This window comes from Streptomyces sp. NPDC048291, assembly GCF_043201715.1.
In the GTDB taxonomy this organism is placed as follows: Bacteria; Actinomycetota; Actinomycetes; order Streptomycetales; family Streptomycetaceae; genus Streptomyces.
On sequence record NZ_JBICZC010000001.1, the window covers coordinates 1 to 227678 of the forward strand.

Here is a 227678-nt window from a genome sequence, read left to right on the forward strand (position 1 = left end):
GCGCCTGCCGGCCGCATCAGGCAGCCCCGCTTCGGCCGGGCTCAGCTCTGTGCGCCGCGCCCTCAGAAAGGCGCCCAGTTCGCTGCCGTGGGCGTTGCCGCTGCTCATGGGTACAAGTCTTACAGCCCGCCGGGCCTGTGACAGTGGGCCTGTCGTGTCCCAGGACCGCGGTGTCCGGGGACAGGAGAAGCCCCTTACCCGCCCACGTACCACCTGCGAGTGTCGGTGACGTGGCCGGCGGACGGACCCGCCCCGAGGACGAAGGCGCCGGCGGAGGTCCCGCCGGAGGAATCCGTGCCGTCGCGGTCGCAGCACGCCTCGACCCGCACCAGGAGACACCGACCGTGAAGACCAGCGTCACCTTCCCCAGCAACGATCTCGCCCTCGCCGGGATTCTCCGCACCCCCGACGACCACGTCGGCGGCCGGCGGCCGGCCGTCGTCATCTCCCATCCGGGAGGCGGCGTGAAGGAGCAGAGCCCGAGCATCTACGCCGAGCGCCTGGCGCGGGCCGGATTCGCCGCGCTCGTCTTCGACGCCGCGTACCAGGGCGAGAGCGAGGGCGAGCCGCGCGGCATGGAGAACCCCTTCCAGCGAGCCGAGGACATCAAGTCCGCCGTGACCCACCTGACCACCCGTGACGACATCGACCCGGACCGCATCGGCGCCCTGGGTATCTGCGCGTCCGGCGGTTACGTCCCCTACGCCGCGCAGACCGACCACCGCATCAGGGCCGTCGCCACGGTCAGCGCCGTGGACCTCGGGTCGGTGTTCCGTGAGGGACTGGGCCGCACGCAGGACCCGGCGATCCTTCAGGCCATGCTCGACCAGGCCGGTGCGGCGCGCACCGCGGAAGCACGCGGCGCAAGCCCGCAGCTGGTGGCGTGGATCCCCGACAACGCCGAGGAGTTGCTGGAGACCGGAACCAGGCAGTTCCGGGAGACGTTCGAGTTCTACCGCACCCCGCGTGGCCACCACCCCCGAGCGGTCCGGGGCTGGGTACTGCGTAGCGTCGACCAGCTCGCCCAGTACGACTCGTACGCGATGATCGAGCTGATCTCGCCCCGCCCCCTGCTGATGATCGCCGGCTCCGAGGCGGAGAGCGCCTACTTCAGCCGGGAATCGATCGAGCGGGCGGCCGAGCCCAAGGAGTTGTTCGTCATCGCCGGCGCCACCCACATGGACCTGTACGACCAGGACGAATACGTCACCCCCGCCGTCGCGAAGCTCACCGAGTTCTTCGGCAGGCACCTGGCCGGGTGACTGCCCGCCACTGTGGGCGACGGCAAGGTCGGCAGCTCGGACGACCGGCAGCGGCTGGCCGTGGTGCCGAAGGACAAGACGTCCGCCGCGTGCACCGTCCAGGGCTGGGAACCAGGGCAGGCCTGTGTGCTGCCCTGCCTGCGGCGCGGTGGAAACACGGCGCTGCGGGCAGCATGGTGCTGTGCCGGTCGCTGTTCAGTCCCCGGCCCGTATCAGCCCGCTTTCGTAGGCGAAGATCACTGCGTGGATACGGTCGCGGAGGCCGAGTTTGGTGAGGATGCGGCCGAGGTGGGTCTTGACGGTCGTCTCCCCGACGAAGAGGCGGTCGGCGATCTCGCCGTTGGCCAGTCCCCGGGCGACCAGGGCGAGGACCTCCCGCTCCCGCTCGGTGAGCGCGGTCAGGCGGCCGCGCTCGGCGGGCACGGACGTGGGGGATTGCCGGACGAAGCGTTCGACCAGACGCCGGGTGAGTGAGGGCGCCACCATGACCCCGCCCCGCAGCACCGCCCGGACGGTCACCAGGATCTCCTCGGCCGGGGCGTCCTTGACGAGGAAGCCGTTCGCGCCGGCACGCAGGGCCGCGTAGGCGTACTCGTCGAGGTCGAAGGTGGTGACGACGAGGATCCGGGGTGCATGCGGCTGTGCGCAGAGGTGTTCGGTCGCGGCGAGCCCGTCCAGACCGGGCATGCGTACGTCCATCAGGACGAGGTCGGGTTCCAGGGCGGCCACGCCGGTGATCGCGGCATCCCCGTCGGCGGCCTCGCCCACCACGGTGAGGTCGGGCTGGCTGTCGATGACCATGCGCAGTCCCATCCGGATCAGTTCCTGGTCGTCGCAGATCAGCACCCGCGACGATGACGGGGTGGGGGCCGGGCCGGTCATGGGGTCGCCGCGGTGGGCTCGGGCTCGGGCTCGGTGGGGCGCAGGGTGGCGGTGACCCGGTAGCCCCCGTCGGGTGTGGGCCCGGCGTCGACGCTCCCGCCGTACAGGGCGGTGCGTTCGCGCATGCCGGTGAGTCCGTGACCGCGGGCGAGCAGCCGGGCGGGGCGCTCCGGGACGGCTCCCGCTCCGGTTCCGGCCGAGTTCTCCACCCGGACGAGGACCAGCCGTCCGGGCCCCTCGGTACCGGTGTCGACCCGTACGTGGATCGTGGCGTCCGGCGGCGCGTGCTTGACGACGTTGGTGAGCGCCTCCTGCACGATGCGGTACGTCTGCACGGTGAGGTCCGCCGTAAGGCCGCCCGGCTCTCCGCGAAGGTCCAGCCGGGCGCGCGTGCCGTTCGTGTCGAGGCGCCCGACCAGCCGCCGCAGATCGGCCGAGAGGGACTCGCCGGCCTCACCGTCGCCGGGTCCGGGGTCGTCGGACGAGGCGTCCGCGTCGGGGGTGCGCAGCACCTCCAGCAGCCGGCGCAGTTCGTCCAGGGCGTCGCGGCCGGTCGCGCTGATGACGCCGAGGGTGCGGTCGACGACCGTGGGGTCGGTGTGCCGCATCAGCCTGCCGCCCTCCGCGTTCAGCACCATGACGCTCACGCTGTGCGCGAGGACGTCGTGGATCTCGCGGGCGATGCGCGCCCGTTCCTCGGCGACGGCGAACCGGGCCAGGGCGAGGCGTTCCGACTCGGCGAGCGCGGCCCGCCGCTCGAACTCGGCGATATAGGCGCGCCGGGCACGGACGTACTCGCCGAACACCCAGGCCCCGGCCAGCAGGAGCCCCACGGCGAGCGGGGTGAGCCAGGCGCCGCGGGCACCCGGGCCTCCGTAGTCCCGCTGCCAGGCGGGAATCCACAGCAGTACGCAGCCGGCGGCACAGATCACCGTCGCCGCGGCGGCCCGGCGCAGGCCGCGTACCGTGAGGGTGGCCAGGACCGCGGCCAGGGCGACGGCGCCGCGTCCCGGTTCCTGTCCCCACACCTGTCCGAGGTACTGCGCCCAGAACGCGGCCGTCACCAGGGCCGCGACGAGCACCGGCCGGCGGCGCCGCCACAGCAGGGGCAGCACCAGGGCCGCGTACACGACCGCCTGTACCCAGACCGGTTGCCAGCCCGGCTGCGGGCGGATCACCGGGGGCACGGCGACCAGCACGACCAGCAGGACGTCCGTCAGCCACGGATGTCCGCGCCGCAGCCGGGGCAGGGTCTCGATCAGCCGATGCACCGCCTCACGCTACGGCCGGGGCCCGCTCCCCGGCATCGTCCTGGCGGGCGTCACCGGGTCCTCCCGCAGTCGTACGGACACCGGCCGGGGATACGACGTGCGGCCACCCGGGGCGCTTCCAGCATGGCCGCCATGTCGATCACCACCGAGTTCCTCAGGCGGCCCCTCACGACCGGTGCCGTGGCGGCCAGTTCACGACGGCTGGCGTACGCGATGACCGAGGGCATCGGCCTGGAGCGGGCCCGGACCGTCGCCGAACTCGGCCCGGGGACCGGGGTGTTCACCGACGCGATCCTCGCCCGGCTCGCCCCCGACGCACGGCTCGTCGCCGTCGAGCTCAACCCGGTGCTCGCCGCCCGGCTGTCGGCCACCCGGCGCGACACCCGGCTGACCGTGGTCCGGGGCTCGGCCGCCGAACTGGCCGCCGTGGTGGGCGAACCGGTCGACGCGGTGGTCTCCGGGCTGCCCTGGACGGTCATGCCGCAGTCCCGGCGCGGGCACATCCTGGATGCCGTGACCGAAGTCCTCGCGCCCGGCGGCCGGTTCACCACCTTCGCCTACCTGCACGCGGCCTGCACCCCGCCCGCCCGTCACTTCACCGCCGAACTGGCCTGCCGTTTCGACCGGTTGGAACGCTCGAAGACGGTGTGGGCGAACCTGCCGCCCGCTTTCGTGCACCGGGCCACCCAGCGGCCATGACCGCGAGCGGACCCGTGGGAGCGATGACCACGACCGGGAAGACCAGCGCGAGGGGGGGAGCCCATCCGCGCGGGGCCCCACCGACCGCGGCCCGGGTCGACACGGTCGTCCGCTCCGCACTGTGTCAGGCCGACGGGCGCACTGGCGCCGAGGCCGCCGCCCGCCTGGCACGGGCGCCGGGCCGTTGTTCCCCCAGGGGCGGCCCGGATCCGGTCAGGCGAAGCGGCGTACGAACGTCAGGGCCGTCTCGGCGACTTCCTGCCAGCCGCTGTCGATGGTGAGGGCGTGGCCCCGGTTCGGGATCTCGGTGATCTCGGTGACGCCCGGGTTGTGCAACTGCTGCTTGTAGGACGCGTTGGCGATGGCCCACGGGACGGTGTGGTCCTTCTCGCCGGAGATGATCAGCAGCGGGCCGCGGTCGGGGTTCTCGGTGTCGACCCTGGCCTCCGTCCAGGGGTTGAGGTTGGCCGTGGCGGCCTGGAAGATCGGGGCGCCGGGCGCCGGGACGGCGAACGTGTCGAAGAGTTCCTTGGCCTCCTCCTCGCTCACCGCGTTGGCGAAGGCGTAGCGGAACTGCTCGAAGGTGAGCGGGACCGCGCGGTGCCGGTTGGCAGGGTTGCTCAGCACCGGCGCGGACGAGCGGAGCGCGGAGACGGGCAGGGGCAGGACACCCCGGAAGGGGGCCGGGTCGATGGCGACCGACGCGGCGGACACACCCCGTCCGGCCAGGATCTGGGCGAGCAGGCCGCCGAAGGAGTGGCCGATCACGGCGGGCTTGCGCTCCAGTCCCGCGATCAGGTTCGCCAGGTGGTCGGCGACCTGCCCGACGGTCTTGCCTGCGAACACCTCGGGGTGGCTGTTGGCCTCCGTCACGGTCTCCGGGTCGTCGGGCCAGGAGAGCGAGACGGCGGCGTAACCCGCCTGGTCGAAGTACTCCACCCAGCGGTCCCAGCTGCTGGGGAGCAGCCACAGCCCGTGGACGAAGACCACGGGTGTTCTGCCGGAAGCGTTGGCGGCCTGGATCTGCTGTTCATCGTGTGCGGACATGGCCGAAGGCTAGGAAGCGCGGGACGCGGGTCGCGTCCGTCAGATGACGGGTCCTTCGACGTATTCGATGTATTTGGCGTGTTCGGCGTGTTCGGCGGGGGCGCCGCCGCGCAGTGCCCGTGCCGGTGTCCCGAGGGCGTCGCGCAGCGCCGCGCGGGAGCGGATGCCCAGCTTGGGGAAGATGTTGTACAGGTGGGTGCTGACCGTGCGCGGGGAGATGTACAACCGGGCGCCTATCTCCTTGTTGCTGAGCCCGGTGGCCGCCAGCTCGGCGATCTGGAGTTCCTGCCGGGTCAACGGGCCTTCCTCGTCGAGCGGTTCCGGCTCCGCCGACGGCGTCAGGGCGGCGAGTTCGGCGGCCGCCGCGGCGGCCCACGGCGCGGCGCCCAGCTCCTCCAGGGTGTGCAGCGCGGCCGTCAGGTGCTCGCGGGCGGACCCGGTGTCGCGGCCGTGGGTGCGCAGCCAGCGGCCGAAGGCGAGCTCGGCCCGGGCCCGGTCGAACGGGGCGTGGACGTCGGTGACCGCCAGCGCCCGCCGGAATCCGGCCTCGGCCGCCTCCGCCGGACCGGCGAGCGCCGCCGCCGCGTGTGTCAACAGCGCCAGCCGGGGCGAGAGTTCATCCAGCCGGGCGCGCCGCGCCATCGCCGCGTGGGCGCGCGCCTCGGCGGTTCTCCCGGTGTGCACGGCCGCCTCCACCAGGTCGTACACCGACCAGATGGCGCGCGGGTTCAGCGGGGGGAGGGTTCCGGGCGGGCTGATCAGCGTGCAGTCGCGGTACGCCGTCTCGTAGTCCCCCTGCCCCAGGGCGAGCAGCACGCGGGCCTGCCGGGCGGACACCTGGAGCAGGCCCAGCCGGCGCGGTTCGCTCCAGGCGAGGATGGACCTGGTGAGCGTGCCGACGGTCTCGGCGTCGCCCCGGACCGCCGCCACCAGGGCGAGCTGGGAGGCGAGCCGGAATCCCGCGAGGCGGTGGCCGAGTTCCTCCGCCGTCGCCAGGCCCTCGCGGGCCAGCGCCTCGGCCTCCGTGAAACGGCCGGCGAAGAAGGCCTCGTGGCCGAGGAGGATGGTGCCGTAGGACCACTGCACGAACGTGCCGCCCTCCCGGGAGCGCCGGGCGACCCGCATCCAGTGCTCGCGGTACTCGGAGGCCTCGTCGAAGTAGACGCTGAGCATGGACAGCTGGGTGACCGGCCGGGGGCCCGCGTCGGGCGGGAGGGCGGCGAACGCCTGCCGGATCCGCTGCCGGACCTCCGGGGCCCGCTCCTGCGGGGCGTCGAACGCCAGGCAGTAGAGCCGCACCTGGTCGGGGGCGTCCCGGCAGCGCTCCAGCACCTGGGGCCACAGATCGGCCCGCTGGGCGTAGAACGCCACCAGCGTCAGCAGGAACTGCAGTTCACCGACAACCTCGCGGACCGCAGCGGGCGACGGCTGCACCCCGGCACCGTCGGTCCTCGCACCGTCGGTCCCGGCGGCCTGCGGCCCGGCGCCGTCGGTCCTCGCACCTTCCGCCCCGGCGGCCTGCGGCCCGGCGCCGTCGGTCCTCGCGCCGTCGGTCCTCGCGCCTTCCGCCCCCGGAGCCTCTGTCCCGGCGGACAGCAGCCCGGCACCGGCGGTCCTCGCGCCGTCGGTCCCGGCGGCCTGCGGCCCGGTGCCGTCCGCCCCCGCACCTTCCGCCCCGGCGGCCTGCGGCCCGGCACCGTCCGTCCTCGCGCCGTCCGCCCCCGCACCCTCCGTCCCGGCGGACAGCAGTCCGTCGATCACGCCGGTCAGCAGTCGGTGGGCGGCCGTCGCGTCGCCGTCCGTCTCCAGCAGCGCGTACACCCTGGCCAGGGCGGCGCGCGCGGTGTCCTGGGGTGAGGCCCGCTCCCAGTAGTCGTCGTCGACCAGGATCGCGGTGACGTCGAGGGCGCCGGACTGGGCGGCGGCGTACGCCGCGTGGGCCAGCCGCCGGCTGCCCTCGGCACGCTCGGGGCTGAGCTCCGCGGCCCGGCGCAGCGCGGTCACCGCGAGGGTGGCGCTGCCGCGCCCCAGAGCCGCCCGCCCCGCCTGCTCCAGATCGGCCGCGAGGGGTTCCTCCGGTCCCAGGGAAGCGGCGACCAGGTGCCCGATCCGGCGTTCGGGGTCCCGGTCCAGGGCCCCGGCCAGGGCGCGGTGCGCCGCCCGCCGCTGACCGGGCCGGCAGGTGCGTACGACGGCCGAGCGGACCAGCGGATGCCGGAAGACCAGCCGGCCGGCCCGCGCATCCACCCGCACCAGGCCCGCCTCCTCGGCGGCCGGCAGTGCCGCGTCGGCCTCCTCCATCCCGTCCGGATACGCGGCCCAGATCGTGCGCAGCCCGCCGGTCCCCTCCAGCGCGGCGACCAGCAGCAACTCCAAGGTTTTCGGTGGCAGTTCACGAAGCCGGGGCGCGAACAGCGCCTCCAGCCGGTCGTCGACGGGCAGGGACAGCGGCAGCGGGGCCGCACCGGTGAACTGCTCCCGGGTCAGCAGCGCCGGCAGCTCCAGCAGCGCCAAGGGGTTGCCCGCGGCCTCCTGGAGCAGCCGTTCGGACGCCTGCGGGGCCAGCCCGGGGTGGGCCGCCCGCAGCAGGGCGGCGGCGGACCGCTCGTCCAGTGTCTCGACCCGGCGGCGTGGCAGTCCCTGCCGGTCGAGCGCGTGCGCATGGCCCTCCCGGCCCGCGACCAGCAGATCCACCGGGAGCCCGTGCAGCCGGCGCGCGACGAACTCCAGGACGTCGCCGCTCGCCCGGTCGAGCCACTGCACGTCGTCGATCACGACGAGGACCGGGCCGTCCTCCGCCGTGCGCCGCAGGGCTTCGAGTACGGCGACGGAGGCCGCGAAACGTTCCGGCGGTGCCTGGGCCTCGGAGCTGCCGAGGATCCCTTCCAGCACCGCGCGCTGCCCGGGCGCCAGCCGGTCGAAGCCGTCGCGCATGCCGAACAGCAGCTGGTGCAGGCCGGAGTAGGTCAGCGTGACCTCGGACTCCACGCCGGCGAAGCGCAGCACCCGGAACCCCGAGGCCCGCGCGTCGCCCGCGGCGGCCTCCAGCAGTGCCGTCTTCCCCACCCCGGCCGGGCCCTCCAGCAGCACGGCCGTCCCCGCGCCCCCGCCCGCCGACCGCCGGCGCAGCTCCGCGAAGAACTCCAGGTCCGCCGACCGCCCCAGCAACCGGACGGCGCCCCCGCCGACCGCTCCGGGTCCGGATGACTGCTCGATGGACATGCGGGCTCCTCACCGTGCCGAGTGGCCGCCGGGCAGGCGGCGGACGGACCGTCGGGTCCGGCGGCGGACAGATCGTCGGGTCCGGCAGGGAACGGACCGTCAGGTGACGTATGGCCCGCCGCGGGTGCCGGGCCCTGGAATGGCTTCCGGCGTGCCGGTCCCCGGCACCCCGGAGCGGCTACGGAAGGCGGCAGGGCGCCGAGATGATCTCCAACCTGACCCGGATGCGGGCCATCGACGATGCGTGGAACGAACGCGACTGGGCTGCCTACGAAGCGCTCCTCGCCCCGGACCTGACGGCCTGGGCGGCCGGCGACGAAGGCCCGCACGGACGGGCCGAACACGTCGCCCGGGCACGGAGGTTCTGCGCCCTCTTCCCGGAGAACCACGTGCTCACCCAGCCCTACGTGGCCGCGTTCGGGCACGGTGAACAGACCTGCACCGTCGCCCGGCTGCGCGGCCGGATCACCAGGCCGGTGCCGCTTCCCGACGGGACCGAGGCGGCGGCGACCGGCCGGAGCTTCGACGTCGCCTTCACCACGGTCTGCCGCTGGCGGGCCGGGGCGATCGCCGAGCAGTACGAGTTCATCGACCAGGAGTCCTTGCGGCGAGCCCTTGGCATCGGGTCGTGAACGTCGGTCCCGTACCGCACCCGGTGATCCCTTCGTAGAGGAGGACGTGTGCCGTCACCGTAGGTCCGGGGGAGGGCCCGCCGAATCCTTGAGACCCGTAGTCCCCTCGTCCCCGAGCGCGGCCAGCGCGTCCCGCAACTGCCCCCGGGCCGTCACCCCCAGCTTCCGGAAGGTCTTGCGCAGGTGGTACTCCACCGTGCTGGGGCTGAGGAACAGCTGCGCCGCGATGTCCCGGTTCGCCGCGCCCGCGGCGGCCAGCCCGGCGATCCGCGCCTCCTGCGGGGTGAGACGGACGGCGGCGTCCACCGGACGGTGCCGCAACCGCTCGCCCGTGGCGGCCAGTTCGGTCCGGGCGCGCCGGATGTAGAACTCGGCGCCCATGGCCTCGAACAGGGCGAGAGCGGTCCGCAGGCTGTCCCGCGCCTCCCGCCGCCTGCGCCGCCGGCGCAGCCACTCGCCGTAGAGGAGGTGCGCGCGGGCCGTCTGCGGCCGGGCGCCGGACGCCTCCAGGTGCTCGATCGCCTCCAGGTAGAGCTTCTCGGCCTCGTCGTCGTCCGCGACCAGCGCGCGCGACCGGGCCAGCAGGCCCAGGGCGACGGATGTGCCGCTGGCGGTCGCGACGGTGTGCAGCCTGGTCAGGGCGGCCCGCGCGGTCTCCGGGTCCCCGGACCGCTGGGCTGCCTCGACCAGTTCCGGGAGGACGTTCGCGCTGGTCGGCCCCGGGGTGTCGGCGGCGAACACCCGCCGTCCGTGGGTCAGCGCGGCCGGGTAGTCGCCCAGCGCCACCTCCAGCTGGCACAGGGCGAGGTGCGGGACGAGGGCGCCGTAGTGCTCCCGGCCCGCCGCGGTCGCCTCCCGGATATGGGCCTCGGCCGCCTCGCGCGCGGCCTGCTCGGGGCCGGTCACGCAGTACAGCAACTCGACACCGCCGCCGGTACGGCCCTGCTGGCGTGTCGTCAGGTCGGACAGGTCGGCCGCGGCCCGGCCGAACTCCGCCGCCGCTGTGAAGTTGCCCCGCCACAGCTCGGGTATCGCGCGCAGCAGCAGCGCCAGCGACAGGGCGCCGTGCGCTCCCCGGGCCCGGGCCAGCTCGACCCAGCGCGAGGTGAGTGCCAGCAGGCCCGCAAGGTCCCACATCTCGCCGGCCAGCACGCTGCCCAGGTTGAAACCGCGCAGGTCCTCGCTGCCGAGGAGGCTCCGCACGCAACGCCGGTACAGCGGGTAGGCGGCGGCGGGGCCGTCGAGCAGCCGCGCGGTCAGCGCCGCGCTGATCAGGTCGGTCGGAGAGACGGACTCCGGGCCGGCGGAGTCTGGGTCGGTGGACTCCGGGGCGGCGGAGTCCGGGGCTGCGGAGTCCAGGGCGGCGGAGTCCGGGGCCGTGGGTGCCAGCGCGCGCACGGCCCGCGCCACGGTCGTCATGTCGGCCTTGCCGGTCCAGGTGGCCGCCTCCAGCGCCTGGAACAGCGTGTCCCGGGCGGCCCGTTCGTCGTCCGGGAGCAGCAGTTCCGCCGCCTCCAGCAGCAGCGGGAGCGTCTCCCGTACCTGCCCCTGGGCGAACCGGATCGCCGCCAGCAGCCGCAGCCGCTCCGCCCGCCCGGACCCGGCCAGGGGCAGCGCGGCGACCTGCCGGAGCATGGCCTCGGCGGCGGCCGGGTTGCCGGTCTCCAGGGTCGCCCGCGCCGCCGCCAGCAGCCTGCCGGGCCGGCGCCCCTCGTCCGTGGTCAGCTCCACGGCCCGGCCCAGGAGCCGTGCCGAGGCCGCGTAGCCACCGCGGTCCACCGCCCGCCGCGCCGACCGTTCCAGATCGCCGGCGAGGTCCTCGTCGGGGTGGACCGCGGCCAGCGCCCGGTGCCACACCCGGCGGTCCGGGTCGCCCTCCTCGGCGGCCAGCGCCTCGTGGGCCAGCCGGCGCTCCTCGGCCGACGCACCGTGGTACACCGCCGAGCGCAGCAGCGGATGCCGGAACCCCACCCCGACCCCCTGCCCGACCACCAGGAACCCCCGCTCCTCGGCCACCACGGCCGCCTCCCGCCCGGCACCCAGCCGGCCCGCGGCCCGCCATACGAGGTGGGTGTTCCCCGAGGTCTCGGCGGCGGCCACCAGCAGCAGGGTCCGGGTGGCCGCCGGGGCCGCCGCCACCCGGCGCCGGAAGACCTCTTCCAGACGGCGCCCCACCGGCAGCGGGTCCGGGAGCGCCACCGCGCCCGCCAGCTGCTCGGCCGACAGTTCCCCGGCCAGCTCCAGCAGGGCCAGCGGATTGCCGCGGGCGCCGGCGACCAGGCGCTCGGCGACCTGGTCGTCGACGTGCGCGGCACCGCCGATCAGGTCCCTGGCGACACCCGCAGGCAGTCCCTCCAGGCGCAGCTCCGGCAGACCGGCGAAGACCGTGCCGCCGTCGTCGGGGTCGCGGATGCCGAACAGCAGGGCGACACGGCCGGAGCCGACGCGGCGGGCGACGAAGGCGAGGGCGTCCGCGGATTCCCGGTCCAGCCACTGGGCGTCGTCCACGACGCAGACGACGGTCCGTCCGGCCGCCGCCTCCGCCAGCAGGCCGAGCGCGGCGAGACCGACCAGGAAACGCTGCGGCGCGGGACCGGACTCCAGGCCGAACGCGGTGCCGAGCGCCCGGCGCTGCGGCTCGGGAAGGGCGGGCAGACCGGCCATGAACGGCGACAGCAGCAGCTGGAGTCCGGCGTACTGCAGATCCGACTCGGACTCGATCGCCGCGATGTGGCTCACCGGGCCCACCCCCGCGACGCCGGCCGCGGCCACCGCGGTCCGCAGCAGCGACGTCTTGCCGACGCCGGCCTCGCCGCGCACCGCCAGCACCCCGCCGTCGCCGCCGTCCGCCCGGTCGACGACGGCCCGCACCGCGGCCAGCTCCGCCGCGCGCCCGAGGAACCGGACGCCGGTCGGGGACAGCTCCTGAGACATGGGACTCCCTTCCGTCCGCCCGGCCGTTCAGGCCCGAGTGCCGTCGGCCGGGCGGCTGCCCGTGCGCCATTCGCCCGACGGGATGCCGTAGGCCTGCTCGCACAGACACCCGAAGCGGCCGGCGTCGCGGAAGCCGTGACCGCGGGCCACGGCGGTGATCGCCGGCCGGCGATCGTGCGGGGCGGCCGGCGCCTGTGCGGGGCGGCCGGACCGGCGGCTCGGGCTCCCCGCGGCGACGGCACCGGCCGCCGCGGCGCGTTGGTCGACATCGACCCACGGGACCGAGGGGCCGACGGCGGTGCTGAGCGCCTCGGACCGGTCGGCCGGGGCCGGATCCCGCACGTCGAAGGTCACGGCCGTCATGATCGGTTCCTCTGGGCTGCTCGAACGGTCGACGCCGGCCACGGCGGGCGCGGCTCACCCCGACAATAGGCGCCCGGCACGGCACCGTGACCGGCGTTGCGTGCACGGCCGTCTGCGTACCGTGCACGCCGGTTCCCCGCCCGCCTGCACGGGTCTCCCGGCCCGTCGCCCAGGTCGGTTACGCTCCCCGGTACGCATGAAGACGCAGTGGAGTACCTCGGCGTACGCCGTCGACGACCGGGCCGAGGCCATTCGGCAGACGATCCGGGACCGCGTCGTACCGGTGCACATCGCGCTGCCCGAGCGGCCCGAGGACGTGTACTGCGAGGTGTCGATCACCGGCGTCGGACGCGTCCAGCTCAGCACCGTCCGGGCCAACCCGGCGACCGTCGAGCGGTCCCCGCGGCTGGCCGCGGCCGACTGGGAACCCTGCCTCTTCCTCAGCCTCCAGCGCGCCGGGACCAGCAGTGTCGTCCAGGACGGGCGGGCGGCCACCATCCGGCCCGGCACCCTCGGCTGCTACGACACCCGGCGTCCGTACACCCTGCTCTTCGACGGCGGGGTGGACACGCACTTCCTCCGGATACCGGTGGCCGAACTGGGCCTGCCGGACGCCGTCCTCGGCGACGTCACCGCGCGTGTGCTCGGCGGCGGCGACGGTGAGTCGGTCGCCGCGCTGGGCGCCTCCTGTCTCTCCCGGCTGGCGGCCGTCCCCGACCTGCACACGGGCCCGGCGGCGGAGCACCTGGCCAGGGCCACCCTGGAGATGGTCCGCGCGGTGATCGCCGATGCCTGTGACCTGGAGGTGGCGGCCCGCGTGGCCCGTGAGGAGACCCTCGGCCCGCGCATCCTGGAGTATCTGCGGCGCCATCTGACCGACCGCGACCTCACCCCGGGCGCGGTGGCGAAGGCCCACCACATCTCCCTGCGCCACCTCTACGCCGTACTCGCCCGGGAGGGCGTCAGCCCCGGCGAGTGGATCCGCCGGCAGCGCCTCGAAGGGGCCCGCCGGGAGCTGGCCGGCCCCGGGGCCCGCCGCGACACCGTCGCCGCCGTGGCCCACCGCTGGGGATTCACCGACGCCTCCAGCTTCGGCCGCTCCTTCAAGGACGCGTACGGCGTGACTCCGCGCGACTACCGGGACCGGCCGCACGGCTGACCCGGCGCACCGCGGCCGACGTCCGAACACCCGCCGCCGGACGACCGAGTCCGACGCGGGGCGGCCCACGCGGGCCGGTGCATGCGGGGTGTCCGGCGGGGGCCGGTCCACGCAGGGTGTTCGACGTGGGGCGGTCCACCCGGCGCGTCCGACGCGCGGCGGCCCACGCGCGGCGGCCCACGCGGGCCGGTCCGCTCCACTCTTCCCGGTCCGCGCCCCGCCCGCCTCGGTCATCCGACGATGTCGAGCGGCGGCGGAAGCGTCGCAGGTCGTCGTCATTTGACGCATCCGGACGGCGGGCGTCCCGGCTCAGGATGAGGGCGTTCCCAGCGACATCGGAAGGTGCCCATGGCGCAACTCAGCCAGTACGACCACGCGGAAGCCCTGGTCGACGGAGCCCACGAGGTCTTCGGCTTCCATCCCGGATACCGTGCCCTGCACGCCGACGGCCGGATCTACCGCGGAGCCTTCCGCGCCCTGCCGGCCGCCCGTCACTACACCCGCGCCGCCCACCTCCAGGGCGACCTGATCCCGGCCTCGGTGCGCTTCTCCAAGGGCGGCGGCCGCCCGGACGCGCCGTTCGGCGCCACCGTCGGCATGGCCACCCGCTTCTACCTCCCCAACGGCCGCACCACCAACCTGGTGATGCTCAGCCAGCTCCTCTTCCCGGCCCGCCGCCCCGAGGACCTCCTCGAAGCCATCGCGCTGGCCGCGCCCCCGGAGCCCGGCGGCCCGCTGGACAAGGCGGCCCTGGGGCCCTTCCTGGCGAAGCACCCCGAGGTCGCGAACGTCCTGCGGATGCGTGCCGCCTCGCTGGCCCCGACCAGCTTCGCGCACAGCGAGTTCCATGCCGTGCACGTCTTCCGATTCCTGAACGCGGACGACGACCTCACCAACGTCCGCTGCCACTGGGTCCCGCGGGCCGGTGCCGAGGGCCGGCCCGCCGAGGAGCTGGCGGCGATGGACCGCGAGGTCCTCCTGGACGAGTTCGACGAGCGCCTGGCGACCGGCCCGGTCGGCTTCGACCTGGTCCTGGAGATCGGCCGGGACGGCGACCCGCTGGACGACCCGACCGCGCTGTGGCCCGAGGACCGGGAGCGGGTCACCGTCGGCACCCTCCAGATCAGCGCTCCCGTCACGCCCGAAGAACTCGGCGACCCCGTGATGAACCACGACCCGACCAAGGTCACCGACGGCATCGAGCTCAACGACGACCCGATCCTCCAGGCCCGCCGCGGGGTCTACGAGGTCTCCGCGGCCTACCGGACCGGCGGATGGCGCACCTGTCCTTTCGCCGAGCAGTACGAGTGACCCGCCCATGAAAAAAGTGACCCGAACCCTCCACCTGTCGCGACTGAGAACGGCCTTCGAGGAGAAGCACGCCATGACCGAGACCACCACCACGGCCACCACGGACGAGCGGTACGCCCACGCCCAGCCGATCGGCGACCAGCCCGACGGACCGGGCCGCCGCATCGGCAAGAAGGGCGAACTGACCATCATCACGCCACTGACCCCGAACGGGGGCAAGATCTTCCGCGAGCGGGTGGCGAGCATCCAGGCACAGGCCGGCTACTGGGAGACCAGGGTCGGCACGGTCGACAACTTCCGCATCCTGCTCTTCGACAACGACACCCGGATGCTCATCACCCTCGTCTACGACGGCGACTTCAAGCCCTACCTGGCCGACATCGGCCGCGCCCAGCCCTGGCTGGACGAGATCTTCGGCGAGATCGTGGAGGGCTACCACGGCTACGACGACCCGGGCACCCCGGAGCTGGTGATCTCCCGCTCCTACTCGGCGGACCTCTACTTCCACGCCACCTCGGACAGCAGTGTCCACGACGTGAAGCGGATGAAGCGTCTGAACGACGCCCTCTCCGAGGTTCTCGATGCGGCCAACTGACGCCGTCGGTGCCCTGGATCTGGACCGGATCCAGGGCACCGTCCTCCGCGAACGGCCCCTGCCCTACTTCGGTTCCTACCTGCTGTACGAGGTCGGCGACGCCGTCGAGGGCCGCACCATGCTGCGCCGGCTGCTGCCGCACGTGACCACGGCCGCCGGCTGGGACCACCCTGCCGGGGACGCCTGGCTCAACGTCGTACTCACGCACCCGGGTCTGGCCCGCATCGGACTTCCGCGCGAGATCCTCGACGGCTTCCCGCGCGAGTTCCGCGAGCCGATGCGCACGCGCAAGGAGTTCCTGGGCGACATCGGGGAGAGCGACCCGGCGCACTGGGACCTGCCCGAGCACGGCTCCTTCGACATCGGGGTGCTGCTGATGGCCCCGGACGAGACCGCCTTCGCCGAGAAGCTGGCGCTCGGCCACGGAGCCCAGGAGGACCTGCCCTCCGTGCGCCGGGTGAGCCGCCTCGACATCCGCACCCCGGACAACCTGCGCGAGCACTTCGGGTACGCCGACGGCATCAGCCGCCCGTACATCGAGGGCCAGGGCGGGGTGCCGAGACGCGGCCAGAGCCTGGCGAAACCCGGCGAGTTCGTCCTCGGCTACGTCAACGAACTGGGCCGCACCGCCACCGGTCCCGGCCCTGACGCGCTCTGGCGCAACGGCACATACCTGTCCATCCGCAAACTCCACCAGAGGGTCGCGGAGTTCCGCCGCTTCCTGACCGACCGGTCCGAGGACGCGTACGGCGCCGAACTGCTCGCCGCGAAGATGGCGGGCCGCTGGCGCAGCGGCTGCCCGCTGGCCCTGTCGCCCGACAGGGACGTGCCCGTCGACCCCGAGCGGCTCAACGACTTCGCCTACCACGACGACGACCCGCGCGGCCTGAAGACCCCGATCGCCTCCCACATCCGCCGGGTCAACCCGAGGGACGCGCTGCAGGACACCATCGTCGACGTCCGCCTCCACCAGCTCCTGCGCCGGGGCGCCGCCTACGGGCCGATGCTTCCCGAGGGCGTCCTGGAGGACGACGGCGTCGACCGGGGGGTGGTCCTGGCCTTCGCCAACGCCGACCCGGCCCGGCAGTTCGAGTTCGTCCAGTCCCAGTGGGTCAACGACGGCGACTTCATCTCCGCCGGCGCCGACCAGGACCCGCTCGCGGGCAACCACGTCACGGACGCCGACTTCAGCTACGCGGCGAAGCCGGTGCGGCGCCGGCTTCGCGGCCTGCCCGCGTTCGTCGTGACCAAGGGCGGCGAACACGTCTTCCTGCCCGGTGTCAACGGCCTGGAGTACCTGGCCGACGGCCGCTGGTGAGCCACCGCGCCACCCCCGGATCCGTTCCGGTCATCCGTTCCGGTCATCCGTTCCGGTCATCCGTTCCGGTCATCCGTTCCGGTCATCTACGAGGAGAAGAAACCGTGTGGTCGTCCCCCTATGCCTGGAGAGGCGTCGTGGCCGTCGCCCTGGGCCTGATCGCGGTCGCCTGGCCGGGCATCACCGTCGGCGCCCTGGTGGTCCTGTTCGCCGTGCACTGCTTCATGAGCGCCGGGAACGACGCGGCCGTCGCGTTCCGCGGTGACCGTGCCGGACCCGTGGTCGGGCATCTGCTGCTGGCGTTCGTCTCGCTCGCCGCGGGGGTGACCGCGCTCGTGTGGCCCGGCATCACCGCCCTGGCGCTCGCCGTGTGGATAGCGATCTGGGCGATAGCCGCCGGCCTGTTCGAGGTCGGCTTCGCCTTCCGGCGCGGAGCGCTCGCCGGTGACCGCGCACTGTGGATCCTGAGCGGCCTGGCCACCCTGGCGTTCGGTGTCGTACTCGCCGTCCGTCCCGACGCCGGCATCCTCACCCTCGCCACCCTCTTCGGCTTCTACGCGATCGTCCACGGCGTCTGCGCCATCTCGACGGCCGCACACACCTCGTCCCATACCCGGGCCGGCCGCAACCAGGACGAAGGAAGCCCGCAGTGGACGTGAACGGGAGGACCGTCGTCGTGACCGGCGGCGCCAGTGGTATCGGACGCGGCCTCGCGGCCCGGTTCGCGGCCGAGGGCGCCCGGGTGGTCGTCTCCGACCTCGCGCCGGGGGAGCCGGCCGGGACCTCCGGACCCCGGTACGTGCAGGCCGACGTCGGCAGGGAAGCCGACGTGGAACGGCTCGTCGCCGACGTCCTCGCCCACGAGGGCCGTATCGACCTGTTCTGCTCCAACGCCGGAACCGGCCACGAGATGGACCCGATGACCCCCCAGGACGTCTGGGACGAGGTGTTCGCCGTCAACGTGATGAGCCATGTCTGGGCGGCCCGGCACGTCCTGCCCCACATGCTGGAGCGGGGCACCGGTTACCTGCTCAACACGGCCTCGGCCTCCGGACTGCTCACCGAACTCACCAGCCCCGGCTACGCGGCCTCCAAGCACGCGGCGGTGGGCTTCGCCGAATGGCTCGCGTTCACCTACGCGGACCGGGGCATCCGTACGTCGGTGCTCTGCCCGGAGGCGGTCCGGACCCCGATCCTCGACGCGGCGCCGTATCTGCTGAGCAACGCGATCACCGTCGAGGAGGTCGCGGAGACCGTCCTCCAGGCCGTCCGGGACGAGCGGTTCATGATCTACACCCACCCGACGACGCCCGTCCGCTTCCAGCGGAAGGCCATGGACTACGAGGCCTACATCGCCGAAATGCGCGTACGGCGATCAGCGGCGACCCGGCGATCAGAGGCGCCCCGGCCGCCGGGCTGACCTGGTAGAACGGTCAAGGCGAGCAGGTTTTCGACCTGCGGGAACGTCCGCGGTCGGCACCGCCCGCGGGGTCCTGAGGGGCTCCGTGTGCCGTGGCGTTCCCCGCGGATAGGGTGGACGGTGATCGACTGGGACGGGCGGGGCGAGGGCGGCGGACGGCGTGGGCGGTGCCGAGGACAGCAGGAGCACGGGCAGCGGGCGCCCGACGTCCCGGGACGTCGCCCGGCTCGCCGGTGTGTCGCACACCGCGGTCTCCTTCGTGTTCAACGGCCGGGCCGAGGGCAACCTGTCGCCCGCCACCCAGGAACGCATCCGGCAGGCCGCCGCTCAGCTGGGCTACCGCCCCGACCCCGTCGCCCGCGGCCTGCGCAGTCGCCGTACGGCCGTGATCGGGCTGGTCACCGACGAGATCGCGTCCTCGCCGTTCGCCGGCCGGCTGCTGCGCGGGGCCATGGAGACCGCCTGGGACCGCGAACACCTCGTGCTCACCGTCGACTCCGGCGGCGACCCGGCCAAGGAGGACGCGGCCGTCGCGGAACTGCTCGACCGGCGCGTGGACGGCATCGTCTACGCGGCCATGTCACTGCGCCGGGTCCGGGTCCCCGAGGGACTGCACCGCACCCACTCCGTGCTCGCCAACTGCCTGCCCGAGGACGACTCCCTGCCCGCCGTCGTCCCCGCGGAACGGGCGGGCGGGCGTACGGCGGCCCGGCTGCTGCTCGACGCGGGCCACCGCCGGCTCGCCGTGATCGGCGGCCTGGACGACATCGCCTCGGCCGAACGCACCCGCGGCTTCCGGGACGCGCTGCGCGCCGAGGGCGTCACCGTGCCCGAGAAGTGGATCGTGCGCGGCGGCGGGGAGATCTCCGCGGGATACGCGGGCGCGCTGCGCCTGCTCGACGGGGTCGGGCCGGACCACCGCCCCACCGGCGTCCTCTGCTACAACGACCGGGTCGCGGCGGGTGTCCTGCACGCCGCGACCCGGCTCGGGATCGACGTCCCCGCCGGTCTGTCGGTGGTCGGCTACGACGACCAGGAGCATATGGCCGCGTTCCTCACCCCGCCCCTCACCTCGGTCGCGCTCCCGCACCGGGCGATGGGCGAGGCGGCGGCCCGGCTGCTCCTGGACGCCATCGACACCGGCCGGACGCCGCCGAAGACCGTCCGGCGCCTGGCCTGCCCCGTGGTCAGCCGCGCCTCCGTGGCTCCGGCGCCCACCCGGTGACCCGGGCACCCGGCCCGTCGACCGTCAGCTCGGCGAGGTCACCGGGGCGCCGGTAGACGCGCTCGGTGACCATCGCCCGCTCCCCGACGAAGAGTTCGAGGAGCGAGCCGTCGACGAGCAGCCGGAGCGCGAGTTCCGGTGCCCGCGGCACCCGCACGGTGATCGGGGCGGAGCCCTCCCCGCCGGTCCGGGGCCATCCGCCGCGGTCGAGGACGACGGTCCCGTCCGCGGGGTCCGCCCGGACGGTCAGCTCCCGGCCCGACGCGTCCCGGAGCAGGCTCACCGTGGTCGGTCCGCAGACGGTGACCGTCAGGTCGTACGTCTCCGGAAGCGGAACCCGGCCCGGCGCGGTGACGAACGGCTCGGCCGGGCGGAGCAGGTCGAGTTCCGGCGCCGGACGGACGCGCAGCGAACCGTCGGGGTGCACGTCGACCACCCGGGGCGCGGTGAGGACGCCCGCCCAGCCGGCCCGGTCCACCTCGTCCTGCGGACGGGCCTCCCACGACCAGCCCCACAGCAGCGCGCGGTCCGGTTCCTGGAGCACGGCGGGAGCGTAGAAGTCCCGCCCCTGGTCGAGCTGGCCGCCGGCCCGCGTCACGAACCTCAAACCGCCACCGGCAGCGACCTCCAGACGGCCCGTCAGGTATCCGGTCGCGCAAGGGTCACCGTCCCACAGGGAGACGAGGAGGACGTGCTCGCCGCCCGCTGTCGCGTACAGGTGCGGGCACTCCCAGCCCACCGCCTTGTCGCCGAACACGTTCGCGGCCACCGGGTCCCTGCCGTCCAGCAGCACACCGGCGAACCGCCAGTCGGTCAGGTCGGCGCAGTCGTAGAGCAGGACCGACGGGGTGCCGTCGGCGTGCCCGGCACCGACGAGGGCCCAGCGCCGGTCCGCGAAGCGGAAGACGAACGGGTCGCGGAACATCACCACGTCCAGGCCGGGCGGCGGCCCTGTCACCACGGGCGTCGGCAGCGGCTGCCACCCGGTCAGCCGCTTGTCGTCCGGGTCCGCCGCCCGGGCCAGGCAGACGGTGCCGAGACCGGTGTGGCGGCGGTCGATTCCCGTGTACACGGCGGTCGGGGTGCCGGCGTCGTCGACCACGCACCCCGACCAGCAGCCTGCCTCGTCCGGGCCGCCGGGTGTCGGTGCGAGGGCGACCGGGTGGTCGTCCCAGTGGACGAGGTCGCGGCTGGAGGCGTGGCCCCAGTGGATGTCGGCGTGCACCGGGGCGCCCGGGTTGTACTGGTAGAAGAGATGGTGGCGGCCACGCCAACGGAACGGGCCGTTGGGGTCGTTGAGCCAGCCCGCGGACGGACGGACCCGGAACCGGGGCGTGTTGGGGTCGTGGTTCAACGGTTGACTCCCGCCGAGGTGATGCCCTCGCGCAGCGGGCGCTGGCCGACGACGAACACGGCGAGGGCGGGCAGCATCGACAGCACGACCCCGGCCAGGACCACCGAGATCGACCCGGTGCCGAGGTTGCCCTGGAGGGAGACCAGGCCCAGCGGAAGCGTGTAGTTCTGGCTGGAGGTCTCCAGGATCAGCGGCCGGAAGAACTCGTTCCAGTGGTAGTTGAAGGCCAGTACGCCGACGATCGCCAGGCCGGGCGCGGCCAGCGGCGCGTACACCGAGCGGAAGATCCGCCAGGGCCCCGCGCCGTCCAGCATGGCCGCCTCGCCCAGGTCCTTCGGCATGCCGAGGAAGTACTGGCGCATCAGGAAGGTCCCGAAGGCGGTCGGGAAGGCCGGGATGATCAGGCCGAGGAGCGTGTCGGTGAGGTGCATCGACTTCAGCACCAGGAACACGGGCACGATGGTGACCTGCAACGGCACCATCATGGTCGCCAGGACCAGCCCGAACAGCGGCTTCTTGAAGCGGAACTCCAGGCGGGCGAAGGCGTATCCGGCCAGGCCCGCGGTGACCATCTGGCCGAGCGCGATCAGCGCCGTCACCAGCGTGGAGTTCAGGGCGAGCAGCCACACGTCGATCTGCTGGAAGACCCCGCGGTAGGCCGCGGTCGTCGGGTGCGCCGGGATGATCCGCGGGGGCAGGTCGAAGGACTGGGCCGGGGTGCGCAGGGAGGTGGAGACGGTCCAGATGACCGGGCCGAGCGTCAGCAGGGCGCATACGGTCAGTCCGGCGATCCGGGTCCAGGGGGCGAGGGAGTGCCGTACGCGGCTCAGGGCCGGGCTCGGGCTCGGGCTCGCTTGGCGCAGGGGGCTTGCGGGGCTCATGACGCTCATGCGGTTCACCGGCTCACTGGTAGTGGACGAAACGCCGGCTGAGCCGGAACTGGACGGCGGTGACCGCCATGATCAGCGCGAGGAGCAGCACGCCCACCGCGGACGCCTCGCCGAAGTCGAGCTGCTCGAAGGCCCGTTCGTAGATCACCATCACCACGGTGCGGGTGGCGTCGCCGGGCCCGCCGTCGGTGAGGACGTACGGCTGCTCGAAGACCTGGAGGGCGTTGATGATGCCGACCACCGACGCGACGAGCAGCGTCGGCGACAGCAGCGGCAGCGTGACGGCCAGGTGCTTGCGCAGGCCGGTCGCGCCGTCGAGGGCGGCGGCCTCGTGGATCTCCTTCGGGATGTTGTTCAGACCGCCGACGAACAGCAGGAACGAGAAGCCGAACTGCTGCCAGACGTAGACCAGGATCACCGTGGCCATCGCCGCGTGCTCCGAGGTCAGCCAGGGCACGGGCGCGACGCCGACCAGGCCGATCAGCCAGTTCACCACCCCGAAGTCCTGGTTGAACAGGTACTTCATCACCACCGAGATCGACGCTGCGGACAGCACCAGCGGAAAGAAGAACGCCGAACGGAACACCGACCGCAGCCACCCGGGCATCCGCCCGTTCAGCGCGAGCGCCAGCGACAGTGCGATCAGCAGTTGCAGCGCGACCGCGACGACCATGAAGAGGAGCGTGTTGCGGAAGGAGACCAGGACGGTCGAATCCGTGAACGTCGTACGGTAGTTGGCGCCGCCGGCGAAACGCGGCGGGTCGATCACGTTCCAGTGGAACAGGCTCAGCACGACCGACCCGATGATCGGCACGACCGTGAAGACGACGATGCCGACGACCGTGGGCGCCAGGAACAGCGCGGCCAGCAGCCGGGCACCGCGGTCGCGGACGGAGGGCCGGGCGGTTCCCGCGGGGGGCGGGACCGGACGCGAACTCACTTCCTGTACCTGGGTGTTCGTCATACCTCACGCTCCATGGCCTGCTCCAGGTCGTCCTGCATCCGGCGCAGCGCGGGGCCCACCGCGCGCGGCGAGGCCAGCGCGGTGCCGGTGTACTTGAGCAGCACGTCGGTCACCTCGGCTACCTGCGGCGGCGCGGGGATCGGGCCGGTGTCGGGAAACCGGTCGAGGGTGTCGTAGAAGACCCGCCAGTGCGCCGGGCCGCTCTCGGCGTAGCGGGCGGCGTTCAGCATCGAACGCCGGGCCGGGGTGGTCTGGTTGCCCTGGAACAGCCGGGTCATGGTGTCCTTGCGGGCCGCGTACTTGATGAACTCCCAGGCGGCTTCCTGCTTCTTCGAGGTGCGCAGCAGCGCGTAGCCCGCCGCGCCGAACTGGTGGCGCTGGGTACGCCAGCGCGGGAAGTACTGCACGTCGTAGTCGGCGGCCCGCATGCCGGCCAGGTGCAGGCCGCCCGCCCAGAAGCCGCCCGCCGGTGTGACGCCGACGCGGCCGGTGGAGAACACGCCGACGAGATTGCTGCCGTTGCCGCCCTCGGGCCGGGTGCACAGGTCCCCCTGGACGAGTGAGGCGAGATAGTCGTACGCCTCCTCGACCCGGCCGTCGGTGGCCTGCGGGGTCGTCCAGCGGAAGCCGCCGCCGCGCCCCCGCCGGTCGGCGGCCGGGTAGAAGGCGTCCCACAGCCAGGAGCCGCCGGGCGCCTTGGACTCCTTCAGCAGGTTGGTGCCGTTCGCGAAGAGCCAGGGCACCACGCCGCCCCAGAGCCGGTTGGTCCAGAAGTACGGTGTGAAGTGCGCGCCGCCGGCCCGCTTCGTCTCCCGCAGCAGCGCGGTGAAGTCGTCGCGGCTCCAGTCGGCCGCCGGGAAGCCCGCGCCCGCCCTCTTGAGTACCTGCTTGTTGAGGTACATGTCGGCGGCGTTGAACTCCATGGGGAGTTGGTAGAGGTTCCCCTCGTACATCATCGACTCCACCAGCGAGGGGTGGACGTCGGCGAAGTACTCGCGCAGCTCCGCCGCGTCCCGCCGCACCCAGCGGTCCAGGGGCACGCCGAGCCGCCGGGCGAACAACTGCACGCCCTCGGTGGCCACATACACCAGGTCGGGCGCGCTGCCCGCGGCGATCTGGGTGAGGATCTTCGCGAAGAAGTCCGACCAGTCGACGGCCTGCACCGCGTTCACCCGCAGCGGGATGTCGGGGTGGAGACGGTGGAAGCCCTTGGCGAGGGCGTCGACGGTGGCCGGGTCGAAGGCGGAGCCGAGGGTGGCGACGACGAGGGAGCCGTCGTCGCGGCCGGGTATGTCCGCTCCGGTGAGCCGGTCCCAGCTCGCGGCGGTCGCGGCCAGGGCGGCTGCTCCCGCTCCGTAGGCGCCGTACCGCAGCAGCGTGCGGCGGGGGAGGTGCGAGTCAGTCATCCAACAGGCCTAACTCGTGTTAGATCAGGGTTGATGCCCCAGATGATGGGAACCGCGCAACAGGCCTGTCAAGGGTCGGGAACGCTTGACCTTTAACGAGTTAGGTCTACAGTCCTCGTTCACACGAGCCGCTGTTCCACGCCCTGTGCGTGGTGAGTCATGAAAGGGCGATGCGTCATGCCCGGAACCTCGGGGATCTCCCGGAGGGCGTTGTTCGCGGGGTCGGCCGCCGGCGGAGCCGCCGCACTGCTGCCCACGGGGACGGCCACGGCCGCGTCGGAGGCCGCGCCGAAGGCCGTAGACAGGACCGAAGCCGAGACCGAGGGCAAGGTCGAAGCCAAAGCCGCGGCAAAGTCCTGTGCGACCGGGGCGAGTTACCGTGCCGCGTACCACTTCACGGTTCCCGACCAGTGGAAGAACGACCCGCAGCGGCCCGTCTGGATCGACGGCGAGTACCACTACTACTACCTCTACAACGCCGACTACTCCACCGGCGCCGTCGGCACCGCGTGGCGCCTGGCCACCACCGAGGACCTGGTCTCCTTCACCGACGGCGGGGTCGCCGTGCCCAAGGACACCACGGCCAACGGCGATCTCTGGTCGGGATCGGCGGTGGTCGACACCGGCAACACAGCCGGATTCGGCGCGGGCGCGGTCGTCGTCATCGTCACCATGTCCCCGGGCGGCGGCACCGACCACCAGGAGCAGTTCCTGTACTACTCGACCGACGGAGGCCGCACCTTCGCCAACTACGGGACCGACCCCGTGCTGCCCAACCCGGGGGTCGCCGACTTCCGCGACCCCAAGGTGATCCGCGACGAGGACCGGGGCCGTTGGGTGATGGCCCTCGCCGAGAACGACAAGATCGGCTTCTACCACTCCGACGATCTCAAGTCCTGGACGTACGCGGGCGGTTTCGTCCACGACGGGATCGGCGTCCTGGAGTGCCCCGACCTGTTCCGCATCACCGCCGGCGACGGCACCGTCAAGTGGGTGCTCGGCGTGAGCGCCAATGGCAAGGGCTCGGGGCTGCCCAACACGTACGCGTACTGGACGGGTTCCTTCGACGGCAGCGCGTTCACCGCCGACGCGGGCGACCCGCAGTGGCTCGACCACGGCTGGGACTGGTACGCCGCCGTCACCTTCGAGAAGCGGGACGCGGACGGCGCGGTGGACGCGGCTGCCCGGTACGCGATCGGCTGGGTGAACGACTGGGACTACGCCGACACCACCCCCACCATCGACTGCGACGGCTTCAACGGCACCGACTCCGTCGTCCGCGAGGTCACCCTCGACAAGGCGTCCGACAACACCTATTACCTCGCCTCCCAGCCGGTCGCCGGTCTCGACTCGTACGTCTCCCGCACCGTGAACCTCGGCGACGTGACCGTGGACGGCACGAAGCTGCTCGACTACACCGGCATCTCCTACGAGGTGACGACCGAGATCACCTGGTCCGAACTCACCGGCGCCGGCCTCCAGTTGCGACGCTCCCCGAGCGGCGGCCGGCACATCGACGCCGGGATCTACGCCGACTACGCCTTCCTCAACCGCCGCAACACGGTGAACGCCGACACGTCGGGCAAGTGGCAGGAGAGCCACACCCCGTTCGACCCGTCCGCCGGCACGGTGAGGCTGCGCATCCTGGTGGACCGCACGTCCGTCGAGATGTTCGTCGACGACGGCCGCCACGTGCACACCAGCCAGGTGTTCCCGTACCTTCTGGACACCCGGCTCGCGCTGTTCACGATCGGCGGCAGCGCGGTGTTCCGCAACACGGTGATACGCGAGTTCTCGGTGTGACGTCGGCCGGGGACGCGGGTGCGGAACTCGGATCAGGGCGGCCGTAGTTCTCGCCGGTGCACCCGACAGCATGCGGTAAGTGGAAGTAAGCGCAGTGACTGGGGCGCCCGGGACTCCGACGTCCGGGGATCGTCCAGGATGAGGAAGAAGCCGTGATGCCGGACACCGCGCGCCAGGAGCGCGCCCCGCGGGGCGCCGTCGTCCCGCTGCTGCTCGTGCTGTGCGGTGTGCTGCTGCCGACCGCCGTCGCCGTGGCGGTCTGGCCGATGGCGTCCGCCGCGCCGGTGACCCCCGCGTCGTCCTCCGGGACCGCGGCGGTGACGCAGGGGGTGCCCGGTGCCGCGCTCCGGAAGACCTTCCGGCTCGCGGTGCCGGCCGGGGCCCGGGACGCCTCCTGCCTGGTGGTCCCGGGCGACGGCAGCGCGGACAGCGGCCAGGACGTCTATCTGCGCTTCCGCACCACCCCCGCAGGGCTCAAGGAGTTCGTCATGTCCCTGGGCAGGACCACCGGGGACCTGACGGCCGGGAACGCGAGCCTGGACCAGGGCGACATCGACTCCGTCGGACTGCCCTGGAAGATCGGTACCAACAAGGGCCGTCTCACCGGGCTCTACGCCGACATCCCCGAGCGGCGCGGCACCACGGGAACGGCCCTGCTGACCGTCGACGAGACCGACGCCTCGGCGCCCCTGGTCTACGCCCATGTGACCGTCTAGCCCGCATCCCGCATCCCGCATCCCGCTGCCCCGCGAGAACGCCATGGGCCGACGTTGATCGGCAGGGCCTGAGAAGACCCCACCCGCCCCACCACTCGCTGTGCGAGGAGACGGTTGTGCGGCGAACGGGAGGCGGGCTCTGCTGTCCCAGGGGAGCCGGCGCCGGCGAGGCCTACCCGGCGTCGCCGAAGCCGGCGAGCGACAGGTGGACGCCGCCGCTCAAATAGTGGCCGAGGGCAATGCCCGTCGTCGGCACGATGGCCTCCGGGACGGCGCCGGTGCCGGTCCAGCGGACCTGCGCGTGCTTGGCCGGTTCGGCGTTGACCGGTTCGCCGGTCCACTCGTGGGTGACGAAGACGACGGTGAGGAACCCGCCCGGCGCCTCGACCCCCCAGGCGCCGTGGACGAGGTGGGCTACGCGCAGCGACTTCGGATCGACGACCAGCCCGGTCTCCTCGCGCAGTTCACGCACGGCCGTCTCGGTGACGGGCTCGCCGGGGTCGCTCTTGCCGACCGGAAGGTCCCACAGACCGTTCCCGTACTTGGCGCCCGGGCCGCGCTGGAGGAGGACGACCCGGTCGTTCTCCTTGTCGTGGACGATGACGGCGGCCGCCAGGAGGGTCATCGATTCCACGGCGGGCGGCAGGGCCGGTGGCCTGCCGCCGGTGCGCTGCTCCGCCACGGCTTTCCCTTCGTCGATGGGCTCGCTCGGCATGCTAGGGGAGGCCCGTCCGGCCGCGGTGCCGAATCGGCCCCGACGGCCCGCGGGCACGACCGCGCCTCGCAGACCGAGCACAACCCGGCCGCTGACCGGCGGCAGCCACAGCCTTTGTGGAACGCCGAGAACAAGGTCACCGATGTCACCGGCGTCGGCGTCGGCGTCGGTGACGGTGTCGACGCGGGCGCGGGCGCGGTCGTCGGCCTGTCCGGCAAGTGCTTTGATGACGCCTGTAGTTCCACCGCGGACCGGCAGCGGACCTGTGAATCGGAGTAGTTGACGATGGACATGACGCTTCGGAGGATTTCCGCTGCGGATGCGGACAAGGGATTCCGGCATGTCGTATCCGGGTTCTCGGGTGAACGCGGCGGTGTGGAGAGCGAGTGCTTCCTCGGCCGCGAGTGGGAAGTCCTGGAGCGGATCCTGCTGGCTCAGGGGCCCGAGGAGGTCGGCGAACTGCCCATCACCATGGGCGACCTCCTCGGTGACGACGACCTGGGCACCGCCTGCTTCTACCTCCCGCCGGACGAGGTGGCGGTCGCGGCTCGTTTCCTGGTCGCCATCGACACCGAACGGTCCGTCGCCGAGCACGCCGACGGGATCTCGGGGACGTTTCGCCACGGTGATGTCCCGGACGGCTATCCGGAAATCCTCGGCCGCTACCTGGAGAAGGTCCGTGATCTTTACACCGCGGCCGATCGGGCAGGTGAAGGCGTTGCGAACTTGGTCCGGGGCTGAGAGCTGCAGCCGTTGTCCCCGAGCGGACCCGACCCGGTGGACGCCACGGTCACGTGGCTACGCGACGCCGCGTCTCCGACGACCGGCTCGACGGCCCCGAGAAGTCTGAACGTCCTCCTGGAACGGGTCCTCCGGGTTCCGGGTGGGTGAGTTCGAGGTCCGCAACCCCGAGCGACGAGCCTCGGTCACCAGCACCAGCACCAGCACCAGCACCAGCAAGAGCCGTCAGAGTCGGCGCAGTCCGGCCAGTACCCGTTCCATCAGTGCTTGGGTCGGGACGTCGCCGGCGTCGGTCGCCGTCTCGTGGACGATGATCATCCCGCGGTCCGCCATGTCACCGAGGAGGACCTTGGCCACGCCCAGCGGCACCGCCACGAGCGCCGCCACCTCGGCCACCGACCTCGGTTCCCGGCACAGATCGAGCACCGCGTGGTCCCACTGCGTGGCAGTGCCCTGGACGCCGTCCGGACCGGCGGCGGTGACCAGGGTCTCGACCTCGAAGTGGTGGTGCGAGCTGGTCCGGCCGCCCGTCCAGACGTAGGCGCGGACGAACGCCGCTGCCGCCGCGCCCGGGTCCGTGTTCCCCGGCTCCTCTGCGGCCTGCCGGTGGTCCGTGGGTGCGTCCGGCCCGTCCGACTCGGCGGCGGGCGGCGGCGCCGCGGCCTCGTCGTCGCGCTCCGTGGGCTCCGGGGCCTCCGGTGTGTCGCGGGTGCCGGAGGTCTTCCGCCGGCGTCGTCCGGTGCCGAGGCTGAACGCGTTGAGCACATCGGCGAAGGTCTGTTCGTCCTCCGCGTCCTGGTCTCTTCGAGGGCCGGACGGTCCTTCACCGGTGCTCATGGTCTCCTCGTCCGGGCTATCGGGCCGCGGCCTGCTGGAACTGCTGCAACTCGGTACGGAGTTCCGGAGTCAGCATCTCGCCGACCTGGTCGACGAGCACGGTCATCTCGTAGGCGATCTGCCCGATCTCGCAGTCCGGGGCAGCCAGGGCGACCAGACAGGAACCGTCCCGGATCGACATCATCAGCATGTTGCCGTGCTCCATCTGGACCACGGTGCGCAGCGCGTTCCCCGTGTCCATGCAGTGGGCCGCACCCTGGATCAGGCTGATGGCACCCGCCGCGACGGTGGAGAGCTGCTCGGCACGGTCGCCCGCCAACTGGTCCGACGCGGTGAGCAACAGTCCGTCGGCCGAGATCACCACGGCGTGCGCCACATGGGGAACGCGCTGGGTGAAGTTGGTGACCAGCCATCCGAACTGGCTCACCTCCGGGGAGTGGGGTGCTGTCATGGGTTCTTCCTGCCCGTCGCCGATGGATTGTGCGTCTCGTCGGGCGAGGTCCGACGGATGCCCGACTGGTAGCTGCTGAGGAAACTCTGGGCCCGCCCGGCCTTCGAGCCCGCGGCCGTCGCGTCCCCGTCCTCGGTGGCGGACCGCTCGGGCCCGGCCGCCGGAGCGGACCGGGTACGCGGAACCCTGCGAGGCAACCCGGCCTGCGTGAGGCCGCCCGACCGGCCCGGCTTGTTCGCGCCGTGCCCGTTCGCGTCGTCCCCCGCCTGGCCTGTCGGCTCGACGTCGGGGGAGAGGGCGGGGGACGGCGGGACGGGTGCGGGCTCCGTCGCCGCGGGAACGGTGAACCATGACGGGGCTGCGGGTTTCCGGGGCGCGTCCCCCTCGGCCGAGACGGGGCCCGGGACCGGCGTCACCGCGGGGACGGCCGTCGGCCGTCGTGGCAGGCCTGACGCCGTGTCACCGGTGTCCTTCCGGCCGCCCCGGGTCCGTACCGGAAGCGCGGCGGCGGGGTGTGCGGACTCGGCGCCGGGCCCGTCCGTGCGGCCCGCCGACGCAGGCGCCGACGCCGACGCCGACGCAGGCGCCGACGCCGACGCCGACGCAGGCGCCGACGCCGACGCCGACGCAGGCGCCGACGCCGACGCCGACGCAGGCGCCGACGCAGGCGCCGGCTCCGTGACCAGCTTCGCCGGTACCCGTACCCGTGCCCGCAGTCCCCTGACACCCGGCTGCGAGCTGAGGTCGACGGCGATGCCGTGCCGGGCGGACAGGCGGCCGACCACGAGCAGGCCCAGCTGCCGGGACGCGCGCGTGTCCGTGTCCGTGCCCGTCGCCACCCGCCGGTTGGACCTGGCGAGGTCCGCGGCGCTCATCCCGATCCCCTCGTCCTGGATCCCGATCAGCAGCGAGCCGTCGCGTTCCAGGGCGCCGGTGACGACCACCTGGGTGTGCGGCGGGGAGAACGTGGTGGCGTTGTCGAGCAGTTCGGCGACGAGCCGCCCCAGGTCACCGGCCGCGTACCCGATCACGTCGACCGCGGGGCCGGGCTGGACGAGCACCCGCCGGTAGTGCTCGATCTCGGAGACCGCACCCCGCAGGACGGTGTCCACCGCCGCACTGTGGGACGAGCGCACCAGTGTGCTGCCGCACAGGACCATCATGTTCTCGTTGTTGCGCCGCATCCGCGTGGCCAGGTGGTCGAGCGTGAAGAGGCTGGCCAGTTGCTCCGGGTCCTCCTCGTGCCGTTCGAGCTGTTCCATCAGCCGCAGCAGACGGTCCACCAGGCTCTGGCTGCGCCGGGAGAGGTTGACCAGGGTGTCCCTGAGGTCACCGCGGAGCGCGGCCTGCTCGGCCGCCAGCCGCACCGCCTCGGCGTGCACCGTGTCGAACGCTCTGGCGAGCTGGCCGAACTCCTCCGTGGTGTGCACCGGCACGACGTCGACGACGGTCTTCGCCTTGCGCCCCTCGCGCATGCTCTCGACCGCGGCGGGCAGCCGGTGCTCCGCCACGTCGAGCGCGGTCGAGCGCAGGACGGTCAGCGACCGCAGCAGATGCCGGCCGATCCCGAGACCGATGGCGAGGGCGAGCAGCAGCACCGCGAAGAGGATGACGGACGCCAGCCCCGCCTGGTCGCTCGTCCGGTCCTGCATCCTGGCCGACGTGGTGCGCATGGTGCGCAGGAAGCCGTCCGCCGCCTTGTCGACGAGAGCGCCGGTGGTCTCCGAGTCGCGGTTCCAGCTGTCGACCGGGACATGCAGGGCCGTGGCGGCGTTCCCCTGCGCTCCCGCCCCCGCTCCCGACGCCAGGGGCACGGCCAGTACGGCGCGCACCACCTGGGCGCGCCGGTCGACGGCGGGGCCGGTGATCGTCCGCCGGTAGTCGCCCAGTTCCGCGGGGGTGGCCACGGCCCGGAAGGCGGCGAGTCTGTCCCGCAGGCGCAGGTCCGCCTCATGCAACGCCTTGACGAGCGTCAGGGTCGTCGGCCGGCCCCGGCCGGTTGCCTGCAGCAGGATCGCGTGTTCGAGGTGGATCTGCTCCTCGACCCCCTCCAGGCTGTACAACGCGGTGGCCGACCGGGTGAGTTCCGGGGTGGCGAACCCGCTGACGAGTGCCTGGTCCAGATCGAGCAGCCCCGTGATGATCGTGCCGTAGTCGTCGAGCGCGGTCCAGGAGCCGATACTGCCCGCCGCCACCTGTGTGCGCAGGGCGGGCAGGCGGTCCAGGAGGCCGACGGCGTCCCGGTAACGGTGCGCCGCGACGCCGGTGAGGGAGACGCTCTGCTTCCTCGTGCGGGCGACGGCCGTACGGGCGCTGTCGACACTGCGCGTCTGCTGCCGCAGGCCGGCGGGATCGTCGACGTCGCCCGTGCTGTCGGCGCTCAACTGTTCGACGGACATGGTGCGTTCCATCTGCAGGGCTTCCAGCAGCGTCCGCAGCTGACCACGCATCCTGACCAGGCGTTGCAGGTCCGCGTAGGAGTTGGCGCGGGTGACGTCGTCATGGATCTGCACGACGCCCAGACCGACGGCGAGCAGGGCGGGTACGACCAGAACCGCCGTCAGTTTCACGAGGAGCCGCCAGTTCCGCCACTGCACGACGGAAGCCCACAGCGAGGGTCGTACCGAACGCGTGGTCGCATGCCCTGTGGCGGTCACGATATGAACTCCGTGCTCGGAACAGCTTGCTTGCAGAACCCTGTCACGATGGTGTTCTCTCCCGGGTGCCCGCACGCTGTGTCCCGATCTGTCAACTGCTGTGGAACCGAGGCGAGCTTAGGGCAGCGGGCAAACGGCAACAATGGCGTTCCCCGGCCCTGCCGCCGGCGAATCAAACCGTTACCCACATGTCCTCCAGATTTCGTGGGCCGGTCGGCGACCCCGTGCGGCCATGGTTCGTTCCGGTAACCGCCGGGCAAAAAGACGATCAAACCGCGTTCGGTTCGCGACTGCCCAGGGCATCGAAACCCGAGTCGTGGGGTGTTGGTTGACGGTACGCGGTATCTCACTACACTCTCCACCGCCCGGGGGCCACGGTTTGCTGCTTCCCCTCGCTCGTCGCAGGAGCAGCCGTGTGCCCTCCTGCCCGAATCCCCGGGACCATCCCAGGAACATCCCCAGGAACGAGGAACGTGATCAGACCGGCAGGGGTGCCCGCCTCCGAAGTGTCCGAGCGGCCTGCCGGGCGGGAGTTCACCGGGCTCCGTGAGGACGGCGAGCCCGACTACTCCGCGATTCACCAGAGCGAGGAGTTCGTCCGGCTGCGCCGGCGGCTCCGGTTGTTCGTCTTCCCGATGAGCGCTCTCTTCTTCTGCTGGTACATGACGTTCGCTCTGCTTTCCGCCTACGCCCACGGGTTCATGAGTCGCAAGGTGGCGGGCGAAATCAACATGGGCACCGTTCTCGGCCTGCTGCAGTTCGCGTCGACGATCGCGATCGTCCTGGCGTACCGGCGTTTCGCCAGGAAGAAGTTCGATCCGGAAGTGGACAGGATCCACGAGCTGGTGGGAGGTGACGGGGAATGACACGGCAGATCGCCGCCGACCCGACGGGCAGCCCGACGCTCAATCTGAGCGTGTTCCTGATTTTCGTCGTCATCACTCTGTTCGTGGTCTACCGGGTCACCAACAGAAACCAGACGGCATCCGACTACTACGCGGCCGGCAGCGCCTTCACCGGTGTGCAGAACGGCATCGCGATGTCCGGGGACTTCCTCTCCGCGGCCTCCTTCCTGGGAATCTCCGGGGCGATCGCCGTCCACGGTTACGACGGATTCCTCTACTCCGTCGGATGGCTCGTCGCCTGGCTGGTCGCCCTTCTGCTCATCGGCGAGAGGCTGCGCAACACCGGACGGTTCACCGTGGGCGACGTGATGGCCTTCCGCATGCGGCAGCGCCCCGTGCGGGCCGCGGCGGCCAACGCGACCCTGGTGATCACGTTCTTCTACATGCTCGCCCAGATGGCCGGCGCCGGCGGGCTGGTCGCCCTGCTGCTCGACGTGCACACCAGGGGCGGACAGGCCCTCCTCATCACCGGCGTGGGCGTCGTCATGCTCCTCTATGTGCTGGTGGGCGGGATGAAGGGCACCACCTGGGTGCAGATCATCAAGGCCGGCCTGCTCCTGGTCTGCGTGACCTTCATCAGCGTCTTCATCATCGGCAAGTTCGGATTCAGCTTCTCGGCACTGCTCGAACAGGCCACGCGGAACAGCCCGTTGGGCGAGCGGCTGCTGGAACCGGGCAGTCTGTACGGCCACAACGCGACGAGCCGGCTCGACTTCGTGTCGCTGGCCCTGGCACTGGTCCTGGGCATCTCCAGCCTGCCGCACGTGCTGATGCGCTTCTACACCGTGCCCGACGCCAAGGAGGCGCGCAGGTCGGTGGTGTGGTGCTCCTGGTCGATGTTCACGTTCTACCTGGGCATCCTGGTGGTCGGTTACGGCGCCACCGCCCTGGTCGGTTCCGACGCGATCGTGCACGCACCGGGCGGGGAGAACTCCGCGGCGCCCCTGCTCGCCTTCCGCATCGGCGGGGTCGTGCTCCTGGGAGTCGTCTCGGCGGTGGCCTTCGCGACGATCCTGGCGGTCGTGGCCGGTCTGACCCTGGCCGCTTCGGCTTCGTTCGCCCACGACGTCTACGCCAACGTGATTCGGCGCGGCAAGGCCGATCCCCGGTCCGAGATCAGGGTCGCCCGGCTGACGGCGGTCGTGGTCGGTCTGCTGGCCATCGTCGGCGGCATCGTGGCCGACGGCCAGAACGTCGCCTTCCTCGTCTCGCTGGCCCTGGCGCTCGCCGCGTCCGCCAATCTGCCGACGATGCTCTACACGCTGTACTGGAAACGCTTCAACACGTCGGGGACGCTGTGGAGCATCTACGGCGGCCTGGTGTCCTGCCTGGTGCTCATCGTCTTCTCGCCGGCGGTCTCCGGTACCCCCACGTCGATCGTCAAGAGCGTCGACTTCCACTGCTTCCCGCTCATGAATCCCGGCGTCGTGTCGATTCCGCTCTCGTTCGTGTGCGGATACCTCGGCACCGTGCTCAGCAGGCGTCCCGCGGACCCGGACAAGCAGGCGGAGATGGAGGTCCGGGCGCTGACCGGAATCGGCGCCCGGCTGTAACCGGTCACGACAGGACCGGCGGCACTCCGCCTCCGGAGGTCCGTGCAGGTCCGCGGGCGGGCGGTGGCGTCAGACGACCTCGCCCGCCTCGCCCTTCCTGCCCCGGTGCCCTCTCTTTCCGTTGTGGCCGTCCGTCCCGTCTCTCCCGTCGGCTCCTTCTCTCCCTTCCCGCCCGGGCCTGCCGTTCTTGCCCGGCGGGCCGGAGGGGCCGCGCGGGCCGGGGGGACCGGAGGGGCCGGGCGGGCCGGAGGGGCCGGGGTCGGAGTAGTAGCCCTGGAGGTCGATGTTCTGCGTCCACATGTCATCGATCTGCATCTGATGGACGACGAGCGCGGCCGACTGCGCGACGAGCGCCGTGGCCACCACGGTGCCGAGCACCAGGGGGCGCCACGGTCTGCGCAGCATGTCTCTTACGTTTCTCACAGTGTCCTCACGCTGTGTGACGGTGAAGGGGTGGTCCTGGGGTTCAGCGGGTGCTGGTCGGGTTCGGAGTGGCGACGGCGTTCTGCCCGTCCTTGCCGTCCTTGCCGTCCTTCCCGTCCTTGCCCTGCCTCCCGTCGAGTCCGTTGGTGCCGTTCTGGCCGTCCTGTCCGTCCTTGCCGTCCTTGCCGTCCGAGCCGGCCGGGCCGACGGGACCGGACGGACCGACGGGACCGGGCGGACCGGACGGGCCGACCTCGACCTGGTGTCCCTGGAGGTCCATGTGCTGTGCCCGTAGGGAGTCGATCTCCGAGTCCTGGGCGAAGAGTGCGGCGGTCTGTACGACGAGCGCGGTGATCAACGCCGCGCGGAGAACAAAGGGACGCTGTGATCGCAGCATTTCGTTTACGCTTCTCACTTTATTCCTCACGCTGTGTGACGGCGAAAGTGTAGAGGCGGAGGCGCCGAAGAAGGCGGATCTTCGCGTGGAGTGTCTGTCCCGGGGCGCCGTCGCCGGGTTCCCGACGATGCCGCTTGACAAAACGGGACGCTGTTCCGGATAGTAATCGGGACAGTGTCCCGTTTATCCGGCCGTGCTCGGAGACAGCCGGACGCAGCCGGACACAGAAGGGAAACGCTTCTCATGAGTGCAACCGCCGACACCGATACCGGCACCGCCGTCTTCGGCCCGCCCGCTCCCGTCCTCTCGTACAGCCCGGTGACCCTGTCCGTGCCCGGGCGGCCCGTGGACCTCCAGGTCCGTGTCTCCGTGCCCGCGACCGGGGCCGGTCTGCCCGTCGTCCTGCTCTCCCACGGGCACGGCGGCTCGAACAACCTCTCGTCGCTGAACGGGTACGCGCCCCTCGCCAACCTCTGGGCGGCCGCGGGGTTCGCCGTCGTCCAGCCGACCCACCTCAGCTCGCGGACCCTGGCCGGGCGGCTCGCCGAGGCGCCGGGAGCCCCCTTCTTCTGGCGTTCGCGCGCCGAGGACATGAGCCATGTCCTCGACCGGCTCGACGAGATCGAGAAGACCGTGCCGCAGCTCGCCGGGCGCCTCGACCGCGACCGGATCGCGGTCGCCGGGCACTCGCTCGGCGGCCACACCGCGAGCATGCTGCTGGGTGCCCGGACCACCGACCCCGGCACCGGGGCGGAAGTGGATCTGCGCGAGCCCCGGATCAAGGCGGGCGTGCTGCTCGCCGCGCCCGGCAGGGGCGGTGACGTGCTGAATGGATGGATGGCCGAGAAGGTGCCGTTCTTCCACGGCACCGACTTCTCCACGATGACCGCACCCGCCCTGGTCGTCGCCGGCGACAAGGACGACTCCCCACACTTCACCGACATCGGCCCCGACTGGCACGCCGACCCCTACCGCCTCGCCCCCGCCCCCAAGACCCTGCTCACCCTGTTCGGCGCCGAGCACCTGCTCGGCGGCATATCGGGATACGACGCCGACGAAACCACCGACGAGAGCCCCGAGCGCGTCGCCGCCCTCGGCCACCTCACCGCGGCCTACCTGCGCACCCAGCTCCGGTCCGACCCCTACGCCTGGCAGAAGGCGTGCGAGGCGCTGACGACCGGAACCGCCCCGGCGGGACGGGTCGAGTGCAAGTAGGACGCAGGGGGGTGCGACAAGCGGGCGGGTTTGTTTGACGGCTTGTCAAATACAGTCAAGAAAAAGGTCGTTGGCAGTCATGCCAGGGCAACGGAAGGACCCACGCGCTCCTTTCCCGCGGTGTAGCTTCTACCCGTCAGTAGAGGCTTGAGCAACGGGGGACGTGTGGTTGCCTCTCCGCATACCGAGAAGTTCGCCGCCCGTCTTCGGATGCTGAAGGACCGCAGTGGCCGGGGATACGACCGCCTCGGCAAGGAGGCGGGCGTCAGCGGTTCCAGCCTGCATCGGTACTGCTCCGGCCTCAGCGTCCCGGTGGACTACCGCGTGGTGCACGCCTTCGCCAAGGTGTGCGGCGCCGACGCGGAGGAACTCCGCGAACTCCACCGGCTGTGGGCGCTGGCGGACACCGACCGGGATGCGGCGGCGGCAGGCGAGGCGAGCGCGCCGGAAGGCGTGCGGGCCGACACCGCCGTACCGGACGACCTCCCCCCGCCCGGGACCGGCGTCGCCCCGCCGGAGCCTCGGCGACCGCGGTGGTTCCGGGTGCCCGAGAAGCTGTCCCCCCGGGGCGCGGTCCTGGCCGCCGTGGTCGCGGTGGCGCTGGTGGCCGGCTTCGTGTGGCTGCCCGGCAGCACTCCTGACGGTGCCGCGTCGGCCTCCGGTGACAGGCTGCTGGACTCCCCGGCGTGCAAGACCGTGAGCATGGGACAGCACGACGCCTGCGTGCGCGAGGTCCAGACACTGCTGGCGCGGGCGAAGGGCAGGCTCGCCGTCGACGGCGACTTCGGGCCGGAGACCCTGCGCAGGGTCACCGCGTTCCAGGTGCTGGCGGGGCTGCCGGCCACCAACGTGGTCGACGACGCCACCAAGAAGGCCCTCTACGCGCACAAGGTGAGCATGACGACCTGGTCGCCGGCCAGGGTGGCGGAGCGGGTCCGTGAGGTGTTCACCGAGGATCCCGGCACCGCCGTGGCCGTCGCCCGGTGCGCGTCGTTCCTCGACCCGCTGTACGTGCTGCCGAACACCAACGGCAGCCGCAACTGGGGCGTGTTCCAGATCTCCGACGCCCGGTTGCAGGACCTCGACGGCACACCGCTGCGGGCGTTCGACCCGGACTGGAACATCAGGGCGGCCCACCGGCTGTGGAGCGTCCGGCACGACTTCCACGACTGGCCCTCCTGCGAGGCGGCGCTGAAGAGCACCCCCAGCGGCACCCCCAGCGGCACACCCCGCAGCACACCGAAGAGCACCCCGGCGGGCTGAAGCCCGGAGCTCCGGGTACCGAAGCGGCGGTACCCGGAGCTCCGCTCCCCCGGAAGCGGTGTCAGACCGTGCCGTCCTCCCACCACCAGTCACGGCCCAGGTCGGCCCGGCTGTCGACGTGCTGGTGGTCGACGGTGTACGTCTCCAGGCCGGAGAACCCGCAGGTCTCCGCCTTCTGGTAGACGGTCTTGGTGGCCACCCCGGGCACGTCGAGGTCGGCCGCGGTGCCGTACAGGTGCATGCTGTCGCTGGCCCCGCCGATCTCGGCGTTGTGCGCGATGCTGCGGAAGCCGGAGTTGACCGTGATCGGCTTGTCGCCCAGCTTCTTGCGCAGCGCCTCCAGCTTGTACATGCAGCGCCGGACGTTCTCCTTCACCTGCGACGCGCTCAGCTTGCCGCCGTTGAAGGTGCCGTCCGACTGGTTCACGAACTCGCTCCAGTTGAAGTGGAGCGTGGAACCGTCCGACTGCTCCAGGGAGTTGAGCTTCGCCTGGGTGTTGGGACCGACCTCGGCGTCGGCGCTGAGACCGTACGCCGCCTGGAACCGGCGTACGGCGGCTGCCGTACCGGAGCCGAAGTCCCCGTCGATGCTCACCCGGCTGTGGCTCGCGCTGTCCGCGGCCCAGCCCGCGATCCGGATCTGCAGTTCGGTCACGTCGGCGCCGGTGGCGCCCTGGGTCAGGGTGCGCGACCACGCGTAGGCCTGGGCGGTGCCCGAGAACAGCAGCTGGCCGAAGGCTATGCCGGCGCCGGCGGCCAGCGTGCCGCGCAGCATGGTCCGACGGTCCAGGGGACGGGAGGAAGAGGTCATGGTCGTCCTTTCGGGTCGAGCTTCGGAGAAGGGGGCGGGAGGAGGGGTCAGTACGCGATCTGGAACGTCACGTTCTGCGCGTCGGTGTCGTAGGCGTGCACACGCAGGACGAAGTGGGTGCCGTCCTTGACGTCGGTGGCGACGGTTCCCCACTCGGTACCGTGCGTGGTGTACGCGTCACCGTTGTTGCACTGGGTGGTGTGGTCGACGAACACCACGCAAGCGTCCAGGTAAACGCCCGGTTCGTCCGTGATGAGCCGCAGGTTGATGTCGTTGCACCGCGAGGACGTGGTGTAGGTGCCGTACTCCTTCGCGGCCGCCTGGTAGTGGTAGGTCAGGGTCTTCGCGCCGCCGTAGCAGCTGGTGGCGGCGGCCGAGGCGGCCGACGTCCGGGCCGAGGCGGGCGCGACGCCCACGGCCAGCAGCGCGGCCGTGGTGAACAGGGCCGAGGCGAGCGTTCTGTTGCGGATCATGGTGGTCTCCCTGTGGCCGGGGGGTCAGAAGGCGATCTGGATGGTGGCCGAACTGCCTTCCAGGTCAACGCCGTTGGGCACGGTGAACTTGGTCCCGTCCAGGACGTCGGTGGCGATGGTCGTCCAGCTCCAGCCGACCTTGGTCCAGCGGTTGCAGACGCCGGTCTTCTCGAACTTCACGCAGGCGACGACGTACTCCGCGTCGCCTCCGACGACGCGCATGTTGATGTCGGCGCAGCGGCTCGTGGTCCGGTACGGGCCGAAGTCGAGGACCTCCCCGTAGTGCACCGTGACCGCTCCGCCGTAGCAGGTCGTCGCGGCGGTGCGGGCCGTGACGGCCGAGGTGGCCGAGGCGGTGGTGAGGCCGGTCGTGACGCCGGTGGTCCGGTTGGCCAGGCGGTCCAGGTCGGCCTGGGTGCCGTTGAACACGTCGCCGGTCGCCGGGGCCTTGATGCCCGGGAACAGCGCGGCGTCGGTGTACTGCCACATCGTCCAGGTCGTCGAGCCGTTCGGCACCGGCGGCTGGGTGATCGACTGGCGGTAGTCCGCGAGTTGCATCGGATACCGGGCGAACGCGGTGGTCGAGCCCAGGCAGTCGTCCAGGAAGGACTTCTGCGTGTAGATGATCGGCGTCCGCCCGAAGGCCGCCTCCACCTTGTCCAGCCAGGCCTTGGCGTCGGCCACCGTGCCGTAGACGGGACAGCGTCCGGTGCCGTCGTCCATGCGCTCCAGGTCGAACACCGGCGGCAGGTCGCCCGCGCGCTGCCCGGTGTAGCCGGTCGCCCGTACCGCGGCGATGAACCGGTCGGCCTGCGCGGCCCCCGTGTCGGCCGCCGAGCCCGTGTAGAAGTGGTAGGGCGCGACGGCGAGTCCCGCCGCCCGGGCCGCCGGCAGGTCGGTGGCGAGGTACTCGTCGGTGACGTTCAGGCCGCGGGTGGCCTTGATCGTCGCGAACTCGACCCCCGAGGCCTTCACGGCCTTCCAGTCGATCGGCGCGCCGCCCGGGTGCTGGTACTTGGCGGTGTCCAGGCCGTCGACCGGGTAGCCGGCCGGGCGCGGTGGCGTGCAGTACGCGTTACGGCCGGACCAGTCCACCAGCTTCGCCCAGGTGTTGGGGCCCACCACGCCGTCGGCGCTGAGACCCGCGCAGTGCTGGAGCTCGGTCACCCGGCTCTCGGTGCCGCCCCCGAAGGCGCCGTCGATGGTCAGCGGCGGGTAGTGGAACGGCTCCATGGCCAGGTTCAGCCGGCACTGCACCTCCTTGACCTCGACGCCGTTCGCGCCGTTGCGCAGCGTCGGGCGGGTGTCGGTGTGCCCGCACACCGCCGCCTGCGCCGTGGCCGACGTGCCCTGGGTCGCGCAGGTGTGCGGCTGGGCGGCCCAGGTGTTCAGCGCCGCCCAGGTCTGCGGGCCGAGCACACCGTCCACGCCCAGCCCGGCGCACGCCTGGAACTCCTTGACCCGCGTCTCGGTCGCCGGGCCGAACGAACCGTCCGCCGCGATCGGCGTGTACCGGCTCGGCTTCGTCGCGAGGTCGAGTTCGCACTGCGCCTCGACCGTCGGATCCCCCGTCGATCCCCGCTGCAGCGTGGGCTGTTCGCTCGTGTGCCCGCACACCGCGACCGCGGTGGCGGCTGTGGCGGTCGCCGCGGCCTGGGCCGCGTGCACCGCCGTGGGTCCGTACAGGGGCAGGACCGCTGCCACGGCGAGGGTCAGGCCCCGCAGTAGCGTCCTCCGTCCCATCTGTGTTCCCCCTCATGTGAGTTGGCCGGGAGGCCCCGGCCCGGTCATGCTGGCAGCGGTGGTCCCGCGGGCCGGATCCCCTCGCCCGGATCGGGACGCCGGGACGGTCCCACGGCGGTGACCTGCTGGGACGGACGCCCGCTGGGACGGGCGTGGGACACGGCCGGAGGCGGGGACGGGCGGCCGCCCCCACCGGCCGGCCGCCGCACGGGCCGAGCCGCGTCCCCCAACGGCTTTGACGGTCAACGAGGTTGGCAGGCGTGACCGCCCCACCGGTCGGGTAGCAACGTCCTGCTTCGCAGCCGCGTGCGGGGACGTGTGTGAAGGGGGATCACAGGGTGTCGGACGACGGCCCGCCGGACGGCTGGGAGGCGCACGAGCGACGGCTGTGGGAGGCGTACCGGCGGGGCGAGTGGTGCGCGGACGTGCCGGAGGTGCGGGCCGAGGCCCTGCGCTGGCTGCTGGTCGCCGCGCCCCGCCCCGTGCCCGGGCGGCTGGCCCGGCTCCGGCTGCGCGGCGCCCGGATCACCGGCACCCTGGACCTGGCCGAGGCGGTCGTCCAGGGCGCGATACGCCTCGACTCCTGCCGTTTCGACGAGGTGCCCTGCTTCGACGGCGGGCAGTTCGGGGTGCTCCAGCTGAAGGACTGCGCCCTGCCCGGGCTGAGCGCGGCCGGCGCGCGGGTCGGCCAGGAGTGCGAGTTCGTGGGCTGCGCCTTCGACGGCACCCTGAACCTCCGCTCCCTGACCGTCGGCACGCATCTGCTGCTCGACCACTCGACCGTGCACGCGCCCGACGGCTCGGCGGCCGTCGAGGCGCAGTCGCTCGCCGTCGAGGAACACCTCTCGGCAACCGGCCTGGTGTGCACCGGGCCGGTCCGGCTCATGAGCTCCCGGGTGCAGGACACCCTCGGCTTCCGCGGCGCCCGGCTCCAGGGCGAGCGGGCCTGCCTCCAGGCCCCCGAACTGACCGTGGGCGGCGGCCTCTACCTCGACCGGGGCTTCGCAGGCGACGGGGGGATCAACCTCTACGGCGCCTCGATCGGCGGTTCCCTGCATCTGGAGGACGCCACCCTGACCGGCCCGGACGCACAAGGCTCGGACCCCGCCCTGCAGTTGCTCTGCGCCTCGGTCGGCGGCGACATCCAGGCCGGCTCAGGGCTCGCGGTGCACGGCAGCGTCGACATGCGGGACACCGCGGTGCGGGGCAGCGTCGTGCTGCGGCGGGCCCGGCTGCACCACCCGGCCGGCACCGCGCTGAGGGCCCACCGGCTGCATGTCGGCGGCGACCTCGACTGCCGGGACGGCTTCGTCGCGCAGGGCACCGTGGACCTCTGCGACGCCCGGGTCGGCGGCTCGGCCCTCTTCGAGGGCGCCGAGCTGGCCGGCCACGCGGGGGCTGCCGCTCTGCGGGCCAACGGCATAGAGGTGGGCGCGGAGTTCAACTGCAGCGAAGGCCTGACCGCGCACGGCCGGATCTCCCTGAGCAGCATCACCGTACGGGCCAGGCTCTCTTTCGAGAACGCCCTGCTGGACGTCCCGGCGGGGGAGCGGGCCCTGATCTGCCGGCGGTCCGCGGCCGCCGAGCTGACCCTGAAGCCCCGCGAGGCACCGCAGGGCATCGTCGACCTCAGCCACACCCGGGTCGGCGTGCTCCGCGACGACCCGGCCGGCTGGCCCCGCGCACTGGTCCTGGAGGGCCTCGCCTACGACAGCACCAAACCGGTGCTGCCCGGGCACCGCCGGCTGACCTGGCTCGACCGCGACCCGGCCGGCTTCGCCCCGCAGCCCTACGAGCAACTCGCCGCCAACTACCGGCGCCACGGCCGGGACGCCGACGCCCGCCGCGTCCTGCTCGCCAAGCAGCGCCGCAGACGCACCACCCTGGCCTGGCCCGCCCGGGTCTGGAGCCTCCTGCAGGACCTCACCGTCGGCTACGGGTACCGGCCGCTGCGCGCGGTGCTGCTGCTCGCCCTCTGCTTCACCGTCGGCACCGTGCTGTTCGCGACCTGGCCGCCGCTGCCCTACGGCGACGGCACGCCTCCTGATTTCCAGCCCGCCGTGTACACCCTCGACCTGCTGCTGCCGGTGGTCGACTTCGGGCAGGAGCGGTCGTACAGCTCCCACGGCGCCATGCAGTGGGTGGTGGTCGTCCTGGTGAGCGTGGGCTGGGTCCTCGCGAGCACGGTGGTGGCGGGGGCCAACCGGGTCCTGCGCAGATCCTGACCCGGGGCGGCGCGGCGGGCTCCGGCCGGGCGTTCGTGAACACAGTGGGAAGAGCCGGGCAACTGTGGACGGCTCTCGCATGTCCAACCGGTGTGACGCAGCATCAGGACCCGCCGTACGGAGGCGGCGGGCCGTCGATCCCGAGAGGGGATTCCATGCGCATCCGCCCGGCCGTCGCCGCCGTGTCCCTTGCCACCGGCCTTTCCGCCCTCGCCGCGTCGGTGGCGCCGACCGCCGCGTCGGCCGCGGACCGGGCCGCGCCGAGCGACACGGTGTTCACGCACGTCGTCGTCGACGGGGGCAAGGACATCGTCCTCGGCCTCACCACGAAGAAGACCGTCACCATCACCTGGACGGCCACCGACCCGGACGGCGTCGCCGCGTCCTGGGCCTACCTGTGGCACGGCCCGAACACCGACGACGCCGACGGCATCCTGCCGCTGTACCCGCCGCCGGGCACGTGCACGGTGTCGGCCGCCGACCCCACCACCTCCACCTGCAGGGCGAGCTTCGCCGTGGACGCCGCGCGGGACCTCGACCACAACGCTCTCGCCGGCACCTGGAAGGTGCTCGCCGGAGCCCAGGACCGCACCGACGACTGGACGGAGATCGACGCCGCGGGCACGGCCCGGGTCGAGCGGCTGGGCAAGGTCACGGTGAACGCCTCGCCCGAGCCGGTGAAGAAGGGCAGGACTGTCACCGTCACCGGCAGGCTGACCCGCGCGAACTGGGAGAGCGGCGGCTACACCGGCTACCAGGGGCAGTCCGTCAAGCTGCAGTTCCGCAAGAAGGGCAGCTCCACCTACACCACCCTGAAGACCGTCACCAGCGGCGGCGCCGGAGCGCTGCGGACCACCACCGAGGCCAAGACCGACGGGTACTTCCGGTTCGTCTTCGCCGGCACCGCCACCACCGGCCCGGCCACGGCGGCCGGTGACTTCGTCGACGTCGGGTGAGAGACGTCGGGCGAGAGACGTCAGGCGAGAACGGCGGCCGCCCCCGCGCGGGCCGGGAGTGGTCCCGGTCCGCGCGGGGGCGGTGCGTTGTTCGACGTGCGGCGTGCGGTGTCAGCCGAGGAGCTTCGTCGCCAGCGTCGAGGCGTTGTACGAGCCCCAGCCGGTGGTGAAGTCCCAGCCGGTGGCCGCGGAGTAGGCGCCGTTGCTGCCGCTGGTGATGTCGTGGAAGCCGGTGCCGCTCGCCGCGTAGAGCGCGGGGTTGGCGAAGCCGAGGTTGGCCTTGCCGGCCGCCGCGGCCTGCTGGTTGTAGAGGGCCGCGAACGCCGCCCACTCGGGGGCCGCCGCGCTGGTGCCGCCGACCGAGGACCAGGAGCCCTGCGAGTAGATGGAGACACCGGGGCTCGGGTTGGCGTGCGCCGAGACGTCCGGGACCTGGCGGTAGCCGCCGCCCGCGCTCTTCTGGACGGCCGTCTGCCAGCTCGGGATCTTGAAGACGGTGGACTTGCCGCCACCGCCGCCGGACCAGGCCACCTCCTTGCTGAAGGCGTTGGCGGAGGTGACGGTCAGCTTGGTGCCGCCGACGCCCGTGACGTACGGGTCGCTGGCCGGGTAGTCGACGGAGGTGCCGCCGTCGCCCGCGTCGTCGGAGCCGTCGTCGCCGGAGGCCGCGTAGAAGCCGAGGCCCTCGGCGGCGCCCGCCTTGAAGACCGCGTCCACCGCGTTGATGTTGGAGGTGGTGCGCGCGGACTCCGCGGCGCCCCAGCTGATCGAGGTGGTCGGGATGCCGCTGTCGACGATCGCCTGGTACGTGTCGACCTCGCCGGCGTCCGAGTTGGGGCCCTCGAAGACCGTCACGTTCGCCTTCGGGGCGATCGCGTGCAGCACCTCGATGTCCAGCTCGACCTCGACCTGGCCGTCACCGAGCGCGCCGGAGCCGCCGTCCACCTTGGACACGGTCGGGGTGGGCGAGCCCAGGCTGTAGTTGGTGTCGTACTTGGTGATGTTGGACTGCTGGAAGCCGTCGAACTCCAGCAGCGCGATCTTCTGACCGCTGCCGGTGTACGTGCCGGAGACGTTGTAGCCGCCCTTGAGCTGGGCCGGGGTGTAGCCGCCGCCGGGGCCGTTGTGCGGGACGACGGTGTGCGGGGTCGCCTGGTGGTGCAGCTGGACGCGGTTGTTGAGGCCGGCCACGTCGCTGACGATGGCGGCGAGGGAGGACGGGAGCGTCGGCGCGCTGTCGTTGGCGTAGAAGGAGCGGCCGGACGTGGCGTCCTTCCAGGTCGACAGCCGGGTGCCGAACGCCTTCTGCAGCTGGGCCGCGGTGCCGCTCGCGTCGACCAGCAGGTTGCCGGAGTGCACCTTGCCGACGGTGACGCCCTGCGAACGCAGGTACTCCTTCAGCTGCTTGACCTCGGCGTCGGTCCGGCCGAAGCGGGCCGCGAACTGGCCCTTCGTCAGGTAGTGGCCGTAGGCGGCCGAGTGCGGGTCGCTGACCTTCGCGATGAAGGTGTCCAGGGCGCTGCCGCCTCTGGGCGTCAGGCTGATCGCCACCGATATGCGCTTGCCCGAGGCGACCTCGCCGGTGCGGGACGCGTCGTGCTTCAGGCCGGGCAGGACGTCCCCGGCGACGGCGGCACGGGCGGTGTGCGGGGCGTCGGCCGCGTAGGCGGCGGGGACGACCGCCGTGATCAGCGCCGGCGCGGCGACCAGACCGAGCAGTTTCAGGCGTGACTTCACCGAAGTTCCTCCGGAGAGTGGGGGGTGGGGAGTGTTCCGGAAGCGGAACGGGATCACCGTAGGAACTCCGGCGCCACCCCCGTAAGCGGGGGAACCCTTGCGTTACGTGTTAACTGCCGATGTCATGTCAACGGCGTGTGTCGAGCGGGCGGGGGAGCCGGGCCCGCGCCGCCTGACTTACCGTCACCGTCTGCGCGGCAGGCGCGGGTTGGTCGTCGTCCCCGGTGTCCACCGCCGCGCAGGAGGCGATGACGGCGACCGCCATGGCGTGCGCCAGCGCGGTGCGGGAGCGGACGCCGACCTTGCGGTAGACCCGGGACAGCGTGCCCTCCACCGTCTTGACGCTGATGAACAGTTCGGCGGCGACCTCCCTGTTGGTCGCCCCGCCGCCGACCAGTTCGGCGATCCGCGCCTCCGTGGGAGTCAGGTCGGGGCCGGCCGCGCCCGTCTCGGCGCCGCGCTCCCCGGCCGCCAGCCGGGCCAGTTCGTCCCTGGCCCGGGCGGCGAGCGGGGCCGCGCCGATCCGGGTCGCCGTCTCCAGGGCCTCGGCGAGCGCCTGCCGGGCCGCGTTGCGGCGGCGGGCGCGGCGCTCGACCGCGCCGAGCGCGATCAGGGTGCGGACCAGTTCGACGGGGAGCGGCAGCGGGCGCAGCCGGTCGACGGCGGCGTGCAGCCGTACCGCGCCCTCCCTGGCCCGGCCGATCCCCGCCTCGCGCAGCCCCTCCGCCCGGTCCAGTGCCGCGAGGACACTGCCGGGCGCGCCGTCCCGCACCCGGGCGCGGGCGTCGTGGAGCACCGCTCCGGCCGCCTCGGTCTCGCCGAGCACGACCAGGGCCTCGGCCAGGTCGCCGTACCAGTGCAGCAGCGGCGGGTCGGCGGCGCACATCGCCTCGCCGAGTTCGCGGACGCGTTGCAGCGCCTCGACGGCCGCAGCCGCTCCGCGCGGATCGCCGCCGAGCAGTTCGGCCTGGCCGAGTACCGCGAGGGCGCGCAGCAGGAACAGGCGGTCGCCGTCGGCCTCCGAGGCGCGGACCGCCTGCGCGGCCAGGTGGCGGGCCTCCTCTGGAGTGCCGCCGGTGGTCGCGGCGAGGGCCGCCGCGTAGAGGGCGGGGGCCGCCCCGGCCAGGGCGCGTGAGCAGCGGGCCGCGGTGCGCAGGGCCTCGCGGCAGTGGCCGGCGCGTACCTGGATCCGGGTCAGCGCCACCAGGGTCGCGACGGTGTCCTCGGCGCCGGCCGCCTCGCCGGTCGCGGCGAGCAGCGGGACGACCTGGTCGCGGGCTTCGGTCACCCGGTCCGAGTCCAGGGCGAGGATCGCCCGCATCCGGATCAGCCGCCGACTCTCCGGACCGTTGCGCTCCGCTGGGGGTGCCGGGACAGGCCGTGTGCCGGGTGCGGCGCCGTTGTGGCTGGTTGCGCTCACGCGGCGGTAGCCGCATGTCGGACAGGGCCCCGCGCCCCTTGGGGGCGTTGCCGGGGCGCTGTTGGCTTCGGGTGCGGCGCCGTCGTGGTTGTTCGCGCCCACGCGGCGGTAGCCGCATGCCGGACAGGGCCCCGCGCCCCTTGGGGGCGTTGCCGGGGCGCTGTTGGCTTCGGGTGCGGCGCCGTTGTGGCTGGTTGCGCCCACGCGGCGGTAGCCGCATGCCGGACAGGGCCCCGCGCCCCTTTGGGGCGCGGGCGGACCGTCGGAGTGGCTCAGTAGGGTCAGGGCCTCTGTCAGGGCGGTGTCGGCGGTGAGGGGGTCGCCGGCGAGGGAGCGTACTCGGGCCAGGGTGGCGAGGGCGTCGATTCTGGTGCCGGTGTCGCCGGCCGCGGCGGCCTGCCGTGCGGCTCGGCGGGCGTGGCCGGCCGCCTCGGTCAACTCCCCGCACAGCAGGCCCCGTACGGCGGCCCAGTGGTGCAGCCGGGCCTCGGCGCGCGGATCGCCGGCCGCGTCGCGCAGGCCGTCCGCGATCAGGTCCTCTGCACCCTCCAGCGCCTGCCCGGCGCCGCGCAGCAGGACCAGTCGGGCCTGTACCCGCTGTGCCGCCGAGCCCGACCGGGCGAGTACCGCCCCGGCGGCCTCGCCCGCCTCCTCGGTGCGCCCGGCGTCGCAGGCGTACTCGGCGGCGGCCAGCAGCCGTTCGGCACGGTCCGCCGGGTGGCGGGCCGGGGTGCGGCGGGCGGCGAGGGCGGCCAGTTCGAAGGCGGTGCCGGGGGCGCCGTCGTGGCGGGCGGAGCCGGCCGCCGCCATCAGGGTGCGGGCGGTGTCCTCGTCCTCGTACGGCTGGGCGAGCGCGAGATGGCGGGCCCGCTCCACCGGCTCGGGCACCGCGCGGGCCAGCAGCGCGTGCGCCTGCCGCCGCCCGTGCTCGGAGGCGTCGGCGTGCACGGCCGCCCGCAGCACGGGGTGGTGGAAGCGGACGATCCCGTCGGCGTCGGCCGTCGCGATGCCGAGGTGTTCCGCCTCCGCGAGGTCCGCGGCCGGGTCCGGGAGCCCGGCGGCGCGCAGCAGGGTGAGGCTGGGGCGGGCGGCGGCGCTCGCGACGAGGAGGGTGCGCCGCACCGGCTCCGGCAGTGCACGGGCCCGCTCCAGCAGGAGGGTGCGCAGTCCCGGCGGCACCGGTGGCAGGGCATCGGACCCGGCGGACGGCGGGGCGTGCCGGGCGGCGCGTCCCAACTCCCGAGCGTAGTAAGGGTTTCCGGCGGCGGTCCGCTGGATCGCCCGGAGCAGGGCCGGGGGCGGGTCGGCGCCGAGGTCGGTGCGGACCAGGTGGGCGGTCTCGCCGTCGGTCAGGGGTGGCACGGGGAGTTCGACGGTGCCCGGCGGGCAGCAGTGCAGCCGCTCGGGCCGGCCGCCGTCCGGCACCCGCTCGGCGGCGAGCATCCGGATGCCGGGGGCGTCGAGGCGTCGTACGGCGAAGGCGAGGACCTGGGCGGTCGGTTCGTCGAGCCACTGGAGGCCGTCGACGACCAGGACGACGGGAGTTGCGGCGGCCAGGGCGCGCAGCGCGTCGAGGACGGCGACCCGCACGGCGAGCAGGCCGCGGTCGTCCGCCGGTCCGCCGCCGCGCAGCAGGGCCGCCCGCAGCGCCGCCCGGGGCTCCGCCGGCAGGTTCTCCAGGTGGCTCTCCGGGACCCGCGCGAACAGGTCGACGAGCCCCGCGAAGGGCAGCCGGGCGTCCGCCTCGGCGGGCGAGCAGTGCAGGACGGTCCCGGCGGCCGGGTCCGCCGCGAGAGCCGCCACGAGCGCGGACTTGCCGATGCCGGCGGGGCCGTGGAGGAGCAGTCCGGGGCGGTCCGCCGCCTGGACCCGGGCGGCGTCGAGAAGCGCTCGGCGCCCGGTCAGTTGCATGTGTTCATGACAACCTCCGGTGATCCGGTGTGTCAATGACATCCGTCACCTCCCGGCGGCGGTCCCCCTGCCCGACATGGCGTAACAGGTCATGTCTTCCTCCTGAATCCCTCGTTACGGAACGCGGAAGGCTCTTCCGCCCTCCTCCTGTGCGGAAGCAACGGGGAACGGGCAGGGAAAACAGGGACTGAGTGACATGGGTTTGACCAGTCGAACGACCGTATACGCGCTGGCGGCGCTGGCCGCCCTGTGTGTGGCGCTGCTGGTCTGGCTGTGGCCGCGGTTCGCCAGGCCGGGGCTGTGGCAGGTGCTGGGGCGGCTGGGGGCCGTCGCGGTGACGCAGGTGACGATCGTCGCGGCGTTCGCCTGCGCGGTGAACTCGTCGTACCAGTTCTTCGGCTCCTGGAACGAGCTGCTCGGCAACGTCGACACCGCTCCGGTCGGCGTCACCCAGGCGGCCGGCGGGAACGGCGGCGGCTCGGTGAACGGCATCAGCAGCGTGCACGGGGCGTCGCTCGTCCAGGCCGCAGGGGACCAGCAGTTGAGCCGGGTGAGCGGGCTGCCGAGCGGGCCCGCCGCGACCGTCGGCCGGGTGGAGTCGGTGAAGATCATCGGCCGCCGCACCGGCGTCGTCGACCCGGCCTTCGTCTACCTCCCGCCGCAGTACTTCCAGAAGGCGTACCAGCGCATGCGGTTCCCGGTGGTCGTCGCGCTCAGCGGCTATCCGGGCAGCATCTACAACCTCGCCCAGCACCTGCGCGTCTCGCAGACCGCCGGCGAACTCCAGCGCAAGGGCCGGATGCAGCCGACGATCATTGTGATGATCCGGCCCACCATCGCCCCGCCGCGCGACACCGAGTGCGTGGACGTGCCCGGCGGACCGCAGACCGAGACGTTCCTGGCCAAGGACCTCCCGGACGCGATCAAGTCCGTCTACCGGGCCGGGCACGACGCGAGCTCCTGGGGCGTCATGGGGTACTCCTCGGGCGGCAGCTGCGCCCTCCAGCTCACCATGCGCGACCCCGGCGTCTACACCACGGCCGCAGCCCTGTCGCCCGACTACCGGGTCAAGGACGACCCCACCACCGGCAACCTCTTCGGCAGCGGCCCCGGCCGCCAGGCCCGGATCGACGGCCACGACCTGATGTGGCGGCTGAAGCACCTGCCCGTGCCCCAGGTCTCGGTCCTGGTCGCCAACAGCAAGCACGGCGAGAAGGGCTACGCCCAGACCGAGGCCTTCATCAAGGCCGTCCGGGCACCCATGCGGGTCGTCTCCATCCTCCCCGAGAACGGCAGCCACAACTTCCCCACCTGGGTACGGGAGATGCCCGCCGCCCTGACGTGGATGAACGGGCAGCTGACCTTCCCCCAGGACGTCGTGCCCCGGCACCGCGCCGGGAAGCCGGCGCCCGCGGCACCGGCCGCGCCCGGCCCGAGCCCCACCGCGCGCCACGGCCACGGCTCGGTCCGCGCGGAGGGCCCGGAGCCCAGCCCCACGGCCACGGTGCGCCGCTGAGCGGCCGGGCCGGCGCATCGCGGCGACCGCGGACGAGCCCGTACAGTGGGCGGCCGGTACCGGACCAGGAGGGCAGGGAGCAGCGATGCAGGTAGCAGTGGTCACTTTCGACGGGTTCAACGAACTCGACTCCTTCATCGCCGCCGCGCTGGTCAACCGGTGCCGCGACCGCGGCCTCCAGGCGTTCATCACGACGCCCACGCCGGCCGTCACGTCCAGGAACGGCGTCGAGGTGACCGGGCAGCGGCCGCTGGAGTTCGTGGCCGAGGCCGATGTCGTGCTGGTCGGCAGCGGGGTGCGGACCCGGGACGTCGTCGCCGACGACCGGCTGGTCTCCCGGCTGTCGCTCGACCCCGGGCGCCAGCTGATCGGCGCGCAGTGCTCCGGGGCCCTCGTGCTGGCCCGGCTCGGCCTGCTGGACGGCCGGCCCGCGTGCACGGACACGGCCAGCCGGCCCTTCGTTGAGGCCTGCGGGGTCACCGTGCTGGACGCGCCGTTCCACAGCGAGGGGAACATCGCCACCGCCGGCGGCTGCATGGCCTCGCAGTATCTCGGCGCCTGGGTGATCTCCCGGACCCTCGGCGACGAGGCCATGCGCGAGGTCATCGACTACACGGCACCCGTCGGCGAGAAGCAGGAGACCGTCGACCGCGTCCTGCGCGCCGTCCGCGCGGGCGAGACGGCGCCCGCGGCACTGCGCTGAGCGCCGGAGCAGGCACTGCGCCCGAGCCCCGGAGCCGGCTCGCGCCCGAGCGCCGGAGCCGGCTCGGGCCTGAGCGCCGGAGCCGGTTCGCGCCTCAGATCCAGGTGTCCAGCCACATCCGGGACTGCCAGTCGCTGTAGGGAATCGTCTGCCCGGTGTAGATCGGGTAGAAGTAGACGAAGTTCCAGGCGATGAGGAGCACCAGCACCCCGGCCGCCACCGCGCCCCGCAGCCGCCGCCGCTGCGTCGCGCCCGGCGGACCGAGCAGGGCCCCGATCATCATCGCCACGGCCAGGCACAGGTACGGCACGAAGACCACGGCGTAGAAGGAGAAGACCGTGCGGTCCTGGTACAGGAACCAGGGGAGGTAACCCGCCGCCACCGCGCAGAGGATCGCGCCGGCCCGCCAGTCGCGGCGCAGCGCCCACCGGTAGAGCAGGTAGGCGAGGGCGAAGCAGGCCGACCACCACAGCATCGGGGTGCCCAGGGCGAGGACCGTGCGGGTGCAGGCGGTCGCGGTGGAGCAGCCGTCCTGGCCGGGCTGCGGGGAGTCGTAGGCGAACAGCACGGGACGGCCGAGGACCAGCCAGCTCCACGGGTTCGACTGGTACTTGTGCGGCGTGTGCAGGCCCACGTTGAACTGGTACACCAGGTACTCGTAGTGCCAGAAGCTGCGCAGCGGCGCCGGTATCCACGACCAGGTGCCGCCGCGGCCGTCCGCCCAGTGCCGGCCCCAGCCGTCGTCGGACAGGAACCAGCCGGTCCAGGACAGCAGGTACGTCAGGAGCGCGGTCGGGACGAGGGCGAGGACCGACCGGCCGAGGTCGCGGCGCAGGACCGCCCGGTACGGGTGGCGGGCCCCGGCGACACGGCGGGCGCCGACGTCCCACAGCAGCGTCAGGGCCACGAAGAAGACGAGGACGTACAGGCCGTTCCACTTGGTGGAGGCCGCGAGGCCCAGGAGGACGCCGGCCGCGAGGCGCCAGGGCCGGCGGCCCGTCCCGGCCCGGTCGCCGGTGTCGGCGTCCGGGCGCACCCGGCCCGCCGCGTCGGCCGGCAGGGCCGCCGCCAGCCGGGCCCGGGCCCGGTCCCGGTCGATCAGCAGGCAGCCGAAGGCGGCCAGCACGAAGAACATGACGACGAGGTCGAGCAGGGCGGTGCGGCTCATCACCAGGTGCAGGCCGTCGATCGCCAGCAGCGCCCCGGCCAGGCAGCCCAGGAACGTCGAACGGAACAGGCGGCGGCCGGTGCGGCACAGCATGAACACCGACAGGGTGCCCAGGGCCGCCGTCATGAAGCGCCACCCGACGGGGTCGAGGCCGAACAGCCACTCGCCGACGGCGATCACCCACTTGCCGGTCGGCGGGTGCGCGACGAAGGAGCCGGTGTCGGAGAGGGAGATCACCTGGGGGTGCGCCAGGATCTGCGGGTCGGCGATCTTGCGGTCCGGCCAGGTGCCCTCGTACCCGAGGTGCAGCAGTGCCCAGGCGTCCTTGGCGTAGTACGTCTCGTCGAAGACGAGGTCCCGCGGCCGGCCGAGGTGCCAGAAGCGGAGCACGCCCGCCAGGGCGGCGACCAGCAGCGGGCCCAGCCACTCCGTCGCCCGCGCGAGCCGCTGCGCCCGGGCCGGGCCGAGGCCCAGGAGCCGCCAGGGGCGGGTGGCGGGCTCGGGGAAGGGCGGGACCAGGCGTTCCCGGACACCGGCGGGCGTGCCGGTGCCCCCGGCCCTCGCCCCGTGGCCGAACCGGCGCAGCCGGTCCTGCCATCCGGGGGGCTCCGGCGCCGGACGTATGCCGTCGAGGTCGTGGGAACGCGTCGCGCTGCTGTTCGTCACCGGACGACCTTAGGCCGTGCCCGTATCCGGTCGCGAAGCGGTGGCCGGGCAGCGGGTTCCGTGCCGGTGATTGACCGTACCGGGGTGGCCACGCCCAAGGCCTGGGCCATACCCTGGACCCAGGGCTACGGCACCCGGACGGCCTTGCAACGGAAGGGAGTTGGGAGGCACGGGAGTCGTGAACGGGGGACGCTTGTTCAGTGTGAGAAACGGCGGCCATGCGGCGGGGTTCGAGCATGAGCTGGTGGAGCAGATGTGCGCGGTGTCGGGACTCGATGCACCGGGAGGGCGCGATCTCTTGATCGACATGCTGGCGGGCCGGTTACCCGAGTTAGCCAACCTCCGGCGACACGACCGGAAGCGGCACGACATAATGGAGATAGCCCGGGCCTGCTGGCAGCGGCCGACCGGGCTCTCCGTGCTGGTGGACACCCTCCAGGTGTACGACCCCGGTTCCCTCCCCGTACTGAGGATCGCGGAGCTAGTCTCCGCCTCGCCGGTTCTCGCGGTGCTGCCCGAGGCCGACCTGCGCAGAGCCCGCTCGCTGCTGGGCCGCTTCCCGCATCCCGACGCGCAGGGCCTGCTGCACGCGGCGGCCGGTGACCTTCCGCTCCCGCCCCGCCCGGTCGCCACCCTCCCGGAGGCCTTCGACTTCCTCGCCGGGGCCAACGCCCGCCCCGACGGCCTGCTTCCCGTGCTGGCCCTGGTGGAGCACGCGATCGCGGCGGGCGCCGGGGCCGGCGTCGACCGGCAGGTCGTCGACGGCCTGCGCGGCTGGAACGACGACCAGGGCAGGCGACTCGACCTGGCGGGGCCTCTCGAAACCCTCCGTGCGCAGATCGCCGGGGGAGCCGCGGAACCGGCTCCCGCCTGTCTCGTTGTCCAGTTGAGCAAGCACGGGATGGGCGCGGACGAGTACCTGCTCTCCCACTGGCGTCAGCGGCGGCCGGGCTCGTGGCGGCCGGAGCGAGGAGAGGACCGGATCGTGGCCTTGGCCGAGGTCGAGGCCGCGGTGGAGGAGCTGGTCGGCACCGTCGAGGAGGACTGGGGCGAGCGCCCCGGCAGGCCGGTCCTCGAATTCGTGCTGCCGCTCCAGCTGCTGAACCAGCCCATGGAGTGGCTGCCGACGGCCTCCCACTCCTCCTCCGCGACCGCGCTGTGCCTGGACTACCCGGTGGCGCTGCGCAGCCTGGAGCGGATGCGGGCCCGGCGGTACCACCGGCGCTGGCGCAACCGCTGGCAGCAGCTGACGGCCGGACCCCGGATCGTCTGCCACTGGGACACCACGGGCGAGCGCGGCCACGACGCGGTGCGGTGGAACAGCACGCTCGTCGCCGACGAACGCCTGGTCTCGGTCGCGCTCACCGGGCCTCCGCTGCCCGGGCCGGACGGCCGCCAGGGCACGCTCGAAGCCGCGCTGCGGGCCGGCGTGCCGCTGGCCGTCTGGGACCGCCGGCCCACGCCCCCCGGCGACCTCAAAAAACGGGTCGACAAGCTGCTGAAGGGATCGGCCGCCGAACTGCCGCAGCGCGTGCGGCAGTTGCGGAACGAAGCGGCCACCGCAGCCGCGGCGCAACGGGACGCGCACACCGGACGCCACCTCGCGGTGCTCCTCGACGACCCGAACCGGATGGTGGACTGGTCCGAGTACCAGGGGTACCCGGCGTCGGATCCCGGCAGCGTGCGCGGCGGCCACGACGACGAGGGGACCTCATGAACCGCGTCCAGCATCCGGTGGAGAACGGCCACAACGGCGGGCCGGTCAGCCGCAGTTGGTGGATCTACCGGGGCACAGGGCAGCCGCTGCCCGACATCCGCCTCGCCGACGTGCTGCCCCCGCCGCCCGGCTGGCGGACCTTCGACGGCGGCCCGGTGCTGCCGCCCGTACCGGCCGAGAGCGCCGAGACCGACCGCCGGCTCGGCGCCGCGGGCCGCACCACCTCGCGGCAGAACGCGCACGACATCGACATGATCAACACGGCCCTGCTGCTGCGCAGGCCGCTCCTGGTGACCGGCCGGCCCGGCATCGGGAAGTCCACGCTGGCCTACCTGGTCGCCCGCGAACTGGGCCTGGGCCGCGTCCTGCACTGGGGGATCACCTCACGCAGCACCCTGCGCTCCGGACTGTACGAGTACGACGCCATCGGCCGCGCCCAGGCCTCCCTCGGCCGGGGACCGGCCGCGGTCCCCGAAGCCGTCCCCGACGCCGGCACCGCCGACGACACCTCCGCCGAGACGCCACCGGAGGGCGGCAACGGTCCGCGGATCGGCGACTTCGTGCGGCTCGGCCCGCTGGGCACCGCCCTGCTCCCGTACGAGCTGCCCCGCGTCCTGCTCATCGACGAGCTGGACAAGAGCGACATCGACCTGCCCAGCGACCTCCTGCATGTGCTGGAGAACGGCTCGTACGACATCCCGGAACTGGTCCGCGCCCGCCATCACGAGGCCCGGGCACGGGTGTTCACCGACGACCCGGACACCACGGTCACGGTGGCGGACGGGCGGGTCCGGTGCCGGGCCTTCCCGTTCGTCGTCATCACCAGCAACGGCGAACGGCAGTTCCCGCCGGCCTTCCTGCGCCGCTGCGTCCGGCTGGACGTCTCCCCGCCCCGCGAGGACCAGCTCGCCGCGATGATCGCCGCGCACTTCCGGGACCAGCAGGGCCGGTACGACGACATGATCCGGGCGTTCGTGGAGCGCAGCCGGGAGCACGGCGGACTCGCGACCGACCAGCTGCTCAACGCCGTGTTCCTGCGGACGGCCGGGGTCCGGGAGGACGACGAGTCCTGGGGCGAGCTGCTGGAGGCCCTCTGGCGTGAGTTGTCGGGGGCGCCCTGATGGGTGAGGAACCGCGTGCCCGTCCGGAGGCCTTCGAAGTGGCGGAGGGCCTCTGGCTGCACGCGTACCAGATGCTGGCGGCCCGGCTGCCGGCATCGGACCGCCCGCCCCAGCCCCGGCCGACCGCGCTGTCGGGGCTCTCCGGGCTGCCCGAACCACTCGGCGGGCCGTCGGCGTTCGGCGGTCCGGGCGGTCGCGGTCCGGGCGGAACGGGCGGCGGGAGCGCGTCCGGGACCGGCGGCGGTACGGCGAACGGGTCGGGTGGAGGTACGGCGAACGGGTCGGGCGGCGGCGGGCCGGGGGAGACCGGGGGCGGGACGGAGAGCGGGGACGGCACGCCGGACGGGACCGCCGACGGCACGATGTGGGAGCCGTCCGGTGACGGGGCCGAGGTGCTGTTCCTGCCGTTGCCGTCCGCCGGACCGGGCGGGCGAGGGTCCGGTTCCGCGCGGGAGCGGGCGACCGGGTGGGCGCCCGCCGGGCCGGCCGGGGACGCCGAGCCGGTCGAGGTGGCCGAGGTACTGCCGGACCTGCGGGACGCGGCGGGGATCACCCGTGCCCTGCGCGCGCTGAAGCAGCTCGTGCCCTCGGCGTCCGAGGTCGAGCTGGACGAGGAGACCACCGCCGAACGCGCCGCCGAGGACGGCCTGTGGGTGCCCTACACCAGGGCGGCGGACGAGCGCCGCTTCGACCTGGTGCTGGTGGTGGACGACCACGCGACGATGGTGATCTGGGAGCAGACGGTCGCGGAGTTCACCGCCGTGGCGGAGCGGCTGGGCGCCTTCCGGGACGTACGGGTGCGCCGGCTGGGCCTGCGCGAGACCCCGCGGGGGCCGGAGGCGGTGCTGCGCGGGCCGTACCCGGAGCACGACGTCCCCGGGGTCCCCGGCGAGCTGGTGGACCGCACCGGCCGCCGGATCGTCCTCGTCCTCACCGACGGCCTGGGACCGCTGTGGCGGACCGGGGCCGGCCGGCAGGCGCTGGAACTCTGGTCGGCGGCCGGACCGGTGGCGGTGGTGCACCTGCTGTCCCAGCGGGACTGGCACCGCACCGCGCTGGCACCCCGGCAGGCACGGCTGCGCAGCCCCCGCGCGGGGGCCCGCACCACCGAACTGGCCGTGGACTTCCCGGCCGAGTGGCACGACCCCTTCGACCCGCCGCCCGGCACCTGGACGGCGGCGGTCCCGGTCCTGGAGCTGGACGCACGCTGGCTGGGCCGCTGGGCGGCCCTGGTCGCCGGTGCGGAGTCCGGCTGGGTCGAGGCCCCAGTGCTGCTGCTCGGCGCGCCCGACACGTCGGACGCCTCCGACGACGACCTCGCCGAGCCGCCGGTCGTCATCCCGGCGCCCTCGGTGCAGGAGCGCATCCGGCGCTTCCGCAGCCATGCCACCCCCACCGCCTACCGGCTGGCCACCCACCTGGCCGCCGCGATCCTGGAGCCCCGCCTGGTGCGGGACGTCCAGCGCAGACTGGTGCCCGAGGCGCAGCCGGCCCATCTGGCCGAGCTCTTTCTGAGCGGCCTGCTGGAGCAGCCCGCGCAGCCCGCGCCGGACGGCGTGACCGCCCCCGCGCCGCTGGAGTTCGTCGACGGGGCGCGCGAGGCGCTGCTGGCGGGCGCGATGCGCGCGGACACGGCCCGGGTGGTGAGTTCGGTGTCCGAGCTCTACGGCGACCGGTTCGAGGCGGCCCGCGGGCTGCCCGGTGCGCTGCTCGCCCCGGAGACCGAGCCGGTTCCGCAGGTGACGGCGGAGAGCCTGCCGTTCGTGCGGGTCGAGCTGGCCGTGCTGCGCGCTCTCTCCGGGCCCTATCTGCTGCGCGCCCGCCGGGTCAGCGCGGCGCTGGAAGGGGCCTCGCAGGGTGCGTCGATCGCTCAGAATTCGCGGCGGATAAGCCACGATGTCCGAAATAAAGATGCTTTAAATTCAGACTTGGGCGGCATGGACATGACCGACACCACTGCCAGTGAGCACCAGCAAGCGGCGGGAGGTTCCGCGAGCGTGACTCCCGTGCGGGAGAACCCTGCTCCGAGCCCCGACGGCAGGGCGGGCGCCGACCTCTTGTCAGCCGCCAGGACGGTCCCTGGGCCGGCCGAGCCGTCGTCACGCCATTCCGCCCCCGAGCGCGCCTCCGTACCGGTCGTCTGGGGCAACGTGCCACCGAACAACCCCAATTTCACCGGCCGGGAGGAACTCCTCGTGCAGGTGCACGAGCAGTTGCTGACGGGCGACACCTCGGCGGTGCTGCCGCACACCCTGCACGGCATGGGCGGTGTCGGGAAGTCCCAGATCGCCATCGAGTACGTCTACCGGCATGCCTCCGAGTACGACGTGATCTGGTGGATCCCCTCCGAACAGCCGACGATGATCCTGACCGCGCTCACCGAACTCGCCCACCGGCTCGGCCTGAACGTGGGCACGGAGGCCAACCGGGCGGTCCCGGCGGTCCGCGAGGCCCTGCGCCGGGGCGAGCCCTACGACCGCTGGCTCCTGGTGTTCGACAACGCCGAGAACGTCGAGGCGGTACGTCCCTACTTCCCGACCGGCGGCACCGGAAAGATCCTCATCACCTCCCGGAACCAGGAGTGGGACCGGGTCGCCAGGACCCTCTCCGTGGACGTCTTCACGCGGGAGGAGAGCAAGGCCCTGCTGCGCCGCAGGGCCCGCGACCTGTCGGACGCCGACGCCGACCTGCTCGCCGAGGAGCTGGGCGACCTGCCGCTCGCCATCGAGCAGGCCGCCGCCTGGCAGGCCGTCACCGGCATGGCCGTGGACGAGTACCTGGGGCTGATCCGGGAGAAGATCGCCGAGCTGATGCTCGAACTCGTCCCGTCACCGGACTACCCGATGTCGGTGGCCGCCGCCTGGGACGTCTCGCTGCGCCAGCTGGAACAGCGCAACCCGGCCGCGCTCCAGCTCCTCCAGGTCTGCTCGTTCTTCGCCCCCGAGCCGATCTCCCGCTCGCTCTTCAACAACTCGCGCAGCACCATCGCCCCCGAGCTCGACGAGGCCCTGCGCCACCCGATCCGGCTCGGCCGGGCCATCCGGGAGATCAACGTCTACGCCCTGGCCCGTATCGAGCACCGGCACGACACCATCCAGCTGCACCGTCTGGTCCAGGCGGTCCTGGTCAACCGCATGTCCCCGCAGCAGCAGGCGGAGATGCGGCACGGCGCGCACCTGCTGCTCGCCGACGCCAACCCCAACGGCCCCGGCTCGCGCGAGCTGTGGCCGCGCTACCAGCAGCTGCTGCCGCACATCGTGGTGTCGCGGGCCGTGGAGTGCGACTCGCCCTGGGTCCGCGGCCTGATCCGGGACGTGGTGGAGTTCCTCTCCATCTGGGGCGACTTCGACGGCGCGGTCTCCATGGCGCGCGAGGCGCTGCAGGTGTGGACCGGGAAGTTCGGCGCCGAGGACCAGCAGACGCTGGAGATGGCGAAGTGGCTGGCCTTCCTGCTGCGCAGGGTCGGCGAGTACGAGGAAGCCGCCGACATGATGCAGCGCACCGCCGACACGTACATCAGGGTCGCGGGCGAGGACGACGAGGGCACCCTGGACGCCCTCATCCAGCTGACCAGCGGACTGCGGCTGCGGGCCGACATGGCCGAGGGGCTGAACATCAACCGGTCGGTCTACGAGCGCTCCCTGCGGGCCTTCGGCGAGGACGACCCGGCCACCCTCCGCGCGGCGCACAGCCTGGGCATCGGCCTGCGGCTGATGGGCCTGTACCAGGAGGCCCGCGAACTCGACGCGGAGACGGCCCGGCTGCGTGGCCTCACCCTCGGCGAGAACCACCTCGACACCCTCAACACCCTCAGCGGCCTGTCCCTCGACATGCGCGAGGTCGGCGACTACCTGGGAGCGCTGGTCCACCAGGAGGACATCTACGCCCGCTACATCGCCAACTACGGCGAGGACAACCCGGCCAGCATCACCTGCGCCCGGGTGCTCGCGGTGTGCCGTCGGCGCGCCGGCGACCACGACGGGGCGATGGAGCTCGCCGAAGCGGGGCTGTCGAGGGTCCAGAGCCGGTACGGAGCCGACCACCCGGACGCCATCGCCTTCGCGGCCAACCTGGTCGTCGACCTCCGGCAGAACGGTCAGCCGGAGCGGTCCCGGGACATGGGCGAGGAGACCGTCGAGCGTTACGCCGCCCAACTGGGCCCCGCTCACCCCTACACCCTGTCGGCCCGTACGAACGTGGCCATCACCCTGCGCCATCTGGGCGAGCTCGACGCCGCCGGGAACCACCTCGACGCGGCGCTGCGGGGCATGCGCGAGTCGCTGGGCGACGAGAACATCCTCACCCTGGCCACGGTTCACGGCATGGCCAACCACCTCAGCGCCCTGGGCCGTCACGCGGAGGCCCTGGAACTGGACCGGCAGAGCCTGGAGATCCTCAGGCGCGACATCGGCCCGGACCACCCGACCACCCTGGCCTGCGCCAACAACGTCGCTCTGGACCTGCGTGCGCTGGACCGGGTGGACGAGGCCACGGTGCTGCACACCGACACCCTGACCCGGTTCCGCCGGGTCCTGGGCGAGAGCCACCCGGCCACCGTCGCGGCGGCCAGCAGCCAGCGGGCCGAGGTCGACATCGCCCCCGTGCCGTTCTGAGCGGTGAGCGGTGAGCGGTGGGCCGGGCCCCGAGCCCGGCCGACCGCCCCGACCCGCCACGGGGCCACGGTGCTACGGCTACGGCTGCGGCGTCGGCTCGGCGTCCACGGCCGGGGCCTGGCCGGAGTCCGGTGTCTGCTCGTCGCCGGGGTCGGGGCCCGGGCCGGTGCCGGTGCGTCCGGGCGGCGCCGCGTCGGCGGGCCGGTGCAGTGGACGGATCAGCGGCCCGGTGGCCGCCGTGGTGATCAGGGCCATCACGACCAGCAGCGCGTACAGCCGGGGGCCGATCACGCCGGCCTGCAACCCCACGTTGAGCACGATGAGTTCGGTGAGCCCCCGGGTGTTGAGCAGCACGCCGATCATCAGCGAGTCACGCCAGGGCAGCCGGGCGCCGCCCCGGGCCGACAGGGCGCCGGCGGCCACCTTGCCGATGACCGCGGCGGCGCATATCACCAGCAGGAGCAGCAGGTCGGCGGCGTGCAGTCCGCCGAGCTGGACCGACATCCCGGAGATCGTGAAGAACACCGGCAGCAGCAGGCCGCCGGTCTCCTGGAGCGGGCGCAGCACCTGGCTGTCCGGGGCGCCGTCGGGCTGGCGGGGCATGACGATCCCGGCCAGCAGCGCACCGAAGATCACATGCAGCCCGAGCGCGCTGGTGGCCCAGGCCGAGGCCAGCGCCAGGGCGGCGGCGAGGGGGACGTGATTGGTCATCAGGGCGCCCGGCCGGTTCATCCACCACTTCAGCGCGGGCCGTACGACGACGAACATCACCAGCACGTAGCCCGCGAGCAGCGCCACCTTGACGGTCCAGGCCCGCAGCGAGCCGTCCTCGCCGCCGATCAGGGCGACGGCCAGCACCGGCCAGCTCAGCGCGTCGATGACACCGGCGGCGGCCATCGCGATCGTGGCGGGACGGGTGCCGGCCAGCCCCTGGTCCCGGATGATGCTCGCCAGCACGGGAACGGCCGTGATGGACAGGGCGACCGCCATATAGAGGGTGAATGTCGCGTCCACCGGATGCCCGCCGTTTACGGAGCGGAAGCCTCCGGTGAAGAGCAGGACGATGCCGGCTCCCATCAGCATGGGAATGGCGAACCCACTGAGTGAGACGGCGGTCACCGTGCCGCGATTGCGCAGCTGACCGAGGTCGAGTTCATAACCGACCGCGAAGAGGAAGAGCACCAGGGCGACTTGCGCCACGGCCGTGAGAATTGGCTTGATCTCGTCCGGGAAGAGGGTTTGGTACACCCCGTCGGGGGCCAGACCGAGCAGACTCGGACCGAGGGCGATGCCGGCGAATAACTGCCCGATGACGGAGGGCTGGCGCAGTTTGCGGGCCGCCGCTCCCAGCGCCGAGGAGGCTGCGATCACCACCGCGAGAGCTGCGACGACATGAGTGACAGTGGAGTCGATGCTCACCGGCATCCCCCTTCGGCAAGTGCCGCACCCTGTGGCGTTGTTCACACGCAGTGTAGCCGGTGTACGGGCAACTGACCTATTGTTGCGTGCGCTTGGAATATGCCGTTCTGGAGCGGGGGGTCGGCGGTGACGACGGTCGTATTCGTACACGGTACCGGCGTGCGGGAGCCGGGATTCAGCGGAACTGTGGAAGTCGTACGGGAAGGATTGCGGCCGTTACGACCCGAAGTCCACATATCTTCCTGTTATTGGGGAGGAAGTGCCGGATCGGTTCTGCATTCGAACGGTATTTCCGTGCCGGGGTACGGGACGGGGCGTGAATTACCGCGCGCGGGCGCCTCCGGCGCGCCCGGGGAAGAGCTCGATGAGGACGTCGAATTCTGGGGACTTCTTTATCTGGACCCGCTGCTCGAACTGCGCCTGCTCACCGAGGAGACCACGGGGAGAACCGAGTCGGCGCCCGGTACCCGGCCGCCGGGCGAGGCCCTCTCCGCGGCGGCCCAGGCGCTCGTCGAGGACGCCCGGCTGCGCGGGCCGCTGGACGCGGCGGGCCTCACGGAGGACTTCGCCGCCGCCGTGGCCGCCGTACTGACCGCCGAGGACTGCCGCCGCTTCCTGCGCGCCCCGGCCGAGGGCGCGGGACCGGCCGAACTGGCCCGGGCCTTCGTGGCCGAGGCGGTGCGCCGCAGGACCGGGCGGCAGGGGCCGGCGGCGGCCCCCGACGGCACCGCCCGGGACGCGGCGGTCGCCCGGATCGCCGGCCTGCTCCCCGGCCCCGGCGACGAACCCGGCACGCACCGCGGCCCGGTGACCCGGCGGATCAAGCGGCTGACGGGACGGCTGGCCCTCGGCCTGGCCTCCGCCCAGGCGGTCAGACGGCGCTCGGCACTCACCGACGCGGCCCACCCGGCAGCCGGGGACGTCATGCTCTACCTGGCCCGCGGCGGCCCGATCCGCGAGGCGGTCGCCGAGGCGGTGCTCACGGCGGAGCCCCCGGTGGTCCTGCTCGCCCACAGCCTCGGCGGCATAGCCGCGCTGGACCTGCTGGTGCTGCGGCCCCTGCCGCAGGTCGCGCTGCTGGTGACCGTCGGCTCGCAGGCCCCGTTCCTGTACGAGCTGGGGGCCCTGCCCAGCCTGGAGCCCGGCAGCCCGCTGCCCGCCCACGTGCCGCGCTGGCTGAACGTCTACGACCGGCGGGACCTGCTCAGCTACCTCGGGGCCGGCGTCTTCCCCGGCCGGGTCGCGGACATCGCCCTCGACAGCCGCCAGCCCTTCCCGCTCTCCCACAGCGCCTACTGGAGCAACCCCGAGCTGTACCGCGTCCTGGCCGAGGAGCTGCCGTGACCGCCGCCCGCCCGGAGCGCACCCACGCCGTCGTCGTCGGCGTGGAACGCTATGCCGCCGGACCGTCCTGGGACCTGCCGGGCCCGGCCGCCGACGCCCGCCGGTTCACCGCCTGGCTGCGCCGCCGCGGGGTGCCCGCGGCCCACATCTCCCTGCTGCTGGGCGCCCTGCCCGGGACCGGCGGACCCGAGGTGGACGTGCCCGCCGGTCCCGCCGGGCGCGAGGCCGTGCAGGAGGTGCTGACCCGCCGGCTGCCCGCGCTGGAGGGCGACCTGCTGTTCGTCGTCTGGGGCGGCCACGGGGTCACCGACCCGCAGGGGCACCGCAGGCTCTTCTACGCCGACGCCACGGCCGACGACAAACGCAACCTCGACCTGGACGCCTGGCTGACCACCCTCACCACCGACGCGCTGCCCGGCTTCCGGCGCCAGATCTGGCTGGTGGACTCCTGCCAGACCTTCGTCGAGGACCTGGGCTTCGCGCGTGCACTGCCCGGCGAACTCCCGTCCCCCGGTGGCCGGTTGCCGAACCGGGAGCAGTTCGTGCTGCTGGCCTCGGCACCGGGGCAGCGCGCGGCCAACGACCCCGTGCTGCGGACCGGGGCGTTCTCCCGTGCCGTGCTGGCGGTGCTGGAGGCGGCGGGCGACGAGAACTGGCCACCGGACATGGGTGCAGTGGCAAACACCGTGATCGGACGTTTCACCGAGGGGGGACAACGGCCCACCTCGCTCTGGTACCGGTCCGGGGCCGGCGACGTACGCCACTACGAGTTCCCCGCCACCCGGCGCCGGGAGGAGCCGGTGCCGGACGCCGCCCTGGCCGAACTCGTCGCCCTGCTGGCCGGATGGCCCGCGCTGGCCGACCGCGACCAGCGCCAGCTCGTCATCGGCATGCTCCCCGTCGACCTGGCCGGTGCCATTCCCCGGCTGGGCTCGGCCCGGGCCGACATCATCAGCATCGTGCGCACCTGCCGTCTGCACCCGGGAGGCCTGGCCGCTCTGGTCGAGGCGCTCGGCGCGCTCGACCCGGGCTCGCTGGCCCAGCGCGACCTGAGCGACTGGGCGGCCCGCCGCCTGCCACCCGGGCAGTAAGGCTGTCCGGCCTGATCACGGCCTTCCCGGTACCTGGTCCATGCGTCATCATGAAATCAACGGGAGACAGGGCGTACTCAGGGGGATGGCACATGAACACGTCCGCGGAATTCATGAGATCCGAACTGCCCGACCTGAGCGACACCGCCCTGTCCGACCTCCGGTCGCGGAGCCCCGATGTCTACGCGCGTGCACTGGAGCGGTTGCTGCGGCAGGTCGAACGGCCCAGGGTCAACTTCGCCAACGAGGGCGGACCAGGATCCGGACGAGCTGACTGACGGACCTCGCGGAAGGAGACTTGTGCAGCCGGACGCACGCTCCGCACCCGCCCAGGCGGATCATCATCTCGTACCCTCGGCGTACTTCGCCGACCTGGCCGCGGGCCGGGGAGGTCCCGAGGCGGTGCGTTTCCTGCGCGTCACCGAGTACAGCAGGCGGCTTCTGCTGCTGCGGACCCTGCTCGACGCCGTCGCCGAGACGCCCGGCGCGCTGGGTCCGCTGCCGTCCGTGGACACCGCGTGGGACATCCTGACGGTGGCTCAGCAGCGGGTCCCGGAGGACTTCGCCGAACTGCTGATGCACCCCCAGATCGGCATCTGGCTGGGCCATGGCCTGCGGCGCATCAGCCACACGGCCTGGGGCGAGGGGCCGCTCTGGACCGACCTCGGGCATCTGCACGCGGTGTGCGCGGTCGCCGCGCTGCGCGCCGGGCTGCCGCTGCGCACCACCGTGCCGTTGCGGGACGGCACGGTGATGTTCCCCACGCTCGGGCTGGCCCGGCTGCCGGACTGTCCGCGGTGGGGGACGGCGGAGGTGGTGGTCGGGGGAGGCCGGCTGCGGGTCGATCCGCAGGGCGCGTGCGTGGGCCCGTCCGGCGCCCATGACGGTGACGCCCCCGGGTGGCAGGGGCTGCACACCCTGCGGGCCGACGTGCGGGGACGGACGATGACCCTCTGGCTGGACGACATAGACCCCTACCGGGATCTGAGCGAGCCGCTGCCCCCGCAGCGCCTCGGCAAGGACGAACTCGCCCGCTGGCGGGAGCGGTTCGGCGGTGCGCTGGACCTGCTCGCGGAGAGCGACCCGAGCACGGCCTCCGCCATGGCCGCGGGGCTGCGCACCATCGCGGAGGTGCGCCGGGTGTCGGCCTGGGCGGTCCTGAGCGCCTCGTCCAGCGACGCCTTCGGCGGTCTGCTCTCCTCGCTGCCCCCGGACCCGGTCAGCTTCGCGGTCACCCTGGTCCACGAGTTCCAGCACACCAAACTGGGTGCGCTGCTCCACCTGCTGACCCTGGAACAGGACGGCGGGGCCGAGCGGCACTACGCCCCCTGGCGCAACGACCCGCGTCCGCTCAGCGGCCTGCTCCAGGGCGCCTACGCCTTCCTGGGCATCACGGACTTCTGGTGCAGGTACCTGGACCACGTGCCGCCGGCCGGGCGTCCGCTGGCGGAGTTCGAGTTCGCCCTGCGCCGCCGGCAGACCCAGGAGGCGGTCGACGCCCTGCGCGCCGACCCCGCCCTGACCGCGCACGGCCGCCGCTTCCTGCGGGGTATGGCCGCGCGGCTGCCGGCCTGGTGGTCGGACCCCCGGATCCGGCCGGAGACCGCGGCGCTGGCCGAGTTCACGGCCACCGACCACCGCACGGGCTGGCGGATCCGGCACCTGGCCCCTGCTCCGGACGACGTCCGCGCCCTGGCCAGGGCCTTCACCGCCGGTGCCGCGGTATACGGGCCCGTCGCCGAGTCCACTGTCGTCCCCGATCCCGTCGCGCCCTGGTCCCAGGCCCGTGCCGGGCTGATCCGGCGGCGCCTCGCCGTGCCGGACGCCGGCGACTGGCCCGCACCGTCCGCCGCCGACCGTGCCCTGGCAGCCGGGGACCCGGCCGCCCCCGACGACTACGCCCGCCTGCTGGCGGGCGACCCCGAGGACGCCGACGCGTGGACCGGCCTGGTCCTGGCCCTCGGCGGCAGCCCGTTGCTGCACCGCCCGGAACTGCCCCGCGCGGTGCACCGCGAACTCCGCCTGACCGGCACCACCGCCGACCCGTGCGACGTCGCCCGCTGGCTGGCCGCCGGCCTGGGCGCCTGACTGACCGACCGTCTGAACCGTCTGAGCCGTCCGAACCGTCTGAGAACAGTGTCGACACTGGCCCTGTTATGAGCCACCTTTCCTGAGAATGTTGCCCAAGTGTCGACAGTCTGGCGATGGTGGGAGCAGACTGCACCGCGATCCGGAACCGTCCACAGGCATGTCCGTGACCGCGGAGGAGTCGTTCATGGCAGCACACAGCAAGGGGTACGAGCCGTCGATGAGGGACCGGGTGCGGGCCCTGGTGGCGCTGGCGACCGTGGGGGCGGGTTCGGCGGCGCTCTCGGGGACCGCGCGGGCGGCGGACGCCGGTGACGCGATCACCGTGGGAGCCGGCGAGACCTACGTGGTGGACACGACCATCGCCCTCGGCTCCCTCACCCTCGCCGAGGGCGGCACCCTCGCCGCCCCCGACGGGTACGGCCTCACCCTGACCGCGGACGGCGTGGAGACCGGCTCCGTGCTGACCGCCACGCTCGCCACGGACACCACGATCGCCCCGGGGACCTATACCGGCGACCTCGTTCTCACGGTCGCCGAACAGAACCCCGCCACCTTCGCCGGCGTCACCTTCCCGCTCCGCCAGGCGCTGTACGTCGGCGCGGACGGGGTCGTCGAGGCCAGGTCCGTCACCCCCGCGCTGGTGGGCGGCACGGTCACCGACGCGGCTGCCGACGGCGTGCGCGTCACCTCCACCGGCGAGGCCTTCGACGGCTGCTACGTCGCGGAGGGCGCCTCGTACGCGATCACGGACACCGCGATCGGCTTCACCGGCAACGGCCGGTGCGACTTCGTCGGGGACGGGGCGGCCGTCGTCGGGACCGGGTCGGGCACCCGGCTGGTCCTGGACGGCGTCACCGTCACCAACAAGGGGGTCGTACGCAGCGGGCTGGTCGCCGAGGACGGCGCCGACGTCGTCGTCAAGAACTCCAGCATCCAGTGCCTGAACGGCACCCTGCCCGCCGACTACGTCTTCGGCGGCGGCGCGAGCATGCTCGTCGTGCCCTGGCGGCTCGGCATCTCCGGCAACGTCCGCGCCACCAACGTCATCGGCACCGGTACCAGGGCCACCTACCTCAACTCCACCATCGCCTCCGAGACCTGGGGCGCCTTCTCCACCGACTCCGTCTCCGACGCCCGGGCCACCGCGATCAACTGCACCATAAGGAACCTCGGCGACGAGGGCTACGGCACCTTCGCCGACGGGAACGTCACGGAGCGGATCCTCGGCTGCACCCTCGACGTCGGCACGTACGCCACCATCATCGGCGCCTCCAACAGCACGCTGTACTACGGCGACAGCACCCGCGAGGACGTCGCCCAGCTCAACACCGACCTCGAACTGGGACTGACGGAAGACGAGTTGGCGGCCCTGCCGGAGCTCGGCACCACCATCACCTCCCGGCAGTTCGGGGTCATGTGGCACGGGGCCGGCACCCTGCACATCACCGGCGGCACCGCCCTCACCACCGTCGCGACCGCCTTCCTCGACAAGGCGGTGCGCGCCACCATCACCGTGGACGGCTCGCGGGGCGCCACCGTCGAGCCCGGCAACGGCGTCGTCCTCCAGGTGATGGAGACCGACAACCCGGGCTCCAACGACGGCGTCTACACCGAGCCCACCGACGACCCGGTGAAGGACGGCACCTGGGACGTCTCGGCCGTCCACGACACCGACACCACGGCCGCCTTCACCGCCATCGCCCTCACCGGCGACTTCTACAACGCCATGCGCACCGGCCGGAACATGGCGCTGAGCTTCGACGCGTCGGCCGTCACGGGCGTGCTGTCGGCGTCCGCCTCGCGGCACGCGATCGACACCATCACCTCCGCCGAGTACGCCCAGCTCGGCCATGTCACCAACACCGCGCGGCCGGTCGTCAACAACGGGGTGCTGGTCGCGCTCACCGCGGGCGCGGAGTGGACGGTCACCGGAACGTCGTACCTCAGCCGGCTGACGCTCTCGGCGGACTCGGCGGTGACCGCGCCCGCCGGGAGCACGGTCTCGATGGCGGTCGACGGGGAGCCGACCGCCATCGAGCCGGGCGGCGACTACAGCGGGGCGATCACCCTCACCGTGGCCTGACCCTGGGCCGACTCAGCCGCACGAGCCGGTGAACACGTCCACCGCGTCGTCGCTGCTGCTCGCGACCAGCAGGTCCTGGGTGCCGTCGGACGTGACGTCGGCGGCGGTCGCCTCGTAGGCGCCGTCCGCCGACAGCTCGGTCAGCTCGCTGAGCGAACCGCCCGAGGTACCCGTGTAGACGCTGACCGAGCTGCCGTTGTTGGACGACACCAGCACGTCCGGGATGTCGTCGCCGTTGATGTCGGCCGAGTTGACGGCGACGGGCAGCGCGGACGTGGTGTAGTCGACGGGGTCCTGGAAGGTGCCGTCGCCGTTCCCGGCGTAGACCTCCAGGGTGTCGGAGCCGTTGCTGATCGTGGCCAGGTCGGTGTTGCCGTCCCCGTCGAAGTCGCCCTGGGTGAGCGAGTAGAGCCGGGCCACGCTGCTGTAGTCGGTGACGTCCCCGAAGGTCCCGTCGCCGTTGCCGAGGGCCACGCTGATCCCGCCCGCGGTGGCGACGCTGGCGGTGGCCACGTCCAGGTTGCCGTCGCCGTCGAAGTCGGTGAGGACGAGGCCGTGCGGCCGGGTCACGGTCACCGTCTGCGAGGAGACGGTGAACGCACCTTCACCGTCGCCCAGCAGCAGATTGACCCGCCCGGCCGACTCCTCGGCCACCGCGATGTCCAGATCACCGTCCCCGTCGACGTCCCCGGCGACCAGCGAACGGGCGCCGGCGCCGACCGTGTACCGGGTGGCGGTCCCGAAGGTGCCGTCTCCGTTGCCGAGCAGGACGCTCACCGTGCCGCCGTCGAAGTCGGCGGTGGCGAGGTCCGGGTTGCCGTCGGCGTCGAAGTCGGCGATGACGGTCTGGTACGGCTTGTCGCCCACGGCGTAGTCCGTGGCGGTGCCGAAGGTGCCGTCGCCGTTGCCCAGCAGCACCGAGACGGTGTCGGCGTCGTTGTCCGCGGCGACCACGTCGGCGTTCCCGTCGCCGTCGAGGTCGCCGGTCACCACGTGCCGGGGGTTGTCGCCGGTGCTCGCCGACGTGGCGGACTTGGTGAAGGAGCAGGTGGCGGCCGTCGTCGTGACCGGCTGACTCGCCGACGCGACGGCGGTCACCCCGGCCGCGACCGTTAAGGCACCGGCCGCTCCGTAGGCCAGGATGCGGGGTGCCCGGCGGTTCCTGTGCTTGCTCATGACCGGACGGAGGTCCTTCCGTGAGACGCGGAGAAATTGTCTGTCATGGTCACGGGAACCTACGGGCACCTCCTGTGATTCACGTGTTACGCGACCGTGCTTTCCCGGAGTGCCGTGGCGGCAGGGGTACGACGACGGTGGCCGTCCCCCCGTCGTCGTCGCTGACGGTGACCACCGGCCGGTGCCCGCCCGGCCTCCGGTACAGGTGTTCGGCACGGCAGACGGAGCCGCGGACCGTGCCCCGCGTCGGGCGGCTGCCGTCCTTCCAGTCGACGACGCAGGTGTGGGTGTCGGAGGCGCCCGGGTCGGTGAAGCGGACGGTGACGCTCAGATGTCGGTCGCCGTGGCCGCGGGCGTCGGTGATGACCGGCGGGCCGTTGGCGACGGTCACGGTGGTGGTGTCGGTGCTCCGGCCGCCGGTCAGGGTGAGGGTGAACGTGCCGTTGTCGGTGCAGGTGACGGTGGTCGCGGCGGACGCCGGGTCGGCGACCGTGCAGGGGGCACCCGCGGGGAGGGCCCACTTCGCGGTACCGGCGCCGGAGAGGGTACCGGCGAGCGGGATCGCGTCCCCTTCCGTCCCGCCGACGTCCGGTCCCGCGTGCACGACGGTCACCGGATCGATGCTCGTCAGCGTCGGCACGACCGGCTTGATCAACCCGTCCGCGTCGAACTCCAGCTTGTCGACGGTGGTTTCGCGGTGCGTGCCGTCGCCGCCGGGGATGGCGAACCGGTGGTAGGCGATGTACCAGTCGTCGGTGTTCGGGACGTGTACGACGCTGTGGTGGCCGGTGCCCTTGATCCCCAGGGAGAGGTTCTTGGACAGGATCACGCCCCGCTTGGTCCAGGGGCCGGTGGGGGAGGGCCCGGTGGCGTAGGCGACGCGGTAGTTCTCGTCGCGGGTGTCGTTCTCCGACCACATGAAGTAATAGACGCCGTTGCGCTTGATGACGAACGAGCCCTCGTTGTAGCCGCTCGGCGTGATGTCCTTGACCTTCGCCGTGTCGAGGGACGTCATGTCGGCGTTCAGCGGGACCACATAGGCGTGGCCGTTGCCGAAGTAGAGGTACGACTGCCCGTCGTCGTCCGTGAAGACGGCCGGGTCGATCATCTGGCCGCTGAAGTCACCGGACTTGAGGAGCGGTTTGCCGAGGGCGTCCTTGAACGGCCCGATCGGCGAATCGGCCACCGCCACACCGATGTTCGCGTCGGCGCAGAAGTAGAAGTAGTACTTGCCGTCCTTCTCGGCGATCGTCGGCGCCCAGGCCCTGCTGTCCGCCCAGCTGACATCGGGACCGAGGTCGAGGATGACCCCGTGGTCCGTCCAGTGGACGAGGTCGGTGGAGGAGTACGCCTTGAACTGGGTGCCGCTCCAGCCGTCGTAGCCGTCGGTGGTCGGGTAGAGGTAGAAGGTGTCGCCGAAACGCACGATGTTCGGGTCGGCGTTCAGCCCCGGCAGCACCGGGCTCTTCATGATCAGAGCCGACACCGTCCAGGTGCGCTGCTTGCCGTCGGAGCCCGTCACCTCATAGGCCACCGGCTTGCTGAAGTCCTGCACGCTCCCCGAGGCCGGGCTGATCGCGGCGCCGTGGGCGAGGGTGAACTCCGGGGCCAGGGAGGTGAGATCGGAGCCCTCGGTCATCGGCAGCGTGATCCTGCCGTCCGTGTCGTCGACGATGGCGTCGACCTTCAGACCCGCCTGGGTCGCCTTGGCGATTCCGGCCGTGTTGCCGCTGAGCTCCATCACCTCGGCGGCCGACAACGCCCGGTCGTAGATGCGGAAGTCGTCGACCTCGCCGCCGAAGTACGGGTCGGCGGAGTACAGGGAGCGGCCGATGTAGCCGGTGTAGTCCTTGCTCGCGTCGTACAGCTCGGACGGCTTGACGGTGGTCGTGGTGCGGGCGACCTGGATGCCGTCGACGTAGAGGACCATCGTGCCGGTGGCGCCGTCGAGGGTGACGGTGACGTGCCGCCACTGCCCCGGCGTGAGCTGCGAGCCGGCCGTCAGCTTGGACTCCGCCGACCAACTCGCCTTGGTGATGGCCGAGTAGAGGCTGGAGCCGCCGTTGGACGGCGTGGCGAAGAGGTACTTGTCGCTGTCGGGGCCCAGCCCGAACAGCCACTGGAAGCTGTCCCCGCCCTGCCACTTGGCGTACGTCGACACGGTCACGCTGTCGGCGTTCCTCAGCACCCCGTTCGGGATCTTCACGTACGGCGAACTCGTCGCGTCCCCCGACATCTTGAAGGAGCCGCCCGTCACCCCCGTGCCGAAGGCGGGCGTGCGGACATACGTGCCGTGATAGCCGTGCCCGCTGCTGTCCACGGCGATATTGCCGCCGCTCTCGTCGAAGTCGTAGTGCAGCAGCAGGTCGGCCGGGACGGCGGGCCCCTCCTCCGACACGGTGACCTCGGCCTGGACCGGGATCGCGGTGCCGTCCGGGAGGCTGCCGGTGACGGCGAAGGTGCCGGGCTGCGCGTAGGCGGACGCCGGGACGTCGTCCCAGGTGACGGCCACGGGCCGGTCGACGCCGTCGGCATACGTGGCGATCACGGTGGCGGGGAGGACCGGGGCCTGCCCCGTCCTCGTCTTCACCTTCACACCCTCGACGCTCTCCACCAACCGGTCGGGCTGGTAGGCGCGGAGGAGCCGGTCGTACTCGGCCTGGGTGACCGGGAGCACGGTGCCGTGGCGGGGCTTGGCGGGCAGGTCGTAGTCGGTTACCGGTGTCCAGACCCCGGAGTCGAGATCGTCGGTCTCGAACGGGATGTACCCACGCCCCCCGAATTCGTCAAGGAACGCGTACCACTTGTCCTCCGTGTTCGACTTGAAGACCAACGGCCCCTCGGCCGCGCTCATCGCGCCCTTCCCGATGCCCTCCGCGACCGGCGTCCAGTCGGTGCTGCGGATCGAGTCGCTCTTCTCCTCGAAGACGAACTTGCTGTTGGGGGTCGAGGAGGTGTTGTTCCGCTCGTCCTTGGAGAGCCGGTAGTAGGTCCCGTCCTTCTGGATCACCGTGGAGTCGATGACCGACCAGCCGCGGTCGATCCACACCTTGGGCTCGCTGAAGGTGTAGAAGTCGCGGGTGGTGGCGTACATCATGCGGTTGTACGTGTCGCCGGAGTGCGCGTCGTTGTCGTACAGCTTCGACGCCCAGAAGACGACGTACTCGCCGAGCTTCGCGTCGTAGAACGCCTCGGGCGCCCAGGTGTTGCCCGCGCTGTCCGGGGCGACCTTCACCAGCCGCTGGTTCGTCCAGTGGACGAGGTCGGTGGACTCCCAGACCATGACGGACTTGGAGCCGGTGCGCTGGGCGGCGTCCCAGTCGCCGTTGCCGTAGATCCTGAGGTCGGTGGCGATCTGGTAGAACTTGTCGCCCTCGGGGGAGCGGATGATGAACGGGTCGCGCAGGCCCTTCTCGCCGAGCGTGGAGGTCAGGACGGGCTTGCCGTCGTTCAACTCCCGCCAGTTCAACGGGTCGTTCCCCTTGCTGAGGGCCGCGTAGAGCTGCTCGCCGTCGGCGGTGCCCTCGCCGGTGAAGTAGCTGAACATGTAGCCCTTGAGGGCCTCCCCGGCGGGGAGTTCGGGGACGCGGGCGGTGAAGGTGCGGGTGCTGTGCGCCTCGCCCCTGGTGACCGTGGCGGTCAGGTCGACCGTCGTGGCTCCGGCGCCGTGCGCGGGGCGGTGGACCGTGCCGTCGGCATCGATGACGTCCGGGTCGGCGGAGGACCAGGTGACGGTGGTGCCGTAGGCCCCATCGGCGGGCAGGGTGAGGTTGCCGCGGGCGTCGTCGATGTTGTGGACGGTGAGGGCGTCGGCGGCCTGCTCGGTGGCGGTGGCGTCGTCGAAGTCGGCGCGGACGGTGATGTCGAAGGTCCTGGTGTCGGTGACCGTGCCCTTGGTGAGGGTCGCGGTGAGCGTGGCACGGGCGTCGGGGGAGCCGGCGGCGGGCCGGGTCACCTTGCCGGAGTCCGAGACGACGCCTGGGTTGTCGCTGGACCAGGTGATGGCGGAGCCGCCGGCCGTACCGGTCTTCGGCAGGTCCAGATCGGCGGTCACGGCACCGGTGTCGCCGAGGCTGAGGGCCGCCTTGTCGTCGGCGACGCCCTGGGTGTCGACCGGGAGGGCGAGCTGCCCGACCTCGGAGCCGTCGAGGGCGCGGTCGTATACGCGGAAGTCGCGGATACGGCCCTTGAAGAGCTTGTCGCCGGAGTAGACGGACTTTCCTATGTAGTTGGCGACGGTGCTGCCGGAGCCGATGGCGCCGGGGGTGATGGTCACGGAGGTGTTGCGGCCGACCTCGACGCCGTCCTCGTAGAGCACACCCGTGGTGCCGGTCTGGGTGTAGGCGAGGTGCTTCCACACCGCGCGGGTGAGGTTGTGGGAGTCGGACGGCTTGGTCGTCTGCTCGGTGGACCAGTTGCCGGTGGCGAGGGAGGTACGGAAGGAGTTGCCGGTGGTGAAGAGGTAGCCGTTGCCGCTGCTGCCGCTGGAGTTGCCGAAGCCGTAGAGGAAGTACGGGGTGGACTGGGCGGAGTCGATCCGCACGTCCAGGGACACCGTGATGGCGTCCATGCCCTTCATGACGTCGTCCGGGACCTTGACGTAGGTGTCGGAGCCGTCGAAGCCGAGGCCCTGGCCGGCGGCCGACCAGTCGGCGGTACCGGCGAGGGTGCCGTCGCGACCGTTGCCGGAGGCGTCGGGGACGGTGGTGCCCTCGCCGGTGTCCAGGGGGTACCAGAGGGCGAGGCCGTCGGTGAGGGCGGCGGAATCGGCAACGGTCTCGGTGGTGGCCCGGGCCGGAAGGGCGGGGCCGAGGAGGGCCAGGAGGGTCGAGGCGGCGGTCAGTCCGGCGAGCTGTCCCGCCCGGCGTCTCGCGCGGCCGCGCAGGCGTGAGGTGTGCGTCATGTGCGGCTCCCTGCCAAGTCCCTTGCGATTACGCGGAGATGACGTTGCGTTGCGAGAGTGTCAAACGATGGGCATGGAGCCGTCAAGAGTTTTCGAACGACGTCCGACAGGTCGAACGCCCATTGTGGGGAAGGGCGGTCGGGGCCCGGCGCTCGGGTGAACGCGGGGAGCCCGGCAGTCAAGCTGTGGCCGTGATTTGGCAGTCGGGACGCGGTCATCGTCGAACGGACGATCGCCCTGTCCCGTCTCGGCCTCGGCCGGCTCCGCTAACTTTCCTGCCCCGCACCAGGCTTGGACCCGCCATGTGCGGGGCAGAGCCCTCGTACCGGACAGCAGGCACCGGTCAGGGCTCGGCAAGAGGAGGGCGTCATGGACGGTCGGATCCGCGTACGCGTTGTTCGTCGGCCCGCTCCCCGCGGGCAGGAGATCGACCGCAGGACGCCTTCCGGGCGCATCCTGCCGTACTAGTACCGGAGCACAGCCGCCACCCCAAGTCCCCCCGGATTCAGGCCGGTTGACCTGCACGTTCGTTTCGCGGCCCGGCTCTGTGGGCAATTGTCGGGCAACGTGGCCCCGGCCAAGGCCGCGGGAGGGGGAGACACGGCGTGCCTGATCTGGTGCGGACGACGGGCGGGCGGCGGCTGCGCGTGGAGGTGTCGGGCGATCCCCGGGGGCGACCGGTGTTCCTGCTGCACGGCATGCCCGGCAGCCGGGTGGGGCCGCGGCCCCGGCCGATGTTCCTCTACCAGCACGGCGCCCGCCTCATCAGCTTCGACCGGCCTGGGTACGGAGGCTCGGACCGCCGTCCCGGGCGCCGGGTCGTGGACGTCGTCGAGGACGTGGCGGCCGTGGCCGACGCCCTCGGGCTGGGCCGGTTCGCGGTGGCCGGCCGCTCCGGCGGCGGACCGCACGCCCTCGCCTGCGCGGCGCTGCTGCCGGGCCGGGTGACCCGGGCGGCCGCCCTGGTGGGGCTCGCGCCGCGGGACGCCGAGGGGCTCGACTGGTTCGCCGGGATGGCACCGTTCAACGTCCGCGAGTTCCAGACCGCCTTCACCGACCCGGAGCGGTACGCGGCCCGGATCATCCCCCGCTCGGCCGTCATCCGGAGCAACCCGTCGCAGATGCTGGAGGACCTGCGGGCGGACCTGACCGAGGAGGACCGGCTGATCGTCTCCGACACCAGCATCCGGTCCATGCTGCTGCGCACCTACCACGAGGCGCTGCGCACCTCCCCGTACGGCTGGATCGACGACGCGTTGGCGCTGACCAGCCCGTGGGGGTTCGACCCGGCGCACATCGGGGTGCCGGTGCTGCTGTGGGCCGGTGCCAAGGACGTGTTCTCGCCCGCCGCCCACTTCTCCTGGCTGGCCGCCCGCATTCCGCGCGCCAAGGCCGTCCTGGAGCCGAAGGCGGCCCACTTCGCGTCGCTGCGCGCACTGCCCGACGTACTGGACTGGCTGCTGGCGGGCACGCCGAGGGGCTGACGACGGGGGTCCGCGGCGTGCCGTGCGCCGATCGCCGATGGCCGCCGTGCCGACCGCCGCGCCGGCCGCCGTGCCGACCGCCGTGCCGACCGCCGTGCCGCCCGCCGTGCGCGGTCACACGGCGAGCGGCTCCAGGTCCCGGTACACCCTGCGTTCCTCCAGCGCGAAGCGGGTGATGCCGTTGTGCTCGCCGAGTTGCCGGCGCAGCCCCTTCAGCCTGCCGATCGCCTCGTCGCGCAGCGCGCGGGCCTCGTCCAGGCGGCCCAGGGCGGTCAGGGTGAGCGCGCTGTTGCTGACCACGGCGAGGGTTTCGGGATGCTGGGCGCCGAGGTCGGCGCGGAGCGCGTCGGTGCTGTGCCGCTCCCGCTCCCAGGCCTTCTCCGGGCGGCCGGTCTCGGCGAGCACGATCGCGTAGTTGGCGGAGCAGAACTGGGTGTGCGGGTGGTGGGCGCCGAGTACGTCGGTCATGCGGTCCAGCACCTTCAGGAACACCTCCTCGGCCTGCTCGCTGTCACCGCAGCCCCAGTGGAAGACGGCGAGGTTGTTCATCGCGGCCTGGGTGTAGGGGTGGGCCTCGCCCGGCTTCTTCACGTACTCGGCGAGCACCTTCTGGGCGACGTCGCGCGCGCCCTCCCGGTCCTCGGCCGCGAACAGGTCCGCGGCGCGGTTCAGTTCGCAGGCGAGGAAGTCCGGGGTGGAGGCCGTGTACTGCGCCCGGTACTGGTCCAGGGTCGCGGAGGTCAGCCGCCGGGCGTCCTCCAGCTGGCCCGCCCTGCGCAGCGACACCGCGAGCGACTTCGCGCACCGCAGGGTGCCGGGGAAGTCCTTGCCGAGCACGCGCTTGTGCTGGTCGTAGGCCGTGGACAGCACGGCCACCGACGCGGTGTACTCGCCGACCTCGCGCAGGTCGCGGCCGAGGTTCTCGGCGGACGAGAGCGTGTAGATGTGGTCGGCGCCGTGCACCTCCGTGCGGCGGGCGAAGGTGACGTCGTCGATCTGCCGGGCGTCCCGGTACCTGCCGACCATGCGCAGGGCCAGGGCGAGGTTGTTGGCCGCGTTCAGGGTGCGCGGGTGGGTCTCGTAGAAGAGCTCGCTGAAGCCGTCGTGCGCCTCTTTCGCCAGCTCCACCGCCTTGGTGTACTCGCCGAGCGCCGCGAGGTCGCTGGACAGGCCGGAGGTGGTGATGAAGGTGTGCGGGTGCCGGTTGCCGAGCAGCCGCCGCTGCCGGGCGAGCACGTCGTCGTCCACCTTCCGCGCCTCGACGTACAGCCCCTGGGAGCGCAGCACGTTGGCGAGCTGGCAGCGCAGGTACAGGTACTGCTCGTCGTCCTCGCCGAGGGGTTGCCTCCAGTGGTCGAGGAGTTCCTCGGCGAGCCGCTGCGCGCGCGGGAACTCGCCGCGCTTCCACAGGTAGCGGACGCGGTCGATGAGCAGCCGGCGCGGCTCCGACTCGGTGCAGTTGCGGAGGTCGGAGGCGGCCAGATGCGGCCAGATGATGTCGAACTGCGGCCAGCTCTCGCGGTTGTCGGTGGGCTCGTCGCCCTTGGGACGGGCTCCTCTGAGGATCCTGTGCACCGCGTGCCGGGTGGTGCGCCGCTCGTCCTCCGACATCTGGGAGCGGATCACCGCCTGCACGAGCCGGTGCACCTGGATCGAGCGGGTGATCTGGTCGACCTTGGCGAGGGCGAGCTGGCCGATCTCCCGCACCAGCTGACCGATCAGCAGGCTCTCCGGCACGTCGAGGGCGAGGAGCATCTGGTCGCTCTCGTAGAGCAGTTCGGAGGAGATCGGTTCGGCGGCCAGGAACGCGCACAGCTGGAGCAGCCGGACCGCGGCGGGCGAACGCTCCTTCAGCCGCTCGATCGAGATGTTCCAGGTGGCGGCGACCGTGTCGGGGTAGTCGGCGGGCTGGTTGAGCCCCATCACCGCGGCCGTCTCCTCGGTGAGGCGGCGCAGGTACTCGGCCGTCGGCATGGCGGTCTCGGCCAGCCAGGCCCCGGCCTGCTCCACCGCGAGCGGCAGGTCGCCCACGGCGACCGCGACCTGGTCGGCCTCCGCCGGGCTGAGCCCCGGGGCGCGCCGGGACAGGTGCTCGACGCTCTCCTGCCGCTGGAAGACGTCGACCGGCAGCGTCTCTCCCTTGTCCGACCACGACTGGTTCCGCGAGGTGACGAGGATGTGCCCGCCGCCGGTGGCCGGCATGTAGTCGGCGAGGTCCTCCGGGTCGTCGGCGTTGTCGAAGACCAGGATCCACCGCTTGGTGGGGTTGCCCCGGGACAGCATGCGGACGGTTTCCTTGCTGGCCAGCGCCATGTCCTCGCCGCCGGGCGCGCCGATCCGGGAGCCGAGTTCGGCGAGCGTGGACACCACGTTGTCGATGTTCTCGGCCGGCACCCACCACACCAGGTCGTAGTCGGCGCTGAACCGGTGCACGTACTCCAGCGCGATCTGCGTCTTGCCGACCCCGCCCATCCCGAACAGCGCCTGGTGCTGCGGCAGTACGGCGGTCATGCCGCTGCGCAGCTGCTCGCGCACCTTTTCGAGGATGTAACCGCGGCCGGTGAAGGTGCTGTTGCGCTGCGGCACGTTCCAGTGGTCCGGTGCGTGGCCGGGGAACCGGGGCGCCGCCGGTCCGCCCTTCGGTACCTGTCCGGGCAGTTCGAGCGCGCCGAGCAACTCGTTCTCGCAGCCGGCCTCGTCGAGACCGTGCAGTTCGACGAGGTCGGACCGGTGCTGGTACGAGTCCGGCGGCTGGACCTCGTCCACCCGTACCGACAGCAGCGATCCGGACAGCCCGTCACCGCCGGCGGACGGGTTCGGCAGGCTCCCGGTGTGCCGGGAACCGTACAGTGCCCTGGACCACAGGAGCAGGACCCGGGTGCCGGGGTCGGGGCTCTCGGGCGGCCCGGCGGCCAGGTCGTGCAGCGTGACGGTGCAGCCCGCCCGCTTCAGCAGCGACTCGATCCAGTCGGCCCACATCCGGTTCTCCGCCGCGTACACGACCTCCACCCGCGCCCCGTTGGCCTGCGGCCGGCGCCGGATGAACGCGTCCCGGCTGCGCAGCCGCACCGGTTCCGGGATCTGCGGCAGCGCGGTGACCTCGTCGTCGGTCACGGCCGCGGTGAGCCGTTCGAAGGCGGCCAGCAGCGACTTGGGGTCGCCCTTCTTGTCACCGACGACGGCGAGGGTCTCCTCGTACGCGTAGTACGGCTTGTACGGTATTTCGACGCTGCCCCAGTAGGCGGTGACCTCGTCGGCGCTCAGCCGCTCGCCGTTCGGCCCCTTCGGCAGCCCGGCGAACTTCAGCCGGGCCACCGCGCGGCCCGCCTCGACCTTGTCCTTCTCGCCGTCGTCGACACGCATGGGTACGGGCAGCACCCGGATCCGCCGCTTGCGGTGCTCGTCGGCGACGCTGTGCGCGACCTCGGCGGCGCCGTCGATGGACTGGTCGCTGAGGGTGAAGCAGTCCACGAGGAGGTCGGGCATCTGGAGGGTGCAGATGTCCGCGGTGTCCGACAGGCCGGTGCGCGAGTCGATCAGGACGTAGTCGTACAGCCCTTTCATGTTGTCGCGCAGTGCCTCCAGGAACATGCCGCCGTTGAGGCGGTCGTAGAAGTTGTCCCATTCCAGGGAGGAGGCGGTGCCGGTGTAGGCGCGGAACTGGCGGCCCGCGGAGAGGAAGTCGAGCGAGCCGCCGTGCTCGAAGGCGAGTCCCTGGCGTTCCGGGGAGAGCGAGACGGCGTGCTCCTCCACGTCCGCGAACTCCAGGTGCCACGGCCCCGGGCGGCTGACTCCGTCGGTGGCCGCCCAGGCGTAGTCCTGGAGGATGTTGAGGACGCCGCCGGTGGCGGTGAGCACGTTGGGGTCCAGGAACGGATGGAAGAAACGATCCAGCCCAGGGGCTTCCAGGTCCCAGTCCACGGCGAGGACCCGTTTGCCGTTGGCGGCGAGGATCCACGCCGTGTTGGCCAGCGCCATCGTCCGGCCGGTGCCGCCCTTGTACGAGTAGAAGGTGATGATGCGTCCGTCCCTTGCGGCCGTCATGCCTCTCCTCCGGGGTCGTCTCCCGCGTCCGGGCCGGACGGCAGGTAGGGGTCCGCCAGACGGGGTCTGGGGAAGTGCGGGCCCGGCGGCAGTCGGACCTCCGCGTTCTTCAGGAACTGCCGGGTCGTGTAGGCCACGACCTCGGGCAGCACCTTGGTGAAGGACTTGAGCGTGGGCACGCCGTTGACGGCGGTCCGGGTGTCGCCGCGCCGGGCCCGCTCCAGGATGCCCGGCATCGCCCGCTCCAGCTCCTCGGCCAGCCGGCGCCCCTCCTGCCCGTGGTTCTGCAGGTCCGCCCGGCATCTCGGCACGATCGCGCTCACCCACGGGCGGGCGTACGCGTCGAACGTCTTCAGCCTGCTCCGGCGCTCCTCGTCGCTCAGCGCCCACTGGTCCACGAGCAGGATGCCGGGCTGCCGCTCGCCGGATCCGCGCGGCTCCTCGACGGGGTTCTCGTCGTCGAAGGCGGCGACGGTCACCCGGTAGTCCAGCGAGCGGATCAGTTCCTCGGCGTGTGTGGACAGCGCGCGGGCCGACTCGGTGTGGTACGGGTTCCAGTCCAGCGCGTCGTCGCCGTACGGCCGGGCGTCGCGGTGCTGCGGGACGGAGTCCTCGGTGGGGGCGGCCACGGTGAGCCGGATGTGCCGGGGGCCGGCGCCGCGCGGTTTGAAGGCGCTCGGGGTGCTCTCGTAGTCCCGGGGGCGGCCGGGCGGCAGCCGGGCCTCGCGGGCCGCCTGCACGATGCGCTCGGCGAGCCCGAACACGGTCTCGTCGTACTCGTCGCGCAGCCGGCTGAGCTTGATCAGCCCGTAGATCCCGTTGTTGAGGTACCGCCCGCCCGACGACGCGTCCTCGATGTGCATGTGCCGTACCGAGTCCGGGAGTTCGCGCATGTCGACGCGCGTCCACAGGGCGGGCACGATGGCCGAGGCGGTGGCCGTCCCGCTGGTCCTGGCGTTCAGCATCCGCTCGTGGAACGCGTACCACTCGCGTCCGCACATCTCGCTGGAGAAGTAGCGCGGCGAGAAGAGCGGCACGAACACCCGGCAGACGGCGAGGTTCTCGCTCAGCTTCTCCGGCCAGCCCTCCCCGGAGCGCATCTCCCGGTCCATGAAGCCGGGCGGTGAACCCGCGGGCAGGTCGGTGAGGGCCACGATGTGACTGCACAGGTCGTTGAAGAGGACCCGCACCCAGTGGTCCGGGTCGCCGCTGTCCGGGCCCCACTGCGGGGTGTGGGCGTACGACAGGAAGAAATAGGGCCGGTTGTCCGGAACCCGATCCTGCACCCGTTCCCCCATGTCCGCACGTCCCCCTGCCCGTCGGCAAGCCGCTGGACCGCCCCCGTAGCCGGTGCGTGCCTCCGCCGGACTCAACAATGTGCCCGACGGACGCCGTTTCCGGTTCACTGTTTTCAGGCCAAAGCACGACGATATCGAGACATCTGCCCCTTGGCGTGGTCCACCACGTCCCGGATACGGCAGAGCACCACCGCCCGCGACGCCCACTCGGCCACGGTGCGCATCCCGTCCGGCAGCCGGGAGCCGATCTCCCCGAAGTCGCTGTCGTCCAGGGCGAGATCCCGGTACTCGACCCAGTTCCCCTTGTCGCCCACCACGCACCGGTACGTGCGCCGGGGCGGCCTGGGACGCGTGAGGTACTCGGCGTAGTGGAACGCGCTGCACACCTCGAACCCGACCCGCAGCAGCAGGATCTGGGCGTCGGCGGCGTACAGCCGCGCCATCGGGGAGCGCCGGCCCAGGTGGTTGCGGAGTGCGTGCCCGCGCAGCAACGTGGCTGCCCCGGGCCCGAGTCCGGCGAAGGAGGTCTGCGGATGCGCGCTGCGCACCGCACCGGGCGTCGACCGTACGCACTCGGCGAGCGCCCCCATCGTCGGGCACCCGGTGGCGTCCGGCTCGAACGGCGGCATCGACCGGCGGTACGCGGCCGCCTCGGCCTCGCTCAGGCCCGCGACGGCCTGCCGGTAGGCGCGGGAGGTGTCGGAGTTCTCGGGCGTGAACGCGGGCACGATCAGGGTGCCCGCGGGGCCGAGCGCGGCCAGCAGCTCGTCCCGGACCGGTTCCGGGGCGGCCCCGGTGCCGCCCAGCGAGGCGTGCACCATCAGCACCCCGCCCCGCCGGACGCCCAACGAGCGCAGTAAGCCGCCCAGTTCCGCTTCCGCCGACTGCGCCACCTCGGTCATGGTCCCTCGCAGACACTCGACCACTGCGACCACATGCGGGCCACCAACACGGCCCCGGTCGACGTCAGTTCGGACTCCGGCAGCAGGGTGAGGGCGGTGAGCGCGGCTGCCGCCTCCTCGTGCGCCCGGCGCCCCAGCCCGTCGTCCGCCCGGTCCAGCAGGGCGCCGGCCGGGCTGCCCGGCCGGTGCAGGTCGGCCGTCTCGCGCAACGCGGTGAGACGGGCCCGGCGGCCGATGCGCGGGAGTTCCCGGGCGAACTCCTCGGGGGTCACGTCGACCGCCACGCCCAGCGCCCCGAACCCGTGGCTGCCGAGGGCCAGACCGCTGCCCGCCGCCAGCGGGGTGAGGACGGTGGGCCGGAACGCCTCCGGGTCGGAGTGCCGGTCCGACGCGTCCTTGGCCAGCAACTCGTAGGCCCGGGCCATCCGTTCGGCGAACTCGCCGCACTCGAGCGGCGGGGCGACAGGGAACGGGTAGCAGTCGCGGTAGGGGTCGGCGTCGTCGACCAGCGGGCCGTCCTGGACCGGCAGCCGGTCGGCGGGGCGCCAGCGCGCGGAGACGGGGACCTCGTCCAGGCGCACCCAGCTCCCGGCGGACCCGCGGTCCTCGCGGACCCGGAAGGCGTCCGGCGCCACGGTGACCTCGACGCGGCCGGCGGCGGCCAGGCGGTAGGTGCCCCAGGTCGGCAGGTGCAGCCGGGTGCCGGGCTGGTCCCAGGAGAGCGTGGCCGGTGCCCCCGCCCGCAGGGCCGCGGCGGCGGCCAGCGACATGAACCGGGCCGTGTCGGCGGGGCCGCGCAGCGAGCGCTGGAGGCTGGTGCGCACATACGGGTGGGCGAGCACCGCGTCGAGCTGCGGGGAGCTTTCGGCGCCGGCGTCCAGGGCCAGCAGCAGCCGCCAGGCGTCCGCCCAGTCCGGCTCCGACGCCAGGTGCTCCTGCGTCCTGCGCAGCAGTACCCGGTCCAACTCCAGCTGAGCCCAGGAGAGTTGGGCCGAGCCCAGGACCGCGGGCGAGAACCTGCGGTCGGTCACCCGGTCGGCGACTCCCTCGACCAGGGAGCGCAGGTCGCCGCAGAAGACACTGGGGTTGTCGAAGCCGTTCGCCGAGCTGTACCGGTGCCCGTACAGGCCGCCGCCGCAGGACCGCACCACCGGGCAGCTCCGGCAGGTGTCGCTCAGTCCGTCGACCCCCTGCTGCCTGGCCTGCACACCGGGGTGCGCGGCGAACTCCGCGAAACCGTGCCGGAAGACGTCGTAGCCCGTCTCCGGGGCGCCCGCGTAGGCGGTCTTCAGCCAGTCGGCCTGCTCGAAGGTGCCGTCCGTCTCGATCACGGCGAGGTCGCTGGGCGCCAGCCCGAGCGCCTCGGTCAGGGGCGGTCCGCCGCGCAGCGTGCTGAGCACCGAGTCGAAGGTCCGCACCGGCATCGGGCGGCCCTGCCGCTCCCAGCGGTCGAAGACCGCGAGCAGCCAGTCGGCGTACGGGGTCGGTGTGCCGGCCGGGTTGGGCGGCGGGCTGTCCCAGGTGGAGTGCGGGAGCAGGTAGTCGATCCGCGGCGGGGCCAGCTCGGTGAGGGCGTCGTGCACGGCGACCGGGTCGTTCGCCACGTCCACCGTGCACAGCACTCCGCTGAACAGGTGGCGGTACTCGGGTTCCTGGAGCAGCCGGATGCCGCGGACCACGCGGTCGTGGCTGCTGCGGCCCCTGCGGTCCAGCCGGTGCCGGTCGTTGGCCGCGCGGTCGCCGTCGAGCGACACGCTGACCCGGACCCCGAACTCCCGGCAGACGTCCAGGTGCCGCCGGTTCAGGGTGACCGCGTTGGTGTGCATGCGCAGGTCGAGCGCGGTCAGCGGGGAGAGCGCGCGGGTGAGTTCCGCGCAGATGTCCCGCAGCCGGGCCGGGCCGACCAGCAGCGGTTCGCCGCCGTGCAGGATCACCGAGACGGAGTCGAGGGCCCGGGACTCCACGTGCTCGGCCAGCCGGGCGGCGACGGCGCGCACGGTCTCCGGACGGATGAAGGTCGGGCGGGACCGCCAGCTCTGGTCGGCGTGCTGGTACACGTAACAGTGGTCACAGAGCAGATCACACCTGCTGTGGATCTTGAGGACCAGCTGTCTCAGAGGTGGGTCGTCGGGCGACTGGCTCGTCACTGGAGAAAGTTTGGCACGCTTCCCACTCCCGGGGTGGCCCAAACAGTATTACTGCGAGAAACATTGACGCCTCGTCGGCGCATCGACGTGGGCACGGGCGGCGCGGGCGAGCGCCGGCGCACCCACGTCCGGGTGCTGTTTCGCGCGTCCTCGCCGCTGCTCAGGCCGCCGAGTTGAACGTGATCGACCGGCTCGCGTGGTGGTCGGGAACGTCGATCACGCGACCCGCGTCGCGCGACACGGAGGCCTCGTACGGGTCGATGTCCGCCAGGCGGGTGTGCCGGGGGGCCGGCGCGGGGGCGAGGGAGTGCGTCGCGTTGGGCATGATGTTTCGTCGCTCCGGTTCGGGTGCGCGGAACCGAGACTGGTCCCGATGGTGCGGACCCTATACCAGGAATGCCCCGCGAACCTCTTGTGCACGGGGCTGCTTTCCCCACTCATTGTGTTCTTAGGCCATTTTGTCGGGGGCGCGCAAGGGCCTTCAAAGGCGCGCAGGGCATTCGGGGGGCGTTCATGGGGGCCGCTACCACTCCGGTACCGGGCACGACACTGGGCGAACAGGACCTGCCGCCGCTGTTCCAGGTGAGTGACCAGTGGGCGTTACGCCATCAGAGCGACTCGTTCCGTGCGGTGCGTACGCACCTGATCCTGCTGCTCCTGGCCACCACGGCCGCCGTCCTGACCGAACAGGCGTCGGGTCACGTCATGACGGTGCTCGCCGCCGTGCTCTACGGGCTGACGATAGCCCTCGGCCTGAGCACCTCGCGCCGCCGGTCCCGTGCCCACTGGCAGGCGCACCGGGCCGTCGCCGAGCTGCTCAAGTCGCTGGCCTGGGAGTACATGGTGCACGGCGGCTCCCTGCACTCCCATGTCGCCGACCCGGACGCGGTGTTCGCCGAGCGCCTGGAGCAACGCCTGCACGAGCTGCGCAAATGCGGCTGGGAGGACTCCCGCGACCCCGGGGAGCGGGGGAAGGGGCAGATCACCCCGCGGATGCGCGCGGAGCGGGCCAAGTCCTACGCGGCCCGCCGCGACCTCTACCTGCGCGACCGGCTCCTGGAGCAGGCGGTCTGGTACAAGAACCGGGCCGCCCGCGCGCACCGCGCCGCCGCCCGCTGGTCCTCCGTCACCGCGGCGCTGACCCTGTTCGCCCTCGCCGCCGCCCTGCTGCGGACCGTCGGCCTGCTCGGCGGCGCCGACCTCGCGGGGCTGCTCAGCGCGGCCGCCGCGGCGGGTGTCGCCTGGCAGGAGGTACGCCGGCACGGCCCGTTGACGCAGGCCCACTCCCTCATCGAACAGGATCTGGAGACCGCCCGGATCGCCATGAACACGACGGTGACGGAGGCGGGCTGGGCCGAGGCGGTGGGGGAGACGGAGCGCCTGATGTCCCCGGCGCACACGGAGTGGCTGGTGCGCTTCGGCAGCTGAGGCCGCCTGACGCCCTCGCACGCCCCTCCTGTCGCCCCACACGCCCGCGTCCTGGCGAGCGGGCCCGCGTCAGTCCCGCCGCACCCCCGCCTCCCACAGCACCGTCACCGGCACGCCCTTGCGCCGCGCGTAGGCCACCACGTCGCCGGTGCCGCCGAGGCCGCGCGCCGGGCGGCCGTCCCAGACGGCGATCAGGTGGTCGGAGTGGTCCACGACCCAGCAGCCCGCCGCGAAGTACGCCTGCTCGTGCGTCGGCTGGACGGGCAGGTCGACGCGGGCCGTGCAGGACCGCAGGAGTCTGCGGTACGCGGTCCGGGTCGCCTCGTCGCCCAGGTGGGCCTCGTAGTCCATGCCCGGGATGACGGCCGTCACCGGGACGCCGTGGGCCAGGGCGATGTCCGCGAACAGCTGGTCGGCGCCGGCCGCGAGGCAGCTCAGGGCCTCCCACGCCACGTCGCTGCGGCTGAATCGACGGCGCAGGGCGGAGCGGACGAGGGGCAGGACGGACGGCGGGATCGCACGGTGCCCGGTCACGCCGACGCGGGTGACCGCGAGGTGGGTGACGGCGGGGCGGGGGACCGGGGCCGCCTCGGCGAGGTACCCGGTGAACATGGCGATATCGGCTGTCACGGAACGTCCCCTCCCGTCACCATCGGTAAGTCCACCCTAATCGAGGGGCGGCAAGGCGCGCAGGGGGCGCGTCGACTCACGTCGGTGCCCGGGCGCGGGGCGGCGAGGGGCGGCGCGAGGGGGCGGGGCGGGTGTTCAGGCGGCCAGCGGGTCGAGCACCAGCGGCTCGATCCGGCCCTCCAGCATCGCCCCGACGCCCTGCACGGCGCACACGTCCGGCCGCTCCGCGATGTGCACCGGCATGCCGGTGGCCTCCCGCAGCAACTGGTCGAAGCCGGGCAGCAGCGCCGAGCCACCCACCATGATCATGCCCCGGTCGGCGAGATCCGCGACCAGGTCGGGCGGGCAGTCCCGGAGCACCTTGCCGATGCCGTCCAGGACGGACATGAGGGGCGTCTGGATGGCCTCCCGGACGGCGGCGGTGTCGACCCGCACGCTCCGGGCCAGCCCGGTGACCACGTCCCGCCCGTGGATCTCGGCGGAGGCCGGGCCGTAGGGGGTGAGGCCGTTGCCGTCCAGGGCCAGTTCGAGGGGGCGCAGCGACTGGTTCGGCAGCATCAGCGCGTGCTCGTGCCGCAGGTGCTGCACGATCGCGTTGTCCACGGCCTCCCCGCCGACGGGCATCCGTTCGGCGCACACGATCGACCCGAGGGAGAGCACGGCGACCTGCGTCGCGGCGGCCCCGCAGACGAGGATCATGCTCGCTTCCGGCCGCTCGACCGGCAGCCCGCAGCCCACCGCCGCGGCGATCAGGGTGTCGACCAGCTCCACCCGTCGCGCCCCCAGCCCCACCAGCGTCTCGATGGTCGCCCGCTGGGCCAGCGGGTCGGCGTCGTGCGGGGTGCAGGCCGCCGCCCGCAGCCGGGGCTTGCGGCGCAGCGAACGGCGGATCTTGTCGCCCAGCAGGTTGCGCAGCATGCGCTGGGCCATCTCGATGTCGACGACGGTTCCGCCGGAGACGGGCCGGACGACACGGATGTAGTCGGGGGTACGGCCCGTCATCTTCTCCGCGAACTCGCCGACCGCGATCAGGGAGCCGGTACGCGTGTTCATCGCGGCGACGGAAGGCTGGTCGACGACCAGGCCCATGCCCTTCACGTACACCCGGGTGCGGGCGGCCCCCATATCGACGGCGAAATGGCAGCGGCGCAACTGCTCCAGGCTGACGGTCACGGCAGATCCTCCCGGTGCGCTGGCCGTGTGGGGTGACACCGCCGGACGGCGGCCTGCTTCGCATCCTCCGGGGGATCGGAGCGGCGCGCCTGCGGGGAGGGGCCGGGCGGGGCGCGGCTGAACGGGGGGTTTCGGGCCGCACAGGGCCTGACCGGCCGCCCGGCAGGTCAGGCGGACCGGCCGCCCGGCAGGTCAGGCGGGCGGTACGGGCTCGGGAGGCCGACCGGGCGGGCGGTGCGGGCCCGCAAGGTCAGCCGGGCGGTGCGGGCCCGAGAGGTCAGCCGGGCGGCAGGGGCGTGGTGGAGCCGGTCGTGGCGTGGCCCACGATGCCCCGGACCACCCCCAGCTCCACCAGGTCCTGGGGCCGGATGCGCAGCTGCGCGGCGGTGGCCTCGGTCTCCCGTGGGGGACGTTTCAGGATCGCCGCCGCCAGCTCCGGGGCGATGACGGAGAAGTAGCTGTCCGGGGTGGCCCACGTGTTGCCCGGTGCGGCCAGGGCGAGCGCGCCGCCCGAGCCGCCCTCCCCGACGACGAGGGTGGTGATCGGCGTCCGGGCCGCCGCGACCTCCCCGAACAGCTCCGCGATGGCGGCGCCCGCGCCCTGCCGTTCCGCCTCGGCGTCGTTGGCGGCGCCCGGGGTGTCGACGAGGGTCAGCACGGGGATCCCCAGCCGGTCCGCGAGCCTTATCAGGCGGGCGGCGGTGCGGTACCCGGCGGGCCTGGTCGCCGTCCCGGTCTGCGCGGCGAAGGCGACCGTACGGCCGTCCCGCTCGCCGAACCCGCACAGCATCCCGGCCGGATCCGCCCCGCCGCACCGGTCGCCGGACAGGGCGACCCGGCGGGCGAAGTACGCGTCCAGGTAGGCCTCGGCGCGCGGGCGGTGCGGGGCGCGGGCGCGCCGGACGGCCGCCCAGCCGGTGGCGGGCAGCGCGTCGGCGCCGAGGGCGAGCGGCGGGTCGGCGGGTATCGGGGCGGGCGCGGTCAGCAGCCGCAGCCACAGCCCGAGCGTCTCCTTCAGCTGCGCCAGGGGCACCACGGCGTCCACCGCCCCGGCCGCGAGCTGCGCCTCCGCCGTGTACGCGGCCGGGTCGGCGTCCGGCGGGCGGACCCGGGAGCCGGCGAAGCCCACCTGGGCGCCGGGCAGCGCCAGGATCACGTCGGCGCCGGCGCCGAGGGTGGCCCAGCCGCCGCCGGTCGTCGGGTCGCGCAGGACCGCGACCTGCGCCAGCCCCGCCTCCCGGGTGAGCGCCGACTGGCGGGCCACCCGCTGGAGCTGGGACAGGGCGAGCATGCCCTCCTGCATCCGGCTGCCGCCGGTGGCGACCAGCGGCACGACCGGGAGCCGGTGGGCGCGGGCGTGGACGTAGGCCGCCTCCAGCAGGTCGCCGGTCCGCTCGCCGAGCGAGCCGCCGAGGAAGCCGAACTCGAAGGCGATCAGCACGGCCGCCGTGCCCCCGACGCGGGCGGTGCCGACGACGACGGACTCCTCCTCGCCGGTGCGCTCGGCGGCGCGGGCGCGCGAGGCGTCGTAGCCCTGCCAGCCGAGCGGTCCGTCGGGCGGTGACCGCCGCGCCGGGTGCGGGAGTTCGGCGAAGCTGCCGGGGTCGGTGACGAGGCCGAGGACGTGGCGGGCCGAGAGCCGCCCGGGCGTGGGCTCAGGCATCGGCTCGGGCATCGGCTCAGGCACCGAGGGCCCGCTTCATGATCTTCCCCATGTCGTTGCGGGGGAGGGCGTCCAGGTAGTGGACGACGCGGGGCCGCTTGTGCGGGGCGAGCCGTCCGGCGACATGGTCCGCCAACTCCTGGGCCGACGGCGGCGACTGGGGGTCCGCCGGTACGACCCAGGCAACGATCCGCTCGCCCAGGTCCGCGTCCGGTTCCCCGGTGACCGCGGCCTCCCGCACCCCGGGATGTTCGAGCAGCGCGTTCTCGATCTCACCGGCCCCGATCTTGTAACCCCCGCTCTTGATCAGGTCGGTGGCCTTCCGCCCCACGATCCGCACGTAGCCGTCCGGCTCGCGCACCGCCATGTCGCCGGTGCGGAACCAGCCGTCGGCGGTGAAGGCGGCGGCGGTGGCGTCGGGCCGGTTGAGGTACTCGGTGAACAGGTTCGGGCCGCGCACCTGGATCTCGCCGACGGTCTCCCCGTCGTACGCCGCGATCGGCGTCCCGTCCTCCTCCACCAGCCGCAGCTCCACGCCCGGCAGCGGCACCCCCACGGTCCCCGCCCGCGCCTCCCCGTCGGCGCGCACGCTGGTGTTCATCAGGGTCTCCGTCATGCCGTACCGCTCGACGACCCGCCGCCCGGTCGCCGCCGCGATCCGCTCGTGGTCGTGGACGGGCAGCGCGGCCGAGCCGGAGACCAGCAGCCGGGCCCGGCCGAGCGCCTTCGCCAGTGCGGGGTCGGCGGGCAGCGCCTCGGCGATGCGGTGGTACATGGTCGGGACGCCGAAGAACATGGTCGCGCCGTCGGTCAGTTCGCGCGCGACCCCGTCGGTGTCGAACCGCCCGAGGTGCCGGACCGAGCCGCCGCGCCGCAGTGGCCCGAGGACGCCCAGCACCAGCCCGTGCACATGGAACAGCGGCAGCCCGTGCACGAGGACGTCCTCCCCGGTCCACTGCCAGGCGTCGGCGAGCGCGTCCAGGGTGGCGGCGAGCGCCCGGCGCGGGATGACGGCGCCCTTGGGCGGCCCGGTGGTCCCTGACGTGTAGACGACGAGGGCCGGGTCGGACTCGGCGGTACGGTCCTCGGGCAGCGGACCCACGGCCGCCGCGTCGACGTCGATCCGCTCCAACCCGCCGAGCGCGTCAGGGAGTTCGGCGCCGGGCGCGGCCAGTACGGCGGACGGTGCACTGTCGGCGAGGATGTGCGCGAGTTCCTTCTCGCCCGACTTCGGGTTGAGCGGTACGGCCGCCCGACCGGCCAGCAGGGTCCCGACGACGGCCACCGCCGTCTCCAGCTCCGGCGTCGCCCACACCGCGACCCGCTCGGCGCCCCGGACCCGGCAGGCGACGGCCCCGGCCGCGGCGGCGAGCTGCCCGTACGTCAGCGACCGCGCCCCGAACCGCAGGGCGACCTTCCCCCGGACTTCGTCCGGGGGGACCCCCATCTCGCTGCGCTCGCCCGGACCGTCCACCAGAGCCGGAAACAGAAACGACACGCGACGACTCCTCACCGTCCGGAACCTCGACAGCCTCTTCCTACACCAGCCATCCCCCGCCGAGGGCGTCCCACTCGCGCACCGCACCACGACGTTGATCACATTGCCGGGCCCGTGGGCCGGGGAGACCGGTTCGGGTCCGGCTCTCCCCGGCCTCCTGCCTCCTATCCGACCGGGACGGGTGGGCCGGCAGGTGGGACGACGTCGGCCACGACTGCGCTCGCGTTGTCGGTGCCGCCCGCCTCGTTGGCCGCGTCGACCAGGACCCGGACCGCGTCATCCGGCTCGCCCTCGCCCAGCAGCTCCCGGATCCGCTCGTCGGGGACCGCCCTGGTCAGCCCGTCCGAGCAGACCAGGTAGCGGTCGCCGGCCCGGGGCTCGTGCAGTTTCAGGTCCGGGGTGTCGGCGGCGCCGCCCGGCAGGGCCTTCGCCAGCAGCATGCGCTGCGGATGGCTCTCGGCCTCCTCCGGCGTCAGCCGGCCCTCGTCGATCAGCGTCTGCACCACACTGTGGTCGTGCGTGATCCGGAACAGCTCCCCGTCCCGCAGCAGATACGCGCGCGAGTCCCCGATGTGCACGAGGGCCAGCCGGGACCCGGTCCACAGCAGCGCGGTGAGCGTCGTCCCCACGTCCGCGCTCCCCTCCGCCACCCCCTGTACGGCCTCGGCCGCCGAACGCACCGCGTCCTCCAGGAGGTTCAGCACGTTGCCCGAGGAAAGCTCGGCCGCCTCCAGGGGCTTGAGCGCGGCCACGGCGACCGCACTGGCCGTCGCCCCGGCCGGCCCGCATCCGTCGGCGACGGCCAGCAGCCGGCGCCCCGCGTACGCGGTGTCCTGGTTGGACGGCCTGACGTGCCCCCGGTCCGAGCGGGCGGCATAACGCAGTTCCAGCATCGTCGTCGTTTCCCTTCTCGACTCTCCTGACAGGTGGTCGACGAGGAACACGGCCAGGTCCCGCCGTACGGCGGTCTCCGCCTCGACGCGGGCCCAGTACGCCCGCACCTCCCGGGCGGCCGACGCAGGCGGCAGCGCGCACACCTCGCGGATCCGCGCCAGCGGCATGCCCAGTCGCCGCAGCCAGGCCACCAGCCGGGCGCGTTCCAGCTGCGCGGCGGCGTAGTACCGGTAGCCGGTCTCCGGGTCGACCCGGGCGGGCCGCAGCAGGTCCAGCTCGTCGTACAGCCGCAACGCCTTCGGCGACAGCCGGCACGCCTTCGCGAAGGCCCCGATGGTCAGCCATTCCATACCGGCTCCGCCTCCAGTTCCCCGACGTCCGCCATCGATGCTGGGGCTTCACCGAAGGGGAAGGTCAACAGCCTTCCCGGGTTAGCCTGCCGGAGGAAGGAACGCAGTCGCCGACGACCAAGGGAGCCTCCGCCGTGCCTCGCATAGCCCTCGCCACCTACGACCCCGGCACGGAACCCGGCAAGGACCAGGACCTGCCGGTGCTGCTGCGGGCGCTGGCCGACGCGGGGGCCGAGGCCGTCGCCCGGGCGTGGGACGACCCGGGGACGGAGTGGGGCCGCTACGACCTGGTCGTCATCCGCTCCACCTGGGACTACGCCTGGCGGACGGACGAGTTCCTGCCGTGGGTGGAGCGGGTGGGGAAGGCGACCCGGATCGCGAACCCGCCCGAGGTGGTGCGGTGGAACACCGACAAGCGGTACCTCGGTGACCTCGCGGCGGCCGGTGTGCCCGTCGTCCCGACCCGGTACCTGGCCCCCGGCGACCCGGCCGCCGAACTCCCCGCCGACCGCGACTTCGTGGTCAAGCCCACCTTCGGCGCCGGCGCCCGGTTCGCCGCCCGCTACACGCCCGCCGAGCACGGGACGGCCGTACGGCACCTGGCCCGGATGCACGAGGAGGGGCTGACCGCGATGGTCCAGCCGTACGTCGCCGGGATCGACGTCAGCGGCGAGCGGGCGCTGCAGTTCTTCGGCGGGCGGCTGCTGCACGCCAGCCGCAAGCGGGCCGTGCTCACGCCGGGCACGGCGTACGACGCGGACAAGGTCGCCCACCCGGACCTGGAGGTCTGGACCCCGACTCCGGCCGAACTCGCGGTGGCGGAGCGCGCGTTGGCCGCCGTACCGGACGCGCCCGAGCTGCTGTACGCCCGGGTGGACCTGGTCGACGGCGCGGACGGGCAGCCGCAGGTGATGGAGCTGGAGCTGGTCGAGCCGAACCTGTTCCTGTTCCTGCACCCGGGATCGGTGGCCGCGGTGACCGAGGCGGTCATCGGCGCGGCTCGTCGATGACCGCGGTGCGTTGCAGCAGCCCCCAGGTGAACTCGGCGACCACCTGACGGCCGTCGGGCACCTTGAAGGTGAGGCCCCAGCGCGTGGGTGCTGTGCCCTCCAGGGGGCGGGCCGGGGCGAAGGCGCGGGCGGCCTCGTCGACCGTGCAGGACCAGGGGGTGAGGTCGTCGTACGTCTCCAGTCTCGGCGCCGGGACGTCGGGGGCGCGGACCAGCCATTCGTTCCAGGCCGCGCCGCCGGGGCCGACCATGACCTCGAAGCGGAGGGTGGGCCAGAGGGGGAGCGGCCACTGCCAGGCCGCGCACTCCAGGTCGCCGACGGTGCGCTTGGTCTCCCACTCGGGCGGGCCGAGGACCGAGCGGTAGCGGGCCGCGGCCGTGCGGGACCGGGGCGAGCGGGCCATCGCCTGCCAGCGCTTGTTGGCCTCCCGCATGTCCGCGATCGACGCGCCCAGCGTGCGCCGGGCGTCCTCCACCAGGTCCGGGTTGTGGTCGGCCATGCGCCGCAGCAGCACCAGCTGGAAGTCCAGTTCCATGCCACCCATGGTGCACGTGCGTGTACCCGGCTGGTTCCCGGCCATTGCCCACGGAATCCCCGATGGCTAGCCTGTGTTCGTCATGCCGATCGCCTGTTGATATCTCGAACGGCTCCGCAGCTGAGACGCGCGCCGCACCGATATCCGGCGCCTAGACCCAAGGGAGGGGGCCGGACGTGGGACGCCTCGTGCCTGCCGTGACCCGGGCTCTCGACATTCTTGAGCTCTTTCTGGACGGGGACGGGACCCTCTCCGCCCCCGACATAGTCCGCAAACTCCAGCTGCCGCGGACCACCGTGCACGAGCTGGTGACCACGCTCTCCGCCCGGTCGTACATCGTCCCCGTACCCGGACAGCCCGGACGCTACCGGCTCGGCGTCCGGCCGTACCAGCTCGGCAGCCGGTACGCCGAACAGCTCGACCTCGCCGCCGAGGGCCAGCAGGTCGCCCGGTCCGTCGCCGAGACCTGCGACGAGACCGTGCACGTGGCGATCCTCGAAGGCACCGACGTCATCTACATCGCCAAGGTCGACTCCACGCACGCGGTCCGCATGGTCTCCGCCGCCGGCCGCCGGCTGCCCGCCCACTGCACCTCCGTCGGCAAGATGCTGCTGGCCTCACTGCCGGAGCCGGAGCTGACCGCGCGGATCCCGGACGGCGCCGACCTCGTCGCGATGACCCCGAACAGCATCACCGAGCCGGACGCCCTGCGCGAGGCCCTCACGGAGATCCGCGCGCGCGGCATCGCCGTGGAGAGCCGCGAGTCCAACCCGGACGTCTCCTGCGTCGCCGCACCGGTCCGCGACCGCACCGGCCAGGTCGTCGCGGCGCTGTCCATCTCCGTCCCGATGATCCGCTGGAGCGACGAGCGCCGCGACGAGCTGGAGCAGCTCGCGGCCAAGGGCGCCGCCGAACTCTCCGAGCGCCTCGGCCACCGGAGCGTGGCATGACGACGGTGACGACGACGGCGTACGAGGTCGCGGTCGCCGCGGAGGCGACCCTCGGCGAGGGCCCCACCTGGGACCCGGCGACCGGCCGCCTGATATGGATCGACGTCCTCGGCTCCCGGATCCACACCTACGACCCGGCCGGCGGCCACCGCACGATCCGCACCACCGACCAGCACGTCGGCGCGGTCAAGCCGCGCACCGGCGGCGGCCTGGTCCTCAACCTCCGGGACGGCGTCGGCCTCCTCGACCCCGACGGCACGTTCCGCTGGCTGCACCGCGAGCCGGTCCCGGGCCGCCGCGCCAACGACGCGGCCGTCTCCCCCGACGGCTCGCTGTGGGCCGGCACGATGCGCTACGACGAGGCGACCGGGGGCGGCACGCTCACCCGGGTGGCACCCGACGGCACGGCGACGACGCTGCTGCCGGACGTCACGGTCAGCAACGGCATCGGCTGGAGCCCGGACGGCCGCCGCGTCTACTACGTCGACACGCCGACCCGCCGGGTGGACGTCTTCGACCACGCCGACGGACTCCCCGCAGGCCGCCGCCCGTTCGTGACGATCGAGGAGGAGGCCGGTTTCCCGGACGGCCTGACGGTCGACGCGGACGGCTGTGTGTGGGTGGCGCTGTGGGGTGGGGGAGCGGTGCGGCGTTACACGCCCGACGGCGAACTGGACCGCGTCATCGCCCTGCCCGCCACGCTCACGACGGCCTGCGCGTTCGGCGGCGCCGACCTGACCGACCTCTACGTCACCACGGCCCGGGTCGGCCTGGACCGCCCGCACCCGACGGCGGGCTCCCTCCTGGTGATCCCGGGCGCGGGCAGGGGCCTGCCCCAACCGGCTTTCCAAGGCTGAACGCCCCTTTTTTCAGGGGCGCGGGTAACTGCGCGACCGGCCACGACGGCGCCGCGGATGGCCGACTGCCTTTCGCCTGCGGGCCCGTGGGGGCTGGCCGCGCAGTTCCCCGCGCCCCTGACGGGGCGCTCGGCTACGGGGCGCTCAGCTGGTCCAGGATCTTTTGCTCTGCCGGAGTCAGCGGCGGGCCCGAAAGCGGAGGCAGCAGCGGGCCGTTGAGCGCGGCCAGGATCGCGGTGGGGCGCAGCAGCCGTGACGGGCCCGTCTCCAGGCTGCTCACGTCCCACAGGGCCGCCGCCGCCTGGTAGGAACCCGTGGCCGCCTTCAGCAGGCGGCGCGAGTAGCGGGTGACCAGGCGGTCCGCCGCGCTCGGCTCGCCGCCGCGGGTTTCGGGGTACCAGACGTCCTGGCCCACCGCCGTGGCCCAGGCGCCCTCCACGACGCCGGCGACCCCGCGCTGCACGCGGCGGGACAGGCCGGAGGCGGCGAGGCCGGCCCGGTCCAGTTCACGGGAGAGGCTACGGGCGCCCTGTGCCGCCACCGACATGCCCTGTCCGTAGGCCGGGTTGAAGGTGGCCAGGGCGTCACCGAGGACGACGAGGCCCTCCGGCCAGGTGCGGGCCTTCTCCAGATAGCGGCGGGCGTTGTGCGTGCTGTGGCTGGTGTGGATGTCGGTCAGGGGTTCGGCGCCGGAGACGAGGCGGCCGAGGATGGGGTCCGGCAGCTTGCGGATGTACTCCAGGAAGCCCTCCGGGTCGGACGGCGGTTCGCCGCCCCGGGTGCCGGCCAGGCTGACCATCCAGCGGTCGCCCTCGATGGGCAGGACCATGCCGCTGCGGCCCGGCCGGGACGCGTACGGGTCGGCGTGCAGCACCGTGAGCGGGAAGTGCTCGGCGCCTTCGGGCCTGCGGTAGATCCGGGTCGCGTTGACGAGCCCGGAGTCGACGGTCCGTTCGGGTATGCCGGTCATCCCGAACGCCTCCAGCCAGCGCACGACGCGCGAGCCGCGACCGCCGGCGTCGACCACGAAGTCGGCGTCGAGCACCGTCTCCTCGTCGGTGGTCGAGGCCTTCGAGGAGATGCGCACGCCCGTCACGCGGTGCGCGGTGCCGGTCAGGGACAGGGCCTGTGCCGTGCGGATCTCGGTCTTGGTGTGGGCGAGCACCTCCGTGCGGACCACCCAGTCCAGCAGCGCTCGGCTACAGGTGATCACCAGGGGGCCGTCGTGCCGCCAGCGGTGCATCCAGCCCTCGGGCGTCAGCGCCAGCATGCCCGAGCCGAGGGATATCTCGTGGGCGCCGGCGGAGAGCAGCCGCTCGCGCATGCTCACGCCGGGCAGGAGGTCCTCCATGGCGGCCAGACCGCCGGACATCAGCAGATGGGCGTGGCGGCCCTGCGGGAGACCCCTGCGGTGCTCGGGCCCGTCGGGCAGTTCGTCCCGGTCCAGTACGACCACTTCGTCCACGTGGCCGGACAGCGCGGCAGCGGCCAGCATGCCGGCCAGTCCGGCACCGATGACGACAGCTCTCCGCGGCATGGGGCTCCTTGTGTCCGGTCAGGGGTGTGCAGTCAGGGGGTGTGTGCAGTCAGGGGTGCAGCCAGGGACGGGGGTCACCCCGGGGTGGCCCTCACCGTACCTTCCGGCACCGTGGCGGTGAGGCGTGACCGGGTGAGCGCGCGCGCCAGTTCGACCAGCCCGCCGGTGCCGGCCACCTCGGTGGCGTAGAGCCGGTATGTGCTCGGGGCGGTGCGGGGCTCCTCGTGGGCGGCGGCGCGGCGGGCCGCGTCGCTCACCATGGCGGCCTCGGCCGCGACACGGGCCTCGTGGGCGGAGCGGCCCTCGTGCAGGGCGGTGTCCCGGGCGCGCTCGCGCACCCCGTCGTCGAAGTAGGGGGCCAGCGCCAACAGGCCGTCGTGGATGGAGACCTCGCGCCAGTGCAGGCGTACCCGGGGCGGCTGCCAGACGGCGATGGGCGGCTTCGGCGCGAGGGAGGCGAACCGCACCTCCGACCACAACGGGCCGAGGCCGCGCAGGTCGTCGAGGTCCCGTCGGCAGGACTGGGCCACCGGCAGCAGCCTCGGCAGGACGAAGCCCACGGAACACGTCAGGGCGCCCAGCGAGGCCATCGGCGGGGCGACGGAGGTGGACAGGAAGTCGAGGTCGTGACCGGACCAACGGGCCGCCAGTGCCGTGTACTTGGCGAGCTGGAAGCCCACCACGTCCAGCAGGATCCCGATCAGGATCAGCCGCAGCCCGGTCCTGAGCAGACCGGTCACCTCACGGCCCCAGGTGACGCACACGGCGCACATCACCAGAGTGGCCGCGCTGTGCCCGAGCAGGTAGAGCACGATCAACTCGCGCATGTACGGCGTGTTCGCGTAGTACGTGTCGAGGTCGGTGAGCCGCTCGACCCTCGGGCCGGCCAGCGTGAACAGCACGACGATGGCGGCGATCAGCGCGCCGTAGGCGGCCATGCTGCGCAGCACCAGCCGGCGGATCCGGGCCGGGGGCCCGCCCCGCCAGTTGATCAGCAGGACGAGCAGGGAGCAGCTGTACGCCGAGAGCATGCCGTAGGTGAGGGGGGCGCCGAAGTTCGCGATGCCCGTGAGGCGGTTGACGGCGGACAGGGTCAGCGGGGCCGAGCAGACGAAGACCAGGGCGCCCAGGACGATCGAGGCGCAGGTCGACACGGTCAGCGGGCTGCGCGGGGCCGTGAGGGGTCTGCGGAGCAGGACGACGCAGGAGAGCCCGAAGACGGCGCCCGCGACGTACACCACGAGGCTCATGCCCGGGTACTCCCTTCCGTCGCACCGGTGCGGAGCCGGGCGTCCGCGACGAGCGGGGACAGCGCCAGGGCGTCGGCCACCCGGACGAGCAGCGCGGGGGCGGGGGTCCGGTCCGCGAACCAGTCCGGTTCCCCGGCGGGCGCGGGCCGGTCGCGCTCCTCCGTCACGGCCGCGGCGATCACCGCCGCCCACGCGGTGGCCTCGGCCCACTCCGGGTCGTCCGTGGTCCGCGCCGCGGTCTCCAACGTCCTTTCGTACAGGGCCCGGTCGAAGAACGCGTCCAGGTGGCCGAGCGCGTTGTGGATGCTCGTCTGGCGCCACACCAGCCGGGTGGCGGAGGAGGACCAGCGCGGCCGGGGCAGCCGCAGCGCGCGCCGGGTGAGGAGTTCGTCCAGCTCCCGTTCCAGCGGTTCGAGGCGGGCGAAGGTCCGCCGTGCCCGCCACCGCTGCGTCAGCCGGGGCCCGGTCAGCGGGGTCAGCACGCCGACGACGGTCAGCAGCGCGCTGACCCCGGCGGCGGCAGGTGACACCGTCGTGCTGACCCACGACCAGTCGAGGCCGCACCAGCGGGCGACCACGGCGGCGAGCTTGGGCAGGCTGTACCCGGAGCCGCACAGCGAGCCGATGCCCAGGACGACCAGGCCCGCCCGCAGCCAGCCGTGCACCTGCCGGGCCCAGCGCAGCGAGGAGACCGCGGTGACGCTGACGGCGGCGAGGTGCCCGGCCAGGTACAGGACGATCATCTCGGCGATGAACGGGGTGGTCGCGTAGTAGGTGTCCAGGTCGGTGCGGCGCTCCACGGGCGTGTCGCCCAGCGCGAACATCGCCGCGATGCCGACGAGGACGAAGGCGTAGCCCACGATCCAGCGGCGGGCCGTGCGGTGCACATGGGGTCCGCCGCGCCAGTAGACGATCAGGACCTGCGAGGAGGCGCTGTACGCGGTGATCGACGCGTAGGTCAGCGGGGCGGCGAGGTTCGGGACGCCGCTGAGGCGGTTGACCGCTCCGACGGTGGGCGGTGCCCCGAGGAAGAAGCAGGTGCCGGCCAGGCCCAGCACCACGCAGATGACGCGCAGGTAGGGGTCGCGCCAGTGGTGGACCAGGTCGGGGGCCTTCACCAGCAGGCCCAGCCACAGCAGACCGCAGCTGACGTAGTTGATCAGGCCGTTCATCTTCCCGGTCCGTCTCCTGATCTGTTTCCTGGTCCGCTTCCCGGACCGCCGCTCGTGCCGCGGTAGTTGAGGGCGGCGCCTATGCGTCCGGCGAGGCCCTGGTCGCCGTCCCCGGCCGCCGCGCCGTCCCGGGCGGCGGAGTCCGCGGCGGCCTCCAGCCAGGGGCGCAGCCGTCCGCTCATCAACATGCCGAAGCGGTCGGCCTCCTGCTCGTCGGCGAGACTGAAGTCGGTCCGCGCGGCGACGGGTCGGGGGTTGCCGTCGGCGGCCGACGCGGGCGAGGAGTGGGCGTCGCGCTGGTGCATGTGCCACACCTCGTGGCAGAAGATCACGATCTGGTGCCAGACGGCGGCCCGCTTGTCGACGACGATGACGTCGTACGTCTCGCCCTCCAGCCACAGCCCGCTCGCCGTGTGGGGCGGGAACACCTCGCGCCGGACGACGACGTCACGTCCCCGCCAGCGGCGGACGGAGTCGACCAGTGCGTCGAACAGGGCCTCGGGGTCGGCGGGGACCGGAACGCGCATGGGATCGACGAGGGTGCCGGCGAACCGGCGCATCTCCTTCTTCGTGCGCACCGCTGCAATATGCCAGGCCATACGCCGCCTCAGCCACCTCACCGTCGACGCGGCAGGAAGGAACCGGCCGCCTCCGCCGAACGGACTGCCTCCGCCGAACCGGCCGCCTCCGTCGAACGGGCTGCCTCCGTCGAACGAGCCGCCTTCGCCGAACGGGCTGCCTCCGCCGAACGGACTGCCTCCGCCGAACCGGCCGCCTCCGTCGAACGGGCTGTCTTCGTCGAACGAGCCGCCTCCGTCGAACGGGCTGCCTCCGCCGAACGGACTGCCTCCGCCGAACCGGCCGCCTCCGTCGAACGGGCTGTCTTCGCCGAACGAGCCGCCTCCGTCGAACGGGCTGCCTCCGCCGAACCGGCCGCCTTCGCCGAACCGGCCGCCTCCGCCGTGCCGGCCTCCTTCGGCCGTGCCGGGCCCGCCGCCATGCGTACGGCGTCGAGTACGTCGGGGTGGCGCAGCTCCCGTGAGACCGCCCCGATCTCCTGGAGCAGCTCCGTCATGTCGGGGCGGCTCGCCGTCGCGCCGTCCGGCTGGGCGGAGCGCCCTCCGTCGGGTCCCCCGTCGGCCAGGGCATCCTGGATCGCCACCGCCGCGGCGAGCGCCCTCGCCCGGGCCGGCGGGTACCCCAGCCGCAGCGCCGCCCGGTACACCCGGGCGCGCAGCTCGTCGTCGAGGTGCCGGTCGAGTGGCAGCAGCACGTCGCGGATGTACGTCTCCCGTCGGACCAGGCGCAGTTCGGGGGTGGCGCGCGGCAGCAGGGGGAGGCCGTCGCCGTGGGCGGTCCGCAGCAGCCGGTACAGCGGCCGCAGTTCGCGGTGGGCGAGCCGCAGGCGTCGGCGGTCGTCCAGGTACTGGCCGGCGTGCGGCAGGATGAAGCCGACGGCGATCAGGATGGCGGACAGACAGGCCACGGGCGGGGCGACGTCCGTGCTGAGCCGGTCCAGGTCGTGCCCGGTCCAACGGGCCGCCACAGCGGTGAACTTGGCGAGGTCGAAGACGAGGTTCAGGCCGTAGCCGACCCCCAGGAACCTCAGCCCGCAGCGCAGCCGGGCGCCGAGGCCGTCGGTGCGGACCCAGTTCCACACGAGCCACGAGGTGATCGCCACGGCCACCGTGTGGGCGAGCAGGTAGAGCAGGATCTCCTCGCGCATGAACGGCGTGTCGGCGTAGTACGTGTCGAGGTCCCGCAGCCGTTCCACGGGCACGTCCGCGAGGGCGAACAGCACCCACAGCGCCACGATCACGCCCGAGTAGACGGAGATCACCCAGCGCCTGGCGCGCCGGGTCGCGGCCGAGCGGTCGGCCGGGCCGCCCCGCCAGGCGATGATCAGTAACAGCCCCGAGGCGCTGAACGCCGTCAGCAGCGAGTAGACCCAGGGTGCCGAGATGTTGGGCACGCCCGTGACCCGGTTGGTCCAGGCGATCGTGGACGGTGTCACGGACACGAACACGGCGCAGGCGAGCAGCAGCAGCCCGCCGACCGCGCGAAGCAGCGGGTCGCGCCAGAGCCGGAGGAGGGTCGGCAGCCTGAGCACGAGGGCGGCGACGAGGATCGCGGTGGGGATCCACACGAAGGACGTGTACAGCTCGCCGAGGAAGGTCATCACCACGTCGTACGCTCCCCCTTTCCCCGCCGTCCGCCGCCGCCCGCCGCGCAGCCGGTCCGAGGTTACGCGCCCGGAACTGGCGGCGTCAGTCCTCCGGCGGCCGTCCTGGGACCGGGAACGACCGCTGTGTCCGGAAAACGCCGTCGGGGGAGCGCGGAGGAGGAACGGCCGGGGTGCGGACCGAAATCCGTTGAAGTCTGTTCAACCCATTGACGCGCAAGCGCTTCGATTTTACGGTCCCGTTCGAAGTTACGAGCGCTATCCGAAATTTCGAACACATGGGGACTTCTACAGTAAAGGGCAGGGCATGGGACGACCTGGCCTGAATCGCAGGCAACTACTGGGCACGGCAGGCGGGCTGGCGGTCGCGGGCAGCCTCGGCTTCGCCGCGCTCGGGACCGGCGCCGACGCGCTCGCCTCCGGCGCGGACACCCGGGTGCGCTACTGGAACCTCTTCAGCGGCGGCGACGGCGCCAACATGATCGCGATGCTGGACGCCTTCCGTGAAGAACACCCCGGCATCGACGTGAAGGACTCCACCCTCCAGTGGGGCAACCCCTTCTACACCAAACTTGCCATGGCCGCCGCGGGCAACCGCGCCCCCGAGCTCGGCGTCATGCACATGGGCCGGGTCGCCGGCTTCTCCCCGGGCCGCCTCCTCGACCCGTGGGACCCGGACCTGCTCGCCAGGTACGGGGTCCGCAAGGCGGACTACAACCCCGCGCTGTGGAACCGCGGTGTCATCGACGGCAAGCTCTACGCCCTCCCGCTCGACATCCACGTACAGCTCTGCTTCTACCGCAAGGACGTCCTGAAGAAGGCCGGCCTGCTGGGCGACGACGGCCTGATGATCCCGGTCACCTCCACCGACGAGTGGTTCGACGTCCTGAAGAAGGCCAAAGCGGTCCAGAAGAAGGGCCTGCAGACCATCGGCCTGTGGACCAACGACCAGAACTTCCAGTGGTGGTTCTTCGTCGCCTTCTACACCCAGCTCGGCGGCAAGTGGTTCAACGCCGACAACACCGAGGTCCTCTTCGACACCGACAAGGCCACCCAGGTCCTGGAGTTCTTCCGCAAGCACGTCACCGACGGATACGTCATACCGGGCGCGCCGACCGGCGAACAGTTCATCAACGGCGCCCCCTTCACCTGGGAGGGCAACTGGTCGGTGCCCGTCTTCTCCGGCGCGAAGCTGGACTACGGCGCGACCCCGCTGCCGCCCGTCTTCGGCAGGCAGGCCACCCACGCCGAGTCGCACTCCTTCGTCCTGCCGCACCAGTCGGGCCGCGGCGGCGCCACCAACGAGGCCGCGCACGAACTCGCCGCCTACATCGTCACCCACGCGCTTCAGTGGGCGGCCGGCGGCCACATCCCCGCGTACACGCCGACGCTGGCCACCGCCGCCTACAAGAAGCTCACCCCGCAGAACGAGTACGCCTCCGCGATGTACCACCAGGCCACCGAGCCGAAGGTGTGGTTCGCGGGCTCCACCGGCGTCCTCGCCCAGGACCTCGGCCCGGTGGTCGTCTCCTCGACGATGGGCTCGGCCAAGCCGCCCGCCGTCGCGCAGACCATGCGGAAGCACCTGGTCAAGCTCCTCGCCTCGAAGAACCCGATGGACGGCAGGACCGCCGCGCAGGGAGGTACGGCCACATGACGACCAGCGCAGAGACCGTCGTCGCACCGGTGCGGGCGAGGACCGCCGCCGCCTCCGCGACCCTCCGCCGCAGGCAGGGCTTCCAGCACGGGGGCTGGTTCGTCGCCCCGTTCCTGGCACTGTTCGCGCTCTTCGTCGTCTGGCCGCTGCTGCGCGGGGTCTACCTCAGCCTCACCGACGCCAACATCTCCGGCGACGGCGCGAACTTCATCGGCCTCGACAACTACCGCGAGGCGCTGCACGACCGGGCGATGTGGGACGCGCTCGGCCACAGCGCCTACTTCACGCTGCTCGTCGTCCCGGCCATCACGGTGCTCGCCTTCCTGCTCGCGATGCTCGCCCACCACATCGAGCGCGGCAAATGGCTCTGGCGCCTCTGCTTCTTCGCCCCCTTCCTGCTGCCCTCCACGGTCGCGGGCAACATCTGGCAGTGGCTGTTCACCCAGGGCATCGGCCTCTTCAACGACACCTTCGGGCTCAGCACCCCCTGGCTGACCGACAAGTCGTACGCGATGCTCGCCATCGTCATCACCACCCTGTGGTGGACGGTCGGCTTCTCCTTCCTCCTCTACCTCGCCGCCCTCCAGGGCATCCCCGACCACCTCTACGAGGCCGCCAAGCTGGACGGGGCGAACGCCTGGCACCGGACGGTGCGCATCACCCTGCCGATGCTGCGCCACATCACCGGCCTGGTGATCGCGCTCCAGGTCCTCGCCTCGCTCCAGCTCTTCGACCAGGCGGTCGTGATGATGGACTTCGGCCCGGGCCCCGAGCTCTCCACCCGCAGCTTCGTCCAGTACACCCTCGAACAGGGCTTCACCAGCTACCGCGTGGGCTACGCCTCCGCGATGTCCGTCATCTTCTTCGTGATCATCGCCGCCGTCGCCCTCGGCCGGATGGCGTTGCTGCGCAACCGTGAGGAGGCCACCCGATGAGCACCCCGCAGATCCGCCTCAAGACCCCCCTGCGAACCCGCAGGCCCTGGACACCCGGCCAGATCGTCCTGACCCTCCTCGGCGTCGCCGTCTCCGCGGTCTTCGTGGCACCGATCGCCGCGGCCCTGTTCACCTCGTTCAAGTCCGAGGCCGAGGCCGCCGAGATCCCGCCGCACTGGCTGCCCGAGGTCTGGACCGGCCAGGCCTGGAAGGCCCTGTGGCAGACCGGCAACATCACCAACTGGTTCGTCAACTCCCTCGTGGTGTCGATCCTGGTGACGGCCGTCGTGGTCACCGTCGCCGCCCTCGCCGGATACGGCTTCGCCCGCACCGAGTTCAGGGGCCGGACCGTCCTGATGGGCCTGGTGATGACGGGCCTGATGATCTCCCCGGCGGTCCTCGGCGTCCCCCTGTTCACCACCGTCCAGCAGATGGGCATGGTCGACACCTACTGGGGCATGATCCTGCCGCAGTGCGCTCCCGCGGCCATGGTCTACATCCTCTACAAGTTCTTCCAGGGCATCCCGCGCGAACTGGAGGAGGCCGCCTTCATCGACGGCGCCGGGCGCTGGCGGATCTTCTTCACCATCGTCGTCCCGCTCTCCCGCCCCTCCCTCGCCGCGGTCGGCATCTTCACCTTCATCGCCTCGTGGAACAACTTCCTGTGGCCGTACATGGTGACCAACAACCCCGACCTGATGACCATGCCGAACGGCATCGCGACCGTCATGAACTCCTACGGCATCCAGTGGGCCCAGCTCATGGCCGGCGGCCTCATGGCGGGCCTGCCGCTGATCATCGTCTTCGTCTTCTTCCAGCGGCAGATCGTGGCGGGCGTCGCCCACACGGGATTGGCGGGACAGTGAGCGTACGCAGAGCGCTGACGGCCGTGGCGGCAGCCGCCCTCCTGGCCTTCCTCCCCAACGCGGCGCAGGCGGCCGAGAGCTACCCGGACCCCCTCCCCCTGACCGGCCAGCAGATCATCCACGACCCGACCGTCCTCCAGCTCGGGACCGGCGGCTACGTCGCCTACTCCACGGGCGGCGTCATCGGCGCCCGCCTCTCCACGAACCTCCGCGACTGGACCGACGCCGGCAACGCCTTCACCACACCCCCGGGCTGGTGGTACGACTACAACTCCACCGCCGACCCCTGGGCCCCCGACCTCTCCTACCGCGACGGCCGCTACTGGCTCTACTACGCGGTCTCCTCCTGGGGCACCAACCACTCCGCGATCGGCGTCGCCACCTCCCCGACCGGCCTCCCCGGCACCTGGACCGACCACGGCCCCGCCTTCACCTCCGACACCGCCGACCCCTGGAACGCCATCGACCCGGCGATCACCCGAGCCGACGGCAAGCTCTGGATGGCCTTCGGCTCCTACTGGACCGGCATCCGCATGGTGGAACTCGACCCGGCGACGGGCAAGGCGCTCCCCGGAGCCACCGTCGCCCACCTGGCCACCCGCCCCGACGCCCCCTACGCCGTCGAGGGCGCCTCGATCCTCCGCCACGGCCGCTACTACTACCTCTTCGCCTCGTACGACGCCTGTTGCGCGGGCGTGAACTCGACGTACAAGATCAGAGCGGGCCGCTCGACAACGGTGACGGGCCCGTACACGGACAGCACGGGGACACCGATGCTGGCCGGAGGCGGCGACTTGCTGCTGTCCTCCCACGGCCGCTACGTGGGCCCAGGCGGCGAATCGACATTCCGCACCCACGGCAGGACCTGGCTGGCCTACCACTACTACGACGCGACCGACAACGGCACCCCGAAGCTGGGGCTGAATCCTTTGGGTTGGACAAAGAACGGCTGGCCGAAACTTGCTTAGGGGCAGCCAACCCAGGGGCGCGGGGAACTGCGCGACCAGCCACAACGCACCCGCACCCGCCCACGATCAAGAATCACCCACCCCGAAAGGCGAAAATTGCGCACCGCCCGCTTCACCCTCGACCCCGCCTTCACCACCGGCGAAGTCAACCCCCGCCTCTTCGGCTCCTTCGTCGAGCACCTAGGCCGCTGCGTCTACACCGGCATCTTCGAACCGACCCACCCCACGGCCGACCCCGAAGGCCTCCGCCAGGACGTCCTCGACCTCGTCCGCGAACTCGGCGTCACCACCCTCCGCTACCCCGGCGGCAACTTCGTCTCCGGCTACAGGTGGGAGGACTCCGTCGGCCCGGTCGAGGACCGCCCCCGCCGCCTCGACCTCGCCTGGCGGTCGACGGAGACCAACCGCTTCGGACTCGCCGAGTACATCTCCTTCCTGAAGAAGGTCGGCCCGCAGGCCGAGCCCATGATGGCGATCAACCTCGGCACGCGGGGCGTGGCGGAGGCCCTGGAACTCCAGGAGTACGCCAACCACCCCGCCGGCACCGCCCTCTCCGACCTCCGCGCCGCCCACGGCGACAAGGACCCCTTCGGCATCAAGGTCTGGTGCCTGGGCAACGAGATGGACGGCCCCTGGCAGACCGGCCACAAGACGGCCGAGGAGTACGGCCGCATCGCCGCCGAGACGGCCCGCGCCATGCGCCAGATGGACCCGTCCGTGGAACTGGTCGCCTGCGGTTCCTCCAGCCAGTCCATGCCGACCTTCGCCGAGTGGGAGGCGACGGTCCTCGCGGAGACGTACGACCTGGTCGACTACATCTCCCTGCACGCCTACTACGAGCCCCAGGACGGCGATCTCGACTCGTTCCTGGCCTCCGCCGTCGACATGGAGTCCTTCATCGAGAACGTGGTCGCCACCTGCGACCACGTGGGCGCCAGGCTGAAGTCCCAGAAGAAGATCAACCTCTCCTTCGACGAGTGGAACGTCTGGTACACCTCGCGGTGGCACGAGATCGAGAACTCCGACGCGCGGGACTGGCCCGAGGCCCCCCGCCTCCTGGAGGACAACTACAGCGTCCTGGACGCGGTGGTCTTCGGCTCCCTCCTCATCGCCCTGCTCCGCCACGCGGACCGCGTCACGGTCGCCTGCCTGGCCCAGCTGGTCAACGTCATCGCCCCGGTCATGACGGAGCCCGGCGGCCCGGCCTGGCGCCAGACGACGTTCTTCCCGTTCGCCCAGGCGTCGCGGTACGGCAGGGGCCAGGTCCTGGACGTCCGCGTGGACTCACCGACGTACGACACGAAGAAGTACGGCGAGACGGACCTCCTGCACGCCACGGCGGTCAAGGCCGACGACGGCACGGTCACCGTCTTCGCCGTGAACCGCAGCCGGACGGAGCCGCTGCCCCTGGAGATCGCCCTGAGCGGCCTCGCCCTGACCCAGGTCACGGAACACAGCGTCCTCGCGGACACCGACCCCGACGCCCGCAACACCCTCACGGACCCGGACCGGGTAACCCCCCACCCGGCCAAGGGCACATCGCTGAACGACGGCACACTCACGGCCGTTCTTGAGCCCTTGTCATGGAATGTGATTCGACTGGCCTAAGGGCAAACGCGCCCCTCTTGGGGGCGCGGGGAACTGCGCGCTCAGCCCCCACGACCCGCAGCTAACGGCCGGGGGAGTCCACCCCCAAAACCTCCACTCCCCCGGCCGCACTCCCCAGCAACTCAAGCCGTACCACCCCAGGACCGACCTCGGATGTCCCATCCGAAAGCACGGCCAACGCCAACGTATTGGAACCCCGATTCCGCAAGATCCCGTTGGGCAGCACAAACGTATGCTGCGGCCCCACATCATTGACGTACTGCCCGAGGTTCCACCCGTTCAAGAAGATCTGCACCCGATAGGCCCGCGCCGCATCGTCCTCCAGCACCAGCCCCACCGACGCGTCCACCCCGCCCGGCACGGACAGCCGGAACCCGGTCCGGTACCAGGTGACGCCCATCCCCTTGTCGGCGCGCGGAAGCGTGACCGCCTCCCACCCGCCGTCGGCGAAGCCGGGCAGGTGCCAGCCCTCCCGCTCCCCGTACAGCCCGCCGTTGTTCTGCGGCCCCCGCACCGGATCCGGTGCCACCGCCCCCTGGATCCGCCAGCTCACCTTCGGCGAGGCGCCCTTGAAGGAGACGGCGGTCAGCCCGCGCGCCACCTTGTGGGTGTCCAGCGACCCGCCGTCCATGTCGTGCTGCATCCGCCGCACCAGCACGGACAGCACGTGCCCGGCCTTCTTCAGCTGCTTCTTCCTCAGCCCGTCGGCTGAGGACGCGGTGAACTCGGCCGTGGCCGCCCAGCTCCCCTTGCGTACCGTCTTCGCGTCCGGCACCGGCATCCGGTGCGAGCCCAGCGGCACCCCGTCCAGCCAGGCCATCAGCATGCCCTGGGTGCCGGTGCTGTAGGCGAGCGAGACCGACTCCAGGTCCGACAGGTCGCCCTCCACCCGCCCGCGGTACCAGACGTCCCCGTAGTGGAAGCCGTAGTCGTCGGCGAAGAGCACCGGCTGACCCGCCGGGACGGCCGTCGTGCTGAACGACGTCTTCCTGTCGGCGGCCTGCCATGCCGAGTCGTCGAAGCCGGCCGCGGCCTCGGGGTTCTCGGTCCTGCGGCGCCAGCCGGTGAGGACCGGCAGCGCCGGGCGCGGTGCCGCCGGCATCTCCGACAGGGCGACCAGGCTCTCCGAGACGGTCACCCGGGTCGGTACCGGCTGCCCGTTCCAGGTGACCGAGGTGATCCCGCGGGGCCCCCAGACCTCCACGCCGCTCGTCCCGACGATGTCCCCGGTGAGCTGGACCGCCGACCCGTCGAGCTTCGCGTGGCGCAGCAGCGCGGGGCCGTAGACCAGGAGCGTGCCGGACGGGGTGTCGTACGGGAACAGCCGGACGGAGGTCGCGTCGTCGGCGAAGAGGAGCAGCAGCGGGGTGTCGGACTCGCCGCGCTGGACCAGGACCCGGGTGAGTCCGCCCTGCCCGAGCGGCGCGGTGACGTGCAGGACGCCCTGGTCGTAGACCCAGGCCGCCTCGGCGTCGAGGCGCTGGACGAACGGCTCGGTCGGGCACTCCAGCACGAGGTGTGCCATCTCGCCGTAGCGGCCGGTGAACAGGGCGATGTCCTGGCGTCCCGCGGTGAGCACGAACATCGGCTGGGCGGTGCAGTAGCGCAGCCTCCGCTTGCCGAGGGAGAGGCCGGTGGTGATCAGCCGGGCGTCGTGGGCCGCGACGGTGAGGTCCACGTCGTCGCCGTCGGCGGTCCGCAGCGTGGAGGTGACCTCTTCGGCGCCGTCGTTGCGCAGGACGTAGACGTGCGCCTGGGTGTCGGGGTTGGTGAGGTGGTACGCCTTCAGGCCGGCCACGTGGACGTCGGCCGCGCGGTCCAGTTTCGCGAAGTCCGGGACGCGTTGCAGGAGGTGGCCGAGCTGGTGCATCGGCGCGATCTTCGTGGTGACGTTGCGGGCCTCGTCGATGGCGGCGCCGTAGTCGTACGACGTGTAGACGACCGGCGCCGGCAGCCAGCCCCAGGTGGTGCCGCCGTAGGTCATGTAGACGTTGTGGAGGGTGAGGCCGTTGGCGAGGTTGGTGAGGTAGAAACGGCGTTCGTAGGCCGCGTCCCGGGTGCGCCGGGACTCGGCGTAGCCCTTGCCGCCGAACTCGACGCCGCCCCACGGGTCGAACCAGCCGCCCCCGTACTCGGGCACGAACCCGGGCGTGCGCGGGCTCGCGGTCGCGCCGCCCTTGAGGCCGCCGATCCCGAAGTCGCCCCAGTCCGGCGGGGGCTGGGAGGGCGAGGGGTAGCCGTCGAAGCCGTACAGCCACTTGCCCTTCTCGCCGCCGGTGTCGAAGGAGCCGGGGATCCAGTAGCCGTTGCGGCCCTTGTCGTTGTGGAAGAGGGGGACGTCGATGCCGTCGGCCCGCACCTTCTTGTAGAGGTGGGACATGTAGGCGGGGCCGCTGGGGTCGGTGACGTGGCCGTCGTACTCGTTCTCGATCTGGTAGAGCAGGACGGTGCCGCCGCCGTCGGTGTGCTGGTGGCGGCGGACGATGCGGTTGACGGCCGTCAGCCACTGGTCGACGTGGCCGAGGTAGGTCGGGTCTGTGCCCCGGGCGGCGCCCGCGGTGGCGGTGAGCCAGCCGGGGAAGCCGCCGGCGTCGACCTCGGCGTTGATGTAGGGGCCGGGGCGGACGATGACGTACAGCCCGGCCTCGGCGGCGGTGCGCAGGAACAGGTCGAGGTCGCGGACGCCGGTGAAGTCGTAGGTCCCGGGCGCGGGGGAGTGGTAGTTCCAGGCCGCGTAGATGCTGACGGTGTTGTAGCCGTGCGCCCGCATCTTCTCCAGGACGTCCCGCCACAGGGACGGGCTCGGGAGGCGGAAGGGGTGCATCTCGCCGGACCAGACCACCAGCCGCCGCCCGTCCACGACGAGGGAGTACTGGTCGTAGCCGATGGTGTGCCGGCGGCCGTCGGCTCTCGGCGCGGCCGGTGCCGGGCCGGTCGGCACACTGCGTGCCGCGTAGGCCGCGGGCGCCCCGGGGCCGCCGCTGCCGCCCAGGGCGAAGCCGAGCGCGGTCGAGCCGGCGAGGGCACTGAAGGTACGTCTGCTGAGCGCCAAGGGATCCTCCCGGGCGATCTTACGGGGCGCGGGTGCGGCCATTGTCCACGGGAGGACGCCCCACAATGGACGCATGAGGATCTCGGCACGAGCGGATTACGCGGTACGGGCGGTTCTGGAGCTCGCCGTACGGCAGGGGGAGGGCCCCGTGAAGGCGGAGGAGATCGCCGGCGCCCAGGACATCCCGCACAAGTTCCTTGAGGGAATTCTGGGTGACCTCCGGCGCGCCGGGATCGTCGACAGCCGGCGTGGCGGGGGCGGCGGCTACCGGCTGGCCCGGGAGGCGTCCGCGATCACCGTGGCCGACCTGATCCGCGCGGTGGACGGCCCGATCGTCTCGGTGCGCGGCGAACGCCCGACGGGCCTCGCCTACACCGGCACCGCCCAGCCGCTGCTGCCCCTGTGGATCGCCCTGCGCGCCAACGTCCGCAGGATCCTCGAAGGCGTCACGGTGGCGGACATCGCGGCGGACGCCCTGCCGGAGCCGGTCCGGGCCCTGGCGGCGGAACCGGCGGCCTGGGAGAACCCCTGAGTCTTCGCCGGGGTGTGAAATCCGGGACTGTGAATGGCCGGAGTTCGCCCTGACCGGTTCGCGTGGGGGTTCCTACGATGCGAGCGCCCCGGCCTTCACAGGAAACACACAGTTTCTTCAAAGGTGAACCAAGAAGCTGAGTCCCGGACGGCCGCGGGTGCAACCCCCCACTCGAATCACCGAACCGGAGAAATCATGGGACCCAGGAGACACGGACTCCTGCTCGGCGGAGCGCTGGCCGCGCTGCTCACCGCCGGGCTGCCCGCTCAGGCCCAGGCCTCGTCGTCGCCCGTCTTCGACGACCCGCCGCCGGACAAGATCGTCATCAACGTCGCCACGGTGAACGGCTCCGGCTGTCCGCAGGGGACCACGGCCGTCGCCGTGTCCGAGGACAACGAGGCCTTCACCGTCACCTACAGCGCCTACCTCGCCCAGGCCGGCGGCAACTCCGACCCGACCGCCTTCCGCCGCAACTGCCAGCTCAACCTGGTCGTCCACGTGCCGGGCGGCTTCACCTACGCCATCGCCAGCGCCGACTACCGCGGCTTCGCGTCGCTCCAGCCGGGCGCCACCGGCACCCAGCGGGCCTCGTACTACTTCCAGGGCTCGTCGAACACGGCCGCCGCGAGCCACCCCTTCAGCGGCCCCTACAACGACAACTGGCAGGCCACCGACACCACCGACTGGGCCCAGCTGGTCTGGGCGCCCTGCGGGGTCCAGCGCAACTTCAACATCAACACCGAGCTGCGGGTGAGCGCCGGCAGCGCGAACCCCGGCAAGGTCAGCTTCATGACCATGGACTCCACCGACGGCGAGATCAGCACCGTCTACCACCTGGCCTGGAAGCAGTGCCCCGGCAAGTAGTCCGCAGCCGGTCGGCGGTCACAGGCTCCCGGGCCGGACCAGTCCGGTCCGCTTGACCCCGGTCAGGATGGGCGTGACCTCCATCGTGGAGACGTGCTCCAGGGCACCGATCGTGTCGCTCAGGAAGAGGTAGAGCGCGTCGAGGTCGGTCGCGGCGACGGCCACGAGCAGGTTGGCCGAGCCGGTGGTGGCCGAGGCGAACCGCACCTGTGGATGGCGGCTCAGCCGCCGGCCGGTCTTCTCCAGACCGCCGGGGGCGACCGTCATCCACAACAGCGCCTCGGTACGGATGCCCAGCCGGGCGAGATCGACCTCGGTCGCGAGCCTGAGGACCGTGCCGCCCGCCAGCGCCTCCAGGCGCCGGCGGGCGGTCAGGGCACTGACCCCGGCGCGGCGGGCGAGGTCGGTGTAGGAGGCCCGGCCGTCCTCGACCAGCCCGGCGACCAGCCGGTGGTCGGCGGGGGTGAGCGCGGGGCGCGGGGCGGCCTGCGGCGGCTCCGGGCGCAGACCGGCCAGCTCCGCCTCCGACAGCAGGCCGCCGCTCCAGTCGAAACCGGCCTGGAAGACCCGCAGCAGCGCGTGCGAGGTCCACGACTGCACCGCCGCGGTGGCCGGCAGGTCGCGCAGCAGCAGGTTGTTGCGGGCGTCCGGCCCGTCCAGGAACAGGATCGTGCAGATCTCGTCGCCGCCGCCGAGGACGTCCACCCAGATCGTGTCGGGGCGGCGGGCCAGGGTGGCGGCGATGGCGCCGATCCGGTTGGGCTTGCACCGGATGCGCAGGGCCAGCGGGATCAGGTCGGGGAAGCACACCGGGTTGCGGACGGCCGTGGCCCGCAGCGTGCCGTCGTGGTAGAGCGGCGCCGCCCGCCGCACCACGGTCCGCTCCGAGATCCCGAGGACCCGGCCGACCGTACGCCAGGAGGCACGCGGCGAGGCCAGCATCGCGGCGGCGATCCGGCCGTCGGTCTCGTCCAGCTGCTGCCGCGCCTTCTCCATACGCACGGATGATATGACCCACATTCTCGACCGGCGGCCCGCTCTCCGGCTCGTCTCCACGCCCCCGGCGAGGAGCGGAGACATCCCGGCCCGGTGACGACGGCCCCGCCCCTGGTGCGGTCCGGTCCGGTGAGGCCGCCGCCCTCGCGGCGACCGCGGACGCCCCGGGCGCCGACGCGGGCCGGCGCGCCCGCGCCCGCCGCTCAGGCCTTGCTCACCGCCGTGGCCCGGAACGTGTTGCGGTAGGCCTGCGGGGAGACGCCGATCGACGCGTGCAGGTGCTGCCGCAGTGACGTGCCGGTGGCGAAGCCGACCTCGGCGGCGATGCGGTCGACCGACAGCTCGCTGGTCTCCAGGAGGTCGCGGGCGCGCCGTACCCGCTGCTGGATCAGCCAGCGCCCGGGGCTGGTCCCCGTCTCCTCCTGGAACCGGCGGGCGAAGGTGCGCCGGCTCATCCGGGCATGCTCGGCCAACTCCCGCAGCGCGAGCGGCCGTTCCAGGTTCTCCAGGGCCCACGCCCGGGTGGCCGCCGTGCCCGTGGCCCCCTCGTCCGGCACCGGCAGTTCGATGTACTGCGCCTGGCCGCCGTCCCGCCACGGCGGTACGACACACTGCCGGGCCACGCTGTTGGCGACCGCGCTGCCGTGGTCGGAGCGCACGACGTGCAGGCACACGTCGACGCCGGAGGCCGCGCCCGCCGAGGTCAGGACGTCACCGTCGTCGATGAACAGCACGTCCGGATCCAGGTCGACGTACGGGAACATCCGCCGGAACCGCGGCGCCAGCGCCCAGTGCGTCGTCGCCGGCCGCCCGTCGAGCATCCCGGCCGCCGCGAGCGCGAACGCCCCCGTGCAGATGGAGACGATCCGGGCCCCGGGCCGGATCCGCGCCAGCGCGGCGGCGACCGGTCCGGGCAGCTCCTGCGTGATCCGCGCCATGTCGTACGGCGGTACGACCACCGTGTCCGCGCTCTCCAGCGCCTCGGGCCCGTGCCCGACGGTGACGGTGAAGTCGGCGCTGGTCGCCACCGTACGGTCCGCCGTCGCCGCGCACGTCACCACGTCGTAGGCGCCGGGCACGCAGGGGAAGACGCGGTTCGGGATCCCCAGCTCGAAGGGGTAGACCCCGTCGAGGGCGAGCACGACGACCCGGTGCGGGCGGGTGGGCAGGAAGTCGATGTCGGCGGACATGGCACGATTCTATCGCTCACCGCCTATCCTGCCATCGAACGGTGACCCTACCCAGCGGGGGTTCGATGAAGCTGCTCCTCACCGACTCCGGTGTCCGGAACGAAAGCATTCTGGCGGCACTGGTCGAGCTCCTCGGCAAGCCCGTCGCCGAGGCCGACGCCCTCTGCGTTCCCACCGCCGGCTACGGGGGCCCGTACGCGGATCCGGGCATGCCCTGGCGCTTCATCAGCGGACAGGCCCCCAGCCCCATGACCGGGCTGGGGTGGCGGTCGGTGGGCGTGCTGGAGCTCACCGCCCTGCCCGGCATCGACCGGGAGCGCTGGGTCTCCTGGGTCCGGGCGGCGGACGCCCTGCTGGTGAACGGCGGCGACGCGCTGTACCTGTGCCACTGGATGCGCGAGTCCGGACTGGCCGACCTCCTCCCGACGCTGCACGACACGGTCTACGTGGGGCTCAGCGCCGGGAGCATGGCGCTCACTCCCCGCGTGGGCGACTTCTTCGTCGGCTGGGAGCCTCCCACCGGCGGCGACGCCGCACTGGGACTCGTCGACTTCTCCCTCTTCCCGCACCTGGGCTGCCCGGAGAACACCATGGCCGAGGCGGAACGGTGGGCCGCCGGGATGGCGGGCCCGGCGTACGCCATCGACGCCCAGACCGCCGTCAAGGTCACCGACGGCGCCGTCGAGATCGTCTCCGAGGGGAACTGGCGGCTGTTCGAACCCGGGGCGTGAACGTGGGGCCCATTTACGGTCAAAGCGACGCCAACATCGCATCCCTGGAGGATTCGTGGCACGCTTCCGCACGCATCTGGCCCTGCTCGCCTCGGCGGACCGCCAGTGGGTCGCCCTGGGGGACTCCTGCACCGCCGGGGTCATCCCCGCCGCGGGCGACGTCTTCGAGGTCCCCCGCGACGGCTGCGAGCGCACCGACCAGTCCTACCCCCAGGTCATCGACCGCGACCTCGGCTCGCTCTTCGACCTGACCGACGTCAGCTGCGGGGCTGCCACCATCGAGAACGTCACCGACGAGGCCCAGGAGCCGGTCGGCCGTCACCTGCCGCCCCTCTCCGAGGACCCGGACTACCCCTTCCCCGCGGTGCCGCCGCAGTCCGCCGCGGTGGGCCCCGGCACCGACGTGATCACCGTCGGCGTGGGCGGAAACACCCTCGGGTTCGCCGGCATCCTCGCCAAGTGCCCGGAGCTGGGCCAGGGGAGCGGCGGTGTGGGCACCCCGTGCAAGGACGCCCTGGCCGCCGGCATCCCGGCCCGGCTGCACAAGGTGAGCCAGGAGTACGACCGGATGCTCACCGTGCTCCACGAATGCGCCCCGCACGCGAAGATCCTGGCCGTCGGCTACCCCACCATCGTCCCCAAGGACACCTCCAAGTGCCGCTACAACGACCTGACGCAGTTCGGCGCGATCACCCGGCGAGACCTGGACTGGCTGCGCCAGGACGTCCTTGAACCCCTCAACAGGACCATCGAGAAGTCGACCGGCACGCAGGAGGCCGCGAGCTTCGTCGACCTCTACGACTCCTCCCAGCACCACAGCGTCTGCGACTCGGGCAAGTGGGTGGAAGGGTTCATCACCGCCCCGGACCAGCTGTCCTTCGTGCACCCCAACGCCCACGGCCACCGCAACGCCGCCAACCACGTCGAGGAGGCGATGCCGAACACCCTCGGCTGAGCCGACTCGCGGTGATCTCCGAGCCGCGCGGGCCGGGCGGTGACGCGCGTCATCTCCCGGCCGGCGCGGGGGCTCGGGGAAGGCACAGTTGGAAGCACGCTCCGAGGGTCTGAGGGGTGAGGGTGAGGGTGCCCCGGTGGCGGTGGGCCAGGTCGCGGGCGATGGCGAGGCCCAGGCCGGTGCCGCCGTGGTCGCGGGAGCGGGCGTCGTCGAGCCGGACGAAGCGTTCGAAGACGCGCTCGGCGTCCTCGGCGGGCACGCCCGGTCCGTCGTCGTGCACCGTGAGGACGACCCGGTCGTCCTCGTTCCGGACGGTGATCTGGATGCGGTGCGCGGCGTGGCGGGCGGCGTTGTCGAGGAGGTTGCGCAGCAGCCGTTCGTATTCGTCGGGGTTTCCGTGCGCGTGGGCGGGAGCGGTGCTGTCGCAGGTGAGGGTCAACGGTCTTTCGGGAAGGGGGTATTGCTCGGTCAGCCGGGTGGCGAGGGCCGTCAGGTCGACGAGTTCGGCGTCCGCCGCGGGGGCGCGGGTGTCGAGGCGGGCCAGGAGCAGCAGGTCTTCGGCGAGGGCCTGGAGGCGGCGGGTCTGTCGTGCCGCGGTGGTGGCCGCGGCGGGCCAGTCGGTGCGTTCCGGGTAGGCGAGTGCGACTTCCAGGCTGGCCAGCAGCGTGGTGAGGGGGCTGCGCAGTTCGTGGGCGGCGTCCGCGACGAAGCGGCGTTGCCGGGCGGCGGCGTCGTCGAGGCGTTGGAGGGTGGTGTTGAGGGTGGTGGCCAGGGCGGTGAGCTCGTGTCCCGTGGCGGGGACGGTGACCCGTTCGCGGGGGTCGCTCGCGGTGACCGAGGCGGTGAGGACGCGGATGGCCTCGACCGGCCGCAGTGCGACGCGGACGGCGAAGTAGGTGGCGGCGGCGATCAGTACGAGGCCGACGAGCCCGGCCCGCAGCAGCAGGCGGTCGGTGGTCCTGGTGATCGCCTCGGCTGTTCGCGGGAGCACCACCACGTACACCCGCAGCGTGGCGTCGGCGGAGACACCCAGGGCGGCGGCTTTGTCGCCGCCCAGTTCACCGGCCCTGATGTCGGTGGTGATGACCCGATAGGTTCCGCCGGCCAGGCTGAGTCCGAGCCCGGAGTTGTAGTCGGGGTTCACCGGCAGACGGACGGAATCGGGCGCCCCCGGCCCGCTTGGAGCCGGAAGCACGTGACGGGTGCCGGGATCGAAGTCGGCCATGCCTCCGCCGTAGGCGACGGCGGCGCGTCGACCGGTCGCGACGACCTCGTACGGCACGACACTCGTCTGAACGGGAACCACACCGCCCTTCAACTGATCCTGAAGGGACCAGAGCTGGTCCAGTGCCTGTTCCTGGGCGACCCCTATGCTCTGGCGGTAGACCTCACGGTGCACCCACCAGCCGATGGCCACCAGGACGACGGCGGCGGCTGTCGCGGCGGCCAGTGCCGTGCGGGCGCGCACCGAACGCGGCCACCAGCGGCGTCGCGGCTCAGTCGCGGTCACGGTCGTCCACCAGCCGGTAGCCGGAACCCCGCACGGTCTGCAGGGACTTCCGGTCGAACGCGGCGTCCACCTTCTTGCGGAGGGCGCTGACCCGCGCCTCCACCAGGTTGGGGTCCAGGGCTTCGTCGGGCCACGCGTGATAGAGCAGATCCGATTTGGAGACCGCCTGGCCCGCCCGGCGGGCCAGCAGCTCCAGCACGGCGAACTCCCGGGGCGTGAGGTCCACCCGGGTCCCGGCCCGGCGGCAGACCCGGCCGGCGACGTCCAGCGAGAGGTCGCCCACGGCGAGGACGGGCGGGGCGACCGTGGCGGCTCGTCTGACCAGGGCCCGCAGCCGTGCGACGAGCACCAGGTAGGAGAAGGGCTTGGCCAGGTAGTCGTCGGCCCCCGTGTCCAGGGCCTCCGCCTGGTCCCAGTCCCCGTCCTTGGCGGTGAGTACCAGGATGGGGGTCGCGTTGCCCTCCCGGCGCAGCTGGGCGCAGACCTTGTAGCCGTTGAGGCCGGGCAGCATCAAGTCCAGTACGACAAGGGCGTATTCGCCGGTCCGGGCCATCCACAGTCCCTGCCGGCCGTCATGGGCGAGGTCGACGCTGTAGCCCTCGGCGGTCAGACCGGTGTGCAGGGTCCGGGCCAGGTCCACCTCGTCTTCGACCACCAGGATGCGCATGCGGTGCAGCCTCGCACAGCGCCGGCCCGCCTTCCTGATCGGCCGGTCAGGTCGGGTCAGCGTCCGGTCAACGAGGTCCCGGCACGCTGGCGGCGCTTCTTCGCCGCTGCTGAAAGGCCCTGTCACCGATGTCCGTTGCCGACCGTGCCCCCACCCTGGCCAGGACGGTCTCCCCTCCCGTACCCGCCCGTCCTCGACCGTCACCGGGCCCGGCCCGAGCCGTCGTCGTCATCGCACCCCTGTCACTGACCCTCGCCCTGGGGCTCTGGGGCATCCGCAGGCAGGACGCCATGTGGGGAGACGAGTCCGTCACCTTTCAGCTCGCGCACCGCGATCTTGCGCGGATATGGCACACCGCCCGGCATGTCGATCTGGTCCATGCCCTCTACTACGCCGTGATGCACGAGATCTTCGGTCTCTTCGGCGGCGGGCTGCTCACCCTGCGGCTGCCGTCCGTGCTGGCGATGTCCCTGGCTGCGAGCGGAGTCGGGCTGCTGGGGCTGCGCCTGGCGGGACCCCGTGCCGGGCTGCTGGCCGGGCTGGTGTTCGCGCTCCTGCCCCAGGTGCAGAAGTACGCGCAGGAAGGCCGCTCGTACGCCATGGTCTGCGCCCTGGTCACCTGGGCCACGTACGCGCTTGTGGCGAGCGTCCCGCATCGCACCCGGTGGCGGTGGGCGGTCTACGGCTCCGCCATGCTCCTGGCCTGTCTGCTTCATGAGTTCGCGGTCCTCGCCCTGGTCGCACACGGCGTCACCCTGGTCGTCTCCCGTGTGCCACGACCGGTGCTGACGGCGTGGAGCGCGGCTGCCGCGGGCGTCGTGGCCGGGCTGTTGCCGCTGGCGATCCGCAGCGCGGGACAGTCGGAGCAGGTGTCCTGGATCAGCGGACCGGTGCGGCTTCACCATTTCCTGGTCGTGGCGGTCGTGGGCGTGCTGTGTGCCCGAGCGCCCCTGGGGACGAGGGGGCCCGTGCGGCTCACCGCGCTGGCCGTGCCGCTTCTCGTGCTTCCCGGCCTTCTGCTGCTCACCGCCTCACTGGCCAAGCCCCTCTTCGTCGACCGGTACGTGCTCTACGGCAATATCGGAGTCGCCCTGCTGCTGGGCGCCCGGATGGATCACTTCCGCCGGCGGCAGCGGTCTTCCCGCACCGCGTGGATCGCGGCCGCTGCCGTACTGGCCGCGCTCGTCCCGCCGAGCCTTGCGCTGCGGACGCCCCAGAGCCGGAGCAACGACGTCACCGCCATCGGCGCCGCCGTACGCGAGGAGGGCCGTCCCGGCGACGGGCTGCTCTATCTCCCCGGCCGGCACCGGGCCTGGACCGCGGCCGACCCCGAGGACACCCGTTTCCTGACGGATCTGGCCCTGGCACAGGATCCCGTCTCGTCGGACACCTTTGCGGGCGTCGAGCTACCCGCCCGGGAGATCGCGGCACGCATGCTGGGGTTCGACCGGATCGTCGTGGTCCGCGACCCGGCGGGCGCGCACACGCCGACCGGCCCGCGGGAGGAGGCGAAGACAAGCACCCTGCGGCGCCACTTCCGGGCGTCCGGGACGATCCGTGTCAACGGGGCGCGCGTCACCGTCTATGTCCGGGACGCCCGCCTCAGAGAGGCTTGCCCAGGCGGATCCGGGTGTCGCAGCCGAGATCCTGGTGGTGTGTGGTGGAGCCCTGCCGGTACGTGAAGCGGCAGTCGGTCAGGTCCCCGTGCACGGCTCCGGTCACCTTGACCCGCGCCTCGTAGTAGCGGTCCGACTGGTCGTGCGCCGCGACCCGGATCGGACCGGTCCTGACGTCGTCCGTGGCGGTGACGGGTGACGTCCCGATGAGGTAACCGCCGTCGGCGGTGTCCACCCGGTAACCCGTGATGCGCAGCCCGGCCGGCACATGGACGATCTTCGCGTCGATGACGGTGAGCGGTTTCCCCGTCTTGTTCGCCAACGGCGGCATCGCCACCCAGTACTCGTCGCCGACCTGGGCGTGGTCGAATCCGGCGATGCCGGCCGCTTGCGAGCTGCCGTCCAGAGCCGTGCCCCCGCCGGAGCACGAGGTGAGGAGGCCGACCGTGAGGAGGGCGAGCAGGGCCCGTCTTCGATGTCTCATGCGGCGATCATCGCACCGCCGATGTGGGTGATGATGGGCAGGTCGCAAAGGGGGGAAGCAGTGCGGAATCCGGTCCGGTACGCGCGGGTGGTCGGCGGTGCCGTCGCGCTCCTCGTCGGCCTGTCCGGGTGCGCGGGGAACGCGGAACCCTGCGGCGGCGTCGGTGTGGTGGCCCAGGTCGGCGTGTTCTTCGCGCAGGACGGCTACGACGGTCTCGCCGGCGCCTCCGTCCGGCTCTGCGCGCACGGCAGGTGCGTCGAGGACCGGATACCGGCCGAGGACGTCACGAGCGTCCGTCTGCCGCTGCCGGACGACATCGGCCCCGACCTCGGCACGGTCCGCTTCCGGGTCACCCGCAAGGGCAGCAGGAAGCCCTTCATCGACGCGTCCACCGACAAGAGGCTCAGCCACCAGTCCGACGGCTGTGGCGGCGGCGCCTACAGCGGGGCGCTCGCCTTCACCAAGGAGGGCGGCCTGACCGGCACGGTTCCGAAGACCGTGTCGGACGCCTGGTTCAAGCAGGTCAGGACAGCCGCTTCCCGGCGTGCGTGAGGAAGTTGGCCCACGTGGCGGGGGAGAGGGCCAGTTGGGGGCCCTGCCGGTCCTTGGAGTCGCGGATGTGGATGGTGGTGGGGCAGGCGGCTACCTCGACGCAGTCGCCGGATGCGCTGCTGCTGTAGCTCGACTTGTGCCAGGAGAGGGCGACTTCGATGCAGTCGTCGCCGGAAGCGCTGCTGTAGCTGCTCTTGAACCACGCCAGGTCGGATGTGCTCATAGGTCCCCTCGCATCCGTTGCAACAGGCTCACGGAGTCCTGGATGGTGAGAGCCTGCGAACGCATCCTGGCATACCGCCTCTGGAGAACGCTGACCACTTTCGGGTCGGTGATCAACTGACCGCTTTCCTGGCCCTCGTTGTAGGCGTACCACCTGTTCTCGGGGGTTTCCAGCAGGCGGATCGGACCTTGTAGGCCCGAGTGCGACTCCTGGACGAGAGGCATGACCTGGATCTCGACGTTCCGGAGCCCGGAGACCTTCAGGACGTGGTCGATGAGATCCCGTGTGACTTCAGGGCCCCCTGTGCGTCGGAGGAACAGGTGCTCTTCCAGGATGAAGCTGAAGGCGGTGTTCGCCCGTTCCCGCAGCAGCTTCTGGCGTTCCGCTCGCGCAGCCCACCGCTCCTCGATCTCCGCGTCGTCCAGAGGTGGCAGTTGAGCCGCGGACAGCGCATCCACGTAGGCCTTCGTCTGGAGAAGTCCCGGCAGCATTCGGCTCTCGTACGTGTACAGCGTGATCGCCGTCGTCTCCATCCGCGCCCACCGCCGGAACCAAGCCGCCAACCCCGGTTGCCGGGCCACATGCCCCGCCGCCCGTCGTAAGGCCCCCGTGTTGCCGAGGGCCTCCTCCGCCGCTTCCACGAAGGACTCGTCCGGCATGCGGCGGCCCAACTCCACGGATGCCACCGTGTGTTTCGAGAACCGCACCCGCTCGCCGAACTCCTCCCTGCTCAGCCCCGCGTGTTCGCGCAAGGCCTGGACCACCGCCCCGAAAGTCCGCAGACTGTCCGACGACTCCGGCTCGACTCCGTCGCCCACGTAGGCCACCTCCCGGACCCATGGTCACGGAAGGTGACCAGTACAGTCCAGTCGGTCACCGAGTACGCGCGCGGGGAGTACACGGCCGGGACCTGGAGAACCGGCTGTGCCAGGCGGCAGATTGGGGGCATGGACGCACCCCCCACCACGGTCACCGTCAGTCGAACACTCGCCCAGCGGCTCAGCGGCACCCCGCGGGGTGCCCGGCTCGCGAGGCATCTCGCTGTTGCCCAACTCCATGCGTGGGGCGGCCGGTTCGCGTCGGCGGAGGTGATCGACAAGGTGTCGGTGATCGTCGCGGAGCTGGCCGCGAACGCCGTGACGCACGGGCGCGTGCCGGGGCGGGACTTCGAGCTGCGGCTCTCGGTGGTGACGGGGAGCGTGCGGGTCGAGGTCACCGACACCCGGGCCGAACGACGGCCGCCCGGCCCCCGGGACGTGCGGCCGTCGGGGCCGCTGGACGCCGGGGGGCGCGGGCTCGTGCTCGTGGATGCGCTGGCCGATCGGTGGGAGGTGCTGGAGCGGGGCTGCGACGGCGCACCGGGCAAGACCGTACGGGCCGAGGTGGACCTGCCTCTTCGTCGCAGACCCTGAGTGGGCCCCGGAGTGCGTGAACCCGGGGCCCGGGGACGTCAGGTCGAGACGCCCAGGGTGAGGGTGCCGGTGTAGCCGGCGGACGTGGATCCGGTGACGGTCATGAGGCCCGACGAGGCGCCCGCGTCGTCGTAGATCCCGTCCTGGGCGAGCGTGGTGCGGGTGACCGTGTTGGTCGAGTAGGGCGAGACCGCGGCGACCGCGGTCGTGATGCTCTCGTTGATGAAGAGCTGGCCCGTGTGCAGGGTCGAACCGCCGGTGAAGGAGCCGTCGGAGGTCAGGGTGACGCCCGTGTGGACCTTCACGTGGATGTGGATGCAGCGGCCCCGGTACCAGCCCGGGTAGATCGTGGTGATGTTGGCGACGCCGCTGGAGTTGGTGAGGACACCGCCGCGCAGGAAGGTGCCGTCGTCGGTCTCGTTGTGGCCGTTGGCGCCGACGTAGCCGGAGTACTCGCCGAGCGCGTCGGCGTGCCACACCTCCACGAGGGCGTTGGGGATGACGGTGCAGGCGGAGTTGACGACGGTGAGGGCGAGGTTGAGGGTGATGCCGGACTTGCCCTCGGTGATGTTGGAGCGGACCAGCGCCCCGTCGAGGTAGTAGGGGCCTTCGGTCTGCTCCTCCGTGAGCGTGCAGACCGCCGCCGCGGCGGCCGGCTGGAGGTCGGGGGCGGCGGCTGCCGCGGGGGCCTCGGTCGAGACCGCTGCGCCTACGGCCAGGGCAGCGGCGGTCGTCCCGGTGGCGACGAGTACGGTACGGCGGCCGACGGAGCGGGCGCCATCTGAGGTGTCTGTCATGGACACGGCACCGTAGGAACGGTGTCTGTCGGCGAGCTGTCAGTTTCGCAAAATGAGCGGCCGTCAAGTCGTGAGTTGAGACAGCTGAATTGACGGCAGATGTTCGACATCGCGGACAACGGGCGGACGAAGGGGCCATTAGGGTAGTTCGCCACGACGAGGGCACCCCCTGTACGGCGAGGGCTCGCGGGAATCGGTGCGGGATCCGGATCTAATCGCGCCGGAGAACCGAGACACCGCGACCGTGTTCCGCAGCGTTGGAGGAGGATTCCCATGGGTGCCATCCCGCCCCTGCCCACGCCGTCCGGCCCCTACCTGGGCGAAGGGCTGCTTCCCGCCGATTTCTATTCCTTCGAGGAACTGCTGACGGACGGCGAGCGGGCCACGATCGAGCGCGTCCGCGCATTCCTCGAAACGCAGGCCGCGCCCATCGTCGACGACTACTGGGCCCGGGCCGAGTTCCCCTTCCAGCTGGTGGCGGGATTCGGCGGACTCGGGCTCGTGGACTGGGCGGACCCGGACTCCGCGGAATCCAAGCCGAGCAATCTCCTCTCGGGATTCCTCGCGCTGGAATTCGCCCATGCCGACGCGTCCTTGGCGACCTTCTCCGGCGTGCACACCGGGCTTGCGATGGGCTCGATCCTCGCCTGTGGCTCCGAGGAGCAGAAGCGGCGGTGGCTGCCGGCCATGAGCCGCTTCGAGAAGATCGGAGCCTTCGGGCTGACCGAACCGCACGGGGGTTCGGACGTGGCCGGCGGCCTGCGGACGACCGCGCGCCGCGACGGCGACGGCTGGATCCTCGACGGGGCCAAGCGGTGGATCGGCAACGCGACCTTCGCCGACCTGGTCGTCATCTGGGCACGGGACACCGAGACCAACCACGTGCTGGGCTTCGTCGTGGAGAAGGACACCCCCGGGTTCACGGCGACGAAGATCGAGAACAAGATGGCGCTGCGGATCGTGCAGAACGCCGACATCGTCCTCGAAGGCTGCCGCGTCCCGGAGGCGAACCGGTTGCAGAACGCCAACTCGTTCAAGGACACCGCGGGTATCCTGCGGCAGACGCGCAGCGGGGTGGCCTGGCAGGCCGTGGGCGTGATGTTCGGCGCCTACGAGATCGCGTTGCAGTACGCCAAGGAGCGCGAGCAGTTCGGGCGCCCGATCGGCGGCTTCCAGCTCGTCCAGGACCTGCTGGTCAAGATGCTCGGCAACGCCACCGCCTCCTGCGGGATGGTCACGCGTCTGGCCCAGCTCCAGGACGCCGGGATCTTCAAGGACGAGCACTCCGCCCTGGCGAAGGCGTACTGCACCGTGCGGATGCGGGAGAGCGTCGGCTGGGCCCGGGAGCTGCTGGCCGGCAACGGCATCGTCCTCGACTACAAGGTCGGCCGCTTCGTCGCCGACGCCGAGGCCCTCTACTCGTACGAGGGCACCCGGGAGATCCAGACCCTGATCGTGGGCCGCGCCGTCACCGACGGCCTGAGCGCCTTCGTGAAGTGACCGCGATGACCCCAGAATCCGTGACCCCAGAATCCGTGACCGCAGAATCCGTGACCACCGAGTCCGTCTTCACCGGTCTGAAGGTCCTCGACGCCTCCTCGTTCATCGCGGCACCGGCCGCGGCCACCATGCTCTCCGACTTCGGGGCGGACGTCATCAAGATCGAGCCGCCGGGGACGGGCGACCCCCAGCGGCGGCTGAGTTCCGTGCCGCCCAGTCCGCAGGCGCGGGCGAACTACAGCTGGCACCTCGCCAACCGCAACAAGCGGGGCATGGTGCTGGACCTGAAGTCGCCGGCGGCCGTCGAGGTCCTCAAGCGGCTCGTCGAGTGGGCCGACGTCGTCATCACCAACTTCCCGCACGGCACCCGCGAGAAGCTGCACCTCGGCTACCCGGAGGTCTCCGGCTGGAACCCGAGGGTCGTCTACGCCGACCTCACCGGCTTCGGGGACACCGGACCCGACGCCCGGCAGCCGGGCTTCGACCTGACCGCCTTCTGGTCGCGCAGCGGCCTGCTGGCCTCCACCCGCGACGCGGGCGCCCCGCCGACCGTGCCGGTCTGGGGCAGCGGCGACTACACGACCGCCATCGCCGTCTACGCGGCGATCACGACCGCCCTCTACCGCCGCGAGCGGACGGGACGGGGCGCCGACGTCGGCACGTCCCTGCTCGCCACGGGCGTCTGGGCCACCGGAACCCTGGTGGCCGGCGCCCTCGCCGACGGCACCCCCTTCGAGCTGCACGACCGGAAGGTCCCGGCGAACCCGCTGGTCAACCCCTACCGGACCGCCGACGGCGAATGGCTCATGCTGGTCGCCTCACCCACCCGCCGGCAGGGACTCGCCCGCGTCGTCGGACACCCCGAACTGTTCGAGGACCCCCGGTTCTCCGACCTGGAGGGTCTGACCGAGCACTCCGCCGCGCTCGCCGAACTCCTCGACACCGCGTTCCGCTCGCGGCCCTTCGCCCACTGGAAGGAGGCGCTGGACCGGGAACGCATCACCTACAGCCTCATCCAGACGCCGGAGGAGGCAGCGCGGGACCCGCAGTTGCGCGAGAACGGCATCGTCGTACCGCTGGCCGGAGTCAGCGGGCTGCCGGAGACCGTCGGCAGCCCGGTCACCCTCCGCGGGGTCCCGAAGACACCGGCGAGACGGGCGCCGGACCTGGGCGAGCACAACGACGAGATCCTCGCCGAGCTGGGATTCGCCCCCGCCGAGATCGCCGGACTGCACGCCGCGGGAGCGGTCCCCGACACCCCGGCCCCGGAGCCGCCGCACTGAGCACGTGTCCCTCCCTCTCTCCCTCTCTTCATTTCGACTTCGCCCGGAAATAGCCTGGACGACGGGATCCGGCCGGTCGGCGTTTCCCGGGCGGCACAGGGGCCGTTGGTAGCGTCCTCGTACCCCGTGCCGTCCGACCGAGAGAGACCTGATGTCCCCGACGATCCGCAGGGCCGTGATCCCCGCCGCCGGACTGGGCTCCCGCCTGCTGCCCCTGACCAAGGCGACGCCGAAGGAGATGCTCCCGGTCGGCGACAAGCCGGTGATCGAGCACACCGTGCGGGAGCTGGTGGACTCCGGGATCACCGACATCACCATCGTCGTCTCCGGCGGGAAGAGCCTGATCCAGGACCACTTCCGGCCCAACCCGGCACTCGTCGAGCAGCTCCGCGCCGACGGCAAGACCGCCTACGCGGACGCCGTCGAGGAGGTCGCCGAACTGGCCCGCAAGGGGCACATCACCTACCTCGACCAGTACGGCCCGTACGGCAACGGCACGCCCGTGCTGAACGCCGCCCGTTCCTTCGGCGACGAGCCCGTCCTGGTGCTCTGGCCCGACGACGTGTTCGTCGCCGAGGTGCCCCGCGCCCAGCAGCTGATCCGGGCCTACGAGCAGACCGGCTGCCCGGTCCTCGCCCTGCTGCCGATGGACCCCGCCGACTCCCAGCGCTACGGCGTGCCCATCGTCAAGGAGGACCTCGGCGACGGCCAGTTGCGCATCACCGGCCTGGTCGAGAAGCCCGCGCCGGCCGACGCGCCGTCGCCGTACGCGGCCATCGGCGGCTACGTCGTCACCCCCGGCATCATCGACGAACTGCGCGAGCAGACCCGCCGCTGGTACGAGCACCGCACCGGCGAGGTGTACCTGACCGACGCCATCAACGCCTACGCCGGCAGCCGGGCCGTGTACGGGCAGGTCATCCAGGGCCGCTGGTACGACACCGGCAACCCGGCCGACTACCTCGTCGCGCAGATGGCCTTCGCCCTCGCCCACCCCGAGTACGGACCCGTGCTGCGCGGTCTGGTCAGCAAGCTCGACGAGAGTGAGAGCGAGGGCGGGACCGAGGGCGCGACCGAGGCCGAGTTGCAGGGCGACGTGCGGCGTACGGTATGATCGTTTCAGAGCTGGTCGCCGCAACTCACGGTGGCTGGTGCTGCGTTGGTGGTCCAAGGAAAGACGCCCCGCTTCCTGCGGGGAAATGCAGGTGCAAGGCCTGCCCGGCGCTCTATCCGGTGCCCGTTCGCATTCGATGCGGACGGGCACCGTGTTGTTTCCCGCCGTTTTCCGGCAGCTTTCGTCACCCCAGGCAACCCTTTAGGGGTAATTGGTCCGCTTCCTTCCCTTGTGTAAGGGTCGCGGCTGATATGAACCTTCTGGACAGAGCGCAACTCCAGGGGCGGGGAATGACAACAGCACAGGTCGGTGTAGTGATCGTCGGCGCCGGCCCGGCAGGGCTCGTACTGGGGAACCTGCTGCTGGACCGCGGCATCGACTGCGTGATCCTGGAGCGCCGCGACCGGGCCGCGGTGGAGGGCAGGGCCCGGGCCGGATTCCTCGCCGCCCACTCCGTGCGCGTCCTGACGGAACACGGCCTGGCGGCCGGCCTGGCAGCCCGCGGAAAGACCCACAGCACCTGCCTGTTCCGCAGCGACCGCGGCGAATTCAGCCTGGACTACGGCAAGTTGGGACTCGGCGAGCCGCACACCGTCTACCCGCAGCAGGAACTCGTACGGGACCTGATCGCCGAATTCCTGCGGCGCGGCGGGGAGATCCGGTTCGGCGCCGAGGCGGCGGACGTCGCCGAGGGGGCCGAGGAGGCCGAGCGGACCGCGGCGGCCTGGGTGCGGGTGCGCGGCGGCGCGGACGTCACCGGGCGGTACGTCGCCGGCTGCGACGGACACCGGGGGACCGGCCGTGCCGCACTGACGGCCCGCGGCACCCGGACCGCCCGCCGGGACCACGGGGTCTCCTGGCTGGCCGTGCTGGTCGCGGCCCCGCCCAGCCTGGAGGCCGTCGGATACGCCCTGCACGAGCGCGGGTTCGCCGGCCACATGGCACGGACGGACACCGTCACCCGGTACTACCTCCAGTGCCCGCGCGGCACCGATCCCGCCGACTGGAGCGAGGACCGGATCTGGGCGGAGCTGGCGACCCGGCTGCGGACCGCCGAGTTCGGGCCGCTGCGCCACGGCCCGGTCCTGGAGAAGGCGGTCGTCGACCTGCGCTCCGACGTCCTGGACTCCCCGGGCAGCGGACGGCTGTGGCTGGCAGGCGACGCCGCCGGACTCATCAGCCCCTCGGCCGCCAAGGGCGCCAACCTCGCCGTCCTCCAGGCCGAGTTGCTGGCCCGCGCCCTCGAAGCGGCGCTGGCCCACGGCGACGGGACCGGCCTCGCCCGGTACGCCGCCGACAGCCTGCCCCGCGTCTGGCGGGCCCATGAGTTCTCGCACTGGATGAGCGGCCTGCTGCACGGCCCGGCCGGCCAGGACGACGAGGCCCGCTACGGCCGCCAGTTGCAGTACGCCCGCCTGGAGAGCCTGCGCACCTCCCGCGCCCACCAGGACTTCTTCGCCGAGAACTACACCGGCATCTGACCCCCGGGGCCGGCTCGACCGTCCCCGGTTCTCCCCGCCCCACGATCATCGGGAACCCTTCATGAACCTCTCCGTCGTACAGGCATGTCTGACGGAAGCCGACCTGGACCGGATCCGGCATGCGGCCGACCACGTCCGCGACCACGACACGGACCAGGTACTCGCCGCGCTGCTGCCCGGCCTGACGGCCGACGAGCGGGCCGACGTCGCCCGCCACCTCGGCTACGACCACACCGCCGTACTGGTCTTCCCCGCCTCCCTCGACGGGCTCCGCGACGACCTGCGCGGCGCCGGGCTCGACCCGGGCCCCGTCACCCCCAGCGTGGTCGTGCGCGGGCGGCTGACCCGGCGTTACGGCGCCGCCGTCGACGGCAGCCCGGTCGGGATCGTGCACGTGCCGGTGGCCGGGCGGACCGTGGAGATCTTCGCGCTGCCCGTGCCGCCCGGCTCCCCGCTGGAGACGGTCGCCGCCGACGAACGGGCCAACGGCCACGAGTCCCACCACGCCTTCGCGGTGACCGCGCCGGGCCGGGTGATCCCCGCCGGACTGCGCACCCTGCTCACCGAGCGCGGCGGCGCGGTCCCGGACGGCGGCGGCTACAACAACCACGAGAACGTCACCGTCCTCTACTTCCGCACCACCGACCACCGCCGCTTCGAACTCCGCCTCCCCGGCCGCCAGGAACCCCTGCCCGACCCCACCCTCGCCCTCCTCGGCGTCATGACCGGCGCCTGGGCCACCCAGGCCGTCCGCACCATGGCCGAACTGGGCATCGCCGACCACCTGGCCGCCCACCCCGCCCTCGACGCCACCGCCCTCGCGACCCTCACCGGCACCGACCCGGACGCCCTGCGCCGCCTCCTGCGCTACCTCGCCACGCTGGGCCTGCTGACCGCCGCCCCCGACGGCACCTACCACCTCACCGCCCTCGGCGAGCCTCTCCGCACCGGCACCGAGCACTCCCTCCACCCCCTCGCGCTGCTCTACGGCGGCCCGTTCTACGACTCCTTCGCCGGGCTCCCGTACGCCGTCAGCACTGGGCAGGAAGCTTTCGCCCACCGCTACGGCGAGCACCACTTCCCCTACTTCGCCGCCCGCCCCGAACTCGGCGGCCTCTTCCACCGGGCGATGGCCGCGAGCGCGGAGATGTTCACGCCGGTACCGGACCTCGTCGACTTCTCCGCGGCGCGCCGCGTGGTCGACGTCGGCGGCGGCAACGGCGCCCTGCTCGGCCGCGTCCTCCGGGCCCACGGCCACCTGGCGGGGGTCCTGCTGGAACGCCCCGAGGCCCTGGCGGCGGCCCGGTCCCAGCTGGCCGACGTGTCCGGCCGCTGCACCTTCGCCGAGGGCGACTTCACCGACTCCGTCCCGCCCGGCGGCGACGTCTACCTGCTCTCCCGGGTCCTGCACGACTGGGACGACGACCGGTGCCTGACCATCCTGCGCCGCTGCGCGGAGGCGATGCGCCCGGGCGCCGAACTCCTCGTCGTGGAACGCCTGCTGCCCAGCGACACGGCCGCGGCCTGGGACCTCCACATGCTGTGCAACGTGGGCGGCCGGGAACGGACGGAGGCCGACTACGGGCGCCTCCTGGCGGAGACGGGCTTCACCCCGGTGGCCTGTCACGCACTGCTGCTGGGAGCCTCGCTGCTGCACGCCGTGCGGGGGTAGCCGGCGGCGGTCAGGGCGCGCAGCTGGGCGAACGACTGGCCGATGGCGTCGCGCAGGTCGAGACCGTCGTCGGCGTCGACCCACCGCTGGAAGGCGACCCGGTAGACCGCGCAGGCGGCCTCTGCCGCCAGGCCCGCCTCGGTGGCGTCGACGCCCCGCCTGCGCAGCCCGTCGGCGAGCGTGGCCGACAGGCTCGCAATCTTGATCAACTCGCGTTCGCGGAGATCGGTGTTGGACATGATCACCGACTGTCGCTTCCGCGCGAGTTCACGGTCACGTCCGATCATGTCGGCCGCGGCGTCCAGCGCCGCAGCGACGACCTCAAGCGTCGACGCCGTGGCGGGCGCCGCCTCCAGCGCGGCCAGCGAGCTCTCCGTCAGCGCGGACGTCCCGTCGAAGAGGACCTCGCGCTTGTCGGCGAAGTGCCGGAAGAAGGTGCGGGCGGTCACGCCGGCCCGCTCGGCGATGTCGGTCACCATCGTCTGCTCGAAGCCGCGTTCGAGGTACAGGGCCAGTGCGGCCTCGCGCAGTCGGTCGCCGGCTCCAGGCGCCCATCGTCCCATGCCGCGAGTTTAGTGCCGTCGCGCACCGGCTCCCGTGTTGACGTCATCAGGTGACATCGCCATAGTAGGGTGATGTCACCTGATGACATCGATGTGTGAGGGTGTTCGCCATGACGACGTTGAAGCGCATCCAGTACCACCGGTACGGCGGTCCCGAGGTGATGCGGTGCGAGGATTTCGAGCCGGCCCGGCCCGGCCCCGGTGAGGTTCTGGTCCGGGTGAAGGCGGCGGCCGCGAACCCGATGGACTGGAAGATCCGCAGCGGCGAGATGAAGATCATGACCGGCCGGAGGTTCCCGCGCGGCCTGGGGCACGACTTCTCGGGCGTCGTGGCGGCGGTCGGCGACGGCGTCACCCGGCTCGGCGTCGGCGACGAAGTCCTCGGCGGGGCGAGCATCAAGGCGGCGGGAGCGTTCGCCGAGATGGTGGTCGCCGAGGAGAAGGCGGTCGTGCGAAAGCCCGCGAACCTCTCCTGGGAGGAGGCCGCCGCGCTCCCCATCGTCGGGCTCACGGCCTTTCAGGCCGTGGTCGGCAAGGGCAGGCTGCGGGCCGGGCAGAGCCTCTTCGTCCACGGCTGCCTAGGCGGGGTCGGCCGGTCCGCAGCCCAGATCGCCCTGGCACACGGCGTCTCCGTGGGCGGCAGCTGCCGCGGTACCGCCGCGCACGAGGCACACGACCTCGGTATCGCCCCGGTCGTCGGATTCGACTTCGACGCGACGGAACTCGCGAGGCGGTTCGACGTCGTCCTCGACACCGCCGGCACGCTGCCGGTCGGAGCGGCCCGGACGCTGCTCGGGCCCGGCGGGCGCGTCATCGACATCAACCCCACTCCGGGGAAGTTCCTGCGAAGCGCCCTGCAGGGGTCGTACCAGGTGCTGATCGCGAAGACCGGCGTGGAGGACCTCGACGCGGTCGCACAGGCCGCCGGGCGGGGGACACTGCGGCTGCCGGTCGCCCGCGTCGTGCCGCTCGGCCGGGCGATCGAGGCGCTCACGGAACTCGAACGCGACCGCACACCCAAGGGCGGCAAGCTCGTCATCACGACCGGCTGAACCCCCCCGGCCGAAGACCGGGGGAGGAAGGGCACGGTCAGCCGACCTGGCCCATGCCCGCCGCGTTGGGCCAGCTCTGGGCGTTCGGCCAGCCGGTGGCCGGGGCCGGGGCCAGGTTCGGGGGCGGCGGTGCGGGGGCCGTCATCCCGCGTACCTGTGCGGCGGTGAGGCCGCCCCGGGCCGGTACTCCGGGCGGCGTGGGCCCTTGCGGGACGGGGGCCGGGGCCGGAGCGGGGGCCTGCATCTGCATCGGCATCTGCATCGGGGCCGGGGCGGGCGCCGGTGCCATCGGCGTCACCGGCGCCATCATCGGCTGCTGCTGGGGCTGTTGCTGCATCTGCATCTGCATGGCTGCCGCCGGCATCGGCATCCCGACGCCCTGCTGCGCGGCGACGGGGAGCGGCATGCCGACACCGGCGGCGGGAGCGGCGGCGAGCCCAGGGACGGACATCGCGCCGACGGCCTGCGCGAGCTGGAGGCCCGCCCCGTTGGTCTCGCTCACCAGCCGGTCCACCGCCGCCGTACCCGAGCTGTAGCTGGTCCCATTGCTCAGCTCGGGTACGGCGGCTCCCCTCCTGGACCCGTAGAGCACCTGCTCCATGGCGGACACCAGGCGACGCACGTCCACCTCGGGGCGCACCACGAGCCTCAGGAAGCGGCTGGAGGACCCGATCTTGTTGCCGCACTCGCGGACCAGGATCCGGTGCTCGGTGAGCATCCGGTCCCGCACCACGGTGCCCTCGGCGCCGACGGGAAGGCGCACGAAGAGGAAGTTGCCCTGCGAGGGGTAGACCGTCAGGCCGGGCAGGGTGGCGAGCTGGCTGGCCATCTCCAGGCGGTCCTTGCGGACCTGGAGCAGGCTCTGCGCGTACTCGGCGCCGTGCTCCTTGAGCATGAAGACGACGTACTCGGCGAACGCGTTGAGGTTCCACTTCGGGAGCATCGAGCGGACCTTGCCGGCCAGGGCGGGGTTGGCGACCATGTAGCCGAACCGGATGCCGTGCAGGCCGAAGTTCTTGCCGAGGCTGCGCAGCACGATGACGTTCGGCCGGAGCATCGCCTCCTGGACGACGCTGGGCTCGGCCTCGGCGTCGGCGAACTCCAGGAACGACTCGTCGATGACGATCAGGTCCAGGTCGGCCATGGCGTCCATGAACTGCACCAGCGCCTGCTTGTGCAGGAAGCCGCCGTCGGGGTTGTTGGGGTTGCAGATGACGGCGACCTTGGTGCCCCGCTTGCGGATGAAGTCGGCGTACTGCGCGAGGTCGAGCGCGAAGCCGTTGGACTCCTGGAGCGGGAACATGTCGACGCGCTTGCCGGTCTCCATCGGCTGGTCGGTCCAGCGGCCGAAGGTGGGGACGGGGATGGCGAGGGACTCGCGGACCAGCAGGTGGTCGATCCAGGTGATCAGCTCGGTGGACCCGTTGCCCATGGCCACGGCCTGCGGGGGGAGCTGGAGGAGCTGGCACAGTTCGGCGGTGATGGTGTCGGCGCTGCTCGGGTAGAAGGTGACGATGTCCTTCAGGCGGGCCGCCATCGTTTCCATCATGGCCGGGGTGGGGAAATAGGGGTTGCAGGGAATGCAGAAGTCGACCGGCCCCGTTCCCTCGCCTCCCTCACGGGTCAGCGCCGCCATCGACGGGCTGTGTGCACCGCTGCGGAACAACGAGGTGACGTTGCCGGCCATTTAACCTCCGTATGAGGCGGGCCCGATGGGGACGTCCGGGCCCGTCGTCTTGGGCGGCCCGCGCGGGGGAGCACGGGCCGCCCTTGAGTACGGGGGCGGGTGCGGCGCTGTTCAACCCGTGTGAAAAAAGTGTGAGTTTACGTTTCTTCTTGGAACCGGGCGATGCGGCGCCCCGTCACGCACGCGCGTGGGCGCGACCAGCCCCTTACCGGTCGCGCCCACGCTGTCTCACCTCAGGCGTCGAACGAGTGAACCGTCCGAGTCCTGTAGACCTGCCCCGGCCGCAGCACCGTCGACGGGAAGCTCGCGTGGTTCGGCGAGTCGGGGAAGTGCTGGGTCTCCAGGCACAGTCCGTCGCCCTGCCGGTAGGTGCGGCCGGAGGTGCCGGTGAGGGTGCCGTCGAGGAAGTTGCCCGAGTAGAACTGAAGGCCCGGCTGGTCCGTGGCGATCTTCAGGGTGCGGCCGGAACGCGGGTCGCGCAGCGTGGCGATGTGCTCCGGCTCGGCCGTGACGCCCTTGTCCAGGACCCAGTTGTGGTCGAAGCCCTTGGCCTGCACCTGCTGGGGGTGGCCCGCGCGGATGTCCCGGCCGACCGGCTTGCCCTTGCGGAAGTCGAAGGGGGTGCCGGAGACCTTGGCCAGCTCGCCCGTCGGGATCAGGCCCGAGTCGGTCGGCGTGTAGCGGCCGGCGGCGATCGTCAGCTCGTGGTCCTCGATCGTGCCGTTGCCCTCACCGGCGAGGTTCCAGTAGGTGTGGTTGGTGAGGTTGACCACGGTCGCCCTGTCGGTGGTGGCCTCGTAGTCGATGATCCAGTCGCCGTGCCGGTTCAGGGTGAAGGTCACCTTCGTCCTGAGGGTGCCCGGGTAGCCCATCTCGCCGTCGACGCTCGTGTAGTGCAGGTGCAGGCCGACGTCGGAGCCCGAGGTGAAGCCCTCGATGTCCCAGACCTTCGTGTTGAAGCCCTTGGCACCGCCGTGCAGGCTGTTGACGCCGTCGTTGACGGAGAGCTGGTAGGTCTTGCCGTCGAGGGTGAACTGGCCCTTGGCGATCCGGTTCCCGTACCGGCCGATGGTCGCGCCGAAGAAGGTGGTCCCGGCGACGTACGCGGCGAGGTTGTCGTAGCCGAGCGACACGTTGACGTACCTGCCGTGCCGGTCGGGGATCTCCAGGGACTGGATGATGCCGCCGTACGAGAGGACCTTCAGGCGGGTGCCGCCGTTCTCCAGGGACCAGCGGTGGACCTTGGTCCCGTCGGCGAGGGTGCCGAAGAGCTCCTTCACCGGCTTCCTGCCTCCCGAGGCGGCCTCGGCGCTGCCCGTGCCGAGGGTGGTGGCGGCGATCCCCGCGGCTGCGGCACCCGCGATGACCGTGCGTCTGTTCAGTTCCATCTAGCGGCTCCTTGAAAAGAGAGTTGAAGGCGCCCGCTGGATCCCGCGCCCCGTAAGGGGCGCGGGGAACTGCGCGACCAGCCCCACCGGCCCGCAGCTTTTGTTCGGCCTTCCAGCGGAGCGTCGTCGCTGACTTACGAACCGGACTTGCGCTTGTTCCACACGTCGAAGCCGACCGCCGCGAGGAGGGCGAGGCCCTTGATGACCTGTTGCCAGTCGGTGCCGACGCTGAGGAGGTTCATGCCGTTGTTCAGCACGCCGAGGACGAGACCGCCGATGATGGCGCCGAGGATGGTGCCGACACCGCCGCTCATGGAGGCGCCGCCGATGAACGAGGAGGCGATGGCCTCCAGTTCGAAGCCGTCGCCCGCCTTCGGCGAGGCCGCGTTCAGCCGGGCCGCTACCACCAGGCCGGCCAGGGCCGCGAGCACGCCCATGTTCAGGAAGACGTAGAAGGAGACCTTCTTGTCCTTGACGCCGGACAGCTTGGCCGCGGGCAGGTTGCCGCCGATCGCGTAGATGTGCCGGCCGAAGACCGCGTTGCGCATCACGTAGCCGTAGCCGACGACGAGCGCGCCCAGGACGATCAGGATGATCGGGGCGCCCTTGTAGCTGGCGAGCAGCATGGTGAGGACGAGGATCGCGGCGACCAGCGCGGTCAGCTTCAGCAGGAACAGCCTGGTGGGCGGCACCTCCAGGGCGAACTCCTGCTGGCGGCGCCGGTCCCGGAACTCCTGCCAGACCACCGCGGCGATCAGCACGATCCCCAGCAGCAGCGTGATGTTGTGGTAGTTGGTGTCCGGGCCCACCTCGGGGAGGAAGCCGTTGCCCAGGTTCTGCAGCCCGTTCGGGAACGGGCCGATGGTCTGGCCCTGGAGCAGGATCTCGGTCAGACCGCGGAAGAGCAGCATCCCGGCGAGGGTGACGATGAACGACGGTATGCCCAGGTAGGCGATCAGGAACCCTTGCATGGAGCCGGCCACGGCACCCATCACCAGGCACAGGATCAACGCGACCGGCCACGGTACGCCGTGGTTGACCGTCAGGACGGCCGCGAAGGCGCCCACGAACGCGGTCAGCGAGCCGACCGACAGGTCGATGTGCCCGGCGATGATCACCATCATCATGCCGATGGCCAGGATCAGGATGTAGCTGTTCTGCAGCACCAGGTTGGAGACGTTGCGCGGCAGCAGCAGGTCGCCGTCGGTCCACACCGCGAACAGGGCGACGATCAGGCCGAGCGCGATCAGCATGCCGTACTGGCGCATGTTGCGGCGCAGCCCGTCCAGGACCAGCCGGAGCAGGTTCCCGTCGGCGGCCGATCCGCTCCCGCCCGGCGGCGCGGGCGCCGGGCTCTTGGCGGTGACATCCGTGCTCATCGCGATACCTCTTTGTCCTTCGCCTTGTCTTTCGTCATATGGCGCATCAGCACTTCCTGCGTGGCCTCGGCCCTGGGCACCTCACCGGTCAGGCGGCCCGCGGCCATGGTGTAGATGCGGTCGCACATGCCGAGCAGTTCGGGCAGTTCGGAGGAGATGAAGACGACCGCCTTGCCCTGGGCGGCGAGTTGGTCGATGACCGTGTAGATCTCGTACTTGGCGCCGACGTCGATGCCGCGGGTCGGCTCGTCGAGGATCAGCACGTCGGGACCCGCGAAGATCCACTTGCTGAGGACGACCTTCTGCTGGTTGCCGCCCGACAGCTTGCCCACCGGCTCGAAGACCGTCGGCGCCTTGATGTTCATGGACGTGCGGTAGCCCTCGGAGACCTGCCGCTCCTCGTGCTCGTCCACGATCCCGCGCCGGGCGACCTTGTTCAGCGCGGTCAGCGAGATGTTGCGGTTGATGGTGTCGATCAGGTTGAGGCCGTAGTGCTTGCGGTCCTCGGTGACGTACGCGATGCCGTGCCCGACCGCCTCGGCGACCGACTTGGTACGGATCTCCGTGCCGTCCTTGAGGACCGTGCCGCCGTCGTAGCGGCCGTAGGTCCGCCCGAAGACGTTCATCGCGAGTTCGGTGCGGCCGGCGCCCATCAGGCCCGCGATGCCGACGATCTCGCCGCGCCGGACGTGGACCGACACGTCGTCGACGACCTTGCGCTCGTGGTCGATCGGGTGCCGCACCGTCCAGTTGCGGATCTCCAGGGCCGGGGCCGCGTCCGCCTCGCCCTCGTACGCGGTCCGCTCCGGGAAGCGGTGGTCGAGGTCGCGGCCGACCATGCCGGCGATGATCCGCTCCTCCGTCGTGTCCTCCGACTTCACGTCGAGGGTCTCGATGGAGTGGCCGTCCCGGATGATCGTCACCGAGTCGGCGACCTTGCGGATCTCGTTGAGCTTGTGCGAGATGATGATCGAGGTGATGCCCTGGTTCTTCAACTCCAGGATCAGATCGAGGAGTTTGCCGCTGTCCTCGTCGTTCAGGGCCGCGGTCGGCTCATCCAGGATGAGCAGCTTCACCTTCTTGGACAGCGCCTTCGCGATCTCCACCAGCTGCTGCTTGCCCACGCCGATGTCGGTGACGCGGGTCTCCGGGTGGTCGTCGAGACCGACCCGGCGCAGCAGTTCGGTGGCGTGCCGCAGGGTCTCCCGCCAGTCGATGAACCCGCCCTTGGCGTGTTCGTTGCCGAGGAAGATGTTCTCCGCCAGCGAGAGGTACGGCGACAGCGCCAGCTCCTGGTGGATGATGACGATGCCGCGCTGCTCGCTCGCCCGGATGTCACCGAACTTGCACAGCTCGCCCTCGAAGAGGATGTCCCCCTCGTAACTGCCGTGCGGGTGGACGCCGGAGAGGACCTTCATCAGGGTCGACTTGCCGGCGCCGTTCTCCCCGCAGATGGCGTGGACCTCGCCCTGGCGGACGGTCAGCGTGACGTCCGACAGCGCCTTGACGCCGGGAAAGGTCTTGACGATCGAGCGCATTTCCAGGACGGGTCCCGCCATGGTCGTGCCTTCCAATCAGTAGGACAACTAGTGGGGGACTCGGGTCACTTGAGCTCGGCGTCGGTGTAGTAGCCGCCCTTGACGAGGACTTCCTCGTAGTTGGACTTGTCGACGCTCACCGGCTGCAGCAGGTAGGCCGGCACGACCTTGGAGCCGTTGTCGTACGTCTTGGTGTCGTTCGTCTCCGGCGTCTTCTTGTTCAGGACGTCGTCGACCATGGTCGCGGCGACCTTGGCGAGCTGCCGGGTGTCCTTGTAGACGGTCTGCGTCTGCTCGCCCGCGATGATCGACTTCACCGAGGCAAGTTCGGCGTCCTGCCCGGTGATGACGGGCAGCGGCTGGCTGCCGGAGCCGTAGCCGTCCGACTTCAGCGCGGCGATGATGCCGATCGAGATGCCGTCGTACGGCGAGAGCACCGCGTCGACCTTGGCCGACTTGTAGGAGGAGGTGAGGATGTCCTCCATGCGCGACTGCGCGGTCGCGCCGTCCCAGCGCAGGGTGGTGACCTTGTTGAGCGCGGTCTGCCCGGACTTGACCACCAGCTGCTTCTTGTCGATGTACGGCTGGAGCACGCTCATCGCGCCGTTGAAGAAGTACTTGGTGTTGTTGTCGTCGTTCGAGCCGGCGAACAGCTCGATGTTGAACGGGCCCTTCTTGCCGCTGTCCAGGCCCAGCTTGTGCACGATGTACGTGCCCTGCTCGACGCCGACCTTCTCGTTGTCGAAGGACGCGTAGTAGTCGACGTTCTTCGTGCCGAGGATCAGCCGGTCGTAGGCGATGACCGGGATCTTGGCGTCCGCGGCCTCCTGGAGCACGTTGTTCAGGGACTTGTTGTCGATGGCCGCGATGATCAGGCCCTTGACGCCCTGCGTGATCAGGTTCTCGATCTGGGAGACCTGGGTGTCCGGGTCGTCCTCGCCGTAGACCAGCTTGGTCTTGTAGCCCTTGGACTCCAGGTCCTTGACGACGTTCTTGCCGTCCGCGATCCAACGCTCGGAGGACTTGGTCGGCATCGCGATGCCGATCGTGCCGCCCTTGGCACTGCCCCCCTCCTCCTTGCTGCCGCCCTCACTGCTCTGCCCGCACGCGGACAGGGTGAGAGCGAGCGAGGCGGCCCCGGCTATGAGGGTAAGGGCGCTTCTACGAGTGCGCATGGTGATCGGTCCCTGTTCTTCTCGTCGTTGAGAGATTTCAAGCAAGGTCGGTGGAGCGCCCCGTAAGGGGCGCGGGGAACTGCGCGACCAGCCACGACGGACCCGCAGTTCCCGACGTTCATCAGGCGGAACCCTCGGTGGGGAACCGGTTCAGGACCCCCGGCAACCGTGACCCCAGCGGCGCCATGTCCCCGTCCGCCCCGTGCCGGGCCAGCAGGTCCAGGGCGAGCCGCCCCCGCCGCACCCGCTCCTTGGCGGTGGCGAGGGTCACGTCCCGCAGGTGGTTGCCCCACGGGTAGATGCCGGGGGCCTTGGACAGACCGAACTTCAGGTACACCGGCGCCCCGCGCCGGATCAGCTCGGCGACCTCGTACATCCGGATGTAGCCGCCGAGGTCGTCGGGGGCCTCGATGTACATGTCCATGGGGGCACCCGACACCCGCCGGATCTCGGTGAGGTGATCGAGCGTCAGGTCGCTCGGCACGTTGACGGAGTCGGCGCCCAGGTGCTCGAAGACGGAGTACGAGGCCGGGTTGACGGGACCGACCAGCGCGGACACCTTGAGCGTGGTGTCGGCCGGGATGATCCCCGCCTGCCGGGCCCGGTGCAGCGTCCACAGCACGCCCTCGTCGGCGACCAGCAGGCACTTGACGCCCAGTTCCGTCGCCCGGACCGCGTCCTCGACGCAGCCCGCGACCGCGTCGTGGCCCCGGGCGCGCAGCCCGGCCCCCCGCGAGTCGGAGCGCACCGAGCCGCCGATGTCCCAGGTGCCGCGCGGTCCGGTGAACAGGCAGAGCTCGATGTCCCGTTCGTTCGTCGCCTCGACCATCTCGGTGATCTCGGCGTCGGTGAGCATCCACACGCCGCTGCCCTGGCTGATCCGGTGGATCGGCACGTCCAGCCGCGAGGACTCCTTGAGGACGACGGCCAGCGCCTCGGGACCCTCGCAGGAGGGGATCTCGGTGCGCCACTTGCCGCCGCCCGGGAAGGTGTGGGCGGAGGCGTCGGCGGGGTCGAGGGCGGGCGCGCCCAGGCCGAGCGCGGCGAGCGCCTGCTCACCGGGTCGGCGGGCCGCCGTAACGGAAGCGTCGGTCGTCACAAGCTGTCCTTCGTGTTCGGTATTTCGGACAAGGTTCGCGGCTCGGGGCAGAGAAAGACTTTGGTGGTACGCCGGCCACGGCGAGGTCAGGTCACGCCGCGGCCGGCGTACGCCTAGGGGCGGAGCAGCACCTTGCCCACCTTCGGATCACCGGCCCCCACCAGCTCGATGGCGTGCGGGAACTCGGTCAGCGGAAGCTCGTGCGTGACCAGCGGCAACGGGTCGAGGAGGCCGGCCGCGAAGACGCGGACCGTGTGCGACCAGGCGTCCGGCGGTGCCCCGAAGACGGTGTGCACCTCCAGCTGCCGTACGACGAGACCGGTCGGGTCCAGGCCGTCGGCGCCCGCGGCCGGGATCCCGGTCAGGACCAGGCGTCCGCCGCGCCTGAGCAGGGAGGCGGCGGTGCGCGCGGCGGACGCGGACCCGGCGGTCTCGATGACCACGTCGAAGTCGTCGGGCAGTTCCTGGTCCCTGGTACGGAAGTCGGTGGCCCCGAACGACCGGGAGAGCGCCTCGCGGTCGTTCCTGGTCCCCACCACCAGCAGCTCGCCCGGCGAGATCGCGCGCAGGAACTGCACGGCGAACATCCCGAGCGTCCCGGTGCCGACCACCGCGACCCGCTCGCCCGGCTGGGCGTTGCCCTTGAGTGCGGCGGCCGCGATGCAGGCGGCGGGCTCGAGGAGGGCCGCGGCGGTGAGGTCGGCGTCGTCCGGGAGGGCGTGCAGCAGCCGGGCCGGGAGGGTCAGGGTGGCGGCCATGGCGCCCGGCTGGGTGAAGCCGGTCTCCTCGTAGCCGTCGGTGCACAGGGTGGTCTCCCCGGCGTGGCAGCGGTCGCACACCTGGCAGTTCCGGAACCCCTCGCCGACCACCTTGCGGCCGACCAGCGAGGCGGGCACCCCGGCGCCCACCGCCCGTACCGTCCCCGACCACTCGTGGCCCGGCGTCAACGGGTACCGGACGTACCCCTCGGGCCGGTTCCCCTGGTACACCTCGCGGTCGCTTCCGCAAATCCCGACCGCGTGCACGGCGACCAGCGCCTCGCCCGGACCCGGCTCGCGAGGCGTGTGCTCCTCGACCCGCTGGACGCCCGGCGCCTCGACGACGACCTGGGAGCTCACTTCGAGGTCCCCTTCGGCTTGCGCTGCTCCCAGCCCTCGGCCCACAGGTCGAACCGGGCCTGCTGCTGCGGGAACTCGGCCGCCGCGTCGGCGTCGAACTCGACCCCGAGGCCGGGCTTCTCGGACAGGTGGAAGTACCCGTCCACGACCTCGGGCGCGCCCTTGACGATCTTCTTGATCTCGGCGTCGGCGAAGTCGTTGAAGTGCTCCAGGATCTTGAAGTTCGGGGAGGTGAACCCGACCTGGAGGGAGGCGGCGGTGAGCACGGAGCCGCCGACGTTGTGCGGGGCGACCAGCACGTAGTGCGCCTCGGCGGTGGCGGCGAGCTTCCTGGTCTCCCAGATTCCACCGATATGGCCGACGTCCGGCTGGATGACGTCCACGGCCTGGCTCTCGAAGAGCTCGCGGAACTCGATGCGGTCGTGGATGCGCTCACCGGTGGCGACCGGGATGTCCACCTTGGCGGCGACCTTCTCCAGCGCCTTCAGGTTCTCCGGCGGGCACGGCTCCTCCAGCCAGGCCGGCTTGAAGGGCGCGAGCTCGTGCGCCAGCCGTACCGCGGTGGAGGGCGAGAACCGGCCGTGCATCTCCAGCATCAGCTCGGCGTCCGGCCCGATGGCGTCCCGCACGGCCTCGATGAGCGACACGGCGTACAGGGTCTGCTCGTGGTCCAGCTCGAAGTGGCCGGTGCCGAACGGGTCGATCTTCAGCGCCTTGTACCCGCGCTCCATGACCCCCTGCGCGGCCTTGTGGTAGGCCTCCGGGGTCCGCTCGGTGGTGTACCAGCCGTTGGCGTACGCCTTGACCTTGTCGGTCACCTTCCCGCCGAGCAGCTGCCACACGGGCACGCCCAGCGCCTTGCCCTTGATGTCCCAGCAGGCCATCTCGATCACGGCGATCCCGGACATGACGATCTCACCCGCCCGGCCGTAGTCGCCGTACTTCATCCGGCGCACCAGGTCTTCCACCGCGAACGGGTCCGAACCGAGAATGTGGTTGGCCTCGGCCTCCCGCAGATAGCCGATCAGCGCGTCGGTGTGACCGAGCATGCGGGTCTCGCCGACTCCCGTGATCCCCTCGTCGGTGTGCACCTGGACGTACGTCAGGTTGCGCCACGGCGTCCCGACCACGTGTGTGCTGATTCCGGTGATGCGCACGGCAGTTGCCCCTCAGCTGTTCGAGATTTCGTCACACGTTCGAAATGCTGGCGTGACAGTAAGGACGGGGCGGCAGGGGTGTCAATGGGTCGAACAGGTAACGGTTTCGGCAAGGCTTGCGATAGGTTTTTCGGTCCCCCACAGAACCTTCACAGGGCTGGCTGGTTAAGTGACTCGTGGGGAACTTAGTCTTCCCGCGTCATGGACTACTGCTACCCGTGCCGACGGCACCTCAACGGCGCCCTCGCCTGCCCGGGGTGCGGCACCGCCGCCGAAACGCTACGCGCGTCAGCGCCGCGAGCGGCCACCTCCGCACCGGCTGCGTCCGGTGAAACCCCGTACACGGAGCCGCGGTTCGCCGGCGGAGGGTACGACCACGACCCGGCGGACACCGAGGACGCACAGGGCGCCGAAGACGTCGAGGCCGAGGCCGAGGACGGCGGAGTGCCGGCGGGCGGCCGGGCCGACCGGCGGCGGGCGGCGCGCGGGCGCGGCGGCCGGAGTCGAGGGCAGGCCGCCGAGAGCCTCGCCGAGGATCCCGAGGAGCCGCTGTCCGCCTCCGACGGGAGCCGTCGCGACCGCAAGGCCGCGGCCCATCGCCGAAGGCGCCGCAGGGTCCTGCTGGTGGCCGCGGCGTGCGTACTGGCGGCCGGCGGCCTGAGCCTCGCCGAACTCGGCACGGACGCCATACCGTTCACCAGCCCCGGCCCGGCCTCGGCGGGCGGCGACACGACCGACGGCGGTACGTCGACGTCGTCCCCCGGCACGACGGCCCAGCCCCTGGGCGACACGTCCGGCGCGAAGGGAAAGCCCGGCTCCGCCTCCGCCGACCCCTCCGCGTCCCCGTCCCCCTCCTCGTCGAAGGACAAGGCGTCCGACTCCCCGTCCCCCTCCTCCTCGAAGGACACGGACGCCCAGTCGGCGACGACGGACCCGGTCACCGGCAAGCCGACGGCGACGGCGACCTCCACGGCGGGCTCGACCCCGACGGCGACCCCGACGACGTCGGACCCCTCCGCGTCCCCGTCCCCGAGCAAGACGTGCACACGGTTCCTGTGGTGGTGTTCGTAAGCGGGCGTCGCGCCCCTCAGGGGCGCGGGGAACTGCGCGACCAGCCCCCACCCACCCGCACCCGAACCGTCCACCGAAGCAAACCCGGCAAACCCCCTCCCTCAGTCCACCGGAATCACCGTCCGCCCCGGATGACTCCCGCTCTCGGCCTCGTCGAGCATCGCCGCGGCGACCGTGGCCCGTCCCACCTTCGCCGGGAAGTACCTCCTCGGCGCCTCCTCCACGCCGAGCGTGCGCCGGCTCGCGCTCAGCGGTGTGTCCGCCAGCGGGCCGGCGTGGAACACCGTGCCGCCGGAGCCGGTCACCACCTCGCACGCCGTCACCCGGTCGTTCATCTCGGACTTCATGAACGTCCGCAGCAGGTTGCGGGTGAACCCGCCGGCCGCCTGCGCGGTCGCCCCGGTGCCGAAGGCGCCGAGCCAGATCACCCGGGCGCCCGCGTCGACGGCCGCCCGCGCGCCCGCCGTCAGGACGCCCGGCCCGCTGCCGCCGCTGATGCCGAGCCCGGACAGCACGGTCGTGCTGTCCCGCAGCGCATCGGCCAGCCGTGCCGCGTCGAGCACGTCCGCGGCGATCCGGGTCAGCCGGGTCCCGTCCGGCACGGAGATCCGCCGCGGATCGCGTGCGACGGCCACCACCGTGTGGCCGCGTTCGAGGGCCTGCCGGGTCAGTTGCAGCCCCGTACCGCCCGACGCGCCGAGGATCGTGACGTTCATGACGCGACGGCGTTCAGGACGGCGCGGGCGGCCTCGTGGAGGCCGGGCGCGGCGATCAGGACGTCGGTGCTGCCCGGCCGCCACGGCTTCCCGCGCAGGTCGGTGACGGTTCCGCCGGCCTCGGAGACCAGCAGCGCGCCGGCCGCGACACCCGGCAGGTCGGGCTCGTACTGCCAGAAGACGTCGTACTGTCCGGAGGCGACGGCGAGCAGCGGGAACGTGGTCGGGATGGTGTTGCGCACCAGCAGGGACACGCCCATCAGCGCGGCCACCGCGTCACCGAAGCGCCGGTTGGCCTCCGGGTCTCCCGGCGCCTGGCTGGCCGTGACGACCGCCGCGTCCAGGCTCTGCTTCTCCGACACGCGCAGCCGCACCCCGTCGAGGAAGGCGCCCCCGCCCTGTACGGCGGTGTAGGTCAGGTCCGGCACCGGCATCCGTACGACGGTCAGCACGGGGACGTTGTCCCGGATCAGCGTGATGTTGACCGACCACTCGGGCAGCCCGTGGACGTGGTTGACGCCCCCTTCGATCCCGTCGGTCACCCACCACTCGCCCCCGGGCAGGTCGCTGCCCTCCAGCTCGTCGCCGACCCAGCCGGCGCCGGGCCGCAGTTCGCGCAGCGCGGCCTCCAGGTACTCGCTGGTGCCGCCCTCGATCCGCCGGCCGAAGGCGTACATGTCGGCGCGGCTCTTCGGGCGCGCCTCGGTCGAGTAGGTCTTCAGCAGCCGCTCGCCCGCCTCACGGGCGATCTCGACGACTTTCTCCAGTAGCTCCACGGGTTTTCCTCCCCTTCGCGGGTGTTGACACCAGTGAAGGGCCCAGCCGTTGTTGCGTCCAGTGCAACGTTCTCAACTCTGGATTTACCGAGACGCAATCAATGCCTTGACCTGCTCCCGCAGCCACCGGTGGGCGTGGTCGCCCTCGTAGCGCTGGTGCCAGGCCGCGATCAGCGGGACGGGTGCCACGGTCACCGGCAGGTCCGTCAGCCGCAGTCCCTGCCGCGCGACGGCTTCCGCGCACATCCGCGCCGGCACGGTCACCAGCACGTCGTTGCTCCGCGCGAAATCCAGTGCCGCCGTCGTCGTCGGCACCGCGGCCACCGTGCGGCGCCGCAGGCCGTGCTCCTGAAGGGCCTCGTCGACCGGATCCCGCAGGCGGCCCCGGCGGGAGACCAGGACATGGCCGGCCGCTGCGTACTGCGCGAGGCTCAGGCGACCGCCCGGCAGGCCCTCGGGGACGGCGACCATCAGCCGGTCCTCGCCCAGCGTCTGCGAGCGGATCTCGGGGGCGGCCGGCTCGGTGGCGCCCACCTCGATGTCCACCTGCCCGTGCCGCAGGTCGTTCGTGTCCGTACCGGACTCGGCCAGGAACCGCAGCCGCACGCCGGGCGCATGGTCCCGTACGGCCTTCAGGAGCCCGGGGCCGATCGCGGTGGTGACGGCGTCGTGGAACTGCACGGTGAACGTCCGGTCCAGCGTGGCCAGATCCAGCCGCCGCTGCGGCGCCAGCAGTCCCTGCGCCTCCTGCACGAGCCGGTGCAGGTCCGCCCGCACCGCCAGCGCGTACGGCGTGGCGGTCATCGTCCGTCCGGTGCGCACCAGGATCTGATCGCCGGTCAGCCGCCTGATCCGCCCCAGACTCCGGCTGACCGCGGGCGCCGAGAGCCGGAGCCGGTCGGCCGCCCCCGTGACACTCCCCTCCTCCAGCAGCGCGTCGAGTACCGTCAGGAGATTGAGATCCATCTGCATCCGGCGACTCTAGGGTCACGCGGCTGGGCAGCGCCCCCGAAGGGGCGCGGGGAACTGTGCGACCAGCCCCCACCGGCCCGCGGCGAACGGACCAGCGGGCCCCTCAGCCGGTCAGCATCCTGCGCAGCAGGTCCCGCAGGGACAACCGCTCCTCGTCCGACAGCCCCGCCAGTGGCTCGCGCGCGAAGCGCAGCCCCTCGCGCAGGTCCCGGGCGACCCGGCGCCCCTCGTCCGTCGCCGCGGCCAGCTTCACCCGGCGGTCGGCCGGGTCGGGCCGCCGCTCCACGAGCCCGCGCGCCTCCAGCCGGTCCACGATCCCCGTCACGTTGGACGGCTCGCACTTCAGCTTCTGCGCCAGCTTCCGCATCGGCAGCGGCTCCAGCGAGAGCAGGCTGAGCAGCCGCGCCTGCGCCCCGGTGAGCGTGTGCTCGCCCGCCGCCTCCTCGTAGTCCGCGTAGAAACGGGCCACGACGTCCCCGATGAGCTCGACGACCTCCAGGGTCAGGGCGTCGGGGCGGCGGGTCTGCGCTGGGGTGGACCGTGTGGACGACATGCGCTCCAGGGTACCGCGTTACTTGACATCATGAAATATTCAGGAGCATGGTTGTTTCAGGTACTGAAGTAATTTCGGAAAGGCGCACGTCATGATCAACCGCGAGTGGCACCTGCAGAGCCGTCCCGTCGGCTGGCCGAAGCCGGAGGACTTCGCCCTGGTCGAGACGGAGGTGCGGACGCCGGGCGAGGGACAGGTGCTGGTACGGAACAAGTACCTCTCCGTCGACCCGTACATGCGCGGCCGGATGAGCGCCGCGAAGTCGTACGCCGCACCCTTCGAGCTGGGCAAGGTCATGCAGGGCGGCGCGGTCGGCGAGGTCGTCGAGTCGAACGCCGAGGGCATCGCGGTCGGCGACCACGTCCTGCACTTCTTCGGCTGGCGCGAGTACGCCGTCGTGGACGCGAAGAACGCGGTCAAGGTGGACGCCGGTGCCGCGCCCCTGTCGACGTACCTCGGCGTCCTCGGCATGACCGGTCTCACCGCCTACGCGGGCCTGCTGCGCACCGCCTCCTTCAAGGAGGGCGACTCCGTCTTCGTCTCCGGCGCGGCCGGCGCGGTCGGCAGCCAGGTCGGCCAGATCGCCAAGCTCAAGGGCGCCTCCCGGGTGATCGGCTCGGCCGGCTCCGACGAGAAGGTCAAGCTGCTGGTCGAGGAGTACGGCTTCGACGCGGCCTTCAACTACAAGAACGGCCCGGTCGGTGAGCAGCTGCGCGCCGCCGCGCCCGACGGTGTGGACGTCTACTTCGACAACGTCGGCGGCGAGCACCTCGAAGCGGCCATCGGCCAGCTGAACCAGGGCGGCCGGATCGCGGTCTGCGGCATGATCTCCGTCTACAACAACACCGAGCCCGCCCCCGGCCCGAAGAACCTCGCCCGCCTCATCCAGACCCGCGGCCGGATCGAGGGCTTCCTGGTCGGCGACCACTACGACCTGCAGCCGCAGTTCGTGGCCGAGGTCGGCCCGTGGGTGGCCTCCGGGCAGCTGAAGTACCGCGAGACGGTCGTCGAGGGCATCGAGAACAACGTGGAGGCGTTCCTCGGGGTCCTGCGCGGCGACAACACCGGAAAGATGATCGTCAAGCTGTAGGTCTGTCTGCCGTTTCCGGCATGCGGTAACTTCTTTCCGAAACCGTCGTCGATCGTGGGCGCGAGTCGCGGCGGACCGAGGAGAGAAGAATCCGCATGCCCATTCAGCAGTCCGACGTCCTCTACACCGCCGTCGCCACCGCCGAGAACGGCCGCGACGGCCGGGTCGCCACCGACGACGGCCGGCTCGACGTCGTCGTCAACCCGCCGAAGGAACTGGGCGGCAGCGGGGCCGGGACCAACCCGGAGCAGCTGTTCGCCGCGGGGTACGGCGCGTGCTTCCAGGGGGCGCTCGGTGTCGTCGCCCGGCAGGCCGGGATCGACGTGTCCGGGTCCCGGGTGACCGCGAAGGTGGGGCTCGGGAAGAACGAGGACGGGTTCGGCCTCATCGTCGAGATCTCGGCGGAGATTCCGGGCGTCGAGGAGGGGGTCGCCCGTGACCTCGTCGAGCGGGCGCACGGGGTCTGCCCGTACTCGAAGGCGACCCGCGGGAACATCGGCGTGACGCCGGCCTGACGTTCGTCGTTGGCGCTGTGCGGAGGCCGCACCCTTGGACGTGGGGTGCGGTCTCTCGTCTGCCGGGTGCGGATATGACGCCGGGTGCGGGTGCGTGGGGGCTGCTCGCGCAGTTCCTCCCCCAGCCTTCGGCCGGGGGTACCCCCAGCGCCCCTGAAGGGGCGCGTTCAGCTAAAGGGGCGCGTTCAGTGCTGCCTCGTGCACCGCCCTCGCGAGCCGGTCGTTCTCCGGGGCCGCGCCGCCCGGGAAGGCGAACCGGCGGCGGGTGTAGCCGTAGGCGACCCCGCTGCGTGGGTCGGCGAAGGCCTGGGAGCCCGCTGCTCCGCTGTGGCCGATCGTGCCCGCGCCGAGGAACGGGTGCCAGGTGTCCGCGGTGGCCTGGAAGCCGAGGCCGTACGACTTGTGGGCGCGGGCCACCAGGTCGTAACCGACCGAGTGGAACTGGCCGAACTCCGCCACCGTGTCCTCCTTCAGCAGCGGGGCCTTGCCGTCGACCTCGCTCAGCAGGGCCGCGTACATGCCGGCCAGGCCGCGCGCGGACGCCACCCCGCCGAAGGAGGCCGGGCCCTTGGCGCGGACCAGCCGGTCGTTCGGGAGGGCGGTCAGGTCCGTGGGCTCGGCCGGGTGCCTGTTGAAGGCGATCCCCGCCAGGGTCTGCGGGCCGGACGGGACGGAGTCGAGCAGGGCCTGCTGCTCGGCTGTGGGCCGCATCGGCAGGGTCGTGCGGAAGCGCGGCTCGTGCGCGGCCGGCAGGCCCAGGAAGAAGCCGAGGCCGTACGGCGCCCGGACCCGCTCCTCGTACACGTCCTGGAGCGTACGGCCGGTCGCCCGCCGTACCACCTCGCCGGTGAGGGCCCCGATGACGAGGGCGTGGTAGCCGAAGGCCGTGCCGGGGCGCCAGAACGGCCGCTGGTCGGCGAGGCGTTCGGCCATCGCGCGGTCGTCGGTCAGCTCCTGCCGGCCGAACCCGGTGTCGGTGCCGACCAGACCCGCCCGGTGCGCCAGCAGCTCCCGCAGGGTCAGCGTGCCCTTGCCCTCCGCGCCGAACTCCGGCCAGTAGTAGGTGACTTTACGGTCCAGCTCCAGCGTGCCGTCCTGCACCAGCATCGCCACGACCAGGTGCGCCGCGCCCTTGGTGGACGAGAACACGCCGTACAGGGAGTCCCCGCCGGCCCCCTCGCCCGCCCACAGGTCGACGACCCGCCGGCCGTGGACGTACGCACACAACTGCCCCTCGTAATCGGCCGGCTCGCCCGCGACGAAGGCGGCGAACTCGTCGCGCACCGTCTCGAAACCCTCCGCGACCGTGCCCTGGACGGTGATCTCCTGCGTCATCCGTTCTCCTCAACCGAGCCGCCGGGGGGCAGCTCCCACTGTGAACAACGCCCTACCCACCTGGGCGACCTACCCGTTCCTGGGATCGGTACGGCGAGATGTACCTGTTCGACTCAACCGGGGCATGCTGAGGGCGGACACACCGCGGAGAGAACCCACAGCGGCGGGAGGGCCCCGGCCCATGGCGACGATTCCCTCACTTCCCGGCAGGGCGGACGTGCTGCGCATGGCCCGCAGCACCACCGACATCACCGGCCAGCTCCTGGACACCGCCCAGAACCTCACGAAGATCGCCGTCAACACCCTGGACCCACGCGAGGGCTCGGCCCCCGAACTGCTGCGCGTCCTGCGCCGGACGACCGCGGAGCTGGCCGAGGCCAGTGCCGCGCCGGGGGCGCAGGAAGCCTTCTACCGCGTCGTGGAGACCCTCACCCGGCTCGGCACCAGCGGCGCCCCGCTCGCAGGCCACCCGGTGGCCGAGCCGCTGCTGACGGCCCTCAGGGACGGCCTGCTGCCGCTGCTGGACGCGGTGGAGCCGGCGGTGGAGGAGTTCGCGGCGGCGCTCCGCGAACTGGCCGAGGCGCTCTCCCCGCTGCTGCCGCCGGCCGCGGGCGGGGCGGCCGGCGTCCTGCTGGCCCTCACCCCGCTGCTGCGCACCGCGGCCGAGGTCCTGCGGGACTCCGCCCCCGAACTCCACCGCATCGCCGACGCCGTCACCTCGGCCGTGGCCCCGCTGGTACCCCTCCAGGTGGCCCTGGCCGAACGGGTGACCGCGGCGGGCGCGGGCGTGGTCCGCGCCGCGCTGCCGCCGCTGGCCGACCTGACGGAGGCGGCGGCGAGGACGGCCGGGGCGGTGGGCCCGGCCCTGATCGCCGCCGAGGAACTCGCCGTGACCGGGCTCGAACGCCTCCAGCCCCTCCTGCTGGCCTCCGCCGCCCGCGCGGGCCGGGTGGCCCGGGCCACGGCGGTACGGGCGTCGGCGGCGGTCAGCCCGGCGGCGGACCGGGGGGTGGTGGTGGCGGTGACCCCCGCGTGAACGCTCCGCTGGCAGGGCCGAGATGCGTTGTCCCTCGTCTGCGGCCGAGTGGGGGCTGGTCGCGCCGTTCCTCGCGCCCCTTCGGGGCCCGGGCCCCGGTAAAGTTTTGGCCATGCGTGATCTCGGGGTGGGTTTCGGTTATCTCCTCAAGGGCCAGCGGTGGGTCGGGCGGCACGGCAGGCAGTTCGGGTTCGGTCTGCTGCCCGGTCTGATCACCCTCGTCCTCTACGCGGCGGCCCTGGTCGCCCTCGCGATATGGGGAGCGGACTTCGTCGCCTGGGCCACGCCGTTCGCCGACGACTGGTCCAGCCCCTGGCTCGGCCTCTTCCGCGGCTTCCTCACCGCCGTCCTGTTCGCCCTCGGCCTCCTCGGTGCCGTCCTCACCTTCACCGCGGTGACGCTGCTGGTCGGCCAGCCGTTCTACGAGAGCCTCTCCGAGAAGGTCGACGCGGACGTCTCGCCCGACGGCACCGCGCCCGAGTCAGGGCTGCCGTTCTGGCGCGAGCTGTGGATCTCCGCCCGGGACAGCCTGCGCGTCCTGCTCCGGGCCGGCCTCTGGGGCGTCCTGCTCTTCGCCCTCGGCTTCCTGCCCTTCGTCGGGCAGACCGTCGTACCGGTCGTCGGCTTCTTCGTGACCGGGTTCTTCCTGACCGAGGAACTCGCCGCCGTCGCCCTCCAGCGCCGGGGCGTCGACCTGCGGGCCCGGCTCGCCCTGCTCCGGTCCCGCAAGACCCTGGTGTGGGGTTTCGGTACCCCGCTGGGCCTGGCCTTCCTGGTGCCGTTCGTCGCGGTGTTCCTGATGCCGGGCGCGGTCGCGGGCGCCACCCTCCTCGCCCGCGACCTGCTGGGCGAGGAGACGGCCGAGGAGGACGAGCGGGCGGACGAACCCGTCAGTTCCTCCTGAGGCCCGCGTCCGCCGCCACGGTCAGGATCGCCCGCACCTGGTCGATGATGTCCACCCGGTTCCGCACGAACTCCGGGTCGGTCACCTGCGTCGTGTTCCCGGCACCGAACTGCAGCACCGGCGTGTGCACATGCCCGCCGGGCAGGGTGTCGTGCAGCCCTAGCCGGTCGCGCAGCAGCGTGGCCCGGTAGGCGATCTCGTTGGACAGGTAGTCCCCGCCGCCCCCGGCCCGCGCGGTGGACCCCGCGGTCGGCCCGTCCGCCCGTACGACGGGGTCGGTACCGCCCGCCGGGATCTCGGTCACCTCGGTGTGGTCGTACACCGGGAACCGCCCGGTGTCCGCCGCGGTGATCGCGGCGTACGGGAGGGTGGTGGTCGTCCACTGGGGCTGCGAGGCCGGGTCGGTGACCGGGACGGTCCCGGTCCGGCCGATGTTCTCGTTGTCCGGGAACCCGCCCCGCCAGGCGCCGTTCGTCCGCTCCACGTCGAACCGCCCGACCCGCCCCTGGCTCACGGTCGTGAACAGGTCCACCTTCGGCAGGTACGGCCGGAGCGTCCGCTCCACGGTGCCCGCCGCGAAGTCGTCCCACCGCACCGGGAACACCGCCGTCTCCACCCGCGCGGGTCCCTCGGCGGTCTCGATCACGGTCCCGTCGAGGGCCAGCGCGCTCGCCCCGGACGGGTTGGAGATCCGGATGTCCCGGTCGAGGGTGAACGGGTCGAACCCGGTGACGAGGATCCGCCGGACGCCCTTGCCGGGGTAGCGGATGTCCGTCTGCCCGCGCGAGGTCCGCTCCAGCACGTCCAGCAGCGCCGTCCGCTGCCGCTCGCTCACCCCGAACCCGGGCTCCCAGGTGCGCACCTGGCGGGTCATCCCGAGCCGCGCCCAGTACAGCGGCCGGTCGTCGTCCCGGCTCAGGTCGCCCCCGGCCGGCCCGCGGCCCTGCGCCCGGTCCACGGCCCGCCGCCACAGCGCCGACCCCTGCCGTTCCACGGCCTGCCGGGCCTGTGCGTAGGAGTGCGCGGTCGCCAGCGCCCGGGCGAACCCGGTTGCCACGGTGTCGAACCCGGACCGCCGGAGTATCTCCTGCGGCACCGGCTGGTCGAGCCGCTGTTCCTCGACGGTGGGGGAGGGGGCGGTGGCCGCGTGCGCGGCGGTGGGGACGAGTGCTCCGGCCAGCAGCACGATGCCGAGAACGCCCGTCCGAACACGTAGGGAAGTCAAGGGGGTTGGCCTTCCGTCGCAGTGGGGTGCGTGGTGCCGATCGGGCGCAGTATCGCGTGTGGGCCGCGATGTGGTCTACGCCATCGGCCGCCACGGCCCCCGCGGACGTTTGTGAAGGGTTCGTACGAGATCGTTGCGACGCGCCCGATGACCGGCCGTCCTCGGACAGCCGCGGCTAAGGTCGGAGCGGGACGCGTCCCCCTTGAGCAGCCCCGGTCCGGGACCTGACCCCTGGACCGGGGCTTGCGCGTCGGCGGACGGCGTCGGCGGGTGCCGTCAGTCCCGTACCCCGAAGCCGTACACCGTCTCCGAGCGGTAGGTCGCGCCCGGGTCCAGCCGGGTGCTCGGGAAGTCGGGGCGGTTGGGGGAGTCCGGGAAGTGCTGGGTCTCCAGGGCGACGCCGTCGCCGGGGGCGAAGGGGCCGGCCAGGTGCTCGGCCGTGTAGAGCTGGATGCCCGGTTCGGTGGTGGCCACGGTGAGGGTGCGGCCGGACGTCGGGTCGTACAGCTCGGCGATCTCCACCGGGGTCCGGGTCACCCCCTTGTCGAGGACGAGGTTGTGGTCGTAGCCGGAGCCCACCTTGCGGGCCGCGCGGAAGTCGAACCGGGAGCCCGAGACGTCCGCCGGCACCCCCGTCGGAATCAGGTCCCCGTCCACGGGGGTGTAGCGCGAGGCCGCGATCCGCAGCTCGTGGCCGCCCGCGTTCCCGGAGCCCGCCAGGTTGAAGTAGCTGTGGTTGGTGAGGTTCACGACGGTCGGCGCGTCGGTGACCGCCTCGTAGGCGATGTGCAGGGTGCCCGACCCGTCCAGCGTGTACGTCACGGCGAGCTCCAGCCGCCCCGGGAACCCCTCCTCCCCGTGCGGACTCACCCGGGTCAGCCGCACCCCGTGCTCGACGGGCGCCACCTCCCACACCCGCTTGTCGAAGCCGCGGGCGCCGCCGTGCAGGGAGTTGGGCGCGTTGTTCGGCTCCAGGGCGTAGGTCACGCCGTCCAGCGGGAAACGGGCGTGCGCGATCCGGTTGGCGTACCGGCCGACCAGGGCGCCGAAGTAGGGCCCCGGGTGCTCCAGGTACCCGTCCAGACCGGCGAACCCCAGCACCACGTCCGTCGTCCGCCCCTCCCGGTCCGGGACCTCGACCGACTGCACGATCCCGCCGTACGACAGCACCCGGACCCGGGTGCCCGCGCGCTCCAGCGTCCAGCGGTGCACTTCGGTGCCGTCGGGAAGTGTGCCGAAAAGTTCGTTCATGGGGAAACCCTAAGCCAGGGGTCTAGTCCACCTGTTCCAGCCCACTGGTTCTAACCCTCCTTCGCGGTGACGGCCCGGTAGGCGATGGCGGCGAGTCTGGACTGGCCGTCGGTGCTCGGATGGAACCAGTCCCAGTGGCTCAGCTGATCGGTGCCGAACCGGTACGCGTACACCGCCCCGCCGTCGAACCGGCACCGCCGGTCCTTGGCGCAGACCTGCTCCAGCACCTTGTTGTAGTCCTCGACCCGCTGCTGGACCTTGTCCCGGCGCACGGTCGCCGCGCTGGTCAGATCGTCCGCGTCGGACAGCATGGACGGGCAGATGCCCAGCTTCCACACCTGCTTGCCCAGCGGGTTGGTCCGCCCCTCGGACCACAGCCGCTTCAGGTTCGGCACACTCGCCACGTACACCTGCGTCTTCGGCAGCGCCTTGCGCAGGGTGCCCAGCGCGTCCTCGAACCCGCTGCGGAAGTCGGCCACCGAGGTCATCGCCCGCACCGACGTACGACAGGCGTCGTTCGCCCCCACCATCACCGTCACCAACTGCGGCTTCCGTACCACCGCGTCGGCCATCTGCGCCGGCAGGTCGGCCATCCGGGCGCCGGTCTCCGCGTAGTTCCAGCTGTGGTCGGCCGCCCGGGCCCGCCCCAGCAGCCGCACCGCCAGACTGTCCACCTGCTCACTGGTGCCGGTCGCCCAGGACACCTCGGGGCAGTCCGAGAGCACCGTGCAGGCGTCGAAGCCGCGGGTGATGGAGTCGCCGACGGCCGCGATCGAGGCGGGGCTGCGGTCCCACACCTGCACGGTCCGCGCGGCCCGCGTCTTCTCGCTCCCGGTCGCGCCGGAGGAACCGCCCAGCGCATCGCACCCGGCCACCCCCAGCGCGGCGGTGACGGCGACGGCGCCTGCCAGGGCACGCGAACGCCGGCGTCGCTGCTTGCGCATACCCCGTAGGTCCTCTCCGTTTGCCCGATCGTCCCCCGTAATGACAACGCACGGGAGTTCCCGGCCCGCGCCGTGCAACGGACCACCCCGGTACAAGCGTCCCCCTGGGTGAATGGCGGGGGTTTCCTGGCTGTGGGACCGACGGTACGTCACACTCCTTGCGCCACCGCACGGTAGCCTCGCCATCAACGCGGCCGTCGTGTCACTGCCGCCAGCCAGCCAGCAAGATGTCCGCTCAGCCCGGAGGTTCCGGTGACGACACGTGGAGTTCTGTACGTGCACTCCGCGCCCCGCGCGCTGTGCCCGCACGTCGAGTGGGCCGTCGCCGGGGTGCTGGGCACGCGCGTCAACCTCGACTGGATCCGCCAGCCGGCCGCGCCCGGCACCTGGCGCTCCGAGTTCTCCTGGCAGGGTGAGGTCGGCACGGCCTCCAAACTCGCCTCCGCGCTGCGCGGCTGGCACCTGCTCCGCTTCGAGGTGACCGCCGAGCCCTGTGCGAAGGCCGAGGGCGAGCGCTACAGCTGCACTCCCGACCTCGGCATCTTCCACGCGGTCACCGGGATCCACGGTGACATCCTCATCCCCGAGGACCGCCTGCGGGCCGCCCTGACCCGATCACAGCGCGGCGAGACGGCCCTGGAGGCCGAGATCGCCAAGCTGCTGGGCAAGCCGTGGGACGACGAGTTGGAGCCGTTCCGCTACGCGGGCGAGGGCGCGCCGGTCCGCTGGCTCCACCAGGTGGTCTGACCCGCCGTCTGCCGACTGCGGCGCCGTCGTGGCTTGTCGCGCAGTTCCCCGCGCCCCTAAAGGGGCGCTCGGCAGCGCCCCTGCTTTTGCTTTTAGGGGCGCGGGGAACTGCGCGAACAACCCCCACCGGCGGTCGGCCGACAACGAATGCCTGTGGCCCGGACTCCATCCAACGGAGTCCGGGCCACAGGCGTTAAGTCGGCGTTTCTCAGATCGTCCGGAACGCAAGGACCACGTTGTGGCCGCCGAACCCGAACGAATCGTTCAGCACGGCGATCCTGCCCTCGGGCAACTCCCTCGCCTCGCCCCGCACCACATCCGCGTTGACCTCGGGGTCGAGCTCGTCGAGGTTGATGGTCGGCGGAGCCGTCCGGTTCACCAGCGCGAGGATCGACGCGACGGTCTCGATGCCGCCCGCACCACCCAGCAGGTGACCCGTCATCGACTTGGTCGCGGAGATCGCCATGTGGTCGACGTCGTCGCCGAACACCTTCCGCAGCGCCTTGATCTCGGCCACGTCACCCTGCGGCGTCGACGTCGCGTGCGCGTTGACGTGCACGATCTCGGCCGGCTTCAGATCCGTGTTGTCGAGCAGGTTCTGCAACGCGTGCGCGATGCCGTTGCCCGACGGTTCCGGCTGGGTGATGTGGTGCGCGTCGGCCGAGATGCCCTGGCCGACCGCCTCCGCGTAGATCCGCGCCCCGCGCGCCTTCGCGTGCTCCTCGGACTCCAGGACGATCACGCCCGCGCCCTCGCCGAGGACGAAGCCGTCACGGCCGGAGTCGTAGGGACGCGACGCACCCTCGGGGTCGTCGTTGTTCTTGGACATCGCCATCATGTTGCCGAACGCCACGATCGGCAGCGGGTGGATCGCCGCCTCGGTGCCGCCGGCCACGACGACGTCCGCACGGCCGGTGCGGATCATCTCGATGGCGTACCCGATGGCCTCGGCGCCGGAGGCGCAGGCCGACACGGGCGTGTGCACACCGGCCCGCGCACCCAGCTCGATACCGACGTTGGCGGCCGGCGAGTTGGGCATCAGCATCGGCACGGTGTGCGGGGAGACACGGCGTACGCCCTTCTCCTTCAGCACGTCGTACTGGTCAAGCAGGGTCGTCACACCGCCGATGCCGGAGGCGATGACGGCGCCGACCCGGTCGGGGTTGGCCGCCGCGTCCTCACCGGCCCTGGCGGTGAAACCGGCGTCCTTCCAGGCCTCCTTGGCGGCGATCAGCGCGAACTGCGCCGACCGGTCCAGCTTGCGGGCCTGCGGACGAGGGATGATCTCGCCCGGTTCGACGGCGATCTGCGCCGCGATACGGACGGGCAGCTCGGCCGCCCACTCCTGCTCCAGGAGGCGGACGCCGGACTTGCCGGCGATCAGCGCCTCCCAGAACGAAGCTGCGTCGCCACCCAGCGGTGTGGTTGCGCCGATACCGGTGACGACCACGGTGCGATTGGTCGGGCTCACGGGAATTCTTTCTCCAACGGATACGGGATTCGACGGCGCCACCGCCGGGTGGCGGGGCATTGCAGCCAGAGGCTAGTTAACTGCCTCAGGCCTGGTGCTTGAGGATGTAGTCGGTCGCGTCGCCGACGGTCTTGAGGTTCTTGACGTCCTCGTCCGGGATCTTGACGTCGAAGCGCTCTTCGGCGGCGACGACGACCTCGACCATGGACAGCGAGTCGACGTCCAGGTCGTCGGTGAAGGACTTGTCCAGCTGGACGTCCTCAACCGGGATGCCGGCGATCTCGTTCACGATCTCGGCGAGACCTTCGACGATCTCTTCCTGAGTGGCGGCCATGTCAGGCGCTCCTTCTTAGATGTTCCAGACGGTTGCTGCGGTACTGCGGACGGCGACCCGTTCCGGATGCATGATCCGGCACGGAGTGCCTAGGGGAGGGTAACGACAGTGGCGGCGTAGACGAGACCCGCCCCGAACCCGATGACGAGTGCGGTGTCGCCGCTCTTCGCCTCACCGGTCGCCAGGAGCCGCTCCATAGCGAGCGGGATCGAGGCGGCCGAGGTATTGCCGGTGGTGCGGATGTCACGGGCGACCGTGACGTGCTCCGGCAGCTTGAGAGTCTTCACCATCGAGTCGATGATCCGCACATTGGCCTGGTGCGGGATGAAGACGTCCAGGTCGTCCGCGCTGATCCCGGCCGCGTCCAGCGCCTGCTGAGCGACCTTCGCCATCTCGAACACGGCCCAGCGGAACACCGCCTGGCCCTCCTGCGTGATCGCCGGGAACTTGACGTTGCCCTGGCTGTCCAGCGGAAGCTCGGCCTTGTCACCGAAGTGGAGCCGGTCCCACGGCACGGTCTGCTTGATGGTCTCCGACTTGTCGCCCTCGGAGCCCCAGACCGTCGGGCCGATCGCCGGCTCCTGCGAGGGGCCGACCACGACCGCGCCGGCGCCGTCGCCGAACAGGAAGGCGGTGGCCCGGTCCTCCAGGTCGGTGAGGTCGCTGAGCCGCTCCACGCCGATGACGAGCACGTACTCGGCGGAGCCCTCCACGATCATGCCCTTGGCGAGCGTGAGGCCGTAGCCGAAGCCCGCGCAGCCGGCCGAGATGTCGAAGGCGGCGGCCTTGGCCGTGCCCAGCTTGTCGGCGATCTCGGTGGCGACGGCCGGGGTCTGGCTGAAGTGCGAGACCGTGGAGACGACCACGGCGCCGATCTGCTCGGCGGAGATGCCCGCGTCGGCGATCGCCTTGCCGGAGGCCTCGACGGACATCGCGGCGACGGTCTCGTCCGGGCCCGCCCAGTGCCGGGTCTCGATGCCGGAGCGCGACCGGATCCATTCGTCGGACGAGTCGATCGTCTCCAGGATCACCTCGTTGGGCACCACGCGGGTCGGGCGGTAGCCGCCGACGCCGAGGATGCGCGCGTACGGAGCACCCTTGCTGGGCTTGATCTTCGACATCGCTGTGCGCTCCTAGTTCAGCTGTGCTCGGCGATGAGCTCGCGGGCCGCGTCGAGGTCGTCGGGGGTCTTCAGGGCCAGCGTCTTCACGCCGGGCAGGGCGCGCTTGGCCAGGCCGGTCAGGGTGCCGCCGGGGCACACCTCCAGGAGGGCGGTGACGCCGAGCTCCTTGAAGGTCTCCATGCACAGGTCCCAGCGGACCGGGTTGGCGACCTGGCCGACGAGCCGCTCCACGATCTCGGCGCCGGACGCGACGGTCTGCCCGTCCTTGTTGGAGACGTAGGTGAACTTGGGGTCGAGCGGGGCGAGTTCCCCGGCCGCCTCGGCCAGCTTCTCGACCGCGGGGCCCATGTGGTGCGTGTGGAAGGCACCGGCGACCTTGAGGGCGACGACCTTGCGGACGCCCTCGGGCTTGTCCTCGTTCAGCGCGGCGAGCTGCTCCAGGGTGCCGGCCGCGACGATCTGGCCCGCGCCGTTGATGTTCGCCGGGGTCAGGCCGAGCTTCTCCAGGTGCGCGACGGAGACGTCCGGGTCGCCGCCGAGCAGCGCCGACATGCCGGTCTCGGTGATCGCGGCGGCCTCCGCCATCGCGAGGCCGCGCTTGCGTACGAGGGCCAGCGCGGCGGTGTCGTCCAGGACGCCCGCGAACGCGGCGGCGGTGATCTCACCGACGCTGTGCCCGGCGACCGCGCCCGGTGCGATGCCGGCCATGTCACCGAGTGCCGCGCCGGAGACGAGTCCCGCGGCGACCAGCAGCGGCTGCGCGATCGCGGTGTCGCGGATCTCGTCCGCGTCGGCGTGCGTGCCGTAGTGCACCAGGTCGAGGCCGATGGCGTCCGACCAGGCACGCAGACGGTCCTCGACACCGGGAAGGTCGAGCCAGGGGGTCAGGAAGCCAGGGGTCTGGGCGCCCTGGCCGGGAGCGACGAGTACGAGCACTCTCACACTCTCTCTTGGGGACGGCCACGGCCGCCCGTGGGGACAGGGACGAAGAACACGAGGGGGTTTTGTAGGCCCCCGACAAAATCCTATGACTGGGGATCTCCATCGACCAGACGCCCCAGGATCAGCGCGATCCGCAGTGTGAAGGCGGATCGTACATCGGACGGTGACCACCCGGTGACGTCAGTCACACGTCGGAGCCGGTAGCGCACGGTGTTCGGGTGAACGAAGAGCATGCGGGCGGCACCCTCCAGGCTGCTCGCCTGTTCCAGATAGACGCTCAGTGTTTCCAGCAGCGCCGAACCGGCTTCTTCCAGTGGTCTGTAGATCTCCTCCACCAACTGCTCGCGTGCGCTCGGATCGCCCGCGATGGCGCGCTCCGGCAGGAGATCGTCCGCCAGCACCGGGCGCGGCGCGTCCTGCCAGGCGGAACAGGCCTTCAGCCCGGCGGCGGCGGCCTGCGCGGACCGGGTGGCCGCCAGCAGGTCAGGCACCACGGGACCCGCCACGACCGGCCCGGCGGCGTACGGCCCGATCAGCGACTTGGCCACGGCCAGCGGATTGTCGTTGCCGCCCGCGATGACGACGAGGCGGTCCCCGAGCACCCCGGTCAGCACCTGCAGCTTGGCGTGCCGGGAGGCCCGCCGGATCGCCTCGACGGTCAGCTCGCTGTCCCCGTCGGGCGCGGTCCCGAGCACGACGCACACGTTGTCCGGCGAGTTCCACCCGAGCGCCGCGGCCCTGCTCACCGCCCCCTCGTCGGCCTCGCCGCTCAGCACGGCGTTGACGACCAGTGACTCCAGCCGGGCGTCCCAGGCACCGCGTGCCTCGGCGGCCTGCGCGTACACCTGGGCGGTGGCGAAGGCGATCTCACGGGCGTACACGAGCAGCGCCTCGCGCAGCACGCTCTCGTCGCCGGGCGCCGCCACCTCGTCGATGGCGCTCTCCATGACCTCGATGGTGGTCCGCACCATCTCCACGGTCTGCCGCAGCGTGATCGCCCGGGTCAGCTCGCGCGGCGCGGTCCCGAACACGTCCGTCGAGATCGCCTGCGGGGCGTCCGGGTGCCGGAACCACTCGGTGAAGGCCGCGATGCCCGCCTGGGCGACCAGCCCGATCCAGGAGCGGTTCTCCGGGGGCATGGCCCGGTACCACGACAGGGTCTCGTCCATGCGTGCGATGGCCTGGGCGGCGAGACTGCCGGACGACTTCTCCAGCCGCTTCAGGGTCGCGGAGTGGGGGTGGACCTTCTGAGCCGAGGGGTCGGACTTGCGCGTTACGGGTTCGGGCACGGGGACAAGACTGCCTTATCCGGACGGGAGCCTGCGCCGCCGGGTGCCGACTGCGGTCTACCGTGGTGCCGTGATGGACGTACGGCGCGCGGCGCAGCGCTATCCGGGGGGCGACCCGGCGACCGGCATCGAGTCGTGGCACGCCTTCTCCTTCGGCCCGCACTACGACCCCGACAACCTGCGGTTCGCGGCGGTCCTCGCCTGCAACGAGGAGCGGCTGGCACCGGGCGCCGGCTTCGACGAGCATCCGCACAGCCACACCGAGATCGTGACGTGGGTGGTCGAGGGCGAGCTCACCCACCGCGACTCGGCGGGCCACGAGACGGTGGTCCGGCACGGGGACGTCCAGCGCCTCAGCTCGGCGGGGGGCGTCCGCCACGTGGAGCGCAACGACGGGCCGCTGCCCCTGACCTTCGTCCAGATGTGGCTGGCCCCGGTGCGGCCCGGCGGCGAACCCTCCTACGACATCGTCCGCGGCATCGCCGACTCCACGCCGTACGCGGTCCCGGAGGCCGCCGCGATGCTGCACGTGCGCCGCCTGGGGGCGGGGGAGCGGACGGCGGTGCCGGACGGGGCGTACGTGTACGTCCATGTCGTGCGGGGCGAAGCCCGGCTGGGGGAGGAGGAGTTGGGGCCGGGGGACGCCGTACGGATCACCGACGCGAAGGATCTGGAGGCGTCGGGGATCTCCGACGCGGAGTTGCTGCTGTGGGAAATGGCCGGGTAGCGGCGGCCGTCGCCCGTCCGCGGGCCGGTGGGGGGCTTGTCGCGCAGTTCCCCGCGCCCCTGAAAGACCAGAAGCCTAGCTGCGGGCAGTCGTGCCTCCCCCAGTGCCCGAAAGGCCTGGGGGGACCCCCAGGCGGCACGGGTGGGCGCGGCGGCACCCGGCCAGCGCCGGTGAGCGTCCCCGCCCCCGGCCCACCTCAGCCGCGCAGCTCCGCCAGCACCGCGTCCGTGAGCACCGGCCACGCCTCGACCGCCCAGGGCCCGAACGCCCGGTCCGTCAGAGCGACGCACGCCGCACCCGCGTCGGGGTCCACCCACAGGAACGTGCCCGCCTGCCCGAAGTGCCCGAACGTCCGCGGCGAGGACGAAGCCCCCGTCCAGTGCGGCGACTTGGAGTCGCGGATCTCGAACCCGAGCCCCCAGTCGTTCGGGTTCTGGTGCCCGTACCCCGGCAGCACGCCCTTCGTCCCCGGGTACTGCACGCTCAGCGTCGCCTCCGCCACCGTCCGCGGATCCAGCAGCCGCGGCGCCTGCAGCTCGGCCGCGAAGCGGAGCAGGTCCGAGACGGACGACACGCCGTCCTTCGCCGGCGACCCCTCAAGCGACGTCGCTGTCATGCCCAGCGGCTCCAGCACCGCCTGCCGCGCGTACTCGGCGAACGGCATCTCCGTCGCCTTGGCGACATGCTCCCCGAGCACCTCGAACCCCGCGTTCGAGTACAGCCGCCGGTCCCCGGGCGGCGCCATGACCCGGTGTTCGTCGAAGGCCAGCCCCGAGGTGTGCGCGAGCAGGTGCCGTACCGTCGCTCCGTCGGGCCCCGCCGGCTCGTCGAGCTCGACCGCCCCCTCCTCGTACGCGACGAGCACCGCGTACGCCGCGAGCGGCTTGGTGACGGAGGCCAGCGGGAAGCCGTGTCCGACCGGCCCGTGGGCGCCGAGGACCGTCCCGTCGGTGCGTACGACGCCCGCCGCGGCGGTGGGCACGGGCCAGTTCTCGATCGACGCGAGGCTGTTCAAGGACATGCCCACGACCCTAAGCGGCTCAGAGCCGCAGCATCATCGTGGGGTCCGGCTTGTGGGCGAAGCCGAGCGCCGCGTAGAGCGGCTCGGCCTCCGGGGACGCGGTCAGCATGACCTGCCCCGCACCCCGCTCGCGGAACCACGCCAGCAGCTCCTCCATGCACGCGCGCGCGTACCCGCGCCGCCGGGCGTCCGGGTCGGTCGCCACGCTGAAGACGTACCCGGAGCGGCCGTGCGGGCTGCCCGCCTTGCCGATCCGGTAGTCGACGGTCCCGGCGACCAGCGCCGCCAGCGTCCCCGGCCGGTCCGGATGGTCGACGACGAACGCGGCGAAGTCCCCGTCCGGCTCACCCAGCCGTTCCTCCAGCGCGGGCCGCGCCTCGGCGTGCCATCCTGTGGAGCTGTCCCCGCCGGGCAGCGCGTCGATCATCACCTGGCGCAGCCGCAGCACTTCCGCCGCGTCCTCGGCCGTGGCACGGCGTACGAGACTCATGCCCCGCACGCTAGTCACCGCCCGGCCCGCGCGTCGCGTGTATTTCTTACCGGGTTCCGCTTGCTTCGAGTGCACTCCAAGGTCTTAGCGTGGGCCCATGACGGTGATGCAGACCACGACCGCGGCCCCCACCGAGCAGCCCGACATCGCGCCCGCCGACATCTGTTCCGCGCCGCCCCGGCGCCATCCGCGCCCCGAGGGCCAGGACCGCTACACGATCAGCGAGGTCGTCGCCTTCACCGGCCTGACCGCCCACACCCTGCGCTGGTACGAGCGGATCGGCCTGATGTCCAGCATCGACCGCTCGCACACCGGCCAGCGCCGCTACAGCAACCGCGACCTGGACTGGCTGGACTTCGTGACCAAGCTGCGCCTGACCGGCATGCCGGTGGCCGACATGGTCCGCTACGCGGAACTGGTACGCGAGGGCGAGACGACCTACCCCGAGCGCCGCGAGCTCCTCGAACAGACCAGAAGAGACGTCGTGTCCCGCATCGCCGAGCTGCACGACACCTTGTCGGTCCTGGACCGAAAGATCAGCTTCTATGAAACAGGCGGCAACTGAAAACGCCCTTCGCCACGGCGCCCCGTCAGGGGCGCGGGGCTGTATTCGATGTGCGGCTGCCGCCGCGTGGGCGCGACCAGCCCCACGCACCCGCACCCGAAAGAACCGCTAAAGCTCCGCCAGCAACTCGGCCTTCTTCGCGGCGAACTCCTCATCGGTGACCAGCCCCGCCTGGTGCAACTCCCCCAGATGCCGAATCCGCTCGGCGATGTCCGCGGGGTCACGGCGCCCCGTCGGCACCGGCACCGCGGCGGCCCCCTTGGCCCGCAGGGCCTCCAGCACGGCCGCCGCGAACGGCAGCGACTCGTGCACCGGGCCGTACCCCAGCCCGAACACCACCGTCGCCGGATCCTGGTCGGGCTGCGTCGGCTGCGCCCCCGCGAGGTCCCGCCGCAGCAGTCGCAGATGCCCCTCGAAGACCTCCGGCGACCGCCACTCCACACCGCCCAGGTCGGCGACGGCGAAGCTCTGGTCGCCGGCCTTCCACTTCGCCGTGGACGCGCCCGTCCACGACCACCGGAAGTGCACGGCCCTGCCGTCGAAGCTCGCCTTCCCGTCGTACGCCTTGAACTGCCGGGGTCCCTCGGGCGCGGCGACCAGGAACCTCTCGGCCGGTCCGGACGCGGTGAGCAGCGGGCGCAGTTCGTCGGCGTAGTACTCGGCGAGGGTCGCCCGCTCGGCCGGGACCACCAGGCGGTACGGGTCGCTGCCGTCCTTGAGCTGTCCGGCCGCCGCCTCGAGGAGCGGGTCGGCACCGGGGCGCGGCTCGGCCCTCAGGACGACCGTGCCCCGCTTCCCGGGCGTGAGCGTCACGCCCTCCAGCGCGGCCAGCGGCACCCGGCGTTCGCCCAGGCTCTGGAACAGCTTGGGTGTTCGAATCCCCCGTTCGTAACGGATGAGCACGGAGTCGGACTCGAACTCCCAGGCGGCATGAAATCCGGCCAGTACGTCACCCATGCGGCTCATCGTATGCGGCACGTGCTTCCCAGTCCCATCCCCGCGCATACCGCACTTCCTGCTGTCTCTACGCGCGTCCGGCCATCGACGTGCCGGACAAACCCGCCAGGCACCCGTCATCGTCGTGGGCGCAGGTCACCGCGCCGTATGCGCCGACCCCGACGTCCGCGAGGTTGCGCAGGCTGTCCGTACCCGGCTCGAAGTAGCCGGCGTGTCCCTTCGCGTCGTACGCCGACAGCACCCGGGCGCCGAAGGAGGAGGAGACGGGGTCGGCGCCGTGGCCGAGTCCGCCGAACTCCAGATAGGGGACGTCCTGGATCCAGTCGGAGGCGTCCCGCATCGCCCACACCCGGGCCGGGGTGTCCAGGTGCGAGGCGTTCTCGACCCGCATCCCGGGGCTCGCGGCCACCGCTATGTCGGCCACCCGGTCCGGCATGGCGTGCGCGGCCACCCCGCAGACCACCGAGCCGTAGCTGTGGCAGAACATCGACACCGGCGCCTCGCCGGGCAGTGCCCGCAGCAGCGCGTTGAGGCGTACGGCACCCTGCTCGGCGGCCGTGCCGGTCGCGGCGCCCACGCCGAGCCCGTCGGGCGCGGTGTAGTCGGCCCAGGCGATCACCGCCGTACGGGTCGCGGGACTCGCCGTGCGCTCCTCCCGGTACAGCGCCTTGGCCATGCCGACCGGCGCGCTGTACGGGCGGTTCGTCTTCTGGAAGGTGAGCAGGTCGGTGTCGACGCCGGGGACGACGACGGAGATCCGCTCGGCCTTCGTGAGGTCGCCGAACACCTCCGCGACCCGGCCGCTGCCGTCCGGGTCGAAGGCGAGGATCTGCCGGCCCTTCGCCATCAGCGCCTCGTAACGGTGCATACGACGGCCGGCGTCCTGTTGCCCGGCCGCGCTGAGCCGTGGGTCGTGCATGCGTTTCTTCTCGACGGCACGCTGCTGGTCGAGGGCGATGTCGTTGGCGCGGTAGCGCAGTTCGGCCGGCGCGCCGTTCATGTTGCCCACGGCGAGCGGGTAACGGTGCGCGAGCCGGTCGCGCTCCTGCGCGGTGAGCGACGCGAAGAACCGGGTGAGGAGCGCGGGCGACGCCTCCGGGTCCGGCAGGCGCAGGCCGTGGACGCTGCCGTGCTCCCACTTGGCGAGGGAGGTCTGCAGCGCGGTGGTCTCGCGGTGTGCGCGCAGGGCGGTCCAGCCGGTGGTCGCGAGCATCACGAACACGACGGCCAGGGCGAGCAGCGCGCGCCAGACGTTGAGGGGCGGGGAGGTGTCGAAGGAAGTCACTGGGAGGACACACTAGGAGAACGAAGGGGTCTCGCGGTAACTGAGTGACAGTTATCACGTTTCGGCAAACGTGAGGCTTGTCTCGGGCCCGTGTGATGGGGAGTCAGACCTCGCGCCAGTGCCCGGTGAGCGCCGGTCCCACCTGATCGAGGTACGACGCGGTGAGTTCGCGGATCGCCGCGACGCTGAAGTCGTCGCCGACCGACCAGTGCCGCTCGGTGACCCGGATGACCGCGCCGAACACGGCGACCACGAGCCGGGGCCGGGGGTCGGTGTCCGGGTCGACGCCCTCCCGCTCGGCGACGATCCGCGCGATCTCCTCCTCCGTCTCCGCCTGCCGTCGCAGGCGGGCGGCGAACAGGACCGGGGTCTCCTCGATCAGCTTGTACGTGCGCAGGAACAGCCCGACCGGCACGTACCGCTCGATGGCCTCCTCGATGGTGTCCCAGCTGTCCATGACCGACCGGCGCAGCGCCTCCAGCGGGGGCTCTTCGGGCGGGCGGCGGCGCACCGCCTCGACGTAGTGCTCCTCGGTGAGCCGCGGCACGAAGAACGCGACGTCCTCCTTGCTGGCGAAGTAGCGGAAGAAGGTGCGCTGCGAGACGTCGACGGACGCGGCGATCTCGTCGACGGTGGTGTGTTCGTACCCCTGGGTCACGAAGAGTTCGAGCGCGGACCGCAGGAGCGTGTCCCGGGTGCGCTGTTTCTTGCGTTCGCGCAGCGTTTCCATGCCTGACAGTTACTGACTACTGAAATTGTTTGTCAACTGTCAGTGGCTGTCATTAGCCTCGAACGCATGACTAGTCAGACCACGATCGACACGACGGGGTCGGGGGACAAGGCACCGGCGGCCCTGCCGGACCGGCCGCCGGCCCCGGGCCTGCGCGGCCACCCCTGGTTCACCCTGATAACCGTCGCCGTCGGGGTCATGATGGTCGCCCTCGACGGCACCATCGTGGCCATCGCCAACCCCGCGATCCAGAAGGACCTCGGCGCCACCTTCGCCCAGGTCCAGTGGATCACCAACGGTTACTTCCTCGCCCTCGCGGTCTCCCTGATCACCGCGGGCAAGCTCGGCGACCGCTTCGGCCACCGGCAGACGTTCCTGATCGGCGTCGTCGGCTTCGCCGCGGCCTCCGGGGCCATCGGCCTCTCGGACAGCATCGGTCTGGTCGTCACCTTCCGCGTCTTCCAGGGCCTGTTCGGCGCGCTGCTGATGCCGGCCGCGCTCGGCCTGCTGCGGGCCACCTTCCCGGCCGAGAAGCTCAACATGGCGATCGGCATCTGGGGCATGGTCATCGGCGCCTCCACCGCGGGCGGCCCGATCCTCGGCGGTGTGCTGGTCCAGCACGTCAGCTGGCAGTCGGTGTTCTTCATCAACGTGCCGGTCGGCGCGATCGCCCTGGTCCTCGGCGTGGTGATGCTGCTCGACCACCGCGCGGAGAACGCACCGCGCTCCTTCGACCTGCTCGGCATCGGCCTGCTCTCCGGCGCGATGTTCTGCCTGGTCTGGGCGCTCATCAAGGCGCCGAGCTGGGGCTGGGGCGACGGCAAGACGTGGACGTTCATCGCCGCGTCGGTGCTGGGCTTCGCCCTCTTCTCCTTCTGGGAGACGCGGGTCAAGGAACCGCTCATCCCGCTCGGCCTGTTCCGCTCCGTCCCGCTCTCGGCGGGCGTGGTCCTGATGGTCCTGATGGCCATCGCCTTCATGGGCGGCCTGTTCTTCGTGACGTTCTACCTCCAGAACGTGCACGGCATGGACCCGGTCGACGCCGGCCTCCACCTGCTTCCGCTCACCGGCATGATGATCGTCGGCTCGCCGCTGGCCGGCGCCGCGATCACCAAGCTCGGCCCGCGCATCCCGCTGGCCGGCGGCATGGCGGCCACCGCGATCGCCATGTACGGCATGTCCACGCTGAAGGCGGACACCGGCAGCGCGCTGATGTCCCTGTGGTTCGCCCTGCTCGGTCTCGGGCTCGCGCCGGTCATGGTCGGCGCCACCGAGGTCATCGTCGGCAACGCGCCGATGGAGCTCTCCGGTGTGGCCGGCGGTCTCCAGCAGGCCGCGATGCAGATCGGCGGCAGCCTCGGTACGGCCGTGCTCGGCGCCGTGATGGCCTCCAAGGTCGACGGCGACCTGCCGGGCAACTGGGCCGCCGCGGGGCTGCCGAAGCTGACCGACGCGCAGCTGGCGCAGGCCTCCGAGGCCGTCCAGGTCGGGGTCGCGCCGGTCGCCAAGGGGACGCCCGCGGAGATCGCCGCGAAGATCTCCGACGTCGCCCACGACACGTTCATCTCCGGCATGAGCCTCGCCTCGCTCGTCGCGGCGGGGGTGGCGGCGGTCGCGATCCTGGTCGCGCTGTTCACCAAGCGCGGCGAGAACGCGGGCGCGGATGCCGGCGTGGGCCACATCTGACGCTTCTCCGGGCGGAGTTCACCTATCAGGGTGACTCCGCTAAAGATTCCTCGCCCTCGGCAGGCGCCGCAGGTCACAGTGGGTCACGTCCTCCGCAGGGCATGCGAGGACAGTCGGACCGCGGCGCGCTGCCGGAGGGGGGCAGCGCGCGGGCGGGCCCGCGGGGCGGGTGGGACCGCGGGGCGCCGTTGCAGCCCGCGGGCCGGTGGGGGTTGCTCGCGCAGTTCCCCGCGCCCCTTACGGGGCACGTCCTAGCTGCGGGCAGTAGTGCCTCCCCCAGTGCCCGAAAGGCCTGGAGGGACCCCCGGGCGGCACGGGTGGGCGCAGCGGCACCCGGCAAGCGCCGGTGAGCGCACCCCGCCCCCCGCGCCCACGCCCTCGCGCAGGGCGACGACCTCCGCCCGCAGCGCCCGCACTTCCTCGGTCAGCATCCCGATCGCCTCCGTCTGCCGCCGCTCCTCCACGTCGTCCTTCTCGAACCGCGCGATGAACCACGTCGCTATGTTCGCCGTCACCACACCCAGCAGGGCGATCCCGGAGAGCATCAGGCCCACCGCGATCATCCGGCCCAGCCCGGTCGTCGGCGCGTGGTCCCCGTACCCCACCGTCGTCATCGTCGTGAACGACCACCACAGGGCGTCACCCAGCGTCCGGATGTTCCCGTTCGGCGAGTCGCGTTCCACCGACAGGACGGCCAGCGAGCCGAACATGAGCAGGCCGACGACCGCGCCGACGACATACGTGGTCAGCCGGATCTGCGAGGCCATCCGCGCCCGCCGCCCCACCAGCATCAGCGTCGCGACGAGCCGCAGCAGCCGCAGCGGCTGGAGCAGCGGCAGCACCACCGCGCACAGGTCTATCCAGTGCGTCCGCACGAACTCCTTGCGCCGGGGCGCGAGGGCCAGCCGTATCAGGTAGTCCACGGCGAAGGAGCCCCACACCACCCACTCCGCCACCGTGCACGCGGCGGTCAGGACATGCCCCGCGGAACCGTCCACGATCGGCAGCGCGTAGGCGACGGCGAAGACCACCGCCAGCGCCAGCAACGGCCGCTGGGTCACCTGCTCCCAACGAGCCTGCGCTGTTTGTTGCTTCATACCGGCATCGTAAAGAGACGGCGAAGGCCGGTGGGACGCGTCCGCGCCCCACCGGCCCGCAGTTGCCCACCGGCCTCCTCGCGGAGCGCTACGCGTCGCCGCCCGCCGCGCCCGGGTGCGCCGCCGTGACGTCCAGCAGCTGGTACCGGTCGATGGCCTGCTTCAGTACGGAGCGGTCGAGCTTGCCCTCACGGGCCAGCTCGGTCAGCACCGCGACCACGATCGACTGCGCGTCGATGTGGAAGAACCGGCGCGCCGCGCCCCGTGTGTCGGCGAAGCCGAAGCCGTCGGCACCCAGCGACTGGTACGTGCCCGGCACCCACCGCGCGATCTGGTCCGGCACCGACCGCATCCAGTCGGACACGGCCACGAACGGACCCTCGGCGCCGCTCAGCTTCTGCGTCACCCACGGCGTCCGCTGCTCCTCCTCCGGATGCAGCAGGTTGTGCCGCTCGCAGGCCACGGCCTCGCGCCGCAGCTCGTTCCAGGAGGTGGCGGACCAGACGTCGGCCTTGACGTTCCAGTCCTCGGCGAGGATCTTCTGCGCCTCGATCGCCCACGGCACCGCCACGCCCGAGGCCATGATCTGCGCCGGGATGGTGCCCGCCGTGCCCGCGCTGATCCGGTGGACGCCCTTGAGGATGCCCTCGACGTCCACGTCGGCCGGCTCGGCCGGGTGCTGGATCGGCTCGTTGTAGACGGTCAGGTAGTAGAAGACGTCCTCGCCGTGCGGGTGCTCGGCGTCGCCGCCGTACATCCGGCGCAGGCCGTCCTGGACGATGTGCGCGATCTCGTACGCGTACGCCGGGTCGTAGGCCACGCATCCCGGGTTCGTCGAGGCGAGCAGCTGGGAGTGGCCGTCGGCGTGCTGGAGGCCCTCACCGGTCAGGGTCGTACGTCCGGCGGTCGCGCCCAGGACGAAACCGCGCGCCAGTTGGTCGGCCATCTGCCAGAACTGGTCGCCGGTGCGCTGGAAACCGAACATCGAGTAGAAGACGTAGACCGGGATGAGCGGCTCGCCGTGCGTCGCGTAGGCCGAGCCCGCCGCGATCAGGGAGGCCGTGCAGCCGGCCTCGGAGATGCCGTCGTGCAGCATCTGGCCGGTCGGCGACTCCTTGTAGGCGAGCAGCAGGTCGCGGTCGACCGCCTCGTACTGCTGGCCGAGCGGGTTGTAGATCTTCGCACTCGGGAAGAAGGAGTCCATGCCGAAGGTGCGGTACTCGTCCGGCGCGATCAGGACGAACCGGCGGCCGATCTCCTTGTCCCGCATGAGGTCCTTGAGGAGCCGGACGAAGGCCATCGTGGTCGCGATCGACTGCTGGCCCGTGCCCTTCTTCACGGTCGCGTACGTCTTGTCGTCGGGCAGCGCGAGCGGCTTGGAGCGTACGACGCGGGTCGGGACGTAGCCGCCCAGGCCCTTGCGCCGGTCGTGCATGTACTGGATCTCCTCCGAGTTCCGGCCCGGGTGGTAGTACGGCGGCAGGCCGGACTCCAGCTCCCGGTCGGAGATCGGCAGGTGCAGGCGGTCCCGGAAGCCCTTGAGGTCGGCGACCGTCAGCTTCTTCATCTGGTGCGTGGCGTTGCGGCCCTCGAAGTTCGGGCCCAGCGTCCAGCCCTTGATCGTCTTGGCCAGGATGACCGTCGGCTGGCCCCGGTGCTCGGTGGCCGCCTTGAACGCCGCGTAGATCTTGCGGTGGTCGTGGCCGCCGCGGCCCAGGTGCAGGATCTGGTCGTCGGTCATGTGCTGGACCATCGCGCGCAGCCGCTGGTCGTCGCCGAAGAAGTGATCGCGGATGTACGCGCCGGACTCGGTGGCGTAGGTCTGGAACTGACCGTCCGGGGTCGTGTTCATCTTGTTGACGAGGACGCCGTCGCGGTCCTGGGCGAGCAGCGGGTCCCAGGTGCGGTCCCAGACCAGCTTGATCACGTTCCAGCCGGCGCCCCGGAAGACCGACTCCAGCTCCTGGATGATCTTCCCGTTGCCGCGCACCGGGCCGTCGAGCCGCTGCAGGTTGCAGTTGACGACGAAGGTGAGGTTGTCCAGGCCCTCGCGGGCGGCGATGGACAGCTGGCCGAGTGACTCCGGCTCGTCCATCTCGCCGTCGCCGAGGAACGCCCAGACGTGCGACTTGGAGGTGTCGGCGATCCCGCGCGCGTGCATGTAGCGGTTCATCCGCGCCTGGTAGATCGCGCCGATCGGGCCGAGGCCCATCGAGACGGTCGGGAACTCCCAGAAGCCCGGCATCGAGCGCGGGTGCGGGTAGCTGGAGAGGCCGTCCGGGTACTTCGACTTCTCCTGGCGGAAGCCGTCCAGCTGGGCCTCGCCGAGCCGGTCGAGCAGGAAGGCGCGCGCGTAGATGCCGGGGGAGGCGTGCCCCTGGAAGAAGACCTGGTCGCCGCCGAGGCCGTCGTCCTTGCCGCGGAAGAAGTGGTTGAAGCCGACGTCGTAGAGGGACGCGGAGGACGCGAAGGTGGCGATGTGGCCGCCGACGCCGATGCCCGGACGCTGGGCGCGGGAGACCATCACCGCGGCGTTCCAGCGGGTCGCGTTCAGGACCTTGCGCTCGATCTCCTCGTTGCCCGGGAAGAACGGCTCCGCGCGCGTGGGGATCGTGTTGACGTAGTCCGTGCTGCGCATCTCGGGCACCGCGACGCGCCGCTCGCGGGCGCGCTCGATCAGGCGGAGCATCAGATAGCGGGCCCGCTCCCGGCCGCGCTCGTCCACGGCGGCGTCGAGCGAGTCGAGCCACTCCTGGGTTTCCTCGGGATCGAAGTCAGGAACCTGACTCGGAAGGCCGCCAATGATGATCGGGTTGCGATCGGATCCGGAAGCCACGCTGTTCCTTACCTGTCAGAGGGGCACTGATTCGCTGTTTTGACTGTTTCGCCTGTTTTCCCGGTTTTTCCCTGCGTTTTGCCTGCGCCGCTGTCCATCGTCCACCCCGGGGCGGCGCTCGTCATCTCTACCGTGAGGTAACTCGGGACCGGCCAAAACGCAACGATACGCCCGGGGTGTGACGCGCTTGGCATACTCGTTCGACCGCCGTATGTGAGGATGATTCCGAAAGGCATATAGCGGGCAAAAGGGAGTGGTGTGTGTCACGCCCGTCCGCGATACGGTGCCGGGAGTTGCGGCGACACGGCCGGGATCGTCACCGTTTCGGCGGTCCGAACGGCCGGGTACTTGCGCGATCCGTCCCGCCCGTGTGGACTACGGCCAATGCTTCGCGCACGCGCGTGGCTGAGTTCATCACCAAGACATGATCAGGAGGCAACCCGTGAGCGCGACCGCGGACCACGCGGAGGAGCGGACCACCCCTGCCGTCAGGCTGGGGTTCCAGCCAGACCAGGTGGTCCAGGAGATCGGCTTCGACGACGACGTCGACCAGGAGCTCCGCGAGTCCATCGAAGAGACCATCGGCAGCGAGCTGATGGACGAGGACTACGACGACGTGGCAGACGCCGTGGTGCTCTGGTTCCGTGAGGATGACGGCGACCTGACGGACGCGCTGGTCGACGCCCTCGGCTACCTCGAAGAGGGTGGCTCGATCCTGCTGCTGACGCCGAAGACCGGCCGCGACGGCTACGTCGAGCCGAGCGACATCGGCGAGGCGGTCACGACCGCCGGCCTCTCGCAGACCAAGAGCGTCAGCGTGGGCAAGGACTGGAACGGCAGCCGGCTGAACACGCCGAAGGGTGCCGCCAAGAAGCGCTGAGCCGCACCGGTGGACGGACCGGGCACCGGTCCGTCCACCGGCCTGCCGTGATCGCCGCGCAGGAGTCGCCGCATAGGGTGTCCTCACCCGAACAGCCCCTGACGAAGGGATGCAGCGATGGCGATCCAGGTCGGCGACAAGGCGCCCGACTTCGAGCTCAAGGACAACCACGGCCGGGCCGTGAAGCTGTCCGACTTCCGCGGCGAGAAGAACGTGGTGGTGCTCTTCTACCCGTTCGCCTTCACCGGCGTGTGCACCGGCGAGCTGTGCGAGCTGCGCGACAACCTGCCGAAGTTCGAGGACCGCGACACCCAGCTGCTGGCGGTCTCCAACGACTCCATCCACACCCTGCGCGTCTTCGCCGAGCAGGAGGGCCTGGAGTACCCGCTGCTCAGCGACTTCTGGCCGCACGGCGAGACCTCCCGCGCCTACGGCGTCTTCGACGAGGCCAAGGGCTGCGCCGTGCGCGGCACCTTCGTCATCGACAAGGAGGGCGTCGTGCGCTGGACCGTGGTCAACGGCCTGCCGGACGCCCGTGACCTGAACGAGTACGTGACGGCGCTCGACACACTGTGACCCCTAAGGGTCCGCATGGCCGACACCCCGTGATTCTTCGGGGTCCAGGGCCTGCGTGCGACGGGAACCCGTCACTAGGATCGAGTCGTTGATCCGGTATCCGAAGCACGACGGGGCTCCCCGCCCCTGGACACACATAGGGAGGACTCGTGGGAGTCAGCCTCAGCAAGGGCGGCAACGTATCGCTGACGAAGGAGGCCCCCGGCCTGACCGCGGTCCTCGTCGGTCTGGGCTGGGACGTCCGGACCACCACCGGCACCGACTTCGACCTGGACGCCAGCGCCCTGCTGCTGAACTCGGCGGGCAAGGTCGCCAGCGACCAGAACTTCGTCTTCTTCAACAACCTCAAGAGCCCCGACGGCTCGGTCGAGCACACCGGTGACAACCTCACCGGTGAGGGCGAGGGCGACGACGAGGTGATCAAGGTCAACCTGGCCACGGTCCCCGCGGACGTCGACAAGATCGTCTTCCCGGTGTCGATCTACGACGCCGACAACCGCCAGCAGTCCTTCGGGCAGGTCCGCAACGCGTTCATCCGCGTGGTCAACCAGGCCGGCGGTGCCGAGATCGCCCGCTACGACCTGTCCGAGGACGCCTCGACCGAGACCGCGATGGTCTTCGGCGAGCTCTACCGCAACGGCGCCGAGTGGAAGTTCCGTGCCATCGGCCAGGGCTACGCCTCCGGCCTGCGCGGCATCGCCCAGGATTTCGGCGTCAACGTCTGAGCCAGGTGGACGCCCCAGGGGCGTTCGAAAGTCCGCTCTGTCCGGCGCCGCACCGTTTACGGTCGGCGCCGGACGTGCAGGACAACCGGAGAAACACCGCTAGGGGAGGACCAGCATCATGGGCGTCACGCTCGCCAAGGGGGGCAATGTCTCCCTCTCGAAGGCCGCACCGAACCTCACCAACGTCATGATCGGACTCGGCTGGGACGCCCGCTCCACCACCGGCGCCCCCTTCGACCTGGACGCCAGCGCGTTGCTGTGCCAGGGCGGGCGGGTCCTCGGCGACGAGTGGTTCGTCTTCTACAACCAGCTCAAGAGCCCGGAGGGCTCCGTGGAGCACACCGGCGACAACCTCACCGGCGAGGGCGAGGGGGACGACGAATCGATTCTGGTCGACCTGCCCAAGGTGCCGGACACCTGCGACAAGATCGTGTTCCCGGTCTCGATCCACATGGCCGACGAGCGCGGCCAGACCTTCGGCCAGGTCTCCAACGCCTTCATCCGGGTCGTCAACCAGGCCGACGGCCAGGAGCTCGCCCGCTACGACCTGTCCGAGGACGCCTCCACCGAGACCGCCATGATCTTCGGCGAGCTCTACCGCTACCAGGGCGAATGGAAGTTCCGCGCCGTCGGCCAGGGCTACGCCTCGGGCCTGCGCGGCATCGCGCTCGACTTCGGTGTGAACGTCTCCTAGCACGTTCTCCGTCCGGATGTAGGGACCGCCCCACCCGTAGGACACCGGCGCCCTCTACACTTCGTGGTCAACAGTAGGTAAAGCCGAGTACGGCGCGAGCGAGACCCGTACACACAAGATTGGGTAGCCAGTGCTTCTGAAAACCTTCGGCTGGTCGTTCGCGATCACCGCTCTCGGCCTGGTCGCCGCGGTCTTCTACGGGGGGTGGGAGGCCTTCGGCATCGTGGCGATCCTCGCCGTCCTGGAGATCTCCCTGTCGTTCGACAACGCGGTCGTCAACGCCGGAATCCTGAAGAAGATGAACGCCTTCTGGCAGAAGATCTTCCTCACGGTCGGCGTTCTCATCGCGGTCTTCGGCATGCGGCTGGTCTTCCCGGTCGTCATCGTCGCGGTCACCGCCAAGATGGGGCCCATCGAGGCCGTCGACCTCGCGCTCAACAACAAGGACCGCTACCAGGAGCTCGTCACCGACGCCCACCCGGCGATCGCCGCCTTCGGTGGCATGTTCCTGCTCATGATCTTCCTCGACTTCATCTTCGAGGACCGCGACATCCAGTGGCTGCGCTGGATCGAGCGCCCGCTCGCCAAGCTCGGCAAGGTCGACATGCTGGCGGTCTGCATCGCCCTGATCGTCCTGCTGATCACCGCCTTCACCTTCGCCACCCACGCCCACCAGCACGGCGGCGGCCACACGGACAAGGCGCAGACGGTCCTGATCGCCGGTATCGCCGGCCTGATCACGTACATGATCGTCGGCGGTCTCTCCGGGTTCTTCGAGGACCGCCTCGAAGCCGAGGAGGAACGCGAGCACGAGGAGGAGGAAGAGGCCGAGCGCGCCGGCAAGAAGAAGTCGCCCGTGCTGCTGGCAGGCCAGGCCGCGTTCTTCATGTTCCTCTACCTGGAGGTCCTGGACGCGTCCTTCTCCTTCGACGGCGTGATCGGCGCCTTCGCCATCACCAACGACATCGTCCTCATGGCCCTCGGCCTCGGCATCGGCGCCATGTACGTCCGTTCGCTCACCGTGTACCTGGTCCGCCAGGGCACCCTGGACGACTACGTCTACCTGGAGCACGGCGCCCACTACGCGATCGGCGCGCTGGCCGTGATCCTGATGGTCACCATCCAGTACCAGATCAACGAGGTCATCACCGGTCTCGTCGGCGTCGTCCTGATCGGCTGGTCGTTCTGGTCCTCCGTACGACGCAACCAGCGGCTCGCGGAAGCCGAGGGAAACGCGGGATCGAACGACAAGACTGAGGTCCCGTCCGGGGTCTGACCCGGCACGCCGGGCCGAAAACGGAGGGTGTGACGCCCTCCTGGACGAGGAACGCTCTGATGGGGGCGGCCGACGGGTCGGCCGCCCCCAGGCGTTTTCGGGAGTTACTGGGGGCGGGAATGGGTTTCTTCGACGGGCTGCTGGGCGGCAGGGCGGCCGAGTTCGACTCGGGCAGCGCGGCGTCCAACTCCATCGAGCTCACCAGGCGGCACCAGCAGGTGTCCCTCACCAAGCAGGGCGCGGCCACCGGCAACCTGCGGGTCAACCTGAGCTGGCGGATGCGGACGTCCGACTTCGACGGGGAGCAGCGGGAGAGCCTCTTCCGGCACCCCTTCAAGGCGCTCAGGCCGCCGGAGGTGATCGGGCACGGGCAGAGCATGGTCAACGTCGACCTCGACCTCGGGGCGCTCTACGAGCTGTCCGACGGGACGAAGGGCGTCGTCCAGCCGCTCGGCGGCCTGCTCGGGGACGTGAACGCACCGCCGTACGTCAAGCTCAGCGGCGACGACCGGTTCGGGTCGGCGTCCGGCGAGACGATGTACGTCAACCTCGACCACCGGGACGACATCAAGCGGCTGCTGGTGTTCGTGTACATCTACGACCAGACCCCGGCGTTCGACCGCACCCACGCGATCGTCACGCTCTACCCGAGCAACGGGCCGCGGATCGAGATAGGCCTCGACGAACGGCATCCGCAGGCCCGGTCGTGCGCGGTGGTGATGATCGAGAACGTGAAGGGCGAGCTGGTCGTCCGGCGCGAGGTGAAGTTCGTGTACGGCTTCCAGGGGGAGCTCGACCGGTTGTACGGGTGGGGCCTGCAGTGGGGGCGGGGTTACAAGACGAAGGCGGACAGGTAGGCCCCCCACGGGGGCGCGCCCCTAAAAGCAGGTCGGCATCCTCAGCGCCCGATGAACTGCGGGCCCTGCGGAGGCAGCCGGAAGTCCGCGTTCGGGACCGTCGCCACCGGGATCGGGGCCGGCGGGGGGTAGCCGTAGCCCGACTGGGGCGGTTGCTGGGTGTAGGCGGGCTGCGGGTAGGCGTAGGTGGCCGGCTGGGGGTAGCCGTAGGCCGGCTGGGTGGGGACCGAGGTCGGCTGCTCCGGCGGGAGCGGCAGGGACGCCGAGGGCTCCTCCATCGGCTCGGACTCGTCCACCGAGATGCCGAAGTCCGTGGCCAGCCCCTTGAGGCCGTTGCTGTAGCCCTCGCCGAGCGCGCGGAACTTCCAGCCCTCGCCCCTGCGGTACAGCTCGCCGCAGATCATGGCGGTCTCGGCGCCGGTCTCCGGATTGATGTCGAAGTGGGCCAGCGGTTCGGCGTCCGGCGCCGCGGCGTCGTACAGCAGGATGCGCAGGGCGGGTACGTGTTCGAACGGGACACCGTCCGCCGACGCGACCAGGAGGATTCGGCCGACGTTGGACTCGACAGCGGGGAGATCTGTCTGGATCGTGTCGGTGAGGCCCTCGGCCACCCGTTTCTTGCCGAGCCGCCAGACCTTCCCGGAAGGGTGCCGGGGCTGGTTGTAGAAGACGAAGTCCTCGTCGGAGCGCACACGTCCGTCGGGGCCGAGGAGCAGCGCCGAGGCGTCGACGTCCGGAACCCCCTGCCCGGGCGTCCAGCGCAGCACGGCCCGGACCGTGGTGGCTTCCACGGGGACGTTGGACCCCTTCAGCATCGCGTGCGTCATGCGGTCATCCTGCCCTCTCGGTCCTGGTCACGACAACGCGGGGGGCTTCGCGACCGACACAGGCGGGTTACCTGAAATTCATGCCCGGCGGGAACCCCGGACATGGCTTTGTACGTACTATTACCGGCCACCCTTTACCAATTTCACAGGCTAGGCCCACGCCACGGGGGAGTTCTATGCGTCATTTCGGGCACATCGCACCTGAGGTGCGGCAGCGCCTCTTCCACCAGGAGCCGTGCGAGTTCACCGCCGACTCCCCGGCCCGGCTGCTCTCCGCGGCCCTGGGTGCCACGCTGTACAGCCCGGCCACCCGGCCGCGGCTCGCCGACGACATCGTCAAACAGGCGGCACTCGGCGTGGTCTCGATGGTGCTGTGCCTGGAGGACTCCATCGGCGACGAGGACGTGGTGGCCGGTGAGGAGAACCTCGTCCGGCAGTTCGCCGACCTCGCCGGGCGGGAGCGGGCCGGTGCGGAGCTCCCGCTGCTCTTCATCCGGGTGCGGGAGCCCGAGCAGATCTCCGACCTGGTACGACGGCTGGGCGCGAACGTGTCGCTGCTGTCCGGATTCGTGTTCCCGAAATTCACCGAGGAGCGCGGCATCCCCTTCCTGCAGGCCCTGGACGGCGCCGCGCTGAGCAGCGGGCGCCGGCTGTTCGGCATGCCGGTCCTGGAGACGCCCGAGCTGATGTACCGGGAGACGCGCGTGGACGCCCTGGAGGGCATCGCCCGCGCCGTCGACAAGTACCGCGACAAGGTGCTGGCGCTGCGCCTCGGGGTGACCGACTTCTGCTCGTCCTACGGGCTGCGCCGGGCCCCCGACATGACCGCCTACGACGTGCAGATCATCGCCTCCGTCATCGCCGACGTGGTGAACATGCTGGGCCGGGCCGACGGCACCGGCTTCACGGTGACCGGGCCGGTCTGGGAGTACTTCCGGGTCCCCGAGCGCATGTTCAAGCCGATGCTGCGGACCAGCCCCTTCCTGGAGGAGCAGGCCGTGGAACTGCGCAACCGGCTCATCGAGCACGCCATGGACGGCCTGCTGAGGGAGATCTCCCTCGACCAGGCCAACGGGCTGCTCGGCAAGACCTGCATCCACCCGTCCCACGTCATCCCCGTGCACGCGCTGTCCGTGGTCAGTCACGAGGAGTTCTCCGACGCCCAGGACATCCTGCGGCCGGAACGCGGTGGCGGGGGTGTACTTCGCTCGGCGTACACGAACAAGATGAACGAGGTGAAGCCGCACCGCGCCTGGGCCGAGCGGACCATGCTCCGCGCCGAGGTGTTCGGCGTGGCCAACGAGGACGTCGGCTTCGTGGAGCTGCTCGCCGCCGGGATACCGGCTTGACGGGCGCTACGGGACGACACAGGGAACCCATGAACATCGCAGCGAACAACGGGGTCTGGTCCGGCAGCTGGGTCGCCGAGCGGCTCGGCGTCGAACTCGTCGGCGACGACGGCCTGACGGCCCTTCTCGGCCTCGCCCTGCGCCGCAACCCCAGACGGGCCCACCTCCTCGTCTCCAACGTGCTCGGCAAACACGTACCGCAGTCGCCGTCCGTGGTGTACGGGCATGGCTTCGCCCTCGGCCGACGGGTACGGGACCTGCTCGGTGAGGGGGAGGCCGGGCAGGCGGTCGTCCTGGGCTACGCCGAGACGGCCACCGGCCTCGGGCACGCGGTGGCCGACGGAATCGGCCTCGCCCCGTATCTCCACTCCACGCGCCGGCCGGTCGCCGGGGTGACCCCGGCCGGCGGCTTCGAGGAGTCCCACTCCCACGCGACGTCCCACCTGCTGCTCCCCGAGGACCCCGCCCTGCTCTCCGGCGACGGCCCCCTGGTCCTCGTCGACGACGAGTTCTCCACCGGCAACACGGTCCTGAACACGATCAGGGACCTGCACGCCCGTTATCCGCGGAAACGTTACGTCGTGGTGGCGTTGGTCGATATGCGGTCGGCGGCGGACGCGGGTCGGCTGACATCGTTCGCCGAGGAGATCGGCGCCAGGGTGGACCTGCTGGCGGCGGCTTCGGGGACGGTGAAGCTGCCCGAGGGCGTGCTGGAAAAGGGGCAGGAGCTGGTGGCGCGGTACGAGGGGGGTGCCGCGCCAGGTGCTTCGTCGTCTGCGGGAGCGTCGGGGCCGGTCGCGCAGTTCCCCGCGCCCCCAGGGGGTTCAGGGCAGTCCCCTCAAGGGGCGCGGGGAACTGCGCGACCAGCCCCCGCCCAGCCGCAGGCACCCGACGACCGCACCACCCCTCACCTCACCCGCATCGACCTGCACTGGCCGCACGGCCTCCCCGACGGCGGACGGCACGGATTCACCCCGGCCCACCGGATACGCCTCGAATCGGCTCTCCCCCTGATGGCGGCCCGGGTCGCCGAAGCCCTGCCCCCCGGGGCCCGCCGCGTGCTCACGCTCGGCTTCGAGGAGCTGATGTACACGCCCCTCAGGGTCGCCCGCGAGCTGGAGGCCCTGGTCGCCGCCGAGGTGCGGTACTCCACCACCACCCGCTCACCCGTCCTGGCCGTCGACGACCCCGGCTACGCCATCCGCAGCCGCCTCGTCTTCCCGGCCCACGACAACCCCGCCGACGGCCCCGGCGAGCGCTACGCGTACAACGTGGCGGGCGCCGGCTTCGACGCCGTCGTCCTGTTCGTCGACTCGGTGGGCGACACCCCCGAACTGCACGCACCCGGCGGCCTCCTCGACCGGCTCGGCGCGCATGCCCCGCACGTCCTGCTCGCGGTTGTACCGTCGTACGTCCCCGCGCTACCCGAAGAGAGCCCCGCCATGCTGCCCGAGCCCCTCCGCGGCCCCGCCTTCTCCTCGTACCCGGCGGAGGACGTCGGCTGGCTGCTCCAGGACCTCTCGGAGGTCACGCTGGAGGCGCCGACCGAGGAGCGCGAGGAGGCGATCCAGAGCGGCGGCGCGCACTACGCCGAGTCGCTGCCGGTGGAGTACCAGCCGAGCGAGCAGTACCAGGCGCTGTTCCACGCCGCCCTGGAGACCTCGGCGGCGCGGATCGCGCAGGCGGTCGGCGTCGTCACCGAGACCGTGCTGGCCGAGCGGTCGCCGCGCCCGGTGCTGGTGTCGCTGGCCCGCGCCGGCACCCCGGTGGGCGTGCTGATGCGCCGCTGGGCGCAGTTCCGGTACGGCCTCGACCTGCCGCACTACGCGGTGTCGATCGTGCGCGGCCGCGGCATCGACGCCAACGCGCTGCGCTGGCTGGCCGCGCACCACGACCCCCGGGACGTCGTCTTCGTGGACGGCTGGACGGGGAAGGGCGCGATCACCCGGGAACTCGCCGACGCGGTCGAGGAGTTCGAGGCGCGGGAGGGGGTGAGCGGCTTCGATCCGGAGATCGCGGTGCTCGCCGACCCGGGGTCGTGCGTGCGGACGTACGGCACCCGGGAGGACTTCCTGATCCCCTCCGCCTGCCTCAACTCGACCGTCTCCGGGCTGATCTCGCGGACCGTGCTGCGCGCGGACCTGGTCGGTCCCGACGACTTCCACGGCGCGAAGTTCTACCGCGAACTGGCCGGCGCCGACGTGTCGGTGGCCTTCCTGGACGCCGTCGTGGCACGGTTCGCCGAGGTGGCCGAGTCCGTGGACGCGGCCGTGAAGGAGCTGGCCGTCACCGACCGCACGCCGACCTGGGAGGGCTGGGCGGCCGTCGAGCGGATCAGCGAGGAGTACGGCATCCACGACGTGAACCTCGTCAAGCCGGGCGTCGGCGAGACCACCCGGGTGCTGCTGCGCCGGGTGCCCTGGAAGATCCTGGCGCGGGCCGGGGCGGGCGCCGACCTGGACCATGTGCGGCTGCTCGCGGAGCAGAGAGGGGTAGCGGTGGAGGAGGTCGGCGAACTGCCGTACACCTGTGTCGGGTTGATCCACCCGAAGTACACGCGTGGGGCGACCGGCGCCGACGGCCGGGCGGTGAACGTCTGATGGCGGTGCTCGTCGCGAGCGACCTCGACCGTACGCTCATCTACTCGGCCGGTGCCCTGGCGCTGACCATGCCGGACGCGCGGGCGCCCCGGCTGCTCTGCGTCGAGGTGCACGAGGCCAGGCCGCTGTCGTACCTGACGGAGACGGCCGCGCAGTTGCTGACCGAGCTGGGGGACACGGCCGTCTTCGTGCCGACGACCACGCGGACCCGCAAGCAGTACGAGCGGATCAACCTGCCGGGGCCCGCGCCGCGGTACGCCATCTGCGCCAACGGCGGGCATCTGCTGGTCGACGGGGTGTCCGACGCGGACTGGCACGGACGGGTGCTGGCGCGGCTGGCGGACGAGTGCGCGCCGCTGGAGGAGGTCCGCGCGTACCTGGCCGAACACGCCGATCCGCTGTGGCTGCGCAAGCTGCGGGTGGCCGAGGACCTGTTCGCCTACCTGGTCGTGGAGCGGGAGTTGCTGCCCGAGGAGTGGGTGAAGAGCCTCGCGGTGTGGGCGGAGAACCGCGGCTGGACGGTGTCGTTGCAGGGCCGGAAGATCTACGCCGTGCCGAAGCCGCTGACGAAGAGCGCGGCCATGCGGGAGGTCGCGCGCCGGACCGGGGCCGAGCTGACGCTGGCCGCCGGTGACTCCCTGCTCGACGCCGACCTGCTGCTGGCCACGGACCGCGGCTGGCGGCCGGGACACGGCGAGTTGGCCGACGCAGGGTGGACCGGCCCGGCCATCACGGCGCTGCCGGAGCGAGGAGTGCTCGCCGGCGAGCGAATCCTACGGGAGTTCCTGAAGGCGGTCCGTACGGCGGGCTAGGGACTGTCCCTTGGCGGTCGGCTCCGGAAGTCCTTCCAGCTCACTGCGTCACGGGCAGGCACTCGGCGAGCAGGTCGACGACGTCGCGCCAGGCCCGCTGCGCGTGCCGTGGGTGGTAGCCGACGCCGGGGACCACGGGCTGGTCGACCGGCGGGTGGTGGAAGGCGTGCAAGGCGCCGCCGTAGACCACGAGGCGCCAGTCGACGCCCGCGGCCTGCATCTCGGCGGTGAACGCGTCCCGTTGGGCGGGCGGCATGATCGGGTCCTCCGAACCGACCCCGGCCCACACCGGGCAGCGGATGCGTGCCGCCTCGCCGGGCCGGCCCGTGGTCAGTGCGTTGACCGTCCCGATCACGCGCAGGTCGACGCCGTCGCGCCCGAGTTCCAGCCCGATGGCGCCCCCGGTGCCGTAGCCGACGGCGGCGATCCGGTCGGGGTCGCTCCGCGGTTCGGCGCGCAACACGTCGAGCGCCGCGTGGCCGATGCCCCGCATCCGGTCGGGGTCGGCGAGCAGCGGCAGGCAACGGGCCAGCATCTCCTCGGGGTCGCCCAAGTAGCGCCCGCCGTGGAGGTCGAAGGCCAGCACCACGTATCCCAGCTCGGCGAGCGCATCGGCCCGGCGGCGCTCGACGTCGCTGAGCCCCGGGCCCTCTGGTCCGAGCAGCACCGCGGGCCGGCGGTCGCCACCGGCCGGGAGCGCGAGGTGCCCGGTCATCGTCAGACCGTCGGCCGGGTACCGAACCGTGCGCGTGGTGATCGTCGTCATGAGACTGGACGGTAGTGATCGCCGAGCCCGGTCGGACCGGCGTTCTGCCACCGGCAGAACGGCACGGGCGCCCTTCCGGACTGCGGCGCCGGCTCACAGGATCCGTCGGTCGCTCCGGTGACCGGGATGCGTCGTGAGTACATCTCGATGCTTCCCCGGTTCGCGGGTCCGGTCTTTTCGACCGAGCGCCCCAATCTTCTCGGTCGAATCGCCGTGACTTCCGTCGAGGAGTTGTGGCGGGTTGGTGCAGGAGAGGGAAAGGGCTTTCGAGTCTCCGGTGGATTGTGATCTGCGTCACACATGGCGGGGGTGGCGGATGCGGCCTCCAGGGGCCGTGCGGGTCGGTCCGTCGGTGCGCGGGGGTGCTGGATTCGTCGCCTCACCATGCGTAATCAGCCGAGGCGCAACGGTGAGGGAGAGATTCCGGATGAAGGGGCGTCAGAAATATCTACGCGCATAGTGTACTGACTGTCCTAAACAGTCGTCACCACATACTTGTGCACCAGCTTGACCGTGCTGCGCATGGTCGGTTTCATGCTTACCTCAGCCGCCTGACGGGGCGGACGACCCGCCCGTACACGTCCCTCCGCGCTCCACTCATCTCCCGGCCTCCGTCGGCATGTTCGGCATGCCCGCGACGCAGTGCGCGCCTCCCTTCCGGAAAGGAAAGCTCCCGGTGCTCCAGCTCCATGCCGCAGACCGCTTCCGCCTCCGCTCCGCCTTCCGTAGGCGGGCGAAGTGAGCAGGCACCGGGGGAAGGCCGTACGGACGAGGCCGAACACCGGCCCGGGCCGCAGCATCCGTGCCTCGTTGATCTCGCTCGCGCTGGTTCCGGCGGTGGCGATGGTCCTGCTCTGGTTCAGCGGTTCGGCCGTGCTGTTCAACCAATGGCGTCAGGCAGGCCACGTCGGGGACGCGGCGAAGACGACGTACGCGCTGGTACCGGGAGTCGGCGAGTTCCAGAAGGAACGGCAGCTGACGGTGCTCCTGCTGTCGCCGCACGGCAGCGGCCGGCGTGCCGCGCTGGTCGCCCAGCGCGCCCGCACCGACCGCGTCCTCGCCGCCTTCCGCAAGGCGGACGCCGCCTCCGCCGGTGAGGGATCGGGCGAGTACCAGGACCAGTTGGCGACCGTCCGGAAGCGGCTGGACGCCCTGACCTCGGAACGGGCCACCGTCGACCGCGGGAAGGCCGACCGGCGGCACGCCTACGAGGTGTACTCGGAGACGATCCAGTCGGTGCTGAACCTCTTCGGAACGCTGAGCACCGACAACGGCAGCGGGGCCACGGCGGCGGAGGCCGCGCACGCCCTGTCGTTCCTGCGGGCGACCGAGGCGCTCGCGGGGGAGCGTGCCGTCCTGGACGCGGCCGCGGCCGGCGGCCGGTTGAGCGTCGAGGAGCGGACAACCCTGGCCGCCGAGGCCGCCGTTCGCGGCTCCATCCTCACCAACGAGGTCGCTCCCTATCTGCCGGCCGAGCTGCGGCAGGGGCTGGAGAAGACCATGGACGGCCGCGACTGGGCCGAGTTGAGCGCCTTCGAGTCGGCTCTTCCCACGGCGGCCGAAGGCGGCGGCGACAGCATCGAGGTGCCCCGCCTGACGTCAGCCCGCGCCGCCGCGCCGAGCCGCGTCTTCACCGAGGTCCAGGACGTGGAGAACCAGTACCTGGCCCAGGTCACCCAGAACAACGTGGACCGCAACAACGAACTGCGGGACCGGGTAATGGCCGGCAGCGCCCTCGCGCTGCTCGCGGTGTTCGCGGTCGCCGTGCTGTCCTGGCGCATCACGCGGTCGCTCATCGGGCGGATGACCGCACTGCGCGAGGCGACCCTCGATCTGGCCCAGGAACGGCTCCCCGAACTGATCGACGGACTGCGCACCGACAGCAAGCACGTCGGCCCCGACGACCTGCCCGAACTCGACTACGGCGGCGACGAACTGGGCAAGGTCGCGGAGGCCTTCAACAGCGCCCAGCGGATCGCGGTGAGCGTCGCCCTGGAGCAGGCCGAGCTGCGCGAGGGCGCCCGGACGGTGTTCCTCAACATGTCCCGCCGCATCCAGATCCTGGTGCACCGGCAGCTCACGGTCATCGACGGCATGGAACGCAAGGAGCAGGACCCCCAGCTCCTCGCCGACCTCTACCGCGTCGACCACCTGGCCACCCGGATGCGCCGCAACGCGGAGAGCCTGACGGTCCTGTCCGGTTCGGCCCCCCGGCGCCGCTGGAAGCAGGCCGTGTCCCTCGCGGACCTGCTGCGCAGCGCGGTGTCCGAGATCGAGGGCTACACGAGGGTGGTGGTCGAGCCGATGCCGGCCGTCGCCGTGACCGGCCCGGCGGTCGGCGACACCATCCACCTCATGGCGGAACTCATCGAGAACGGCGTGACGTTCTCGCCCCCGCACACCGAAGTCCGGGTCCGCGCCCTGCCGGTGGCCCAGGGATACGCCGTCGAGGTGGAGGACCGCGGCCTGGGGCTGGCGCAGGAGGAGTACGAGGCCGCCAACGTCCTGCTGCACGAACCCAAGGACTTCAGCATCACCTCGCTGGGCGAGGACCCGCGCCTGGGGCTGTTCACCGTCGGGCATCTCGCCAAGCGGCACGGCATCAAGGCCAGCCTGCAGCCTTCGTCCTACGGCGGATCGCTGGCCGTCGTCATCCTGCCGCACAGCCTGACCGAGCCGGCCGCCGACCTTCCGCCGATGACGCTGGACCCACGGGCGGAACGCCATCTGGCCTCGGTCGACAGCGCGCCGCCGGAGGAGTCGACGATCGCCGGCATGCCGAGGCGGACCCGCACGGTGACTCAGGCCCCGGCCCCGGCCTCTGCGCCCGCTCCGGCCCCGGCTCCGCCCCCCGCTCCGGCCCCGGCTCGGGCCTCCGCCCGGGTATGGACGCAGGCCGCGCCCGGCGCGACTCCGCCCGGCGCGACCCCGCCCGGCGGGACCCGGTCCGGCACGGCCGCGGCGGGCCCGGCGCGCACCGGCGGACCGAGCCGGCTCCCGCGCCGGGTCCGGCTGGCCAACCTCGCTCCCCAGCTTCGGGAGCGGCACGAGGAACAGCCGGACCACGGCCCGGGACGGGCGGCGGAGGAGCGCCGCCCGGAACAGGCCCGCTCGATGCTCGCGGCACTCCGGGACGGCACCCGGCGAGCCCGCGCCCAGGACGAGGTGCCCGCACCGGACTGGCCCCTGCCCCCGTCCCACCAGCGCCCGTTGCCCACCCGCACCAGTCCGACAAGGAACACCACCCCATGACACGAACGAACACCGCGCGCGAAGGCCTGTCCTGGCTTCTGGACAACCTGATCGACCGCATCCCGGAGACCCGGCACGCGATCGTGCTCTCGGAGGACGGTCTGCTGGTCGGTTCCTCGGCCGGACTCGCCAGGGCCGACGCCGAGCAGCTCGCGGCCATCGCCTCGGGCGTCCACTCCCTGGCCCAGGGCACCAGCCGCCACTTCGGCGGCGGCCGGGTCCAGCAGACGGTCATCGAGATGGACGACCTGTTCCTCTTCGTCACCACGGCCGGGGGCGGCGCCCGGCTCGCGGTGCTCGCCACCTCGGAGGTGGACGTCGGCAACGTCGGCTACGAGATGACGATGCTGGTACGGCAGGTCGGCCAGTACCTCAGCGCCGCCCCCCGGGTTCCCCAGTACACCGGCGGTCCACATACGGGGGAGCATGAATGAGGCATTGGTCCGAGGAAGACCCGTGGGCGGATGACGACCCCGGCCGACTCATCCGCCCCTACACCGTGACCGGCGGCCGTACCCGCTCCGCCCGCGCCGACATCGACCTGATCGCGCTGATCAGCACCGTCCGGCCGCCCACCCGTGCCCAGCGGCTCCAGCCCGAACAGCACCGGCTGCTCGCGCTGTGCCGCAGGCCGACGGCGCTGGTGGAGGTCTCGGCCTGCCTCGACCTGCCCGTCTCGGTCGTACGCATCCTGCTGGGCGACCTTCTCGACACCGCGCTCGTCTCCGTTTCCGCACCCCCGGCGGCCGGTACCCCCGACGCCCGCTTCCTTCAGGCAGTGATCGATGGCATACGAAGACTCTGACCTCACCGCGGTCTCGCCCGACGCGGCGACGGCCAAGATCCTCATCGCCGGCGGCTTCGGCGTCGGGAAGACCACTCTCGTCGGCACCATCAGCGAGACGGAGCCCCTGCGCACCGAGGAGCTGATCACCGAGGCGAGCGTGGGCGTGGACGACCTGGCCGGCGTGGAGCGCAAGACCACCACGACCGTCGCCATGGACTTCGGCCGTATCACCCTGAGCACGGCCCTCGTCGTCTACCTCTTCGGGGCACCCGGACAGGACCGGTTCTGGTTCATGTGGGACGACCTGTCCCGCGGCGCCCTCGGAGCCGTCGTGCTGGCCGACACCCGGCGCCTGGACAGCTGCTTCCCCTCCGTCGACTTCTTCGAGCACCGCGGCATCCCCTTCGCCGTCGGCGTCAACTGCTTCGACGGCATGTGCGACGAGGACCCCGAGGACATCCGCGCGGCGCTCGACCTCCCGCGCGAGGTACCGCTCGTGCTCTGTGACGCAAGGGACCGGGAGTCGGTGAAGCGCGTGCTGCTCGCCCTCCTCGAACACGTGATGCGGGGCCTGGCCGCCGAGGCCTCGGCGGACGTCGCCTGGAGGTGACCGTCGCCCGAGGTGACCGTCGTCGAGCAGGCGGGAGAGCCGGGCTAGCCGCAGCAGCCGCCGCCGCAACAACCCCCGCCGGAGCCGGAGCCGGAGCCGGAACCGGAGCCGGCGGCGGACGCGGACGACGTACCCCCGACCGCCACGGTCGACAAGAGCTTTACCGTGTCCTGATGTCCCTCCGGGCATGCTGCCGGAGCCGATGACTCGGCCATGGGGCGGGACAGTTCGAATGTGTCGCCGCAGGTGCGGCAGCGGTACTCGTAGCGGGGCATGAGGGACAGGCTAGCGGCAGCGATGCGGGAGTGATGGGCATCACTGCACCTCAGAATTTCATGAGTGTTCCTTTCTGTCCGATACTTGTGCGGAGATATTGAAAAGATCGCTGATAATTTGAGCTGGCCGCGAGGAGCCAAAAGACCGGGGGAAGAGGGGGGCTCGTAGCGCCGCGCCCACCGCGGCGCTGCCACCCGTCGTGTCTACCCGCGCGCGCAAGACCGAGTGCGAGGGGAGACGCAGTCGTGACGGACGCAACGGAGCGGACGGGCGACCCGGAGGAGGGCCATGACCAGGCCGGATCCCGGGATCGAAAGCCGTTCGAGCCGGACGCGACGCTGCATCTGAAGGTTGACGGCCTACGCGCGGAGCATGCTCTGTGGCAGAAGGGCGACGACGCTCAGCGTGCACAGGAGGTCGCACGGCAGAAGGCGGAGGCTCTGTGGAACGAGCTGCACGCCCTGCGGGCCGCGGACGCCGACGCCGCGAAGGCGGGCGAGAGCAAGGGGGGCATCCCGGAGCCCCGGGAGGGCGCCCGGCGGAACAAGCCGGACCTGCCGGTGCACGACGAGACCCTGCTTCTGAAGGTGGACGCCCTGCGGGCGGACGTCACGATGCAGATCCGGGTGCCCGAACAGCGGCAGCCCGAGCCGGAGCCGACGGCCCCCGGCGGCCGTGCCGAGCGGCGCCGCAGCGCCCGCCCGACGCCGCGTGAACGCGTGCTGGAGGCAGTGGCGAGGTTCCGGGCTCTCGTGGGGCCCCGACTCGCGCCACTGGCGCCGTACGCGCGCAGGCTGCGGCCGCTGTACCCGCGGCCCGGCCGGACCGGCTGGCGGCGCTGGATGCCGTCCTGGCGGCAGTGGCTGGGGGCCTGGCTGGGCGGTATCGGGCTGACCGGGATGTTCCTCGTGGTCGCCTACGCGGCGACGGACATACCGTCGAACCTCAACACGTACGCCACCCAGCAGGACAACGTCTACTTCTGGTCCGACGGGACGCCGATGGCCCGGACCGGCTGGGTGCAGCGGCAGGACATGCCGCTCAAGGACATACCCGTGGACGTGCGCTGGGCGGTGCTCGCGGCGGAGAACGAGAGCTTCTACACCGACCCCGGCATCTCGATGAAGGGCATCGCCCGCGCCCTCTACCGCACGGTCGGCGAGGGGGACACCGAGGGCGGCTCCACCATCACCCAGCAGTACGTGAAGAACGTCTACCTGACGCAGAACCAGACCATCAGCCGCAAGTTCACCGAGGCGATGATCTCCCTCAAGCTCGACAACAAGATGAGCAAGGACCAGATCCTCGAGGGCTACCTCAACACCAGCTGGTTCGGCCGGGGCACCTACGGCATCCAGCGCGCCTCCCAGGCCTACTACGGCAAGGACGTCAGCCGGCTGAACGTCAGCCAGGCCGCCGTGCTCGCCTCGCTCCTCAAGGGCGCCGGACTCTACGACCCGACGCTCAGCAAGGCCAACCACAAGCGGGCGGTGGAGCGCTGGTCCTGGATCCTGGACCGCATGGTCAAGATCGGCAAGCTGTCGCCGGCCGAGCGCGCCAAGTACACGAAGTTCCCCGAACCGATCACGACCAACAAGGTGTACGACACCGGTAGCCAGAGCGACTACCTGGTGGAACTGGCCCAGCAGTACGCCAAGAAGTCCGCCCACATCTCGGACAAAGACTTCGACCTCGGCGGATACCAGATCTACACGACCTTCGACCGGAAGAAGGAGAGCACCCTCACCACGGCCGTGACCAAGGCCCGCAAGGAGGCCAAGGCGAGCGACCCCAAGAACGCCGCCGCCGCCCACTACGGCGCCGCCTCGGTCGCGACCGACGGACGGATCGTCGCCGTCTACGGCGGACCCGACCACCGGACCCAGGGCTACAACGAGTCCAACGCCACCACCGTTCCGGCCGGCAGCGCCTTCCTGCCCTTCGTCTACGCCGCCGGACTCCAGAACGGCGTCCACAAGGAACGCGGCGCAGCCGCCACCGAGGTCCTGCCCGAGACGCTCTACGACGGCGACGACAAGGTCCCGGTCACCACACCCGACGGACCGTACTGGGACCGCGGCGGCAAGAAGGTCTACGCCAAGAACGACGACGACAGGTCCTACGGGCAGATCAGCCTCGCCAACGCCCTCGCCCAGTCGGTGAACACCCCGTTCATGCAACTGGGCATGGACACCGGACTCGACAAGGTGCGCGCCACCGCGGTGGCCTCCGGGCTGCTCTCCGACAGCATGGGCGCCCAGGTGCCCACCCTGTCCATCGGCAGCTCCACACCGAGCGCGATCCGGATGGCCAGCGGATACGCCACGTTCGCGGCCGGCGGCGACCACACCGAGCCGTACTCGGTCTCCAAGATCACCCGCAACGGCCGCCGGGTCCACCTGGACACCCCCCAGCCGGCCCGCGCGGTCCGCGACGACGTGGCCGAGGACGTCGAGCAGGCGCTCACCGAATCCTTCCGCCTGGCCCATCCGACCGCCGCGGCCACCACCACGGCGGCCGGCAAGGCGGGCAGCACCTACGCGGGCGGCAAGGACACCGCCGCCTGGTACACCGGCACGCTCTCCAAGGTGACGACGTCGGTCGTCGTGTACCGCATCGACCTGAACAAGTCCCTGGAGCCGCTGCCGCTCAAGGGAATCGCCGGATCCGGCACCGACAACGTCCCGTACACGGTCTGGGCACAGGCCATGGGCCTCGACTGACCCCCGAGGCCACGACGCTCCCCACGCCACCCACCCGCAGAATGAGCCGAGCATGAAGCCCCGCACGAAGCCGACAACCGGCGGCCACCGCCGCAAGGCGCCCGCACGTGACCGCCGTCCAGCCCGCCCGGAGGTCATGACCCTGGCCGCCTTCCTGGTCGTGGCCTCCCTCGTCGCGGGCTACCTGGTGCTCACCAGACAGGACGACACCGCGCCCACCGCCGCCGGGACCACGAAGGCCTCCCCGTCGGCGTCGGCGTCGCCGAAATGGGACGGCAAGACCCACGTCCTGGGCGACGGCTCGACGTCGTACACCGGGCCGCAGAAGGGCCAGTTGAAGCCCGAGAAGCTCAAGCCGGGCGAGAAGCCGCCCCAGTTCGTCGTCTTCTCCTGGGACGGCGCCCTGGAGGGCTCCGACCATCTCTTCTCGCACTACCGGGAGATGGCCAAGGAGTACAACGCCCACATGACCTTCTTCCTCACCGGCATCTACCTGCTGCCCAAGAGCAAGAAGACCCTCTACACCGGCCCGATGCACCAGCCCGGCGACGCCGCCATCGACTACGCCACCGACGAACACATCCGCACCACCCTGGAACAGCTCCGCGACGCCTACAACGACGGCAACGAGATCGGCACCCACTTCAACGGCCACTTCTGCGAGGCCAAGGGCGGCCGCGACTGGAGCGTCGAACAGTGGAAGAGCGAGATCGACCAGTTCTACAAGTTCGTCGAGAACTGGAAGACCAACACCGGCTTCAAGGACATCCCCGCCCTGCCCTTCGACTTCAAGCAGGAGGTCGTCGGCGGCCGGGCCCCCTGCCTGGAGGGCCAGCCCAACCTGCTGAAGGCCCTGCAGAAGTACGGCTACAACTGGAAGTACGACGCCAGCTCCCCCGGCGACTTCCAGATCTGGCCCTCCAAGAAGGACGGCCTCTGGAACTTCCCGCTGGAGATGCTCCCCTACCCCGGCGGTGACTACCAGGGCCTCTCCATGGACTTCAACTTCCTCTACAACCAGTCCAACGGCGAGACCGACGGCGACCCCGCCAAGTACGCCGAATGGGAGCAGCAGACCGTCGAGTCCTACATGGACGGCTTCAACCGCGTCTACTACGGCAGCCGCGCCCCGCTGTTCATCGGCAACCACTTCGAGGACTGGAACGGCGGCATCTACATGAAGGCCATCGACCAGGTCATCCCGAAGATATGCACCAAGAAGGGCGTCAAGTGCGTCTCCTTCAAGGAGCTCTCCGACTGGATGGACGCCCAGGACCCGGCCACCCTGGCCCGGCTGCGCACCCTGGACCCCGCCCAGGCCCCGTCCGACTGGTCCGACATCGTGAAGTGAGCGTCGTACCGGCTCCCGGCAGACCCTTCAAGTCGACACGGCAGCAAGCGGATTCCAATCGTGCAACCCCCTTCACAGGAGTCACACACGCCGTGCGAAGATGCCGTCGCCCGGTAGAGGTGTACCGGCGTAGAGGGGAACACATTGAAATCCAGAAAACTGAGCCGTAAGCGCAGCCGTGCGGCCATAGTCACGGCGGCGGCCGCCTCGGTCGTCGCCGGCGTCGCCCTCGTGCCCAACTGGAGCGCGGGCGCGGCCGTCGTCGACGACCCGACCGTGAACGCCGCGACCAAGGCGACCTTCCAGAAGCTGGCCGACGCGGTCTTCACCGACCGCACCCAGGCCCTCGTCCAGGGTGCCTCGCAGAAGAAGCAGACGTCCCGCTTCTCCGGCGGCGTCCGGCTCTCCAGCACCCAGTCACGCGACGAGAGCGCGGCGCTGACCCAGCTGCGCGGCCGTCAGAGCAGCATCGCCAAGGCCGGTGAGACGTACAGCGCCGGCAGCACCCAGGTCACGCTCGACGCGACCCGCGTGACCGGCCGCACCGCCAAGGCCGACGTCACCGAGACGACGACGCTGACCTACGCGAAGGCCGCCTCCGGCACGCCGAAGACCACCGGCTTCCAGGCCCACCACGAACTGACCTTCAAGGCGGACCGGCAGGGCACCTGGCAGCTCACCACCATCAAGGACACCGACGACGGCGGCCTCGCCGTCAACACGCTGTCCAAGCCCTCGGTCAAGGCGCCCGCCACCGGCGACGACGGCAACACCACGCCGGACGCCCCCCGCGCGGCCACCACGCGCAACCCCACGGCCGTGCCGAAGACCCTCACCGGCGGCACGTACGACTACAAGGCGATGGCCACGTACGCCGAGAAGTACTGGAACAACTACAACACGGACTACCCGAACTACAACAACGAGACGGCCGGCGGCGACTGCACCAACTTCGTCAGCCAGTCGCTCAAGGCCGGCGGCTGGAAGCACGTCCCGGGCTACGTCTACGACTACACCAAGTGGTTCGGCAACGCCGACATCCAGTCGGACTCGTTCGTCGGCGTCAACGAATGGTCGTGGTTCGCCCAGAACTCCAAGCGGACCACGCCGCTCGCCAACGTCTTCCAGGCGCAGGTCGGCGACGTCATCCAGATGGACTTCGACCGGGACGGCTCGAAGGACCACACGATGATCGTCACGTACGTGGCCAACGGCATCCCGTACGTGACCTACCACTCCAACAACACCTACCGCAGGTCGCTGGCGAGCCTCGTCGCGTCGTACCCGAACGCGTACTACTACGCCTACCGCACCTGATCATCGGCAGCCGTGACGGCCCGCTGCTCCGACTCGGGGTGGCGGGCCCGCCAGTACGGGTTGTCGTGCGGCAGGTTCGTACTGACCCTGCCGTACATCCCGAACACCATCAGCACCAGACCCACCACGAAACTGAACAGCACGTTCTGGATCTTGAAGGCCAGGAAGTCCGAGTCCGTGTCCAACAGGGCCAGGAACAGGAAGCCGTTCAGGATGAACAGCACGCCGAGCACCATGTTCAGCGTGGACGCGAAGTTCCCGCCGATCACCATCCCGACGAACAGCAGCAGCCCGACACAGATCGACAGCACGCTCAGCGCGCCGTTGGTGTTCAGGCCGATCGCGGTGTTCCCACCCGTGTCGAAGAAGCCGATGTTGTTGGTCAGCCCGAGGATCCCGAAGGCCAGCAGGAACAGGCCCATCAGCCCCGCCCCGATCCGGTAGACCTGGTTCAGGCGGTGATCGACGGGCAGCGCCTCGTCGAAAATGATCTGCGGCCGTGACATCCCCGAACGCGCCGTGTGCGAGGCCATCTCCGCCTCCCCATCTGGATTGCGGGTCGCCTCCCAATATCCGCCTGCACCGACAGGACGGCAAACGACTCGGACGGCTGACGCCTCAAGCGACACGGCTCACGGATGACCCGTGCCCCGGTCCTCCCGGATCTGCGCCACCGTCCGCGCCACCGACTGCCGCACCGCCTCCGTCTCCGTCAGGAAGTGCCAGTAGTCGGGATGCCGCCCCTCCAGCGTGCCCACCGCCCGGTCCAGCCGCGCCACCGCGTCGTCCAGCGGCCGGGCGTGCCGCGGATCCGGGCTGGACCGCCCCGCCATCGCCAGCCGCTGCGCGTCCCGGATCGCGAACCGCGTCCGGTCGATCTCCGCCTGCGGATCCTTCTGCACCGCGTTCAGCCGGCCCAGCCGGTCACCGGCCGCGGACACCGCCTCGTCCGTACTGTTCAGCAGCGCCCGCACCGTCGACAGCAGCGACGTCGCGTCCGCCCACCGCTGCGCGTCCCGCGCCGCCTGCGCCTCCCGCAGCTTCACCTCGGCCTGCCGCACGTTCTCCACGGCCTGCCGCGGCACCTGCTGCAAGTCCTGCCAGCAGGCCGCCGAGAACCGCCGCCGCAGCTCGCTCAGGACCGGATCCACCTGCCCGGCCCTGGTGGTCAGCGCCTGCGCCCGCGTCCGCAGGCTCACCAGCCGGTGATCGATCTCCGCCGCCTGCTCCGGCAGCCGCTCGGCCTCGACCCGGATCGCCTCGGCCTCCCGCTGCACCCGCCCGGCCCGCTCCAGCGTCGCCTGCACGCCGTGCTGCCCCGCGCCCTGGTTCAGCCTGGTCAGCTCCGGCGACAACGCGGCCAGCCGGGCCGCCAGCTCATCGGCCCGGATCGGGGTCCTCCGCACCGCGTCGAGCGCGTTGCTGGCCGCCAGCAGCGCCTGCCGGGCCCGCTCCACGGCGGGCGCCAGCCGCGCCAGCTGCGTCTCGGCCTTCCCGAGCAACGGCCCGAGCGACTCCCCGAACCGGTCCAGCTCCCCCTTCACCCGCACCAGCTCGTCCTTGGCCCCGGAGAGCTCCCCGCGCGCCCGCGACGCCGTGGCCGCCTCCAGGTCGTCCCGGTCCAGGTCGTAGGCGTCGATCGCCTGGATGTACCGGTTGCTGACCTCGTCGATCCGCCGCCCCAGCGCCTCGAAGTCGGAGACGGCACGACGGGCCGCCGGCGAGTCGTCGACGGCGGAGATGGTCTCTATCGAGATCCGCAGGTCCCGCTGGGCGGTGTCCAGCTCGTAGAACGCGGTCGCCGCGGCATCCTTCGCCGCCTGCGCCTCCGCCCGCTGACTCTCCGCCCGCCCTCCGAACCACCGCCGCGTCCCGCCACCGGCGAACGCCCCGGGCACCACCAGCACCGCCAGCAGCGGCAGGCTCACCAGACCGAGAACATCCCGAAGCGGCGTACGCCGGGCCCGCACGGGAGGCGGGTACGACTGCTCGGATACCGCCGAATTCGCCGATGTCCCCGTCACTTCTCCCTCTCCCGTACCACGCTGCGCCCCGTGTCCTGGCGGTCGCTCCAATTCTCCCACCCGTGAAAGACGAACACACGGGCCGGTCAGTTCGCGGTTGAGGCGATCGGCCGGGGACGGTTCGGAGGTGCGGCGGGCGGCGGGGTGGCTGGTCGGCCCGGATACGGGTTTGCGGGACAGCGCCCCTGGCAATGTAGGCTGTCGACTCGTCTCGGGTGCGTAGCTCAGTGGTAGAGCGCCTGCCTTACAAGCAGGATGTCGGCGGTTCGAAACCGTCCGCGCCCACGTGGAGAGAGGACCCCGGCCGATGCGGCCGGGGTCCTCTGCTGTGTTCAGCCCTTCTCGTGCGCGTGCTTGAGCCGGCTTCGGGCGTCCATGCGGTCCGGTGCCGTGACCTCCGCCCAGAAGCGGTGGCCGCTGACGAACACCGCGAGTTCGTGCTCGCGGCGGCGGAGCTTCTCCACCTCGGCCTGTTCGTCCTCGGTCCAGCCCGGGGAGGCGGGGCGCTCCACCTTGCGCCAGCCGCCGTCGTCACTGAATCCGTCCAGCGGCACGACCGACCAGGGGAGCCGCTTCAGCAGGGCCGAGAGCTCGGCCCGGACCTGATGCAGCTCCTCCTGACCGGCGAGGAGGTCACTCGGAAAGTCATAGGTCGCAGCCACGCGGCAATGGTACGCCTGTTCGATTTTAGGTGGCGAGTTTGTTCGTGGGGTTCATGCGTTCGATCCGGGGCGCCGTCGGTCCGCGCCGTCACGCGGCGCCCCAGAGGTCGATCACCGCCACCAGGCAAACACCGGTGACCAGCCCCTGTACCACCGCCGTGACCCACATCCGTGCGCTCCACGCCGCCGCCGCGATGATCCCCGTGCACAGGGCGAGACCTCCCAGGCATGCCAGGGGGACCCACGCCGCCGCGAATGTGTAGAGCGTCAGAATGGCCAGGGCTCCGAACACCGCGACCGCCTCGAACACCGCCATGGCCACCGCCGCGACCACGTCCCCGGTCCACTTCGCGTACCGTCTGACTCCGTCGTCCACCACCGCAGGGTCTCCCGGAGCCGGGGACTCCGCCGGTCCCGGCCTCATACCGATACCGGACCGGGATCCGATTCGACCGGGGGTGGAGACCCTCTCCATCGACCTGTGGGTGGTGGTGGGCGGCCGGGTGTCGGAGGAGCCTTGGGGTATGGGAGCACTGCACTCGGGGCTTGTCGCACTCACCGGTGTCTGCGTTCTGGTCTTCGTCGTGGCCTGGATCGCGGGTGCCGTCTACTTCGGGGTGAAGAGGCGGGCCGGTGTGCGGGGTTGGGCGCGGGGGCTGCGTCGTACGCTGCCCCGCCGGGTGCTGCTGGTCGCCGGTGCCTGGGTGTTCTCCTGGGGGGTCGGGCGCACCGCCGGGTTCTGGCACCGCCTGCAGTACTGGCAGCCCGGACTCGCGCTTCTCGGCGGCCTGCTCGTCGTCGCCGCCACCGCTCTGTTGCTGTGGGCCCGCTGGGTCCTGGGCACGATGTGGGCCAGCGTCCCGACGGTCCAGGAGCACCACGAACTGCGCACCGACGGGCCCTACCGGCTCGTTCGCCACCCCATCTACACCGGCCTGCTCGGACTGGTCGTCGGCGCCATGCTGGCCTGCGGCTTCGGCGCCTGGACAGCCGCCCTGGCGGTCGCCGTCCCGTGGCTGCTGACCCGGGTGCGGACCGAGGACGCGCTCATGGCCGGCCGGTTCGGAGCCTCGTACGACGCCTACCGCGCTCGGGTTCCGGCTCTCGTACCGTGGGTCCGTCCGCGCCACGGGGACGCGAGCAGCAGCCCGGGGTAGATCCCGCTACGGACGGTGCGGCACCAGGCGGACGGTCACGTACGACTCGCCCGGGCCGGGGGCGCGGTTCCAGGGGCGGGTGCGGAGGGTGTGCAGGCGGCCCCGGGTGAGCGCGAACCGGGGCAGGCGGACGCCGAATTCGGTGGCGAGGGCCTCCAGGACGCGGCGCTCGTGCCGCCCGTGTTCGTCGGGGCCGTCCGGCAGGAGGCGGAGGGACTCCGGGACGGGACCCCGGTGTTCGGCCGTGGTGCCGCGGGCGGTGACGCCGTACCGCTCCTCGCCGTTCTCGGCGACGGAGAGGTGGAAGAAGCCGGGGCGGTGGTCGCGGGGCGGACCGCTCCACACCGTGACCGTGCGGGTGTCCCGGGAGGCTGCCAGGCCCGGGGAGACGAAGCGCCGTTCGGCGACGTTCCAGTGCGAGCGTGCCTCGAACGCGAAGCTCCAGCCGGGGCCCGCCCGGCCGACCGCGGCCAGTGCCGTGTCCGCCCATGGCGGGAGGTGATCACCGGCACGGAAGCGCATCGGGGCGCTCTGCGGCGTCGTCGGGGCGTAGAGGTCGGTGGGTTCGCCGGCGGCGGCGATGCGGGACGGCAGGTCGGCCGGTGCCACACCCTCCACGAGGACGAAGCGGTACGAGGTTCGCGAGGTGCCCGCGGTCTCGTCGGCCAGCCAGGCCAGGCCCGGGGGGTCCAGGTCGGCGGTGGGCGGCGGGGTGTCGCCGGGCTGTCCGGCGCGGGGTGTGGCGAGGAGTTCCCGGCCGCGGTCCGGTGTGATCAGGGGGCCGAGGAGCGGGTCGGCGAGCACGCCGAGCGGGGCGAGGTGCTCGGAGCTGAGCGGCCGCCAGTCGGGGAGGGCGGCGCGCAGGGTGTGCCAGGCCGCGTCCGTGTCGCCCCAGCGGGCGAGTTCCCGGGCTTCCTCGACGGCCCGTCCGAAGGGGCCCTCGGCGGTGTAGCGGTAGGTGCCCTCCCGTATCTGCCGCAGGATCTCGTCCGCGCCGGCGCGCACCGCGTCGGAGGCGCCCGGCAGGGCGTGGGCCGGCAGACCGCCGTCCCGGTGCATGCGGGCGTGCTCCTTCGCCAGCACGGGCACGACCTCCGCGGCGTACACCGGGTCGGCCGCCAGGCCGCGGAAGGACACCAGGTACGTCTCCCCGCGCAGTCGGCGGAGCTGGTCGTGCAGCCCCGTCGCGCGTGGCCTGCCGAAGGCGACCGCCTCCGCCAGTGCCTCCGCCGCCCGCTCGTACCTCCCGCCCAGCGCGTCCAGCCGCGCGGCCGTCACGGAGGCGTCCAAGGCGCGTGTCGTCGCGTTGTCGAACACCGGCCCGCCCCGCTCCGGGGCGCCCGCCCGCAGGCGGTGGAACTCGCGGTACGTCGCCTCCATGAACGTACGGAAGGACCCGTACCGCCTCGGCATGTCCCCGTACCACGGCGCCCACGTGTACACGGCCCACTCACCCGCCTCGTCCACGTCCCCCGGGTCCAGGAGGACGTAGACGGCGTCCGACTCGACGTCCAGTTGCAGTGCTCGCCCCCACATGCCGGCGAGGAGTTCGTCACCGGGGGTGGAGTCGTCGTGCAGTTCCCCGGGGAAGTACTCGGACAGGCCCGCCGCGTCCTCGTGCCACCGGGCCTGGCCGGTGCCGGCGAGCACCCAGACGAAACCGCCCGCGTGCCGCCAGCCGTCGCTCACCGCGAGGAAGGTCCGGTACGACGGCGGCAGCCGGTGCCCGAGCCGCTCCTCCAGCTCGCGTATCCGCTCCTCCGGCGCGGGCGGGAACCCCAGCCGGCGTGTCCGCAGCGGCTCCTCGTCCCGGTCCTGCGGGTCCCCGTCCTGCGCGTCCGCCCACTCCTGGCTCCACCGCGCCAGGAGGGACCGCCAGTCCTCGCTCGTGTCCGTCATGCCGGAGATCCTGGCAGCCGCCACTGACAACGGCCCGGACCGCGGGCTGAGAAGCTGGAGCACAGGATGGTGTTCCCGCCGGGCGGGAGAACGGAGTGAGGACGGGATGAGCGGGCAGCGGCGGTCGGCGTTCGTGAAGGTGTGCGGGCTCACCGAGGAGCGGCAGATCGACTGGGCGGTGGAGCTGGGGTACGACGCCGTCGGGATCGTCGTGACACCGAAGAGCAAGCGGTACTGCCCGCCCGAACGGGCCGTGGAGCTGGCCGCGTACGCCCGGGGGCGGATCCCCGTCTTCGCCGTCGCGCTGACCCTCGCCGAGACGGCCGCCGTCGCCGAGCACGTCGACGTCGTCCAGATCTACGAGCAGGCCGACATCCCGAACCTCGCCCTCGCCTCCGGCACCCCGCCCGAGAGGCCGGAGGCGCTGCGGTACTTCTTCTACGACGCCAGCGCGGGCAGCGGCGTGTTCGCGGACATCCCCGTCTGGGTCGGTGAGGTGCCGGGGAAGGTGGTGATCGCCGGCGGCCTGGACGAGCACAACGTGGCCGGTGTCATCGAGGAGTTCGGGCCCTACGGCGTGGACGTCTCCAGCAGCGTCGAGACCGCGCCGGGGGTGAAGAGCCGCGAGAAGATGGCCGCCTTCGTCGCCGCCGCCCGCACCCCCGGACGGCACGCCGGTTAGTGTCCGGCTTCGCGCAGCTCCCTGACGACGCGGGCCGTCACCGGCACCGGTACGCCGTGCCGGTCCGCCGCGCGCAGCAACGCGCCTCCGATCGCGTCGAGTTCGAGGGCGCGGCCGGCCTCCGCGTCGCGCTGCATCGAGGACTTGGCGGCGGGCGGGAAGGCGTCGTACCGGGCCAGGGCCTGGGCCGGGTCGACGGGGGCGCCGCAGGCGCGGCTGACGGCGGCGGTCTCCGCCACCAGGGACGCCAGTTCCTCGCGGTGCCGGGTGCGGGCCTCGCCGAGGGGGAGGGCGTAGCGGGTGGTGAGGAGGGCGAACGGGGCGAGGAACGCCATCTTCGCCCAGAGGGCGGTGGTTTCGTCGTCCAGGACGCGGGTGGCGGGGCCGGCCGCGGTGAGGGCTTCGGCGAGGGCCTCCAGGCGGGGGCGGGGGACCTTGGCGCCGGTCAGGTCGATCTCCGCGAAGGGGCTGGTGTGTTCGACGAGCCCGGGGGCGGTGCGGGTCGACTCGACGCGGATCACGGACGGGGCCACGCGGTCGGGGGCGTAGCGGGCGCGCAGCAGCGCGGGGTGTTCCACGCCGTTCAGGAACGGGACGAGGAGGGCGTCGCCGAGGGCCGCGGGCGGGATCCGGGTGAGGGCCGCGTCCAGGGCGGTGGCCTTGACGGTGACCAGGCAGGCGTCGACGGGTTCGCGCAGGGCCGTGTCGGCGTCGACGGGCGCCGTGAAGTCGCCGAACAGGGCGCTGCGGACCTGGATTCCGGTGGTACGGAGGGTGCGGGCCGTCTCCTCGCCCGCGAGGCAGAGGACGCGGTGGCCGGAGCGGGAGAGCAGGGCGGCGAGCAGGGCGCCGACGCCGCCGGGGCCGAGGACGGCGACGGCCAGGCGGGGGACGGGTGCGTTCGGGGTGTTCGGCATGGAGCTGTCCTCTCGTCGGTCGGCCCCGGGAGCGGTGGCCGCCTCGAAAAGATCCTCGCAGGAAGAAAGGGGCTACGGGAGACTGGGGACATGTGCCGGAGTATCAAGACCCTGCGTCCGCCCCAGTTGGCCGAGGAGGCCACCGAGGAGGAGATCCGTGCTGCCGCGTTGCAGTACGTGCGGAAGGTGTCCGGGTTCCGGGCGCCGGCCGCGCACAACCGGGAGGTGTTCGAGCGGGCGGTGGACGCGGTCGCGGAGGCGACCGCTGCGTTGCTCGGGGGACTGGAGGTGCGGGGGCAGGGAGCCGTGAGCGGGGGCTGAGGTGGGGTGGGGACGCCTACCGGCGCCGGCCGGGTGCCTCCCCCGGCCTTCGGCCGGGGGGACCACCAGCGCCCACCCGTGCCGCCCTACGGCACGACTGCCCGCGGCCGGGAGATGGCGACGCCGCCCGCGGCTGGATGAGCTGAGACGGCCGGAGACGGTGGGTGCTACGCCGGGCGGCGTCTTCGCATCAGGTACCCGGCGCCGGCTCCCGCGCCGAACAGTGCCGCCACCGACACCGCCGTCGCCATCCAGGTCGCGCCGAGCCACTGGGCGCCCAGCCAGCCGAGGGCGACGCTGTAGACCGCCCAGGTCAGGCCCGCCAGGGCGGACCAGGGGAGGAAGTCGCGGACGCTGCGGTGGGTCGCGCCGGCGCCCAGGGAGACGATCGAGCGGCCGGCCGGGGCGAACCTGGCCAGGACGACCAGCGCGCCGCCGCCCCGGGACAGGGCCTCGCCGAGACGTTCCTGCGCGCGGCTCAGCCGGCGGGAGCGGGCGATGGCGCGGTCCAGGCGGGCCCCGCCACGCCGGGCCAGCCGGAAGGCGAACAAGTCGCCGAGGACCGACGCGGTGGCCGCGCAGAGGGTCAGCGCCAGGATGTCCGGCAGCGCGTGCGGCGGGACCCGTCCGGCCGACGCGCCGGTACCGGCCGCCGCTGCCGTGGCCGCGGTGATGACCAGCACCCCGCTCGGCAGGACCGGCAGGAACACATCAAGCAGCACGGAGAGGGCCACCATGGCGTATATCCATGGCCCGGCCTCCAGTGACCCCATGCTTTCCCACACGACGGTTCCCCCGCGATTGTCCTGTTGCGCCCCCCGACGACAGCCATACAGCGTACGCGGGGGGTGTGACAGGAGTGTCACGGGGGGCTCGTATGTTCGGCAAAGGGTTGTCGGAGATCGCCCATGCACGGGCCACGCACGTGCCATGTGCGTGCCATGCGGCGTCATGCAGTGCCATGCAGTGCCATGCGTGCGGCGTCATACGCCGACCGGCGTGTGCCGTTCGGCCGTCGCCGGCCGCCCGGGGCCCGCGGCCGGGCGCCCCGGGTCGGTCGCCGTCCGCGCTTCCCCCTCGGCCGCCGCCGTCCGCAGCACCGCCCGTGCTATCGCGTCCGCGTCCGAGAGGGTCACCGAGTCCACGCCCGGGCGGGCTCCCGCCGCGGTCACCCAGTGCACGCCCTCGGTGGGCACCCCGAAGGCGAACCGGCGTGCGTGCGGGCGGCCGTGGCGGTCGATGACGCGGTACGGGCGCGGTGTGACGTCGACGCCGCCGGTCTCGTGGCCGTCCACCGTGTGCGGGCGGCACGCGCCCTCGCGGACCAGGCCGGCCAGCAGTTCGTCGGCGGTGCGGCGCAGGTCCGGCTCGGGCAGGCGGGCCTCCACGACAGTGGTCACGCGGACCTCCGAGCCGGGGACCGCGGGGGAGCGGGCCACCCACGCGCCCGCCTCGTCGTCCACCTCCACCCCTGGGCCGAGCACCTCCACCATGCCCGCCGCCAGCAGCGCGGCCAGCTCCTCGATACGGCGGCGGGGCGGGCCGATGGACAGGAACGCGTTGAGCGGCGTGTACCAGCCGTCCAGGTGGGCCCGCCGGGAGGCGCCGGCCAGGCCGCCGTGGTCGACGATCAGCCGTATCTCGTTGCGCAGGTCGCGCAGCACGTCCAGGGCGGCCTTGAGCGGGCCGTGCACGTTGCCGAGGGCGGCCTGGGCCGCGTCCGCGCGCAGATATCCGAGCAGCCAGGCCCGCCACTGCGCGGGATCGGTGAACTTCCGGTCCCCGTACGGGTGCTGGAGGCGTTCCCAGGACCAGCGGTCTCTCTCCGGCACGCCGTGGGCGTCGAGTACGGCCGTCTCCGCGGGCCGGCCGCCGGCCGCGAGGAAGCGTCGGGTGAACTCCGGGTCGCCGGTCAGGGCGGAGTAGTAGACCGTCTCCACCTCCTTCGCGACCAGCGGCCAGATCTCCGTGCGGAAGTCGGGCGCGGCGCCGGAGTCCGCGTGCTTGCGGAAGCCCGCGATCACCTCGGGGGTGAGCAGCAGCGGGGTGTGACGGCCGTACGGGCCCTTCGCGTTGTCGCCGCGTGCCTGGTACGGGACGCCGCGCCGGGAGCCCGCGTACAGGCGGGGCTCGCGGCCGGAGGGGGTGTAGCGCAGGGAGCCGTCGGGGGTGCGGGTGAAACGGCCGCCGCGGCCGGTGGTCAGCAGGGCCAGGTGGTCGAAGAAGTTGAGGCCGAGGCCGCGCAGCAGCACCGGTTCGCCGGGCGCGATCGGGCTGAGGTCGACGTCGGCCGGGTTGGCGGGCGGGATGTGCCGGAGGCCGTGCCGGGCGGCGTGGGCGGACAGGAGGCGTTCCCCGGGGGACGTGGTCGCCGGGAGGTGGCCCTGGGCCAGCACGACCGCCGCCAGGCCGGGCAGGGTGCGGCCGTCGTCGAGGGTGAGCGTCTGGCGGCCGTCGGGGTCGTCGCGGAGGCGTACGGCCCGGCCGCGATGCGTCCGCACCCGGACCGTCCCCGGTGCCCGCGCCGCCGTCCTCGTGAACACCCATTCCAGGTAGCGGCCGTAGTGGGCGCGGGTCGGGTAGTCGTCGGGGCCCAGGTCGCCGGCCGCCCACTCGTGCAGGCTGGGTCCCGGCCGGACGGGGCCCGCGCACTCCACGCTGTCGTCGGTGAACAGGGTGACCTGGCTCGCCACGGTGTTCATCAGCAGCTCCGCCGACTGCGTCGTGCGCCAGACCCGGCCGGGGCCCGGTGGGGCCGGGTCGATCACGTGGATCGTGAGCGGCCGTCCCGGGGGCAGCAGTTCGGGGGCGGAGGCGCAGAGGCGTTCCAGGACGCTGGTGCCGCGCGGGCCGGCGCCGACCAGGGCGACGGAGACCGGCGCGGAATCCTGGACGGCCTGGAAGGACTCCTGGGGGGAGGAGGACAAGGACGTGACTCCCGGGCGAGTGGGGGCGCAGGGCAGTGACACCGCCCGCACGGGATCAGGAAGCGGACGGTCCGCCTCATCATGCCGTCGCGGTTAACAGTTGCCAACGTGCGCCCCCGGCAACACAGTTGTCACCCAGGTGTGCTCAGCGGGTGGTGAGGACGGACTCCGTCACGGTCTCCAGGGTCCCGTCCCGCCGGGCCCGCTCCAGCCGCAGCCGGGCCGAACGGCCGTGCAGCGTCAGCGTCATGAGCTGGTTGCCGAACCACGGCCCGCCCTTCTTCCGCCAGGTCACCGGCGGCGGCGCGCACCGCCCGTGCCGGGCCAGCCACCGCCCGAGGAACCGGGCCGGGGCGCTCCAGCCGAACCGGAAGCCGGCCCGGATCGTCGGCGGCACGGAGTTGTGGACGGGGGAGCAGGTGAGTTGCAGCACACGGGACGCGGGTGCGGTCCCGGGGGGCCACGCGGGCTCGGCGACGTAGGCGTGGTGGACGTCTCCGGAGAGCACGCAGACGGAGGCGGGTGCCTCGGGCCCGGAGCCGGTCCGGGCGAACAGGCCGGCCAGTTCGGTGAAGGAGGCGGGGAAGGCCGCCCAGTGCTCCAGGTCCGCCGCGCGGCGCAGCCGTTCCCCGAACCGGGCCCAGCGGGCGCCCCGTTCGCCCCGGCACAGGGCCGCGTCCCAGGTCTCCAGGTCGTGTATCAGGTGCGGCAGCAGCCAGGGCAGCGAGGTGCCGACGAGGAGGTGGTCGTACGACTCCCGGCCGTCCAGGGCCTGTTCGCGCAGCCACTCGGCCTCGCCGGGGTCGAGCATGGCGCGGCTCCGCTCGTCCAGGACGCGGGCCGCCCGGGTGTCCACCATCAGCAGCCGCACCCGCCCGAAGTCACGCCGGTAACTCCACCGCACGGCGGCCGGATCGGCGTCGGCCCCGGCGGCGAAGGCGCGCAACTCGTCCGTGCCGTCCGGTGCGTCGCACACGGCGGCGTACAGCGGGTCGGCGGCCAGCTCGGCCGGGGAGAGGTTGCCCAGGTGCTGGTGGACCCAGTACGACATCAGCCCGCTCAGCAGCCGCTCCTGCCACCAGGGGGTGGCCCGCATGTCGGCGAGCCAGGCGGCGGAGGTGTTCCAGTCGTCGATCACGTCGTGGTCGTCGAAGATCATGCAACTGGGCACGGTGGAGAGCAGCCAGCGCACCTCCGGGTCGAGCCAGGACTCGTAGTAGAGGCGGGTGTACTCCTCGTAGTCCGCGACCTCGGCGCCGGGCGCCTCCGCGAGGTCGCGGCGGGCGGCCAGCCAGCGCCGGGTGGCCGCCGAGGTCTCGTCGGCGTACACCTGGTCGCCCAACAGCAGGAGCACGTCGGGCCGTTCGCCGCCGGCGGCGATGCGCGCGGCGAGGCTGTCGAGGGCGTCGGGGCCGACCGGGTCGTGGCCGTCGGCGGGCGGCGCGGCCCAGCGGCAGGAGCCGAAGACGACGTGCAGGGGCTCGCCCGCGGCCGGGGCGCGGATCACCGGGGGCGGGAAGGGGGAGCCGGGCGGCGGCCACACGTGCGCGCCGTCCAGGAGGACGTCGTACGACGGTGAGGTCCCCGGGGTCAGCCCGGTGACCGGGACGAGGGCGTAGTGGTGGCCGGCCACCTGGAAGGTGCGCGCGGTGCCGCCGGCGCCGTCCGAGCAGCGCACCTCGGCGGTGCACGGACGGCTCGCCTCGACCCAGACGGTCGCCGACGAGCCGTCGGTGTACCTCAGCAGCGGTCCCAGCCGCAGTCCGGCCACAGTCCCCGCCCCTTTTCCTCGGTCGGCTCGCCTGCGGGGCGCTGTGGGCCGGAGGCGGGACGGCGAACGTGCTCGGCCCTTCGGGCCTCCGCGCGTTCGCCGTCCCGCCTCCGGCGCGCCCCTTCGGCTCACCTCGGTCGTCGCCCCGTACGGTACGGAACGACGGAGGCCCGCGGGGAGGTTCCGGTGCTCAGCAGGCGGAGAGGTAGCTGGTGAGCGCGCTCTTCTCGGCGGAGTCCACGGAGAGGCTGTAGTAGTACTTCACCTGGACCCAGGCGCGGACGTAGGTGCAGCGGTACGAGGTGAGGGACGGCATCCAGGTCGCCGGGTCCTGGTCGCCCTTGGACTGGTTCACGTTGTCCGTGACGGCGAGGAGCTGCGGGCGGGTGACGTCGTTGGCGAACGCCTCGCGCTGGGCGGTGGTCCAGTTGCGGGCGCCGGAGTCCCAGGCCTCGGCGAGCGGGACGAGGTGGTCGATGTCGACGTCGGAGGCGGCGGTCCAGGTGGCGCCGTCGTAGGGGGAGTACCAGGAGCCGCTGGTGGCGGTGCAGGCGGAGTTGGTGACGACGTTCGTACCGTCGCGCTTGAGGATCCACTCACGGGTGTTGCAGGTGCCGCTGATGGTGTCCCAGGTCGGGAACAGGTCGCGGTCGTAGCCGGTGCGGACCTCGGTCGCCACGGTGAGGGAGGCGAGGTAGGTGCGGGCGGTGGACGCGCTGACCGGGGTGGGGAGGGCGGCGGAGGCGGTCGGGGAGTTGAAGAGTGCGGCGGAGGCTATGAGTCCGGTGAAGGCGGCGAGTATGCTGAGCCGTCGACGCGCGTAGAACTTCGGCATGCGAACTCCCTTGTGGGGTGGGGGTGTTGGAGCGCGAGCGAGGGAATGCTCGCGCCGCCGTGTTGCCGATGAGTGAGCGTTCGGTAAGAAACTAATGACGCGTTCATGACACGACAAGGTGTGCGACGTGACTCACAGACGGGAGTTCCGGTCTTGGGATCGATGGCGCGGTCACGTACTGTTGACGGCGTTGAAGGGGAGTAGCTCTTCGCCGGACCGTCGACATACTGCTCAGCCCGTCTGAGCCGGCGCCCGGAGGCGGACCTCGGCCATCCCGGCCGTGCGGTCGCCAGCGAGACCTTCGGCAAGCAGTGCACGCCCGTGCCTACGGCACGGGTGACCTTGTGCGCTGCCGTGCCGAGGTGATCGTCTGCGAAGTGCGGTGCTCTCGGTGGGGTGGCCCCGACCGATTGAGGACCCTTGATCAGCATCACCGTGACGGCGCTCGTCTTCGGCGTCATCTTCCTCGCCGAACTGCCCGACAAGACCGCGCTCGCCGGTCTCGTCCTGGGCACGCGCTACCGGGCGTCGTACGTCTTCGCCGGTGTCGCCGCGGCCTTCCTCCTGCATGTCGTGCTCGCCGTCGCGGCCGGCAGCGTCCTGACCCTGCTCCCGCAGCAGATCGTGCACGCGCTGACCGGCGTGCTCTTCCTCGGCGGCGCGGCCGTGCTGCTGCTGAAGAAGGACGAGGAGGACGAGGAGATCCGCAAGCCGGCCGACCAGTCCTTCTGGAAGGTCGCCGGCACCGGGTTCATGCTCATCCTGGTCGCCGAGTTCGGAGACCTCACGCAGATCATGACGGCGAACCTCGCGGCGCGTTACGACGACCCGCTCTCCGTCGGCCTCGGCGCGGTGCTCGGCCTGTGGGCGGTGGCCGGGCTCGGCATCGTCGGCGGCAAGGCGCTGATGAAGAAGGTGCCGCTGCGGCTGATCACGCAGATCGCCGCCGTGCTGATGCTGGCGCTGGGCGTGTGGAGCCTGTGGGAGGCGATCGCGGGCTGAGCGGGGGCGCGGAGCGGCCCCGGCCGGGTTTCGGGTTGAAGAGTGGGTGAACGGTCGGCGAAGGCGCTGGCGGGAACCGCCCTCTGTTTTGTACCGTGGAGAAACAAAGTGGCTCCCGCCCGTTTTCCCTGACCGGCGGGCGGGGCCGCCTTGTTTTTCCCGGCCTGTGTTCGGCCTGTGTTCGGCCTGCTTTCGGCCCGTGTGTACTAGGAGCTGCCCGATGACGGCCACCGTCCTCACCGCCCGTGCCCTCCTGCTCGACATGGACGGCACCCTCGTCAACTCCGACGCCGTCGTCGAGCGCATCTGGCGGCGCTGGTCCGAGCGGCACGGGCTGGACGGCGACGAGGTCATGAAGGTGGTGCACGGCCGCCAGGGGCATGCGTCCATGGCGGTGCTGCTGCCGGACCGGCCGGTGAAGCAGAACCTCGCGGACAACGCGCGCATGCTGGCGGAGGAGACGGCCGACGTGGAGGGCGTGGTGGAGGTCCCGGGCGCCGCGGCCTTCCTCGCCTCCCTCCAGGGGCTGCCGCACGCGCTGGTGACCTCGGCGGACGTGGCGCTGTCCACGGTACGGATGGCCGCCGCCCGGCTGCCGCTGCCGGCGGTGCGGGTGACCGCGGAGTCGGTGGGCGCCAGCAAGCCGGACCCCGAGGGCTTTCTGAAGGGGGCGGCGGAGCTGGGGATCGCCCCGGCGGACTGTCTGGTCTTCGAGGACTCCGGCGCGGGGATCGCGGCGGGGCGGGCGGCCGGGATGCGGGTCGTCGGCGTCGGGGCGCGGGCGAGGGTGCACGGGCCGGACGTGGTGGTGCGGGACCTGACGGAGGTGCGGGTCGAGGCGGTGGCGGACGGATCGATGCGGGTGACCGTCAGCGGCAGCTGAGGCTGAGGCTGAGTTTTTCAGGGGCGCGGGGAACTGCGCGACCAATCCCCACCGGCCCGCGGCTGAGTTTTTCAGGGGCGCGGGGAACTGCGCGAGCAACCCCCACGCACCCGCAGGTACGCCACCACCGCAACCACCCCCCACCAACCGCCCCGACCAGCACCACTCACCGCCCCCACGGCAGCGCACCCCCCGTCGGCCCACCCCCTACGGCTCCGTCGTCTCCGACTCCAGCGCCGCCCGCGTAGCCGTTCCGTACACCCCCGACTCATCCGTCAGGATCCCCCGCGCCAGCTGGTACGTGCGCACCGCGCTCTCCGTCTTGCTGTCGTAGTGGCCGTCGGCCTTCCCGGTGAAGAGGTTCAGCTGGGTCAGCCGCTGCTGCAACTCGGTCACCTCCGCCCCGGTGTCGCCGGGGCGGAGGACCGGGGCCGAGGTGGGCTGCGCGGAGGCCGCCGCGCCCGTTGTGGACGCCGACCCGGTCGGTGTCGCCGAGCGGGAGGGCGTCGGGGACGGCGTCGCGCTGGACGGCGCGGGGGAGGACGGGGAACGCGACGCGCTCGGGCTCGCGGTACCGGACGGCGTGGCCGAGGGCGAGGACCCCGGAGAGGTGGCCGGCGCCGCGGCCGAGGCCGACGCCGTGCTCGGGGTCACGTCCGGGACGCTCTCCCGTACGTCCGCCGGTCCCGCCGTGTCCCGCTCCGGCGTCACGTGGGCGAACAGCCCGCCCGCGAACCCCGCCACCGCGAGGATCCCGACCACCGCCCCGGCGACCGCCGCCAGCAGGGCCCACCGGGGCGGCCGGCGCGACGGCCGCGCAGGAGCCGCCTCGACCAGGTCGGCGGCCACCGCCCGCAACGGCACGGTCGCCTCGGCCGTGACCGGCACGGCCGGCGGGTCCGTCACCACCGGCAGCGGCGCGGTCTCCCCGGCGTCACTGTCGCCGGCGTCCGCCTCGATGGCCACGTACGGCCGTATCCGCAGCGGGTCGAAGTCCTCCGCCGCCGCCTGTTCGGCCGTACGCGCGTCGCGCAACGCGTCGGCGGTCCGCCGGTTGCAGTCGCAGGAAGGGGAACCGTCCGGTCCCTTGGGTGTCCCGCACTCCGGGCACTGGTGGCCCCCGCTCCCCGTCGTGTCCGTCACGGAGTCCGTCCCTCCCCTCACGATCCTCCCCCTCACAAGCTCCACAGATTATGCGGAGCACCCACACGTACGTTCGCCCGAACCCCTTGTCTCAGGGGCACCCAAAAGGACTCGACGGGCCATACCGGGTGACACCGTCCACGATGGAAGATGGCCGAGAGCCCCGGGAGGTCTCCATGGCCCTGGAAACGACGCGCACCCCGGCGAAGGACGCGGAGCGGGTACCCGGCAATGTGCTGGTCCCGATCGGCGCGCTGCTGCTCGGGCTGCTGCTGGCCGCGCTGGACCAGACGATCGTGTCGACGGCGCTGCCGACGATCGTCAGCGACCTCGGGGGGCTCGAACACCTGTCGTGGGTGGTCACCGCCTACCTGCTGGCCTCCACCGCCGCCACCCCGCTGTGGGGCAAGCTCGGCGACCAGTACGGGCGCAAGCGGCTCTTCCAGCTCGCCATCGTGATCTTCCTCGTCGGGTCGGCGCTGTGCGGGATGGCCCAGAACATGGGGGAGCTGATCGGCTTCCGTGCCCTGCAGGGGCTGGGCGGCGGCGGGCTGATGGTGCTGTCGATGGCGATCGTGGGCGACATCGTGCCGCCGCGCGAACGGGGGCGCTACCAGGGGCTGTTCGGCGCCGTCTTCGGCGCGACCAGCGTGCTCGGGCCGCTGCTCGGCGGGGTGCTCACCGAGCAGCTGAGCTGGCGCTGGGTGTTCTACGTCAACCTGCCCGTGGGCGTCGTCGCGCTCGCGGTGATCGCCGCCGCGCTGCACATCCCGCGCCGGACCGCCCACCACGTCATCGACTACCTCGGCACCTTCCTGATCGCCGCCGTCGCCACCTGCCTGGTGCTGGTGGCCTCGCTGGGCGGGACGACGTGGGCGTGGGGGTCGGCGCGGATCATCGGGCTCGTGGTGGTCGGGGTGGTGCTCGCCGTCGCCTTCGTCGCCGTCGAGCGGCGGGCCGCCGAACCCGTACTTCCGCTCCAGCTCTTCGGCATCCGCACCTTCACCCTCGCGGCCTTGATCAGCTTCATCGTCGGGTTCGCGATGTTCGGCGCGATGACCTATCTGCCGACGTTCCTCCAGGTCGTGCAGGGCATCTCGCCGACCCTGTCGGGCGTGCACATGCTGCCGATGGTGATCGGCCTGCTGCTGTCGTCCACGCTCTCCGGGCAGATCGTCAGCCGCACCGGGCGCTGGAAGGTGTTCCCGGTCGCCGGCACCGGTGTGACCACCATCGGGCTGCTGCTCCTGCACCGGCTCGACGAGCACAGCTCGACCGCCCAGATGAGCGCCTACTTCTTCGTCTTCGGCCTGGGCCTCGGGCTGGTCATGCAGGTGCTGGTGCTGATAGTCCAGAACTCCGTCTCGTACGAGGACCTCGGCGTCGCCACCTCCGGCGCGACGTTCTTCCGCTCCATCGGGGCCTCCTTCGGCGTCGCCGTCTTCGGTTCCGTCTTCGCGGGCCGGCTCGCCGACAAGCTCGCCGACGCCTTCCGGGGCGTCCACCTCCCGCCGGGCGTCTCCCCGTCCGGCCTCAAGGCCGACCCGCGCGGGATCGCCGCCCTGCCGCCCGCGCTGCGCCCGGCGGCCCTGCACGCGTACGCGTCCTCGATCACCGACGTCTTCCTGTACGCCGCCCCGGTCGCCCTGCTCGGCTTCGTCCTCGCCTGGTTCCTCAAGGAGGACCCGCTGCGCGGCTCGGTCACCGCGCCGGACGCCTCCGAGACCATCCCGCCCAACCCGGTCCAGCGGTCGTCGTACGACGAGTGCTCCCGGGCGCTCTCCCTGCTCGGCACCCGGGAGGGCCGCCGGGAGGTCTACCGGAAGATCAACGCGCGGGCCGGGTACGACGGCCTGCTGCCCGCCACCGGCTGGCTGCTGCTGCGGATCCGGAAGTACGGCTCGGTGGAGCCGGGGCGGCTCGCCGAGCGCGGCCCCGTCCCGATGAACGTCGTCCTGGCCGGCGCCCGCCAACTGGAGGAGCGGCACCTCGCCGACCGCCTGGGCCTCGACCTGACCCTCACCGAACAGGGCCGCGAGGTCGCCGACCGCCTCGCCAAGGCCCGCGAGGACTCCCTCGCCGACCTCCTCGGCGACTGGTGGACCCCGGACCGCCCCACCGACCTCGACCGCCTGGTACGGGAACTGACCGACGAACTCTGCGGCACAGAACGCGAACAGCCGCAGAACCCGACGGCGGGGACGGTCAGTTGAGAAGTTCCCGGGAAGCAGGCCACCCGGGGCCCGTGGTTGCTAGGCCGGCGACTCCGGCTCCGTTGTGTCCGTCGGCTCCCGGCGCTCACGCCACTCGCGTACGACCTCCTCGATGTCGTACGGCTTCCTGCCCAGCGGGGGGCCGGGGGGCGGTTTGAACATCATGTCGCGGATCTTGGCGTTGATGTCGGTGATGATCCTGCGGACGATCCGTTCCGAGGGTGCGGCGTAGGCCGCCGCCAGTGCGTCCTCGGCCTCCTTGCGGAGGGCGAGTGTCGGTGGCAGGACCGACAGGCCCTCGCGGGCCATCTTCCTTTTGATCCACCACAGTTCGTCGTATGGCGCCTCCAGGGCGGCCGGCAACGGCTCGCCCGTGCCCGGCAGTCCGTCGAACTCGCCGCGCCGCTGGGCGTCTTGGATCTGCTTGTCGACCCAGGACTCGAACGGCACCCCGGGTGGCTTTCGCTCGGTCATGACTTCATTGTGCCGGACGTGGCGCGGCCGGGCGTTTTATCATGCGCCGGAGATCCACGATGGATCACGAAGGCTTCAGGAATCGCGCAGGGGGAAACGCACGTGCTCGAACTCACCATGGCCGCCGTGTCCGGAGAAGCGGGCGAGACGGCCGGCATGCTCATGGCCGACGCGCCCAGCGAGCCGGGTGCCGTGCTGCGGGTGGGCCGCGACGCCGCCGCCTGCCGGCTCGCGACGCCCGACGACTGGCTGTTCGTCTCCCGGGTGCACCTGGAGTTCCTGTGCGGGCCCGAGGGCGGCTGGCAGGTCAGCTGGCTGCGCGGCTCCCAGGCCGAACCCTCCTCCGAGGTGCTGCTGACCGTCGGCGAGTACGCCCAGGCCATCGCGTACGGCGGCACGGTCGCGCTGCCCCGGGGCGGCTCCGGCGAGATCGTCATCCGGGACCGCACCGCCCCGCGCAGCGTCAACGTGGGCTTCTACCTGGAGGGTTGAGCAACAGCAGGGTCAGTCGAGGACGCGCGCCAGCGCGAAGCCGTCGTAGCCCTTGCTGCCGACCGTCTGGATCGCCGTGCCGGTCAGCCTCGGGTGCGCCGCGATCAGCTCGATCGCGGCGCGGGTGCCGACCACGTCCGGCTCGGCGCTCTCGGCGTCGACCACCCGGCCGCCCCGCACCACGTTGTCGACGATGATCAGGCTGCCGGTGCGGGTGAGCCGCAGCGCCCACTCCACGTAGTGCGGGTTGTTGGCCTTGTCGGCGTCGATGAAGACCAGGTCGAAGGGGGCCGGGTTCTCGTCGGCGAGCTTGGGCAGCGACTCCAGGGCGGGCCCGACCCGCACCTCGACGACCTTCTCCAGGCCCGCGCGGGCGATGTTGCGGACCGCGACCTCGGCGTGCCGGGCGCTGTACTCCAGCGAGATCAGCCTGCCGTCGGCGGGCAGGGCGCGGGCCAGCCAGATCGTGCTGTAGCCGCCGAGGGTGCCGATCTCCAGGATGTGCCGGGCGTCCTGGATCTGGGCGAGGAGCTGGAGCAGTTTGCCCTGGCTGGCGGTGACGTTGGCGTGCGGGAGCTCGTTCGCCTCGCTCTCCCGCAGGGTCGCCTGGAGCGACTCGTCGTCCGGTGACAGGTGGCTGGTGAAGTAGAAGTCGACGTCGTCCCAGAGCTGAGAGCCGCTCATGCGTCCGCTGCCTTTCGCCTATGCAGATGGCTGTCCAGTGACAGCTACCTGGATAGCACTACTGAGGCGGCGGACGCGCCGGTGATCCACCGCCCCGGTGCCGTACGGAACTCAGCCGATCGGCGCAGGGGGCGTCGGAGGTGTCGGAGGCGTCGGCGGTGTCGGAGGTGTCGGCGGCTGTGCCGGAGGGGGCGGCGGGGCCGGGCGGCGGGAGCGCCGTACGGCCGCCAGCGAGGTGGCGGTGACGACCAGCAGCAGCGCGGCGCCGACCGTCAGCAGCCACGCCGGGATCCCGGCCACCTCGCGCAGCCGGTCCTCGTAGACGACCTGCTGGAACGGGGTGTCCGAGGCCGCCCGCCGCAGCACGTGGTCGGCGGAGATCCGGGACGGGTACGGGAACTCCTGGCCGATCGCCGTCAGGTACGGGGTGCCGGCGGCCAGCTCGCCCAGCTCGCCCGCCGGGCGGCTGAGCCGGCCCGCGTAGACGACCCGCGGGCGTTCGCCGCCGATCGCCGAGCGCGGCTCCATGCGGTGCGCGGCCAGCACGTACAGGCCGAGCGACTGCGGGGTGGCCGCGAGCCTGGACAGCCGCATCGGGTAGACCGGGCGGTCGCTGGCGAAGGCGAGGTGGAGCGGGTCGAGGGCGCCGTGCAGCGCGGTGCCCGCGGTCTCGGGGGCGAGCCTGACCGCGACGTACTCCCAGTGGTCGGCGACGTAGGGCTGGAGCGCGGTGTTCAGGCGGGGCGGGAAGGGGAAGCCGTGGCTGCGCAGCCAGCCGTCCAGGGCGCCGGAGTCGGTGGCGGTCAGCTGGGCCACGTCGAACGGGCCGAGCCGCTGGCGGTCGACCACGCCGACGCGGGGCGCGCCGGTGGCGGCGCCGGGCGGGGCGGGGGAGGTGGCGCTGCCGGTGGTGAGGGGCCAGTCGCCGTCCTCGGGCCAGAAGTGGTGGCGGGCGCGGTGCACCGGGGCGGTGAGGGTGTGCAGCTGGTCGAAGAGGGCCGGGTCGGCGAGGGCGACGGTGGCGCGGTGCGGGACGGGCATGATCCAGGCGGCGCGGTCGGCGTCGCCGTCGACCGTCAGGCGCATCACGATCTGTTCGCGGGTGCCGTCCCAGCGCAGTACGGACTCCTCGCGGCCGACGGTGACCTGCTGGGCGGCGTCGGGGACGAGGGCGCCGCAGGCGCAGGCGAAGGCGGGGGCGGCGAGCCAGCCGAGCTGGATGCCGGTGAGGACGAGGAGGACCGCGAGGAGTCGTGTGCGTCGGCGGGGTCGCCGCTGGCCGATCATGAACCGATGCCCTCCGCGCTGCCGTCGATCAGGACTACAGACGGTATAGCGGAGGGCGTCGTTCCTGGGGCCGTTCCGGACAGCCACCGTCTGTCTACCGACGGTACGGGGCGATGGGGCCGATCGTTCGAACGTGCAGGTGAGTGGGGGATTTGCGCAGTTCCCCGCGTCCCTGAAGGGGCGTTCCTTCAGGGGCGCTTCTATCGGGGTGCCTCTATCGAAGGGGCCGAGCCCGGCAGGGGCTTGCCCGCTGTTTCTGTCATGCGCCAGGCGGCGAAGCCGCCCACTACTGCGGCGGCCATCATGTAGTAGGCGGGCATCATCATGTTGCCCGTGGCTCCGATCAGGGCGGTCACCACCAGCGGCGTCGTGCCGCCGAAGAGGGAGACCGAGATGTTGAAGCCGATGGAGAGGGAGCCGTAGCGGACGCGGGTGGGGAAGAGGGCCGGGAGTGCGGCCGGCATCGCCGCCGTGAAGCAGACCAGGAGGAGGCCCAGGGCGCCCATGCCGAGGGCGACCGCGAGCAGGCTGCCCTGGCGGATCAGGAGGAGGGCGGGGACGGAGAGGAACAGGAAGCCCGCGCAGCCCGCCGCGATCACCGGGCGGCGGCCGACGCGGTCGGTCAGGGCTCCGGCGAACGGCTGGACGATCATCATCAGCGTCATCACGCCCAGGACGACCAGCAGGCCGTGCGTCTCGTCGTACTTCAGCTCACTGGTGAGGTAGCTGGGCATGTACGACAGCAGCATGTAGTCGGTGACGTTGAAGACCAGCACCAGGGCCATGCACAGGAGCAGGGCCGGCCACTGGCTGGTGATCATCTCGCGCAGCGGGACCTTCGGCCGGGCCGACTCCGCCTTCTCGACCTCCGCCGCGAACGCCGGGGTCTCCTCCAGGCGCATCCGCAGGTAGAGGCCGATGATGCCCATCGGGCCCGCGATCAGGAACGGGATGCGCCAGCCCCAGGAGGTGAGGTCGTCGGAGGAGAGCAGTGCCGTCATCAGGGTGACCAGGCCGGCGCCGCCGATGTACCCCGCCAGCGTGCCGAACTCCAGCCAGCTGCCGAAGAAGCCGCGCTTCTTGTCCGGCGCGTACTCGGCGATGAAGGTGGACGCGCCCGCGTACTCGCCGCCGGTGGAGAAGCCCTGGACCAGGCGGGCGGCGAGGAGCAGGAGCGGGGCGCCGACGCCGATGCTCGCGTAGGAGGGGATCAGGCCGATCGCGAAGGTGCCCGCCGCCATCATGATCATGGTGAGGGCCAGGACCTTCTGGCGGCCCACGCGGTCGCCGAGCGGGCCGAAGACCATGCCGCCGAGCGGGCGGACCAGGAAGGCCGCGGCGAAGGCGCCGAACGTGGACAGCAGCTGGGCGGTCGGGTTGCCGGACGGGAAGAAGACCTTGCCCAGCGTCACCGCGATGTAGCTGTAGACGCCGAAGTCGAACCACTCCATGGCGTTGCCGAGCGCCGCCGCCTTCACGGCGCGCTTCACCAGCGCGGGGTCGGTGACGGTCGGGGCGGGCGCGGCGGCCGTACGGGGGCCGGGGCGCTGGACGGACGGGGTGACTGCTGCGGCGGTCGCCAAAACGGGGCTCGCCTGCCTTTCGTGGGGGACGGGGGCGCGGCCCGTACGGCGGCGGACGGGACGAAAAGCGACGATAGGAGCACTTGGGGGCGTTACGTCGCGTACGCGCTTACATGCACAGTGCAGCTAAATGCGCTGTACGCAGGGACGTCTGCCCGCTCCCACGGAGGTATGCGCGTTGCGCACTGTGATCCTTGTCGCGCCCAGTGATGTCCACCGCACCCCCTGAGCACGGTCGTCTTCCGGACAAAAGGCGGACGGACGTCAGGTGAAGTGGGGGTTGCCTGCGTCTCTGTCCAGAGGTGATGGGAGCCTCGTAGGGTTCTCGGAGCGATCGAGCGGACCAGCGGGTGTGCGTAACGGGGCGGGAGGCCGGCGAGGCGTGGCGAACGTGGAACACAGCGGGCGGGCAGGGGACGGTTTCGGCGGGGCGGCGGCCGGGGTGCGGTTGCGGATGGTCCGGCTCGCCCTGTGGGCGGTGGCCGCGATCCTCGTCGTACGGCAGCTGGCCGTCGTCCTCTCCACCCCGAGCGGGGAACGGCTGACGGACCTGGAGACCTGGGTCGGCCCGGACGGCGTGCTGCACGTCAAGGGCTCCCTGTACGACTCGACGCAGTTCACCGGCACCCCCTTCGGCGGGCTGGTGCTCAAGCCGCTCACCAGAGCCGCCGAGCAGGCCCTCGGCTGGGGCTGGACCTTCGGCACGCTGCTGCTGGTGGTCGCCCTCGGCCTGGTCGCCGCCCGCGCGCTGCCCCAGCCGGTGAGCCGGCGCACCGCCCTGCTGGCCGCACCGGTCGCGATCAGCCTGCTGCTGCTCTCGCTGCCGGTCCGCAACACCCTCTGGCTCGGCCAGACCAGCATCATCCCGGTCCTGCTCGTCCTGCTCGGCTGCTTCGCCGCCCGCGGACAGCGCGACAGCGGAGTGTGCGTCGGCCTCGCCGCCGCCCTCCAGCCGGCCCTGCTGCTCTTCGTCCCGCTGCTGTGGTTCACCGGCCGCCGCCGGGCCGCCGTCGCCTCCGGCGCGACCTTCGCCGTGTGCACGGTGCTCGCCTGGGCGGCGCTGCCGCACGACTCCTACACCTACTGGATCCACCACATCGCCGGCACCGGCCTCGGCGGCGAGGCGGACGCGCTCGCCAACCAGTCGCTGCACGGCGCCCTGCTGCGGTTCGGACTGAGCGGCCCGCTGGAGATCGTGCTGTTCCTCGCGCTCGGCGCCACCGTGGCCGTCGTCGCGCTGCGCCGCGCGGTGCGCTACGCCCGGGACGGGCAGCTGCTGCTCGCGGTCGCGATCACCGGCTGCGCGGTGATCGCGGTGTCGCCGACGGCCTGGCAGCACCAGCTGCTGTGGGTGCTGCTCGCGGTGGTCGGCCGGGCCGGGCGGCGTGCCGCCGACCGGACCGTGTGGCCGGTCGTCGTCGTCCTGGCGATGACGCTGCCCGCCAAGGCGATGCTGCCGAACCAGTCGCTCTTCATACCGGTGCGCGACAACACGATCCTGCTCGCCGCCTTGGCCGCGGCCACGGTCGTGCCCTTCCTCTCCCGGACCGCCCCGGAGTTCGCCCGCCCGGTCCCGACGGACTACGCCGAGCCGGTCCCGGCCCGCTTCCGGCACGTCCCGCTGGCGCCCTCGCTGCGCCGGGTGCTGACCCGCCCCAACCTCTTCCTCGAACTGGTCGCGATGCGGCTGGTCTACTTCGCCTACCAGCAGATACGGCTCGCCGCCGCCGGGGACGGCAACGGCACCTCGGGGCGGGCCCGCGCCGAGCACCACGGGCGCCAGATCTACGACATCGAGCGGTTCTTGCACCTCGACATCGAGCACTGGGCCAACCACACCGTGTACGGCATCGGCTGGCTGCGGCATTTCCTCGACTTCTACTACGAGTCCTTCCACTTCGTCGTCCCGCTGACCGTCCTCGCCGTCCTCTACGTCCGGCGCCCGGTCGACTACCGCTGGGCCCGCACCGCGCTCGGCTTCGCCACCGGGTTCGCCCTGATCGGCTTCTGGCTCTACCCGCTGGCCCCGCCCCGCCTGATGCCGGGCCTCGGCATCATCGACACCGTGCACGGGCCGCAGGACTTCGCCAAGCCGGACTACGGCACCCTCACCCAGCTGACCAACCAGTACGCGGCGATGCCCTCGCTGCACTTCGGCTGGTCGCTGTGGTGCGGGATCGTCATCGCCGTCGTCGCCCCCAGGTGGTGGCTGAAGGCGTTCGGCCTGATCCATCCCCTCCTCACCGTCACCGCCATCATCGGCACCGGCAACCACTGGGTGCTGGACGCGGTGGGCGGCGCGGCGGTGGTCGGCGCGGGCTTCGGGGTGGGGTACCTGTTGCAGGGGCCGCGGGCCCTGCGGGGGGCGGGGGCCGAGAAAAGGGACCGGGAGCCGGTGATGGCGTCGACTCCCGGGTGACGCCTGTCGACGGGCCGCGGTGTCGTCGTCGTTCGGCCGCGGCGCCGTCGTGGCTGGTCGCGCAGTTCCTCCCCCGGCCTTCGGCCGGGGGCACCCCCAGCGCCCCTTCGGGGGCGCTGATCCGCAGGGCGCTTCTCAGAGCCGTTGGATGATCGTCCCGGTCGCAAGACCCCCGCCCGCGCACATCGTGATGAGCGCGAACTCCTTGTCCGTGCGCTCCAGTTCGTGCAGGGCGGTGGTGATGAGGCGGGCGCCGGTGGCGCCCACCGGGTGGCCGAGGGCGATGGCGCCGCCGTTGACGTTGACCTTGTCCAGGTTCTGCTCGAAGACCCGGGCCCAGCTCAGCACCACCGACGCGAACGCCTCGTTGATCTCGACCAGGTCGATGTCCCGCAGGGTCATGCCGGCCTTGCCGAGCACCGCGCGGGTCGCGTCGATCGGCCCGTCGAGGTGGAAGTGCGGGTCGGCGCCGACCAGCGCCTGGGCGACGATCCGGGCCCGGGGACGGAGCTTGAGCGCACGCGCCATCCGCTTCGACGCCCACATGATGGCGGCGGCGCCGTCGGAGATCTGGGAGGAGTTGCCCGCCGTGTGCACGGCCGTCGGCATCACCGGCTTCAGGCCCGCCAGCGCCTCCGCCGACGTGTCCCGCAGCCCCTCGTCCCGGTCGACGAGGCGCCACATGCCCTGCCCCGCGTGCTGCTCCTCCTCCGTCGTCGGCACCTGGACGGCGAAGGTCTCGCGCTTGAAGCGTTCCTCGGCCCAGGCGTGCGCCGCCCGCTCCTGCGAGAGCACTCCGAGCGCGTCGACGTCCTCCCTGGTCAGGTCCCGGTTGCGGGCGATGCGTTCGGCGGCCTCGAACTGGTTGGGCAGGTCGACGTTCCACTCGTCGGGGAACGGCTTGCCCGGCCCGTGCTTGGAGCCGGAGCCCAGCGGCACCCGCGACATCGCCTCGACCCCGCAGCTGATCCCGACGTCGATGACCCCGGCGGCGATCATGTTGGCGGTCATGTGCGAGGCCTGCTGCGAGGAGCCGCACTGGCAGTCGACGGTGGTGGCCGCGGTCTCGTACGGCAGCCCCATGGTCAGCCAGGCGGTACGCGCGGGGTTCATGGACTGCTCGCCGGCGTGGGTCACCGTGCCGCCGACGATCTGCTCGACCGCGTCGGCGGGGATGCCGGTGCGGCCGAGGAGTTCACGGTAGGTCTCGCCCAGGAGGTAGGCGGGATGCAGGTTGGCGAGCGCGCCGCCGCGCTTGCCGATGGGGGTGCGTACGGCTTCGACGATCACGGGTTCCGCGGCCATGGGGGCTCGGTCCTCTCCTCGGTCACCCGCGCGGCGCAGGGGCGTCCCGGCCCGGCCCGCCACGCAGAACTAGAACGCGTACTAGTTCTGGGTGCAGTCTGCTGACAGGCCGTCCACAACCGCAAGAGGGGTGCATGCAATTGGGGCGACCGTGCCCCTTGCTAGTTGTAGAACCCGTTATTACCTTCACGGCAACCGGCATTTCTGATGGTCCGTCAGAACGGCTGTCGGAACGGCCGCCGGAACGCCGACACGTCCAGGTCCGTACACGGTGGGAGTGAGTCGCCATGCCCTGTCCCGCGCTGCCCGACGGGTTCGACCTCACCGACCCCGATCTGCTCCATCACCGGGTGCCGCTCCCGGAGTTCGCCGAACTGCGCCGCGCCGAACCGGTCCGCTGGATCGAACAGCCGCACGGCCTCGCCGGGTTCGCGGACGACGGCTACTGGGCCGTCACCCGGCACGCGGACGTCAAGTACGTCTCCACGCATCCCGAGCTCTTCTCCTCCTGGCTCAACACGGCGATCATCCGCTTCGGCGAGCACATGCAGCGGGACGCGATCGACGCCCAGCGGCTGATCCTGCTGAACATGGACCCGCCCGAGCACACCCGGGTCCGCCAGATCATCCAGCGCGGCTTCACCCCGCGCTCCATCCGCGCCCTGGAGGAACGGCTGCGGTCCAGGGCCGGGGCGATCGTCGAGGCGGCCCGCGCCCACTCGGGACCCTTCGACTTCGTCACCGAGGTCGCCTGCGAGCTCCCCCTCCAGGCGATCGCCGAACTGATCGGCATCCCGCAGGACGACCGGGCCAAGATCTTCGACTGGTCCAACAAGATGATCTCGTACGACGACCCGGAGTACGCGATCACCGAGGAGGTGGGCGCCGAGTCCGCCACCGAGCTGATCGCCTACGCGATGAACATGGCCGCCGACCGCAAGCAGTGCCCGGCCAAGGACATCGTCTCCACGCTGGTCGCCGCCGAGGACGAGGGCAACCTGGGCTCCGACGAGTTCGGCTTCTTCGTGCTGATGCTCTCGGTGGCCGGCAACGAGACCACCCGCAACGCCATCACCCACGGCATGCACGCGTTCCTGACCCACCCCGACGCCTGGGACCTCTACAAGCGCGAGCGCCCGGCGACCGCCGCCGAGGAGATCGTCCGCTGGGCGACCCCGGTCAACTCCTTCCAGCGGACCGCCACCCAGGACACCGAGCTGGGCGGCAAGCTGATCCGCAAGGGCGACCGGGTCGGCGTCTTCTACGCCTCCGCCAACCACGACCCCGAGGTCTTCGCCGACCCCGACTCCTTCGACATCACCCGCGACCCCAACCCCCACCTCGGCTTCGGCGGCGGCGGCCCGCACTACTGCCTCGGGAAGTCCCTCGCCGTCCTGGAGATCGACCTGATCTTCAACGCGATCGCCGACGCCATGCCGGACCTCCGGCTGGTCGGCGACCCGGACCGGCTCCGCTCGGCGTGGATCAACGGCGTGAAGCACCTCCGGGTCACCACGGCGTAGACCGCCCTCGTCACCCCCTCCGGACCCGGGCCGACGGCTCCCGGCGCCGCCGGCCCGTCCCGAGGGAGGCAGGAGCACCCCCTCCCTACGCCCCGTTCCTGCCTCCCCCGAGACACCGGTCACCGCCCCCTTCGGCGGTGTCCGGGCATACGTCGGCACCCTCGCCCCGGGAGGAGGGGCGAGGGTGCCGGTGTTCAGGGGCGCGCGGTGCCGGGGATCAGCGGCGGGGGCGCGGCTCGGCCGCGATCGACCGCGGGGTGCGCGCGGTTCGGCCGGCTCAGTACCAGCCGTTGGCCTGCCAGAAGCTCCAGGCGGCGGTCGGGCTGCCGTAGCGGGAGTTCATGTAGTCCAGACCCCACTTGATCTGGGTGGCGGGGTTGCTCTTCCAGTCGGAGCCGGCAGACGCCATCTTCGAGCCGGGCAGGGCCTGGACCAGGCCGTAGGCGCCGGAGGAGGAGTTGGTGGCGGAGGGGTTCCAGCCGCTCTCGTGCGAGACGATCTTGCTGAAGGCGTTGAACTGCGCGGCGTCCGGAATCATCTTGTGCGCGATCGCCTGAGCGGAGGAGGCCGACGTGGTGGCGGCCTGGGCGGGCGCCGCGGTCAGGGCCATGCCGGCGGCGGCAGCGGCCACGGCGGCGGTGGTGAGGGCCTTCTTCGGGGAAGCGATGCGGCGGATGAAGGACACGGACACGGAGAACCTCGTTCGTCGGGGACAGGGAGTCGCCGTGTGCTCCGGAACCACCCCTGGGGGCTGTCCGTGTGCGTCGGCGCCGCGGCCCGCTGGGGGCTCGTGGTGCCTGGCGACGTCGTCCAGACAAGCAGGCCGGAAAGCCGTCCGCAATCACCCCTTTTACTAGTGGTGGTCGCATAGGCGGGTTTGGTCCGCCGTGTGGCGTGGCTCTCAAACCGCAGGTCAACCGGGGTGGCAAAGCGGGCATAACGGAAAAGTCTGACTACTGTTCCGGATCGTAGGTGACGTGCGTCATGTGGGGTGCTTCACCGGTCGCGTCACCGGGCGCGTACGACGCCTCACGTCCCGGGACCGTCGAATGTGACCGCGGTCTCGAAGGCGGCCCGCCGGGTGGCCCGGCGCAGCGCCCGCAGCAGCGCCGGACCGAGGAGGAGGGTGAGGACGACCGTGCACAGGGCCCGGCCCAGGTTCCAGCCCATGGCGGTGGCCAGGCTGTAGGCGAGGAAGCGGGCCAGGTTGGCGGCGGGCCCGGCGTGCGGGTCGAAGGCGAGGTTCGAGGCGTTGCCGGCCAGCAGCGGCCACCCGGCCAGGTCGACGACCAGGCCGTAGCCGAACGCGGCGACGAAGCCGTACCCCGCCAGCAGCACCAGCTCACCACGGCCGCGCAGGCGCCCGGCGCCCGGCAGCAGCCCGGCCCCCATCGTGAACCAGCCCATCGCCAGCATCTGGAACGGCAGCCACGGCCCGACCCCGCCGGTGAGCAGCGCCGACGCGAACATGGTGAGCGAGCCGAGGGCGAACCCGAAACCCGGCCCGAGCACCCGCCCGCTCAGCACCATCAGGAAGAACATCGGCTCGATCCCGGCGGTCCCGGCACCGACCGGCCGCAGCGCGGCCCCGGTCGCGGCCAGCACGCCCAGCATGGCCACCGCCTTCGGGCCCAGCCCCGACTCCGAGATCGTCGCCGCGAGCACGGCGACCAGCAGCACCAGCAGGCCCGCGAAGAGCCACGGCGCGTCCTCGGCGTGCGAGGCGATCCGGGAGGACGGCGGGGCGAGGAACGGCCAGCCGACGGCGACCACCCCGACCGCGCTGACGAGGAGGAGCGCGGCGAGGGAACGGGGGCCGAGCCGCACCGGGCCGGTCATGCCAGGGCCTCGCGGACCTGGCCCACGGTGAGCCACCGCTGCGGGGCGAGGATCTTCGTCACCTGCGGCGCGAAGGACGGCGAGGAGACCACGATGTCGTCGGTCGGCCCGTCCGCGATGACCTCGCCCTCCGCGAGCAGCACCACCCGGTGCGCGAGCTCCGCGGCCAGCTCCACGTCGTGCGTGGCCAGCACGACCGCGTGCCCGTCGGCGGCGAGCCCGCGCACCACGTTCACCAGCCGGGCCTTCGCCGCGTAGTCCAGGCCCCGGGTCGGCTCGTCGAGCAGGAGCAGCGGCGGCCGGGCGGTGAGCACGACGGCGAGCGCGAGGGCGAGCCGCTGCCCCTCGGAGAGGTCGCGCGGGTGCGTGTCGTCGGCGACCCCGGGCAGCAGACCCGACACCAGCCGCCGGCAGGTCCCCGCCGCCGCCCCCGCGTCCCGGTCGGCTGCCGCGCACTCGGCGCCGACCGTGTCGGCGTACAGCAGGTCACGGGGTTCCTGCGGGACAAGACCGACCAGCCGTACGAGGTCGCGCGGGCGCGTACGGTGCGGCACCGCGCCGCCGACCCGCACCGCGCCGGAGCCCGGCTCGACGAGCCCGACCAGGGCGCCCAGCAACGTGGACTTCCCGGCGCCGTTGCGCCCCATGAGCGCGACGGTCTCCCCGGCGGCGACGGTGAGTTCGACGCCCCGCAGCGCGTCGACCCGGCCCCGGCGGACACCGAGCGAGCGGACCTCGGCGAGGGGAGCGCCGGCGGCTGCCCCGGGACCGGCCGAGGGGCCGGGTGCAGGGCGGGCCGCGGGGTCGCTCGCAGGGCCGCTCGCGGGTCGCTGCTCCGGGACCCGCCCGGCGGCGAGGCGTTCCCGCAGCCCGTCCGCCGCCACCCGGCGCCGGGCGTCCCGCACGGTCATCGGCAGCGGCGACCACCCGGCCAGCCGCCCCAGCTCCACCACCGGCGGGCACACCGGCGACACGGCCATCACCTCGGCGGGCGTCCCGCACACCGGCGCGGCGCCGTCCCCCGGCAGCAGCACGACCCGGTCGGCGTACTGCACGACCCGCTCCAGCCGGTGCTCGGCCATCAGCACCGTCGTCCCCAGGTCGTGCACCAGCCGCTGGAGCACGGCCAGCACCTCCTCGGCGGCGGCCGGATCGAGGGCGGAGGTCGGCTCGTCGAGCACCAGGACCGCGGGATGAGGGGTGAGCACCGACCCGATCGCGACCCGCTGCCGCTGTCCGCCCGAGAGCGTGGCGATGGCCCGGTCCCGCAGCTCGGCGAGCCCCAGCAGATCGAGGGTCTCCTCCACCCGGCGCCGCATCACGGCCGGGGCGATCCCCAACGACTCCATCCCGTAGGCGAGTTCGTCCTCCACCGTGTCGGTCACGAAGTGGGCGAGCGGATCCTGCCCCACCGTGCCCACCACGTCGGCGAGTTCACGCGGCCGGTGGGTACGGGTGTCCCGGCCGGCGACCGTCACCCGCCCGCGCAGGGTGCCGCCGGTGAAGTGCGGCACCAGCCCGCTCACGGAGTTCAGCACCGTCGACTTCCCGGTCCCGGACGGGCCCACCAGCAGGACGAGTTCACCCTCCGGCACCTCGAAGTCGACGCCCTGGACGGCGGGCCGGGCCGCGCCCTCGTACGTCACCGAGACGTTCTCGAAGCGGATCACGACGGCTCCTTCGGCGCGACGAGGGCGGGCAGCAGACCGAGCAGCACGGCGGCCCCGGGCCACAGCGGAAGGGTGGGGGCGACCAGCGGTACGACCCCTGGTTGCAGGGCCGCCGGGTCGCGGACGGACGCCAGGGTGAGCAGGGCGGCGACGGCGGCGCCCGCGCCGGACACCAGCCAGGCGCGCGCGTCCCACGGGTCGGGCCGGTACCGGGTGCGCGGCGAACGCCGGCCGCCGAGCCGCAGCCCCGCCAGCGCGGCGGCCACCCCGGCCAGCAGGACGGGCAGCCCGTAGCCGCCCCCCTCGGTGCTGAGCAGCCCGTACAGCCCCGCGCAGACGCCGAGCAGACCGCCGAGGGTGAGCCCGGCCGTCGTACGGCGCACCCGGTCCGGGACGTCGGCGCTGCGGCCGTACCCGCGCGCGTCCATCGCGGCGGCGAGAGCGACCGAACGCTCCAGCGCGCCCTCCAGCACCGGGAGCCCCACCTGCATCAGACCGCGCACACCGGAGTCCGGTCGGCCGCGCAACCGCCGGGCGGCCCGCAGCCGCTGCACGTCGGCGACCAGGTGCGGCGCGAAGGTGAGCGCGACGACGACGGCCACGCCGAGCTCGTACAGGGCGCCGGGCAGGGACTTGAGCAGCCGGGCCGGGCTCGCGAGTGCGTTCGCGGCACCGACGCAGATGAGGAGCGTGGCGATCCGGAGCCCGTCGTACAGGGCGAAGACGAGTGCCTCGGCGGTGACCCGGCCACCGAGGCGGATGCCCTGGGCCCAGTGCGGCAGCGGGACTTCGGGGAGGGTGACGAGGGTGTGCGCACCGGGGACGGGGGACCCGAGAAGCACGGTGAACGCGAGGCGCAGCAGCAGAACGGCGAGGCCGAGCCTGACGAACGCGGCGTACGAACGCGACCAGGGCGCGGTCCGGCTGCGGCACACGGCCACGACGTACCCGGTGACCGCGACGAGCAGGCCCAGCATCAGCGGATTGGTGGTCCGCGACGCGGCGACCCCCAGCGACAGCGACCAGAGCCACCAGGCACCGGGGTGCACGGCGCGGGAGCGCGGGGGCAGGACAGCTCGCCCGCGCCTGCAGAGTACCGCCTGCGCCCACCCTCCCCCACTCTCGGCTTCGCTTGAGCGGGGGGACCCCCATCGCCCCGGCGGCACGACCGCCCGCAGCCTGAGCAGGTGACCGCAACGCCCCGCAAGGGGCGCGGGGAACCGCGCACCCAGCCCCCACCGGCCCGCGGCGGTGCGACTGCCCGCGGCTGGGACGCGCCCCTTCAGAGGCGCGGGGAACTGCGCGAGCAACCCCCACCGGCCCGCGGCGGTGCGACTGTCCGTGGCTGGGGCGTGCCCCTTCAGGGGCGCGGGGAACTGCGCGAGGAGCCGCCACTCGCCCGCACTGTGGTGGTCACGCATGTCTGCGCCGCCGGGTCTGCCAGACGGCGCCCGCGGCCACCAGGACGACCACCCCCGCGCCGGCCGCCAGGTCGAGGGACGGGCCGCCGGTCGACGGGGAACTCCCGGCCCCCGCCGCGACCTTCTCCCCGCACCCGCGTGCCGGATACCCCCCGATCGCACACAACAACGCGTTCGTGTCGTACCGCAGCGGCTTCGCCACCGTCGCCAGCGCCTCCGCCGTCGTCGCGTCCTCGGACACCACCGCGCACGCCGTCCGCCGCGCGGGCGGCCGTTCACCCGAGGGCGCGTCCGCCGTCGTGCCGAAGTCGACGACCAGGCCCACCCGTTTGCGGCCCCCGGCGGCGGGCGTGTCCGCGCAGATCGTCGCGAAGTCCGCCGTGCCGCGCGGGCGCGACGCGTCCGCGGAGTCCTCGCTCACCGCGAAGCGGAAGCCCTCGACCGAACCGTCGGCGGGCCGCGCGGTCGACGGCCCCTGCGTCGCGTACGTCCAGCGCGCGCCGTCTCGCTCCCAGAAGGACCAGTACCGGTAGCCGGTGGCCACCGCAGGCCCGGCGGCCGTCGCGCACAGCGTCAGCGCGGCCAGGAGCAGCGGCACCGCACGGCGGACCGCGGTCACGGCTGCTGCTGCTTGCGACGGCCGCTGAACAGGAAGCCGATGCCGATCCCGGCGACGAGCCCGGTGCCGACGATCCACCACACGCTGTTGCCCGACTTCTTCGCCTGGCTGTGCTTCTCGGCCTGCTTCTCGGCGGCGGCCCGCGGTGCCGGTCCCGTCGCGTTCAGCGCCGTCACCAGGTTCGTGCCGCCGAAGTCGCGCGGGTCCGCGCCCATCGC

190 protein-coding genes, 1 tRNA gene and 1 pseudogene (1 of these 192 running past the window's edge) are annotated in these 227678 nt (G+C 72.1%); 88 read left to right on the forward strand and 104 right to left on the reverse strand.

What is annotated here, in order from left to right; translation table 11 throughout:
* Window positions 1–344 precede the first annotated feature (344 nt).
* Complete coding sequence (locus tag ACGF5O_RS00005) at window positions 345–1262, forward strand: alpha/beta hydrolase (RefSeq protein ID WP_393807628.1); 918 nt, start codon at window positions 345–347, stop codon at window positions 1260–1262.
* Between the two features lie 195 nt (window positions 1263–1457).
* Here the strand turns inward: ACGF5O_RS00005 and ACGF5O_RS00010 are convergent, their stop codons facing one another.
* Both ACGF5O_RS00010 and ACGF5O_RS00015 read right to left on the reverse strand, forming a co-directional pair.
* On the reverse strand, window positions 1458–2144 hold the full coding sequence (locus ACGF5O_RS00010; RefSeq protein ID WP_393807629.1) for a response regulator: 687 nt from the start codon (window positions 2142–2144) through the stop codon (window positions 1458–1460).
* Window positions 2141–3415 (reverse strand): sensor histidine kinase, encoded by a 1275-nt coding sequence (locus ACGF5O_RS00015; protein WP_393807630.1) that lies wholly within the window; start codon window positions 3413–3415, stop codon window positions 2141–2143. The genes ACGF5O_RS00010 and ACGF5O_RS00015 overlap by 4 nt, the downstream gene beginning before the upstream one ends.
* 132 nt (window positions 3416–3547) lie before the next feature.
* Between ACGF5O_RS00015 and ACGF5O_RS00020 the strand changes: the two genes are divergently transcribed.
* Window positions 3548–4114, forward strand: a complete 567-nt coding sequence (locus ACGF5O_RS00020; protein WP_393807631.1) for a class I SAM-dependent methyltransferase — start codon at window positions 3548–3550, stop codon at window positions 4112–4114.
* Between the two features lie 213 nt (window positions 4115–4327).
* Here ACGF5O_RS00020 and ACGF5O_RS00025 read toward each other — a convergent pair whose 3' ends face one another.
* Together ACGF5O_RS00025 and ACGF5O_RS00030 are read right to left on the reverse strand one after the other, a co-directional pair.
* On the reverse strand, window positions 4328–5161 hold the full coding sequence (locus ACGF5O_RS00025; protein ID WP_393807632.1) for an alpha/beta hydrolase: 834 nt from the start codon (window positions 5159–5161) through the stop codon (window positions 4328–4330).
* Between the two features lie 39 nt (window positions 5162–5200).
* The gene (locus ACGF5O_RS00030; RefSeq protein WP_393807633.1) at window positions 5201–8383 is read right to left on the reverse strand and encodes an AAA family ATPase; all 3183 of its coding nucleotides are present in this window, start codon (window positions 8381–8383) and stop codon (window positions 5201–5203) included.
* Window positions 8384–8586: 203 nt separating this feature from the next.
* Between ACGF5O_RS00030 and ACGF5O_RS00035 the strand changes: the two genes are divergently transcribed.
* Window positions 8587–9015, forward strand: coding sequence for an ester cyclase (locus tag ACGF5O_RS00035; RefSeq protein ID WP_393807634.1), 429 nt, complete (start codon window positions 8587–8589; stop codon window positions 9013–9015).
* A gap of 54 nt (window positions 9016–9069) precedes the next feature.
* Here ACGF5O_RS00035 and ACGF5O_RS00040 read toward each other — a convergent pair whose 3' ends face one another.
* Window positions 9070–11949, reverse strand: coding sequence for an AAA family ATPase (locus tag ACGF5O_RS00040; RefSeq protein WP_393807635.1), 2880 nt, complete (start codon window positions 11947–11949; stop codon window positions 9070–9072).
* 27 nt (window positions 11950–11976) lie between these two features.
* Window positions 11977–12312 (reverse strand): hypothetical protein, encoded by a 336-nt coding sequence (locus tag ACGF5O_RS00045; protein WP_393807636.1) that lies wholly within the window; start codon window positions 12310–12312, stop codon window positions 11977–11979.
* Window positions 12313–12508: 196 nt separating this feature from the next.
* Between ACGF5O_RS00045 and ACGF5O_RS00050 the strand changes: the two genes are divergently transcribed.
* The 7 genes from ACGF5O_RS00050 (at window position 12509) to ACGF5O_RS00080 (ending at window position 19340) form a co-directional block, all read left to right on the forward strand.
* Complete coding sequence (locus ACGF5O_RS00050) at window positions 12509–13471, forward strand: helix-turn-helix domain-containing protein (RefSeq protein ID WP_393807637.1); 963 nt, start codon at window positions 12509–12511, stop codon at window positions 13469–13471.
* Window positions 13472–13819: 348 nt separating this feature from the next.
* Window positions 13820–14782, forward strand: coding sequence for a catalase (locus ACGF5O_RS00055; RefSeq protein WP_393807638.1), 963 nt, complete (start codon window positions 13820–13822; stop codon window positions 14780–14782).
* Window positions 14783–14855: 73 nt separating this feature from the next.
* The gene (locus ACGF5O_RS00060; protein ID WP_393807639.1) at window positions 14856–15377 is read left to right on the forward strand and encodes a hypothetical protein; all 522 of its coding nucleotides are present in this window, start codon (window positions 14856–14858) and stop codon (window positions 15375–15377) included.
* Window positions 15364–16695 (forward strand): Dyp-type peroxidase, encoded by a 1332-nt coding sequence (locus ACGF5O_RS00065; protein ID WP_393807640.1) that lies wholly within the window; start codon window positions 15364–15366, stop codon window positions 16693–16695. Before ACGF5O_RS00060 ends, ACGF5O_RS00065 begins: the two co-directional genes overlap by 14 nt.
* A 137-nt stretch (window positions 16696–16832) precedes the next feature.
* Complete coding sequence (locus ACGF5O_RS00070) at window positions 16833–17354, forward strand: HdeD family acid-resistance protein (RefSeq protein WP_393807641.1); 522 nt, start codon at window positions 16833–16835, stop codon at window positions 17352–17354.
* Complete coding sequence (locus tag ACGF5O_RS00075) at window positions 17345–18115, forward strand: SDR family oxidoreductase (protein WP_393807642.1); 771 nt, start codon at window positions 17345–17347, stop codon at window positions 18113–18115. Before ACGF5O_RS00070 ends, ACGF5O_RS00075 begins: the two co-directional genes overlap by 10 nt.
* Before the next feature lie 160 nt (window positions 18116–18275).
* Complete coding sequence (locus tag ACGF5O_RS00080) at window positions 18276–19340, forward strand: LacI family DNA-binding transcriptional regulator (RefSeq protein ID WP_393807643.1); 1065 nt, start codon at window positions 18276–18278, stop codon at window positions 19338–19340.
* On the opposite strand, the gene ACGF5O_RS00085 is transcribed toward ACGF5O_RS00080, so the two are convergent.
* Genes ACGF5O_RS00085 through ACGF5O_RS00100 form a run of 4 tightly spaced genes read right to left on the reverse strand, consistent with a single transcriptional unit; the run spans window position 19303 to window position 23954 of the window.
* A complete protein-coding gene (locus tag ACGF5O_RS00085; RefSeq protein ID WP_393807644.1) occupies window positions 19303–20694 on the reverse strand; it encodes a glycoside hydrolase family 32 protein in 1392 nt (463 codons plus the stop codon). The two genes, ACGF5O_RS00080 and ACGF5O_RS00085, sit on opposite strands and share 38 nt — an antisense overlap.
* The gene (locus ACGF5O_RS00090) at window positions 20691–21575 is read right to left on the reverse strand and encodes a carbohydrate ABC transporter permease (RefSeq protein WP_393807645.1); all 885 of its coding nucleotides are present in this window, start codon (window positions 21573–21575) and stop codon (window positions 20691–20693) included. Before ACGF5O_RS00090 ends, ACGF5O_RS00085 begins: the two co-directional genes overlap by 4 nt.
* A 22-nt stretch (window positions 21576–21597) precedes the next feature.
* Window positions 21598–22548, reverse strand: a complete 951-nt coding sequence (locus tag ACGF5O_RS00095; protein WP_393807646.1) for a carbohydrate ABC transporter permease — start codon at window positions 22546–22548, stop codon at window positions 21598–21600.
* Window positions 22545–23954, reverse strand: a complete 1410-nt coding sequence (locus tag ACGF5O_RS00100; RefSeq protein WP_393807647.1) for an extracellular solute-binding protein — start codon at window positions 23952–23954, stop codon at window positions 22545–22547. The genes ACGF5O_RS00095 and ACGF5O_RS00100 overlap by 4 nt, the downstream gene beginning before the upstream one ends.
* Before the next feature lie 177 nt (window positions 23955–24131).
* Between ACGF5O_RS00100 and ACGF5O_RS00105 the strand changes: the two genes are divergently transcribed.
* The gene (locus tag ACGF5O_RS00105; protein WP_393807648.1) at window positions 24132–25757 is read left to right on the forward strand and encodes a glycoside hydrolase family 32 protein; all 1626 of its coding nucleotides are present in this window, start codon (window positions 24132–24134) and stop codon (window positions 25755–25757) included.
* A 155-nt stretch (window positions 25758–25912) separates the two neighbouring features.
* The gene (locus ACGF5O_RS00110) at window positions 25913–26473 is read left to right on the forward strand and encodes a hypothetical protein (protein WP_393807649.1); all 561 of its coding nucleotides are present in this window, start codon (window positions 25913–25915) and stop codon (window positions 26471–26473) included.
* A 172-nt stretch (window positions 26474–26645) separates the two neighbouring features.
* Here the strand turns inward: ACGF5O_RS00110 and ACGF5O_RS00115 are convergent, their stop codons facing one another.
* Window positions 26646–27188: an NUDIX domain-containing protein gene (locus ACGF5O_RS00115; protein ID WP_393807650.1), complete on the reverse strand. Its 543-nt coding sequence runs from the start codon at window positions 27186–27188 to the stop codon at window positions 26646–26648.
* A 114-nt stretch (window positions 27189–27302) separates the two neighbouring features.
* On the opposite strand from ACGF5O_RS00115, the gene ACGF5O_RS00120 reads away from it, so the two are divergent.
* Window positions 27303–27467 (forward strand): hypothetical protein, encoded by a 165-nt coding sequence (locus ACGF5O_RS00120; protein WP_393807651.1) that lies wholly within the window; start codon window positions 27303–27305, stop codon window positions 27465–27467.
* The gene (locus tag ACGF5O_RS00125; protein WP_393807652.1) at window positions 27468–27929 is read left to right on the forward strand and encodes a hypothetical protein; all 462 of its coding nucleotides are present in this window, start codon (window positions 27468–27470) and stop codon (window positions 27927–27929) included.
* Between the two features lie 225 nt (window positions 27930–28154).
* On the opposite strand, the gene ACGF5O_RS00130 is transcribed toward ACGF5O_RS00125, so the two are convergent.
* The 3 genes from ACGF5O_RS00130 to ACGF5O_RS00140 are packed head-to-tail and all read right to left on the reverse strand — an operon-like array spanning window position 28155 to window position 31874.
* Window positions 28155–28766: a DUF742 domain-containing protein gene (locus tag ACGF5O_RS00130; protein ID WP_393807653.1), complete on the reverse strand. Its 612-nt coding sequence runs from the start codon at window positions 28764–28766 to the stop codon at window positions 28155–28157.
* Window positions 28767–28782: 16 nt separating this feature from the next.
* Window positions 28783–29217 carry a roadblock/LC7 domain-containing protein gene (locus ACGF5O_RS00135; protein ID WP_393807654.1) on the reverse strand — a complete coding sequence of 145 codons (435 nt, stop codon included), beginning with the start codon at window positions 29215–29217 and terminating at the stop codon, window positions 28783–28785.
* Window positions 29214–31874, reverse strand: coding sequence for a nitrate- and nitrite sensing domain-containing protein (locus ACGF5O_RS00140; RefSeq protein ID WP_393807655.1), 2661 nt, complete (start codon window positions 31872–31874; stop codon window positions 29214–29216). The genes ACGF5O_RS00135 and ACGF5O_RS00140 overlap by 4 nt, the downstream gene beginning before the upstream one ends.
* A gap of 473 nt (window positions 31875–32347) precedes the next feature.
* Here ACGF5O_RS00140 and ACGF5O_RS00145 point away from each other — a divergent pair, with 473 nt between their 5' ends.
* Complete coding sequence (locus ACGF5O_RS00145) at window positions 32348–32740, forward strand: DUF485 domain-containing protein (RefSeq protein WP_393807656.1); 393 nt, start codon at window positions 32348–32350, stop codon at window positions 32738–32740.
* The gene (locus tag ACGF5O_RS00150; RefSeq protein ID WP_393807657.1) at window positions 32737–34332 is read left to right on the forward strand and encodes a cation acetate symporter; all 1596 of its coding nucleotides are present in this window, start codon (window positions 32737–32739) and stop codon (window positions 34330–34332) included. Before ACGF5O_RS00145 ends, ACGF5O_RS00150 begins: the two co-directional genes overlap by 4 nt.
* Before the next feature lie 69 nt (window positions 34333–34401).
* On the opposite strand, the gene ACGF5O_RS00155 is transcribed toward ACGF5O_RS00150, so the two are convergent.
* Window positions 34402–34737 (reverse strand): hypothetical protein, encoded by a 336-nt coding sequence (locus ACGF5O_RS00155; protein ID WP_393807658.1) that lies wholly within the window; start codon window positions 34735–34737, stop codon window positions 34402–34404.
* A gap of 61 nt (window positions 34738–34798) precedes the next feature.
* Complete coding sequence (locus tag ACGF5O_RS00160; protein WP_393807659.1) at window positions 34799–35152, reverse strand: hypothetical protein; 354 nt, start codon at window positions 35150–35152, stop codon at window positions 34799–34801.
* A 243-nt stretch (window positions 35153–35395) separates the two neighbouring features.
* Between ACGF5O_RS00160 and ACGF5O_RS00165 the strand changes: the two genes are divergently transcribed.
* Window positions 35396–36367, forward strand: coding sequence for an alpha/beta hydrolase family protein (locus tag ACGF5O_RS00165; protein ID WP_393807660.1), 972 nt, complete (start codon window positions 35396–35398; stop codon window positions 36365–36367).
* Window positions 36368–36532: 165 nt separating this feature from the next.
* Window positions 36533–37630 (forward strand): helix-turn-helix domain-containing protein, encoded by a 1098-nt coding sequence (locus ACGF5O_RS00170; protein WP_393807661.1) that lies wholly within the window; start codon window positions 36533–36535, stop codon window positions 37628–37630.
* A gap of 61 nt (window positions 37631–37691) precedes the next feature.
* On the opposite strand, the gene ACGF5O_RS00175 is transcribed toward ACGF5O_RS00170, so the two are convergent.
* The 3 genes from ACGF5O_RS00175 to ACGF5O_RS00185 are packed head-to-tail and all read right to left on the reverse strand — an operon-like array spanning window position 37692 to window position 40657.
* Window positions 37692–38441: a D-Ala-D-Ala carboxypeptidase family metallohydrolase gene (locus ACGF5O_RS00175; RefSeq protein WP_393807662.1), complete on the reverse strand. Its 750-nt coding sequence runs from the start codon at window positions 38439–38441 to the stop codon at window positions 37692–37694.
* 47 nt (window positions 38442–38488) lie between these two features.
* Window positions 38489–38914, reverse strand: coding sequence for a hypothetical protein (locus tag ACGF5O_RS00180; RefSeq protein ID WP_393807663.1), 426 nt, complete (start codon window positions 38912–38914; stop codon window positions 38489–38491).
* 24 nt (window positions 38915–38938) lie between these two features.
* Window positions 38939–40657, reverse strand: coding sequence for a GH25 family lysozyme (locus ACGF5O_RS00185; RefSeq protein WP_393807664.1), 1719 nt, complete (start codon window positions 40655–40657; stop codon window positions 38939–38941).
* A gap of 338 nt (window positions 40658–40995) precedes the next feature.
* Between ACGF5O_RS00185 and ACGF5O_RS00190 the strand changes: the two genes are divergently transcribed.
* Entirely contained in the window at window positions 40996–42882 is a 1887-nt protein-coding gene (locus tag ACGF5O_RS00190) for a hypothetical protein (RefSeq protein WP_393807665.1), read from the forward strand.
* Window positions 42883–43037: 155 nt separating this feature from the next.
* Window positions 43038–43838, forward strand: a complete 801-nt coding sequence (locus ACGF5O_RS00195) for a hypothetical protein (protein WP_393807666.1) — start codon at window positions 43038–43040, stop codon at window positions 43836–43838.
* A gap of 111 nt (window positions 43839–43949) precedes the next feature.
* Here the strand turns inward: ACGF5O_RS00195 and ACGF5O_RS00200 are convergent, their stop codons facing one another.
* Window positions 43950–45575 carry a protease pro-enzyme activation domain-containing protein gene (locus ACGF5O_RS00200; RefSeq protein WP_393807667.1) on the reverse strand — a complete coding sequence of 542 codons (1626 nt, stop codon included), beginning with the start codon at window positions 45573–45575 and terminating at the stop codon, window positions 43950–43952.
* A 127-nt stretch (window positions 45576–45702) separates the two neighbouring features.
* On the reverse strand, window positions 45703–48906 hold the full coding sequence (locus ACGF5O_RS00205; RefSeq protein ID WP_393807668.1) for an AAA family ATPase: 3204 nt from the start codon (window positions 48904–48906) through the stop codon (window positions 45703–45705).
* Between the two features lie 196 nt (window positions 48907–49102).
* Here ACGF5O_RS00205 and ACGF5O_RS00210 point away from each other — a divergent pair, with 196 nt between their 5' ends.
* Window positions 49103–50422, forward strand: coding sequence for an alpha/beta hydrolase (locus tag ACGF5O_RS00210; protein WP_393807669.1), 1320 nt, complete (start codon window positions 49103–49105; stop codon window positions 50420–50422).
* Window positions 50423–50507: 85 nt separating this feature from the next.
* On the forward strand, window positions 50508–51125 hold the full coding sequence (locus tag ACGF5O_RS00215; protein ID WP_393807670.1) for a DJ-1/PfpI family protein: 618 nt from the start codon (window positions 50508–50510) through the stop codon (window positions 51123–51125).
* Between the two features lie 94 nt (window positions 51126–51219).
* On the opposite strand, the gene ACGF5O_RS00220 is transcribed toward ACGF5O_RS00215, so the two are convergent.
* A complete protein-coding gene (locus ACGF5O_RS00220; protein WP_393807671.1) occupies window positions 51220–52959 on the reverse strand; it encodes a dolichyl-phosphate-mannose--protein mannosyltransferase in 1740 nt (579 codons plus the stop codon).
* Between the two features lie 253 nt (window positions 52960–53212).
* Here ACGF5O_RS00220 and ACGF5O_RS00225 point away from each other — a divergent pair, with 253 nt between their 5' ends.
* The 3 genes from ACGF5O_RS00225 to fxsT (ACGF5O_RS00235) are packed head-to-tail and all read left to right on the forward strand — an operon-like array spanning window position 53213 to window position 60410.
* Entirely contained in the window at window positions 53213–54676 is a 1464-nt protein-coding gene (locus ACGF5O_RS00225) for a hypothetical protein (RefSeq protein ID WP_393808381.1), read from the forward strand.
* Window positions 54673–55797 (forward strand): AAA family ATPase, encoded by a 1125-nt coding sequence (locus tag ACGF5O_RS00230; protein WP_393807672.1) that lies wholly within the window; start codon window positions 54673–54675, stop codon window positions 55795–55797. The genes ACGF5O_RS00225 and ACGF5O_RS00230 overlap by 4 nt, the downstream gene beginning before the upstream one ends.
* Entirely contained in the window at window positions 55797–60410 is a 4614-nt protein-coding gene (gene fxsT, locus ACGF5O_RS00235) for an FxSxx-COOH system tetratricopeptide repeat protein (RefSeq protein ID WP_393807673.1), read from the forward strand. Before ACGF5O_RS00230 ends, fxsT (ACGF5O_RS00235) begins: the two co-directional genes overlap by 1 nt.
* 78 nt (window positions 60411–60488) lie before the next feature.
* Here fxsT (ACGF5O_RS00235) and ACGF5O_RS00240 read toward each other — a convergent pair whose 3' ends face one another.
* Window positions 60489–61829: a cation:proton antiporter gene (locus ACGF5O_RS00240; RefSeq protein ID WP_393807674.1), complete on the reverse strand. Its 1341-nt coding sequence runs from the start codon at window positions 61827–61829 to the stop codon at window positions 60489–60491.
* Window positions 61830–62123: 294 nt separating this feature from the next.
* Between ACGF5O_RS00240 and ACGF5O_RS00245 the strand changes: the two genes are divergently transcribed.
* The 5 genes from ACGF5O_RS00245 (at window position 62124) to ACGF5O_RS00265 (ending at window position 68438) form a co-directional block, all read left to right on the forward strand.
* Window positions 62124–63173: a hypothetical protein gene (locus ACGF5O_RS00245; RefSeq protein ID WP_393807675.1), complete on the forward strand. Its 1050-nt coding sequence runs from the start codon at window positions 62124–62126 to the stop codon at window positions 63171–63173.
* Window positions 63170–64264 (forward strand): caspase family protein, encoded by a 1095-nt coding sequence (locus ACGF5O_RS00250; RefSeq protein WP_393807676.1) that lies wholly within the window; start codon window positions 63170–63172, stop codon window positions 64262–64264. Before ACGF5O_RS00245 ends, ACGF5O_RS00250 begins: the two co-directional genes overlap by 4 nt.
* A 92-nt stretch (window positions 64265–64356) precedes the next feature.
* Entirely contained in the window at window positions 64357–64542 is a 186-nt protein-coding gene (locus ACGF5O_RS00255) for a hypothetical protein (RefSeq protein ID WP_393807677.1), read from the forward strand.
* Window positions 64543–64564: 22 nt separating this feature from the next.
* Window positions 64565–66352: an aKG-HExxH-type peptide beta-hydroxylase gene (locus ACGF5O_RS00260; RefSeq protein ID WP_393807678.1), complete on the forward strand. Its 1788-nt coding sequence runs from the start codon at window positions 64565–64567 to the stop codon at window positions 66350–66352.
* Between the two features lie 187 nt (window positions 66353–66539).
* Window positions 66540–68438 (forward strand): hypothetical protein, encoded by a 1899-nt coding sequence (locus ACGF5O_RS00265; protein WP_393807679.1) that lies wholly within the window; start codon window positions 66540–66542, stop codon window positions 68436–68438.
* 12 nt (window positions 68439–68450) lie between these two features.
* On the opposite strand, the gene ACGF5O_RS00270 is transcribed toward ACGF5O_RS00265, so the two are convergent.
* Both ACGF5O_RS00270 and ACGF5O_RS00275 read right to left on the reverse strand, forming a co-directional pair.
* On the reverse strand, window positions 68451–69614 hold the full coding sequence (locus ACGF5O_RS00270) for an FG-GAP repeat domain-containing protein (protein ID WP_393807680.1): 1164 nt from the start codon (window positions 69612–69614) through the stop codon (window positions 68451–68453).
* Window positions 69615–69693: 79 nt separating this feature from the next.
* Entirely contained in the window at window positions 69694–74517 is a 4824-nt protein-coding gene (locus ACGF5O_RS00275; protein ID WP_393807681.1) for a family 43 glycosylhydrolase, read from the reverse strand.
* A gap of 605 nt (window positions 74518–75122) precedes the next feature.
* Between ACGF5O_RS00275 and ACGF5O_RS00280 the strand changes: the two genes are divergently transcribed.
* Window positions 75123–76001: an alpha/beta fold hydrolase gene (locus tag ACGF5O_RS00280; protein ID WP_393807682.1), complete on the forward strand. Its 879-nt coding sequence runs from the start codon at window positions 75123–75125 to the stop codon at window positions 75999–76001.
* A 114-nt stretch (window positions 76002–76115) separates the two neighbouring features.
* On the opposite strand, the gene fxsT (ACGF5O_RS00285) is transcribed toward ACGF5O_RS00280, so the two are convergent.
* The 5 genes from fxsT (ACGF5O_RS00285) to ACGF5O_RS00305 form a co-directional block, all read right to left on the reverse strand.
* On the reverse strand, window positions 76116–80045 hold the full coding sequence (fxsT, locus tag ACGF5O_RS00285) for an FxSxx-COOH system tetratricopeptide repeat protein (RefSeq protein ID WP_393807683.1): 3930 nt from the start codon (window positions 80043–80045) through the stop codon (window positions 76116–76118).
* Window positions 80042–81343, reverse strand: a complete 1302-nt coding sequence (locus ACGF5O_RS00290; RefSeq protein ID WP_393807684.1) for a TIR-like protein FxsC — start codon at window positions 81341–81343, stop codon at window positions 80042–80044. The genes fxsT (ACGF5O_RS00285) and ACGF5O_RS00290 overlap by 4 nt, the downstream gene beginning before the upstream one ends.
* A gap of 113 nt (window positions 81344–81456) precedes the next feature.
* A complete protein-coding gene (locus ACGF5O_RS00295; RefSeq protein ID WP_393807685.1) occupies window positions 81457–82245 on the reverse strand; it encodes an aminoglycoside N(3)-acetyltransferase in 789 nt (262 codons plus the stop codon).
* Window positions 82242–84392 (reverse strand): radical SAM/SPASM protein FxsBH, inactivated beta-hydroxylase extension form, encoded by a 2151-nt coding sequence (gene fxsBH / locus ACGF5O_RS00300; protein ID WP_393807686.1) that lies wholly within the window; start codon window positions 84390–84392, stop codon window positions 82242–82244. Before fxsBH ends, ACGF5O_RS00295 begins: the two co-directional genes overlap by 4 nt.
* 160 nt (window positions 84393–84552) lie before the next feature.
* A complete protein-coding gene (locus ACGF5O_RS00305; RefSeq protein WP_362645855.1) occupies window positions 84553–84717 on the reverse strand; it encodes a hypothetical protein in 165 nt (54 codons plus the stop codon).
* Window positions 84718–84905: 188 nt separating this feature from the next.
* Between ACGF5O_RS00305 and ACGF5O_RS00310 the strand changes: the two genes are divergently transcribed.
* Window positions 84906–85820 carry a DUF4231 domain-containing protein gene (locus ACGF5O_RS00310; RefSeq protein WP_393807687.1) on the forward strand — a complete coding sequence of 305 codons (915 nt, stop codon included), beginning with the start codon at window positions 84906–84908 and terminating at the stop codon, window positions 85818–85820.
* Window positions 85821–85889: 69 nt separating this feature from the next.
* On the opposite strand, the gene ACGF5O_RS00315 is transcribed toward ACGF5O_RS00310, so the two are convergent.
* From ACGF5O_RS00315 to ACGF5O_RS00335, 5 genes are all read right to left on the reverse strand, one after another.
* The gene (locus tag ACGF5O_RS00315; protein ID WP_393807688.1) at window positions 85890–86450 is read right to left on the reverse strand and encodes a hypothetical protein; all 561 of its coding nucleotides are present in this window, start codon (window positions 86448–86450) and stop codon (window positions 85890–85892) included.
* 135 nt (window positions 86451–86585) lie between these two features.
* Complete coding sequence (locus ACGF5O_RS00320) at window positions 86586–87623, reverse strand: rod shape-determining protein (RefSeq protein ID WP_393807689.1); 1038 nt, start codon at window positions 87621–87623, stop codon at window positions 86586–86588.
* A 277-nt stretch (window positions 87624–87900) separates the two neighbouring features.
* Window positions 87901–89286: a carboxyl transferase domain-containing protein gene (locus ACGF5O_RS00325; RefSeq protein WP_393807690.1), complete on the reverse strand. Its 1386-nt coding sequence runs from the start codon at window positions 89284–89286 to the stop codon at window positions 87901–87903.
* Between the two features lie 16 nt (window positions 89287–89302).
* Entirely contained in the window at window positions 89303–90784 is a 1482-nt protein-coding gene (locus ACGF5O_RS00330; protein ID WP_393807691.1) for an acyl-CoA synthetase, read from the reverse strand.
* A 164-nt stretch (window positions 90785–90948) separates the two neighbouring features.
* Window positions 90949–92028, reverse strand: a complete 1080-nt coding sequence (locus tag ACGF5O_RS00335) for a MerR family transcriptional regulator (RefSeq protein WP_393807692.1) — start codon at window positions 92026–92028, stop codon at window positions 90949–90951.
* Window positions 92029–92162: 134 nt separating this feature from the next.
* Between ACGF5O_RS00335 and ACGF5O_RS00340 the strand changes: the two genes are divergently transcribed.
* Window positions 92163–93038, forward strand: a complete 876-nt coding sequence (locus ACGF5O_RS00340) for a RimK family alpha-L-glutamate ligase (RefSeq protein ID WP_393807693.1) — start codon at window positions 92163–92165, stop codon at window positions 93036–93038.
* Here the strand turns inward: ACGF5O_RS00340 and ACGF5O_RS00345 are convergent.
* The gene (locus ACGF5O_RS00345; RefSeq protein WP_393807694.1) at window positions 93016–93618 is read right to left on the reverse strand and encodes a hypothetical protein; all 603 of its coding nucleotides are present in this window, start codon (window positions 93616–93618) and stop codon (window positions 93016–93018) included. The genes ACGF5O_RS00340 and ACGF5O_RS00345 overlap by 23 nt on opposite strands.
* A gap of 131 nt (window positions 93619–93749) precedes the next feature.
* Here ACGF5O_RS00345 and ACGF5O_RS00350 point away from each other — a divergent pair, with 131 nt between their 5' ends.
* Both ACGF5O_RS00350 and ACGF5O_RS00355 read left to right on the forward strand, forming a co-directional pair.
* Window positions 93750–94523, forward strand: coding sequence for an IclR family transcriptional regulator (locus tag ACGF5O_RS00350; protein ID WP_393807695.1), 774 nt, complete (start codon window positions 93750–93752; stop codon window positions 94521–94523).
* Complete coding sequence (locus ACGF5O_RS00355; protein WP_393807696.1) at window positions 94520–95380, forward strand: SMP-30/gluconolactonase/LRE family protein; 861 nt, start codon at window positions 94520–94522, stop codon at window positions 95378–95380. Before ACGF5O_RS00350 ends, ACGF5O_RS00355 begins: the two co-directional genes overlap by 4 nt.
* 133 nt (window positions 95381–95513) lie before the next feature.
* Here ACGF5O_RS00355 and ACGF5O_RS00360 read toward each other — a convergent pair whose 3' ends face one another.
* The 5 genes and pseudogenes from ACGF5O_RS00360 to ACGF5O_RS00380 all read right to left on the reverse strand — a co-directional run.
* Entirely contained in the window at window positions 95514–96917 is a 1404-nt protein-coding gene (locus ACGF5O_RS00360; protein WP_393807697.1) for an NAD(P)/FAD-dependent oxidoreductase, read from the reverse strand.
* A 74-nt stretch (window positions 96918–96991) separates the two neighbouring features.
* Window positions 96992–98167 carry an MAB_1171c family putative transporter gene (locus ACGF5O_RS00365; RefSeq protein ID WP_393807698.1) on the reverse strand — a complete coding sequence of 392 codons (1176 nt, stop codon included), beginning with the start codon at window positions 98165–98167 and terminating at the stop codon, window positions 96992–96994.
* A complete protein-coding gene (locus ACGF5O_RS00370) occupies window positions 98164–99339 on the reverse strand; it encodes an MAB_1171c family putative transporter (protein WP_393807699.1) in 1176 nt (391 codons plus the stop codon). Before ACGF5O_RS00370 ends, ACGF5O_RS00365 begins: the two co-directional genes overlap by 4 nt.
* Window positions 99336–99917 carry a toxin gene (locus ACGF5O_RS00375; protein WP_393807700.1) on the reverse strand — a complete coding sequence of 194 codons (582 nt, stop codon included), beginning with the start codon at window positions 99915–99917 and terminating at the stop codon, window positions 99336–99338. The genes ACGF5O_RS00370 and ACGF5O_RS00375 overlap by 4 nt, the downstream gene beginning before the upstream one ends.
* Before the next feature lie 404 nt (window positions 99918–100321).
* Window positions 100322–101518, reverse strand: a pseudogene (locus ACGF5O_RS00380) (MAB_1171c family putative transporter); the annotation flags it as partial.
* Window positions 101519–101828: 310 nt separating this feature from the next.
* On the opposite strand from ACGF5O_RS00380, the gene ACGF5O_RS00385 reads away from it, so the two are divergent.
* The 5 genes from ACGF5O_RS00385 to ACGF5O_RS00405 all read left to right on the forward strand — a co-directional run bounded on the left by ACGF5O_RS00385 (window position 101829) and on the right by ACGF5O_RS00405 (window position 107555).
* Window positions 101829–103178: an extracellular solute-binding protein gene (locus ACGF5O_RS00385; RefSeq protein WP_393807701.1), complete on the forward strand. Its 1350-nt coding sequence runs from the start codon at window positions 101829–101831 to the stop codon at window positions 103176–103178.
* On the forward strand, window positions 103175–104113 hold the full coding sequence (locus tag ACGF5O_RS00390) for a carbohydrate ABC transporter permease (protein ID WP_393807702.1): 939 nt from the start codon (window positions 103175–103177) through the stop codon (window positions 104111–104113). The genes ACGF5O_RS00385 and ACGF5O_RS00390 overlap by 4 nt, the downstream gene beginning before the upstream one ends.
* On the forward strand, window positions 104110–104979 hold the full coding sequence (locus ACGF5O_RS00395; RefSeq protein WP_393807703.1) for a carbohydrate ABC transporter permease: 870 nt from the start codon (window positions 104110–104112) through the stop codon (window positions 104977–104979). Before ACGF5O_RS00390 ends, ACGF5O_RS00395 begins: the two co-directional genes overlap by 4 nt.
* Window positions 104976–105947 carry an arabinan endo-1,5-alpha-L-arabinosidase gene (locus ACGF5O_RS00400; protein ID WP_393807704.1) on the forward strand — a complete coding sequence of 324 codons (972 nt, stop codon included), beginning with the start codon at window positions 104976–104978 and terminating at the stop codon, window positions 105945–105947. The genes ACGF5O_RS00395 and ACGF5O_RS00400 overlap by 4 nt, the downstream gene beginning before the upstream one ends.
* 96 nt (window positions 105948–106043) lie before the next feature.
* A complete protein-coding gene (locus ACGF5O_RS00405; protein WP_393807705.1) occupies window positions 106044–107555 on the forward strand; it encodes an alpha-N-arabinofuranosidase in 1512 nt (503 codons plus the stop codon).
* Between the two features lie 61 nt (window positions 107556–107616).
* Here ACGF5O_RS00405 and ACGF5O_RS00410 read toward each other — a convergent pair whose 3' ends face one another.
* The gene (locus tag ACGF5O_RS00410) at window positions 107617–110607 is read right to left on the reverse strand and encodes a beta-galactosidase (RefSeq protein WP_393807706.1); all 2991 of its coding nucleotides are present in this window, start codon (window positions 110605–110607) and stop codon (window positions 107617–107619) included.
* Between the two features lie 73 nt (window positions 110608–110680).
* On the opposite strand from ACGF5O_RS00410, the gene ACGF5O_RS00415 reads away from it, so the two are divergent.
* Window positions 110681–111139, forward strand: a complete 459-nt coding sequence (locus ACGF5O_RS00415; protein ID WP_093503415.1) for an Rrf2 family transcriptional regulator — start codon at window positions 110681–110683, stop codon at window positions 111137–111139.
* Window positions 111140–111334: 195 nt separating this feature from the next.
* On the forward strand, window positions 111335–112003 hold the full coding sequence (locus ACGF5O_RS00420; protein ID WP_393807707.1) for a DUF4360 domain-containing protein: 669 nt from the start codon (window positions 111335–111337) through the stop codon (window positions 112001–112003).
* An 18-nt stretch (window positions 112004–112021) separates the two neighbouring features.
* On the opposite strand, the gene ACGF5O_RS00425 is transcribed toward ACGF5O_RS00420, so the two are convergent.
* Window positions 112022–112999, reverse strand: coding sequence for an AsnC family transcriptional regulator (locus ACGF5O_RS00425; protein WP_393807708.1), 978 nt, complete (start codon window positions 112997–112999; stop codon window positions 112022–112024).
* A gap of 203 nt (window positions 113000–113202) precedes the next feature.
* Window positions 113203–114189, reverse strand: coding sequence for a GlxA family transcriptional regulator (locus ACGF5O_RS00430; protein WP_393807709.1), 987 nt, complete (start codon window positions 114187–114189; stop codon window positions 113203–113205).
* A gap of 41 nt (window positions 114190–114230) precedes the next feature.
* On the opposite strand from ACGF5O_RS00430, the gene ACGF5O_RS00435 reads away from it, so the two are divergent.
* On the forward strand, window positions 114231–114920 hold the full coding sequence (locus tag ACGF5O_RS00435; protein WP_393807710.1) for a Type 1 glutamine amidotransferase-like domain-containing protein: 690 nt from the start codon (window positions 114231–114233) through the stop codon (window positions 114918–114920).
* 55 nt (window positions 114921–114975) lie between these two features.
* On the forward strand, window positions 114976–115875 hold the full coding sequence (locus ACGF5O_RS00440; RefSeq protein WP_393807711.1) for an SGNH/GDSL hydrolase family protein: 900 nt from the start codon (window positions 114976–114978) through the stop codon (window positions 115873–115875).
* Between the two features lie 49 nt (window positions 115876–115924).
* On the opposite strand, the gene ACGF5O_RS00445 is transcribed toward ACGF5O_RS00440, so the two are convergent.
* Entirely contained in the window at window positions 115925–117385 is a 1461-nt protein-coding gene (locus ACGF5O_RS00445) for a sensor histidine kinase (RefSeq protein WP_393807712.1), read from the reverse strand.
* Window positions 117372–118052 carry a response regulator transcription factor gene (locus ACGF5O_RS00450; protein WP_393807713.1) on the reverse strand — a complete coding sequence of 227 codons (681 nt, stop codon included), beginning with the start codon at window positions 118050–118052 and terminating at the stop codon, window positions 117372–117374. The genes ACGF5O_RS00445 and ACGF5O_RS00450 overlap by 14 nt, the downstream gene beginning before the upstream one ends.
* A 128-nt stretch (window positions 118053–118180) precedes the next feature.
* Here ACGF5O_RS00450 and ACGF5O_RS00455 point away from each other — a divergent pair, with 128 nt between their 5' ends.
* Complete coding sequence (locus tag ACGF5O_RS00455; RefSeq protein ID WP_393807714.1) at window positions 118181–119734, forward strand: hypothetical protein; 1554 nt, start codon at window positions 118181–118183, stop codon at window positions 119732–119734.
* On the opposite strand, the gene ACGF5O_RS00460 is transcribed toward ACGF5O_RS00455, so the two are convergent.
* Window positions 119655–120152: a hypothetical protein gene (locus tag ACGF5O_RS00460; protein ID WP_393807715.1), complete on the reverse strand. Its 498-nt coding sequence runs from the start codon at window positions 120150–120152 to the stop codon at window positions 119655–119657. The two genes, ACGF5O_RS00455 and ACGF5O_RS00460, sit on opposite strands and share 80 nt — an antisense overlap.
* A gap of 60 nt (window positions 120153–120212) precedes the next feature.
* On the opposite strand from ACGF5O_RS00460, the gene ACGF5O_RS00465 reads away from it, so the two are divergent.
* Window positions 120213–120704: a hypothetical protein gene (locus ACGF5O_RS00465; RefSeq protein ID WP_393807716.1), complete on the forward strand. Its 492-nt coding sequence runs from the start codon at window positions 120213–120215 to the stop codon at window positions 120702–120704.
* Here the strand turns inward: ACGF5O_RS00465 and ACGF5O_RS00470 are convergent.
* Together ACGF5O_RS00470 and ACGF5O_RS00475 are read right to left on the reverse strand one after the other, a co-directional pair.
* The gene (locus ACGF5O_RS00470; protein WP_393807717.1) at window positions 120676–120927 is read right to left on the reverse strand and encodes a DUF397 domain-containing protein; all 252 of its coding nucleotides are present in this window, start codon (window positions 120925–120927) and stop codon (window positions 120676–120678) included. The genes ACGF5O_RS00465 and ACGF5O_RS00470 overlap by 29 nt on opposite strands.
* Window positions 120924–121745, reverse strand: a complete 822-nt coding sequence (locus ACGF5O_RS00475) for a Scr1 family TA system antitoxin-like transcriptional regulator (protein ID WP_393807718.1) — start codon at window positions 121743–121745, stop codon at window positions 120924–120926. Before ACGF5O_RS00475 ends, ACGF5O_RS00470 begins: the two co-directional genes overlap by 4 nt.
* A 129-nt stretch (window positions 121746–121874) precedes the next feature.
* On the opposite strand from ACGF5O_RS00475, the gene ACGF5O_RS00480 reads away from it, so the two are divergent.
* A complete protein-coding gene (locus tag ACGF5O_RS00480) occupies window positions 121875–122339 on the forward strand; it encodes an ATP-binding protein (RefSeq protein WP_362597427.1) in 465 nt (154 codons plus the stop codon).
* Between the two features lie 38 nt (window positions 122340–122377).
* Here ACGF5O_RS00480 and ACGF5O_RS00485 read toward each other — a convergent pair whose 3' ends face one another.
* Window positions 122378–123136 (reverse strand): intradiol ring-cleavage dioxygenase, encoded by a 759-nt coding sequence (locus tag ACGF5O_RS00485; RefSeq protein WP_393807719.1) that lies wholly within the window; start codon window positions 123134–123136, stop codon window positions 122378–122380.
* 273 nt (window positions 123137–123409) lie between these two features.
* Between ACGF5O_RS00485 and ACGF5O_RS00490 the strand changes: the two genes are divergently transcribed.
* The 5 genes from ACGF5O_RS00490 to ACGF5O_RS00510 all read left to right on the forward strand — a co-directional run bounded on the left by ACGF5O_RS00490 (window position 123410) and on the right by ACGF5O_RS00510 (window position 130186).
* Window positions 123410–124636, forward strand: a complete 1227-nt coding sequence (locus ACGF5O_RS00490; protein ID WP_393807720.1) for an acyl-CoA dehydrogenase family protein — start codon at window positions 123410–123412, stop codon at window positions 124634–124636.
* Between the two features lie 35 nt (window positions 124637–124671).
* Complete coding sequence (locus ACGF5O_RS00495) at window positions 124672–125919, forward strand: CaiB/BaiF CoA transferase family protein (protein ID WP_393807721.1); 1248 nt, start codon at window positions 124672–124674, stop codon at window positions 125917–125919.
* A gap of 151 nt (window positions 125920–126070) precedes the next feature.
* Window positions 126071–127033, forward strand: a complete 963-nt coding sequence (locus ACGF5O_RS00500; RefSeq protein WP_393807722.1) for a UTP--glucose-1-phosphate uridylyltransferase — start codon at window positions 126071–126073, stop codon at window positions 127031–127033.
* 290 nt (window positions 127034–127323) lie between these two features.
* Window positions 127324–128514: a 4-hydroxybenzoate 3-monooxygenase gene (locus ACGF5O_RS00505; protein ID WP_393807723.1), complete on the forward strand. Its 1191-nt coding sequence runs from the start codon at window positions 127324–127326 to the stop codon at window positions 128512–128514.
* A 61-nt stretch (window positions 128515–128575) separates the two neighbouring features.
* Window positions 128576–130186, forward strand: a complete 1611-nt coding sequence (locus ACGF5O_RS00510) for a methyltransferase (protein WP_393807724.1) — start codon at window positions 128576–128578, stop codon at window positions 130184–130186.
* Here the strand turns inward: ACGF5O_RS00510 and ACGF5O_RS00515 are convergent.
* Window positions 130138–130749, reverse strand: coding sequence for a TetR family transcriptional regulator (locus ACGF5O_RS00515; protein WP_393807725.1), 612 nt, complete (start codon window positions 130747–130749; stop codon window positions 130138–130140). The genes ACGF5O_RS00510 and ACGF5O_RS00515 overlap by 49 nt on opposite strands.
* A 110-nt stretch (window positions 130750–130859) precedes the next feature.
* On the opposite strand from ACGF5O_RS00515, the gene ACGF5O_RS00520 reads away from it, so the two are divergent.
* Entirely contained in the window at window positions 130860–131801 is a 942-nt protein-coding gene (locus ACGF5O_RS00520) for an NADP-dependent oxidoreductase (RefSeq protein ID WP_393807726.1), read from the forward strand.
* Window positions 131802–131838: 37 nt separating this feature from the next.
* Here the strand turns inward: ACGF5O_RS00520 and ACGF5O_RS00525 are convergent, their stop codons facing one another.
* The 8 genes from ACGF5O_RS00525 to ACGF5O_RS00560 all read right to left on the reverse strand — a co-directional run bounded on the left by ACGF5O_RS00525 (window position 131839) and on the right by ACGF5O_RS00560 (window position 142342).
* Window positions 131839–133488, reverse strand: a complete 1650-nt coding sequence (locus tag ACGF5O_RS00525; RefSeq protein ID WP_393807727.1) for a pyridoxal phosphate-dependent aminotransferase — start codon at window positions 133486–133488, stop codon at window positions 131839–131841.
* A 233-nt stretch (window positions 133489–133721) separates the two neighbouring features.
* Window positions 133722–134876 (reverse strand): aldose epimerase family protein, encoded by a 1155-nt coding sequence (locus tag ACGF5O_RS00530; RefSeq protein WP_393807728.1) that lies wholly within the window; start codon window positions 134874–134876, stop codon window positions 133722–133724.
* 134 nt (window positions 134877–135010) lie between these two features.
* Window positions 135011–136255 carry a multiple monosaccharide ABC transporter permease gene (mmsB, locus tag ACGF5O_RS00535; RefSeq protein ID WP_393807729.1) on the reverse strand — a complete coding sequence of 415 codons (1245 nt, stop codon included), beginning with the start codon at window positions 136253–136255 and terminating at the stop codon, window positions 135011–135013.
* Window positions 136252–137814: a multiple monosaccharide ABC transporter ATP-binding protein gene (gene mmsA, locus ACGF5O_RS00540; RefSeq protein ID WP_393807730.1), complete on the reverse strand. Its 1563-nt coding sequence runs from the start codon at window positions 137812–137814 to the stop codon at window positions 136252–136254. The genes mmsB and mmsA overlap by 4 nt, the downstream gene beginning before the upstream one ends.
* A gap of 44 nt (window positions 137815–137858) precedes the next feature.
* Entirely contained in the window at window positions 137859–138968 is a 1110-nt protein-coding gene (chvE, locus tag ACGF5O_RS00545; protein ID WP_393807731.1) for a multiple monosaccharide ABC transporter substrate-binding protein, read from the reverse strand.
* 121 nt (window positions 138969–139089) lie between these two features.
* A complete protein-coding gene (locus ACGF5O_RS00550; RefSeq protein ID WP_393807732.1) occupies window positions 139090–140067 on the reverse strand; it encodes a hypothetical protein in 978 nt (325 codons plus the stop codon).
* A 113-nt stretch (window positions 140068–140180) separates the two neighbouring features.
* On the reverse strand, window positions 140181–141185 hold the full coding sequence (locus ACGF5O_RS00555; RefSeq protein WP_393807733.1) for a zinc-binding dehydrogenase: 1005 nt from the start codon (window positions 141183–141185) through the stop codon (window positions 140181–140183).
* Window positions 141182–142342: a mandelate racemase/muconate lactonizing enzyme family protein gene (locus ACGF5O_RS00560; protein WP_393807734.1), complete on the reverse strand. Its 1161-nt coding sequence runs from the start codon at window positions 142340–142342 to the stop codon at window positions 141182–141184. The genes ACGF5O_RS00555 and ACGF5O_RS00560 overlap by 4 nt, the downstream gene beginning before the upstream one ends.
* A 201-nt stretch (window positions 142343–142543) precedes the next feature.
* On the opposite strand from ACGF5O_RS00560, the gene ACGF5O_RS00565 reads away from it, so the two are divergent.
* Window positions 142544–143413: a hypothetical protein gene (locus ACGF5O_RS00565; protein ID WP_393807735.1), complete on the forward strand. Its 870-nt coding sequence runs from the start codon at window positions 142544–142546 to the stop codon at window positions 143411–143413.
* A 101-nt stretch (window positions 143414–143514) separates the two neighbouring features.
* On the opposite strand, the gene ACGF5O_RS00570 is transcribed toward ACGF5O_RS00565, so the two are convergent.
* The 4 genes from ACGF5O_RS00570 to ACGF5O_RS00585 all read right to left on the reverse strand — a co-directional run bounded on the left by ACGF5O_RS00570 (window position 143515) and on the right by ACGF5O_RS00585 (window position 146430).
* Complete coding sequence (locus tag ACGF5O_RS00570; protein WP_393807736.1) at window positions 143515–144129, reverse strand: NAD(P)-dependent oxidoreductase; 615 nt, start codon at window positions 144127–144129, stop codon at window positions 143515–143517.
* Entirely contained in the window at window positions 144126–144905 is a 780-nt protein-coding gene (locus tag ACGF5O_RS00575; protein WP_393807737.1) for an inositol monophosphatase family protein, read from the reverse strand. The genes ACGF5O_RS00570 and ACGF5O_RS00575 overlap by 4 nt, the downstream gene beginning before the upstream one ends.
* A gap of 84 nt (window positions 144906–144989) precedes the next feature.
* The gene (locus ACGF5O_RS00580) at window positions 144990–145877 is read right to left on the reverse strand and encodes a LysR family transcriptional regulator (protein WP_393807738.1); all 888 of its coding nucleotides are present in this window, start codon (window positions 145875–145877) and stop codon (window positions 144990–144992) included.
* A 103-nt stretch (window positions 145878–145980) separates the two neighbouring features.
* Entirely contained in the window at window positions 145981–146430 is a 450-nt protein-coding gene (locus ACGF5O_RS00585) for a MarR family winged helix-turn-helix transcriptional regulator (RefSeq protein WP_393807739.1), read from the reverse strand.
* Between the two features lie 91 nt (window positions 146431–146521).
* Here ACGF5O_RS00585 and ACGF5O_RS00590 point away from each other — a divergent pair, with 91 nt between their 5' ends.
* Both ACGF5O_RS00590 and ACGF5O_RS00595 read left to right on the forward strand, forming a co-directional pair.
* The gene (locus tag ACGF5O_RS00590) at window positions 146522–147520 is read left to right on the forward strand and encodes an NADP-dependent oxidoreductase (protein WP_393807740.1); all 999 of its coding nucleotides are present in this window, start codon (window positions 146522–146524) and stop codon (window positions 147518–147520) included.
* A 95-nt stretch (window positions 147521–147615) separates the two neighbouring features.
* Window positions 147616–148035, forward strand: a complete 420-nt coding sequence (locus ACGF5O_RS00595) for an organic hydroperoxide resistance protein (RefSeq protein ID WP_393807741.1) — start codon at window positions 147616–147618, stop codon at window positions 148033–148035.
* A gap of 171 nt (window positions 148036–148206) precedes the next feature.
* On the opposite strand, the gene ACGF5O_RS00600 is transcribed toward ACGF5O_RS00595, so the two are convergent.
* Complete coding sequence (locus ACGF5O_RS00600) at window positions 148207–149370, reverse strand: serine hydrolase domain-containing protein (RefSeq protein WP_393807742.1); 1164 nt, start codon at window positions 149368–149370, stop codon at window positions 148207–148209.
* 181 nt (window positions 149371–149551) lie between these two features.
* Here ACGF5O_RS00600 and ACGF5O_RS00605 point away from each other — a divergent pair, with 181 nt between their 5' ends.
* Window positions 149552–150406 carry a hypothetical protein gene (locus ACGF5O_RS00605; protein WP_393807743.1) on the forward strand — a complete coding sequence of 285 codons (855 nt, stop codon included), beginning with the start codon at window positions 149552–149554 and terminating at the stop codon, window positions 150404–150406.
* A gap of 112 nt (window positions 150407–150518) precedes the next feature.
* Entirely contained in the window at window positions 150519–151310 is a 792-nt protein-coding gene (locus ACGF5O_RS00610) for an EI24 domain-containing protein (RefSeq protein WP_362598716.1), read from the forward strand.
* On the opposite strand, the gene ACGF5O_RS00615 is transcribed toward ACGF5O_RS00610, so the two are convergent.
* The 3 genes from ACGF5O_RS00615 to ACGF5O_RS00625 form a co-directional block, all read right to left on the reverse strand.
* Complete coding sequence (locus ACGF5O_RS00615) at window positions 151297–152535, reverse strand: pyroglutamyl peptidase (protein WP_393807744.1); 1239 nt, start codon at window positions 152533–152535, stop codon at window positions 151297–151299. The genes ACGF5O_RS00610 and ACGF5O_RS00615 overlap by 14 nt on opposite strands.
* A gap of 276 nt (window positions 152536–152811) precedes the next feature.
* Window positions 152812–153786 (reverse strand): aldose epimerase family protein, encoded by a 975-nt coding sequence (locus tag ACGF5O_RS00620; protein ID WP_393807745.1) that lies wholly within the window; start codon window positions 153784–153786, stop codon window positions 152812–152814.
* A gap of 50 nt (window positions 153787–153836) precedes the next feature.
* Window positions 153837–154730 carry an SGNH/GDSL hydrolase family protein gene (locus tag ACGF5O_RS00625; protein WP_393807746.1) on the reverse strand — a complete coding sequence of 298 codons (894 nt, stop codon included), beginning with the start codon at window positions 154728–154730 and terminating at the stop codon, window positions 153837–153839.
* Window positions 154731–154982: 252 nt separating this feature from the next.
* Here ACGF5O_RS00625 and ACGF5O_RS00630 point away from each other — a divergent pair, with 252 nt between their 5' ends.
* Entirely contained in the window at window positions 154983–155477 is a 495-nt protein-coding gene (locus ACGF5O_RS00630) for a DUF3145 domain-containing protein (RefSeq protein ID WP_093503479.1), read from the forward strand.
* Window positions 155478–155685: 208 nt separating this feature from the next.
* On the opposite strand, the gene fabF is transcribed toward ACGF5O_RS00630, so the two are convergent.
* The 5 genes from fabF to fasR all read right to left on the reverse strand — a co-directional run bounded on the left by fabF (window position 155686) and on the right by fasR (window position 160636).
* A complete protein-coding gene (fabF, locus tag ACGF5O_RS00635) occupies window positions 155686–156948 on the reverse strand; it encodes a beta-ketoacyl-ACP synthase II (RefSeq protein WP_393807747.1) in 1263 nt (420 codons plus the stop codon).
* An 85-nt stretch (window positions 156949–157033) separates the two neighbouring features.
* Complete coding sequence (locus ACGF5O_RS00640; protein ID WP_046425089.1) at window positions 157034–157282, reverse strand: acyl carrier protein; 249 nt, start codon at window positions 157280–157282, stop codon at window positions 157034–157036.
* A gap of 89 nt (window positions 157283–157371) precedes the next feature.
* Entirely contained in the window at window positions 157372–158403 is a 1032-nt protein-coding gene (locus ACGF5O_RS00645; protein ID WP_393807748.1) for a ketoacyl-ACP synthase III, read from the reverse strand.
* Window positions 158404–158420: 17 nt separating this feature from the next.
* The gene (locus ACGF5O_RS00650; RefSeq protein WP_393807749.1) at window positions 158421–159341 is read right to left on the reverse strand and encodes an ACP S-malonyltransferase; all 921 of its coding nucleotides are present in this window, start codon (window positions 159339–159341) and stop codon (window positions 158421–158423) included.
* Window positions 159342–159430: 89 nt separating this feature from the next.
* Window positions 159431–160636, reverse strand: coding sequence for a fatty acid biosynthesis transcriptional regulator FasR (fasR, locus tag ACGF5O_RS00655; protein ID WP_393807750.1), 1206 nt, complete (start codon window positions 160634–160636; stop codon window positions 159431–159433).
* 73 nt (window positions 160637–160709) lie between these two features.
* Between fasR and ACGF5O_RS00660 the strand changes: the two genes are divergently transcribed.
* Entirely contained in the window at window positions 160710–161363 is a 654-nt protein-coding gene (locus ACGF5O_RS00660; protein ID WP_393808382.1) for a pirin family protein, read from the forward strand.
* Window positions 161364–161559: 196 nt separating this feature from the next.
* On the opposite strand, the gene ACGF5O_RS00665 is transcribed toward ACGF5O_RS00660, so the two are convergent.
* Both ACGF5O_RS00665 and ACGF5O_RS00670 read right to left on the reverse strand, forming a co-directional pair.
* Entirely contained in the window at window positions 161560–162384 is an 825-nt protein-coding gene (locus tag ACGF5O_RS00665) for a serine hydrolase domain-containing protein (RefSeq protein ID WP_393807751.1), read from the reverse strand.
* Between the two features lie 19 nt (window positions 162385–162403).
* Entirely contained in the window at window positions 162404–162874 is a 471-nt protein-coding gene (locus ACGF5O_RS00670; protein ID WP_393807752.1) for a GNAT family N-acetyltransferase, read from the reverse strand.
* Window positions 162875–162971: 97 nt separating this feature from the next.
* On the opposite strand from ACGF5O_RS00670, the gene ACGF5O_RS00675 reads away from it, so the two are divergent.
* Window positions 162972–163439 carry a MerR family transcriptional regulator gene (locus tag ACGF5O_RS00675; RefSeq protein WP_393807753.1) on the forward strand — a complete coding sequence of 156 codons (468 nt, stop codon included), beginning with the start codon at window positions 162972–162974 and terminating at the stop codon, window positions 163437–163439.
* A 108-nt stretch (window positions 163440–163547) separates the two neighbouring features.
* Here ACGF5O_RS00675 and ACGF5O_RS00680 read toward each other — a convergent pair whose 3' ends face one another.
* From ACGF5O_RS00680 to ACGF5O_RS00690, 3 genes are all read right to left on the reverse strand, one after another.
* Window positions 163548–164396, reverse strand: coding sequence for a DUF4429 domain-containing protein (locus ACGF5O_RS00680; protein ID WP_393807754.1), 849 nt, complete (start codon window positions 164394–164396; stop codon window positions 163548–163550).
* A gap of 67 nt (window positions 164397–164463) precedes the next feature.
* Window positions 164464–165681, reverse strand: a complete 1218-nt coding sequence (locus ACGF5O_RS00685) for an alpha/beta hydrolase (protein ID WP_393807755.1) — start codon at window positions 165679–165681, stop codon at window positions 164464–164466.
* Between the two features lie 103 nt (window positions 165682–165784).
* Window positions 165785–166411 carry a TetR family transcriptional regulator gene (locus ACGF5O_RS00690; RefSeq protein WP_393807756.1) on the reverse strand — a complete coding sequence of 209 codons (627 nt, stop codon included), beginning with the start codon at window positions 166409–166411 and terminating at the stop codon, window positions 165785–165787.
* 66 nt (window positions 166412–166477) lie between these two features.
* Between ACGF5O_RS00690 and ACGF5O_RS00695 the strand changes: the two genes are divergently transcribed.
* Entirely contained in the window at window positions 166478–168097 is a 1620-nt protein-coding gene (locus tag ACGF5O_RS00695; RefSeq protein WP_393807757.1) for an MFS transporter, read from the forward strand.
* Window positions 168098–168348: 251 nt separating this feature from the next.
* On the opposite strand, the gene ACGF5O_RS00700 is transcribed toward ACGF5O_RS00695, so the two are convergent.
* Complete coding sequence (locus tag ACGF5O_RS00700; protein WP_393807758.1) at window positions 168349–169194, reverse strand: potassium channel family protein; 846 nt, start codon at window positions 169192–169194, stop codon at window positions 168349–168351.
* A gap of 88 nt (window positions 169195–169282) precedes the next feature.
* The gene (gene aceE / locus ACGF5O_RS00705) at window positions 169283–172030 is read right to left on the reverse strand and encodes a pyruvate dehydrogenase (acetyl-transferring), homodimeric type (protein ID WP_393807759.1); all 2748 of its coding nucleotides are present in this window, start codon (window positions 172028–172030) and stop codon (window positions 169283–169285) included.
* 442 nt (window positions 172031–172472) lie between these two features.
* Between aceE and ACGF5O_RS00710 the strand changes: the two genes are divergently transcribed.
* The 6 genes from ACGF5O_RS00710 (at window position 172473) to ACGF5O_RS00735 (ending at window position 177038) form a co-directional block, all read left to right on the forward strand.
* A complete protein-coding gene (locus tag ACGF5O_RS00710) occupies window positions 172473–172910 on the forward strand; it encodes a DUF3052 domain-containing protein (protein WP_355710888.1) in 438 nt (145 codons plus the stop codon).
* Window positions 172911–173027: 117 nt separating this feature from the next.
* Entirely contained in the window at window positions 173028–173486 is a 459-nt protein-coding gene (locus tag ACGF5O_RS00715; RefSeq protein ID WP_362598769.1) for a peroxiredoxin, read from the forward strand.
* A 149-nt stretch (window positions 173487–173635) separates the two neighbouring features.
* Window positions 173636–174211, forward strand: coding sequence for a TerD family protein (locus ACGF5O_RS00720; RefSeq protein WP_093503512.1), 576 nt, complete (start codon window positions 173636–173638; stop codon window positions 174209–174211).
* A 118-nt stretch (window positions 174212–174329) separates the two neighbouring features.
* The gene (locus tag ACGF5O_RS00725; protein ID WP_293997730.1) at window positions 174330–174905 is read left to right on the forward strand and encodes a TerD family protein; all 576 of its coding nucleotides are present in this window, start codon (window positions 174330–174332) and stop codon (window positions 174903–174905) included.
* A 130-nt stretch (window positions 174906–175035) separates the two neighbouring features.
* Window positions 175036–176181 (forward strand): DUF475 domain-containing protein, encoded by a 1146-nt coding sequence (locus tag ACGF5O_RS00730; protein ID WP_393807760.1) that lies wholly within the window; start codon window positions 175036–175038, stop codon window positions 176179–176181.
* A gap of 119 nt (window positions 176182–176300) precedes the next feature.
* On the forward strand, window positions 176301–177038 hold the full coding sequence (locus ACGF5O_RS00735; protein ID WP_393807761.1) for a Tellurium resistance: 738 nt from the start codon (window positions 176301–176303) through the stop codon (window positions 177036–177038).
* 41 nt (window positions 177039–177079) lie between these two features.
* Here the strand turns inward: ACGF5O_RS00735 and ACGF5O_RS00740 are convergent, their stop codons facing one another.
* Window positions 177080–177865: a TerD family protein gene (locus ACGF5O_RS00740; RefSeq protein WP_393807762.1), complete on the reverse strand. Its 786-nt coding sequence runs from the start codon at window positions 177863–177865 to the stop codon at window positions 177080–177082.
* A 176-nt stretch (window positions 177866–178041) separates the two neighbouring features.
* Here ACGF5O_RS00740 and ACGF5O_RS00745 point away from each other — a divergent pair, with 176 nt between their 5' ends.
* From ACGF5O_RS00745 to ACGF5O_RS00755, 3 genes are read left to right on the forward strand one after another with little or no spacing between them, the layout of a single operon-like run.
* Window positions 178042–179214, forward strand: coding sequence for an HpcH/HpaI aldolase/citrate lyase family protein (locus tag ACGF5O_RS00745; RefSeq protein ID WP_393807763.1), 1173 nt, complete (start codon window positions 178042–178044; stop codon window positions 179212–179214).
* Between the two features lie 29 nt (window positions 179215–179243).
* Window positions 179244–181814: a phosphoribosyltransferase gene (locus ACGF5O_RS00750; RefSeq protein WP_393807764.1), complete on the forward strand. Its 2571-nt coding sequence runs from the start codon at window positions 179244–179246 to the stop codon at window positions 181812–181814.
* Window positions 181814–182626, forward strand: coding sequence for an HAD family hydrolase (locus ACGF5O_RS00755; RefSeq protein ID WP_393807765.1), 813 nt, complete (start codon window positions 181814–181816; stop codon window positions 182624–182626). The genes ACGF5O_RS00750 and ACGF5O_RS00755 overlap by 1 nt, the downstream gene beginning before the upstream one ends.
* 40 nt (window positions 182627–182666) lie before the next feature.
* Here ACGF5O_RS00755 and ACGF5O_RS00760 read toward each other — a convergent pair whose 3' ends face one another.
* Complete coding sequence (locus tag ACGF5O_RS00760; RefSeq protein ID WP_393807766.1) at window positions 182667–183392, reverse strand: dienelactone hydrolase family protein; 726 nt, start codon at window positions 183390–183392, stop codon at window positions 182667–182669.
* 738 nt (window positions 183393–184130) lie between these two features.
* Between ACGF5O_RS00760 and ACGF5O_RS00765 the strand changes: the two genes are divergently transcribed.
* The 4 genes from ACGF5O_RS00765 to ACGF5O_RS00780 are packed head-to-tail and all read left to right on the forward strand — an operon-like array spanning window position 184131 to window position 188041.
* Window positions 184131–186644, forward strand: coding sequence for a nitrate- and nitrite sensing domain-containing protein (locus tag ACGF5O_RS00765; protein ID WP_393807767.1), 2514 nt, complete (start codon window positions 184131–184133; stop codon window positions 186642–186644).
* On the forward strand, window positions 186641–187078 hold the full coding sequence (locus ACGF5O_RS00770) for a roadblock/LC7 domain-containing protein (protein WP_393807768.1): 438 nt from the start codon (window positions 186641–186643) through the stop codon (window positions 187076–187078). Before ACGF5O_RS00765 ends, ACGF5O_RS00770 begins: the two co-directional genes overlap by 4 nt.
* Window positions 187075–187449, forward strand: coding sequence for a DUF742 domain-containing protein (locus ACGF5O_RS00775; RefSeq protein WP_393807769.1), 375 nt, complete (start codon window positions 187075–187077; stop codon window positions 187447–187449). The genes ACGF5O_RS00770 and ACGF5O_RS00775 overlap by 4 nt, the downstream gene beginning before the upstream one ends.
* On the forward strand, window positions 187430–188041 hold the full coding sequence (locus ACGF5O_RS00780; protein ID WP_393807770.1) for an ATP/GTP-binding protein: 612 nt from the start codon (window positions 187430–187432) through the stop codon (window positions 188039–188041). Before ACGF5O_RS00775 ends, ACGF5O_RS00780 begins: the two co-directional genes overlap by 20 nt.
* 44 nt (window positions 188042–188085) lie before the next feature.
* On the opposite strand, the gene ACGF5O_RS00785 is transcribed toward ACGF5O_RS00780, so the two are convergent.
* Window positions 188086–188316 carry a zinc ribbon domain-containing protein gene (locus ACGF5O_RS00785; protein ID WP_393807771.1) on the reverse strand — a complete coding sequence of 77 codons (231 nt, stop codon included), beginning with the start codon at window positions 188314–188316 and terminating at the stop codon, window positions 188086–188088.
* A 615-nt stretch (window positions 188317–188931) separates the two neighbouring features.
* Here ACGF5O_RS00785 and ACGF5O_RS00790 point away from each other — a divergent pair.
* The 3 genes from ACGF5O_RS00790 (at window position 188932) to ACGF5O_RS00800 (ending at window position 193708) form a co-directional block, all read left to right on the forward strand.
* Window positions 188932–191040 (forward strand): transglycosylase domain-containing protein, encoded by a 2109-nt coding sequence (locus ACGF5O_RS00790; RefSeq protein ID WP_393808383.1) that lies wholly within the window; start codon window positions 188932–188934, stop codon window positions 191038–191040.
* A gap of 52 nt (window positions 191041–191092) precedes the next feature.
* Entirely contained in the window at window positions 191093–192391 is a 1299-nt protein-coding gene (locus ACGF5O_RS00795) for a hypothetical protein (protein ID WP_393807772.1), read from the forward strand.
* A 144-nt stretch (window positions 192392–192535) separates the two neighbouring features.
* Window positions 192536–193708 (forward strand): amidase domain-containing protein, encoded by a 1173-nt coding sequence (locus ACGF5O_RS00800; RefSeq protein ID WP_393807773.1) that lies wholly within the window; start codon window positions 192536–192538, stop codon window positions 193706–193708.
* Here ACGF5O_RS00800 and ACGF5O_RS00805 read toward each other — a convergent pair.
* On the reverse strand, window positions 193696–194241 hold the full coding sequence (locus tag ACGF5O_RS00805; RefSeq protein WP_393807774.1) for a DUF4383 domain-containing protein: 546 nt from the start codon (window positions 194239–194241) through the stop codon (window positions 193696–193698). The genes ACGF5O_RS00800 and ACGF5O_RS00805 overlap by 13 nt on opposite strands.
* A gap of 99 nt (window positions 194242–194340) precedes the next feature.
* Window positions 194341–195678 (reverse strand): hypothetical protein, encoded by a 1338-nt coding sequence (locus tag ACGF5O_RS00810; protein WP_393807775.1) that lies wholly within the window; start codon window positions 195676–195678, stop codon window positions 194341–194343.
* Between the two features lie 267 nt (window positions 195679–195945).
* On the opposite strand from ACGF5O_RS00810, the gene ACGF5O_RS00815 reads away from it, so the two are divergent.
* Window positions 195946–196017: transfer RNA gene (locus tag ACGF5O_RS00815), tRNA-Val, on the forward strand.
* Window positions 196018–196064: 47 nt separating this feature from the next.
* Here the strand turns inward: ACGF5O_RS00815 and ACGF5O_RS00820 are convergent.
* Window positions 196065–196394: a hypothetical protein gene (locus tag ACGF5O_RS00820; protein WP_393807776.1), complete on the reverse strand. Its 330-nt coding sequence runs from the start codon at window positions 196392–196394 to the stop codon at window positions 196065–196067.
* 88 nt (window positions 196395–196482) lie between these two features.
* On the reverse strand, window positions 196483–196770 hold the full coding sequence (locus tag ACGF5O_RS00825) for a hypothetical protein (protein ID WP_393807777.1): 288 nt from the start codon (window positions 196768–196770) through the stop codon (window positions 196483–196485).
* Between the two features lie 148 nt (window positions 196771–196918).
* Between ACGF5O_RS00825 and ACGF5O_RS00830 the strand changes: the two genes are divergently transcribed.
* Window positions 196919–197551, forward strand: a complete 633-nt coding sequence (locus ACGF5O_RS00830; RefSeq protein ID WP_393807778.1) for a methyltransferase family protein — start codon at window positions 196919–196921, stop codon at window positions 197549–197551.
* A gap of 6 nt (window positions 197552–197557) precedes the next feature.
* Here the strand turns inward: ACGF5O_RS00830 and ACGF5O_RS00835 are convergent, their stop codons facing one another.
* Window positions 197558–199450, reverse strand: a complete 1893-nt coding sequence (locus ACGF5O_RS00835) for an SMI1/KNR4 family protein (protein ID WP_393807779.1) — start codon at window positions 199448–199450, stop codon at window positions 197558–197560.
* A gap of 106 nt (window positions 199451–199556) precedes the next feature.
* Between ACGF5O_RS00835 and ACGF5O_RS00840 the strand changes: the two genes are divergently transcribed.
* Complete coding sequence (locus ACGF5O_RS00840; protein ID WP_393807780.1) at window positions 199557–200132, forward strand: hypothetical protein; 576 nt, start codon at window positions 199557–199559, stop codon at window positions 200130–200132.
* Here ACGF5O_RS00840 and ACGF5O_RS00845 read toward each other — a convergent pair.
* Window positions 200129–201049, reverse strand: a complete 921-nt coding sequence (locus ACGF5O_RS00845; RefSeq protein ID WP_393807781.1) for a ketopantoate reductase family protein — start codon at window positions 201047–201049, stop codon at window positions 200129–200131. The genes ACGF5O_RS00840 and ACGF5O_RS00845 overlap by 4 nt on opposite strands.
* A 90-nt stretch (window positions 201050–201139) precedes the next feature.
* On the opposite strand from ACGF5O_RS00845, the gene ACGF5O_RS00850 reads away from it, so the two are divergent.
* A complete protein-coding gene (locus ACGF5O_RS00850; RefSeq protein WP_351494278.1) occupies window positions 201140–201370 on the forward strand; it encodes a DUF2277 domain-containing protein in 231 nt (76 codons plus the stop codon).
* 167 nt (window positions 201371–201537) lie between these two features.
* Here the strand turns inward: ACGF5O_RS00850 and ACGF5O_RS00855 are convergent, their stop codons facing one another.
* From ACGF5O_RS00855 to ACGF5O_RS00870, 4 genes are all read right to left on the reverse strand, one after another.
* On the reverse strand, window positions 201538–202107 hold the full coding sequence (locus ACGF5O_RS00855) for a DedA family protein (RefSeq protein WP_393807782.1): 570 nt from the start codon (window positions 202105–202107) through the stop codon (window positions 201538–201540).
* 246 nt (window positions 202108–202353) lie between these two features.
* The gene (locus tag ACGF5O_RS00860) at window positions 202354–204297 is read right to left on the reverse strand and encodes an FAD/NAD(P)-binding protein (protein WP_393807783.1); all 1944 of its coding nucleotides are present in this window, start codon (window positions 204295–204297) and stop codon (window positions 202354–202356) included.
* A gap of 145 nt (window positions 204298–204442) precedes the next feature.
* Window positions 204443–206068, reverse strand: coding sequence for an alkaline phosphatase D family protein (locus ACGF5O_RS00865; RefSeq protein WP_393807784.1), 1626 nt, complete (start codon window positions 206066–206068; stop codon window positions 204443–204445).
* 190 nt (window positions 206069–206258) lie between these two features.
* Window positions 206259–206903 (reverse strand): HNH endonuclease family protein, encoded by a 645-nt coding sequence (locus ACGF5O_RS00870; protein ID WP_393807785.1) that lies wholly within the window; start codon window positions 206901–206903, stop codon window positions 206259–206261.
* Window positions 206904–207323: 420 nt separating this feature from the next.
* Here ACGF5O_RS00870 and ACGF5O_RS00875 point away from each other — a divergent pair, with 420 nt between their 5' ends.
* Both ACGF5O_RS00875 and ACGF5O_RS00880 read left to right on the forward strand, forming a co-directional pair.
* Window positions 207324–207905 carry a TMEM165/GDT1 family protein gene (locus ACGF5O_RS00875; protein WP_362598850.1) on the forward strand — a complete coding sequence of 194 codons (582 nt, stop codon included), beginning with the start codon at window positions 207324–207326 and terminating at the stop codon, window positions 207903–207905.
* 220 nt (window positions 207906–208125) lie between these two features.
* Window positions 208126–208788, forward strand: a complete 663-nt coding sequence (locus ACGF5O_RS00880) for an HAD-IA family hydrolase (protein WP_393807786.1) — start codon at window positions 208126–208128, stop codon at window positions 208786–208788.
* A gap of 207 nt (window positions 208789–208995) precedes the next feature.
* Here the strand turns inward: ACGF5O_RS00880 and ACGF5O_RS00885 are convergent, their stop codons facing one another.
* A complete protein-coding gene (locus tag ACGF5O_RS00885) occupies window positions 208996–209931 on the reverse strand; it encodes a peptidoglycan-binding protein (protein ID WP_393807787.1) in 936 nt (311 codons plus the stop codon).
* A gap of 176 nt (window positions 209932–210107) precedes the next feature.
* Between ACGF5O_RS00885 and ACGF5O_RS00890 the strand changes: the two genes are divergently transcribed.
* Window positions 210108–212144 (forward strand): DHA2 family efflux MFS transporter permease subunit, encoded by a 2037-nt coding sequence (locus tag ACGF5O_RS00890; protein WP_393807788.1) that lies wholly within the window; start codon window positions 210108–210110, stop codon window positions 212142–212144.
* A gap of 39 nt (window positions 212145–212183) precedes the next feature.
* On the opposite strand, the gene ACGF5O_RS00895 is transcribed toward ACGF5O_RS00890, so the two are convergent.
* On the reverse strand, window positions 212184–212618 hold the full coding sequence (locus tag ACGF5O_RS00895; protein ID WP_393807789.1) for a DUF1992 domain-containing protein: 435 nt from the start codon (window positions 212616–212618) through the stop codon (window positions 212184–212186).
* A 102-nt stretch (window positions 212619–212720) separates the two neighbouring features.
* Here ACGF5O_RS00895 and ACGF5O_RS00900 point away from each other — a divergent pair, with 102 nt between their 5' ends.
* Window positions 212721–213110, forward strand: a complete 390-nt coding sequence (locus tag ACGF5O_RS00900; RefSeq protein WP_393807790.1) for a hypothetical protein — start codon at window positions 212721–212723, stop codon at window positions 213108–213110.
* A 12-nt stretch (window positions 213111–213122) separates the two neighbouring features.
* Here the strand turns inward: ACGF5O_RS00900 and ACGF5O_RS00905 are convergent, their stop codons facing one another.
* The 3 genes from ACGF5O_RS00905 to ACGF5O_RS00915 form a co-directional block, all read right to left on the reverse strand.
* Window positions 213123–213794: an O-methyltransferase gene (locus ACGF5O_RS00905; protein WP_393807791.1), complete on the reverse strand. Its 672-nt coding sequence runs from the start codon at window positions 213792–213794 to the stop codon at window positions 213123–213125.
* Between the two features lie 111 nt (window positions 213795–213905).
* Window positions 213906–215081, reverse strand: coding sequence for a DUF2330 domain-containing protein (locus ACGF5O_RS00910; protein WP_393807792.1), 1176 nt, complete (start codon window positions 215079–215081; stop codon window positions 213906–213908).
* 200 nt (window positions 215082–215281) lie between these two features.
* Window positions 215282–216664 carry an MFS transporter gene (locus ACGF5O_RS00915; protein WP_393807793.1) on the reverse strand — a complete coding sequence of 461 codons (1383 nt, stop codon included), beginning with the start codon at window positions 216662–216664 and terminating at the stop codon, window positions 215282–215284.
* A gap of 382 nt (window positions 216665–217046) precedes the next feature.
* On the opposite strand from ACGF5O_RS00915, the gene ACGF5O_RS00920 reads away from it, so the two are divergent.
* Window positions 217047–219083, forward strand: coding sequence for a bifunctional glycosyltransferase 87/phosphatase PAP2 family protein (locus ACGF5O_RS00920; RefSeq protein ID WP_393807794.1), 2037 nt, complete (start codon window positions 217047–217049; stop codon window positions 219081–219083).
* A gap of 135 nt (window positions 219084–219218) precedes the next feature.
* On the opposite strand, the gene ACGF5O_RS00925 is transcribed toward ACGF5O_RS00920, so the two are convergent.
* Window positions 219219–220388 carry a steroid 3-ketoacyl-CoA thiolase gene (locus tag ACGF5O_RS00925; RefSeq protein ID WP_393807795.1) on the reverse strand — a complete coding sequence of 390 codons (1170 nt, stop codon included), beginning with the start codon at window positions 220386–220388 and terminating at the stop codon, window positions 219219–219221.
* 287 nt (window positions 220389–220675) lie between these two features.
* On the opposite strand from ACGF5O_RS00925, the gene ACGF5O_RS00930 reads away from it, so the two are divergent.
* A complete protein-coding gene (locus ACGF5O_RS00930) occupies window positions 220676–221911 on the forward strand; it encodes a cytochrome P450 (protein WP_393807796.1) in 1236 nt (411 codons plus the stop codon).
* A 277-nt stretch (window positions 221912–222188) separates the two neighbouring features.
* Here the strand turns inward: ACGF5O_RS00930 and ACGF5O_RS00935 are convergent, their stop codons facing one another.
* The 6 genes from ACGF5O_RS00935 to ACGF5O_RS00960 all read right to left on the reverse strand — a co-directional run.
* Window positions 222189–222602: a transglycosylase SLT domain-containing protein gene (locus ACGF5O_RS00935; protein WP_393807797.1), complete on the reverse strand. Its 414-nt coding sequence runs from the start codon at window positions 222600–222602 to the stop codon at window positions 222189–222191.
* Between the two features lie 338 nt (window positions 222603–222940).
* Entirely contained in the window at window positions 222941–223750 is an 810-nt protein-coding gene (locus ACGF5O_RS00940; protein WP_393807798.1) for an ECF transporter S component, read from the reverse strand.
* Window positions 223747–225420 carry an ABC transporter ATP-binding protein gene (locus tag ACGF5O_RS00945; RefSeq protein ID WP_393807799.1) on the reverse strand — a complete coding sequence of 558 codons (1674 nt, stop codon included), beginning with the start codon at window positions 225418–225420 and terminating at the stop codon, window positions 223747–223749. The genes ACGF5O_RS00940 and ACGF5O_RS00945 overlap by 4 nt, the downstream gene beginning before the upstream one ends.
* Complete coding sequence (locus ACGF5O_RS00950; RefSeq protein WP_393808384.1) at window positions 225417–226490, reverse strand: energy-coupling factor transporter transmembrane component T; 1074 nt, start codon at window positions 226488–226490, stop codon at window positions 225417–225419. Before ACGF5O_RS00950 ends, ACGF5O_RS00945 begins: the two co-directional genes overlap by 4 nt.
* Before the next feature lie 343 nt (window positions 226491–226833).
* Entirely contained in the window at window positions 226834–227460 is a 627-nt protein-coding gene (locus tag ACGF5O_RS00955; protein ID WP_393807800.1) for an SCO2322 family protein, read from the reverse strand.
* Window positions 227457–227678 carry the 3' end of a prenyltransferase/squalene oxidase repeat-containing protein gene (locus ACGF5O_RS00960; RefSeq protein ID WP_393807801.1) on the reverse strand. 1008 nt of this gene lie beyond the right edge of the window, so 222 of the gene's 1230 nt are visible here — the last part of the coding sequence; its start codon lies off the right edge, out of view — the gene reads right to left on this strand; its stop codon occupies window positions 227457–227459. The genes ACGF5O_RS00955 and ACGF5O_RS00960 overlap by 4 nt, the downstream gene beginning before the upstream one ends.

Excerpts from the sequence above, each read along its gene's own strand:
- ACGF5O_RS00225 (WP_393808381.1), top strand. The coding sequence starts at position 53,213 with ATGTGCGCGGTGTCGGGACTCGATGCACCGGGAGGGCGCGATCTCTTG.
- ACGF5O_RS00335 (WP_393807692.1), bottom strand. The coding sequence starts at position 92,028 with ATGGAATGGCTGACCATCGGGGCCTTCGCGAAGGCGTGCCGGCTGTCG.
- ACGF5O_RS00620 (WP_393807745.1), bottom strand. The coding sequence starts at position 153,786 with ATGAACGAACTTTTCGGCACACTTCCCGACGGCACCGAAGTGCACCGC.
- ACGF5O_RS00670 (WP_393807752.1), bottom strand. The coding sequence starts at position 162,874 with ATGAGTCTCGTACGCCGTGCCACGGCCGAGGACGCGGCGGAAGTGCTG.
- ACGF5O_RS00850 (WP_351494278.1), top strand. The coding sequence starts at position 201,140 with ATGTGCCGGAGTATCAAGACCCTGCGTCCGCCCCAGTTGGCCGAGGAG.
- ACGF5O_RS00675 (WP_393807753.1), top strand. The coding sequence starts at position 162,972 with ATGACGGTGATGCAGACCACGACCGCGGCCCCCACCGAGCAGCCCGAC.
- ACGF5O_RS00150 (WP_393807657.1), top strand. The coding sequence starts at position 32,737 with ATGACACGGCAGATCGCCGCCGACCCGACGGGCAGCCCGACGCTCAAT.
- ACGF5O_RS00700 (WP_393807758.1), bottom strand. The coding sequence starts at position 169,194 with ATGAAGCAACAAACAGCGCAGGCTCGTTGGGAGCAGGTGACCCAGCGG.
- ACGF5O_RS00790 (WP_393808383.1), top strand. The coding sequence starts at position 188,932 with ATGCAGATCCGGGTGCCCGAACAGCGGCAGCCCGAGCCGGAGCCGACG.
- ACGF5O_RS00520 (WP_393807726.1), top strand. The coding sequence starts at position 130,860 with ATGACGACGTTGAAGCGCATCCAGTACCACCGGTACGGCGGTCCCGAG.
- ACGF5O_RS00855 (WP_393807782.1), bottom strand. The coding sequence starts at position 202,107 with ATGGTGGCCCTCTCCGTGCTGCTTGATGTGTTCCTGCCGGTCCTGCCG.
- ACGF5O_RS00065 (WP_393807640.1), top strand. The coding sequence starts at position 15,364 with ATGCGGCCAACTGACGCCGTCGGTGCCCTGGATCTGGACCGGATCCAG.
- ACGF5O_RS00525 (WP_393807727.1), bottom strand. The coding sequence starts at position 133,488 with ATGGCCGGCAACGTCACCTCGTTGTTCCGCAGCGGTGCACACAGCCCG.
- ACGF5O_RS00795 (WP_393807772.1), top strand. The coding sequence starts at position 191,093 with ATGAAGCCCCGCACGAAGCCGACAACCGGCGGCCACCGCCGCAAGGCG.
- ACGF5O_RS00755 (WP_393807765.1), top strand. The coding sequence starts at position 181,814 with ATGGCGGTGCTCGTCGCGAGCGACCTCGACCGTACGCTCATCTACTCG.
- ACGF5O_RS00895 (WP_393807789.1), bottom strand. The coding sequence starts at position 212,618 with ATGACCGAGCGAAAGCCACCCGGGGTGCCGTTCGAGTCCTGGGTCGAC.
- ACGF5O_RS00050 (WP_393807637.1), top strand. The coding sequence starts at position 12,509 with ATGAAGACGCAGTGGAGTACCTCGGCGTACGCCGTCGACGACCGGGCC.
- ACGF5O_RS00100 (WP_393807647.1), bottom strand. The coding sequence starts at position 23,954 with ATGACTGACTCGCACCTCCCCCGCCGCACGCTGCTGCGGTACGGCGCC.
- ACGF5O_RS00175 (WP_393807662.1), bottom strand. The coding sequence starts at position 38,441 with ATGACCTCTTCCTCCCGTCCCCTGGACCGTCGGACCATGCTGCGCGGC.
- ACGF5O_RS00035 (WP_393807634.1), top strand. The coding sequence starts at position 8,587 with ATGATCTCCAACCTGACCCGGATGCGGGCCATCGACGATGCGTGGAAC.
- ACGF5O_RS00570 (WP_393807736.1), bottom strand. The coding sequence starts at position 144,129 with ATGAACGTCACGATCCTCGGCGCGTCGGGCGGTACGGGGCTGCAACTG.
- ACGF5O_RS00110 (WP_393807649.1), top strand. The coding sequence starts at position 25,913 with ATGCCGGACACCGCGCGCCAGGAGCGCGCCCCGCGGGGCGCCGTCGTC.
- ACGF5O_RS00105 (WP_393807648.1), top strand. The coding sequence starts at position 24,132 with ATGCCCGGAACCTCGGGGATCTCCCGGAGGGCGTTGTTCGCGGGGTCG.
- mmsB (WP_393807729.1), bottom strand. The coding sequence starts at position 136,255 with ATGAGCACGGATGTCACCGCCAAGAGCCCGGCGCCCGCGCCGCCGGGC.
- ACGF5O_RS00910 (WP_393807792.1), bottom strand. The coding sequence starts at position 215,081 with ATGATCGGCCAGCGGCGACCCCGCCGACGCACACGACTCCTCGCGGTC.
- ACGF5O_RS00420 (WP_393807707.1), top strand. The coding sequence starts at position 111,335 with ATGGGACCCAGGAGACACGGACTCCTGCTCGGCGGAGCGCTGGCCGCG.
- ACGF5O_RS00930 (WP_393807796.1), top strand. The coding sequence starts at position 220,676 with ATGCCCTGTCCCGCGCTGCCCGACGGGTTCGACCTCACCGACCCCGAT.
- ACGF5O_RS00835 (WP_393807779.1), bottom strand. The coding sequence starts at position 199,450 with ATGACGGACACGAGCGAGGACTGGCGGTCCCTCCTGGCGCGGTGGAGC.
- ACGF5O_RS00660 (WP_393808382.1), top strand. The coding sequence starts at position 160,710 with ATGGACGTACGGCGCGCGGCGCAGCGCTATCCGGGGGGCGACCCGGCG.
- ACGF5O_RS00270 (WP_393807680.1), bottom strand. The coding sequence starts at position 69,614 with ATGAGCAAGCACAGGAACCGCCGGGCACCCCGCATCCTGGCCTACGGA.
- fxsT (WP_393807683.1), bottom strand. The coding sequence starts at position 80,045 with ATGACGGCCGCAAGGGACGGACGCATCATCACCTTCTACTCGTACAAG.
- ACGF5O_RS00395 (WP_393807703.1), top strand. The coding sequence starts at position 104,110 with ATGAGCACCCCGCAGATCCGCCTCAAGACCCCCCTGCGAACCCGCAGG.
- ACGF5O_RS00515 (WP_393807725.1), bottom strand. The coding sequence starts at position 130,749 with ATGGGACGATGGGCGCCTGGAGCCGGCGACCGACTGCGCGAGGCCGCA.
- ACGF5O_RS00370 (WP_393807699.1), bottom strand. The coding sequence starts at position 99,339 with ATGAACGGCCTGATCAACTACGTCAGCTGCGGTCTGCTGTGGCTGGGC.
- ACGF5O_RS00600 (WP_393807742.1), bottom strand. The coding sequence starts at position 149,370 with ATGACGCAGGAGATCACCGTCCAGGGCACGGTCGCGGAGGGTTTCGAG.
- ACGF5O_RS00925 (WP_393807795.1), bottom strand. The coding sequence starts at position 220,388 with ATGGCCGCGGAACCCGTGATCGTCGAAGCCGTACGCACCCCCATCGGC.
- ACGF5O_RS00365 (WP_393807698.1), bottom strand. The coding sequence starts at position 98,167 with ATGAGCCTCGTGGTGTACGTCGCGGGCGCCGTCTTCGGGCTCTCCTGC.
- ACGF5O_RS00590 (WP_393807740.1), top strand. The coding sequence starts at position 146,522 with ATGATCAACCGCGAGTGGCACCTGCAGAGCCGTCCCGTCGGCTGGCCG.
- ACGF5O_RS00460 (WP_393807715.1), bottom strand. The coding sequence starts at position 120,152 with ATGAGACATCGAAGACGGGCCCTGCTCGCCCTCCTCACGGTCGGCCTC.
- ACGF5O_RS00230 (WP_393807672.1), top strand. The coding sequence starts at position 54,673 with ATGAACCGCGTCCAGCATCCGGTGGAGAACGGCCACAACGGCGGGCCG.
- ACGF5O_RS00640 (WP_046425089.1), bottom strand. The coding sequence starts at position 157,282 with ATGGCCGCCACTCAGGAAGAGATCGTCGAAGGTCTCGCCGAGATCGTG.
- ACGF5O_RS00385 (WP_393807701.1), top strand. The coding sequence starts at position 101,829 with ATGGGACGACCTGGCCTGAATCGCAGGCAACTACTGGGCACGGCAGGC.
- ACGF5O_RS00360 (WP_393807697.1), bottom strand. The coding sequence starts at position 96,917 with ATGCCGCGGAGAGCTGTCGTCATCGGTGCCGGACTGGCCGGCATGCTG.
- ACGF5O_RS00275 (WP_393807681.1), bottom strand. The coding sequence starts at position 74,517 with ATGACGCACACCTCACGCCTGCGCGGCCGCGCGAGACGCCGGGCGGGA.
- ACGF5O_RS00870 (WP_393807785.1), bottom strand. The coding sequence starts at position 206,903 with ATGCCGAAGTTCTACGCGCGTCGACGGCTCAGCATACTCGCCGCCTTC.
- ACGF5O_RS00715 (WP_362598769.1), top strand. The coding sequence starts at position 173,028 with ATGGCGATCCAGGTCGGCGACAAGGCGCCCGACTTCGAGCTCAAGGAC.
- ACGF5O_RS00430 (WP_393807709.1), bottom strand. The coding sequence starts at position 114,189 with ATGTCCGCCGACATCGACTTCCTGCCCACCCGCCCGCACCGGGTCGTC.
- chvE (WP_393807731.1), bottom strand. The coding sequence starts at position 138,968 with ATGCGCACTCGTAGAAGCGCCCTTACCCTCATAGCCGGGGCCGCCTCG.
- ACGF5O_RS00135 (WP_393807654.1), bottom strand. The coding sequence starts at position 29,217 with ATGACAGCACCCCACTCCCCGGAGGTGAGCCAGTTCGGATGGCTGGTC.
- ACGF5O_RS00470 (WP_393807717.1), bottom strand. The coding sequence starts at position 120,927 with ATGAGCACATCCGACCTGGCGTGGTTCAAGAGCAGCTACAGCAGCGCT.
- fxsT (WP_393807673.1), top strand. The coding sequence starts at position 55,797 with ATGGGTGAGGAACCGCGTGCCCGTCCGGAGGCCTTCGAAGTGGCGGAG.
- ACGF5O_RS00265 (WP_393807679.1), top strand. The coding sequence starts at position 66,540 with ATGGCAGCACACAGCAAGGGGTACGAGCCGTCGATGAGGGACCGGGTG.
- ACGF5O_RS00680 (WP_393807754.1), bottom strand. The coding sequence starts at position 164,396 with ATGGGTGACGTACTGGCCGGATTTCATGCCGCCTGGGAGTTCGAGTCC.
- ACGF5O_RS00310 (WP_393807687.1), top strand. The coding sequence starts at position 84,906 with ATGGGGGCCGCTACCACTCCGGTACCGGGCACGACACTGGGCGAACAG.
- ACGF5O_RS00760 (WP_393807766.1), bottom strand. The coding sequence starts at position 183,392 with ATGACGACGATCACCACGCGCACGGTTCGGTACCCGGCCGACGGTCTG.
- ACGF5O_RS00940 (WP_393807798.1), bottom strand. The coding sequence starts at position 223,750 with ATGACCGGCCCGGTGCGGCTCGGCCCCCGTTCCCTCGCCGCGCTCCTC.
- ACGF5O_RS00090 (WP_393807645.1), bottom strand. The coding sequence starts at position 21,575 with ATGAGCCCCGCAAGCCCCCTGCGCCAAGCGAGCCCGAGCCCGAGCCCG.
- ACGF5O_RS00185 (WP_393807664.1), bottom strand. The coding sequence starts at position 40,657 with ATGGGACGGAGGACGCTACTGCGGGGCCTGACCCTCGCCGTGGCAGCG.
- ACGF5O_RS00830 (WP_393807778.1), top strand. The coding sequence starts at position 196,919 with ATGGGAGCACTGCACTCGGGGCTTGTCGCACTCACCGGTGTCTGCGTT.
- ACGF5O_RS00780 (WP_393807770.1), top strand. The coding sequence starts at position 187,430 with ATGGCATACGAAGACTCTGACCTCACCGCGGTCTCGCCCGACGCGGCG.
- ACGF5O_RS00130 (WP_393807653.1), bottom strand. The coding sequence starts at position 28,766 with ATGAGCACCGGTGAAGGACCGTCCGGCCCTCGAAGAGACCAGGACGCG.
- ACGF5O_RS00625 (WP_393807746.1), bottom strand. The coding sequence starts at position 154,730 with ATGCGCAAGCAGCGACGCCGGCGTTCGCGTGCCCTGGCAGGCGCCGTC.
- ACGF5O_RS00010 (WP_393807629.1), bottom strand. The coding sequence starts at position 2,144 with ATGACCGGCCCGGCCCCCACCCCGTCATCGTCGCGGGTGCTGATCTGC.
- ACGF5O_RS00425 (WP_393807708.1), bottom strand. The coding sequence starts at position 112,999 with ATGGAGAAGGCGCGGCAGCAGCTGGACGAGACCGACGGCCGGATCGCC.
- ACGF5O_RS00490 (WP_393807720.1), top strand. The coding sequence starts at position 123,410 with ATGGGTGCCATCCCGCCCCTGCCCACGCCGTCCGGCCCCTACCTGGGC.
- ACGF5O_RS00665 (WP_393807751.1), bottom strand. The coding sequence starts at position 162,384 with ATGTCCTTGAACAGCCTCGCGTCGATCGAGAACTGGCCCGTGCCCACC.
- ACGF5O_RS00690 (WP_393807756.1), bottom strand. The coding sequence starts at position 166,411 with ATGGAAACGCTGCGCGAACGCAAGAAACAGCGCACCCGGGACACGCTC.
- ACGF5O_RS00580 (WP_393807738.1), bottom strand. The coding sequence starts at position 145,877 with ATGCAGATGGATCTCAATCTCCTGACGGTACTCGACGCGCTGCTGGAG.
- ACGF5O_RS00565 (WP_393807735.1), top strand. The coding sequence starts at position 142,544 with ATGGACTACTGCTACCCGTGCCGACGGCACCTCAACGGCGCCCTCGCC.
- ACGF5O_RS00510 (WP_393807724.1), top strand. The coding sequence starts at position 128,576 with ATGAACCTCTCCGTCGTACAGGCATGTCTGACGGAAGCCGACCTGGAC.
- ACGF5O_RS00155 (WP_393807658.1), bottom strand. The coding sequence starts at position 34,737 with ATGCTGCGCAGACCGTGGCGCCCCCTGGTGCTCGGCACCGTGGTGGCC.
- ACGF5O_RS00485 (WP_393807719.1), bottom strand. The coding sequence starts at position 123,136 with ATGACAGACACCTCAGATGGCGCCCGCTCCGTCGGCCGCCGTACCGTA.
- ACGF5O_RS00345 (WP_393807694.1), bottom strand. The coding sequence starts at position 93,618 with ATGGCCGGGAACCAGCCGGGTACACGCACGTGCACCATGGGTGGCATG.
- ACGF5O_RS00215 (WP_393807670.1), top strand. The coding sequence starts at position 50,508 with ATGCAGGTAGCAGTGGTCACTTTCGACGGGTTCAACGAACTCGACTCC.
- ACGF5O_RS00735 (WP_393807761.1), top strand. The coding sequence starts at position 176,301 with ATGGGTTTCTTCGACGGGCTGCTGGGCGGCAGGGCGGCCGAGTTCGAC.
- ACGF5O_RS00415 (WP_093503415.1), top strand. The coding sequence starts at position 110,681 with ATGAGGATCTCGGCACGAGCGGATTACGCGGTACGGGCGGTTCTGGAG.
- ACGF5O_RS00115 (WP_393807650.1), bottom strand. The coding sequence starts at position 27,188 with ATGCCGAGCGAGCCCATCGACGAAGGGAAAGCCGTGGCGGAGCAGCGC.
- ACGF5O_RS00725 (WP_293997730.1), top strand. The coding sequence starts at position 174,330 with ATGGGCGTCACGCTCGCCAAGGGGGGCAATGTCTCCCTCTCGAAGGCC.
- ACGF5O_RS00595 (WP_393807741.1), top strand. The coding sequence starts at position 147,616 with ATGCCCATTCAGCAGTCCGACGTCCTCTACACCGCCGTCGCCACCGCC.
- ACGF5O_RS00045 (WP_393807636.1), bottom strand. The coding sequence starts at position 12,312 with ATGACGGCCGTGACCTTCGACGTGCGGGATCCGGCCCCGGCCGACCGG.
- ACGF5O_RS00740 (WP_393807762.1), bottom strand. The coding sequence starts at position 177,865 with ATGACGCACGCGATGCTGAAGGGGTCCAACGTCCCCGTGGAAGCCACC.
- ACGF5O_RS00785 (WP_393807771.1), bottom strand. The coding sequence starts at position 188,316 with ATGCCCCGCTACGAGTACCGCTGCCGCACCTGCGGCGACACATTCGAA.
- ACGF5O_RS00025 (WP_393807632.1), bottom strand. The coding sequence starts at position 5,161 with ATGTCCGCACACGATGAACAGCAGATCCAGGCCGCCAACGCTTCCGGC.
- ACGF5O_RS00645 (WP_393807748.1), bottom strand. The coding sequence starts at position 158,403 with ATGTCGAAGATCAAGCCCAGCAAGGGTGCTCCGTACGCGCGCATCCTC.
- ACGF5O_RS00750 (WP_393807764.1), top strand. The coding sequence starts at position 179,244 with ATGAACATCGCAGCGAACAACGGGGTCTGGTCCGGCAGCTGGGTCGCC.
- ACGF5O_RS00165 (WP_393807660.1), top strand. The coding sequence starts at position 35,396 with ATGAGTGCAACCGCCGACACCGATACCGGCACCGCCGTCTTCGGCCCG.
- ACGF5O_RS00605 (WP_393807743.1), top strand. The coding sequence starts at position 149,552 with ATGGCGACGATTCCCTCACTTCCCGGCAGGGCGGACGTGCTGCGCATG.
- ACGF5O_RS00180 (WP_393807663.1), bottom strand. The coding sequence starts at position 38,914 with ATGATCCGCAACAGAACGCTCGCCTCGGCCCTGTTCACCACGGCCGCG.
- ACGF5O_RS00845 (WP_393807781.1), bottom strand. The coding sequence starts at position 201,049 with ATGCCGAACACCCCGAACGCACCCGTCCCCCGCCTGGCCGTCGCCGTC.
- mmsA (WP_393807730.1), bottom strand. The coding sequence starts at position 137,814 with ATGGCGGGACCCGTCCTGGAAATGCGCTCGATCGTCAAGACCTTTCCC.
- ACGF5O_RS00610 (WP_362598716.1), top strand. The coding sequence starts at position 150,519 with ATGCGTGATCTCGGGGTGGGTTTCGGTTATCTCCTCAAGGGCCAGCGG.
- ACGF5O_RS00745 (WP_393807763.1), top strand. The coding sequence starts at position 178,042 with ATGCGTCATTTCGGGCACATCGCACCTGAGGTGCGGCAGCGCCTCTTC.
- ACGF5O_RS00255 (WP_393807677.1), top strand. The coding sequence starts at position 64,357 with ATGAACACGTCCGCGGAATTCATGAGATCCGAACTGCCCGACCTGAGC.
- ACGF5O_RS00770 (WP_393807768.1), top strand. The coding sequence starts at position 186,641 with ATGACACGAACGAACACCGCGCGCGAAGGCCTGTCCTGGCTTCTGGAC.
- ACGF5O_RS00195 (WP_393807666.1), top strand. The coding sequence starts at position 43,038 with ATGCGCATCCGCCCGGCCGTCGCCGCCGTGTCCCTTGCCACCGGCCTT.
- ACGF5O_RS00890 (WP_393807788.1), top strand. The coding sequence starts at position 210,108 with ATGGCCCTGGAAACGACGCGCACCCCGGCGAAGGACGCGGAGCGGGTA.
- ACGF5O_RS00040 (WP_393807635.1), bottom strand. The coding sequence starts at position 11,949 with ATGTCTCAGGAGCTGTCCCCGACCGGCGTCCGGTTCCTCGGGCGCGCG.
- ACGF5O_RS00205 (WP_393807668.1), bottom strand. The coding sequence starts at position 48,906 with ATGCAACTGACCGGGCGCCGAGCGCTTCTCGACGCCGCCCGGGTCCAG.
- ACGF5O_RS00390 (WP_393807702.1), top strand. The coding sequence starts at position 103,175 with ATGACGACCAGCGCAGAGACCGTCGTCGCACCGGTGCGGGCGAGGACC.
- ACGF5O_RS00160 (WP_393807659.1), bottom strand. The coding sequence starts at position 35,152 with ATGCTGCGATCACAGCGTCCCTTTGTTCTCCGCGCGGCGTTGATCACC.
- ACGF5O_RS00480 (WP_362597427.1), top strand. The coding sequence starts at position 121,875 with ATGGACGCACCCCCCACCACGGTCACCGTCAGTCGAACACTCGCCCAG.
- ACGF5O_RS00500 (WP_393807722.1), top strand. The coding sequence starts at position 126,071 with ATGTCCCCGACGATCCGCAGGGCCGTGATCCCCGCCGCCGGACTGGGC.
- ACGF5O_RS00020 (WP_393807631.1), top strand. The coding sequence starts at position 3,548 with ATGTCGATCACCACCGAGTTCCTCAGGCGGCCCCTCACGACCGGTGCC.
- ACGF5O_RS00905 (WP_393807791.1), bottom strand. The coding sequence starts at position 213,794 with ATGAGCGGCTCTCAGCTCTGGGACGACGTCGACTTCTACTTCACCAGC.
- ACGF5O_RS00585 (WP_393807739.1), bottom strand. The coding sequence starts at position 146,430 with ATGTCGTCCACACGGTCCACCCCAGCGCAGACCCGCCGCCCCGACGCC.
- ACGF5O_RS00295 (WP_393807685.1), bottom strand. The coding sequence starts at position 82,245 with ATGACCGAGGTGGCGCAGTCGGCGGAAGCGGAACTGGGCGGCTTACTG.
- ACGF5O_RS00505 (WP_393807723.1), top strand. The coding sequence starts at position 127,324 with ATGACAACAGCACAGGTCGGTGTAGTGATCGTCGGCGCCGGCCCGGCA.
- ACGF5O_RS00305 (WP_362645855.1), bottom strand. The coding sequence starts at position 84,717 with ATGCCCAACGCGACGCACTCCCTCGCCCCCGCGCCGGCCCCCCGGCAC.
- ACGF5O_RS00880 (WP_393807786.1), top strand. The coding sequence starts at position 208,126 with ATGACGGCCACCGTCCTCACCGCCCGTGCCCTCCTGCTCGACATGGAC.
- ACGF5O_RS00290 (WP_393807684.1), bottom strand. The coding sequence starts at position 81,343 with ATGGGGGAACGGGTGCAGGATCGGGTTCCGGACAACCGGCCCTATTTC.
- ACGF5O_RS00455 (WP_393807714.1), top strand. The coding sequence starts at position 118,181 with ATGTCCGTTGCCGACCGTGCCCCCACCCTGGCCAGGACGGTCTCCCCT.
- ACGF5O_RS00530 (WP_393807728.1), bottom strand. The coding sequence starts at position 134,876 with ATGGAACTGAACAGACGCACGGTCATCGCGGGTGCCGCAGCCGCGGGG.
- ACGF5O_RS00450 (WP_393807713.1), bottom strand. The coding sequence starts at position 118,052 with ATGCGCATCCTGGTGGTCGAAGACGAGGTGGACCTGGCCCGGACCCTG.
- ACGF5O_RS00095 (WP_393807646.1), bottom strand. The coding sequence starts at position 22,548 with ATGACGAACACCCAGGTACAGGAAGTGAGTTCGCGTCCGGTCCCGCCC.
- ACGF5O_RS00060 (WP_393807639.1), top strand. The coding sequence starts at position 14,856 with ATGACCGAGACCACCACCACGGCCACCACGGACGAGCGGTACGCCCAC.
- ACGF5O_RS00840 (WP_393807780.1), top strand. The coding sequence starts at position 199,557 with ATGAGCGGGCAGCGGCGGTCGGCGTTCGTGAAGGTGTGCGGGCTCACC.
- ACGF5O_RS00030 (WP_393807633.1), bottom strand. The coding sequence starts at position 8,383 with ATGTCCATCGAGCAGTCATCCGGACCCGGAGCGGTCGGCGGGGGCGCC.
- ACGF5O_RS00355 (WP_393807696.1), top strand. The coding sequence starts at position 94,520 with ATGACGACGGTGACGACGACGGCGTACGAGGTCGCGGTCGCCGCGGAG.
- ACGF5O_RS00055 (WP_393807638.1), top strand. The coding sequence starts at position 13,820 with ATGGCGCAACTCAGCCAGTACGACCACGCGGAAGCCCTGGTCGACGGA.
- ACGF5O_RS00210 (WP_393807669.1), top strand. The coding sequence starts at position 49,103 with ATGGGTTTGACCAGTCGAACGACCGTATACGCGCTGGCGGCGCTGGCC.
- ACGF5O_RS00325 (WP_393807690.1), bottom strand. The coding sequence starts at position 89,286 with ATGCCTGAGCCCACGCCCGGGCGGCTCTCGGCCCGCCACGTCCTCGGC.
- ACGF5O_RS00695 (WP_393807757.1), top strand. The coding sequence starts at position 166,478 with ATGACTAGTCAGACCACGATCGACACGACGGGGTCGGGGGACAAGGCA.
- ACGF5O_RS00775 (WP_393807769.1), top strand. The coding sequence starts at position 187,075 with ATGAGGCATTGGTCCGAGGAAGACCCGTGGGCGGATGACGACCCCGGC.
- ACGF5O_RS00805 (WP_393807774.1), bottom strand. The coding sequence starts at position 194,241 with ATGGCCTCGCACACGGCGCGTTCGGGGATGTCACGGCCGCAGATCATT.